Origin of the sequence: Paenibacillus sp. A3M_27_13 (assembly GCF_024213315.1) — a bacterium.
Classification (GTDB): Bacteria; Bacillota; Bacilli; order Paenibacillales; family Paenibacillaceae; genus Paenibacillus; species Paenibacillus polymyxa_B.
The window spans coordinates 115,343-294,699 of record NZ_JANAVE010000006.1 but is presented as its reverse complement, the minus strand read 5'-3'; the positions used below and the strand labels follow the sequence as shown (position 1 = coordinate 294,699).

Annotated in this window: 151 protein-coding genes, 11 pseudogenes and 4 CRISPR repeat arrays (1 of these 166 cut by a window edge); of the genes and pseudogenes, 50 read left to right on the top strand and 112 right to left on the bottom strand. The window is 39.8% G+C overall.

What is annotated here, in order from left to right:
• The 18 genes and pseudogenes from NLX82_RS20480 to NLX82_RS20410 all read left to right on the top strand — a co-directional run.
• A partial coding sequence (locus NLX82_RS20480) for a type I polyketide synthase (RefSeq protein ID WP_254348984.1) occupies nt 1-2,361 on the top strand: 2,361 nt, incomplete at its 5' end.
• A gap of 13 nt (nt 2,362-2,374) precedes the next feature.
• Nucleotides 2,375-2,698: pseudogene (locus tag NLX82_RS27955) on the top strand (acyl carrier protein); the annotation flags it as partial.
• Nucleotides 2,699-2,980: 282 nt separating this feature from the next.
• Nucleotides 2,981-4,795, top strand: a pseudogene (locus NLX82_RS27950) (type I polyketide synthase); the annotation flags it as partial.
• Nucleotides 4,796-5,011: 216 nt separating this feature from the next.
• A complete protein-coding gene (locus tag NLX82_RS27945; protein ID WP_483312065.1) occupies nt 5,012-6,259 on the top strand; it encodes an AfsA-related hotdog domain-containing protein in 1,248 nt (415 codons plus the stop codon).
• Between the two features lie 19 nt (nt 6,260-6,278).
• Nucleotides 6,279-6,959: an HAD family hydrolase gene (locus tag NLX82_RS20470; protein WP_254348982.1), complete on the top strand. Its 681-nt coding sequence runs from the start codon at nt 6,279-6,281 to the stop codon at nt 6,957-6,959.
• 661 nt (nt 6,960-7,620) lie between these two features.
• On the top strand, nt 7,621-8,553 hold the full coding sequence (gene cysK, locus NLX82_RS20465; protein ID WP_254348981.1) for a cysteine synthase A: 933 nt from the start codon (nt 7,621-7,623) through the stop codon (nt 8,551-8,553).
• A 1,054-nt stretch (nt 8,554-9,607) separates the two neighbouring features.
• A complete protein-coding gene (locus NLX82_RS20460) occupies nt 9,608-9,868 on the top strand; it encodes a PqqD family protein (protein WP_302055915.1) in 261 nt (86 codons plus the stop codon).
• A 139-nt stretch (nt 9,869-10,007) separates the two neighbouring features.
• A complete protein-coding gene (locus tag NLX82_RS20455; RefSeq protein WP_254348979.1) occupies nt 10,008-10,919 on the top strand; it encodes a radical SAM protein in 912 nt (303 codons plus the stop codon).
• On the top strand, nt 10,916-12,190 hold the full coding sequence (locus tag NLX82_RS20450) for a B12-binding domain-containing radical SAM protein (RefSeq protein ID WP_254348978.1): 1,275 nt from the start codon (nt 10,916-10,918) through the stop codon (nt 12,188-12,190). The genes NLX82_RS20455 and NLX82_RS20450 overlap by 4 nt, the downstream gene beginning before the upstream one ends.
• A complete protein-coding gene (locus NLX82_RS20445) occupies nt 12,174-13,016 on the top strand; it encodes a Gfo/Idh/MocA family oxidoreductase (RefSeq protein ID WP_254348977.1) in 843 nt (280 codons plus the stop codon). The genes NLX82_RS20450 and NLX82_RS20445 overlap by 17 nt, the downstream gene beginning before the upstream one ends.
• Before the next feature lie 266 nt (nt 13,017-13,282).
• Entirely contained in the window at nt 13,283-14,446 is a 1,164-nt protein-coding gene (locus NLX82_RS20440) for an MFS transporter (RefSeq protein ID WP_254348976.1), read from the top strand.
• A gap of 433 nt (nt 14,447-14,879) precedes the next feature.
• Complete coding sequence (locus NLX82_RS27825) at nt 14,880-15,017, top strand: stalk domain-containing protein (RefSeq protein WP_367995891.1); 138 nt, start codon at nt 14,880-14,882, stop codon at nt 15,015-15,017.
• Nucleotides 15,018-15,826: 809 nt separating this feature from the next.
• Nucleotides 15,827-15,967: a hypothetical protein gene (locus tag NLX82_RS20435; RefSeq protein ID WP_254348975.1), complete on the top strand. Its 141-nt coding sequence runs from the start codon at nt 15,827-15,829 to the stop codon at nt 15,965-15,967.
• Nucleotides 15,968-16,451: 484 nt separating this feature from the next.
• Entirely contained in the window at nt 16,452-17,204 is a 753-nt protein-coding gene (locus NLX82_RS20430) for a GIY-YIG nuclease family protein (protein ID WP_254348974.1), read from the top strand.
• A 178-nt stretch (nt 17,205-17,382) separates the two neighbouring features.
• Nucleotides 17,383-18,057 (top strand): copper amine oxidase N-terminal domain-containing protein, encoded by a 675-nt coding sequence (locus NLX82_RS20425; protein ID WP_254348973.1) that lies wholly within the window; start codon nt 17,383-17,385, stop codon nt 18,055-18,057.
• Between the two features lie 35 nt (nt 18,058-18,092).
• A complete protein-coding gene (locus NLX82_RS20420) occupies nt 18,093-18,293 on the top strand; it encodes a hypothetical protein (protein ID WP_254348972.1) in 201 nt (66 codons plus the stop codon).
• Between the two features lie 216 nt (nt 18,294-18,509).
• Nucleotides 18,510-18,719: pseudogene (locus NLX82_RS20415) on the top strand (transcriptional regulator); the annotation flags it as partial.
• 29 nt (nt 18,720-18,748) lie between these two features.
• Nucleotides 18,749-20,281, top strand: a complete 1,533-nt coding sequence (locus NLX82_RS20410) for a tetratricopeptide repeat protein (RefSeq protein WP_254348971.1) — start codon at nt 18,749-18,751, stop codon at nt 20,279-20,281.
• Nucleotides 20,282-21,230: 949 nt separating this feature from the next.
• On the opposite strand, the gene NLX82_RS20405 is transcribed toward NLX82_RS20410, so the two are convergent.
• Both NLX82_RS20405 and NLX82_RS20400 read right to left on the bottom strand, forming a co-directional pair.
• Nucleotides 21,231-21,584: a hypothetical protein gene (locus tag NLX82_RS20405; RefSeq protein ID WP_254348970.1), complete on the bottom strand. Its 354-nt coding sequence runs from the start codon at nt 21,582-21,584 to the stop codon at nt 21,231-21,233.
• Nucleotides 21,560-21,802: a hypothetical protein gene (locus tag NLX82_RS20400; protein WP_254348969.1), complete on the bottom strand. Its 243-nt coding sequence runs from the start codon at nt 21,800-21,802 to the stop codon at nt 21,560-21,562. Before NLX82_RS20400 ends, NLX82_RS20405 begins: the two co-directional genes overlap by 25 nt.
• A gap of 839 nt (nt 21,803-22,641) precedes the next feature.
• Between NLX82_RS20400 and NLX82_RS20395 the strand changes: the two genes are divergently transcribed.
• The 8 genes from NLX82_RS20395 to NLX82_RS20360 all read left to right on the top strand — a co-directional run bounded on the left by NLX82_RS20395 (nt 22,642) and on the right by NLX82_RS20360 (nt 32,951).
• Entirely contained in the window at nt 22,642-23,730 is a 1,089-nt protein-coding gene (locus tag NLX82_RS20395; RefSeq protein WP_254348968.1) for a Wadjet anti-phage system protein JetD domain-containing protein, read from the top strand.
• Nucleotides 23,720-25,282 carry a hypothetical protein gene (locus NLX82_RS20390; protein WP_254348967.1) on the top strand — a complete coding sequence of 521 codons (1,563 nt, stop codon included), beginning with the start codon at nt 23,720-23,722 and terminating at the stop codon, nt 25,280-25,282. Before NLX82_RS20395 ends, NLX82_RS20390 begins: the two co-directional genes overlap by 11 nt.
• A complete protein-coding gene (locus tag NLX82_RS20385; protein ID WP_254348966.1) occupies nt 25,263-25,973 on the top strand; it encodes a DUF6063 family protein in 711 nt (236 codons plus the stop codon). Before NLX82_RS20390 ends, NLX82_RS20385 begins: the two co-directional genes overlap by 20 nt.
• Before the next feature lie 12 nt (nt 25,974-25,985).
• Nucleotides 25,986-30,347: a coiled-coil domain-containing protein gene (locus NLX82_RS20380; RefSeq protein ID WP_254348965.1), complete on the top strand. Its 4,362-nt coding sequence runs from the start codon at nt 25,986-25,988 to the stop codon at nt 30,345-30,347.
• A 481-nt stretch (nt 30,348-30,828) separates the two neighbouring features.
• Complete coding sequence (locus tag NLX82_RS20375; RefSeq protein WP_254348964.1) at nt 30,829-31,323, top strand: hypothetical protein; 495 nt, start codon at nt 30,829-30,831, stop codon at nt 31,321-31,323.
• Between the two features lie 26 nt (nt 31,324-31,349).
• On the top strand, nt 31,350-31,502 hold the full coding sequence (locus tag NLX82_RS20370; RefSeq protein WP_254348963.1) for a hypothetical protein: 153 nt from the start codon (nt 31,350-31,352) through the stop codon (nt 31,500-31,502).
• A gap of 122 nt (nt 31,503-31,624) precedes the next feature.
• A complete protein-coding gene (locus tag NLX82_RS20365) occupies nt 31,625-32,413 on the top strand; it encodes a hypothetical protein (RefSeq protein ID WP_254348962.1) in 789 nt (262 codons plus the stop codon).
• Between the two features lie 325 nt (nt 32,414-32,738).
• On the top strand, nt 32,739-32,951 hold the full coding sequence (locus tag NLX82_RS20360; RefSeq protein WP_254348961.1) for a hypothetical protein: 213 nt from the start codon (nt 32,739-32,741) through the stop codon (nt 32,949-32,951).
• Between the two features lie 799 nt (nt 32,952-33,750).
• Here NLX82_RS20360 and NLX82_RS20355 read toward each other — a convergent pair.
• Both NLX82_RS20355 and NLX82_RS20350 read right to left on the bottom strand, forming a co-directional pair.
• A complete protein-coding gene (locus NLX82_RS20355) occupies nt 33,751-34,317 on the bottom strand; it encodes a hypothetical protein (protein ID WP_254348960.1) in 567 nt (188 codons plus the stop codon).
• Nucleotides 34,298-34,888, bottom strand: a complete 591-nt coding sequence (locus NLX82_RS20350; protein WP_254348959.1) for a hypothetical protein — start codon at nt 34,886-34,888, stop codon at nt 34,298-34,300. The genes NLX82_RS20355 and NLX82_RS20350 overlap by 20 nt, the downstream gene beginning before the upstream one ends.
• Before the next feature lie 74 nt (nt 34,889-34,962).
• Between NLX82_RS20350 and NLX82_RS20345 the strand changes: the two genes are divergently transcribed.
• Nucleotides 34,963-35,175, top strand: coding sequence for a hypothetical protein (locus NLX82_RS20345; RefSeq protein WP_254348958.1), 213 nt, complete (start codon nt 34,963-34,965; stop codon nt 35,173-35,175).
• 1,059 nt (nt 35,176-36,234) lie between these two features.
• On the opposite strand, the gene NLX82_RS20340 is transcribed toward NLX82_RS20345, so the two are convergent.
• Nucleotides 36,235-37,215, bottom strand: a complete 981-nt coding sequence (locus NLX82_RS20340; RefSeq protein WP_254348957.1) for a patatin-like phospholipase family protein — start codon at nt 37,213-37,215, stop codon at nt 36,235-36,237.
• A gap of 639 nt (nt 37,216-37,854) precedes the next feature.
• Here NLX82_RS20340 and NLX82_RS20335 point away from each other — a divergent pair.
• The 7 genes from NLX82_RS20335 to NLX82_RS20305 all read left to right on the top strand — a co-directional run bounded on the left by NLX82_RS20335 (nt 37,855) and on the right by NLX82_RS20305 (nt 47,379).
• Nucleotides 37,855-40,815: a hypothetical protein gene (locus tag NLX82_RS20335; RefSeq protein ID WP_254348956.1), complete on the top strand. Its 2,961-nt coding sequence runs from the start codon at nt 37,855-37,857 to the stop codon at nt 40,813-40,815.
• Between the two features lie 30 nt (nt 40,816-40,845).
• A complete protein-coding gene (locus tag NLX82_RS20330) occupies nt 40,846-42,294 on the top strand; it encodes a hypothetical protein (RefSeq protein ID WP_123797014.1) in 1,449 nt (482 codons plus the stop codon).
• Nucleotides 42,295-42,315: 21 nt separating this feature from the next.
• Nucleotides 42,316-43,476 carry a S8 family serine peptidase gene (locus tag NLX82_RS20325; RefSeq protein WP_254348955.1) on the top strand — a complete coding sequence of 387 codons (1,161 nt, stop codon included), beginning with the start codon at nt 42,316-42,318 and terminating at the stop codon, nt 43,474-43,476.
• A 16-nt stretch (nt 43,477-43,492) separates the two neighbouring features.
• Nucleotides 43,493-44,101, top strand: a complete 609-nt coding sequence (locus tag NLX82_RS20320) for a S8 family serine peptidase (RefSeq protein ID WP_254348954.1) — start codon at nt 43,493-43,495, stop codon at nt 44,099-44,101.
• A 465-nt stretch (nt 44,102-44,566) separates the two neighbouring features.
• Nucleotides 44,567-45,883, top strand: coding sequence for a gluzincin family metallopeptidase (locus NLX82_RS20315; protein WP_254348953.1), 1,317 nt, complete (start codon nt 44,567-44,569; stop codon nt 45,881-45,883).
• Entirely contained in the window at nt 45,880-46,506 is a 627-nt protein-coding gene (locus NLX82_RS20310) for a histidine phosphatase family protein (RefSeq protein WP_302055908.1), read from the top strand. The genes NLX82_RS20315 and NLX82_RS20310 overlap by 4 nt, the downstream gene beginning before the upstream one ends.
• Before the next feature lie 630 nt (nt 46,507-47,136).
• A complete protein-coding gene (locus NLX82_RS20305) occupies nt 47,137-47,379 on the top strand; it encodes a hypothetical protein (protein ID WP_254348951.1) in 243 nt (80 codons plus the stop codon).
• Between the two features lie 1,125 nt (nt 47,380-48,504).
• Here NLX82_RS20305 and cmr6 read toward each other — a convergent pair.
• The 10 genes from cmr6 to NLX82_RS20255 all read right to left on the bottom strand — a co-directional run bounded on the left by cmr6 (nt 48,505) and on the right by NLX82_RS20255 (nt 60,658).
• Nucleotides 48,505-49,296 (bottom strand): type III-B CRISPR module RAMP protein Cmr6, encoded by a 792-nt coding sequence (cmr6, locus tag NLX82_RS20300; protein WP_254348950.1) that lies wholly within the window; start codon nt 49,294-49,296, stop codon nt 48,505-48,507.
• Nucleotides 49,293-49,679 carry a type III-B CRISPR module-associated protein Cmr5 gene (gene cmr5, locus NLX82_RS20295; RefSeq protein WP_254348949.1) on the bottom strand — a complete coding sequence of 129 codons (387 nt, stop codon included), beginning with the start codon at nt 49,677-49,679 and terminating at the stop codon, nt 49,293-49,295. The genes cmr6 and cmr5 overlap by 4 nt, the downstream gene beginning before the upstream one ends.
• Nucleotides 49,676-50,578 (bottom strand): type III-B CRISPR module RAMP protein Cmr4, encoded by a 903-nt coding sequence (gene cmr4 / locus NLX82_RS20290; RefSeq protein ID WP_254348948.1) that lies wholly within the window; start codon nt 50,576-50,578, stop codon nt 49,676-49,678. The genes cmr5 and cmr4 overlap by 4 nt, the downstream gene beginning before the upstream one ends.
• Before the next feature lie 31 nt (nt 50,579-50,609).
• Nucleotides 50,610-51,872: a type III-B CRISPR module-associated protein Cmr3 gene (gene cmr3, locus NLX82_RS20285; protein ID WP_254348947.1), complete on the bottom strand. Its 1,263-nt coding sequence runs from the start codon at nt 51,870-51,872 to the stop codon at nt 50,610-50,612.
• The gene (gene cas10, locus NLX82_RS20280; RefSeq protein ID WP_254348946.1) at nt 51,841-53,673 is read right to left on the bottom strand and encodes a type III-B CRISPR-associated protein Cas10/Cmr2; all 1,833 of its coding nucleotides are present in this window, start codon (nt 53,671-53,673) and stop codon (nt 51,841-51,843) included. The genes cmr3 and cas10 overlap by 32 nt, the downstream gene beginning before the upstream one ends.
• On the bottom strand, nt 53,643-55,013 hold the full coding sequence (gene cmr1, locus NLX82_RS20275) for a type III-B CRISPR module RAMP protein Cmr1 (protein ID WP_254348945.1): 1,371 nt from the start codon (nt 55,011-55,013) through the stop codon (nt 53,643-53,645). Before cmr1 ends, cas10 begins: the two co-directional genes overlap by 31 nt.
• 27 nt (nt 55,014-55,040) lie before the next feature.
• The gene (locus NLX82_RS20270; RefSeq protein WP_254348944.1) at nt 55,041-56,042 is read right to left on the bottom strand and encodes a DUF6602 domain-containing protein; all 1,002 of its coding nucleotides are present in this window, start codon (nt 56,040-56,042) and stop codon (nt 55,041-55,043) included.
• A gap of 1,584 nt (nt 56,043-57,626) precedes the next feature.
• Nucleotides 57,627-57,968 (bottom strand): helix-turn-helix domain-containing protein, encoded by a 342-nt coding sequence (locus NLX82_RS20265; protein WP_254348943.1) that lies wholly within the window; start codon nt 57,966-57,968, stop codon nt 57,627-57,629.
• A 1,280-nt stretch (nt 57,969-59,248) separates the two neighbouring features.
• The gene (locus NLX82_RS20260; RefSeq protein ID WP_254348942.1) at nt 59,249-59,569 is read right to left on the bottom strand and encodes a nucleoside triphosphate pyrophosphohydrolase; all 321 of its coding nucleotides are present in this window, start codon (nt 59,567-59,569) and stop codon (nt 59,249-59,251) included.
• A 117-nt stretch (nt 59,570-59,686) separates the two neighbouring features.
• Complete coding sequence (locus NLX82_RS20255; protein ID WP_254348941.1) at nt 59,687-60,658, bottom strand: HNH endonuclease; 972 nt, start codon at nt 60,656-60,658, stop codon at nt 59,687-59,689.
• Between the two features lie 1,171 nt (nt 60,659-61,829).
• On the opposite strand from NLX82_RS20255, the gene NLX82_RS20250 reads away from it, so the two are divergent.
• On the top strand, nt 61,830-62,438 hold the full coding sequence (locus NLX82_RS20250) for a hypothetical protein (RefSeq protein ID WP_254348940.1): 609 nt from the start codon (nt 61,830-61,832) through the stop codon (nt 62,436-62,438).
• A 170-nt stretch (nt 62,439-62,608) separates the two neighbouring features.
• Here NLX82_RS20250 and NLX82_RS20245 read toward each other — a convergent pair whose 3' ends face one another.
• The 17 genes from NLX82_RS20245 to NLX82_RS20165 all read right to left on the bottom strand — a co-directional run bounded on the left by NLX82_RS20245 (nt 62,609) and on the right by NLX82_RS20165 (nt 82,848).
• Complete coding sequence (locus NLX82_RS20245; protein WP_254348939.1) at nt 62,609-63,415, bottom strand: hypothetical protein; 807 nt, start codon at nt 63,413-63,415, stop codon at nt 62,609-62,611.
• A 65-nt stretch (nt 63,416-63,480) separates the two neighbouring features.
• The gene (locus NLX82_RS20240; protein WP_254348938.1) at nt 63,481-63,762 is read right to left on the bottom strand and encodes a hypothetical protein; all 282 of its coding nucleotides are present in this window, start codon (nt 63,760-63,762) and stop codon (nt 63,481-63,483) included.
• Nucleotides 63,763-64,157: 395 nt separating this feature from the next.
• Nucleotides 64,158-64,520, bottom strand: a complete 363-nt coding sequence (locus NLX82_RS20235) for a hypothetical protein (protein ID WP_254348937.1) — start codon at nt 64,518-64,520, stop codon at nt 64,158-64,160.
• Nucleotides 64,521-64,644: 124 nt separating this feature from the next.
• Nucleotides 64,645-65,268: a hypothetical protein gene (locus tag NLX82_RS20230; RefSeq protein WP_254348936.1), complete on the bottom strand. Its 624-nt coding sequence runs from the start codon at nt 65,266-65,268 to the stop codon at nt 64,645-64,647.
• Between the two features lie 29 nt (nt 65,269-65,297).
• Nucleotides 65,298-65,708: a PadR family transcriptional regulator gene (locus NLX82_RS20225; protein WP_044788241.1), complete on the bottom strand. Its 411-nt coding sequence runs from the start codon at nt 65,706-65,708 to the stop codon at nt 65,298-65,300.
• Between the two features lie 1,370 nt (nt 65,709-67,078).
• Entirely contained in the window at nt 67,079-67,237 is a 159-nt protein-coding gene (locus tag NLX82_RS20220; protein ID WP_254348935.1) for a hypothetical protein, read from the bottom strand.
• Between the two features lie 125 nt (nt 67,238-67,362).
• Nucleotides 67,363-68,385: a hypothetical protein gene (locus NLX82_RS20215; RefSeq protein WP_254348934.1), complete on the bottom strand. Its 1,023-nt coding sequence runs from the start codon at nt 68,383-68,385 to the stop codon at nt 67,363-67,365.
• A complete protein-coding gene (locus tag NLX82_RS20210; RefSeq protein WP_254348933.1) occupies nt 68,385-70,193 on the bottom strand; it encodes an AAA family ATPase in 1,809 nt (602 codons plus the stop codon). Before NLX82_RS20210 ends, NLX82_RS20215 begins: the two co-directional genes overlap by 1 nt.
• Nucleotides 70,194-71,497: 1,304 nt before the next feature.
• Complete coding sequence (locus tag NLX82_RS20205; protein WP_254348932.1) at nt 71,498-72,892, bottom strand: phage late control D family protein; 1,395 nt, start codon at nt 72,890-72,892, stop codon at nt 71,498-71,500.
• A gap of 21 nt (nt 72,893-72,913) precedes the next feature.
• A complete protein-coding gene (locus NLX82_RS20200; RefSeq protein ID WP_254348931.1) occupies nt 72,914-74,224 on the bottom strand; it encodes a hypothetical protein in 1,311 nt (436 codons plus the stop codon).
• A gap of 19 nt (nt 74,225-74,243) precedes the next feature.
• Complete coding sequence (locus tag NLX82_RS20195; RefSeq protein ID WP_254348930.1) at nt 74,244-75,446, bottom strand: hypothetical protein; 1,203 nt, start codon at nt 75,444-75,446, stop codon at nt 74,244-74,246.
• A gap of 142 nt (nt 75,447-75,588) precedes the next feature.
• On the bottom strand, nt 75,589-76,653 hold the full coding sequence (locus NLX82_RS20190; RefSeq protein ID WP_254348929.1) for a TolB-like translocation protein: 1,065 nt from the start codon (nt 76,651-76,653) through the stop codon (nt 75,589-75,591).
• Between the two features lie 47 nt (nt 76,654-76,700).
• Nucleotides 76,701-79,454 carry an NlpC/P60 family protein gene (locus NLX82_RS20185; RefSeq protein WP_483312062.1) on the bottom strand — a complete coding sequence of 918 codons (2,754 nt, stop codon included), beginning with the start codon at nt 79,452-79,454 and terminating at the stop codon, nt 76,701-76,703.
• Nucleotides 79,455-79,463: 9 nt separating this feature from the next.
• Complete coding sequence (locus NLX82_RS20180; RefSeq protein ID WP_254348928.1) at nt 79,464-79,841, bottom strand: DUF4280 domain-containing protein; 378 nt, start codon at nt 79,839-79,841, stop codon at nt 79,464-79,466.
• 33 nt (nt 79,842-79,874) lie between these two features.
• Nucleotides 79,875-80,405: a hypothetical protein gene (locus tag NLX82_RS20175; protein WP_254348927.1), complete on the bottom strand. Its 531-nt coding sequence runs from the start codon at nt 80,403-80,405 to the stop codon at nt 79,875-79,877.
• Nucleotides 80,406-80,432: 27 nt separating this feature from the next.
• Nucleotides 80,433-81,059: a hypothetical protein gene (locus NLX82_RS20170; protein WP_254348926.1), complete on the bottom strand. Its 627-nt coding sequence runs from the start codon at nt 81,057-81,059 to the stop codon at nt 80,433-80,435.
• Nucleotides 81,060-81,417: 358 nt separating this feature from the next.
• Nucleotides 81,418-82,848 (bottom strand): DUF3854 domain-containing protein, encoded by a 1,431-nt coding sequence (locus NLX82_RS20165; protein WP_254348925.1) that lies wholly within the window; start codon nt 82,846-82,848, stop codon nt 81,418-81,420.
• A 772-nt stretch (nt 82,849-83,620) separates the two neighbouring features.
• Here NLX82_RS20165 and NLX82_RS20160 point away from each other — a divergent pair.
• Together NLX82_RS20160 and NLX82_RS20155 are read left to right on the top strand one after the other, a co-directional pair.
• Nucleotides 83,621-84,112 (top strand): hypothetical protein, encoded by a 492-nt coding sequence (locus tag NLX82_RS20160; RefSeq protein ID WP_254348924.1) that lies wholly within the window; start codon nt 83,621-83,623, stop codon nt 84,110-84,112.
• Between the two features lie 245 nt (nt 84,113-84,357).
• Nucleotides 84,358-84,495: a hypothetical protein gene (locus NLX82_RS20155; RefSeq protein WP_162835298.1), complete on the top strand. Its 138-nt coding sequence runs from the start codon at nt 84,358-84,360 to the stop codon at nt 84,493-84,495.
• Between the two features lie 1,205 nt (nt 84,496-85,700).
• Here NLX82_RS20155 and NLX82_RS20150 read toward each other — a convergent pair.
• Nucleotides 85,701-89,240 (bottom strand): hypothetical protein, encoded by a 3,540-nt coding sequence (locus NLX82_RS20150; RefSeq protein WP_123797549.1) that lies wholly within the window; start codon nt 89,238-89,240, stop codon nt 85,701-85,703.
• A 1,231-nt stretch (nt 89,241-90,471) separates the two neighbouring features.
• A pseudogene (locus NLX82_RS27820) lies at nt 90,472-91,726 on the bottom strand (HipA domain-containing protein).
• Between the two features lie 142 nt (nt 91,727-91,868).
• Between NLX82_RS27820 and NLX82_RS20135 the strand changes: the two are divergent.
• Nucleotides 91,869-92,099 (top strand): hypothetical protein, encoded by a 231-nt coding sequence (locus tag NLX82_RS20135; RefSeq protein ID WP_254348921.1) that lies wholly within the window; start codon nt 91,869-91,871, stop codon nt 92,097-92,099.
• Between the two features lies 1 nt (nt 92,100).
• On the opposite strand, the gene NLX82_RS20130 is transcribed toward NLX82_RS20135, so the two are convergent.
• The 4 genes from NLX82_RS20130 to NLX82_RS20115 form a co-directional block, all read right to left on the bottom strand.
• Nucleotides 92,101-92,982, bottom strand: coding sequence for a copper amine oxidase N-terminal domain-containing protein (locus NLX82_RS20130; protein ID WP_254348920.1), 882 nt, complete (start codon nt 92,980-92,982; stop codon nt 92,101-92,103).
• 185 nt (nt 92,983-93,167) lie between these two features.
• Nucleotides 93,168-94,079: a protein tolB gene (locus NLX82_RS20125; RefSeq protein ID WP_254348919.1), complete on the bottom strand. Its 912-nt coding sequence runs from the start codon at nt 94,077-94,079 to the stop codon at nt 93,168-93,170.
• 542 nt (nt 94,080-94,621) lie between these two features.
• Nucleotides 94,622-95,503, bottom strand: coding sequence for a copper amine oxidase N-terminal domain-containing protein (locus NLX82_RS20120; protein ID WP_254348918.1), 882 nt, complete (start codon nt 95,501-95,503; stop codon nt 94,622-94,624).
• Nucleotides 95,504-95,625: 122 nt separating this feature from the next.
• Nucleotides 95,626-96,516, bottom strand: a complete 891-nt coding sequence (locus tag NLX82_RS20115) for a copper amine oxidase N-terminal domain-containing protein (protein ID WP_254348917.1) — start codon at nt 96,514-96,516, stop codon at nt 95,626-95,628.
• A 573-nt stretch (nt 96,517-97,089) separates the two neighbouring features.
• Between NLX82_RS20115 and NLX82_RS20110 the strand changes: the two genes are divergently transcribed.
• Complete coding sequence (locus NLX82_RS20110) at nt 97,090-97,452, top strand: hypothetical protein (RefSeq protein ID WP_254348916.1); 363 nt, start codon at nt 97,090-97,092, stop codon at nt 97,450-97,452.
• A 108-nt stretch (nt 97,453-97,560) separates the two neighbouring features.
• Here NLX82_RS20110 and NLX82_RS20105 read toward each other — a convergent pair whose 3' ends face one another.
• The 4 genes from NLX82_RS20105 to NLX82_RS20090 form a co-directional block, all read right to left on the bottom strand.
• Nucleotides 97,561-97,821 (bottom strand): hypothetical protein, encoded by a 261-nt coding sequence (locus tag NLX82_RS20105; RefSeq protein ID WP_013370805.1) that lies wholly within the window; start codon nt 97,819-97,821, stop codon nt 97,561-97,563.
• 68 nt (nt 97,822-97,889) lie between these two features.
• Nucleotides 97,890-98,120 carry a hypothetical protein gene (locus NLX82_RS20100; RefSeq protein ID WP_254348915.1) on the bottom strand — a complete coding sequence of 77 codons (231 nt, stop codon included), beginning with the start codon at nt 98,118-98,120 and terminating at the stop codon, nt 97,890-97,892.
• A gap of 212 nt (nt 98,121-98,332) precedes the next feature.
• A complete protein-coding gene (locus tag NLX82_RS20095) occupies nt 98,333-99,148 on the bottom strand; it encodes a tyrosine-type recombinase/integrase (protein ID WP_254348914.1) in 816 nt (271 codons plus the stop codon).
• 738 nt (nt 99,149-99,886) lie between these two features.
• Complete coding sequence (locus NLX82_RS20090) at nt 99,887-100,978, bottom strand: UDP-N-acetylmuramoyl-tripeptide--D-alanyl-D-alanine ligase (RefSeq protein WP_254348913.1); 1,092 nt, start codon at nt 100,976-100,978, stop codon at nt 99,887-99,889.
• Between the two features lie 278 nt (nt 100,979-101,256).
• On the opposite strand from NLX82_RS20090, the gene NLX82_RS20085 reads away from it, so the two are divergent.
• Nucleotides 101,257-101,406: a cell wall hydrolase gene (locus tag NLX82_RS20085; RefSeq protein WP_254348912.1), complete on the top strand. Its 150-nt coding sequence runs from the start codon at nt 101,257-101,259 to the stop codon at nt 101,404-101,406.
• Between the two features lie 39 nt (nt 101,407-101,445).
• Here the strand turns inward: NLX82_RS20085 and NLX82_RS20080 are convergent, their stop codons facing one another.
• Genes NLX82_RS20080 through NLX82_RS20060 form a run of 5 tightly spaced genes read right to left on the bottom strand, consistent with a single transcriptional unit; the run spans nt 101,446 to nt 105,501 of the window.
• Nucleotides 101,446-102,213, bottom strand: coding sequence for a glycosyltransferase family 2 protein (locus NLX82_RS20080; protein WP_254348989.1), 768 nt, complete (start codon nt 102,211-102,213; stop codon nt 101,446-101,448).
• Nucleotides 102,213-102,857, bottom strand: coding sequence for a polysaccharide deacetylase family protein (locus tag NLX82_RS20075; RefSeq protein ID WP_254348911.1), 645 nt, complete (start codon nt 102,855-102,857; stop codon nt 102,213-102,215). The genes NLX82_RS20080 and NLX82_RS20075 overlap by 1 nt, the downstream gene beginning before the upstream one ends.
• 33 nt (nt 102,858-102,890) lie before the next feature.
• Nucleotides 102,891-103,868 (bottom strand): CgeB family protein, encoded by a 978-nt coding sequence (locus tag NLX82_RS20070; RefSeq protein ID WP_254348910.1) that lies wholly within the window; start codon nt 103,866-103,868, stop codon nt 102,891-102,893.
• Nucleotides 103,865-104,524 carry a polysaccharide deacetylase family protein gene (locus tag NLX82_RS20065; RefSeq protein ID WP_254348909.1) on the bottom strand — a complete coding sequence of 220 codons (660 nt, stop codon included), beginning with the start codon at nt 104,522-104,524 and terminating at the stop codon, nt 103,865-103,867. Before NLX82_RS20065 ends, NLX82_RS20070 begins: the two co-directional genes overlap by 4 nt.
• The gene (locus NLX82_RS20060; RefSeq protein ID WP_254348908.1) at nt 104,521-105,501 is read right to left on the bottom strand and encodes a CgeB family protein; all 981 of its coding nucleotides are present in this window, start codon (nt 105,499-105,501) and stop codon (nt 104,521-104,523) included. The genes NLX82_RS20065 and NLX82_RS20060 overlap by 4 nt, the downstream gene beginning before the upstream one ends.
• 85 nt (nt 105,502-105,586) lie before the next feature.
• Here NLX82_RS20060 and NLX82_RS20055 point away from each other — a divergent pair, with 85 nt between their 5' ends.
• Nucleotides 105,587-106,204, top strand: a complete 618-nt coding sequence (locus NLX82_RS20055; protein WP_254348907.1) for a polysaccharide deacetylase family protein — start codon at nt 105,587-105,589, stop codon at nt 106,202-106,204.
• Here the strand turns inward: NLX82_RS20055 and NLX82_RS20050 are convergent.
• The 4 genes and pseudogenes from NLX82_RS20050 to NLX82_RS20035 form a co-directional block, all read right to left on the bottom strand.
• Nucleotides 106,197-107,180: a CgeB family protein gene (locus NLX82_RS20050; protein WP_254348906.1), complete on the bottom strand. Its 984-nt coding sequence runs from the start codon at nt 107,178-107,180 to the stop codon at nt 106,197-106,199. The two genes, NLX82_RS20055 and NLX82_RS20050, sit on opposite strands and share 8 nt — an antisense overlap.
• Before the next feature lie 430 nt (nt 107,181-107,610).
• Nucleotides 107,611-108,567: pseudogene (locus NLX82_RS20045) on the bottom strand (IS30 family transposase).
• 747 nt (nt 108,568-109,314) lie between these two features.
• Nucleotides 109,315-110,688 (bottom strand): hypothetical protein, encoded by a 1,374-nt coding sequence (locus tag NLX82_RS20040; RefSeq protein ID WP_254348905.1) that lies wholly within the window; start codon nt 110,686-110,688, stop codon nt 109,315-109,317.
• A gap of 15 nt (nt 110,689-110,703) precedes the next feature.
• A complete protein-coding gene (locus NLX82_RS20035; RefSeq protein ID WP_254348904.1) occupies nt 110,704-112,014 on the bottom strand; it encodes a hypothetical protein in 1,311 nt (436 codons plus the stop codon).
• A 428-nt stretch (nt 112,015-112,442) separates the two neighbouring features.
• On the opposite strand from NLX82_RS20035, the gene NLX82_RS20030 reads away from it, so the two are divergent.
• Nucleotides 112,443-112,580 carry a hypothetical protein gene (locus tag NLX82_RS20030; RefSeq protein ID WP_254348903.1) on the top strand — a complete coding sequence of 46 codons (138 nt, stop codon included), beginning with the start codon at nt 112,443-112,445 and terminating at the stop codon, nt 112,578-112,580.
• Nucleotides 112,581-112,767: 187 nt separating this feature from the next.
• Here NLX82_RS20030 and NLX82_RS20025 read toward each other — a convergent pair whose 3' ends face one another.
• Nucleotides 112,768-112,932 carry an aspartyl-phosphate phosphatase Spo0E family protein gene (locus NLX82_RS20025; protein ID WP_082825284.1) on the bottom strand — a complete coding sequence of 55 codons (165 nt, stop codon included), beginning with the start codon at nt 112,930-112,932 and terminating at the stop codon, nt 112,768-112,770.
• Nucleotides 112,933-113,156: 224 nt separating this feature from the next.
• Nucleotides 113,157-114,539, bottom strand: a complete 1,383-nt coding sequence (locus NLX82_RS20020; protein ID WP_254348902.1) for a helix-turn-helix domain-containing protein — start codon at nt 114,537-114,539, stop codon at nt 113,157-113,159.
• Nucleotides 114,540-115,146: 607 nt separating this feature from the next.
• Here NLX82_RS20020 and NLX82_RS20015 point away from each other — a divergent pair.
• Both NLX82_RS20015 and NLX82_RS20010 read left to right on the top strand, forming a co-directional pair.
• Nucleotides 115,147-115,590, top strand: coding sequence for an AbrB/MazE/SpoVT family DNA-binding domain-containing protein (locus NLX82_RS20015; protein WP_254348901.1), 444 nt, complete (start codon nt 115,147-115,149; stop codon nt 115,588-115,590).
• A 34-nt stretch (nt 115,591-115,624) separates the two neighbouring features.
• A complete protein-coding gene (locus NLX82_RS20010; protein ID WP_254348900.1) occupies nt 115,625-116,029 on the top strand; it encodes a hypothetical protein in 405 nt (134 codons plus the stop codon).
• 507 nt (nt 116,030-116,536) lie between these two features.
• Here NLX82_RS20010 and NLX82_RS20005 read toward each other — a convergent pair.
• The 12 genes and pseudogenes from NLX82_RS20005 to NLX82_RS19960 form a co-directional block, all read right to left on the bottom strand.
• Complete coding sequence (locus NLX82_RS20005) at nt 116,537-117,436, bottom strand: copper amine oxidase N-terminal domain-containing protein (protein WP_254348988.1); 900 nt, start codon at nt 117,434-117,436, stop codon at nt 116,537-116,539.
• A gap of 719 nt (nt 117,437-118,155) precedes the next feature.
• Nucleotides 118,156-118,449 (bottom strand): hypothetical protein, encoded by a 294-nt coding sequence (locus NLX82_RS20000; protein WP_254348899.1) that lies wholly within the window; start codon nt 118,447-118,449, stop codon nt 118,156-118,158.
• A gap of 160 nt (nt 118,450-118,609) precedes the next feature.
• Nucleotides 118,610-119,248 (bottom strand): hypothetical protein, encoded by a 639-nt coding sequence (locus NLX82_RS19995; protein ID WP_254348898.1) that lies wholly within the window; start codon nt 119,246-119,248, stop codon nt 118,610-118,612.
• 3,021 nt (nt 119,249-122,269) lie between these two features.
• Entirely contained in the window at nt 122,270-122,497 is a 228-nt protein-coding gene (locus NLX82_RS19990; protein ID WP_044787983.1) for a hypothetical protein, read from the bottom strand.
• A 116-nt stretch (nt 122,498-122,613) separates the two neighbouring features.
• The gene (locus NLX82_RS27815; RefSeq protein ID WP_367995893.1) at nt 122,614-122,727 is read right to left on the bottom strand and encodes an IS3 family transposase; all 114 of its coding nucleotides are present in this window, start codon (nt 122,725-122,727) and stop codon (nt 122,614-122,616) included.
• A 9-nt stretch (nt 122,728-122,736) separates the two neighbouring features.
• A complete protein-coding gene (locus tag NLX82_RS19985) occupies nt 122,737-123,501 on the bottom strand; it encodes an IS3 family transposase (protein ID WP_483312064.1) in 765 nt (254 codons plus the stop codon).
• A gap of 76 nt (nt 123,502-123,577) precedes the next feature.
• A complete protein-coding gene (locus NLX82_RS19980) occupies nt 123,578-123,895 on the bottom strand; it encodes a hypothetical protein (RefSeq protein WP_254348897.1) in 318 nt (105 codons plus the stop codon).
• A gap of 186 nt (nt 123,896-124,081) precedes the next feature.
• Nucleotides 124,082-125,491, bottom strand: coding sequence for a transcriptional regulator (locus tag NLX82_RS19975; protein ID WP_254348896.1), 1,410 nt, complete (start codon nt 125,489-125,491; stop codon nt 124,082-124,084).
• A gap of 252 nt (nt 125,492-125,743) precedes the next feature.
• The gene (locus NLX82_RS19970) at nt 125,744-126,244 is read right to left on the bottom strand and encodes a hypothetical protein (RefSeq protein WP_044787986.1); all 501 of its coding nucleotides are present in this window, start codon (nt 126,242-126,244) and stop codon (nt 125,744-125,746) included.
• Between the two features lie 622 nt (nt 126,245-126,866).
• A complete protein-coding gene (locus NLX82_RS19965; RefSeq protein WP_044787987.1) occupies nt 126,867-127,496 on the bottom strand; it encodes a DUF4367 domain-containing protein in 630 nt (209 codons plus the stop codon).
• Between the two features lie 17 nt (nt 127,497-127,513).
• Nucleotides 127,514-127,834 (bottom strand): annotated as a pseudogene (locus NLX82_RS27810) (peptidoglycan-binding domain-containing protein); the annotation flags it as partial.
• A 234-nt stretch (nt 127,835-128,068) separates the two neighbouring features.
• Nucleotides 128,069-128,575: a hypothetical protein gene (locus tag NLX82_RS19960; protein ID WP_044787988.1), complete on the bottom strand. Its 507-nt coding sequence runs from the start codon at nt 128,573-128,575 to the stop codon at nt 128,069-128,071.
• Nucleotides 128,576-128,914: 339 nt separating this feature from the next.
• Between NLX82_RS19960 and NLX82_RS19955 the strand changes: the two genes are divergently transcribed.
• Both NLX82_RS19955 and NLX82_RS19950 read left to right on the top strand, forming a co-directional pair.
• Complete coding sequence (locus NLX82_RS19955) at nt 128,915-129,802, top strand: ubiquitin family protein (RefSeq protein WP_044787989.1); 888 nt, start codon at nt 128,915-128,917, stop codon at nt 129,800-129,802.
• Nucleotides 129,803-130,325: 523 nt separating this feature from the next.
• A CRISPR array of direct repeats spans nt 130,326-130,758; the repeat unit is 32 nt; unit sequence GTCGCACTCCATGTGGGTGCGTGGATTGAAAT.
• Nucleotides 130,759-131,222: 464 nt separating this feature from the next.
• A CRISPR array of direct repeats spans nt 131,223-131,523; the repeat unit is 32 nt; unit sequence GTCGCACTCCATGTGGGTGCGTGGATTGAAAT.
• Nucleotides 131,524-131,741: 218 nt separating this feature from the next.
• Nucleotides 131,742-132,188 (top strand): DMT family transporter, encoded by a 447-nt coding sequence (locus tag NLX82_RS19950; RefSeq protein WP_254348895.1) that lies wholly within the window; start codon nt 131,742-131,744, stop codon nt 132,186-132,188.
• Between the two features lie 402 nt (nt 132,189-132,590).
• On the opposite strand, the gene NLX82_RS19945 is transcribed toward NLX82_RS19950, so the two are convergent.
• The 13 genes and pseudogenes from NLX82_RS19945 to NLX82_RS19900 all read right to left on the bottom strand — a co-directional run bounded on the left by NLX82_RS19945 (nt 132,591) and on the right by NLX82_RS19900 (nt 146,860).
• Nucleotides 132,591-133,412: a DUF2785 domain-containing protein gene (locus NLX82_RS19945; protein ID WP_254348894.1), complete on the bottom strand. Its 822-nt coding sequence runs from the start codon at nt 133,410-133,412 to the stop codon at nt 132,591-132,593.
• A 1,034-nt stretch (nt 133,413-134,446) separates the two neighbouring features.
• Nucleotides 134,447-134,947: a CRISPR direct-repeat array (repeat unit 32 nt; unit sequence GTCGCACTCTATATGAGTGCGTGGATTGAAAT).
• Between the two features lie 955 nt (nt 134,948-135,902).
• The gene (locus NLX82_RS19940) at nt 135,903-136,475 is read right to left on the bottom strand and encodes a hypothetical protein (RefSeq protein WP_254348893.1); all 573 of its coding nucleotides are present in this window, start codon (nt 136,473-136,475) and stop codon (nt 135,903-135,905) included.
• Between the two features lie 323 nt (nt 136,476-136,798).
• The gene (locus NLX82_RS19935) at nt 136,799-137,254 is read right to left on the bottom strand and encodes a hypothetical protein (protein ID WP_254348892.1); all 456 of its coding nucleotides are present in this window, start codon (nt 137,252-137,254) and stop codon (nt 136,799-136,801) included.
• Nucleotides 137,255-137,343: 89 nt separating this feature from the next.
• Nucleotides 137,344-137,484: pseudogene (locus tag NLX82_RS27940) on the bottom strand (LysE family translocator); the annotation flags it as partial.
• A 440-nt stretch (nt 137,485-137,924) separates the two neighbouring features.
• The gene (locus NLX82_RS19930; protein WP_254348891.1) at nt 137,925-138,206 is read right to left on the bottom strand and encodes a hypothetical protein; all 282 of its coding nucleotides are present in this window, start codon (nt 138,204-138,206) and stop codon (nt 137,925-137,927) included.
• 1,664 nt (nt 138,207-139,870) lie between these two features.
• A CRISPR array of direct repeats spans nt 139,871-140,309; the repeat unit is 32 nt; unit sequence GTCGCACTCCATGTGGGTGCGTGGATTGAAAT.
• Between the two features lie 110 nt (nt 140,310-140,419).
• A pseudogene (locus NLX82_RS19925) lies at nt 140,420-140,790 on the bottom strand (EamA family transporter RarD); the annotation flags it as partial.
• Between the two features lie 310 nt (nt 140,791-141,100).
• A complete protein-coding gene (locus tag NLX82_RS27630) occupies nt 141,101-141,229 on the bottom strand; it encodes a hypothetical protein (protein WP_302055906.1) in 129 nt (42 codons plus the stop codon).
• Nucleotides 141,230-141,605: 376 nt separating this feature from the next.
• A complete protein-coding gene (locus tag NLX82_RS27625; protein WP_302055905.1) occupies nt 141,606-141,734 on the bottom strand; it encodes a hypothetical protein in 129 nt (42 codons plus the stop codon).
• Between the two features lie 1,583 nt (nt 141,735-143,317).
• Nucleotides 143,318-143,653 carry a YolD-like family protein gene (locus tag NLX82_RS19920; protein ID WP_254348889.1) on the bottom strand — a complete coding sequence of 112 codons (336 nt, stop codon included), beginning with the start codon at nt 143,651-143,653 and terminating at the stop codon, nt 143,318-143,320.
• Between the two features lie 306 nt (nt 143,654-143,959).
• Nucleotides 143,960-144,067, bottom strand: a complete 108-nt coding sequence (locus tag NLX82_RS19915; RefSeq protein WP_254348986.1) for a putative holin-like toxin — start codon at nt 144,065-144,067, stop codon at nt 143,960-143,962.
• A gap of 110 nt (nt 144,068-144,177) precedes the next feature.
• Nucleotides 144,178-144,567: a hypothetical protein gene (locus NLX82_RS19910; protein ID WP_179085968.1), complete on the bottom strand. Its 390-nt coding sequence runs from the start codon at nt 144,565-144,567 to the stop codon at nt 144,178-144,180.
• A gap of 14 nt (nt 144,568-144,581) precedes the next feature.
• The gene (locus NLX82_RS19905) at nt 144,582-145,724 is read right to left on the bottom strand and encodes a hypothetical protein (RefSeq protein WP_254348888.1); all 1,143 of its coding nucleotides are present in this window, start codon (nt 145,722-145,724) and stop codon (nt 144,582-144,584) included.
• A 368-nt stretch (nt 145,725-146,092) separates the two neighbouring features.
• On the bottom strand, nt 146,093-146,860 hold the full coding sequence (locus tag NLX82_RS19900; RefSeq protein ID WP_254348887.1) for a hypothetical protein: 768 nt from the start codon (nt 146,858-146,860) through the stop codon (nt 146,093-146,095).
• Between the two features lie 79 nt (nt 146,861-146,939).
• On the opposite strand from NLX82_RS19900, the gene NLX82_RS19895 reads away from it, so the two are divergent.
• Nucleotides 146,940-147,290 (top strand): hypothetical protein, encoded by a 351-nt coding sequence (locus NLX82_RS19895; protein WP_254348886.1) that lies wholly within the window; start codon nt 146,940-146,942, stop codon nt 147,288-147,290.
• Between the two features lie 53 nt (nt 147,291-147,343).
• Here NLX82_RS19895 and NLX82_RS19890 read toward each other — a convergent pair whose 3' ends face one another.
• Nucleotides 147,344-147,772, bottom strand: coding sequence for a NucA/NucB deoxyribonuclease domain-containing protein (locus tag NLX82_RS19890; protein ID WP_302055903.1), 429 nt, complete (start codon nt 147,770-147,772; stop codon nt 147,344-147,346).
• A 243-nt stretch (nt 147,773-148,015) separates the two neighbouring features.
• On the opposite strand from NLX82_RS19890, the gene NLX82_RS19885 reads away from it, so the two are divergent.
• The gene (locus NLX82_RS19885; protein WP_254348885.1) at nt 148,016-148,972 is read left to right on the top strand and encodes an SPRY domain-containing protein; all 957 of its coding nucleotides are present in this window, start codon (nt 148,016-148,018) and stop codon (nt 148,970-148,972) included.
• A 25-nt stretch (nt 148,973-148,997) separates the two neighbouring features.
• Here the strand turns inward: NLX82_RS19885 and NLX82_RS19880 are convergent, their stop codons facing one another.
• The 16 genes and pseudogenes from NLX82_RS19880 to NLX82_RS19805 form a co-directional block, all read right to left on the bottom strand.
• On the bottom strand, nt 148,998-149,231 hold the full coding sequence (locus tag NLX82_RS19880; protein WP_254348884.1) for a hypothetical protein: 234 nt from the start codon (nt 149,229-149,231) through the stop codon (nt 148,998-149,000).
• A gap of 186 nt (nt 149,232-149,417) precedes the next feature.
• Nucleotides 149,418-150,585 (bottom strand): annotated as a pseudogene (locus NLX82_RS19875) (hypothetical protein).
• 169 nt (nt 150,586-150,754) lie between these two features.
• Nucleotides 150,755-150,919 (bottom strand): hypothetical protein, encoded by a 165-nt coding sequence (locus NLX82_RS19870; RefSeq protein WP_254348883.1) that lies wholly within the window; start codon nt 150,917-150,919, stop codon nt 150,755-150,757.
• 98 nt (nt 150,920-151,017) lie between these two features.
• Nucleotides 151,018-151,248: a hypothetical protein gene (locus NLX82_RS19865; RefSeq protein ID WP_254348882.1), complete on the bottom strand. Its 231-nt coding sequence runs from the start codon at nt 151,246-151,248 to the stop codon at nt 151,018-151,020.
• Nucleotides 151,232-151,564, bottom strand: a complete 333-nt coding sequence (locus tag NLX82_RS19860) for a DUF2500 domain-containing protein (RefSeq protein WP_254348881.1) — start codon at nt 151,562-151,564, stop codon at nt 151,232-151,234. Before NLX82_RS19860 ends, NLX82_RS19865 begins: the two co-directional genes overlap by 17 nt.
• A 190-nt stretch (nt 151,565-151,754) precedes the next feature.
• Nucleotides 151,755-152,156 carry a hypothetical protein gene (locus NLX82_RS19855; protein ID WP_254348880.1) on the bottom strand — a complete coding sequence of 134 codons (402 nt, stop codon included), beginning with the start codon at nt 152,154-152,156 and terminating at the stop codon, nt 151,755-151,757.
• Nucleotides 152,157-152,299: 143 nt separating this feature from the next.
• Nucleotides 152,300-152,626, bottom strand: a complete 327-nt coding sequence (locus NLX82_RS19850; protein ID WP_254348879.1) for a DUF2500 family protein — start codon at nt 152,624-152,626, stop codon at nt 152,300-152,302.
• 809 nt (nt 152,627-153,435) lie between these two features.
• Nucleotides 153,436-153,747, bottom strand: a pseudogene (locus NLX82_RS19845) (NucA/NucB deoxyribonuclease domain-containing protein); the annotation flags it as partial.
• Nucleotides 153,748-153,979: 232 nt separating this feature from the next.
• Nucleotides 153,980-154,210, bottom strand: a complete 231-nt coding sequence (locus tag NLX82_RS19840) for a hypothetical protein (RefSeq protein WP_254348877.1) — start codon at nt 154,208-154,210, stop codon at nt 153,980-153,982.
• Nucleotides 154,211-154,660: 450 nt separating this feature from the next.
• Nucleotides 154,661-154,930: a hypothetical protein gene (locus NLX82_RS19835; RefSeq protein WP_254348876.1), complete on the bottom strand. Its 270-nt coding sequence runs from the start codon at nt 154,928-154,930 to the stop codon at nt 154,661-154,663.
• 149 nt (nt 154,931-155,079) lie between these two features.
• Nucleotides 155,080-155,415, bottom strand: a complete 336-nt coding sequence (locus NLX82_RS19830) for a hypothetical protein (protein WP_250271261.1) — start codon at nt 155,413-155,415, stop codon at nt 155,080-155,082.
• 1 nt (nt 155,416) lies between these two features.
• Complete coding sequence (locus tag NLX82_RS19825; RefSeq protein ID WP_254348875.1) at nt 155,417-157,306, bottom strand: DEAD/DEAH box helicase; 1,890 nt, start codon at nt 157,304-157,306, stop codon at nt 155,417-155,419.
• 145 nt (nt 157,307-157,451) lie between these two features.
• Complete coding sequence (locus NLX82_RS19820; protein WP_254348874.1) at nt 157,452-157,850, bottom strand: phage holin, LLH family; 399 nt, start codon at nt 157,848-157,850, stop codon at nt 157,452-157,454.
• 148 nt (nt 157,851-157,998) lie between these two features.
• A complete protein-coding gene (locus NLX82_RS19815; protein WP_254348873.1) occupies nt 157,999-158,955 on the bottom strand; it encodes a GH25 family lysozyme in 957 nt (318 codons plus the stop codon).
• Nucleotides 158,933-159,436, bottom strand: a complete 504-nt coding sequence (locus tag NLX82_RS19810) for a phage holin family protein (protein WP_254348872.1) — start codon at nt 159,434-159,436, stop codon at nt 158,933-158,935. Before NLX82_RS19810 ends, NLX82_RS19815 begins: the two co-directional genes overlap by 23 nt.
• On the bottom strand, nt 159,411-159,632 hold the full coding sequence (locus NLX82_RS19805) for a hypothetical protein (RefSeq protein WP_254348871.1): 222 nt from the start codon (nt 159,630-159,632) through the stop codon (nt 159,411-159,413). The genes NLX82_RS19810 and NLX82_RS19805 overlap by 26 nt, the downstream gene beginning before the upstream one ends.
• Before the next feature lie 227 nt (nt 159,633-159,859).
• On the opposite strand from NLX82_RS19805, the gene NLX82_RS19800 reads away from it, so the two are divergent.
• A complete protein-coding gene (locus NLX82_RS19800) occupies nt 159,860-160,465 on the top strand; it encodes a CPBP family intramembrane glutamic endopeptidase (protein WP_254348870.1) in 606 nt (201 codons plus the stop codon).
• A 79-nt stretch (nt 160,466-160,544) separates the two neighbouring features.
• Nucleotides 160,545-160,934 (top strand): hypothetical protein, encoded by a 390-nt coding sequence (locus NLX82_RS19795; RefSeq protein ID WP_254348869.1) that lies wholly within the window; start codon nt 160,545-160,547, stop codon nt 160,932-160,934.
• 657 nt (nt 160,935-161,591) lie between these two features.
• Here the strand turns inward: NLX82_RS19795 and NLX82_RS19790 are convergent.
• The 17 genes and pseudogenes from NLX82_RS19790 to NLX82_RS19715 all read right to left on the bottom strand — a co-directional run.
• Nucleotides 161,592-162,002: a DUF4304 domain-containing protein gene (locus tag NLX82_RS19790; protein ID WP_254348868.1), complete on the bottom strand. Its 411-nt coding sequence runs from the start codon at nt 162,000-162,002 to the stop codon at nt 161,592-161,594.
• Nucleotides 162,003-162,063: 61 nt separating this feature from the next.
• A pseudogene (locus NLX82_RS19785) lies at nt 162,064-162,375 on the bottom strand (DNA modification methylase); the annotation flags it as partial.
• Nucleotides 162,376-162,883: 508 nt separating this feature from the next.
• The gene (locus NLX82_RS19780) at nt 162,884-163,891 is read right to left on the bottom strand and encodes an HNH endonuclease (RefSeq protein WP_254348867.1); all 1,008 of its coding nucleotides are present in this window, start codon (nt 163,889-163,891) and stop codon (nt 162,884-162,886) included.
• 11 nt (nt 163,892-163,902) lie between these two features.
• Nucleotides 163,903-164,232 carry a nucleotide pyrophosphohydrolase gene (locus tag NLX82_RS19775; RefSeq protein ID WP_254348866.1) on the bottom strand — a complete coding sequence of 110 codons (330 nt, stop codon included), beginning with the start codon at nt 164,230-164,232 and terminating at the stop codon, nt 163,903-163,905.
• A 237-nt stretch (nt 164,233-164,469) separates the two neighbouring features.
• Nucleotides 164,470-164,673 carry a hypothetical protein gene (locus tag NLX82_RS19770; protein ID WP_254348865.1) on the bottom strand — a complete coding sequence of 68 codons (204 nt, stop codon included), beginning with the start codon at nt 164,671-164,673 and terminating at the stop codon, nt 164,470-164,472.
• Nucleotides 164,674-165,102: 429 nt separating this feature from the next.
• Nucleotides 165,103-165,534, bottom strand: coding sequence for a hypothetical protein (locus tag NLX82_RS19765; RefSeq protein ID WP_254348864.1), 432 nt, complete (start codon nt 165,532-165,534; stop codon nt 165,103-165,105).
• 107 nt (nt 165,535-165,641) lie between these two features.
• Nucleotides 165,642-166,013 carry a hypothetical protein gene (locus tag NLX82_RS19760; protein WP_254348863.1) on the bottom strand — a complete coding sequence of 124 codons (372 nt, stop codon included), beginning with the start codon at nt 166,011-166,013 and terminating at the stop codon, nt 165,642-165,644.
• A gap of 292 nt (nt 166,014-166,305) precedes the next feature.
• Nucleotides 166,306-166,776, bottom strand: a complete 471-nt coding sequence (locus NLX82_RS19755) for a DEAD/DEAH box helicase (protein WP_254348862.1) — start codon at nt 166,774-166,776, stop codon at nt 166,306-166,308.
• Between the two features lie 86 nt (nt 166,777-166,862).
• Nucleotides 166,863-171,575 carry a fibronectin type III domain-containing protein gene (locus NLX82_RS19750; protein ID WP_254348861.1) on the bottom strand — a complete coding sequence of 1,571 codons (4,713 nt, stop codon included), beginning with the start codon at nt 171,573-171,575 and terminating at the stop codon, nt 166,863-166,865.
• Nucleotides 171,576-171,593: 18 nt separating this feature from the next.
• Nucleotides 171,594-171,950, bottom strand: coding sequence for a hypothetical protein (locus tag NLX82_RS19745; RefSeq protein ID WP_254348860.1), 357 nt, complete (start codon nt 171,948-171,950; stop codon nt 171,594-171,596).
• Between the two features lie 620 nt (nt 171,951-172,570).
• Nucleotides 172,571-172,978, bottom strand: coding sequence for a prepilin peptidase (locus NLX82_RS27800; protein WP_367995892.1), 408 nt, complete (start codon nt 172,976-172,978; stop codon nt 172,571-172,573).
• 19 nt (nt 172,979-172,997) lie between these two features.
• Nucleotides 172,998-175,325 (bottom strand): CARDB domain-containing protein, encoded by a 2,328-nt coding sequence (locus tag NLX82_RS19740; protein WP_254348859.1) that lies wholly within the window; start codon nt 175,323-175,325, stop codon nt 172,998-173,000.
• Between the two features lie 18 nt (nt 175,326-175,343).
• Entirely contained in the window at nt 175,344-176,276 is a 933-nt protein-coding gene (locus NLX82_RS19735; protein ID WP_254348858.1) for a copper amine oxidase N-terminal domain-containing protein, read from the bottom strand.
• A gap of 151 nt (nt 176,277-176,427) precedes the next feature.
• Entirely contained in the window at nt 176,428-177,519 is a 1,092-nt protein-coding gene (locus NLX82_RS19730; RefSeq protein ID WP_254348857.1) for an RNA-guided endonuclease InsQ/TnpB family protein, read from the bottom strand.
• Between the two features lie 475 nt (nt 177,520-177,994).
• On the bottom strand, nt 177,995-178,681 hold the full coding sequence (locus tag NLX82_RS19725; RefSeq protein ID WP_254348856.1) for a CpaB family protein: 687 nt from the start codon (nt 178,679-178,681) through the stop codon (nt 177,995-177,997).
• Between the two features lie 20 nt (nt 178,682-178,701).
• Complete coding sequence (locus tag NLX82_RS19720; RefSeq protein ID WP_254348855.1) at nt 178,702-179,136, bottom strand: hypothetical protein; 435 nt, start codon at nt 179,134-179,136, stop codon at nt 178,702-178,704.
• Nucleotides 179,136-179,357, bottom strand: partial view of a DUF4320 family protein gene (locus NLX82_RS19715; protein ID WP_254348854.1) — the 3' portion only. 213 nt of this gene lie beyond the right edge of the window; the window shows 222 of its 435 coding nt (coding positions 214-435); the start codon falls outside the window, past its right edge — the gene reads right to left on this strand; it ends in the stop codon at nt 179,136-179,138. Before NLX82_RS19715 ends, NLX82_RS19720 begins: the two co-directional genes overlap by 1 nt.

Genomic DNA, 179,357 nt, shown 5'->3' with positions numbered 1-179,357 from the left:
GAGCGAGAGCAGGTGAAACTGGAAGCGATACGCGGACGTTGCGGTCGGAAGGTGAGCAAAGAGGCGTGCTATGCGGCTCTGGAGGAGGTGGGTCTTTGCTACGGAGCGAGCATGCGGTCGGTCGTAGCGGTGTGGACAGGAGTGGACGAAGGGCTGGCGGAGCTGAGGCTGCCGGAGGCGGCGGAAAGTAGCTGGGGGGAGTATGTACTGCATCCGGGACTGCTGGACGGAGCGCTGCAGAGCTGCATGGGATTGGCGCTGGGCGAGGAAGATCAGCGGGTAATGTTGCCCTTTGCGCTGGAGAGCCTGGAGGTGCACGGGGAGCTGAGCAAACGGATGTGGGCGTGGATCCGGCGCCGGAAAGGAGGAGGCGGCACCGGGAAGCTGGACATCGACCTGTGCGAGGAAGGTGGTCGGGTCTGTGTCCGGTTGTCCGGATTGATGGTACGGGCCGTGGAGCGCTTGATCGGAATGGAGACACCCAAAATGCTTCCTGCCTCGGATAAGCTGGGCCTTAGGAAGCGCGAATGCGACGGTGATCCGCTCTTTCCGCAGACGAAAGACGCTGTTCACTCAGTGGGAGCACTTCTGCTGGCGCCCAGTTGGAGTGAATGCCCAGAAGAGCCGGTTGGAGCTGTTCCGCCTTTCATCAAGCATGTGGTACTACTTGGAATGGAGAACGAGGCTATATACGAAGATTTTAAGCAATGCCTAGATACATTGCCATCCACCGAGGTGCTGAATTTGGGCTTCAACCGGGAGCCGAACGGAGCCGATGAATGCTTCAGCGAAGCGGCTACCCAGACATTCCGAAAGCTCCAAAGCATTATTCAAGATAAGCCGTGCGGCAAAGTGCTAATTCAACTAGCGATACCAAATTGCGGAGAACAGCGCCTATTGGCAGGATTAACGGGAATGCTGCAAACAGCCGTTTCGGAAAATCCCCAGCTGGTTGGACAGCTCATCGAAACCGCATCTGACGATAGCGCTGCAGAATTACTCCGCAAATTGCAGGAAAGCGCGACTCGGCCAGATATGAAGCATATCCGTTATGATGCCGATAAATGCCGGATGCTGGAATGGCATATGCTGGTGCAGCGCAGGGAAGAATGTCCTGCGTTGCCCTGCAAAGATAACGGAATCTATTTAATTACAGGCGGCGCGGGCGGCCTCGGGAGGATTATGGTCCACGAAATATCCCGTACCTGGAGGGGGACGACGCTGATCCTTACCGGCCGTTCTGCGATAGCACAGGGGGATCTGGACAAGCTGAGGCTGTCCTTAAATGAGGATACCCGCGTTGAGTATATTTCTATCGATGTAGCCGACCGTGAAGCGACTGCCGCAATGATTCATGATATTCGCATCCGCCACGGCGCTCTTCATGGCATCATTCACAGTGCCGGTATACACCGCGACAATTTCATAATAAAGAAAACGGAAGATGAACTGCATGCTGTGTTGGCATCGAAGGTGCGTGGTCTGGTGAATCTTGATCAGGCAAGTAAAAGTATACCATTGGATTTCGTTCTGCTATTCTCTTCGTTGGCGGGAGCGTTTGGAAATGCCGGTCAAGCCGACTATGCAGCAGCTAATGGGTTCATGGACGCTTATGCAGCCTACAGAAACGAACTGACAACGCTGGGACAACGGCATGGCCGTACCTTGAGCATCAATTGGCCGCTGTGGAGGGACGGCGGTATGCAGGTGGATATGCCTACAGAGCAGCTTATGCTGCAGCGTCTTGGGATGCTGCCGCTAGAGACGGCAACGGGGATGTGGGCTTTGGGGCAATGTTGGGCAGCCGGCCAATCGCAAGCCTTGGTCATGGAGGGGGACATGATCCGGTTGAAGCAACTCTGGGTGGTGTCGCGGCCTCAATTGCTGGATTCGCCGGCATGCGGCGACAGCGCCGGCAAAGGTTTAGATCGTGCGATCCGGGAGGTGCTGGCTGTGTTGCTTGAAACAGCATCGGCGCTGCTTGCGGTTAAGGGTGATTCCATTGATCCCCAGGGTGAATGGAGCGAATACGGATTTGATTACGCGTTGTTTCACCGGTTTGCCGAGCTTCTAAATGAACAATACGGGTTGGATCTCTCGCCAGAAGTATTCTATGAGCATCCTTCGTTGTACAGTCTGACGCTTTACCTGGTAAATGTGAAGCAGCCGGCGGAGGCGGCGTACGAAGAAATGCGCGTTTCTACCGTGAATTTGGATGTGGACAGTGCTGGACATTCCACTGATGTGACAGGACCGGAAAACGATAAGCAGGGCGAAAATGACTACTTGCAGCTTGTTGATCGGATTGTGCAGGGAGAACTGACGGAAGAGCAACTACTCCGGATTTTGGGTGCAAACTGAAAGGAGAGAAGGCATGGAATCTCGTATATACAGCCGCATTAGGGACGGGAGCTTGAGCCGTGAAGAAGCAGCGCAGCAATTGAAGATGATCGGAGAAGCCTATAGTGCCGCAGCAGGCGGAGATAGCCAATTAATTGAAGCTGTGCAACGGCTGCTTTCAATGCTGATTTGCGATTTACTCAAGATCGTAGAGGAGTCGTTTGATGGACAAAACGAACTGAGTGAATATGGCTTTGACTCTGTGAGCTTCACCCTGCTTGCCAATCGTATCAACGATGAGTATGGGTTGCAGTTGAGTCCCACGTTGTTTTTTGAGCAGACGAATCTGGACAGTCTCGTTCAATATCTGGTTCAGGAACATCGGGTGAAGCTTACCGCAAAACATATCACTGGAGCAGGGAACGCAGTTTCACCGGAGAATCCGGCGAAACTGCAAGATAAACCCGAGAAGAACCTGACGGACTGTTCAGTCTCTCTAAAGCCGGGAAGTGCACGCTTTCTGCAGGAAGAGATGCTTGCTGGACAAGCATCTCCTCCTATGTCCAGGGATTCGGCCGCAAAGCGGGCTGGACGGCATGAGACTTCGCCGCAGCTTCGGACGCAGGCTACTGTGCAACAGGAACCGATTGCCATTATCGGAATGAGCGGCAGGTTTCCGATGGCTGATAACCTGGAGCAATTTTGGGATAATCTCGTTTCCGGCAAGGACTGCATATCCGAAATTCCCAAAGACCGTTGGGATTGGCGGGAAATATACGGCGATCCCCTCACGGAGGTCAATAAAACCAACGTGAAATGGGGCGGATTTATCGAGGGTGTGGATGAATTTGATCCCGCATTTTTCGGCATTGTTCCCCATGAAGCGGAACTCATGGACCCTCAGCAACGGCTTTTAATGATGTATGTTTGGAAGGCGCTTGAAGATGCCGGTTATGCTGCGAGTAGTATCGCCGGCACCGATACGGCGATTTTTGTGGGAACAGCGGGCAGCGGATACAGCAATTTGGTCTCCAGAGCAGGCTTACCCATCGAAGGTTATACATTCAGTGGGATCGTGCCGTCAATGGGACCTAACCGGATGAGCTACTTTCTAGACATCCATGGACCGAGCGAGCCCGTGGAAACCGCATGTTCCAGTTCGCTCATTGCCATCCACCGCGCCGTCTGCGCGTTGGAGAACGGCAGTTGCAGCATGGCCATCGTTGGAGGCGTCAATACACTGATTGCTCCCGATGCCCATATCGGCTTTAATAAGGCAGGAATGCTGGCTCAGGACGGGCGCTGCAAAACATTTTCAAGCGCTGCCAACGGTTATGTGCGCGGAGAAGGGATTGGGATGCTGGTGCTCAAGAGGCTGCGAGCCGCCGAACAGGCCGGTGACTCGATCTACGCGGTCATCCGGTCGTCGGCCGAGAATCACGGAGGGCGCGCCAACTCCCTAACGGCACCCAATCCGAATGCGCAAGCCGCGCTGCTGCAGACAGCCTACCGCCGAGCCGGAATTGATCCGCGGACCGTCGGATATATCGAAGCCCATGGCACAGGCACCGAGCTTGGTGATCCCATTGAAATCAACGGGCTGAAGGCGGCGTTTAAAGCGCTTTACGAGGAGACTGGTGATCCGCATATTCGTGAAGCCCATTGCGGCCTGGGTTCGGTGAAATCGAACATCGGCCACCTTGAGCTTGCCGCGGGCATCGCGGGAGTCATCAAGACAGTGCTCCAATTGAAGCATCAAACATTGGTGAAAAGCCTGCATTGCGATCCGGTGAATTCGCACATCCGTCTGGAGAATACCCCGTTTTATATTGTGCGGGAGACCGTCGAATGGAAAGCACCGGAGGATGAGCACGGACACCTGCTTCCACGACGAGCCGGGGTCAGTTCTTTCGGTTTCGGAGGAGCTAACGCCCATGTGGTGATCGAGGAGTACCGTGACGAACGACCTTCAGACACGGAACAACATTTTGCTGCTTGCAATCCCTTGCTGTTTGTATGGTCAGCGAAAACGGAAGACCGGTTATTGGCCATTGTCCAGCAATGGCTTGCCGAAATTCGTGCCCAGCGTTTTGACGAAAGGGAACTGGCAGATATCGCCTACACGCTTCAAACTGGACGCGAGGCGCTGGAAGAACGCTTGGCGTTCACGGCTGGCAGCCTTCAGGAGCTGGAGTTCAAACTGGAAGGGTTCATGCAGGGAAGGACTGATATTTTCCGCGGAAGAGCAAACCGGGGGCACGAGACGGCAACGCTGTTTAAGGATGAAGATATGCGGCAGGTGCTGGAGATTTGGATGGCCAAAGGCAAATACTCGCAGCTGTTAGATCTATGGGTAAAGGGGGTGACATTGGACTGGAGCAGGCTGTATACGGGGGCGCAGCCGCGGCGACGCAGCCTACCGACGTACCCCTTTGCCCCTGAAAGGTACTGGGTGGCGGACCTCTCTGCTCCATTGACAACATTATTGACCAGAATCCGGCCTCAACATTCCATAACAGAGGAAGCGGCCCTGGCTGTGGCAGATAATTCCGATGAAGATGACATCTCGCCACTTATTGCCAATATCGTAGCCGCTGCGACGGGTTATCTTGCCGCAGAGATTTCTTTCGACCGTCCTTTGGCACAGCTTAGCTCGGATTCTATTGTGATAATGAAAATTGTGCGGGCTATCGCGACATCGTTTCATGAATGGAATACGCCGGAAGCAGGGAATGAACTGCTCAAGCTTTTCCTTGAGGAAGAGATAACCGTACGTCGTTTGGCCGGTCATATCTGGAATAAGCGGAGGGTTTCAAGGGCTGCCGCATTGCCGGAATGCTGGGATCAGAAGACTATACAGGCTGTGTATGGTGGGCAGAAGGAGATTGCCCAAAATCTTCTTTGCGACAAGGTCCGCATTACTTCAGATGATCCGTTTACCATGACTGGAACTTTAATTGTCGACGAAACGCATCCTTTCTTTTTTGATCATCCGCTTGATCATATCTCCGGGCTGCAGTTGGCTGAGGCGATGGGACAATTGGCTAAAACCGGGCAACTGCTCAGGTTGGGACTGGACCCGAAAGAACCGGTTTTTGTGTATGAGGCTCAGCTTGCATTTCATGATTATTGCCATAAAGCGAATAAAGCTGTTGTTCATGCGGTCGCTCCGCCGGCCGGCGGAGCTGAAGTGGATCTCGGCTGCTACAAAACAGAAATTATACAGGAGGGACGTCTGGTCGCCAGCGGGACATATAAAATTAAGCATTTGTTGCCGCCTGAGCGAGATGCAGCATCCAGCTGGACACATGACACTTCTCTGTCTTTGCCTGTATCTAAGGAGCTTGTAAATAAACGACTACACATTAATGTAATGATCAGCGGAGCGGAGAGCAGCAAGGATCGCGAAAGTTTAGAGTGCCGATTGTGCATCGATCCTGAAAACCCCTATTTCAGCGATTTTCCGGGAGTCTGGCATGACACAGTCGTATTGCTGGAGGCATGCCGCCAAAGCTTGCGGGTGTTCGGTTATGCCCAGAACGGATCGGACCAGCGTCCGTTAAGCGGACTGCTCCCGGTGTTGAAAACGATGAATATTAAGCTAACGCGGCCTATTCTGCGGACAGCGGAAGTGGTCTTACACAGTGAGCGCCATGAAGCTTTTCAGGTTGGAGACAACCATATGCTGCAGCTCCAAGGGCTGATTATGTCAGACGGTGCCAAAGCCGGAAGCTATGAAATACAATCCCTGTTGCTGGCCGAGGAGTTTCTCGCCGGCTTGCGAGAAGGACAGCTCCGTGAAGCTGCTTCACCGCCAACCAAAAAGAAAAAATCACAGAAGCAGGCTCCCGCCGATGTAAAAGATTTAGAAGCTACAACCGCAGGGCAGCCCCCGGAACAAGAAATACTGCAAAAATAAATGCAAAGGAGACTGAGCTATGAATACAATTCGACTGATTGCATGTGATGTGGATGGCATCCTGCTGACCGACACATTCAGTCCAGTGCTGAAATCCTTGGTAAAGAAGGCGGGAATGCCCTATACCCGCGAAATCGAGAGAAATGTTTTTTCGCGGCAGCGTTCGGAAGCGGTCGCCTACTTGAAACAACTGTTCCGGGTAAGCTCTAGCGAAGCCGACTCGCTCCGGGATTTTTTCGGGGAACGGGATAACTATATGGCAAATCATGATTCGGGACTTATTGACGGTGCCCTTGCGTTTCTGAATCTGCTCTCCACGCAGAATGTAAGGCTAGTTTGTTACGGCGGATTGGCGGAAGAGAAACTCCTGAGCCATTATGAGTATTGCAAGCCTTTTTTTGAAACGTATATATGTACTAACGATTTTCGGCCGGGGATCAAAGAGATTACCCGCGACATTTATGGACTGGAATACCATGAGGTGTTGTTCATCGACGATGTGAACACGGTGGCCGAGGTCGCTAAATCGTTGAATGCGCCCTTCATTGGTGTGCCATCGACCTCTTTTCAGTATGAGGATATGAAGCAGACCGGGGTGAAATACTTGTTGAATTCGCTTAAGGGAATTGACGCAGAGCTGCTGGAGAGAATCGACCTGGAAGCCGCCGAACAAGCCGTCTGGTCGAATCATGCGCAGTAATTCTACGGAAATCGCGGAAAGCAGGTGGCAGCGTGGCGGAAATTTCCAAGCTGGATATGATTTTGATCGATTTTGACGGCACCATATCCCCAAATGCCGTATGCCTCATACTATAGAGCCCCCATGATTTTTATTAACCGATATACTGAACTTCCTATGGAAGAATTATCTGGACTCTTTAAAAAAACGATCTGTTTTCTACGGACTGTTCGATGCACCTCTTATTTTCTTCCGTGGGGCTTTAAAGCCTGTTACAGGACTTTTATCGCAAAGTTATCGCCTTGGAGGAATACGGGGGATGCCGAGCGAAATTGAAAAAAGCTTTTTTCCTTTTTGGACTTCTACGAGCATAAAAGCATGGCTTACCGCATACTCTCCTCCGCACGACGGACGGTTATAAGATTTGCCCTGCTGAACGGAAGGATCGGTCCGTACCATATTTACGACTTGTAGGGAAGCCAAAATCCAGTTCCGTCAAGTGTTTGATGCGTTGATCGATTACACGATTCGGCTAATTAACGTCATTGCTTGATGTCTGACCCGAATTTGCTGTATATCAGATGGAGCCAGAGGGAAAATAAGGTATTGTGGAGAGGGAAATTCTGTGATAGCATCAATATTATAGTAAATAGGTAGGAATTAATAGTTTGGAGGGATTAATTTGGCTAAAATTTATCAGAATCTGACAGATCTCATCGGAAACACCCCTTTACTGGCATTAACGAACTACAGCCAAACCCAAGATATTGAGGCAAATTTGATTGCTAAGCTGGAATATTTTAATCCCGCCGGCAGTGTAAAGGACCGCATCGGTTATGCGATGATCAAAGACGCCGAAGATAGAGGACTAATCAATAAAGGCTCTGTCATTATCGAGCCGACCAGCGGCAATACCGGAATTGGGCTGGCTTTCGCCGCTGCGGCTCTTGGATATAAACTGATCATTACGCTTCCCGAAACATTCAGTATCGAACGCCGTAAGCTTCTGCTTGCGCTTGGTGCCGAATTGGTGTTAACCCCAGGAGCGGAAGGCATGAGAGGCGCGATTAAACGTGCGGAGGAACTGGCTGCCGAGAACCCAAACTCCTTTATTCCGCAGCAATTCAAGAATCCTACCAATCCGGAGATCCACCGTAAAACTACAGCGGAGGAAGTATGGCGTGATACCGACGGCGAAGTGGACATTTTTATTGCAGGCGTCGGCACCGGCGGAACGGTCTCAGGCGTCGGCCAAGTGCTGAAAGAGCGCAAACCTTCGGTCAAGATCATCGCCGTGGAACCGTTCGATTCACCGGTGCTTTCCGGCGGATCGCCTGGATCGCACCATATTCAGGGAATCGGAGCAGGCTTCGTTCCGGATAACTACAACAGTGAATATGTGGATGAAGTGTTCAAAGTCAAGAATGAGGATGCTTTTGCAACAGCACGGCTACTGGCCAGAAGTGAAGGACTGCTTGTCGGTATCTCTTCCGGAGCTGTGGCCTATGCGGCGACGCAAATTGCGAAGCTTCCTGAGAATAAAGGCAAAAACATTGTCGTGCTCTTGGCAGACACAGGTGAACGTTACTTGTCTACTCCGTTGTTTGACTTTTGAAATAAAGAAAGTGCCAAAAAGACACTTATGATTAGATCTGAGCTATGACCTACGAGAAGGACATTTTGAAAAAGAGCCCCTTGTGGGTCATTTGTGTTTTAATCAAGGTATGAGGTGGGCTAAACGAGTTACGGCAACAGATGATGATATTAGAGAAAGAAGAGGACTAGAAGGAACAAAGCAAGGAAACGTGTCGATGAGATGATTCAACTTTTAAGCTTGCGGTAAGATATACTGGAACAATTCGATGATAATTTGTTCAATGCGTTGGTGGAGAAAATTACAATTCTCTCACCAGCGCATTTTGTTTTTGCCTTGAAAAGTGGAATGAGTATACACGAAAACATTTAAGCTTAAATAGTACATAGTAATTAAATTTGTAGACTAAAGAACTCATAGCTAAAACGATAAATGAGCTAACAAAAGCTCTTGATTGCATGACGTGAAGATTCAATCGCGTCCCGTCTTTTACCCCTCCCCATATAGATGGATTGTTTGTAATAGACGATATCCTCGTTTTGGTTGGTTTTAAATTGATTGATTTGAGTGAATAGATTGTTGTCCTCTGATGAACATGAAGCTTGTTGTTCTAAGTCATAAAATCGTTGGCGTAACACTTCTTGAAACCAATCTGGCCAATTTGTGACATAGCATATTTCCCTTTCGTGATTTGAGTGTGTGTATGTGTAGTCCCTTCAAAAAATGATAGATATAAATATTTTCCATATTTATTTAGAATAATATAAATGCACACAGAGAATCTAAAAAGCACGAATAATTCTTTTGTAATGGAAGTTATTTGAATTAAAACATTTTCACATTGTATAATCTTATCTTTGAACATAGCCAACTTGTATTGTCTGTACAAATTGAAACAACTATCAATAAAAAATGTTCGGAAATGTGAGTAAAATCATATATTGGATTTGATTGTAAATGTTATTTTGTTTATGGATACATATTCTATTGATAGAAGGTGATTTATATTATTCAAGAAAAAGTAATATTTAGTTGTAATAGGTCATTAATTGGTAGAGTTATTGACAATACTTTTATGGTTTTTGACACAAATAGCGGAAGTACTTTTGAAATGGATATGGTCGCCTACGATATTTATTCATTTTTTAAGGATAAGCCTCAATCTATCGAAGAACTCTATACTTTTTTATTACAAGAATATGCAGTTACAAAGGATGAAATTACTGAAGATGTAGAGATATTACTTAACAGGTTTCTTGAGGCGAAAATATTAGAAGTTTGCAAAGGAGGTGATAAACATGAAAGTATGGAGCAAACCAACTGTCAAAGAGCGTAATTATATGTTACATTGCTAAGCGAACAAGTGGGTTTAAAGGGATTTCCTTTGAACCCACTTGTTTTATGAAATTATAAGATCAAGATCATACTAACAGTCTTTATAAATGTCTTAAGAAAGAAGGTGCATTAAATTGATATTGTCTGCACATATTGGTTTGAGTTTTGACTGCAATTTGAAATGCAAGCATTGTTTTGTTAATAAAGAAGAAGATAATGCCACTAATATAAAAAAATTGAAAGATTTTATTCCTGAGTTGGTCGAAGAGGGGCTTTTTTATTTATATTACACTTACGGGGAACCATTATTGTGTCCAGATTTTTTTGAATTCGTAAAATATATAAAAAAATTTCCGATTTATCAAATTTTAATGAGTAATGGTACATTAATTGATAAAGAAATGGCAATTAAAATCGATCAATCCTCTATAAAGAAATGCATGATTAGTGTTGATAGTATTAGCCCTGAGAAACATGATGAAAATAGAGGGGAAAAAGGAGCATGGGAAAAAGCAATAAATGGAATAAGAAATATGAGGAGATTTGCACCAAGTGTAAATGTTGGAATTGCTACTACGGTAACTAAGGAGAATGAAAATGAACTTAAAGAACTTCTTGATCTAGCAATAAAAGAGAATGTTTCTGATATTAGCTTTTTAGCGGAAAGGAAAGGAGAAAAAATACTTCATCACAGCCTTGACTCCCATTATTCTGAAATATATAGAAATTTTGTTATGTTTAATGATGTTCAAAATATTAATCTTTTCTTTCATGATTTGAGTTTATTGAAAGTAACAAGACAGTTATTCCAAGAAAAAAAAATATCAGAAAAAAATTATGAAAAGTTTACACATATGAATAGATGCCAATGCAATACTAATATCAGTATTTCACCAAAAGGTGATGTATATGTTTGCAACTTTATGAATGGAAATTTATTGGGGAACATTCATAAAGATAGTACAGCTTTTATTTTATCAAAACATAAGAAATGTAAAAATACTTGCAAAGTTTCAAATTTACCAATCAAAAAGAAGGAGGTATATTCATGAAAAAAGTAGATGTGCTTTTTATTCACCCACGAAACTGCTACAATAACTATCTTATGTTACCATCTCTAGAGTTGTGTATGATGAGTAGTATACTCAACGAACGAGGTTTTTCTAATTATTTAATAGACTGCATGATTAATAACATAGACTCGATTCAATTATATAATCATATCAAAGAGTTTAGTCCTAAAATTATCTGCATTGAAGGCACAGCGATTAATCACATTGAAGCAATTAAAGCAGCACAACTAGCTAAAAAAGAGTTCCCTAAAAGTATAGTTTGCATTAGAGGTGAAGTAGCTTCATTTATTCCTGAAAAAATACTTAATAAACATTCATGTATTGATATAGTTTTAAGAATGGAAAATGACTTTACATTGGTACATCTTTTGACTTATCTAAATAATGAAAATGAAATTGATTCTATACCTAATATTTCCTATAGATTTGATGAAAATGTTGTCAATAATCCTCTTGTAACTGAAGTTTCAGATTTAAATATACTACCCACTCATAACAGAGAGCTGTACGACTTAAAGAAATACTATAATAGAGATTCTGAAACAATAGTTCGGTCATCAAGGGGGTGCCCAAGTAACTGTGCTTTTTGTGTTCGAACTAAATTATCTAAATTCCGTCTGTTTAATATTGATCGTTTCTGTGATGAAATAGAGTTTTTACTCAAAAAAGGATTCAAAAGTTTTTTCTTTTCAGACGATACATTTGCTTTTTCACAAAGACGAATAGATGATTTTCTTGATGAAGTCAAAAAAAGAAAACTAGATATTCGATTCACATCAAATTTAAGGATAAGAGATATTTCCGAAAGTAGGATACTTTCTTTAAAGGAAGCAGGGGCCTATAGAGTTTTTGTAGGAATTGAAACCATAAATAGCTCATCTTCTGAAAAAATTAAAAAAAACTTATCACGTGAGTTTATAGAAGAAAAGATAGCAATTCTAAAGAAACATAAACTAGAGTATCATGCTTCTTTTATTCTTGGCAGTCCTGGGGACACAGAAGAGGATCTTATAGAAACGATAAAATTTGTTAAAAAAATTCAGCCGACATTAGTAACTTTTAATCAATTAAGATTATTTCCTGGTACACCCATATATGAAGATCCAGAAAAATATGAAATAATTTACGAGGATAAAGATTGGTTTGAAAATGAAGAATGGATTAGTAGACCACTTATAGGGACAAAACAAATTCCTCCTTCTAAGATGGATTATTGGTCCAGAAGAATGTTATATGAATTTATTAATTGATAGTCACTTTAAAATTGCTGTTTTTGGAACTGGTATAAGCGCTGAACGATTTCTTAGTTCCTTTTTATTTTTAAATGCAGAAATTACTCTTGTGACTAGGCAAATCAACGAAAAAAGTAAAAGTCTTGCTTGTAAATATAATGTTAATTTATTATTGGATAGCCAAGTAGAGTTGATTTCCAATTATGATATTTTAATTTTTTCTCTTCCCATTGAACCTAAATTAAATCTCATCAATAGTATATTAGAAAAATCATTTAGTAGTAAGTATTTTGTCATAGAAAAGCCGTTCACTAATAATTACAATGAGGCGGTTAAGCTACATAATCTATTAATTAGTAGAGGAATAAATTATGTAGTTCCATACACAAGGATCTTTGATCCGCAATATGCTAAATTTATGGACTTGTCATTATCAAATTATATTCAAATAGAATGGTATAATCTCGTGAATATTAGTATATTTGATGGATTGCCACATATTTTAAATTATATTTTAAACCTTACACAAAAGAAAATCTACCTGAGTGACTGTTTTTATAATCATGGGAAATTAGAATCTTTTATATTGAAAGGACTTAGTATAACTATAGAGGTGAAAATTCAAGAAACATTAATTGAAAATAATGATGGGCTTTTAAGTGAGAATAAATGGATAGAATTAAATGGAGTGATTCTTCCTTTTCCTAATTTTATTCAAGCGAATATATGTATGTTACAGTATTTATTGCAATGCCATGACAATATAGAGGTGCATCATAAAAATAATCTTGAGACAGTACTACTTACAGAGAAAATAAGTAATTACAAATTAAACATAAAATAAAATAATATTTTGACATTTATTTTCCTAATGATTGCTTTTTTCTCAAGCGGCTCTACTTATTGTAATCCAATAACAAGGTGCTTTGCTGTCACCGTTTAGGGTTCTACTTCTCTTTATTAAGCAAAGTAGCAAAGGGCTTTCAAGATACTTACTTTGGCTCAGAAAAGTTCTCTCGTTAAGACGATAAATTATACGTAAAACGATTACTTTAAAGGTATACTCTGATTTCATAAAAGAATATTATTTTTTTGAAAGAGGCCAAAGTAATGAAAAAAATTACAATTGAGAAGCAGATTATCTTTTCGGAAGTGTTAACTTCACAAAACTTAATTCTCTCTATTCGAACTGCTTATATGCTTTCGTTTTTGATTACCGTACAAGAATTATCTTTATTGAAGACTATTTTTTCTTTTTCGATATTTTTACTTGAGATACCTACAGGACTTTTAGCTGATCGTTTTGGAAATAGAAGAAGCTCAATTGTTGGAATAGCATTTTTCTCTATTCACGCTTTATTTTATGTTCTATTTCCTGATTTTACAGGATTAATTCTTACTAACATATTTTTGGCAGTATCAGCAGCATGTTTATCTGGTTCTAAAAATAGTTATTATAAGGCGCTATGTGAAAAGTATGATTTAAAAATTGAGGATTTGAAAAAAAAAATACAGTTTTCACAAAATTTTTTCAATGTTATTTTTACTTTAGTAAGCGGACTTTTGTTTGCGTTAAATCCTTCAATAAATTTTTATGTTACTTTTGCTTTTGGAGCTATAGCTACAGTCCTTTTTATTGGTTTACCAAAGATTGATTGTAATAACAATGTTGATAGAATGAGTCTTGTACTAAAAAATACAATTTCAATTATTTTTACGAGTAGAATTCGCTTAACAGAGTTGCTATTTTTCAGTGTAGGATCTTCATTTTTGATTTTCAATTTTGAATATTATCAATTCTTCTTCCAAGAGTATAAGGTGCCAGTGGAATTGTACGGAATGGTATATGCTTTTTTTCCTCTTTTATCAAATATCGGTGTCTATGTTTATAAGTTTAAAAAATTGGATTATTTACCTATATTTATTTTACCTTTTTCATTATTATTTATGATTTTTAATCACCCAACGATATTCTTTATATCTATAATATTCCAACAAATTATTTTTTCCTATATCTTATTCAGATTTGAAATATTCATCATTGAATCCGCAAATAATTTAGACTATATGAGCACATATCAATCGTCAATGAGTTTTATTCAAAATATTATAAAATGTAGTTTGTTTTTAATACTAAGTTTTTTGTTGAATTATATATCATTAAATTATATATATGTTATTTTATCTATTATTACATTATTCATATCACTTTCTTGTTATTTACTTTTGAAGAAAGAAAGAATACTAGTAGAACAAGTGAATATTGGAAAGTGACTATTACAAGTTAAGGTTGGTCTTGAATTCTAGTTAATATTACAAACGGGCTAATCTTCCATTATACTAAACGAAGAGATCGACCATCACGATCTGATTGATATAGGACTGATGTGGGACTCGTTGACTCGAGGCGGCGACTGCAACGTGTGGGGTATGGCATGACCGGAATTTGGTCGTTCTTGAAGTAGGATTCGATTTGTGAACTGGCTTTAATGGGCAGGAAGTATGGGTTATCCACGTTCGATCAATGAATGATACACGTTCCACAAGGCCCGCCTTCAGGCTAGCAAGATTGTGAAAGGGCTGAGCTTTATGTGCTGTATAATATCTTTTGTATATAATTGGATGTGAGATGCGTGTAAAGGAGCTATCACTGGAACGATTGGTCTAACTAAAGATAAATATAAGGTAACTTTAAGCTGGCAGTAAAATGATATTCTATAATGGTAAGTCTTATACGTTTAGTGCAGCTCCAAAAGTTATTAACGGAATTACATACATTCCAGTGCAATCCATTAAAGGTTTGAGTGCAACAATGAAATCGGATTCGAGCAAAAGTACATTTTGATTTTGTGACATCAAAGTATTAGTAAGAACATATGAATTGGTTTTGGAATTGTTATTTAATTTAAGAACTAGGGCGTGTCTTCAAACTTAAGCAAGCTACACTACAATGGATGCCAAGGTTAAAAACGCCTTGAACGTACACGCTAATTTATCATAGCGAGTCGCCAGACGACGGTGGTTTTTTACTTTATTAAAGAAACATTCTACTAAGTGACGTTCTTTGTAGATGTCCGATCATATTTCGGGGGCACTTGGCGGTTTTTCTTACCTGGAATCACGGGGATGGCCCGCTGTTCTTCCATAAAAAGCCCGGATTGCATTCGTATCTTAATGGTTTTAACCAATATATTCCTACTTAAACACTTTGAAGACACGCTCTAGTAATACATAGATTATCATTATGCTAAATAAATTTTCGAGATATACATGGTATATTTGTTAGCCTTATCGACTATATTTTATATTGAATCGTCCGGTATAAAACTGTTTAACAAATAGGTCGCCTGACTCAAGGTGACCTATTTGTGTATTTCCAAGTTCAAAAATCCATTATAGTTTGATCCATTAAAGTATATTTGTCTAAAGTTTTACTATGCTGTTATGCTCTATATTAGCTCGTACAGTCTAGTCATTGGCTCTGTTCTAGGGGAGGTATTATTTTATATAGCAATTCAGCATACCAGCCGTGATATAGTGTAGTTATTCAACCGATAAGGGAGATTAAATTATGGCAGCAGACATAATTCCGTTCCCGCTTGGGGGGGAGAAAAGCCCCAAAATAATGATCCCATTGTAGAAGCAATTGTTTCTATGGAAAAAGGGCTTGGTGTTACCATCTTAGACTATTTGGGCTTTACTGGAGATCCGGATGAAACACAAAGAATTGTACAACGGAATATGAATCGTGAAACGTTGGTGATTCGTACCAAACTTATTTATCTGGACGAATAGTAACTATCTATGTCTCTGCTAAACTACGAAAGTCATGTTCAACAGAATTTTGTGGGAAAAAGGGAATTGATGAGGACTCGTTGAAGCTACTCCGCGTAGTTGGACAATCTTCTAGCAGAGAATAGAGTTAAAAAGCACAAATAAGGCCGTCAGGCGTTCCCCGCAGCCCACTTTCTATTGGATTAGGTTGTACTTCTCGTTACCAACTTAAGTGACACGCTATCTTATATGTATGACGGTGAGTGCTATAACTGCGCTCTACAGCAACTCAATGTCCTCATGATGTTGTGTAATTGTGTGGCCCTTTCCCGGGTGGCTATTAGCAGTATAATCAATCATTACAATTACTATACGCCAATAAGAGTTTTACATATAAGTATAAAACATCTTAGAGTTACACAAGTGTAAAGAGGTAATTAAAACTTGAAAAGGGTAACTCTAAAAAAGTAGCCCGGTAGCACTAAATTACTTAGGAGGTAGCCCAATGGATAGTTGCGAGTCTAGTTCAGAATATAGTTATGCGGAGTATGATACAGAGTATAAGTCACTTCAAAAATATCATTCCGAAAATCCTTTTGTCCGTAATCTAATTACAGAACGCTTATACGAATTGCGAATATTGCTCAAACAGCATATAACAAGGGAAAAACAGGATTATACTGTATATGCATTGAAACTAGAACATGATTGTTTTTATGTTGGAACCTCCACCCAAATAGATAAGAGGATTAAAAATCACTGGAAAGGGAAGGGGGCTGTTTGGACTCAACTTCATCGTCCGAAGGAGTTAGTTCGTAAGCTGCCTCTCGGAGTTTGTGATTTCCCAACGGCCGAGCATGCGGAAAATTTGATGACCATAGAATTTATGCGCCTTTATGGATGGAATCGAGTTCGTGGCGGTTTTTTTTGTCAAACTGATGAAAATAGCACTTTACACGCCCTTCAGGCACACGTTGAGCGGTTTAATATTGATTTTTTACCTTCAATTAAGCAGCAGCTACCGGTGTCCAAAAAAACGAAATGGCGCCAAGTTAATGTTGAGTGCTCCATTGCTTCATATTGTGGAAATGTACTGGGTCGAATGACGTTGGAACAAATACAATCAGTTACAGTAAATGAGTTGTATACTGATTGGCTACAGCGATTGGAGAGACGGTATGGCCAACAGTACGTTAATTATGATGATGCTTGTCAGAAGTTCGAGACTCTCTTACAAAAACGTTTGAAAAATAAATGATTCTTCTTAACGTTTATTCCCTATATTCGGGATGAAAAGGGCATCCCTTGATTGACTACATGGAAAATACGATTTACTTAGTAGTTTTCCATCTTCAATACATCCATTTTAATGAGCCATTCTTCTAGGTCGTAGAGAGATTTGTTTTTGAAACTTCTTATGTAGAGGTATCGAATTGATGAAAAAGAGCTTATTTGTATGTAGCTTATTATTAAGCTTGGCAATGCTAACCGCAACGGGTGCAATGGCAGCTTCAAGTCAGGAAGAACTTTCTTTAAATATTAATGGTAGCGTGGCCAATGGGCAGAATCCCATTGTCATAGACAATGTAACATTAGTTCCAATACGAACAGTTTCACTTATTCCAAATCTAAAAGTGGACTGGGACAACAAAACCAAGACGGTTACAGTAACCGATTCAGATACGAAAAATAAACTGAAACTAACTGTGGGTAGTAATAGTGCGTATGTCAACGATAAGAAGGTTTCTGTCGGGATAAATCCTACTGTTAAAGAAGGTGCTGTATATGTACCTTTTCGTTTTATAGGGAAAGCATTAAATGCAAAAGTACTGTGGAATCCTGATACCAAAACAGTTGTTATTTATAAGCCTAGTCAAACTCTACTCCAACGCTTTGCCAGCAATAAACTAGAAGAATCCAGAAACGCATCTATCCAATTACCAAGGATTTCTCTACATGAGGAACTCGCCAGCACTGAAGAAGGAGGGGATGGAGGAACTTATTACTCCCCCAACAAACAGAGCAACAACTTTATTTATGCCTATAGAGGAATAGCACAATATGCTGTGGTTATAGATGGGGCTGTTGGGTTAAATGGGAAGGCCAAATAAGCACGAGTAAACCCAACAAGAGTGTGATTCCAAATGTGCTCCAAGTAAATAATAAGGAATGGGGAGATCGACCAATCTTCACAGGAAAAATAGATTTCTTTAAGGACTTGTGGAAAACAGAGCAAGTTAAATTTGGAACATTCGATGAAAATGGCAAAATCATCTATGAAGGCAAAAAAGCTCTTCCTAATGAAGGGAAAGACATTATTGCAACAATACCTGCGGAACAGCAATAATAATGAATTGATTTGGACAGAATTGTCCGACTCTGTTAGTTACAAATAAACATCCCGCTGCATAATACAAGCAGGGTGTTTTCGCGTTTACAGAAAGACCCTTATAAAAAACTTTCACGTAGATGCGCAAAAAGATATTGACAATCACTGATCATTGAACAAAAATGGTAAATGATTGTAGAATATTGGTATTTTTATGTGGAGGGTGGGTTTGATATGAAACATACACCTACAATTTGAGCAGAATTAAATAGATATCTAAAACAAGGGAGTGAACCAACACAATTTGTGCAGATCAAGAATGAATATGGGAATAGTAATGCTGTTGTGATAGGAAATAAGAATATGTCTGTTAACCAGTTTGACCTAATAACTGAGGCTATGGGTTTACCGGAGACCTACTTTTACGACTTTTTTAATGTAAATAACCCAACCATGATTAGTGAGGGAATGTAATGAATGAGGATCATAATAAACTAATTGAACAACAAGGTATTGGCATCATTACATGGAAATCTGCAGCTTATGGATTTCTGATGCGGAACATACAGCACCATGATAAAGGGGTCGATGCTGACCTAGAACTAACAAAATCAATTGGAAACTTTCCACCAGTTATTTCTATTCAGATTAAAGCGCGAACGAGATTTTACATAAACAAAAATAAGCAATTATGTATAACGGTAACTCAACAGAACCTGGATTATTGGAAAAGTTATGGTCGCCCAGTAATACTAATGGTTGTATGTATTACTTCAGATGGCGAACCCAGCATTTGCTGGAAAAGAGTGGATAACGAGACTGATACAACAATAAAAGTGGACACTCTTAATCTATTTTCAGAGGACTCCCTCAAAGAATTTACTAGAATTATTGAGATGTATTACGTTAACTTTTCATTGGCTATAAAAGTAAATACTGTTAGTAATGTATTGAGTGATGTTCATTCTACAATTGGTTCGATTCTAAATAATATTGAGAACGAATTAATTGAAGCTGAGAATCTTATTGAAGAGCACAAATATAATCAAGCAAAACTCGTTTATCGCCGAATTGCACCAGTATGTAAGAGTTCTTGTTTAGTTTGGTATAACTATGGTTTACTTTCTATTAATGATGAAACAATCCTCGAAATTATCCAACATATGTTGGATAATTTCCCTAAACGTTTCGAGACTTATGATCTTTTAGGTAATTACTTTGAGGCACGTGAAGATTTTAACCAAGCAAAAGAAATGTACGAAAAGGCATTGCAGATACATCCGTATTCTGCCGCTGTATTTAATAGCCTCGGGCTTATGTATTATCATCAGGGGCACTACGACGATGCAATAGATAAGTTCGTTGAAGCAATTGATAATGATGATGATAGTCAATCGGAAAATTATTTCTTTAATATCGCATTATGTCTAGCAGCAAAAAAGGAATATGAAATGGCCATAATTTGCTATGACATTTGTATTGAAATGAACCCTTATTTCTATGACGCATACAACAATAAAGGTTTATTACTTAAGGATTGTTGGCACATTTGGGAAGCACTTAAATGCTTTGATAAAGCAATTAAACTCAACCCCAATCATCCATACGCATTATTTAACTCGGCTTATTTGTTAAAAGACTTGGGATACAACGAAAGAGCAATACAACGATTTCATCAGATTTTAGAGTTTAATCCGGATTTTACTCACGCCTTTTATAATATTGCATTAATTTATTGTCGAACAAATAATTTTAATGAAGCAGCATTTTATTTTTGCAAAGCAATCTCATTCCTAGACTCGTTGAAAAGTTTAGAGGGGTTAATAGCATTTAATGATATGGGTTACGAGGTTTTTTATTTTATAATCATAGAAGTAAGTGATACTGATGTAAGAATAATATCCTGTGAGGCAAAGAAACATTTATCATTATTTGAGGGCATCCCTTTATACCGTGATTACATGAGAGATGTTCAACTTAATAAAGTTTATAATCCAATAAATTAATATTAAAACTTTTGAGACATTAATGGTATTAGTGAAAAAGAAACTGCTTCTAATACAAATGTAGACTGCGAAGGAATAGGGGTTCATTTACTCTAAACTATTGTCACTCAAAATAAAAAGTGATCTTTTGAATTTTGTTGATGGTTTAAATAGAAGCCTACTTATTAAACCAATGCATGGTACAAGAAAAGCCTCACTAAGTGCAATTGAAATAGACGAAAAGATTTGAAAGATGATCTCAACATGACGGTTTGCTCAACAATGTATCAGGAGTTCATTGAAGGGACTCGACATTTCCGTGAGCATTGTTTGGAAATGAAATAACAACTGTATTAATAGAAACCGAAGAGGTTGATTGGAGAAGCCTTAGGAATTGTAAATTCAGTATTTATAAATTACCAAATGATATTGAAAATAAAGCATTCAACTTCATACGAAAAATAAACTTAAAAATGGGTGTAGTTGATTTAAAGCAATCTGTTGATGGTGAGTACTTTGGGTTAGAAATAAATCCTTAAGGATGAGAGGTTTTTTGATTTCATTGCTAACTAAACAAAAAACTATCCACGACTGGCCACTCGGTATGAAAAAACAGCGAACATGTTCATGGCTTTTTTGACGCTGCTTTCTATTCGTTTAGTGATCAAACAGGGGTTGTCTTTTGGGCCATGAAATATCCCCTCCGTTCAACAAGATTAAATCCATCTTATCAGATGTCTTTATTTCTCTTGTCCACTAAAAGGGGATAGTACCAGTTTGAAAAGGCTTTTTGATTCCTGTCCTCACAAACTGCAGGGAATCTTGATCAGCTCCAACTACTTAAAAAGACGACTAACTTATATGATACAACAGAAGCCATTGTTGAATTGCAAATAACAGTCATAGGGTTACTAATTGTGATGGAGCTTCTTGAATCAACCGCTTACGTATGCAGGGCATCCAAAGCCAGCTATGTACAACGACCTTGTTCCGCTAATGGAACGCTTGCAACGTTGTACTTGTCCACCATAAGCATCTGAACCATTTCCGTCTGTACGGTGTCATTATCAATAACTTTCTCTACCCATCCGATATGGCAAATACGCGTGTCGTTATGAAAGAATGCATAATCATCTTTCTGCTGCTTTGTTCTGAAAAAAGTTAGCGTGTGATGGGGTATAAGCATATTTACCGCATATATCCAGAGCTCCGGCTTGATTTGCACACCATGCTTGAAACATATCACACCACGGGTTTCCGTCAAGCCCATACCACGCTCCGTATTTTGTCTTGTTTGAATCAGCCGGCGATTCGGTTGTGCCAATTTCTGCAGCTATAACCTCGACGAGTGCCGAGATACTGCATACCGTTATTCATCACCTCCTTGATATTCCTGGGTTTGCTCAGGTTGGTCTTCAGGGTCTTTGCCTCAGATAGTCCATTACTGGTGTCTACCAACAACCCTCGCTCGATAGCGTCCTCATCACTAATTATTTCGTATTCTTGCTTGTTTGTATTTGTTTCGTTTGTGATATCTGTCATTCATTATCCATCCTCACTTTGTCCTATTTCGAATTGCGATCACTATTACCATCACATTAGTGATAATTAAACCCGTCCAATGTTCCAAAAGCAATCTTGACTCACATTTAATGACGTAAATTTGAATCATGGAAAATCAAATAAGGAACGCACAGCAGCTTTTGAGCCTCGGTAAATCAGGTCGGCCAATGTGCCGGCCTTTTTACATGGTCCGCCCAGGCGCCAAGGGTAACGTTAACAGTAGAAATATTAATAGCCTGATCAGAATCCACGCGCGGTTCAATTCCGTATTGAATTCCTTCTACCTATTAATTCCAATCACTTTATTGTCGATATATACAGAATAAGGGGAAATTATTAATAGCTAGAAGACGGAGAAGAAAACAGAAAATCTCTATTGATGAGGCTATTGCAGGAATTATGCTAATAGCCCCGTTCTTCTTTATGTATTCAGTTACAGAATCAATCGGTGCTTCTGTTTTGCATCTTTTTTGGCAGTAGCAATAGTCATAGCATTTATTATCTATCGTCAAATGGTTGCTGCAACAAGGCTGCGTAACTCTGGGATTGCTATTTTTCTAAAGTTAGTCCGATTCAATCCTTATCGCAGTTCAGGATTACTGACTAATCTGATTCCTAGATTAATGAATAAAATTGTTATATCACGGTCGTTCCTAGAAACCAGATGAACATCGCGGAGATAATCGACATTTGACTATTTACCACGATAAGCGTTTTGGTATGGTTTTGCCATGAAGGGAGAAATATTGTATCTACTGCATTGTTAATGATTTTGAAACAAACAGAAGTACCTTGATTTCCATGAAGGAGAATCGCGATTGAAAAAGACTATAATAACATTCATTCGTAATTTAAAAGGAAAGCGCTTTGCTACTTATGATTTAGAGAAATATGTGTATCGATATCTCAAACAGGAATACCATGAACAAGGTGGTTACGACCGATTTCATGCCATCATGGAAGAGCTTGTATCCGAGAATAAAATTCAGCCAGTTATCGCTCGTAAAACAAACGGATTATTTCGCCCACTCTACAACTACTACCAGGTACGAGTAGAAGAAGCAACAGTGGATCCACAATTAGAACGTCGTCTTCTAACAAGCTTTCATCCCAAATTGACGATGACATTCTACTTAAAAGCGCCTGATCAATTTCAAGAGGACATGTTTTATTTGGAAGCGATTAATGCGTTTCTGCGAAGTGAAAGTCACAACAACCTCAGCTGCATTGTTTCGGTGAATGAACGGTCCTTTGAGTTGTTTGGTGATGAGAAATGGATGACAAGTAAAGCCGGGAGCGTATTGCTTAATCGCATCAAAATTGACTTGGACGTTTTCAACTGTTATCGGACCCCGGAGCCCTTTTTTTATGTTAAAAAAGAGTCAATGGAAAAGACGGTAGTGAACGCGTTGATTTTGGAGAACAAGGATACGTTCCATACACTTCGGTTGTTATTTAAAAATGGTATGAACTGTTGGTACGGTACTACATTCGATATGCTCATTTATGGCGAAGGCAAAAAGATAATAAGCAGCATCGAATTCATGGATGATATTGAGGAATGTCGAGACAAGACTATCCATGCTTATTATTTTGGTGATATTGACCCTGAAGGCATTTCTATCTTCTCCAGCCTACACAAAGTGGCCACAGTTGATATCTCGCCCTTTATTCCATTTTATGAGTCGTTAATAGCTAAATACCAAAATCGGAGCAAGCCGAAGCGTTCTAAGAAGCAAGAAAACGCCAAAGCCAATAATGAAGCATTTTTTAGTTTCATCGATAATGAAATGTGCTTAGAAATAAAAGGAATCGTTGATAGCGGCTGTTATCTGCCTCAAGAGGGATTAAACCGAAGTGATTTTTTGCGTCTGCATGGCGAGGAAGGGGAGTACCATGAATCTTGAACGCATATTGCAAGGCTTTGATGAACGGATGCGAAATATCGCCGTTTTTTCGTCCATCATCAACTTGCAAGGGAAAACGCGATACAGCGAATACCCGAACGAATCTGCTGGACTTGCGACGCTGCTATTCATACTCGATAACATGCTCTCCAACACACCAACAACGACCGAAAGTCTAACCATGTTTCTGCAAACCTTACTTTCGGAGCGATGTGATATTCACTTAAGCATTGAACAAGCAAGTGAGTACCGACTTGTCCTCGTGCGTGAGTTTTTGCGTAATGATGGAGCACCCCACAAGTTCTCTTACTATAGTTTTGAAGCGAAATCGGACGAGGTATATGCGTTTCACCTGATTGAATATGACAATCTGAGTATATCTGAACTGAAAGAAGATCGAAGCAACATCAAGCTAACAGACAAGGGACTTGAATTTCTGTTTAAGACGAAAGAAATGTACAACGAGCTGCAAATCTCCATCACACAACTTTACTTTAAACAACAGATGTTGAAAGGGCTTTTTAATGAAGCATTAAAGGCAGCTATCGATATGATTGGTCTCATTCAAAGTGAAAAGTCAAAGATGCGCTCTTTACGCTCGGATATTATGCGGGATGCGCTAGGTGTTTCGAAGCGGCAAGAGCTAGAACAACGCTTAAGCAGCGCACATGACAAGATGGAGCGCGAACGCGAAATGTTCCGTAGTTTAAAAGGGCTGGTAGATGAGAAGCTAACCAGTTACTACAACGGTGAACTGACTGAGAAAGAAGAAAAGGGACTCGATTTGATACATGAGATTCATCGCAAAATCCAAGATGCGATGTCCATTCACGAGTCGCTTTTTGAAGAGAAACAAAGGCTTCAGTACGCCATGACGAATGCACTTGAATCACTCATCTTACATGCGTTCTCTGTAAAGCTTAATTTCGAGCGAGAGGTCCTGCAAGAAGTGGTTCGAACCGGTTCGAACTTGGATGCGCTCAAACAAATCATTAACCCCCTTATGCCGCTTCGGATTCCATCCTATTTTAATCCTGCGGTCATTTTCTCCGAACAAAAACGGCAGGTGCGTAAACAGGAAAGGGAGATTGAAGTGCCAGTCGTGGATGAAGATTTGATTTTGCAGATTGAAATGGAAGAGAAAGAAAAAGAACGCTTACGTCTGGAACGAATTAGTCGCTACTTACGTATCGTACTTCTTCCGCTTCTGGAAAATGACAAAATTCATATTTCAACGGTTCTAGACAATTTAAAGGAAGAGAATGAGAAGTTCTATCAAGAGATAACAAACCAAGCACACTTTTGCTCGTTCCTTGTTGATCTTCACCAAAGTGATTACAACAAATTCGATAGAATCAAACAGGAGATCCAGGTGCATTTACCGACATTATCACGATGTTTGGCGCAACTGGTTGACGAATATCCAGATCTTCAACCACTCGGTCATTTTTCTTTTCGTCCGACCGACAATATAATTACATTCGATAATGGCTTCAAATTATCCGACTTCGTAGTAGAGCGGGGGGACCTATATGCTATATCAAAAAAGTGAGGTAGAAGATGCATTTAGCTTGTTTCTTCAACTAGTGAATGCCGGTAAGATTGATAAAAAAGACGTGGAATCTATTAAACTTTACCGCAATGATAACGTACAGCGGCTCCTGAGCGAAGTGTTTGAGCCGAAGGCCAATGTGAAAATATTTGAGTCCGAGAACAATATCTTTCTCGTTCCTCAACTGGATAACCATCTCCTAAGCTATTCCAATGCGGAACTGAAGAAACGACTCGGACTTGATTCGAACGAGCAAATCTACTTGTTCTACTTCTGTATCATTGTCCTCTTGTCGCAGTTCTTTAACAGTGAGGACCACACGCTTGCAGCAAATCAGTTTGTTCGAGTCGAAACCATCCAGAATATTATGAAAAAGCACATCTCCGAATTCCAGTCTTATTCCGAAATGCAGCTTGAAAATCAAACCATAAGGACTATGCTTGATATTACTGGCATTATTAACGCCTGGGGAGCATTGCCGGAATACAACGAAAAAGCCAAGAACATTCGCAATACCAAGAAGAATCAAATTGGGTTTATTCTGCACTGTTTGAAGTTTTTACAAGACGAAGACTTAATTATACTTCGAGAAGATAGTGAAGTTAGCATTACTGATAAAATGAACTTGCTTATTATCCGGTATTACTATCACACACAGCGTAAAGATCAACTGCTAACGCTATTCAAATAAGGGGGAACAAAAGTGCCTGTATTAAACGATGTTCGTATGGTAGGCATTCATTTAGACGAAGGTAAAAAAATTATCCCAGACACCCTTTGGCAAATGCATGGTCTTAATGTGTTGCAACTACTCGAAAACGGAGGAGGGAAAACAAGTTTGATACAGCTTATAACCCAAACTGTTCTGCCTAACTCTTCGATTGCCGGTCGTCAGCTTAAAAAAACGCTTGCGAAACAGACATATGGACATATCGCAACGGAATGGTATGTAGAAGGCGACAATCCTTTCTACGTATGTACAGGCTTTTCGTTTATGAACGCAGAAAAGGACGAAGATGACCTGAAGTACTTCAATTACATTTACAAATATAACGACAATAGCGGACTTACAATTCGTTCGCTGCCACTACAAACAAACCAATCCGTGACAAAATACAATGAACTTCGCTCCTTCCTGCGCAAAGTCGAGCATCCTATAGTGACGATTTACGATACGCAAACGGAATACAAACGCGCCCTACGTAACTTTCATATAATCGAAGAAGAGTGGCAGGCCATTCGGAAAATTAACGGAGATGAATCCGGTGTATCCGATTATTTTGCAAAAGCAAAGAAGACAGAAGACTTAGTCACACAAGTACTTATTCCGACAGTTGAAAGCATTATTTTCCGAGATGAAGCGGCGAAGAAACAAATTCATTCAGCGTACAGTACGTACAAAGATAACTTACTGAAAATCCCGGAAACCAGGCAAGATATCTCCGATTTTGAAGTTATCACCTCTCATGCGGAAACTGTCATTAAAGCGGTTGAGGCTGCAAAAGAGAAACAAGAAGAACTTGAAATGGCTACGACTGCCATGATGCGCTCGTATGTGAGTTTTAAAGAGAAGAAAGAGTTTTTAGACACCAATATCGCTTCGCTTCTGACACAGGAAGAATTAATGAAACAACAGATTTTGGAGCTCGAATGGAAGAAGGAGAGTCATCCAATCCATTTCGAATTCTTAGAAATCAACAAGTTGAATGAGGAAATCGTTAAAATCAAAGATGATATTAGTACGATTGAGAGTCAAATTGAGATTGAGCGTCAAAAGAAGTCTGAACTTGAGGCACTACAAACCTATGAAGCATATTTGGATAATAAGTCAAAGTGGACCAAGTTATCTAAAGATATCGAACTCATGGGGGCGAGTCATCCCGAGTTACAAAAGCAGATAGAGCATTATTTCAAAGCAACCGAACTGTCCTGGAATAGCCTGGTTTCGCAAGAATTTGAAAAGGTAAACGAAGCCTCCAATGCTCTTGTAGAAGTTAAACGCGAAATCGATAAGTTAAAGATAGACAAAAAAGAAAACGAGCAAACGAAAACAACATTGGAACGTAAACATTCAGAGCTGGGAGCTTATATTAGCCGCTATCACTCAGAAAAAGAACGGTTAGGAGCGTTGTACGGTGAGGCGGCAGTTTTCACACCTGATAATACGAAAGCAAGCGTAGAGGCTAGTATTGACGCGTTAAAAAAGCAAATCGAGGATAATGACACGCAAATCAAGACTTGCGATAATACCCTTACCGATATTAGCACAAAAGAAATTTCGACTAGCGTTGCATTTGCAAACATCGAGCATATGATTACGACCCAAATGCAGTTAATTGCAACCTATGAAGAGGAAAAAGAAAAACTCAATCAACTATATCTTCAGTCCGGTGTTATGACATTCGACTTGTTTGGCGATCAAGAGGAACATGTACTTGGATTGAGTGTTGAAATTGGACAACTGGAAAAAGAAAAGGAAAAGCTAGCTCTTGAGATGGCAGAATTGAAAGGTCAAGTTGATCTTCTTGATAAACACGACTTCTACGTTCCACACGAGGCCATGATTGATTTGAAAGTGCAGTTAAAGCGCGATGGTGCACCGGTGTCACTCGGGAGTGAGTGGTTATCCGAACAAAACATGAGCGAAGAGGAAAAACAGGCATATTTGGATAACTTCCCTTTACTACCTTTTTCGTTTGTTGTGGATGAGGGATTAATGCCGACTATTACTCGCTCCTTAGAACGGAGAGCCGGAAAGAAGTACGAAATTCCGTTCCTGTTCCAAATAAAGCAATCGCTGATTCCAGGTGAATTATACGGCACTTCAATGGCGGTGCTTAAAGATGGATTTTATACATTTCAAAACTTAGATGTCAAGCTTTTCTCTTCTCGGGCCGAACTTGAGACTATAAAAAAGTCAACCAAACAGCAGCTAGAAAACATCAACTCACGTTACCGAACAACGAAGGATAACGAGTCACACAGACGAGAAGTATTGCGTTCCGCAAAAGAGTTTTATGCGCAATATGACGTTTACTCAGAGAGCAAGATGAACGAGGAACTCAATAGGCATAACGGTATTTTGAGCGAAATGGGTAATGAACTCAAAGAGTTGAAAAAGCAAGCAGAAGATACAACAGCACAAATTATAACGTACGAAGATGATATCAAAGATTGTCAGAAGGAAATCGAGCCCTTGGCCAAACAGCAAGATGCGTTGGAGCAATTTATACGTGAGTTCTCCGACCTGAAATTTGTAGCGAACGACCACCACACGATTGGACAGCAAATTGCAGAGCAAGATGAGATTCTGCGGAAGATGGAGTCTGATCAAGAACGATTAAATGAACAAGCCACTCAACGAGATAGGGCACACCAGGAACGGTTAAGAGAAAAGAGTGCGCTTGAACGAATGGGAAAAGAACTCGGTTTACAGCGCCTTCGTACCGAAAACATTGATGTTTCGACTATGGAGACCTTTTTATCATCTAAATCAAATTGGCTCTCTGTACGGGATGAACTCGAAAATAAAAACAAAAGTTTAAACGAATCGATTTTGCTTCGTAATAACTACAAAGAGCGTATGGACGAAGCATCAAGCTTCATTGAAAAGAAATCGGTATCACTTTCATGGTGTGAAGTAAATCAACGCTCCGTACAAGACGACGAGATCTCCTTGGTGGAACAAAAAATTGCAAAGTTTGAAGATACACAAAGTAATAAACAAATATCCCTAGATGACTTGAAATCGAAGAAGACTTGGCGTGAAGGTGTAATGGAAGGAAAGACGAGTGCAATTGCTGAGAAGTATAAAAAACCACCGTTTGTATTTGGTCAGCAGCATGAGTTTGAATTGGAAGGCTACGCATTTGAACATCAAACCGCGCTTGCTGAACTGAAACAAACGCAAGAAGATATGAAAACAAAGAGAGAACAATCGTCAGATATCACGAAGGCCTCTGACCATTTTGAAGGTTCGGATGATTTTAGTTCGGAAGCAGCAAGTAGCTATTCGCCGATGACTCCGGAAGAATGGGACGGAATTGAGAAAGCGTACGATTGGGCTAAGTCGAAATTGACCGCCTTCCGGAAAGTAAAAAAAGCTCACGAAGAAGAGAAGGTTAAAACAACAGAAACCTATAACGCTTATAAGGCCATCCTCTTAAGTACGAATAATGCAAAGGTCAAACAGTTTGAAAAAGAATTGGGTCAGTCTTTGGTGGAAACGGGAAGACTCTTTGACTTTGAGTACGTTCTATCCTGTTTTGTTCAAGTATTTAATGCACTTGGGCAAATGAAGCATAATCTGGCTTTGAACCTGGCTGAACTTGAATCGGATTTGCAGGAATTGGTCGAGCAATCCTACCAGCGCGGCAATACGCTTTATGAAAGCATATGCGAAATTCCAAAACATTCCAAAGTTGAGTTGTTCAACAGAACGATTCAGATGGTGGATATGACTTGGAATCGCAATGATGAGGTCTCGGCTCGGGCCTCGTTGAAACTCTACATCAACAATCTTTTAAAAATGATTCAATTGTATAAACGAGAAGGCAAAACAGACGAAGCCATTGACCAGTATATGTTATCTCAATTGACGTCGATTCAGCTTCTAAACCAGATTGCACCTATTGCAAACTGCATTGTAACTATTGTAAAACCACGTAAAAAGACGATGTTGCAACAAGAAGTGACCTATCACCGATGGGAAGAGGCAGCGAGTTGGTCCGGAGGAGAAGGTTACACTTCCTACATGGTCATGTTTATGATTTTGATTACGCATATCCGCAAAAAAATGCACTCCAAAGAAACCATGTGGAAAACCATCATTGCCGATAATCCTTTTGGTAAAGCATCTTCAGAGCATGTGGTTCGACCAATCATCGAACTTGCGCAGAAGAATAAAATTCAATTAATTTGTTTGACTGCTATTCGGGATGAAGAAATCCGGACACACTTTGATGTAGTTATTAGCAATCGATATTACCAAGTTGGCGGTAGAGAAGTGCTTCAAACCAATCCAGAAAAAATGAATATCGGTCACTTGTCTTACGCAACGAAATAGACCAAGCAAAGCTCTTCTTATACAACAAGTAGGGCTTGATCGGTTATACATTCGGATATAAGGTAGTATCATGTCACGGGATAAGAACATTGTTCCATTACCGATTAAATACGGCATACTTTTGGACATGATCTGGTTGTGGCCGGAAACGATTTACAAAAGGTAGCCATGTTGATGGGCCACTTCAAAGAAGATGGCACACCCAATATTGCTATAACGATGATTTACACCACGCCTGGCGTTGAGGATCTGGAGGCTGCCGTGGAGTCGATCAGCTGGACTTGAATTAAAATGATTAATGGAGGGATCTAGAATAGAATTTAATTGTGCAAACGATCCCACCTTACGGTAGTTTAAATGAACGGAGGTTTTTCTCATGCCTAATTGCGATTGGGGTCGTCCTTGTGATTGTTCTGATTGTCGGGAGCTTATTGATACGCATGTTTGTCCGAGTTGTGGATTTTCGAATCGAGTCAGCGTTATGAGGTCTTCTCGTTGGGTTGATGATTTGAAGCATGGCGGTGGTTATTACGAGTTTGATGCTCCTACTGCGCCGATACGAGACCTGAGTTGCTATGACTGTGGTCATTGTATGGAGGCGGTCGGATATTATACGTCCGTAGATGAAGCTGGCTGCCAGCGTGAGAAAGAACGCGTAGAACTGATTCGGGCCGGGAAGATCTGTGCGAGCTGCAGCAAGGTCGAGGGGCTTGATTGGGGACTATCCAGTCGTTTAAAGCTCCAAGAGTATGGAGACCGGCTGCTGTGCGAAGAGTGTCTCGTAGACGCTGCGAAGCAGGACAAGCCGGATCCATCGGACAAGGACAACAAATACGAATTTAATCGGACTCAGCTTGAATGGTCGTTAGTGCGTGTCCGGATTCCTTGTACGATATGTGGAAAAGGTCATTTGGTTGCTGTCAGTGAACGATACTGGCGAACGCTCTGCAAGAAGTGTTATTCGCGTCGAAAGTAATTTTATAAACTCCTGGTGTTGAGAACTTGGAAGCGGCCGTGGAGTCGATCATCCGGTCGAGTAAAAATTTATTTGAGGGGATGTACATACGATTGAATACGAAAAAAGCCGCTGCACTGCTTCTGGCCAAGCAGGTAGATAAGGAATTTTCCAAATATTCTCGAATTTTGGAGAAATGAAGATTTCCTGAGTGAGGTCAACATGGTAACAAGCAGTCAGTCTAGGCGCTATATGAGACGGCACCTACAATGAGAAATTACTTTATTATAAATCATCATTTCATTAGGAATGGAGTCTTCTTATGAAGCTAAATGTAATGTGTTTAAACTGCAAAATACAAGGTGAAATAAATGAGTCATTGTATGATTTAACAGATTCCCTATCCTATGAGTTTACTTGTAACCGTGGACATAAAAATGTTTTTTTACTTGACAGTCATAAGTTTGAGCTTTTATTTCAAATGGGATTGTACGCTTATAGTGATGGATATTTTAGAGAGGCTGTTACGAATTTTGCGGCAGCAATAGAGCGATTTCATGAATTTTGTATTGCAGTCCTATCTTGGGAACACGGAAACGAAAAGAAAGTTTTTAATCAAAACTCTGAAATTCAGTATAGTCAAATAAATGATGAATTTAATAAGGAGTACAAAGATGCTTGGAAGGAATTATCTAGGCAATCAGAGCGGCAATTAGGAGCATATATTATGTTGTACTTGGTTACATTTAAGTGCAAACCCCATTTAATTCCTAGTAATTGGGTTGAATTTCGTAATGGAATTGTTCACAAAGGTGCTTTTCCAACTGCTAATAAAACGAGCGAGTATGCAGAAGTAACTTTTAATTATATAAAAGACAAACTTTTGCAACTTAAAACTGCTTTCCCGGAATCAACAGAGAAGGTGTATTCAAAAGCGATCCAGGATTATAAAGACCAACAACTTGATAGTTACAATGGATCAAATTTGATAACTTATAAGCCTTATACTGCCTTACGTGTAGGTGATAAAATAGAAGCTTTGACTAATTTAGATTTTGAGGAGGCTAAAAAGCAAGCCCATGCTCTTTCTTTGTCAAAGATGTATATTTGAAAAAGATTCGGCTTGAGTACTTAATGGCAGTGTGAAGTTGTTTCCGTATGCTGAAAAATCAATCCACTAACGACCCATATTAGGAAGAAGAAAGAAACTTTCTACTAAGTGTGATCAACGAAACTTCAGGTACAGTTAACTCTTTGGATGCAGTAATTTTCAACTAACAAAACTGTCACCATGGGGAAGAAGCACCAGAAGAGCGGGATCGTGTCGAGCTCAGCGGAGATGATCCCGAAAGTAAAGTTTGTGAAGGAGCTGTAGGTATGGCTGTAATGAGAGAATGTGAAGTGAAAAAAATGATTCGTGAGGACAATTTAAAGAGATGGCACAAGAAGGCACACCAGGAGAAATAGCACGTATTGAATGGTATCAGAAAGAAGATTTCAAGAAAGGGCGTATGTCTAAGAAAGAAGAGGTGAGATATTTAATAAGACGTGGCTATGAAGATGCTACTTTGGATAGATACTTGGCAAGTGATGAGGAAATTGAAAAAGCGATACAAGCAGCTTTGGTTGGATTAAGATCTTTACTTTAGTCATGCACCGGCTTCATGGTTGTCAATTGTCGTCATCGTATCCTTCTTGGATTGCTTAGCATTAACAAGAATCAATCATATAGAGGAGTTTCCTAGTGTTGAACAAAAAAGATTGCACCTGGTTTTCGTAAACAGTTGATATCCGCTACACGGACCAGAAGCTATGGCGAAGCGGGCAATTGAGATTGGTGGGATAAAATGATTAAGAGATTCAAATTCTTCTTCAAACTATATCAAGGGCGTTCACTTGAAACTGTCTGCTGCAGTTTTATATTTAGTATTTTCGTTGGACTAGTCAAGCTTCCTTTACATTTGCTGATGTTATATCTACATCTAGGTTGAGTAATTTATACTACTTGTAATAACAATTTTATTTTGAAAGTTGTGACAACAAGTTTATCCTTTTCAAGGAGAATGACAACAAGTTTATACCTTTCAAGAAGGATGATCCAGAGATATGGAGTTCAAAAATATTATTATGCTTGTTCCATCAAAAGTTATATAAGAAAAAGGTAAACTTGTTGTCATTATCTCTAATTCGGCAAACTTTTGTCAATAAAGGGGTAAACTTGTTGTCACTGGACATGTGTTTATTGAACCGCGGTACTACATTTTTTTCTCACACTATTACACAAAAGCCGTGTTTTGTACATATGTATATATTGAAGAAAGAGCCTCCTATTTTGTCAAAGGACAGAAACATTGTTCCTTAAAAGACAAGAACATTGTTCCATTGTCTCTCTCGTTTATTCTTCAACAAAGAGCCGCTAACCCATACCATATGATTATGGATTAGCGGCTAAAAATTCAATCTCTTTACAAATGCATCAACTGTTTTTTGAAGTATTTTGTTTTCATCAGTTTGATTCCTCAAGAGCATCATTGCAACAGCTTGAGGCGTATAAGACGTCATTTCTTGCACGTTGAGTCGATTGTTTTTATTTTGATATGGGCAATCGTAATTAATAACTTCCGATAACTTTTCATTCTTTAAATGATAATACTTAATGCAACGTGAGGACTCTTTCACATCAAAATCGTATTTAAAAGCTACTTTCGGAAATGATCGCTCCCTCATTTTAACAATTTCATTCCAAGATGGTACGCTGATTTCCTGACTTCTCTTCCCTGCTATCTCTAACCAGGCTATGAAGAAGTTTCGACTAAATTGAGTGACCAGTTTTTCAAGAATCCAGAAATGACTCCTCTCGTCAATACTATAGTGCGTTCGCATTTGAGAAATTACTATCTTCTCAGAAAAGTGCTCCAAAAGGTCTTCAACTATTAAAGAAGCTGCATTGTAATCAAAGGTTTTTAACGTGTTAAAACCAAAAAATGCTCTTTTTTCAGAAGAGATTTTCTCCAAAAAACATAAGCATATGCATACGGGCAAATTGCAGGAAAATCGGACATATCATCCGTTTTTTTAGTTCAATTAATTGAGAAATGCACTGCTGATGATCCTGAAGGAAATCCTTAAGTAAATATTCTTCAACTTGTTGAAATCCATTTGTACAAATTTCTAGTCTTTTTTTCTGAAAACGGTTGGAGTAATAGTTATTTTTAGAGATGTTTTCTAATGAATCGTTCTTAATTTTCTCAGGCTCGACAGTAATTAACAAATTTAGATCACAATGTTGCTCGTGAACGATCCATTTTGATTGCATGTTTTCTTGATTCATGTTCGATTTAACCCAACGCAAAACAGTTTGATTTAATTGATCTGGTCCCTTCCATTTGTCCCAATCGGATACACTAAAAATAGCAAGACTGTGCCCGCACTTACAACGAAAAGCATATCCTAGCCGTTTGTTAGACAACAAAAAAGGTATGGGTTCTTGGCAGGCTGAACATATATTGTTTAGTTTAAGATCATGAAATGCACATTCATTTAAGAGCTTGAACTGGTGTAACCAAGAATGAAATCCCCCCTCCATACAACTTGAACACCAATGCAAATCTCTATGGAACCCATGACTCACAAGAACTATAAAACTCAATTAGCGAAGCGGTGTCCATCGCAATAAAGGAACGTTCGGATATTGCCGGCAGGCTTGAACTGGAAGCCGACGCCTTAGAGAACATGACCACCCGTAATGAAGTCACCTCCGAGATGCCTGTTATGATCCGAAAACTGTGGCGAAACGGGGGAACGCTGCGCGTCCGCTTCCTGGACGGAGAGCCTGCGATTCAGGCCAAGGTCGTCCGTTGGGCCAAGGAATGATGGGAAAAGTATGTGAATATCACCTTTGATTTAGGCAATCACCGGAAGGGGGAGATCCGGATTACCTTTCGCGACAAGGGATCAGCTATTCGGCCGTCGGGACGGATGTGCTGCTGCTCAATGTGGGGGCAACCATGAATTTCGGCTGGTTTGACCAGAATACCCCGGAATCTGAGTTCGAAAGAACCGCCATGCATGAATTCGGCCATGGCCTGGGATGTATTCATGAGCACCAGAGTCCATCGCCCGGTATCTGTTGGAATCAACAAGCCGTTCTGGACTATTTCAAGAGAAGGGGTTGGGACGAGGCGACAACAAGACACAATGTATTGGATAAAGAAAGCCCCTTGAATATAAACTTCACCGCATTTGAGCGCAATTCAATCATGCTGTATCCTTTCCCGGGTGAATTGACCTGCGACGGAAGAGGTATGCCGTTTAACCAACCCTGTCGAAGACAGATAAAAACTTCATGCGTCAAATGTATCAGCGCGTTGCCACTCCCGCACGGGAGCCGGTCATGAGCTGATAATTCGCCCTTGGAGCAGTAAATCAGATGTACCTGTTCTGAAGACTACGGCATTACAGAGAAACCCCCATCAATAAGCTGGTTAATCCGTTTGAATTTCATTGACAAAAATACTAACCCCAAGACCCCTTATCTTGTTCTAAAGGGCCTTGGGGTTATTGTGTTAAGCTATCCGCGCAATGATTGCCGGTGCCGACGTCGTCGTTACAACGCTCGATCTGTCGGATACGGTTAGAGACTCCATTGTCGATCACATAACTCCCTTGTTTTTGACACCCAAGCGCCCTCTTCTTCCGTATGATTGTCTCCCTTTCGAAGGGGAACTTTGAAAATTTGTATTCCATTTTTCATTAAGGCTTAGGGATCCGATCGCAGTAATATTATCGTGGCTTTTTGACATGAGAAAAAATGCTCCTTTCAGGTTTGGAATGCTATTGGTAATCCATACAAGTTATTATTAGAAAATATCTAGAATAAAGCTTCAAGGTCACCTGTCAGTATTATCAGATATCTCGCCTTCAAGTTCTTAGTCAGTGGTAAATCCCGGGTTCCTCCTGCTGTTCATTAAAATATGGCTGAATCGGTTTGGCTGCATGATTTTCTCTGAACTTATGCTTGTACGCTTCAAAATCCCAAGTCTCCAGAAATTTCTCTGCTGCAGCATGGCCCGATGAAAGTAAGCTATGCTTATCCTCCTCTGTCAAATCGAACTTCGTCGTCGTTACTTTTCCGGTGGGAATAAAGACGGTTCGTTCTTCCGCATGCTCATCCACATGTCTTTGATCGTGAGCCTGCAGCATAGTTTTGAACATTCCTTTGAGTAAAGAAACCGGGCCGTTGATATCCACGGATTGGGCATACGTACGCTTTTCTGATAGCCGGAAGCCAATGGTTGGCCACCGTGGAATTCCATCCACATCAAATAGCCAGATTGGATAATTACTGAGCATTCCTCCGTCCAGCATGTAATACGGTTTCTTCTGCAATGGTGTATGCCATATATAAGGCTTAAAAAAGAAAGGCAGTGTTGTGCTCATCCGTACAGCCGCAGCAATTGGAAATTCAGATACCTTCAGCCCATAATGAGGCAAATCATTAGGGAAAACTACGATCTTTCCATTGCTTATGTTCGAGGCGATAATCGAGAGCTTTCCCTCAGGAAGATCTCCAAACGTTACAATGTTCTTTCGCTTCAGCCAATCCGTCATCACTTGCTCTAAGATGTGGTTGCTGTAAATGCCAGAGTTCAACATTAAAGGAAGAGCTTTATTTAAAAAAGGTAGGCTGTTCATTCCTGTCCGCCCGAGCAGCTTCATATAGTCTAGCGAGCTCATCAGCTTCCTAATTTCAGCACTGTTGTAACCGCAGGCCAATAAAGTTGCAACAATCGCTCCAGCGGATGTCCCCGCAAGTTTTTTCCAGGTATATCCTTTGGCCTCCATCACCTCAATAGCTCCGACAAAAGCAATTCCCTTGACGCCCCCACCTTCAAAGACTGCATCTGCCTCCACTTGCTCATCCTCCTATTACAAATAAAATATCTATTTGTAATTATGTGTTTTGCACACTGAATTATACACTTTAAGGAATTGTTGTTTTCTTCACAGTGAAGGCTGGTGAAATATGGATTCACAAGATTAGGCTAAATGTGCTGGCAGAGGGCCAGGATCTAGGATCAAACTATACTACATGTTCTCAATTGAACAAGATTTCGAAAGAGTGGAGTTTGATACTACCATCGTGAGAGTTCATCATTTGTATGAACCTCTAGCTTTTGAAATTGAATTAAATTCTGTTCAGTGTGTTCGTGAAGATCTCTGGTGACACGTTGCTGATCTCTTGAATGCCGGTCCAGTCCACACTTGAACGAGCTCTGTACTCCTCAGGTTATTTCTTAATACAACCACTTCCGCATGACTGTCATCTCTCCGTAAATTTTCTTTATAGTCGGTTGCCCATTTTTTATTTAAAGCCCCAGTACCAATCGTGGCTATATTAGCATGTCCTTTACACTGTCTATTCCTCCCTTTGCATTTGTCTAACTAATAATTTTCCCCATAATCTTCTAAACAATTCATATTCGGGAGGTGGCATAAATTAATCCAATTGTGGAACTATACCATTCGAATTGAGTTAAGGAGATGATTATAGTGCCTGAAATGACCCGAAATGAACCCGGTTTTCAAGATACTCCTATCATTTTTATTAATGAGGAAGATAATGATTTCCCAACAAGTTCTACACTACCTGAACTAGTAAACAGGTTTCTAAGCAGTGTCAATTTACCTGTCCCAGCCGTTGAATCTATTCCTGAAATTGATGTACAAAATATTCGTCTTCTAGGATCGCAAAACCAAACATTCGATGAACATTCTGATCTCCAAGTATCGGCAGAATCGCTTTCTGTTTTGACCTTGGGGAGTCAGGATCACGATATTGCGCTGAATCTTTCCTTAAATACAATGACTTCTTCCGATACCATGAACAAAATATGGGAAGGTTTTCTTGAAGGCAACATTCATTTTGGTACAGCACATCTGGAGATAAAGTATGATCTGGCCAACTCTAAACGATTAATGGGCAAATGGGCAGAGAAGCAAGGGGAACAATTAACTTTTCAGAATATTTCGGAAGCCCTCGGTATAGCACACAGCATTCCTGTTGAAGCAATGGGATTAGACCTGCGTTTCAGCTCTGTGGCATTTGAACTGCAATTGGATCAAGGTCATTTTTTATTATCTGCTCGCTCGGATACTTTAGGCGACGCTTTTTTTGCAGCCTCAAATGCGGAGGGTACTTGGAACTTTGTGTTTGGCATCCTGATCCCTCACGGTAAATTGAGTAACGAGCTTACCATGTTGACCGGAAACTTTCTTTCTGAGATTGGAATCGGCGAAGCCTGCTGTATCTACTCGACTTTGGAAGAGGATATTTTCAAGATTCCTGAACTGCCTGATTTACCGAATGATACCAAACCGTCTTTCGGGTTTCTAGAATCAGCGACTATGAAAATTGACCGCGGAATTGTCTTTTGTGCGGATCTGTTGGTGTCCCAGACAAATAATCCATTGCTTAAGATTATTCATTCTATAACGGGAAAAGATCGTCTGCTTCTTCAGACTCCACTTACCCCCCCCTTAACCGGACAGCGTGTTACAGCCCGCTTTCTTGAGCCCATTACAATTAAGGCTGGTGATGCCTCCATTGTTTTGAAACAACCTGAGATTTTAATGAATCTAAGTCCCATGCAAGTCCAGCTGAAAGGTTTAATAGATGTGCCGCTTGGTGCTGAGTCATTGTCATGTACAGCTACAATGGAAATTGGAGAAACCCATGCACAGTGTTCCGTAACTGTAAACAATGTAGACGAAAACGGACAACTGCAATCTCTTCCTTCCCCTCTTGGCTTATCCGGAATTCAGCTGGATGAGGTTGGAGTCAACATGGGTTGGACGTTTACGCCTCCCTCACTTTTGCTTGGTCTCGATGGAACCTTTCATGTCCAAGATCAGCCTCCAGGTATCAATCAGTTTGGAATAACTGTTGCTTTTCAAGGATCCCTGCCAACCCCCAAGCTTTTTTATGGATATTTGGAGCAGCTGGATCCGGAAATTTTCTATAAAGCGGTGACAGGAAAACAACTTAATGGCCCTGATTTTCTGAATAAGCTCGCGGCTAAACAGGTTTTTATGTACTGGTCAGACATTACCAAAGAGTTACCGGACGGTGCTCTTATTAATAAAGGAGCCGGATTTAACGGATTTATCGATTTATTCGGGTTCAAAACTTATGCTTCCTTTATGCTTTCCAGCGGAGGAATTCAAGGAAGTGCCCAGGCAGCCCCTTATCGTTTGGGGAACCTGCTAACTATAGGTGGTAATGGTGAAGGCATACGCCTGAAAGAGTATTTAGTAGACGGTGAATGGATTACCCTCAAAAAGGAACCGACCGAACAATATGAATCCCGATTAATTACGTATATTCCCCCCGGTGGTGCTGTGCTTCAATTTAGTACGGTGACCTCCCCTTATTTATATGCCAGTGCGCAGATTTCTTTTTTTCATTTGCTGGATCAGGAAATCGAGATTGAAATCAGTGATCAAGGCTTCCGTTTTGAATTGGAAAGTGATATTGGCGGATTGATAAATACCAAATGGAGTTGCCAGCTTAAGGATCAGGCTTTCAGTGCAGCAGCTAAGTTTAAGCTTGATTTAGATATTAAGGTCGGTCCAATACAAATTCAAGGAATCGATATGGGTAGTTTCGGATTGGATATTGAGTTTAATGCGAGTGCTAAAATCAGCGGCAGTCCCACGGAATGGACACTTAGCTTAGAAGGAGATTTCATGTTTGAAGGATCAAAAATCTCCATACCCAGCTTTTCGTTAAGAGCGGATCCCAGGGTGCTCGCCGATTTACCCGGCTATATAGCTGACAAGATAGCAGAGGCATCACAAAACTTGTTCTCGTTTCCCTCTGCCAATGAAGTGCTTGAAAAAGCTAAGGAAGCCGTACAACAAGCCATTAATAAGGCTGGCGAGAACGCTCAGGTTCTTATGGATAAGGCATCTGCCGAGGCTAACAAGATTGTGAAAGATGCGGCACAGTTAGGCCATGCCATCGGTGTGGAAAGCGTCGTAGCGAAAGCAGAGGAACTCCGTCAAGAAGCCGATCAAATTATTGCACATGGCGTTGAAGAGGTTAATAATATTGCCCAAGATGCCGTGAATAAAGCAGCAGAACTCACAAACCAAATTGAAGCCTTTCCGGGAAAAGCCGTAGAGGAAATTGAGAAATTAGCCCAGAATGCGCAAGAAGAAGCGGATAGATTAATTCGCGAAGGAGAAGAACTAGCGCAACACGCAGCAGAGCAGGCGAACCAACTTTTGGCCGGTGCTAATGCAGAGTTTAACCGGCTTAAAGACGAGGTCGTGAAAAAGGTCGATGAGATCTTAAATGATGCCAAGGATTATGCGCATCAACTGGAAAAGAAGGCTGATGAGGTATGGGAAGATATAAAGGATTGGGCTGATAAAACAGTGGAGAAAATTGAAAAATTCAGTCCGGGAAATGAAGTTAAGAAAGTATTTAAACGAAAATTATCTTTGTAAATCAATATTTTATGAACCAGGAGGGACTTCATGGTTACACTAGATAACCTGTCTTCAGCAGCTGTTCTAAACAGGGTAAGTACAGAAGCGGTACGTCTAATTAAAGAGGCAGCAGAAAAATCAGAGACATTGGTTAAGGGGGCTGAAGAAAGCTCCAAAGCGGCCATTTTAGAGGCCAAAAAACAGGCAACCAAATTATTAAACAGGAGTCTTGACGTTGTATTTCTGGCTGATAACAGCGGGATCCGGATTTGTGATGAAATGGGAAAGGAGCTTAATCATTTTAATACCCCTACTCCTGCTTATGCCATGACGGTAGACCCGATGAACAATAAGCTGTATTTTATCATCGAGACAACTTCGCAGCCCGTTATGAACGGAAGAACACCTTCCAATAAACTGGTTGAAGTTACACTTATTGTGACTTCATTGCAAGGGACCAATACTGAGGAAATAAAAAAAATGCAATACAGCGTACCAATTGATGTAATGATCACTGGGGCATTGGACATCGATCCGTTAGAAGGAAAAATCATCTGGATTTCACCTACCGGAAGCATCCAATTAATGAATACCCAAGGAAATGAACTGCAAGAACTTGCAAGAGCGAAATTCAATCCTTTAACCGAGGCTGTTCACGCAACCCTCTCCAGTACAGGGGACTTGTTTTGGACCGCTTTGGAAAAAGAAACATCCTCCGAAGAAATTTATGGGATCTGGAAATTGGAAAAAGGCAGCACAGATATCAAGAAGTTAATTAGCTATTCCTTTCCCCTGGCTGCGGCAGATAACATTATCTCATCGAAAGTACAAATTGACTTAGCTGCCGGAAAATTATATTGGAATAGTTATAAAAAAATTGAATCCATTAATCTTGATGGAACCGGTCACCAGGTGGTTTATGAAACCTTGTCTACGATAACCGGCTTGGAATTGGACTCCCATTTGAAGCGGTTATATTGGATTGAACAAAATCATCTTCTATTCAGGTCTACTTTGGACGGGGAAAATATCGAACAGGCTATTTCATTTGAAGAAAGTGATTTCGCTGTAAAAAGCATATACATCCGTACCAAGGCTGATGAGGCGGCCGGGATTCTTCAAGCAGCCCAGCTTAAACGCCAAATAGCTTCCCAAAAGGTAGCCGCCGATATTTCTAACGCCACCAAAGAGGCATATGCATACTTATTGCCTGCCCAAGAAGCCTTTCAAGCAGCAGAGACCGCTTATAAAGAGCAGATTACTCCGGCTTTAAAAGAAGCTGACGAAAAAATAAGTAAGGCTAAAACCCAGTATTCGGTTAAAAAAGATCAAGCAGATGCCACATTGGCCAATGCTGCAAACGAAAAAAATACAATTTTAAATCAAGCCAATGAAAATTATAACACTGAAGTGAAAAAGGCGAAAACAGCAGCGCATGACATAGTGCAGAAAGCTCAGGAAAAGTTAGATGATGCCAATGCCCACAAAAACCATTAACAATGAGGGGACTGAAATAAAGTGAGTGAGAGAAATTGTTTATCCCATTTAGATCCGCGTCTGCAAAAATCAATTGCCCGTTCACAAGCATCACCCGGGACCGAAAATTTTGAAACAGCGGAAGTGACTGAGAAACGGATCTCTGTGATAGCAAAGGTTAAAGATGTTCAAACGTTTCTGGATCTTCCTGGAGTATTTGATGGGAAGAGAGTAACAGCTGCCCCGGATAAAAAAGGGGACATCGTTACGGCAAAGGTAGCCGTCTCAGCGTTAGAGCAAATTCAACAATCACCTGTAATCGTCACAATGAGCGGCGCACAACCGCTTAAATTAATGTTACATGATACTCTCCGGGAAATTGCTATTCCTCCCCTCCATTCACCAGAATTTAACGGAGGAAATGGAGTTATTATTGGTATTATTGATCACGGATGTGATTTTGTTCATTCCAACTTCAGGAATAGTGATGGTACGACAAGATTGCTGTCACTGATGATTCAAAAAATAAACATTAATGATGGACAAACAGAAGAAGTGATATATACAACCGAACAGATTAATGCCGCCCTTCAGAACCCTGATCCCTATCGGGCACTTGGTTATGATCCGGGGTATGGTTCGCATGGTACACATGTTATGGATATTGCTGCGGGAAATGGACTTGCTGAAATGAGCCCGGGTGTTGCGCCAAAAGCGGATCTCATATTTGTAGAGCCTGATTACCGGGATATCAAAAATGGAGAGCTGGGTTATTTAGGGGATTCTTTTAACCTTTTGAATGCTGTGAACTATATTTTTGATAAAGCAGGACATTCATCGTGTGTAATAAATATAAGCCTTGGGACAAATGGCGGTCCTCATGACGGTACCTCCTTATTCGAACAAGGGATTGACGGACTTTTAATGGAGAAGCCCAATCGCGCAGTGGTTTTAGCGGCGGGTAATGCTTTTGACGATAATGTTCATGCGTCCGGTACTGTTAAAGAAGGAAGTTTTACAGACCTGCAATGGGTAATCCTCGAGGGGGATACAACCGCTAATGAACTGGAGCTTTGGTATTCTGGAAAAGAAGAGTTTCGCGTTGAATTGTTGAATGGAGATAACCTAAGCCTCTTTAATATAGGCTTAGGAGAAAAAGCGGATATCCCGGGTTTCTTTGCACACCCATATCAAGGGAAGTAATGGTGACCATCAGGCCATGATTTTTGGTGCACCAAGTTCATTTGGAAATTGGATCGTACGAATTCATGGATTGAAAGCAGCGGACGGAAACTTTCATGCATGGATTGAACGGGATGATAATAATAGAGCCAAACAGCAGTTGTTTAATCAATCCCATTTCCAATCCTCTGTTGATAATTCGTATACTTTAAATTCCATTTGCTGCGGGAAAAAAAGTATTGCTGTAGGATCTTACAGCGCCAAAGTCGATTCGCTTGCTATATCTTACTTCTCAGCAGCAGGTCCAACCCGTGATGGCCGTCACAAGCCCGAAATTAGTGCACCTGGTCACTCTGTCGCTGCTGCCCGTTCCCGTGTGGAAGCCGAAGCTAAGGTTTCTTCAGGTACAATTATGGCAGCACCAGTGATTACTGGAGTTATTGCCTTAATGTTTGCTGAAGCAGCTAAGAGTGGACTTAAGCTTTCGATTGATGAAATTAGAAAGCTGTTGTTCAGTACCATAAGAACAAATCCTCCTAGTTCTCCAGGATGGGATATACAATATGGTAATGGAAGAGTGGATGCAATAGCGGCTATAAAAGCCGTTAAAGCATTGAAAATAAATGAGCCCGTCCCTATTCAGTAATAATTCGTCGCACTGTATATTGGAATCTTTCGGACGTTTTTAACGAGTTCCTTTCCGGCGACTTCAATAACTATTGTAAAGAAATCCTCCAATTTACCGTCACATAGTGGATGACCCCCAAGCACTTGCCGAGAACTTCATCAGTTGATTCGAACAATCTTTTTTTAAAGACTATAACGATGGTTCTTATATCCGGAAAGTTGGTTGGGCTCCCTCCTATATTGGTAAAGATTCAGAAGATAATATCCCTTGGCGAAACAGCCAAACCTATGATTATTGTTCTATGCCACGAAGTAAAGTTGTAGTGAACTAGTCTATAAGTAGCAATTCAGTGTAAATTCTTTTTATGGAATGAAATAAAACAAATGGATATAATGGTATATTTAGGGTTTCATAAAACTTGTGCTTAGTGACTAATAATATTTTTGTTTGAATAATTCCAGTTATAAAAAAGGAGAAATTAAATTGTCACAATCATTAGATGAACAAGCGAGGGAAACTGGTACAAGATTTTTGGTTTATCCGCAAAATAAGCGGTTAAAGGGCTTTGAGCACGCAGAGGTGGTGTACATTAATATACCTCTCGGTTCTATACAAGCAGGGCCCGAAGATGAAAGAATGTATGTAGTTGATGCGAAGGACAAAAGGCATTATCAATTTGAAGGGGAAGGCCCTCCGTACTCTGGTCTTCGTTTTCCACCTGTCCAGCCCAATCGCGAGGGGCATTTTGACCATATTCAGCCTAATACCCGTGAGTATTCGTCAACAGTTATGTATGCTACTGTTAGGCGCGTTCTAGATATTTGGGAAGATTATTTTGAACAGCCGATTCAGTGGTTTTTCCACAGGAGTTTTAATAAATTAGAGCTTATTCCTCTCGTGGAATGGGATAATGCACAATCAGGTTATGGATTCCTTGAATTTGGATATGGACGAAACCTAGATGGCAGCATCGACCATAGTAATCCGTACTGTGAAAACTTTGATGTTCTTGCACATGAAATAGGTCATACAATTAAATATTCAATCATTGGATGGCCAGAGAACCAGGATACAGAAGAATACCATGGGCACCATGAGGCGTTTGGAGATCTGGTGGCTATTGTCTCCGTTCTACATTTTGATTCTGTAATTAACCACGTTCTCCACAATACAAAAGGAAACCTCTTTTCTATTAATGAGTTATCGCGTATGGGTGAATTAAGTGATTCACGCCAAATACGTCTAGCTTTCAATGACATGAAAATGTCTGATGTGAAGCCGGTATTCGACGAAACACTTGGAAAATGGGTAAAAAAGCCTCATAATTTGTCCCAACCATTTACAGGCGGAGCTTTTGACGTATTAGTGGAAGTATTCCAGCAAAATCTAATTGAAAGAAACCTGATCACTCCAGAGTTAGGTCATCAGGCCTACCATGCGTTACCCAATGATGTAGAAAGCATACAGGCAATGTTTACGAGGTCTTATCAAGGAAACGAAGATCATTTTAAAGCGGCCCTGCTTGATGCACGAGATTATTTTGGCCGATTGATGGCAAGAGCGTGGACAAAGACATTGCCTAATGACTTGCATTATTGGAAAGTCATGAACGATATGATTAACGCAGATAAAGAGCTAAGCAACGGGAAATATGAATCGATAATCCGCAGCTGCTTTGATTGGAGAGAGATTATTGCCAATGAAACTGACCGTCCACTTCTCAAAACACATATTGTAGATGAATTAGCCATTCCATCAGTTAATAATGCTCAAGGCGTCCTGACTGGACATATACAATGAGCACGATATATTTAATTCGGCATGGGCAAAGTGAAGCGAACCATAGAGGAGTTATGGAATCTAGATTAGATTCTCCATTAGACGCGTTGGGTAAAAGACAAACTGCCTTAATTGCAGAACGTTTAAGGGGTGTCAACTTGCAATGCATCTATACAAGTCCAAGCTTAAGAGCAACGATGACTGCAGACATGATCAGGGGGCAGAGGGGAACAGCTTTAGTACATGATGAATCCCTATATGAGATGGATATTGGTCTTTGGGATGGCCTAACTCCTCTGCAGGCGGAACAATCAAATCCAGCTTTGTTTAAGCAGTTCCGTCAACACCCCGAATCATTCAGACCTGAGGAAGGAGAGAGCTTCTTTGATGTTCAGAACCGGGCGATTAGATTATTATCACGTATCCTCACTGACCGCACCACGGAATCAATTTTGATCGTCTCCCACAGTGTAGTCTTGAAATTGATGATGTGTCATTTTAAAGAAGAAACTATACGGAATGTATGGGATGCTCCTCAGGCACAGAATGCTAGCTTAAGCTTAGTTCATGTCCATAATCAAAATGAATATTTCGTTGAGCTTGAAGCGGATGTCAGTCACTTGAAACAAATGACAATGATATAAGAGTATTAGGTGAAATGTGTTGCCCCGCCGTTTATAGTAACGGCGGGTATTATTGGTGTATTCAGCCAGTTAAGTACTAAAAGCGTCTGAACAATAATCGCCTGCTATACGGGTTGTATGATAGTGTTATAACGTGTAGCCAGTATAAGGTAGTGTTTGAGTTTGTTAAATAATAAGGGAGCATCATGTTACGTTATCGAATTTAGACTGCTGCGGATACTTTTATATAATTCTACAGGCCGGCGTAGAATACCAGCTATAAAGGAGCTGGAGATAAAGACAGGGAGACACGTAGAAGGACATTTTATCGAGAGTTGAATGATATCATTAAATAAACATGATAGAAGCCTCTTTTATTGTATCTTCCAAGTCTCTTTAGAATACAATCTCCATGAAACTTTCCTTCGATAAAAATACCGCCTTTCCAGCGGATTTCTTCACGGTCACTAGATCTTTACGTCGTGTCTCAAATGTGTGTTGGGAGCCTTCTATCTCATAGAGAAGTGAAGCAAGTTTCTTTGCTTCGAAGGTAAAGGGAGATTTTTACGTGAAAAACGGATAAAAAGGAGAAAATTCAAAAATGAATGATAGCTTTTCAAATAACAACTCGTTAGTGTTGGAACTAGTGCAGTGGCACCTCTTTGGGCCGGATTACTTGCAAACATAAACCAGAAGTTAGGCCACTCAGTAGGTTTTATTAATCCTAAATTATACACCCTATCTGCTCAAGATAATATATTCCATGACATTACGACTGGAAACAACGATACCATTGGTGAAAACGGACCCTATAAGGCACAACCAGGATGGGATGCTTGTACAGGTCTTGGCAGTCCAGATGGAACTGCAATAATGAATAAATTAAGTGAATAGTCAGATATCCAAAATAAAATGACTATCAAATTGATACACTTTGATAGTCATTTTTTTACAGTTATTATTTTTGACAGAAAACTGATACTTGATAAAATACTAAAATACAAACAGTTATATTTTTGAAGTCTTCAATAACTTCAGTCAATGTTTGTTTTCCAATATAAACTTTTCCTCCGGTTGGTTTGTACAGAATTAATAGAATATTTATAAATGTCGTCTTACTACTTCCTTTTCACCAACTAAGACGACTTTTCTCACCCCTACTTATTTTTATATTAATGTTTTTTAAAGTATTGTTTCTACTATTGGGATATTTGAAATCGACTTTTATATTCTATTATTAACACACCTTTATTTTTTTGCTGATTACTGGGATCTCCTTTAATATTCAAAAATTCAATGATATTCAAGCTACTTGTAATGAAATAATTAACATACTGTCTACCGAGTTATAACAGTATTTTTCATAAGTACTGTAAACAGCCCCCTGTAGATCTCACAAAAGGTGATTCTCGGGGGAAAATGCGATGTAGAGGTATGTTTTGTTACTATAGGGGGACTGCGTATTTCACTCCACATACATATGGAATACGACATATGTCGGTAAAGGATATGACAAACCAGCAGATATTTCAATCCACGCACTCACATGAAGTGCGACGATTGGGCTGACGGTGATGTTATCGTTAAGGTCTACGTATTTCAATCCACGCACTCACATGAAGTGCGACAATTTACTTTTATTAAGAATGGAGAATGTAAAATATTTCAATCCACGCACTCACATGAAGTGCGACTGGTTAAATCTGCCGTTTTAGGTAGTGTAAAAGTATTTCAATCCACGCACTCACATGAAGTGCGACAATACAGCTCCTGCCGACATCGCAAACCCCATAAATTTCAATCCACGCACTCACATGAAGTGCGACAGCGAAAATGCAGTAATTCATATTGTAATGATATCAATTCTATACATTATCGCAAAAAACGATGCCAAGGAGGCTTGAATCAAACATTGACTTTTACTGAAGGCAACTGATTTAATTACTTTTCGACAAATTTCGAGGTGCGAAGGACCCGGGGTTTTTATGTGAGCTTCACATTCGCACCTTCACGATTCTGTCATTCAATCTCTAAGAGTCTTCCATATCCTGCGTTGGTCTTCCCGCCAATACCTTCTTCTCTTAGCGCTCCGAGCAGGATTGTTTTTGCCAAACTTAGCCACTTCATAGCTAATTCCTGCTCTCCCTCACAGGTTAATATAATTTCAAAGTGAGCCGACGCTGAAAGAAATGGAATAGGGACGGGAGAATCATCATCACGTGGAGCCTTGTACTCAATATCATTACGATAAGGCTCTACAATAATGCCGTTATAATCCTGATGATGCGCTGTAAGCACATCCTGTTTGAGCGCTTTGCAAACTGTTGCTGGAGTAGGAAGAGCATCGTGAAACTGAATAAATCCAGCAGATGTTTGTGAGCCAAATAAAATGTTGTAATCGCTTCCTGTACGTTTCAATGCTGGTTGCTTGTCACCCAGTTGTCGATGTGCATAATGCGAAGCAACACCCTTCAAGGCTGTTCCTGGTAGGTAAGGCACACCATAAATACGATGTAGCGCAAGACTAGTCTCAAGCACGGAATTTCCTCCGTGCCCAATAACGAGTGGTGTTTGTGATCTAACCTGGATATGCAATGGTGTAGTTGCTCCATAGCTCTCCTTCTTGTAATATCGGTCATAGTAATGCTTATACCAGCTTTTTTTTGCCGTTGTCCAGTCAGCTTCATAAGCCTTGATCAGTTTCTGGTAGAAAACTTGCTTGCCGTCCCCTCTACTAACCACTTGTTCTAAGCACATATCTTTATCCTGCAAACCTGTATTACTCTTGGTGATAGCCAGATGGGCGTTCATAAGATGCCCTCCTGTTCCGGCGCATCCGTTCCTTGTTCGATCTTCAGAATGGCTTCCGCATACCGCTTAAACCAGACGGAGGCACTCAGTACCCGTCTCGACAAATGAAGATAGTCTGCGTTTTCTTTTCTGAGTTCGTCATTCCATGATCTATCGAGGCCAAGCGCATTCCACATATGCTGCAAATATAAAGCATGTGGACTTTCTACGCTCTTGGACTTCGCCTGAAAGAAGGTAACGGCCAGACGTAAACCGTTGGTCAGAACGAGCGAAGGAAAACGGTGACAGAGCTGTCCATATTGCTGGGCAACGACGGAGTCCGCATCCAGTGACTTTATTCCTTCGAATGCGGCCTGCGCATACTCATGCTGGGATGATTTCATTGATCTCCGCCTCCCGAGAGGCGGCAGCGCACGCGCCCTTTGCCGACACTTGCATTGCCTCCAAGTTGTAAGAATATTTCTTTTTTCATATGTTGAAGACTGGAAATCCGTTTAGAGATATCTGACGATCCATCTACCCGATCACACCAGATCATCCCGTAAAAGATGGCTTCAGTAGGTACATATTCCTCATACCATAGCGCACCCGCTTGCGTAGTTTTCGTATCTTCCTGTATTCGAATGCGTGGAGTAATCTCACAACACATCGTCGTAAAGTATCTGAATGTGTCGTCCGATACTAATACAAGGCGCTCCATGAATATCTCCTTTGAATAAGGTTCATTTTCATCGAACAACATATTCGCCAGCCAACTTGCCCAGGTGGTAAAGCCGTACGATATTTCCGCCTTACCATAGAACTCGTCCAGGAAAACTTGCTGTTGACTCTCCACTACAGAATCAGTAGTTATCCAAGCAGTCTCACCATTTTTCGCATCTTGCTCAAATTGATCTAAATCTGGAATTTCTAAAGACATCCCCATCGCTGCTGCATCTCGTACTAGGCGTTTCAGTACCATAGGGGAAGTAACATAAGCGAAGGTTCCATATCGGCTGGCTACCGGAAAAGCAAGAATCCGTCCATCGGAAATAACAAGTGCTCCAGCTTCGGCCCCATTGTGATCTGATTTACCGAATGCTTGCTTGTACCAAGCGCTTTCTCCCTCTTGAACTCGATAGTAGTCTCTCTTTCCCCCTTTCATGCTACTTCCAGGAATCATAGGCCATTCAGTCACCTTCTCGCGCATAATAGGCAGATCAATTGCCCCGAGTCCTTCTCCCGAACCGATATGTAGTGGAGACAAACAGTGTATCCAGTACCACTGGCTTACATTTTCCATTTCCCTTGCTCCTTTATAGTAGGTTTATTTATTATTTGTTCATTTGGGGTGTGTTTGTAATATTCCATTTCCCCCATAAAGCCAGTCCATATCCGTCTTCTTTGTCAAAAGCCTCTTTGCGGCGATTCGTATCCGACACAGATTGTAACCACATTTCCTTCGCCAAATCAGCCGCATCCCCTTTGGTAACTTCAAAGAAATATACGCTTCCTGCTGGAACCATGCGCCGAACCGCCTTCTCGTTGGACAAACCATCCTTCGAGTAACTCCATCCCGATACAGGCTGCCACCGTGGCACACAAGCCCAGCGCAATTGAAGCTCTACTCCACACTTCCATGGATTTTTAGTTTGGAGATTTTCGTCCAGCCAGCCTGGCAACCAACCTTTTCGGAAATAAGCAGGAGTCGCTAATACCATACGAATATATGACGCTCCCTGCATACTATCTTGAATGGCTACGGGACAAGTCCATGACAAGTCATCTTCCACCTCACTGAAGTGAGCCAGTCTGCGCTTGCCCCCCATGGGATGCATCTCTGATATTTTGCCTGTACAGCCGGATGTATGCTCTCCAAAATCAATCTCAGCTTCCACAGTGAACTCTGGTGGAAAAACCAGTGATTCTGTTGAAAATAATTGCTGTTCCTTGGCGGTATACGTCTTGGGGTCGATTGCAGTATGTGTGCGTTCTTCACGAATAAATGCGGGTAGAAAAGGCGTTGTTTTACAAGCTGCATGCAACGGATTATTTTTCTGATCCAGACGCCATTGATTTAGAAGCTTGGACCATGTTTCTTCTGGCACGGTGCCTGCCAGCCAATGCACCATCCGCTCCTTTGAGATGTATGCGGGTGCTTCCTTCATCCCTTTGTGTGTTCCTGCTCCAAGTGGCGGCCAGAGTACATCTGCCAGACGTCCTTCCTGACCTACACCAAAAAATCCCTGTCTGCCATGTTGAGCCCCTGTCAAGTTAACAGGTCGAATGAATCGGATACTTGCTTCCCCATGTTCTTCATACATTTCAGCGTCCTGGGGCATGGCAAAATACAAGCTTTCTCGGTATTTATATATCGGACCTCGAACATTTAATTTAGAAAAATGGTTAAGGCTGAGGGATGACTTTCCTTCCTGTGCTTGTTCCCTTTTAGCCAGCATCGTGCGGATTGTACCCGCAAGCATACTTGGCGTGACATCACTTAAGGTGTGGGCCCGGATTCCCGGCGTAGCGCTGAACGGTCTTCCGTCCCGTACCATAATAGGATCAAGAGGTTTTACTTGCAGTCGTTTCTTCATAAGTCGTTCCCACCTTTTCCAGATGAATCGTCAAAATGAGTTGCTCTGCCAATATCCGCAATCGTTCTAATGGCTCTGTTTCGGTATCATATAGTTCCTTCAACTTAGGAACCCACTGTTTTTTAAATGTCGCCTTGTCTATGCTTTCCGGCTTCTTCTTGAACGCCAGACGCTCAATCTCCATCCAGAGTAATTCTGCCAGCAATTTCGGATCACTAAGCCACGCTGAGCCTGTAGCCATTTCCTTGTAACTTTGGTATGTTCTACGGAGTTCATAGGCAAATTGGGCAGAAAAAAACTCTTTATACTCGTGTAACACTTTCATTTGCTCCACTGGATTATCTTTGAACGGCAGTGCTACTTTCATCAGATCGCCTCCACCCCGTTTGTGGAAGTGAACCTCCAATGCATTACGTGTTTTTTTGGCCTGCCGTTCTGCTTCATGTGCCATTCTACGTACTTCTTCAAGGGGTTCCAGCATATGAGTGATTACAATCCCCACAGAAAGAGTCGGGGCAGAAATAACAGACCCCAATATTTCAATAAAAGACTCACGCAACTCATTGGCTGCGTTCAAACATGTATGTACTGGCAAATAAGCCATAACATCATCTCCGCCACCATAAACGAGTTGTCCCTGATGATTTTTCATAATTTTTGCTGCTTGCAGAGCAAATCTGGAGAGCGCTTGAGAAAAATGTATATGGCTCTGTTCATCCTTAATGTTGCGAAGATGTTCCCCCATGCGATCACCGTCAGCGATTAGAAAAGCATAATAAGGAGTTGGACGGACAAAATTAAATTGATGATCCCTTGATTTCTTCTCCAACTGTACATACATCCGTTCCAACTCGTTCGCTATAGAATCTTTGAGGTTCTCTTGATGTTCCTTGGGAACCATAACGCATTCTTCAAGATAATCCCCGATTCGACGTTCATAAAAAAGACGCGCGTCATAGGAATTGGAATCTAGCTTGTTTATTGTCTTTAAATTCTCTTTTCCCAACAATTCATTCACGGTATGCAAATAATCGTTCACTGCCGAACCTATGAAAGTCACATCACGAATTTGGTCTTGGAAAGGCAGAAAGGCTGTCTCGCAAACCGAAAGAAACCGCTCTTGGTCAGGGTGAAGTATTAAAGACAAACGTTTAATGACGGAGATGGCGTCTAAGGTCTCATATTCTTTAATTCCCAACCGTAAAAGCCGCCCAATGTTCCTATTGTGGTTGATCCACACTGATTCACGACCGCCGTCCAGAGAAGATTTTTTCTCACCGTACATCGCGCCTGGGTCATTCTGCTTAAAATCCCTTAGCGTCTTACGGGCAGCTAATAATTGTTCCGTTTTGCTTAATGCCTCATCGTAATGTAGTCCTTGCATCGCTGTCCAAGCCGCTTGAAACTCAAGTAAATCGCTGACTTGACGATCCCACGTGCGTATATTAATAATTCGCCCAATTTTCTCCTCAGCAGCTCTGGCATACTCCTTCCACTTACCTTGGATAGCTCTTCTGACTTGCCAAGCAATCTTGCTCGGCTGATCTGTATTCATTATCCCAAGAATCTTGTTTGGTGCACTTATCTTCTCTACTTGTTCGGAGTTTGTGTCTATCACCATCACAGGAAAAACCAATCGGCCACCCAGTTCCTGAAATTTCTGAGCTCCCGCTATGCTTAATTCAGAGAGCAAATATGAGCCAAACCATAAATCTCGCGTTCTACGTGCCTGGGCGATAAATTCTTGCACGGGTCCGAGGGAAAACATCATCAGTATCTCTTCAGATTTGTGCTCTCGCAAAATTTTCCGACCTCCTTACTGTTTAAAAAAGCCTCAACAGCAGACGTATAGACTTTTTTATTATCTTGCATAGGGTTATTATCATATGAAACGTCAGGATAGATTTCTTTTGTTCCAAGTTGCTTTACGATCCTATCGTTTTGCTTTAACTCGGCCCCTTCCAAACGGGGTTGATTTAGGATAGCTATTATTCCAAGCGATTTATGAGGAGTACAGGACAATGGCTTTAAAATCACCGGAGAAGCAAGGCGATCCTTGCCTTTGGGAGCAAGTTGTGTTTTGTAGGGTTCCTTTTCCCAACGTTTTCTTTTGCGGAGCTCTTCATAAGATAGCTCTCTATCCTCATCCATTTGTTGCTTAAACTCAAAAATAATCGGTAAACCAAGTTGTGCTTTTGGAAAAGAAATTAGCTTATCAGGTTTATTGGTGGGATATTTCTTGTTATGTTTGGGATGTGCCATACCTGTAATCGTTCGAATGGAATCTGCTTCTGGCCAGTGGCTTCTCCCAGGTCTGGGTTTACCTTTTTCTTGGTTTGCACGTCTACGAAATAAGCGATAAGCTTCTATTGCCTCATGCCAAGCATCTTTTATTTCCTCTATACGGGAACGAGTTTTAATCTGATTGCTAAGCGTCGGCCAATCACGACTTTGATCCGCCTGTAATAGTTTTAATTCGTATTTTTCTATGTGTTTATCAAACCATGACAAAAAGTGTTCAGGGGTACAGTTATCTATACTAGGAGAAATCCCATCACAATATAAACTCCCACACCCTCTACGTGTTCTTGCCCCCACTCCGCCGAAGTTAATCCAGGCCCATAGTGCAGGCTCTATCTCTTTGCGTTCTATTTCTTCAAGATCCATAGATTTTGTTATATCATCGAATGGTTGCTTATAGATGATATGAAGCTTGAATGTGTGCCCTATAGTGTGCTCCACAGAGCTCTTTTTAGCAGCGTCTACCTCTTTACCTGCTGAATATAACGCATATTTTGGAAAGTTAGTTTTACTTATAGACTTAGTGGATGTTGGCTCAATCCAGATCTTTATGCAACTGGGTCTGCTTGTGTCTCCAAAAATCTCTGCTTCTCGTTTGCGTAGTTCATATACATTTTCATAAGCTGCACCACGCGTTGCCCGCCACCAGAAACGCAACTGCCCTCGCACCGTGCTTGTACGAACCAATTGTTCTGTATCGATCTGCCCTGCCAGATAACCTCCTCCAAATATAGGAGTCACAACGGTTATAGCGTAAACCTTTTGCAGATTAGGATTTTTAGCGATCCTCTTTTCCAGATCGGTGACATTTGTTACGGGGCTTCCCAGGTTTCTTCCCATGCTAGTCTCCTTTCTTGATCTATTTATTTAATTGGCATCCTCTTCAATACTGTCGTCCCCGATTGCTGTAAGCCCTCTAAAAGCTTTGGCATAAGCGAAATGAGGAAACAACATAGGGTTATTCAGCAGCATGAGCAACTGGTTAAGCTGGAAGTTTAAGGTCAACAGAGGATTGCCTGGTATTTTCAAATCACTCAGCGTATTTTCAAGTGACATAGCGTCTTCTGAAAATTTCAGTTCACTATATTGCCCGCTATCCACTTGGTGTTTAAACTCTTGCTTATCTGTATCTTTCCAGTTTGAAGGGATCACGTTCATATTACCGAGATTTTGTACCCCTTGATTCAATTGATCCCCCCACCAGCCGAGCTTTTCCTTCTCGTGTTCGACCAGTAAATCAAATTCTCTGACTATTCCTTTACTACCTGGCTCAACTCTTTTTAGCAGAATAAAATCGAACGCCCCTTTTAGCTTCTCTGCAACTTGATGTACGGATGTCTGTTGTTGTCTCTGAAAATTGCTTGCAAGAATAAAAATAGGTCGAGTACGTTGCTGAGTTTTATTTGTGATCCCAGTTACATACCCCTGCACCATTCGCGCAATGCCTGTCGTTCGTGGGTGTAAGTTTTTAATGCTTTCTGCCCATTCTATGATCTTTTCATATTCCCAATTTGAACTTTTACATTCAATAGCTACCACTACGGCTTCGATTGGAATGAACTTGAGAGTATTATATTGGAAGACGTATGGTGTATACTGCTCATCGTAGACAGCAATATCCACTTCCCTAGATCTGTTATTGTTCGAGTCAATGATAATGACCCCCTGCGCCAATGAGTATTTGAGAGGGATAATACTTCGAAAAAACTTGACCCACATCTCCTCGCGATAGTTCCCACTAATTGTTCCATGCTCAGAAGCAATATCGATCTCTTCTACCATCATCTGATTCAGGTAACGGTAATTCTGATGAATACGTTCAAATACATTTTCAACCTTACTATCTTTGATGGCTTTAATTTCTCCCATGTTCTCAGGCCCTTTCTATCAATCTTATATCTGTACTACTTCTTCTTAATTAGCCCTAAAATAATCCAACTCATGTTATGGAATAGGAAAAAAGAACCTGATTAACATAGGCATTAAGGATCATGTTAATTATAATTATGATTGTATGTATTTTACAAGGATAAATTTTCTTAATAATGTTTTATAGACTTTAATTAAATATTATATTCCAATTAAGTGAAAAATTATATTTATAATCGTACTGAATACCAAGCTATAACGGTATTTTTCATAAGTCCTGTTATAAAAACAGCCCCCTGTAGATCTCACAAAAAGAGATTATCAGGGGGCGAATGCGACATAGAGGATGTTTTGGTAGCTATGAAGAGACTGCGTATTTTACTCCACGCACTCACATGGAGTGCGACTTGGTAATCTTCTTAAAGCTAATGCTAACCCTGCATTTCAATCCACGCACCCATATTGAGTGCGACGCCGAAAATTACGCTACAATGTCGGAAACAGCCAAATTTCAATCCACGCACTCATATGGAGTGCGACTTAAGATCAGGCTGCTTACAAGTAATCAATACAGTATTTCAATCCACGTACTCATATAAAGTGCGACTATTCGAAGCCGACTTGAGCTGATACCTATGGAATTTCAATCCACGCACTCACCATGGAGTGCGACCCTGATGCCAAGCCGTACATCGAGAGCAGTCGTATTTCAATCTACACACTCACATGGAGTGCGACGCCAAGAAGTATCACGAGAAATAATTGTTGATAAATTTCAATCCACGCACTCACATGGAGTGCGACACAACAATACCAAGCACAACTAGGTATCTTGGATATTTCAATCCACGCACTCACATGGAGTGCGACGAGATTCTTAGACAGTTCGCTGAGTTTAATCGTGATATTTCAATCCACGCACTCACATGGAGTGCGACTGCGAAAATGGAGTAATTCATACTCTGATGATATCAATTTTACACATTATCACAGAAAACGATGCCAAAAGTGCTTGGATCAACCATTGACTTTCCCTGAAGGTAATTGATTCAAATGATTTTCGACAAATTCCGAGGTGCGAAGGGCCCGGGGTTTTTCATGTGAGCTTCACATTCGCACCTTCACGATTCTATCGTTCAGCCCCTAAGAACCTTCCATATCCTGCGTTGGTCTTCCCGTCAATACCTTTCCCTCTTAGCGCTCCGAGCAGGATTATTTTTGCTAAACTTATCCACTTCATAGCTAATCCTGATGATGCGCTGTAAGTACATCCTGTTTGAGCGCCTTGCAAAGCGTTGCTGGAGTGGGAAGAGCATATCGTGAAACAGAATAAATCCAGCACATGTTTGTGAGACAAATAAGATGTTGTAGTCGCTTCCTGTGCGCTTCAAGGCTGTTCCTGGTAAGTAGGCTACACCATAGATGCGATGTAGACTAAGGACTAGTCTCAAGCACGGAATTCCCTCCGTGCCTGCCCAGTAACGAACATATTCGTAGAGGATAGCCTGATAGCTCAAGTATCTATTTAAGCATATAAGCCGCAAAGCCGGAATCACAATTGCATTAGTCTTATGATTTTCTCCCTCAATTCAACTGATCATCCAGAATAGCATCAATGACTTTTAATATCTTCTTTTGCTCATTTTCATTTCTACTACGTAGCCTGTTCACAATTTCTGTGAGTGTTGACTCACTCTTCTCTCTGTTCATAGGCTGAATATAACTAAAAAACTCCACCATAGACAGGTTAAGGGCATTTGTGATTTTATCCAGCACCACGATGGAACAAACTTTTTCAGAACGCTCCAACTTACCAATATAAGTTTCGTGGACATCAGCCTTACTTGCAAGTTCCTCTTGGCTCAATCCACGTAGTTTTCGGAAGTGTCGAATTCCTTCCCCCACCATTTTCATTAAATCAGTCACAGCCATCACCCTATGCAAACCATAGACTAGCCATATAATTACTCCAAGATACTATAGGGTTTATTTTTGTGAAATATATCCTATAGGATTTTATTTTGATATAATAAGGATGCCCTTTTTTTACAAAAGTAAACCCACAGGCTATGATAAAAGCCCACTTAGTGCTTACGTACAAAATTAACTTTAAGAATAAAACGAAACATCTATCAACATGTAAGTGATTGCAAATAGAAAGGAATGAGCCCCATTAAAGTACTATGCATATTCCCAGACAACTCAACTACGGATATTTACGTATCCGAAATTGGAGAATTTCTTCGTCTTACCAAATTGGTGAACGGAATAACAATGAAAGGAAGTAATTATATGGTAGCCCGTACAGAACTAATTGTGGAAAACGAAACTTTCTATATTTCAGTGCTATTGAAACACAGGCATATTCAATAAAATGCTGTAATAACTTTTGATAAGGCTGACTGAACTGTGACTTATAGAAGGACTCTTTGAGAGTACGACCTATGTAGATCAAAGGAAGAGATAAAGTAATTCGAAACGCGTGTATTTCAGAGGAAATATTACCAGTTGGAGGAAAATCATAACTTACAAAAGGTGATAGATCGATGTTTTCTCTCCGTTTTCTTTTTATTCCTAAACGTAAGATAATTTTCATTTGGGTCTAATCTGTAGCTAAGTCTTAAAACTTGATGTTCAATGAACATTCCTGGTCTTGTAGATGTTTTATACTTATGACTCACCTTTATTTGAACTCTTGAGCTTGCTAATAAAAATTTTCGGCAGATATTGAAAGAGAACTCAACACATATGGAGAACTGACTTTATCCAACGGTGAAATCTCGTCTAACATATCCAATCGCATCGAGTATGGTCATTAATATTGATTGATCCCATTGTTAAACTGAACGGTCTATATTCGTACAAAAAGGGAAGGATACTTCCTTTTGATCAGAGCATTATCCATATCCAAATTATCGTCGCACCACACAATCAAATTCATTGATCGTTTTACATTCCTTAGTCAAAATGCAGTAATAATTTTGAATTTCTTTGCCTTCATCATTTTTATTCTTCTTATAAATCATGCAAAATCAACTCGTGTTTCTCTAAAATCTAAATAAGTAGTATCTCAATATGCCGAATTCTCCTGTTAGCTCAGTAGATTCTCTGTGAGAGCAAAAACTATGGACTTGTCTTTTTCAAGAGAAGCTTCGTCAAGTCTAGAATTATTGTCGGGTAAGGAGTTTCAAAAACTCCTTACCCTTTTACTCTTCACCACTAATTAAAAATAGTTTTTCTTTGAAACCCCCACGCTTTTCTTTTTTTGCAATACGTAGGGACTCAAAATCACCGATTCGACATCCCTTACTCTCAACGAGAGCATAAATAACTTCAACCATATCAGCTAATTCAAGAAGTTGATCTTCCTCACTTGCTACATCAAATTCCCTCAACTCTTCGTGTAGCTTCTGATGTAGCATTTTTATATAATCCTCTTGATCTAATGTTCTAATTTCATACTTTTTCCCGCATTCCTCCATAATTTCAGGGATTCTATCACGAACAAGTTTATTATAGAACTTCAAAGTATCCCTCCTATTTAATAAGCCGAAAAAACAACCCATCAATTTTGTAATAGCCATTAACTTTTCACGCAAATTAGAAACTCAAATCTTTGGGGGATTTCCAGAAAAAAGTGTAAACTACCCTTGACATGATATCCAAAATTTCCGTACTAGTTTATGCTCTATAGCCATTTCAAGTTCGAAAATATGTTTATCGCGTTTCTCCGCTTCCTTTAATTTTCTAAGCATGGTTTGATTTCTCTCTTCTAGTCGTTGTATCATCTCTTCGCTCGGAATCAGGTTGGACTTACTACTATTGCATGACTGATGAGCAAATACTAAGTTCCACAAATCATCTGAGTACAGGTATGACCAAGGGATTACGTGATCTATGGCAGGTGTTTCGTTTTCAATTTTTTCACCGCATAAAAAGCAATGTTGACTTGGATTTTCCACCCTAAGGTACGTGGAGAATTTGCCCAGTGGTTTCCGCCTTACTTCTCTTTCGTCAATAATTCGGACTTTTTTAGAAAGGCGAGGTGAGTGATTAAAATTCTCCAACATCTGAGTCCAGCGGTAATTGATTGCGTCAAAAACAATCAAACTATATTTTTTTAGCTGAGCGAGACAATCTGAATGTATGTATATAGAATTAGCCTTTTGAACGTAGTTGTAAATTCCTTCTACTTCTTTCCCGTTGATACGTAGAAAACGAAAACTAACGTCTTGCTTCAGTGCTTTTACAGTGTCTCTCACTGCCTTCTGATAGGCGTTCGAACAAATCGTTTCTACATTAGCCGCGTACCACTTAATCGGCCTTTTAGATCCAGTATTAGACTGATATATCGCAATCAGGTCTTTCACTATAGAGACAATTACAGGTGGTTTCACAGGGTTACTACTTTGCTGTAGGTCAAAAAAAATAGTCTGCTCCCAATAGTATCGAATTACCTTGCGAGCTATGGATTCCATAGTGATTTCAACACAACTATTTTTCGTATATTCACCTTCACAGGCTATTTCAGTTATCGCTCGTGCCCAGCTCATCTTATAGGTATTATCAAAGGAACAATTACGAATGATGTAGAGCCATTTGTCTATTAAAATCAATATTAAACACCTCCTCAAATTAGCATAGAAAATTATCTTTGAATTAGCAATTTAAAAACTTTTCAATTGTTGTTGCGTTGAAGCCATTATACTACGTCTCCAAATGTATGCACACGTATACGCTAAATATAGTCTCACTGATTAATGGTAGGGCACAAGGGAAATAGCGTTGAGTAATTAACTGCTCAGGCGTTACTCTAATCGTTGTCATAATATACCTCTAGGTTTGAGTTTGTTATGACATAATAACACTATTCAAAATTGTGGAAAATAATCTTAATTCCTAATTGTTATATGAAGGACTAACCTTTCACCTATGTTTAAAGGCCTTATAGTTGTAACGAAACATATCCTGCACTCAGGAATAAGTATCAGGGGTTTCTTGTAGTTTCTAAGCTTCCTACTGCTGTTATGCTGCCTTGATTCCATTCCTCGTATTATCCTCGGGTTTCTTTTTTGTCTTCCTAAAGCATCCGAGGCGCCCGGATAAGTACATCACGAATTTCAAAGAACGGAGATCCTAAGCTGTGTATAAGGACGGTCCTATCATAGTAAATAATTACTACACTCTGGCCTGTGTGGTCTTCACTATCATCGGCACCCAAAGGAACATTTGTTCTTATTGTATGCGAAAAAACATCATTTGCACAATAAAAAAGCTATACCAGCAATATGATTGCCAGTAGAGTTGTCTGGATGGAGATGGTGGGCTCCAATCAAACACTCAAGTAGAGTACGACTTGTGATTGAATGAGGGATTTCCCGCGTTTCCTTTCGTGCGCTGTCGCGTCAATCCACGTACTCATGTAGAGTGCGACAGCTGGTGTGATATGTTGATGTATTCAGTCTGACTTGTCTTTCAATTATGACAAATTGATAAGACGACATCTAGCAAAACAAACTCAAGTAATTTCATGAGGTTAAATAATAAATTGACTTTCAACAAAAAACAATGTACTCTGCTTAATACATTCCATGATTTGGATGAGTTATTAATTGGAGGGATTAATGATAATCAACAAGCTAAAATAATTGGTCACTTACTGATTAGGTTTTAAAAAGGATTTAGTTCCAGATTGATTTGCCAATTAGAAATACTATGGAAGATATCGAAAGCTTTAAATGATTAATCCAAGGACAATAAAATACAACAAATGAAAGGTTTGGAGAAATGAGTAAGAAATTTAAACAAAAAGGTAAGGTTAAATGGAAACCTAAAGCCCCACCTGCGCCGAACGCTGCAACAGTAACTACATATAAGTGGTTTCAATTTGGAATGAAAATATACAAACCACTAGATGCATTCGGCAGGATGATTTTTCTTCCTCAAATTAGATTTGGTATTGTCTCAGTTCTATTAATAGATCATATCATAATATATTTGGCGAGCCACGGAGTTTTACTTTTAGCTCCACTAGCTAATGAAATCAAGCCAATATTCTATTTTATAAAAACTTTCCCTTATGATCTTATATTCCATGTGATCCTATGGTTTGGATATTTTAATGATGTAGTGACTAATGAAGAAAGATTAAATAATGCTGGAAAAGTCTCCAAAGGCGAACAAAAAAAGTTGTTTTATATTGGTATGTTTAAGGCGTCGTTGCTTTTAGCCTTTGCCTTTAATTTTCAGAATATTATTAGATACGAAATACTTTTCTTTAGTGTAATGAATTTTATTATGACATTCACAGCCTTTAAAGCTATAGAAAAAATGACTAAAAAACATGGTAATTTTGATTTTAATAAACTTATGGACGATCATTTGAAATCGGAATAGCAAAAAAATAACTTCATTGATAAGAGCCAACATCTTTTAATAAGGATATGGGCTCTTTATTCATTCCCTTTTACATCTCATCCCCAACTGTAAGCCACTTAGATTATAAATCCGAACTCCATAGAAAATAATACGCTTTTCAAAGACACGATAATAACTAAGAGGCATTTCTAAAATCTAATCCCTACATTTATTTTAAAGTTCCTTATTAGACTATCGGGCACCATTATTGTTAACGCATCCCACAATTCATTCCCAGATTTTTCATAATCTTTAAAGTCTAAAGGCATCTTAGATTCGTATTCCCTAAGAATATCTATCATTCTTATACACATATCATTATATCCCTTGTCTATCTCAGGTATAGAAGGGAATTCTTTATTTCTGATGCTATGTACAATAATTGCAGTGCAAATATCATAAAAATGCTCGTATCGCTTTGTATTATTATATTTGCTAGTTTGTAGAAAACCTTCATCAAACCATACTTGTTTTATTGCTTTTTGCAAAATGGTCTCTTCAGAACCAATTTTAATCTGAATAAATCTAGTATCCGCAGCTTTATATGCGCTAAATTCATCTATCAGCTGCATTGCAAAATAGGCCAGCGAGTACATATTATCCTCTAACCTTTTTCGTGTATCTTGTGTTAAATCAGCCTTATTCTTGGCATGTGTTAGCTCATGAACAATTGTATTTTTTACTGTTGCCCATTCACCTTCAGAAAGCTCATTCCTTTCTCTACATCCTCTTGCTCCTATTTGGACATAACATATATTATCCTCAAACTTTGCAATTCCTTCGTTAATGGGAAGTTCGTCATTAAGTTGTACGCTTACAAATTCCCCCAAGGAATACTCAATTTTGATACGATCTACAAATAGCATTATATCCTGGAAAAGCTCATTTTTTTCATGTCCAATTTCTATTTTCTTTGTTTTTTTAAGTAGAAGAAAAAATAAATCTTTTAGAATCATATTTTGTGATCTTCCCCTCTAATTTTTATCATTAGATCCCCAGCATCTCCAAAATAAGCAGTCCTCTACATGCGGACACCTCTTCTGCCCAGCAAGTTTTTGAACTCTTCATTTACTTTTTTGACGTGATTGTCACAACCAGCCTGACCCATTTCCTTAATATATACGGCCCGTATCTTTTTCATCTCCCGATCAATCAAGCGCTCCGATCCAGGTGGGGGTGGAACAATCATTACGCCGCCAAGCGTATGTCTTACTCTTCGAACATTAAGTGCAACACGTGAAGCATGAAACCGCTGCTGTTTTGGAGCACGACTTTTGAAAGCTCTTTTCAGTTGTCTTCCCATAAAATCATCCCCTTGATTTACGGTTCGTAGAATACAATCATCACACGATTGCTTTAACCGTTCAACTTATCCTGCCTTAATCATTTTCTTCTGCATCTATTTGCCAGTGGGATTCAATTACAGTATCTCGATCGTTTAGAAAGAATGACAGGCTATATCGGGTAAGGGGTGTGCTTTCTTTTGCATAAGAAAATCCCTCGATCTACAGTGTTAAATTCATTGTAACATGAACTTTTTTTTCACTGTCTATCACAAGGGAATAGTTCCAAACTACAGATAGTTAATCTGCAACTAAGGCACTTATTGATTTCATACTAAGCTGCTCTATATAGATCAACTCATATTTCCTACGTTTGGAGATTGCATCTACTGGGCTATCTAGTAAGCTAACTACCCTAATTTCTTATTTCTTTAATCAGCTCATAACAAATATAAGGAAATGAGAATATACCAATGAAGAATGAGATTGGTATCTTTATTGCAACTTTTAGTAAGAAAAAGAACAAATCTATAACCGAACCGCCTCTCATTGCAACGGCGATTCTCCATTCTAAACTCTTTTCTCTATAAAACCATTTGTATAAAAATCTATTAATAAGATGGTATCCGCTGGGAATCGATCCTAGCATATAAGCAGCGAAAATAAATTTAAATTTAAGCCCCATAAGAAAAAATGACAAAAAAAATAAAAACAAAGATAATAATATAGGTTTAACTATATATCTCCCATATGCTTCGGGACCAAAAAGTCGATACATAAATTCTCCTTTCATTACTGAATATATGATGCGATATTTCTCTGGTGTAAACTATGACTTTAATTACTCTTCTTACGCCTATAAGTTTATTTAGGATCTCATATAAAATACTTTAAGCTAAAGCCTAGTTAATCGACGAATTATCGATATAACCCTGCAAAATCTCCGGAGGTAATTTCTTTTTAAAGTGACCTGGTATATGTTCAAAACAATACGCCAACTTACTAAGATTAAAACCAGGTATCGCCTTAAGCAGAGCCACTTCATTCGGTCCCAGTTGCTTGCTACAAATAGCACAGACTTTATTTACAACGGCCTTACTTTGTGTTGGTACTCCCTCTGCCGGTGGAACATTGTCGTCTTTTAGATGGGCAAGAGCTGGATTCTCTCCCCATTTTCGGTGTGGAGCCAGATCGGCCCAACCCATTTGCCAAGAATCCAACGCATTAACGAATGCCTGGTTAATAACCTGATCTGTTATAGTTGGTATTTTGCTACTGTCTGTCAGTGTATCTACACCATATCCATCACGAAAGTAGTCTGCAATATAGATCCGGACAATAGCTTTGATGTACCCAGCCCCAGGGTTGATCTCTAGCTCACGAAGCTCGTAAGACCATTCACTGCCGGTGGCCATTTCAAGTCGGTCCGTATAAACTTGGTTCGGAATATAGTGACGATTTTGGTTCACCACTGTTCCAGATGGAAAGCGTTTCTTAAGCGAAGCAATAACCTTAGCGTAGTCCAAGAATATAACCTTCCTTCATCGAGATATCATCAATTCAAAGGAATGTGTCCAAACCTATCTATGTAATGCTTGAAATTGGTATAGGTATTGATGGCCAAGTCAACTTGATCTGGCAACTCCTTTAGCAGCTGCTTAAAATAATCATGACCTCGGGGTGTGATGGAATAGTATCGGTTGTACCGGTTATCTCCATCCCAGGCCCGGGTTACATGACCTTCTTCAGCTAACTTTTTCAGGCGAGCTGACAGATAACCATTATTGACGCCAACGTTTGTAGGAGACTGCTTCCCTAAAGCAACAATGATTTGCTGCTCCAATTCACTCCCATACAAACGTCCTCGTTGAAGCTCTGACAGCACGAAAAAATCAATGACTTGCTGAACCCTGACGATGTTATGTAACGAGATCTGCTTAGATAAGGGGTATTCATTTCTTGGCATATAAATCTCCTTCCATAATTACGGCTTATTATGGTCCATGAAAACAAAAAACAGTGGACCGCAAGAATCCGATTCTTCTAACTCAGTACTAACGTCACTTTTATACCTACATTATATCATATTATACATGACAACAATATACTTGTTAGCAGGTTTGTTAATAACGAAACCCCCACTTTTTCTATTTTCTTGTTCCCTTTTTCCATAGCATGCACCCACGTATCTTGACTCCTACCTTAGTTGCAGAACTTCAAATCTTCTACTATATGCGTACTTATTTTTTGCTGTATCCGTACCCAGTCGAAGCCAGCAAATCTACAACTAAATTCGGATCAAGTTGCAGATATGGGTTTGGGGGCGCGGGGGACAGGAAACCCGGTATAAAAAGGTCTCAGTACTAACATTAAGTAAGTGACTTGTATTGTGTAAACTAACATGAATGCATGAATTTTGTGCTGTTGAAGCTAGGTACGTATCCAAGTGTAGACTACGTATCCCCTATCTAAATTCACCTATCGATCTATCGAAAAATGAACACATATACAATGACAGAAGAAGGGTTTATCGAACTGAGCGCCGAACGTGGCTACGTTGGATGAAGGATAATCATGCTAACAAGTATATTGTTGTCATGGTTGTTTCAAAAGAGTGCCCCTATACTCTTCTAAAAAAGATCACAGCCCGCCAAGGTGAGATTTATCGTTCATCATCATTATACAATTAATTAATTAGTTAATGAACAAAAACTTTTTATCGTCTTCCCACATGTCTTCGAAAACGTTCGCCATGGTCTCATCAGATATCACTACAAGGACCTTATCACTTCTTACTGCTGAAGCAGAATAACCGGTGCATTTAGTCTTCTGGTCCGCATTCGTTACTTTCAGGTGCATATAACCTGAATGATGATTTATTTTGATGGGGTATGCCCACATTTTTAAACTTTTCGAGCGCAGCCTTCTGACCTTTTCCCTCTGACTGATCTTCATCCGTAATAATGAGAACAGTCACTCCTCTCGCTTTTGCATCTAGGCTAGATCGAACAATGCTTTTTTTTGTGATCTAAAAATAGCAGCATTCAACGTTTTCCCGTGCATTTTGTATCATCTGATTAAGCAGTATTTATAGATGCTGATTCTTAGTTTCCATTGGTATAAACAAGTCATCGCAACTAATGGTTTTAAAATTTAATAAATTCATAATTCAAAGGGGCAGGATTTTTCCTGCCCCTTCCTTACTTTTTTCAATTTTCCTTAACCAATATGATACGAATCCTTGAATAAATTACACAAACTGAGTTCCTGATTGAAACATGGTTCGATGGCTCTTTATTGGTGTGGATTTAGTTCACTAAAATTCATCAGATAAACTCAACACTCTTTCAATACATCGCACTTCACTTCCACCACGAGAACGATTCCAGTTGGTATAAATGTATATGCGAAATTAGCACCAGCTACATCAACAGGTTTACAAGAGTTCCAATCATCAATTTTTTCATCATTATCATCTGTGATTTCAAATATCACGAGCCCCTCCAACTGTGTATTCACAAAATAAAGAAGCTTTAGGAGGAATTCTACCTTTCCCTTACTTCTTATTTTACTCAATAAAGCAATTAGATATTAAAGTTAGCTTTAAAATTTTGATCCGTTTAATATTTAGCTAATGTCTTCAGTTCCATTAATATATCCTGCGTGAATTTCGACAGAACTCGATCACTCGACTCTAATTCAGAACCAGGAAATGTTCCAAGTACTAATCTTGCCACCTCTGATTCATTCTGAAACAAATCAGGAAATGAAACAAGCAAATTCTTTATCTGATCATCATTATAAATTTTTGACTTAATTAATAAGTCCGAAGCATAATCCTTGTGAGCATTGTAAAGCTCAACTAATTTGAATGTCTTACAATTATTATCTATTTTCATCCAAATCGGATCTTCCTTATCAATTATAGGGTTGTCCTTAAACCCTATTGAAAACCCTTTTACATTCCCTTCAAAGATACCTACATAGTCAATATCAATTCCCTCATCAAATTTAATAGTAAATGTTCTGTATTGCTCAAATCCATCCTCGTACGGATGAAGATGCGTATCTAAAGTAAAGGCCTTTGTTCCTTTTAGGTTAGCATTACAGACATAACAAGAGGGAATTAAATTAAAGAACGAAACGGCCAAATAAGGATATGTAGCCTTGTCAAAAAAATGATCCAATTGTGGGCGTGTTCTTCCATCACTCGATTGATAAGTTGTAGTGAATTGGCGATTACAATACGGACATACTGCCACCTTTAATCTTTCAGTTAGAGTGTATGCTCCCCATTTTGAAATATCATATTGTTTGATAAAGTTATCATAGTTAAACACATGCTTTAATGCATTTTTAAATTGGCAATCTTTTATTTTTTGATTCATTTGAATATTATACAAATGCTCTTTAGGAAAGTTTTTGCTTATATATTTGATGGTTTCAGCTAGTTGTGAAGGACGACCTGAAATTATTTCTCTACTCTTTAAGTATAGGTATTTTAACAAATCCTTTTGTGTTTTATTCCAATGGTCTCCTTCCATGTAGTTTTCAAGAATATCTTTATAACCTTCTTTAACAAAAAAGTCATCATGTAGAGAACTAGCCCACTCTTCTAATTGAGGATTCCTTATTCTTATCATTATTGCTTTCCTCTTAGCTCGTTTATTTGTGCTTCCAACCAAGCCATTCGTTCCTCAAGAGACATTCCGTTTATAATAAGTTTTTCTTGTAGTAACTGGGTCAATTTATTTCTTATCAAGGGTTCTCCAATGATTGAGATTAATGCTTCAATTTCATTTCGCCGACGAATAATTTCCGATGCATTTTTATTGACTAATATATCAATTACTTGATTAATCTTATCTTTAGCGAACTTCCCCATCAAACCTTCTTGCATGAAAAATGAATGCGACAAAAGCGTGTTTATATTGGCAGCAAAAGTCTGGTGTTGATCTTCTAACTCACTTAAACTAATACTTCGATCATCTGCTTTTTTTAAGAAGATCACATTTGTTTTAGGTAAGTCTGATGCTATAAATGGCGAATTCGAAGTCATTATAATTTGGATATTTTTATTTCTATAAAAGCTCGGTACAAACTCTACCAAATAACTAATCAACTGTTTTTGCCATTGGGGGTGAAAATAAATTTCCCCCTCATCAATAAATAATATTACATTATTATTTCTTTTTGAGTTGATAAAATCTCTAGTGCTGTACAATCTCGAGAATAAACTTAGTAAAGCTAACTCACCAGAACTGAGGCTTCTCCATTTAAATTTTAGATAATGGTCAGACCTGATCGACTCATAGTAAGAACTAAGTATATCAGACAACAATTCACTTTCTAATGGGAGTTCAAAACTGCTATCAGTATCGTTAAACACGGTATTACGAACACCCAATTCTACAGTACACTCTATCAAACGAATATTACCTTGCAAAACTCTCAAAAATGAACTGTTCTGCTGAACATTCAATTTTAAACTGTTTTCGAGTGTTTTGAGTGATTCTATCACATTTACAACATCACCCTTGATAGGTATAGGGATATCTTTTACAGCCTCCTCAAGTATAGGTAAATGGTTCAAAGCATTGGGTTGATAAAAGCTATTCTCGACTAATAGGTGTTCCAGAATGCGTACTGTAAATGCTCTTTTGAAATCTCTTATAGGAGATAGTAATTCAATTAGCTTGTTAATGAATTTAATAAACCGATTTTCATTCGGAGTTCTCCTTATAGGATAGTAGTCCTCTAAAGAAAAGACTACCGTCAATTTTTCAGGTAATTTGAATTGAATTACATCCCTAGAAACGTCACGCTGGTTTTTAATAAAGCGTATTTGTTGCTCAGTCTCGAAAAAATGATAGTCCTCTATACTAGGCTCACGGTCTTGCTCGTTTTCAAAGCAATTTTCCAAAATTTTATTCGTAGATACATTTATTGTTTCGTATGAATTCGGCATAACTTTTGAATCAAAGATATTCGAAAAATATACTTTCGGAATAATGGGGATTTTATTTCTTAATCTTAAACTATTAACTTCAATATTTACATGTTTAGGAAATTCAACTTTAGGATCGTTTTCAAGTGAGTGATAAATTTGAAGAGATACCGTCTTATTTTTTTTCATAGTATAAAAAACCATAATATATCGTGAATTTAACATACTAGAATCTGATTTATTATCCAGAAGTAACATTAAATATTCAATTAAACTAGACTTCCCAGTACCATTTTCACCAATAATAGCTGTGATATTATTGATGTTTGAATTCATTTTATCCCCCACCCGAGACGCATAGAAAAAATCATTGATATAGAATGGAGAATTTTTAATAACTAGCTTGCCAGATTCATAATCCATACGATACGGACCACCGAAGTTAAATTCTTCTGAGAGGAATATGTTATTATAATTTTCAGTCCATAAATATAAAAGTTGCACTAAATTACTTCCTTTCGGCTTTTATTGAAGACATAAAAATATCAACAATGAATAAGTACTACCTTTATTTTATCGGTTTCTTCTAAGATACAGATAACATCTGCGGCTTTACCTGAGTCATCGTCATCAAAAACAATTTCATAGCCTTTGTTTAGAAACTCTTGAATCACTCTATATTGAATAAAGTTCTGTTGACCCTGTTATTATACCGATAATGACGACAGGAACGTAGAGCACCTTGGCCGGAGCACTCTCACCCGGCGTGAGTAGCGGACCTGCGGTGCCTAGTGGCTCTAATGCGGAAGTGCTTGCCTCTTTAGAGCCAGCTTTCCTGCTCTGCCAGAGCTCTCTTGCTCTCCAATCTGAAAGCCATACTCCTTGCTACAGATACCCAGGTTGTTTTTAATCAGCCTTTAGGGTTTCAACCAGCTTATGAAAAAAGGGTGCTCCTGGATTGCTCCAGAAACACCCTTCTTCCTTATACAGCAACTAGCTTCCAGGACGGGCTACTGTATACAAATAGTTTAGCATCCCATTTCATGGTTACTACCTCCTGAATTAAATCATGTGACGTATCTCCACTCCGTTTAGAATATAAATGCTGCTCAATCCAGCGAATGACATCTTCCGGAACAACAGACTTGTCTCCAAACTTCTCATAAGAGATTCGATCAAAAAAAGCAATCGTATTTTGGTCGCAATGTCTTCAATAAAGTTTTCAACGCCTGATAGTGCTTATGATGTAATAATGGCCGTGATCAGTAGACATTGGAATAAACACTTGCTTTATCCGATGAAATCTAAGGGTTGCAATCGAAAAGACTTTGCAGTGACCACCTCAAAAAGCCTAAATGGTGGCGTTTTCTCAAACTGAACCTAGCCATTTCCCTTGGTTTCATCTTTTCTATAGCATAACAAAATGTTCACCAGTAAAAATCCCACCTTCTCAAGAAATTAAAGTGTGGCGATTTTTATATCTTTCCATTGGGTTTATTCGCCGTGGCAGACAGTCTTATGCTTCAAGCATTAAACGAGAATAATTTCATAACCCTCAAGATTGCCTGATTCAATATAATATAACCACTGTAAAATCCCCAACCTCCGCAAATAAAGAAAGTCACATTACTTTGACTTTTCTTATTTTAACTACTAATCGCTTATTTTCGATAGGCTAGCAACATGAATGAAGGGGTACTCACCTTTGCTTATCTTCCGCTTCCATTCCTGAATCATGTCCTGCTTACTCTGAGGCTGTTCATTAACCCTAGCTCCTGTCGTCACCTTTCCCATACGGTTTAACTCCTTTATTGCATATTTACCTTGGCCCCTCTTATTTTGAGGTTACCGTCCATTTCTAGCATACTTGTCTTACATTTTAGCCCGATTGCATCCTTAGCAGTAATCTGCACGGTTTTACCTGCATTCAGCATTAAATTCCCATCTGCCTTTACACGGATATCCTTTTTGCTTCGCAACTCAATTCCATGGTCGTCCAGCAGTCGAATTACCACTTCATCGTCGTTCCCTGTGATTAAAATTTCATTTTTCTCAAAAATAATAGCTTTACGGTACTTGGTCATGAATATCTTCGTTGACGGGTCGCTAATGAAGTCACCACCTTTGGATCTCTTCCGGATCGAATGAGTTACAATAGCGTCTTTTTCCTTCTTGGTCGGGAAGTATATGTCTACAAAATCAAAAAGCTCCGGCATACAGTACCATCCTGTGTTCCCTTCCGATGTATAAAATGTAGCATGTGGAAAAGAACAGGTTTCCTTCACATTCGGTTTGACCTTGTCCATTTCATAAAAAAACACTTTCACATGATCTTCTTCAATTCCAATCACCTTCGACTTCAATGACATGCCACAAATCTTCTCGTTTAGGATCAATTCCTGCTTCATTCCATCAGATGTAGTTAGCACATATTCATGCCACAAAGCACTATGTCGTATAAATGCAACAGACTGCAAGACGTGTAAAACTTCCCCTTTAAACTTAATTTCATCCCCAATATTTAGTAGGATATCTTTTGCCCCCGTCGTTTGCACTTTGTAATACAAAAGATTGTCGTCTTTGCTTGCCCCTGGCTTCGTTTTTCGAGTCATCGAATAGTTATACTGCTTTAATTCGTCTTTGCTCGTAGCATCAGGCAATCCAAAATAAAACTGGGGCTTTTCTCCAACTGGGTCAGGTATAAGCCCCCAACCGAACCGGGAAGCTATCCGTTTCAAAAACGACCAGTCCGTTTCATCAAATTGCATCGTAAACTCCTGTAAAAGCTGATCTTTTAAGCGACTTGTACAATTGGCTTTAGGATAGGATTTGAGTACATGATCAAGCAATGCCTGTACCTTCATTTTTACATTTTGAAAAGATTGTCTATGTAGTGCTTCGTCCAGTTGGCTTGTATAGGATGTAGCTTCAGCAACCAAGTGTGCTACATTGGACACCAACTTGATTCTGAGTTGCGTGACTAATCCTCTGAACAATACAATCTGTTTCTGATCATCATTCAGGTAAGAAACCACTAATTTAGTTCCTACTTCCATATGATCCGTATACTCTTCCATTTGAGTACCAGTTAACACGCCTGTCAAAAAGACTTTTACATGCTCATTCATTTTCTGCACAACTTTAACTTTCGTGTTTTTAAGAGATAAAACCGTTCCGTTATACTTTATGATTGGATATCCCATGCTTCTACTCCTTTTTGTCAGTTAGTTTATGTTTATCCGTTGTTTGCTTACGTATTGGATGACATCTTTAATGGTTTCATTATGTCCTTTATCGTTGATGTCCTGATCCAGTGCAGGGAGTGTAGTAAAGGTTTTGTTTTTCTTCTGAAAATATATGCCTGCTATAGGAAATGGAACTTCCCCCTGGGGACCGGCCCCTGTAATGTATTCTCCAATGACCATAATATCGGAGTATCCATCGTGATTCACATCTTTGAAAGAAATAGCCTTTACTACCTCCAACATGCCGTTGTTATTTCCACTAAATTCAGGGAAAGTATATAAAATATTATCTTCATTATCTAATAGAAAAAAACTCGCCTGACTTAACCCGTTGGCTCCCCTTGTAGCGGATACAAACTTTACTTCTCCCCACCCATTCAGGCTGGTATTAAAAGATTGGCCTTTGTCAATGGCATATTGATTGTAGTCTATTTTTTGCTGTACTTTCCCATCAACATTAGATGATTTCATATCTTCGTATATTTCAACTCCTTTTTCAGAAAATTGAATAATTACACTGGCATCATTATCACTTGTAATCAAAAATCCATTCGTATTCTCTAAAATCTCTATATTCATTTCCATATGCGGTTGGTTTTCTACAGTTAGTGTATTATCTTCAATACTCAGGTCCCAAAAATCAGTAGATCTGATTGTATTAGTCAAACGTTGTTTCTTCTCAGTCCATTTCTGATTATCTAATTCCCATGTTGAAATAGATACGGGCCTAGGAGAATATAAAGAAAGGTAGCCTCCCAATAAAAGCTCTATCTTATCTCTATAAGTACAAATCACAAAATCTGTAACCTTCTCTGAATCTTCACTCAAAACTAATTGGGCACGTACATACCCCTCATCATTCCACCACTGAATAATTGTAAATTTATTTTCCAACGTACCCTTTAGATCAAGAGGCGCCTGAAAATTAACAACTCTGATACTATACTTGTTGTCTTCAAGTACTACTGCCTTAGTCGACGAATCAACCGCTTCATCAAATATGTTACTAAGTTCAGCATCCTTTATTTTTATACTGTCCTGTGTGTTCATTAAAGCAACTAACCCCGCTGTAAACTGATCCAGATTACTTTGTCTTATATCACCCTTTAAATCTTCATTTTTACTGTTACTTAGTTTATTTTTTAATTTTCCTAACTCATGCTGAAAAGAACCGTTTGAGATCAAGTCGTAATTACGAGACGAATCTATATCAGATTTTGCTTGGAAGTTAGCACATCCATCTAGTGTAATACACAACAGTGCAATTAGTAATAAATGTAAGAATCTCATTCGATTCATATCTCCATTTTCACTTAAAATATTTATTTGTCAGATCGAAGTCACGTTGAAGATTATAGGATTTTCCATGCACAGTTCCGATACCATTAACAATAGTGAATTTTCTTGATTTCACATCATCCTTATTTTTCTCGCTCGATTTATCAACTGCTCCTTGGGCTATAAGTTTTAAAGCTTCTTGCTCGCTAAGGTTTCCACTTTTTATCTTCTGATTAATCGATTTAGTCCTCGATGATGTACATGCCCAATTTTGTACGGCTATATCAAAGGCAAGAGCCAGTCCTCTTTCTGTTTTAAGATTGAAAGTACTCGCTAAAGAGTAAGCTTGTTTGATATACTTATCCATTGCTTTATTCTGTATTTCTTGAAACTCTTTTGTATTACACATAGCAATCAGTTGCTCTTTCCAAACTTTCTTTATCTTATTATGATTATCATTTATAGACCTCGCCCAATTCATTTGATCTTGTTTAGAACCTTGTAAAGCTTTTGCTAATGAGGTGTAGTTCTGACCAAATATCTCTTTTGCCTGGTTATTATATTTATTCACAAACGATATTAACATGGGTTGTAGAGTACCTTGCCCTATATTCCACTGTAAAATCCCTAAAGAAAGGCCTTGATCGTCAGAATTACCAGCTATATTGGCATAGCCACTTCCTTCAAAAGAAGCAGTAATTTTTATAGCTTTTTTTATAGCATCATCTCTCTGAAGTACCGGAGATTTATCGGAATTATTCTTCTCTTTATTACTAGGTTCATTTCTCTTTTCAGAATTATCTTCCACAATAGACTTTTGTTCACTATCATTTCTACTAGCCACTGCTTGACCACGAAGGGCTTTCCCTCTTTCTTCTGCTGCATTCATTTTCTTTATATCCCCATTCATACGTCCTTCCATCCAGCAAACTGTTTCCTTTTGCATCTGTTCTTGCTCCGCCTTAGGCATCTTCTCCATTTCACGTAATTTACTCCGGAGACCCTCTGCAAGCTTTTGCGCTGTACGCATGCCAACCTCATCGCCATTCGCCTTGGCTATATACCAGTCTTCCTTATACTTACGCATCCATGGCTCAGACCAGGAGGGATAATTCAACTTTTGTTTCTTTTGCTCTGCCGCCAAATCAAAAGCCTGCGCTTTTCTGTGCGCATTGGCTGTTGTCAAAGCTTTTAACATTGGTGTTGCACCAAACGTTGGCTCTTTCCATTTCATATACCTTCTCCTTTTCAGAAATTGCTAGAAAAACCGAACCTCCGACATTCAGATATCATGATATTTCGTTCCACGTTATACTTCCTCAATCACTTTTATGAACAATTTTATTTATATTTTATTGCTTAAGATATTTAGTGTCCTATAATTTAACTTTATCACTACTAAATTTCATATAATTCGTAGTTGTATGAAGCCATTGGATCGGAACCGTTAAACTACCCTGTTTTTTAAAAATAGAAGTCACATCCTTTTTCCTCCCATTGCTTATATGAACAATATACACTTCTGGAGAGTCATAATTTTCCCGTAACAATTCCTTATGATCAGCAGAAAATATGAAAGGATCTTCACTTTTGGTAACCCACAGGTTTTTATGGTTCCTCACATTATACGAATACACATCGTTAATATATGTCCCATCTCTTCTAGGGATGGTGTACATTAATTCATCCTTACGATCCCACTGTAAAAGAGAAGCTTGAGAGCCAGTAAGAATGCGTTGTATTCCGCCAACCTTGGAAAGATCCAGCAAAACTAATCCCTTTTTCCCCTCTTCCTCAAAACAAAACTGGCTGCCATCCGGAGAAAACATTCCGTCATTAATGTACTTTGTACTGACTTTATTTGTTCCCCAATTGATTTTCGTCGTTTGTTTGCTGGTGGCATTATACAAAAATACTTTTCCACCCAGGGTATATACATACTTCCTTAAATCAGGAGAAACGGCAGGATAATAAGTGTTTGCAGGCATTTGAAATTCAAACTCTTTTTGCTCCGCTTGCAGTTCATAAATCTCTACCTTAAATTTCCCCACTTGATCCAAGGTAGAGAAGTCTCTTATTATCGCCATACGCCTACCATCACTTGTCATTTTTCTAACTGTAACATGGGAACCCCTATTTTTAATTTTTTCTTCTTTGGTTTGCATCGCGTCTACCAAATCTTCAATTCGTATATAACTTCCCCCTGTAGGATCATCCAGATTGGTTAAAAACTGTGCCGGGTCTTCTACACCCTCTTCACCGTTTAAAAGCCAATTTTCCGCTTTTACACTTTTTTTCACAACATTTTGTTCTGTCGTTATATCCTGGCTAGATACAGTTATCGGATGCTGCGAAGACGCTAACATATACACCTTGTTGGTGTTAAATGTGAATATAAACAACATTAATACAAAAATCGGTATCATTTTTATAAATCTCATTTTTCACACACCATTCGTCGCTATATCCTTAAATCTTAAAATCTTTATTAATCCTGAATAATTCTCCTAACTGAGATTACAAAGGAATACATCGGTTTATGGTTCATCCAATTTGAAGATAGTTTATTAATCCTTACATTGTGCCTTTTATCTTCTATATGCGCATCCGCAGGATGGGGATTACTTCCTGACTCATGAATTACTTGACCATTACCAATATACATTCCAACATGTACTGGCTGTAAATCGGGGGAATCCTCCTTTGCTGTCCAGTTGTATAAAATTAAGTCTCCCATTTTAAGCTGACTAAGATCACCGCCAGCTCTTAAGCTCTTATGAGAAATTCTTTTCCCACTCTTTATTTGCGCTCTCGTATTCCCTCCTATATGTTCATTCAACACCGTTAAGTAGACAGATGAAGTGAAATCTGAACAATCCATATATTTGGGTGGATCGTTCACGTCAAGTATCATCGTATTAATTATGGTATTTATACAATAAGGAATCCGCCCTTCAAATTTTTTAGCAAATTCCACAATCGCCTTCCTTTTCTCATCAGCAGAACTGTTTGATGGGGTTGGCTTCGGCTGTTCTTTCACTGGTATTTTAGGCTCTGACGTCTCCTTTGGTTTTGAAACAGTCTTAGTTGACGTAGCATCAGATACAGCTGGGGTCGAAGGTTTCTTGTATACCTTCGGCCATGGTAAAATTCCATTTGCCACCTGATATAAATATACTTCCAAAACATCACGGCTGTAGCCTTTATTAGAAATTCCATATTTCTTAGCAAAATCGCTCAACGCTGCATTTAAAGCAGAATCCCAATCTCCTTGATTTGAGAGCTTATATGGAAAACTATCCGGATATTTACGAGCGAGTTTGTTCAGATTTTCACGAGCTTGAAGATTACCTACACCATACTTGCTCCGCAGCTCGGCTGCTTCCTTGGCAATAGCCTGTTTATCCGCCACCGCCAACTTATGAGCCACATCAGAATATTGGCCGGACAGTTCCTCCAACCGATTTGCATCCAGATAGGAAATCGTTGTGCTTGCGCGTATTAACTCGTTGATCTGCACGTTATCCCTCAATTTATTCGCTAAATTGTGGATTTTATTTTGTCTGGCTTTATCCCCTGCCGCATGGGCATCCCACCATTGTGCTGTGTATTCGTGCATCTGGGCTCTGGCCCAAGCTGGCATAGCATCAATTTCAGCTACTTGCTGACGAATCTGTTTTGCTTTGGCTGCTGCCTCATTACCCTTCTTCTTATCTCCCGCAGCCAAGTCTTTGTAATACTGTGACTTGTACTTGAGAAGCAAGTCCTGAACCCATTGTGGATATCCTTTGCCTTTCAGCTCTTGTTTCAGAGAGTTATAGGCCTTAATTTCTGCATCTGGCACCTGATCGGACAACACCTTGGACGCTTTAAGATGAAATGCTCCATCTGTTCTCATATAACTGGTTTTACAGGAGAGATCCAACTCATGTGTAGCCGTGATTTGGACCTTTTTCCCATGCAGCACCAAATCTTCTTTTGCCTCAAAGGTCATATCATAATGGCTGTATACATGGATACCCGTTGCCGGATTCAAACGGATCATGATTTTCTCTGTCTGGGTAGAAAGAGCTGTTTCTTTATCATCGAATCTGGCGATCTTACCGTTTTTGGTGTGAAACAGCTTGCGCTCGGGCTTGTGGATCTCGTTACTTTTATGATTCTTTTGTCGCAGAGACTGGATAACGTAAGCTTCCTTTTCCTGCCTAGATGGAAAGTACAACTGCACAATGTCCCCTAGTTCTGGCATACAGTGCCATCCAATACCCTCAGCTGTGTACATGGTTGGATAAGCGAACCAGCAGCTATCTTCCTTCATAGGCTGAAGATCCATCGCCAATTGCAGTCTGACCATTTCATTCGCCCGATCAATCACTTTTCCATGTATAGAAAGGCCCATGAAATGATCGTTATAAACAACATCTCTCATCAATCCACCTTCAACAACGAGTTTATAAGTATATTTCAACAAGCCTTGCTTCATTTGAGCTGTTACCTGATCGATAGCCCAATGCTTATGCTGGAAAATAACTACATCACCTACACTAAAGCGTTTTGTGTCCTCTATTTCAACATATGTATACTTTGTTCCCTTTTTTGTCCTCTGGATCGAATAATTGATACTCCCGAGTTCTCCCATTACCTGATCCTTTGAAGTTCCCAACCAGAATCGCGGAGCTTCTGACGTTACCTCGGCGATTAATCCCGTTTGGAGACGAGATGCCATTCGACGCAAGAACGCCCAATCACTCTCCTCATATTGTACTGTAAATTCCCCCAGGGCTTGATCGGCATCCACCAAATCAATAAAATCTCCGGGGGGATAAGAGTCAATTATGTCACGGAAAAGCTTATAAAAAGTTATATTGAGCTTTTGAAAAGAACGGTTTATTATTTGCTTGTCTAGGAGATAAGTATAGGATAACGCTTGAATATTCATGGAATAGATACCGTTTCGAAAATACACTTGCAAATGGGTCACTATCCCTTTGAATAAGCAGGCTAAAACTTGATCCCCATCACTCTCATATACCTCAATAGGATCATCCCCATACTCAAGCCCGTTATATGCATCCTGGTCCTCATCGGGTATGATTGCCGTTAAACTGATCTTTCCGTGATCATTCACTTTTTGTTCCATCCTAAAATCCAACAGTTTGACAATATTATAGGGAGCCTTCACTCTAATATTTCCAAAGGTTAGCACCGTTCCTGCCAGCAGTCCCATCTTCGCTTCCTCCATTCAAAAATACTATTCCTGTCCGTCCGTGGTAAAAGAAATGTTTCCACACCACATACACATGTTCGTAGAGCAGCTCATAAGAGCCTGAGCTTGTCCTACATGTACGTTACTTTTTCCATTCATCCATGGCATGGAAATGGAAGGACGGCAAGGCTGTGGGATCAAATCACCGTCATTCCCTTTGTTAGCTGAAACTACTTGCGGATTGGACAAGCTACTACACAAACCAAAGGAAGGAATATTCGTATGTGGCTGAAAATCCAATATATTTCCTTGTGCTTTATGGTTGATTTGAATGTTACGATCTGCTGCGGCTCTAAATACTCCAGATTGGCTTCCGTAACTACAATGAACAACGGCACCGTCTACGATGTAACGATCACTCATATAATGAACATCTCCTTATGTTGTATCTTGCTGCTATTTTGCATATGCGTAAGAGGCTTGGGTATCAATCTTGTATAATCGGATGCCCGTCAAATTAAATTTCAAAATGCTTTCAGCCACATCCAAATCAACGATGACTTCATGCCTAAGGGAACTTTGTAATTTACATATTTTACGTGTACCAATCTTTTGCTCATCCAATACCATCCTTTTCAAAGTTCCATCTTTGTTCCACTCACTGCTGGTAGACAAGCAATCCACTTCATCAGCTATTAAAACCCAGTATAATTTCTGACACATTGCCTGGGGGTTGGCTAGAACGGCTGGCTTCCATACCAGATCCGCCTGATATTTTTCACATATTTGCTTAAATTTATCGGATGCCATGTAATGTGGATCGTCAAGCCAATCCAAATAATATGATTGTTCAACGTAAAATTGAAGCGCAGCACCTTCATCTTTTTTGGCAGCTGTAATTTGATTTACTAACTCCCTTCGAGTAATATTCAACGGATATGCATAATTAACAATACGCTCATCTTGAGCAATCCTATAATATTCCATAATTCATCCCCTTCGATCCAAACAGCTTTAACAAATATCAATGAGCTCCTCAGTTTGTGTAATACGACTTGTCTGACCTTGGAATAAAAGTCTGCTGAGCCCCTTGTACTCACCTACTCTGATCTCCAAATCATCCTCCCGATCCAGCGCCAAAAATTCCGGTAATTCTGTGGCTCGCTGAATTGCATAGGCTGCCAATCGGATGATGAAGTCATGAAACAAGTCAACGGTATAAAGAAGAGATTGTTCAATATCCGGCGAGATAATGACATTCATATAGCGCTTGCGTTGTTGTTCCAGCATGATTCCCAGTTGGCCCCAATACGCAAATGCCCAACTTGCGTCATAAATATCCTGACAAGTCCGCTGGTCAAAAAACCAGTCCGTATCAAAGGCTTCAATCACATATTCATAACGCTGTTCTATCAAATATGTACGTCTCATGGAATAGACAATATATCCGATTTTCCCCTTTTCCCCTCTCTCCTGCATTGCTTTAGCGCTTAGACATATGCGTCGAAATGAGTCGATAAATAACACTGATAATTCATTAACCTGATCGTTGAACAATTCTTCCAACTTACCTATGTATTCTTTGATCAGGACTTCTATATAGGTGCTCCGAAAATGTTCCAGTGCTTCTGTTCTATTCATAAAATCCCCCTTTTTTCCTAGTATATAATAATTACTAATTACTTCAATGATAGAATGAGCCTATTTTTCATGTTTCTTTCATTCATATTCATGAAATTTTCATATCTTATTTGAGCCCACTTTAAACCTAAAGAAACTTCTAAAAACATCACCATTTATTATTTATTACCGTATAAAATAGTAAAACCTTGATTCATCAATGTTTCTGACAAATCAAGGGCCTCATTCTGTCTCAAAAATGTATTGCAAAAAATCTCATTTATTAATTTCATTTGTCTCAACTATTAATAACTACAGAAATGCCCGATAGTCACTCTATAATGCAAACTTCATAACTATAATGTAACTGAATAGAACATTAGCCGACCAGTGTAGTCACTTGGGGAACGTACAGTCGGCTCACGAGATCGTCTATTCCTTTAGCTAAAGAGATATCCCACATCGCCAAACTGATTTTCATGTCTGTATGATTGGCAAAAAACTCCACACAGTTGCCCAATGCCAGTTCAACAGCTGGTGTTATTGTTACATCCGCATCTGCTGCTATCACAAGGTGCTTACAACCAATGGCTTTTAATGGTTCAAGGGCAACCGAAAAGGAGTTCAGTCCTGGGATTCCGATAAAGGGTTTGTACAAAGCATCTGATGCGATATCTGCTTTTAATCCTCCTTCAGTTAACCAAACCTCAGAGCAGTCTAGTAACTTATCCGGTGTATTTTCGTAATCCCAGTTCCCCATTAAGTCACTAGGTATTGCAAAGTGATACGGAATGGGAGAGCCGACACTTGATCCATTTAGCTTATTACTGCTACTCCACCAATAGTATTTCTGACCTTGTACTAGCTCAGCTGAACAGAGGAATTCACCTCTCGCATCCTTGCTGGACCTGATATCCTTTTCAATTAGTCCGCCTTCCATACGTCTTCCAGCTATAACAAGTTCACAAATAGCTTTGCATAACCCATTCTCCTTCTCGACTTCCCTTAAAACTCTACCTTTTATATTTCCTTTTAAGCGAAGCTCCAAGGAAGGCTGATCTACTCGAATTTGAAACCCTGTGATCTCGTTATAAATAGACCGATAGGGTATCAATGTTCCAGAATGCCCAGCCATTGTCCAATAAGGACCATACGTACCTTCCTTTACGTAAAACCCTGGTACTCCTAAAAGATCCTCTGGAGAACTTAGCCGATCAGAGACTCGTTTGGTTATCTTGTGACGGTCCTGACTCGGAAGACTGCGGTATTCTCTTGTGTGAATCTGTTCTTTCGTCATATTACGTTTAAGTAATGCGCTTAGGTGAAAATCAGATAGGTTTGATTCCTCTAAGAATGTACGATAAACGCCATCCAAGTAATCATTTGCCTTCTTCTCAACATCGTGATTTTCCTCTATCTCGAGAGGTGTAGTTGGCGATTCTTGCTCATTTAATTGGTGAATGTATTGACGTCCAATTTGCGAATCAAAATAATGTTCTGATTGTACGCGCATACAATGAACGACCGTTTGATCTTTGTTAATACGGCACCAACCTTTATGCCCACAGATAGGACAAATGGATACAATCTCATACCATCCCTCATCTTTTGTTCGGCGCAATTTCATTGGAACCATCCTCTCTTTTTTAAAATTTCTCTTCATACGAAAAAACCTTGTCTCAAAAACTACATAAAATAAAAAAAGGACACCCTCTTCAAAATCGAAGAATGTGTCCTTTATAAAGAGTAGCGACAAAAAAACACGCTCAAATAAAGCATGTACTTGGGTACCCTCATGTTTGTTAGCCAATTAAGGCATTTCTTATCTTCGCTGCATCCATGAGCAGCAAAGAAAATTACTAGCTAATTAATTAATTAGATTATATACTATAACTAAACATACGTAAATAAAAAAGAGAGACATGATATAAATATCATGTCTCTCTTACGTGCATTCTATTAAATTACATTGAATATATCATAGTTTAGTAAGAACATCGATCTTTTGTTTTCGACGACTCTCCCTAATTTTTCAATCCTGGGATTCCGATCAAGGGTTTATACAAAGCATCTGATGCTATATTACTCCAGATACACCCTTGCTAAAAATGATCTTTCCCATGATGAATTACCTTCTTTTGTGAAGTATGTTTATTTTATAAAATTTTCACACCGATACTGTATAAAAGTTGTAAATACAATGAGGGGAGAAAACAAATGCTGAAGAAGCTACAGAACCCCATTTTTCTTATTTGTCTAATATTTTTATTTTTCTTAACTTGGCGTATTATATTCATCTACCCCATTTTATTTATGATTGTTTGATGGGTTCCTGCGTCATCCGTTTGATTGGTCGAAAACTGTACGAAAAATATCAAGATACTTATCGGACTAGTGTTATAACTGATACGATTGTAGAATTGATTATGGTTATGATCTCATTAGGAATTATCCTATTTCTATTTATGTCACAGGAAACATGGTTGCATAAGTTGTTTTTTTATTCTTGTGGGTGAATCAACCTTTCTCATTTACAGCGGCGTAACATTTAAAGAGATCTTACAAAAAAATAAGGTGGATTGATGAAGTATCGAACTATTAATATTGCTGTTGCTATTATTTTCGTACTAGCATGGGGCATTTATGGCACCTATTATTTTGTGAATTTAAATACCTCTATTCAAAAAGCTGTGTTGGATCAGGTCAATTTGGATAATGTCTATCTTCAGATTATAAGAACGCACACTAAAATTACTAATGAACCAGTCGATTATAACGTGCATGTGATGGAAAAGAGTGGAGTTAAAACAATATTGGATCAATTATCTGGCATTGAGCTTAAAAAAACAAACGGAATGAATAACGGGGATAAAGTTCCTTTTTACTATACTGTTATCATCCGCCCGAAAAGCAATCAGGATTCAACATCGAAGTATGAAATTACATTTAAGAATAATAAGTTAGTATCTATCTTTGATCAGGAAAAAAATTATAGGCAGGAATATATGATAACAAACGAATTCGACTACCATTCGTTCAAAAATTCAATCGATAAACTTTTCCAGAAGGAGTAGTTAGTTTGTAATGAAAAAAGGTCGGTTGTCAAACTCAACCGACCTTTTTCTCAGTTATTTAGGAATCATTCTTAGAAAACTCCCCATCCATTTCCAGAGTGTGCTTTTTGCACAACGCCATTACCCGAAATAAAACGAAGAAAGAATACCTCGCTTATGCGAGCTTTTTGATTCAAATCATCCTCCCCATGCCGCTCGTACATTCACGGTGAATTGAAGTTTGATTTGAGGAAGCTCTTGCTGAAATGGAAGAAAGGCTAGGTGTTTCTGTTTCTGACTATTTAGGCTTTTCGGGAAACCCTGAAGAGACAAAAAAAATAGTAGAACGAAACATGAACCGTGAGACTTTTAAAATCCTCACTGAACTTAGCTATAACCGTTAAATTTTACGTACTCATAGCCACAACCTTTCGGGTTGTGGCTTATTTTATTGTTAGCAGTTGAAGTATCTATACGAGTGGATTTAAGCGCGAGGATGTCTATGTTCCCACCTTGAAAGAATCTGATATATCGCCCCCTCCACCTTTTTTCTCCAAGGAAGACAAACTTGTTACTTTATTTGATAGTGATAATCGTAATATGCCTGGTAAATTCTATCCTGGCTGTCCCTATTACATCAGCAGCTAAATCTGTGTCCTACGAGAATATGAAACGGTCCTTTGTACCTTTGGATAAAGCAAGGCATCCATTTTTAGATCATGATTCATACATAGCGCCCTTCAGACTATGCCTTTAAGCAGGCACTGAACGGGTAAATGCCTGTCGGCAGAGTTATGTATATCGGACTTTGGTTTGCCCATCAAAAAAAGGAGCTGCCTAGCAGCTCTCCATAAATAGCGTAGGATTTTATGGGATGAAAAGAGGTAATCCCAGTACCCTTTTTCAGAAAACATGATACAATAGTAATATGAATTAGAAGTCCAGGGTAAAATAAAAGTAGCTGCAATGTTGGTCGCATTGCAGCTATAACAAAGGCCGGTGGGCAACCACGGCGTTATTTTCGCAAACGAAAAATCACCGGATTGTATAGGCGCTCACCTACTCCCGGTGGTTTTTCTTGTCTTGCGCTTGTTTCCAGGTGTTAAGCAAAGTATTCAGGCCAGTTGTTATACCGACCAACTTTAGCAACACATCTAGAAGTTTCAAACACAAATCAAGGAGTGACACAGCATCACCCCCTTTCGGGTTAGCTACGCCGTGTCCCCACCGGTATCTCTGTCCTCTCTATTATACCATTTTTTACAATTTCACTGATACTTTGTTTGCAAAGTTCTTTGTCATTCGGCAATGTTGTAACTCACTTTTTAATTGTAGAATATGCTTGTTCAGATTAGATTCCATAAATATTCAGTATTTTAATTTGATCTAGTTCTATATCATAACCATTCACAAAGGTTAGTACTTCTGATACCCTAGTCCAAGAACCATGAGTTTTTTCCCCTGTCGCTCATTATCAAGGCAACCCAAAAAAGACCATCTACAGAATGATTAAACGTTTCAATCGTATTAGAAGGGAAAGAAATTGAACAATGATGCTAAAAAGCGCTATTGCTAAGAACATAGCTGTCAATGCTTACAGCCATAGATGTTAATCATCAATAATGTCAATACTATGCTCCTTAATGATACGGTTAGCTTCTATGTCATATGTTTCCGATAATTTTCTAAGAGTAATTGCAAAGCGATGGTAGCCTGCGTTTTCAATATCTTCAGCTTGTTTTCTGTATTGCTCAGCTAATTCTAGTTCAGGTTTAGCAGTTGAATCGACCCAATGTGCTCCGCGGGAATTATATATTCCTGTGCTAAACCCACTTCTCATATCTTCTGCTTCTCTTGAATTTAATTCTTGAGCAACAAAGTGATTAATCCATAGTCCATCTGGATCCGCAGGAGTATAAATAAGAACCTCCCCTATTTTAGCCAGTGCAACCTCCAGATGCCCTGATTCTGAACAAATTTCTTTAACACTTTGAAGCCAAGTTACAAAAGATAAACCATCAAACATCGCGTCTTCTTGTGCACCTGGAACCCTGGTCCAATTACGTAGCAAGTGCCATGCATTATCAGCAAGTGCTTTTGTTTGTTCATTTAATTCAGTTATTTCGTCACTCTTTTTAGATCGATAAACTAACCTAATCATTTCACAGAAAAACTCTGGATCACTAGAAAGGGCATTTTCAAGTATCTTTGGCTTTCCCCTATTATTACGATATAAAAGTCTCAAATAGGCCCATTCCACATTAATTAGATCTTTTTCTGAAGTTTCAGTAGAATTTTGAAGTAATTTAATTAATTCAATAATATGATGCGTATTCAATAAATGAGATGGTTCAGATGAAGAGAGTGCCATTGTTAGTGCTTTTATACATTGAGTAGGACTCAAATCCATTTTCAAATAGCGCATTGTATTCATGCAATCTATGGCAGCAAAGGGACGACCGTATACCAACAATTTATCAATGGCTATTTCTACATCTTCATTTGCTTGAAATGGATTGAAATTTACTTTTTGCCAATAATCGCTTTCATAACTTTTCAACCATTTAGTTGCACGATCCCATGTCTCTTTGGTAAAAGGTAGAAATGTAAGTAAGCAACTAACCTGATGAGTACTCCAGCTTGTCTTATCTAATGAATCTACCCATGACCAATCATTAATATACCGACGTCTCCAAATATATCCACTGATAAAGTTTGTATATTTGTTATTAGTAGAATCTAAAAATCGGGGTAATAGGGTTAGATCAATTTCTTTATCTGCAATACTTCCTAAGGAATTTCCAACTGTCATGGATGACTCTACTTCTTCAACAAATTTGATGACCTCATTTAGACCACCTGAGTTCAAGATTTCTTTTACTGCCTCTTGACGTCGTTTATCGAGCTTTATACTTTGTTCTTCCCAATTATCTTTTTCTTCATAAAGTTCAAAGTCATTTTCCATGAAGAGATGTTTATAAAGCATAGAAGGATGAGAGGGAGTTAACTTTTCGGTAATAGCTTCAATACGTAAAAGCGAATCATCTTTCAATGCCCATCCTGCGTCAGAAAAGTAACGATGCTTTTTCGCAAATTTAAAAAGCTTTTCCCAAAGTGGATATTTCTCTCCTTCCGAAAGTGCTAAGATGTTTTCAGAAGATAAAAGTAAAAGTAGATTGTCAAATGCAGTTTTGGGAAGATCATTTAAATGCTCAATAAGTAAGCCTAGCTTAGAAATATCCTTTTCTGCCATGGCAACAAGCATTTCACCATAAAATGATACCTGTTCCCAATACTCTTCCTGAGAGACTCCTTTTTCCCAATCTTCCGGGATAGTGTTTCTCCATACAGGCCTATAGGCTCCGGTTGATAATTGATGCTGATTAGGCAGTAGGTCAATTAGAAGATTCCAAGTAATTTCCGGCCATTCTCTATAAAGGGTTTGTACAGCAACTTTACGTTTCTCTATTGGTGCGAGAGTTTGCGGGAGCCATGGCAACAGGATGGTCGCTAGCGAGTTGGCTGGACGGTTTGCCCAATTGCCACCTGGATCATGGCTAGCTAGTTCTCCAAGAACAACACAGACTCGAACTAAATACTGTTCATCCCAAGCAATACCTTCCAATGCCCATAGCAAGCCGGTCAAATAGTTGCTCCCGGCAATTCCTTGACCTTCCTGTGCAAAAAGTTCATCAAACGGACAAGGGGAAGTGACCATTGCATTTTCAACTGCGTTCAAGAATTCATCTGGAGCAGCTTCAGCCAAAGTTGGAAGCAAATCATTGAGACTGCCCCATAATTTCCAGCCTGCATTCTCAAATATCTCACGAATAGCCAGAATAACAGTATTTTCAGCTTTATGAGATGAACAATTCGTTAAAGCCCCTCCTCTGTTACCCAAGAGTGCCAGACTATCTGCCAGCCCTTTTCTTAATACGGCAGAATAGGTACTTACTTTTCCATATATACTGGCTGCAAAACGATTTTCAGGAGCAAGTTCAAAAGCTGGAGCAATTTCTATCAATATTGAAACAGCAACATTCTTGAATGCATCCAAATCTCGATCTAAGATACGAGAACCCAACATATCCCAAAAGAATACACGATTATTGATCTTCCAAACTCCATTCTGGAGCAACAGTGGGCCGTCATTTGACTGGAGCATTTCTCTAGCCTGTGATATCCAAACAGCATATTCCTTCTTGACCATCGAAGTAACGATCTCTACATCTGATTCATTGTTGTCATTCCAAGCACCAATCAAATTAACTAGAGCAATAGTGCTTGCATTTTTGTCGTGCCTCCAATCTACTTTCGATTGTTCTGGTTGAGTTATCAACTCTGTTGGAATATATGTAACATTGGGCTGTTTGAAGATATCTTTCAGATCATCAGGCAGTTTTGCCAATGTGATTGTCCCCGCATCCTTATTCCAAGTGTGCACAATATCTACAACGCGAGACCAAATCATCTGAGGATTTTGTCGATTGTACTGTGAAATATGGGAATGTAGTAAAGCCAAGATAACCCCTTCCTCTTCTCCAAGGTCATAGCCCACTAAATAAAAATGATTTAAGAAAGAATAAAGTTCCTCTTCAATTACTTCTTTACCATTATTCGCCATCTTTAAATGGTATCTAATTACATTTAACTTCTCTTCACTTTTAGAAGGGCTAAAATTTGCTCGCGTCACTTGTCTCTTAAATTCTTCAACATCTTTTGTGTGTCTCGCCTGATTTAGTAGCCACTGTACATTATAAAAATCTGTTGCGCTTAGTGGACCAGTAATTAGAGCGATAATATCTTTTCCTCTATTAAAAACTTCAGAATTATTAAAATCGCTCCATGCTGCTCTAATGACTTCCGAGAACATCTTATCCCCTTGAGTGATGCTGATCCTATGTTTGATTTGGCCTAGTAATTTTCGTTTTTTCTTAGAAACTGGCTCTTCTATTAATACGATCAAATCATCAGTATTATATCCGTCAACTTTTCCTTGCAGTTTTATTTCAGTAATGGGCCAAGGAGATAAACAAGGGGCAACTCCCCCAGTGAGCATTAAAATGACGAAAGAAGCTTGAATATGAGCCTCAAAATGTACGCCCCCACCTCCCATAGAAAACGGATTACTGAGTTGCTTATCTTTCATATTAATCTGTCCTCGCAAAATATTTTAGTTATATAGCTATCAATAAACTGTTGGTATTATATATCAAAACACTTTTCAACAAAGTCTATCTTTCACGTTTTATATTCAATATTTTCCACAAACCCCCTTCTATCTGTTATTTCAAAATTAGCCAACAGAAGTACTTTAGTGATTTAGATATTAAGAATTTTTATATTCATCCGAAGAGCGAATCCGTGCGACGAATCAAGTATTTAATAATCTATACTGAATCAAAGACTCACAAGCCACCATAACCCAGTTGCCTGAGCAAAACTACTTTAAATTTCTACTGAAAAGAAAGCAATAATCATATTACAACTAATATTGGGACACATGCCCGCTTCTGAAAATAGTCCCCGAAAGGAGCCTGGCATGAGCCGCATCCAGCCCTTGCCCCATCTGTACACATCTACTATTGGAGATATCACACACAGCGGGAGACTCCTGGCAACAATACCTGCACTTTGCTGCATCCATATATAAATACTCGTTTGACAACAGTCTGCTCATTTACGCCCAGCGTCCAGATGCAACCATGTTGGCTCCACTCTCGTTCTGGAAATAGATAGGCCGTTATGTGAGAAACGGAAAAAAGAGCATTGCAGTCTGTGATTTCCAGCAAAGCAGTCTAACACTGAGCCATTTGTTCGACGTTACCCAAACGACAGGTAACCCCCTTCTCTCTGGAGTCCGAAACAACTTGATTCTGACGAACTGGCTGGGTGACTGACCTCCTACGATACCCTCAACCTTGCTGAAGCGATCTCCCAGATCGTGTATGACACGGTTCATTCATCCTGGAGTGAATGGTTGAAAGACATTGAACATGATATTCATGATCATTTAGCCTTCCCATACTTGGACTTGAACAACACATGAGTGATTTAATAGAAGACAGTGTTCGCTATCTTATCCATCGCAGCTGTCAGTTACCCGAACCGAATCATACCGACTTCTCGACAATCACTCATTTCGATATTTTGCCACGTGCTGCACGCTTGGGCTATCAGGTGGTTCGTCTGGTGCAGATGAGGAAACTCGTAAATACAAAAAAACGCGCTCGTAATTCGAAAGCATTTGGCAAGTGAAGGAATTGATCTTGTTTTACTACCGCTAGCGATAATAGCGACTTGCACCACAACAAAACGTCTCTACGATTTCTATCTTCGCGGAGACGTTATAGTTAATACTGAACAATAAACCGTGTACCTTATCTTTCCCACTCATCTTCTTCCAGCAAACCACTGTACGCCATGTTCTCCTTCACATCGGTGCTGTGATCGTCCACCCACACCTGCGGCTCACGGTTATAAATGATATCTTGCAAACGTTCAATGCGCCCACGTAGAGCCTGACAAATCACATGACAACGGGCCTCGTCTACAAAGAGTGAACCATGGAAAATATTCCGCACCTCATCTTCAATTCCGTCTAGTAGAGATAGGTCTAGCCAATCGAAGGAAGTCACCAACTTGATTTGCTCGTTATGATCCGGCTTGAATGGTTTGCAAGTCAGCTTGCCGTCTGTGCGAATCAGACCAAGCGGCTTGGAAAACCAGAGTGACGAGCCGCTATCGTAAATCGGCGCTGGCCCAATCCACTCCAAGGTCTCTGCATTGCGAATCACACCAAAATTATTCTGATGCCGATCTTCATTTGCAATCAGATAATCTACAACCATCATCCGGTCAAGCCCCTCGATAATGCCGGGAACGCCCAGCGCTTCACAGCAGTTCACGTAATGCTGATACACGGTTACATGATTGGGCTTTTGACTAGTGTGCATCACATACCAACCTGTAATGAGTTCTGTCTGTGGATTAATGAAATTTCCACACACGCTATAGGGGTAATCCTCTTGCTCCATCAACGTGTAAAGAACATGGGGAATCCCCAAACGCTCCATGATCTTGCTGGCAATGACTTCATTGTACGGCTCTTGCTGAGTTGCGCCGCTTCCACCTTTCACCAGACAACGCTTTCCATCTATAATTGCCTTTCTTTTTCAACCAGCCATCGGAGGTGTTGTCCGGCGACATCAGACTCATCGCATTAGATGAACCTTGCCCAAACAATACATTTCCCACATCCTCCGAAAAGGGATTGTCAAAAAAATTGATGGCGCTCCATTCCAAATGTGATTCAGACGGTCGAATCCAGTATTGATCGGACAAACTGAGTCCGTAGCTTTTATCCAACAGTTTTTGTGTTGCAGACAAGTTCAATTCAAGTAGTGCTTCTTTAATCCCGTCGCGGCTAGCTGGAATCGCTCGTCCCCTCCACCATTCATTGAGTGCCGCGCGGTCTATTTTCCCCTTGTTAACAGGTATCCCCTCTGGCACATGTTGTGTCGCATAGACTTGTCCAATCGCTGAAATGGAGACTGTCGCTTCATCCAGCTCAATCTCAGCCACGGGTTCATTTTTGTGCATGAGTGTGTAGGATTTACTCCAGGATTCAGCCAATATCGTTTCCTCCATTTCTTGATTCTCTTATTTTCATATTTCTATTATTTCTATAAATTCTATTATATCAACTCTGCAGAGATTTCGTCATGCACGCTTTTGAATTTTTTTCCATTCCCTTCTGAAAGGAGACCTCATTTACATGAATCAAGAACAGCAGACCTTACATATCCCCATGGGCGCCAAGCCAGAAGCGGAATGGTTTCCGGGTTTTGGCAAACATCAATTATGGCAAATCACCATCGGTTCCATGCTTGCGATTGCTCTCGCCTTACTGATCTGGATATTTAAAAGTAATGTTCCCTTTGCTGTCGTCACCTTTTTAAGTGGAGTAGCAGCATCCGTCCTTGATTATTATAATACTGTTGAATAATCTATTTCATTTGATCTTTCCTTACTTCTCCGGAAATAGGTACAATAATAGCTGATAATCCCGTACTATCTTTAGGTAAAGCTTGCGTTACTGGCTTCCCACCCCCAACCTTACCATATGTGACGCTATGATCCACACGTTCTTGTAAAAAATAATATTGTGTTTTGTCTTCCGATGGACGCTTTCCTTTTTCTTTCATTTTCTTCCTCGAATCTTCTTCTACACCTTCCCAAACTAGATGTTTAACATCATCCTTAATTTCATAGTAAGTGAGTAAGTTGCCTACAACAGAGTAGTACCTTAAAGCCTCCCCTTCAGGGAAAATATACTGATAATAAACACCCTCCTCGGTATTATGAAGCGTATTTTCATCCTTAGAAGGAAGATTTACAGCAATTTTACGTGCCGCCACCAAATCCGTACCTTGATATAGCTTCTTATATGTTTCTACTTGATCAGCACTCCGGATAATGACAGTATTTTTGTCCGCTATCCACTCCACCTCTGCATTAAAGGCTTCGCTGATGAAGCGCAAAGGCACAACAACGCGATTCTCATTCAATTGAGCAGGCACATCCAAAGTAAGCGTTTTTTCTCCATCAGAAGCTTCTTTTTGACCGATCGTAAGTACGAGTTTTTCTTTCACCCCAGGAGCATTAACAGTCACCGTCTTCTGGCTAGCATTCCAGACTAAATTGAGCTTAAGCGGCTTCAACGAAGCCAAAGAAACCATAGTTCTTCCTGCGACGGAAACAGATGGAGCATCTGAATTAACGACCTCGCTATTGATCACCAATTGAATCGACGGTGCAGCAGAAAGCGGAATAGCAAATGTTAAGAGCATAACTAAACTAAGCATAGAAGTAAAAAAGATTCTCTTCATACCTTAACCAACCTCCAAAAATTTGTAATAATTACACCCACTAAAAAAATTCAAAGAAAAGTTCATTAAAGTATAATGTTTTTTGGTGAAAGCAATCAAAGCTGGCGGCTCTGGTAGTAACAAATAAGTGAAAGCTAAGATTCTTATACTTTATTCCAAACTAACCCACATCTATTTGATGTGGGCTAGTTTTCATAAGATTCACTTTTAAAATTCGGTGTTAATTGAGCCAGCTTCTGCTCATCGTTCTTAGATAAAGACCCCTTCTTTAAAATGGATTTTTTTGATTCTGAGTAAGTATAGAGTATTGCTTGTGGAGAATCGTCACCTTTACTCACAAAGTCAAAGCTTTTCCCCTCTTTATGCCAAACTATAGAGGAGATCAGTGTAAAATCCTTATCAGACACATGCGTATAGCTCTTATGCTCTACATCGTATACTCCGATATAACTTGAACCCAGGTTACCAATACCAAACGCAATCTTTTTTCCATCTGGTGACCAGTTATATGCATCAATCTTTTCACTTCCCGCTCCATTACTATTCATATCAAACATGTTTACAATAGTTTCAGTCCCATCAGATAAATTAATTAGAACAAGTCTTTTCCCCTCATGATCGCTTACATGAAGAGCTATCTGGTTGCTTTTGGATAAGGAAAGTGAATTAACTCTCAAAGGTCGTGGGTTGAGCTTGACAAGTTGCTCTCCGCGTTTACTTTTTATTTTCATCGAATCCACAACTTCATTGGCTTCGGCGGCTTCTTCCCCCTTAGCCTTAGTTAATTTTGCGGTAAAAGTAACATCTTTATTTTTCCATACAATCTGTTTTCCAGAAACTACAACCTTAGATTTATCTTGATTATTATAATACTGTGAATAATCTACAGAATTCATCTTTTTGTCATTTGCTTTAGATGTTTCTATAGTTGCTTTTCCTTCAACTTCTTTCACACCTTCCTTTGTGTTGTTGACCTCAATATTATTCACTTTGTTCTGAGGTCGTTGTTGATTTGAATTTGAACTTGCCTTATCACTGCACCCTGAAATCGCTAACGCCACTATCGCACCTACGGTCATAATCTGCACGAATTTCATAATTTCCTCCTTAATATATAGTGTTCCGTTATTCCTATATTCTCTTGTATATGTAATCATATAAAGGTAAACACTAATAATCGAACACATAATCTAGTAATCTGCTTTAAAATCAGTCACCTCTTTCCTTTCTGTCTAAATAGAATTGTAATGGACCCATTTATATATTTTACCATATATAATCTTTTTTATGTAATTAGTATACATAATATTGCATGTTCGAAAGCAACTAAAGAAAGCATTCTGGTGTTTGTTTTCCCTATTTTCAAGGCTTTTCGCCCGTGGGTTGCATTAGGTGAGCATCAGGAACGTAGAGCGCCTTGAGCGAGCGTTTCCCCCGAAGTAAGCGCTCTAGGGCGAAGCGATCCAGCGCATTCTATCAGGTCTTGGATGGCGTGCTCTGCCGCCTTAGAGCTGGTTAAGTGTAAGACCGTTTTCTATGTTATGATCTGAAGCATTTCAGTCTAATGCGGAGGTTCAAAAACTATATACGAAAGAAGACGCCCCTTGTTCAATGGGGCGCCCAAAATAAAGTGAATAATCTATTTCATTTGATCTTTCCTTACTTCGCCGGGAATAGGTACAATAATATCCGCTAATACCGTTTGACCTTCAGGTAAAGCTTGCGTTACCGACTTCCCGGCCCCTACCTTGCCATATGTTACTTTACTATCCACACGGTCTTGTAAAAAATAATATTGTGTTTTGTCTTCCGGTGGTCGTTTCCCTTTTTCTTTCGTATACTTCCCTGAATCTTCTTCTACACCTTCCCATACTAGATGTTTAACATCATCCTTAATTTCATAATAAGTGAGTAAGTTGCCTACAACAGAGTAATACCTTAAAGCCTCCCCTTCAGGGAAAATATACTGATAATAAACACCCTCCTCGGTATTATGAAGCGTATTTTCATCCTTAGAAGGAAGATTTACAGCGATTTTACGTGCCGCCACTAAATCCGCACCTTGATACAACTTCTTGTATTTTTTTACTTGGTCAGCACTCCGAATAATGACTGTATTTTTGTCCGCTTTCCATTCTACCTGTGCTTTAAAGGCTTCGCTGATGAAGCGCAATGGCACAACTATGCGATTCTTGTTCAATTGGGCAGGCACATCTAAAGCAAGTGTTTTTTCTCCATAAGAAGCTTCTTTTTTGCCGATAGTAAGCACAAGCTTTTCTTTCGCCCCAGGAGCATTGACAGTCACCGTCTTCTTGTCCGCATTCCAGACCAGATTAAGCTTTAGCGGCTTCAATGAAGCCAAAGAAACCATAGTTCTCCCTGCGACAGAGACGGGTGGAGCATCTGAATGTACGACCTCGCTATTGATCACCAATTGAATCGACGGTGCAGCAAAAAGCGGGACAGCAAATGTTAAGAGCATGCTTAAAGTAAGCATAGATGAAAGAAAGATTTTTTTCATACTAATTAACCTCCAATCATTTGAAATTCACTAAAAAACCATTGATTCTTATACTTTGAATCCAAAGGCAAAATAAAGAACGTCCCTTGCTAATGACGTCCAAATAGACTGATTTAGTGTAGCTATTGTTTTCTTTTCTCATTAGGAATAGGTTGGACAATATCTGTATAGGATTGAGATTTTACAGTGAAATCTTTCTGTTGACCTTTTTCATCTTTATATACAGTTTTGATATTTCCATTCTCATCTTTAAACATCATGATATCAGTTATCCATCCGACGTAATTATAACTTGGTCTTTGACCAGCACTGGATACAATATCATCCATACCATTCCCTGATGTAAATTGCCAAACTGCCTTAGCTACTCCATCTTTAATTTCCACTATCATATTACCAACATTGTTATAATACATGTATCTGGATGAATCCCCTCTCGGGAAGACGTAAGTATAGTCTTTATTAGCCCCCGGTTTTTCTAAGGAAGAAAGCGATTTAAAGGAGAATTGAATCGGCAACGATATAGCAGCCTGACGGGCTGCTTGTAAATCTTCTGCCTGCAAGCTCTCTTGGTCTACCTTATAATTACCATCTTGAATAAATAAAATAGACCGAGCTTTCTCATAGTTTGCCTTGTAACCAAAGTTCTCCGACACAAAACGAATAGGTACCAATATCCTTCCCTGGGACACTTGGACAGGGACATCAACCTGGACTGCTTTGTTATTTTTAAATGCTTGTTTTTTGTTAGCCATTAGCTTAATTTGATCTGTGCCTTTTGTAATGACTGCAGATTGACTTTTACTATCCCATTGATAGGTCACCCCAAGAGAAGCAAGCGTACGTATAGGAACCAAAACACGTCCGCCCTCAATGATAGGCGAAACATCAGTTGCTATAAACTTTCCATTCACATTCACCGCGTTAACGGATATAGGATTGGCAGCATCAGCAATCGCCCAGGATTGAAACATAAGTACGAAGAAAACCACAAACACAATAACCTTTTTCAAGATAAATTACCTCCTTTTTCAATAAGTACTCTTACATAAGACGTATGAAATAATTCGAAAGTTTCTATTCTATCTACAAAATTCATATGTTCTGAGATGATGAGCTAAATGGAGTGTCCATGAAGTTTTTTGCCCTCCCTGGTCCCCCATTCAAGGCTCTTCGCTCCGTGAACAGGGTAAAACAACAAACATGAACGTAGAGCGCGTTGGCCGGGGCGCTTTTGTTACCAGCGCGTGTAGCGGACCAGCGATACGTACTGGCTCCTAGGCGGATACCCTTACCGTCTTAGTGCCAATAAAATGAGTCAGCTTCCCGCTATTGCCTTGGATCACCCTCTTGCTTATCGATCGGTTAGCCTGCTTGCTAAAGATACCCCGGCTGGTTTTAACCAGCCTTTAGGGTTTTAACCAGCCTTTAGGGTTTCAACCGGCTCATAAAAAAAGGCTCCTGGATTGATCCAGAAACACCCTTTTATCGTGACAAATTACCTTCTTTTGCGAATTATGTTTATTTTATGAAATCTACAAACAGATAATGTATAATAATTGTAAATGGAGTGAAAGGAGAGAACTATGCTGGCGAAGCTGAAGAATCCCATTTTTCTTATTTTGATGATTTTCTTGGCTACCTTCACGGTGCGAATTGTATATAATAATCCGCCCGACTATATTTATGATTGGTTGATGGGTGCATACGCCGTTCGTTTGATTGGTCGAACGATGTACGAAAAGTACCAGAATAGTCATAGGACCAGTATTATAGCCGACACGATTGTAGAACTGATTATGCTTATGATCTCACTCGGAATTATCATATTTTTATTTATGTCACAAGAAACATGGTGGCATAAGTCGCTTTTTCTAATAGCAGAATCCTATTTCCTCATTTATAGCGGTTATACTTTTAAAGAGATCATACAAAAAGGGCGGAATTAATCCGCTCCTAAGCTATAAAGGCCGAAGTCATATCCAACAGATCCATTTATTAAACCATAATAAAAAATGCTCCTGGAGAAATTCTGATTGTCCAAGAGCACCTACTAACTAATCTTCTACCCATAATGCTATATAAATAAATATGACGTAAGCTAAAACAAAGAATATAATCACGCCAAGAGGGATAATCCAAGTAAGATGAGTCTTAAATGGTCTTATTATCTTCTGGCTAGTCGGAAGGAATCTATATTCCAATTTTTCTAACACCTTTTCTGCTTCTTCCTCATCTCTAACTAAAAGTTCACTCCATAATTGCTCATAACGTTCTCGAATTTCTTCTTTTTTAGAACTATCCTCTAGAAAAGCCATATAGCTACCTCCATAAAAAACAAAGTAGCAAGAAGACCTGAAGAACAAAAGTACAGATCTCCTTGCATTTAGACGCTCTTCTTGGCTTTTTTAAATAGTAAAGGAGACAAAATAAGCAAAATCCCTAACAATAAAAAAATGGACCCATATAAGTATAGATAAAAATCTTGGGCAGGGATTAACATACCCATCTTGTAAATTGCTTCTCCACGTCCACGAGTCGTAAGAATATCAACTGCCTGCTCGGTTACAACTAGACCTGCAATTAACATAACAAAAAATACTATTGCTTTTTTCAAATTTCACTCACCTCCCTTTACAAAATAGTATAGATGTAAAAGCTAGTAAAAAAAAGAAAAAAACAGGGCTCAGTAAAAAGGAACCTGTTCTTAAATTCACCTTTTAACAATTCGCTTTCGTAATAATTCTTGTATGGCTAACTTCTATGTCCAACTGATCGACTCCACCGCCAACGTTAGATCCTCAATACCAGGGGTCGTGTAAATCATAGTCATCTGGATATTAGGTGTCCCATTAACATAGCTACTTGCTGCAAATCATTACCGGCACTTATTAAATCATGCCCAAACGTATGTCTTAGCGTATGACAAGTGAGATGTTCAATCCGCGTTCGATTCCGATAATTCTCGACCAAATGTTGTACCCCGCGAACGGACAATTTCTTCGATCGCTGAGAAACAAAGATATATGGACTCTCATCTTCTCTCTCTTCAAAATAACTTTGAAGTGCAGAACGAACCTCTCTATTAAGCGGAACCACGCGATCTTTATCCCCCTTCCCCCGAATATACACGCTGCCGACGCGAGCACTCATCGTAATATCGGGTTTGAGAAGTTCACACAGCTCATGAACTCGGAGACCTGCACGAAGCATAAGCATCATAGTCGCATAATCCCTCTTATTATTCTGACCCCTGACTTCCCGAAGAAGCGCATTTTGTTCAATACCAGTGAACCATTTAGGCGTGCGTCTCGCTGACGGTGGTTTTTTAATTGGACTTACTGGATTGTCTGGAATCATGCCGTGTTCATAAAAAAAACGGAAGATCTTATTTAAGTGTACAAAGGTAAGCTGCATCGTACTTGGTTTCGCGGGCTGCCCTTTCCTTCCTCCAGAAAGAATCATATACCGTTTATAATCTGAAATATCTTTTTGGGTTGCTTCATCTGCATCCTTTAAATCTGGGTCCGATTCCTTCATCCACTTCTCAAACTTGTTCCAGGTCGATATATAATTTGAAATGGTTCGTATAGATACTCCTGACTGGCGTATCTGTTTTTCAAACAAACCGAACATCGTAGACATTTTTGTAACTCCTTCATTTCGTCACTATAGAAGATGTCGAGTAACAATTTCACATAACCAAGTGCTTGACTACAGTAAAAGAACCTTGATATCTAAATCAAAGTACTCTAAACAAGTGAGTAACACATAACGTTAAAAATTTTTTTACATATTATAAACGGCAATTTATCTGATACTGAGTTCACAGCCTTTTTATATCATGAGATTTTCATTCAAGATCCCATGCTGGATAAGACTCAACATTGTCGGCTTCTCATCAATTAGACCGAAATCTTTTCTGAGATACTATATTCCATAGATATTAAAGCATGCTGGGCATATGGATATCACTCGTGCAAAATCGTTAAATCAATAAATGAAGTGGTTTTTTTGTTGTATACCGTAAGAACTTTTAATTTCTTCCTAAATCTAAAGGAACGCTCAGGCAGCGGTGATTCTCTGTAATCACACTCTTTACCCGCTGCAGTCACGGAGTAAGATTGGAGATTTTATTCAAGAGTGGAGTAATGTAATATATGCAAAGAAATTCCACAGTTCTTAAGCAAATTTTCCATTTAATATAAATAAATTTCCTTTTAATGCAAATTTTTGTTTTTGGGGAGCCTGCTCATTCCCAAATCTCACATATGTTCCCCGATTAACGTTCTTTATTAAAACAAAAAACCCAATGATGGTTTTTTACCCTTTCTTCCTTTTTGGGTCTATTCACTTCCGGACTACGTTAACAATTATCCTCAATTACGCCTTGCGAAGCATCCATTCAACAACATGCATCAATTTAACCTTATTTCCATTTGTTGAACCCTTTACCAAAAAAACAGTCCCCGGCCGAAGGTGTTTGGAAAGCTGTCCTTTTAAAGCAGGAATGCATGTGAAATGCTTAATCTTTTTATACGGTAAGCCCGATTTCATCGCCCCGACTCCTAAATATCTGGAATTCAGCCCATACGTGTAAAGCCGGTATAGCCCTTTCTTCCCAAGTTTGCTGCCTTGTGCAAGATGAATGGATTTGGCATATTTCCCAAGGTCCTTAATATCGCCCAATACGGCTATTTTTCGCCGGTTTCCTGATCCAACGTGCTCCAAAACGCTTACAGCAGGATCCAATTCAGGTTTGGTATTAAAACTGTCGTCAATAATGACAATTCGGTTCTTGGTCTTCCTAATTGACAAGCGAGCGTAAGGCCTCTCCATCCGTTTCAAACCTGTTCTGATTTGGGAAACACTACATCCCAGATAATGCGATACAGCTATTGCGAAGAGTGCATTATAAACGTTGCATTCCCCATAGCAGGGAATAAAAAACACCCTCGTTTTTCTTTTAAGCCTGACTCTGAATTTCGCGCCGTTACCTGTATAGGTTACCTTCTCGGCACGATAATCCGCCGGACCGTGTATTCCTATAGTAAGTACCTTCCCCTTAAAAGCTTTGACATGCAGTAATCTGGAGTTCTTATCATCCCGACTTATAAATAAGACACCAGAAGGATCCATTCCGCGAATGAGTTCAGATTTGGCTGCTGCTATTCCCCGAAGGCCGTCCTTGAAGTGTCCGATATGAGCTTTGCCTACATTAGTAATGATACCTAACCAGGGCTTAATCAGTCGGCAATGACTCTGAATATCTCCCTTCTTCTTCATACCGTATTCCAGCACGACTGCCTGATCTGCTACTCTGATTTGCTTCTTGTACTGGGAGGTGAACCAGGTGTCGTTGCCGTTTTCGAACGATTTAAAGGTCCTAAACCGCTGTCCCAGAATCGAAGCAAGCATCTCTTTTGTGGTCGTTTTCCCTGCACTGCCTGTAATGGCGATGACGGGTTTACCCATTGTTTTCCCTCCTTAAAGGCCTTTAATAGGGTATTACAAACAAGTTAACACTATATCGATGCATTTAATTAATAGAAACATTGATACTAGTATTCCATTTATTGTTTTTAAAAGGAGGTACATGAATGAACGGGAGCGCTTATCACTATTAGGAGATCGGAGAAAGTCTTTGACAGCGCTATCCTGACCTTTCAGCATGATTTCAATGTCCACTTGTCCGACAAACTCAGCCGTAGAGCAATTGCACGATTGAAGCAGTTGACGAGGGGAATGTACCCTTGAATCAGCTTGCTAGAGTGATCTACAGCAAAGCTATAGGAGCTGTCGTGCTGAATCGTCTCGCATCTTCAGATTTTCCAGATACGCTGGTGAGTGTTTACCAAGCCTCTCGCTTTTGCTGTGATCGGCAACGGATGCTTTTTGGCTGAAAACCCAATTACCTCGCTTACAAGGCCGCCCGAGACGCTCTAAAGGGGGAGGATCGGACGGCACGTATTTGCATAGTCCTTGAATACGGCATAACGTCTGTAATCCGAGCCGCAAAGCTTGATCTTCCTGCTTTGAGATTTTAATCTTTGGTCACTAATCTTCCAAGTATGATTGTTCTTCTCAGCACGTCGCTGAATGACATAGTGATAACAGTCCGCTGAATAAATTCGAAAACCTTTCATGTGACAGCGTTTCAAAAATCCTACGGTTTCCCCCAGGGAAACGGGATGGAAGCGAACCTTATTGAATATCCTCTTGCGGCATAAGAGCGTTGCACCCGAAATCTGCTCCACTTGACGCATTTGCTCCTTCGGATAACGAAGAAAAAGCTCAGAATCAGCTTCCAAATAGACGAGACAGGCCCTTTTTCCCACGATATCGGCTTTGGATTTGGCTAACGCGTCCATCATCGTATTTAAATAATACGGCGAATAATAGTCATCATCGTCAAACCGTGATATATATTTATAACGGGCTTTGCGAATCGCATCGTTTAAACAAGAGCCCAGCGCTTTCTTCGCAGGCCTTTGATAAATTGAGATATCATGGCGTGATTTGCATATATTTTGGTATTTCGCTAAGTTCATCGAGTCGTTATTTAAAATAACAATCAGTTCTTTGGATTTATATTTCTGACGATCATAGTTAGCCAGCAGCCGTTTGAAGTAGTTAGGCCGATTCGTGCAGGTAATCACCGATACTGAGTCTGATTCATAACCAGTATTGAATTTCCCCTTCATCTTCATCACAAACTGCCTCCTACTGCTTGAGCCTGCCGCTGCATCCGCATCAATTCCGATACCGTGACAAAATGGAAACCTTTCTTTCGTAGTTTCTTTAAAATTACCGGCAGTGCAGTTAAGCTTTGATACCAAGGGTCGCAAGCATGTAGCAGCAGAATTGAACCGCCACGCGCGTGGGGTACAACCCTTTTCACAATCTTATAGATGTCGGTCAATTTCCAATCCAAAGAGTCCACATCCCAGTGTACTATCAACTGGTCCAAAGTACGAAGCTTGCGGACTACGCGTGGGTTCATATCCCCACCTGGAGGGCGAAACAGCCTCGTCCTTACACCTGTCTCCTTAAAAATAGCTTTGCCTGCCTTCTTGACCTCATGCTCAATCCAAGCATTATTTTGACGTCTGTAATCTTGATGCCTGTAGCCATGAGAGCCAATCTCGAAGCCTTTCTCCCGAATTTTCCTAGCAACTTGTGGATGCATTTCAGTCCAAATGCCTGTAAGGAAAAAGGTCGCTTTATGGATGCCGTGTTCCTGCAGTAGAGATAGCATACGCAGAGGAACCCTGCGTCCGTTAGCGACATCGAATGTTAAAGCAACAACTTTCTTTTTCGTATCTACACGATATAGAACAGGCCATGAGTCCATTTGGGGAAGGTTCCTCCTTACCGGGTTCAGTCTTTAAATAATCTTATACTTTTGCAGGCACCGAATCATATACCGGGCACGACGGGTATAGCTATGCTTCCTGACCGCAAGCTTACCTTGTTTTTGGATCCTTTCGCGCTCTTCGGGGTGTCTAAGATAGTAGTCAACCAGCTTTCGGGTCTGCTCCCCCGAGCTAGAAACAACAAGATCCCTGCCTGGTTTAAATAATCTGCGTATTTCAGGAGTATCGCTCGTAATCAAAAAACCTCCTGATCCAAGAATTTCATAGGTTCTTTGGGTTACCTGGGTAAGCTGATTCTGAGGACCGATAACAATCTTGGCTGAGTTATATACTTTATGAGCATCGGGATAAGGCAAATAACCGTGTATCCATTTGCTTGGAATACGGATTCCAAGAATAGGCTTCATCATTTCCCACTGCTTCCCCCAGAAATCCACCCTTTTACCGTCTTGGATTAATGGGCGAATGAGGTTTCTGATCGATTTAATACGAAAATGTTTGGGATATATCTTCAAGATCCGTGAATATCCATTAGCCACTATAGCAATATCACGTTTCAAGCTCTTAACAGCCTTACCTTCTTTGTGGACCTTTGGATGGTATCCAAAATCCATATGAGCTGCCCGGATCCCCATTTTCTTATAATTACTGACCATGGAATGGCAGATGGTAAATATGAAATCAGGCTTGACTGTACGCACATAAGGAAGGGAAAAAGATTCATGGTGAGTAGGATCTTCTGTGGCCCAGTACACATGCGGAATGTTCGTAGAGGCCACGTATTTTCGCACCCAATTTTGCTTATACGCAGCATGTTCAGGAGTCCATCCCATACTGATAACTAGATCCGGCTTAAACGTTTTGAGTAGCCAGGGCAGCTTACTCTTCGTCAGGGCACCAGATATTTTAACTGTATGCCCAAGAGCCCGGAATCCGTTCGGGAGCCCGTGAATCCACATCGGGTGGTTCTCCAGAAATAAAACTTTCATTTTTGACCCTCCGCGAATTGATAATTGTAGGATTGGAGCGACAGCACTCCGAACCGAAATCCTTGCGCTCTAAGGCCCTTGATAATAACAGGCAAGGCAGCCGTACTGTTGTCTGCAAAATCGTGAAACAATATGATGCACCTGGACTTCCCCCGGCTTTCGTTAAGTACATTAGCTGAAATTTGGCTAGGAGACAGCCGGGGAAGACGGGAATCCAGCGAATCAATCGTCCAGTCGCAATATCGATATTTTCTGGATCTCAACTCGGCTTTGATAGACCGTATAACCTTTGCGGGAATCAGGCGAGTGTTGGAGCCTCCAGGAAATCGAAATAAACGGGGTCTGAACCCAACCGACCTAATAAGCAACTGCTCCAAACGATCAAAATCTTGAAGGAAGCCTTCTTTATTGGAATAAATCTTAGCGTAATCATGAGAAAAGGTATGATTACCCAGTACATGACCCTGCCTGATGATTTTTCGATACATGCTCAATCCGTAAGGAGTTTCTTTTCCCAATACAAAAAAGGTTCCTTTAATCCTATAACGTCTCAGTATCCTCAAAATCTGATTCGTATTTTTTGAGGGACCGTCATCGAAAGTAAGATAAGCTAATTTCTTTCGCCAACTCCATTCCTCCCGTCGATCTAGGTTCACTTTAAAAGTCCCTTCTTTCGTAAGACGGATAACATAAATTTTGCACGCTCCGTGTAGTTTTGTTTAGCAATTGCTCTCCTTCCGCTCCTCCGAATTTGCTCTCTCTCCTTCTCATGCTTTAAATAGTAACGAACTTTCTCAAGAGTCTGCGCCGGACTGGAACTGACAACTACATCCCTTCCTGGCTTTAATAAAGCTCGGACCGCAGGGGTATCGGATGTCAAAAAGAAACCTTCGGATCCCAAAGTTTCAAACGTTCTTTGCGTCAACATATCCGTGTAATTTTGCAGGCCAAGTACGATTTTCGCGGAACTAAATACTTGATTGGCTTTTTTGTACGAGATATATCCCTTCATTGAACCTTTGGGAATAGATCGGCCCAGAAAAGGCTTCATCCGAGACCAGTTCCGTCCGTAAAAGTCAATTCGGTATCCGTGTTTCAGTAGGGGGCGAACCAGAATGCGAAGCGATTGGCGGCGGTACAGTTTTGGATATTTGCGGAGCACATCCGGATAAGCGTTCGCGACCACCGCAATGTCAGTTCGATATTTGGGTTTGATTTTGGCTCGGAAATGAACCTTTGGATGAAAAGCATAATCCAGATAGTCGGCCGAATACCCCAATTTCCTGAATCTTTTTGCCGTTTTCTCTGAGATTGTAAAGGTATGATCGGGTTTCATCCACCTGAGAAGAGGAAGCGTAAAGACATTCGTGAAGTTGGGGTCCTCGGTCGACCAGTAAACGAGTGGAATTTGATGTTGGGTAGCTGTTGTCCTTACCATTCGTTGTTTAGCTTTGGTATGATCGGGTCCCCATCCCACCGAAACAAGTAAATCTGGTTTGAAGGAGGTCAGCAACCTGATTAGCCTTCCTTGCTCTACAGGGCCTGATGCTTTTACCTGATGCCCCAAATCCCGTAATCCGTCTGGCAATCCATACGACCATAACTTTCCTCGTTCCAGAAACAATATTTTCACGCCATCACCATCCTGTATATGACACCTACATAACCAAATTTTAGGGATCAACATATATATAGTAAAAAGGAGGAGTAAGGTAAATATGTCCTACGAAGCAGTTTACAGCGTAAAAACGCGCAAAAGGTGCATTGCTTTAACATTTGATGTCGGCTGGGGTAACAAAGTTCTAACACCTGTACTGGATACGTTGTCCGCCCATCGAGTGAATAAAGCCACCTTTTTCCTGTCCAGTACCTGGGTTATGCAGCGTCCGAAACTAGCTCAAAAAGTGAAAGCAAGCGGCTATGAAATTGGGTCTCACGGCCATCTACACGAAAATTACACGGAACACAACAACGCATGGATTAAGCGAGAAGTGAAGAAGGCAGAAAAGATTATTCACCAAGTAACAGACGTAAAATGTCGTCTCATCCGGACTCCTAACGGAGATATGGACCAACGTGTCATCCGACTGCTTGGTAAGTTGGGCTACCACACCATTCATTGGAAAGTGGATTCGATGGATTGGACGAATCCTGGGATCAGAAACATTGTTCGGAGATCCAGTACAAACGTCAAATCTGGAGACATTCTGTTGTTTCACGCCAGCGATTCTGCTCGACAAACCGCCAAAGCTTTGCCCAGCATACTCCGTAGGCTGAAAAAACAAGGTTTTCAGTTTGTGACCGTTTCAGAACTGCTCTCCATGCGGATTAAATAATGCCTTGATTCTTCAAAGTTTTAATCACATAGGCCGCCCGTTTTTGATACGTATGTCTGGTAGCCGCCTTAACGGCGTTTGCACGAATTTTTTCCCTTAGCTTAGGGTTCTTAGAGTATTTATGGATCAGCTTTTTTGTGTCCTTTGCCGAAGATGATACTAGCAGATCCAGTCCCGGCCTGAACCATTTGCGCACCTCAGGGGTATCATTAGTAATCAACAGTCCACCGGAAGCCAAAATTTCATAGGTTCTTTGAGTAAGTCGGTCTTCCGCATTTTGCGGACCAATAACAAAGTTTACCGAATTGTAGACCTTAATAGCCTCCTTGTAAGGTAAGTAGCCATGAATAGATGATTTTGGAACTTTCGCGTCAAATATTTTTTTCATATTTCCCCAATGTCGTCCATAGAAGTCTACCTTCACCCCTTCTTTTAAAAGAGGGTTAACCAGCCTTCTTAATGATTTGAATCGGTAATGTCCAGGCTTCTGAACGTATAATTGCGGATACGCATTGGCGACCAACGCAGCCTCCCCTTTATATTTCTTGACGCTCTCCATTCTGCGGTGAGTTACGGGATCACTTCCGAAATCTAAATGAGCTACATGGAGCGATTTTTTTCGGAATTTTTGGACTGTTGGCCTATGAATTGTAAACACGTAGTCAGGCTTTGTTCTGCGAATAAGTGGTAGAGAGAAATTCTCGGTATAACCGGGGTCTTCGGTTGACCAATAAACAAATGGAGCACCTGACATTCTGACCAGTTTGGCAATAAGACGTTGTTTGCTCGGAGTGCTGTTCGCCGGTGTCCACCCCATGGCCATAATAAGCGTCGGTTTGAACTCCTTTAACAGTTGCCCCGCCTTCTTGCTCGGTTGGCATGTTTTGACTTTGTGTCCTAACTTCTCGAATCCTTTTGGTAATCCGTAAATCCACATTGGGTGGGTTTCGAGAAACAATATCCGATAAACAGTCATATCGCACTCCTTTAAATGCTTTCATACTACAGATGCCTCATTATATTCACTAACAGCCCGGGGGAAATAGGCGGCAACCTATTCCGCCAAAATATCCTATAAATGGTCAATCTTTAAAAAATGTTAAGGAATTTTCTCAAGTTAGACTCGTGAAACATCTCCTTGTATTTCACTGTTTTAGCTTAAACGTGAACAAAAAGCCGGAATCCATATCGATAGATCCCGGCTTTTCTTTAGAGTTTAGTTTCGTCTTTGAGATGACTCCTCATTCTGAACGACGATCGTACCTCTCATTGATATAGAGTCGCGGCTTGGTATAATATCTAGAGCCATAATCAGTGCCGTCGTCGGTTTCGCAATAAAAGTGATAGCCACTACTGTGGTTATGACGTTTAACTTAAGCTTTCGCTTTTTTTGACTTGACGGATTGTCAAGCTAAGTGCGACAGCTCCTCTGAAAAGGATTCGTGAGCGGTTCTCCAACCCAAGCATTTTCGTGGTCTATGGTTGATCAAGCGCAGAGCAGTCTCCAAGGCTTCATCCGTGATTTGTGCAAAATCTGTCCCCTTGGGAAAAAACTCTCGCAAGAGGCCATTGGCATTCTCATTCGAGCCGCGTTGCCAGGAAGAATACGGATCTGCGAAATATACCTGTAGGCCATGAGCTTCTTCCAAGCTGGCGTAACAGGCGAATTCCTTGCCACGATCTGCAGTAGCGGTTTGAAATGCACCATCAGGGTACTGCGAGGCTGCTACACCAAAAGCAATTTCCATGGACAAAGCTGTACGGTCAGGCATGGGAACGGCGGTGTACAGTCGGGTCTTGCGTTCGATGAATGTAGCTACGCAGCCCTTGCTTTTCCCACGGCCCGAGACGACCGTATCGAGTTCCCAATGACCGAAGGTTTTCCGGGAATGAACCTCTTTCGGACGCTGAGAGATGGTCTTACCCACAGCGAACTTGCCGCGTGTCTCTACAGGCTTCTGCCGTTTACCTTTGTGACGTAGGACGGCAAGCACTCCTTTCACCAAACGGCCTGTATATAGTCAGCGATAGATGGTTTTAAAGCAGACCACAGGGTGTCCCTCTTGACGGAGTCGTTCTACGATCTGCTCGGGAGACCACGTGGCATGAAGCTTTTCTTCAATAAGGACCGACTGCTGTGGTGTCCATTTTCCGGCTGGGACGGAGGACTTACGTCGCTGGACATAGCTCTCCTGAGATCGCTCGGCACAATAGGGCTTCTGCGTTTCGTTTCGACGGAGTTCTCGGCAAATGGTGGCATGATGCCTGCCCAATTCACTGGCAATGGCTCGAGCACTTTTCCCCTGCTGGTGGAGGATTTCTAGCTTGCTGCGCTCGATTATGCTAAGATGTGTGTAGCTCATGGTGGATTCTCCTTGTGTGAATGTGGTGTAGGAACCTTCATTCTACACGAATCCGGCCATGGGCCATTTTTTATTTATTTCCAGTAGGTGTCGCACTGCATATTACAATCCGTCACTTCAAAACGCCCCTGCCCTTCGACTTCTCTGACCCTTCGGTAAACATGTCGATCTGACGCATAGCCTCAGTTGCGATTATAATACCTTCCATTCTTGGCATACCCGAAGAAAACGATCATAAAATTCTTTTCGGGTCTGCCAAACGTGACGCCATCCGTACGTGCCATTTCTATACCTTCCACTTGCCGCTGCCGGCTCTTCTTTCGCTCTTGCTCAGCAACGTCTACGAGGAGCTTAAAAATTGATCCTCCATCACCTTCCCGAAATCACCCATTGTTTTGAACTTCTAACTATCGAATAAAGTTTAATTATCCAAGCAAAACAATTTCCACGCCAATTTCGCTTGTAGTGTGTTTTTCCATTCCCGAATTATTCCACCATAATCCCGACCAAGCCTTTCAAGCGCATCTACATAAACCAGGTCGCCCTCACGGACCATCAACCGAGGTAGTGAGGGCGGGCAAAGTCCTTAACTTTTCTTATCAATAAAAATAAAACGATCCTCTATTAATCAATTTGGAAAGGTACTAAGGCAAATTTTTATGTCTAACCGTCAATCACTTATATGAATCCTCACTGTTTCTAATAACCAGACACAGATGAAGCCAATTCTCACACCCGATTTTAAAACTATTTAATTAATTGGAAAAGAGATTGGGGCAAATTTGTAACACGACATAAGAAGTGGAGAATTGTCTGAGCCCCCATTATCACATCATCGTAGTTGTTGAATAAACTTCTCAGCTCTTTTTCATCTATTATTTTCCCTTGCAAGTCGTACTCCATCAACACAAAATCAAAAAATCGGAGTACATCATAGTAACCAAGAGGATTATTGGTGATACGTAATAGCAAATCATAAAAAGATTCAAAATAACCTGGAGGTGTCAAATTAAAATTAGGAAACTTGTCTGGTAGAATTAAATCAGGATACTGTCCCTTTACAAAGGAGTACGCCACTCTCACAGCAGTATCAAAGACTTCACTTCTTCGCTTATTAGACATATCGCTTGAAGTAAGGCCAGCGTGAATAGTATCTCTTTTTTCAGTGTCATGAAAATAATAAATTTCTCTTGCTATGTCAAATACAGCAAGCGTAAACAAACTTACAAGCTCAAATACAGCCCACTTAACAGTTGCTTTTTCTTCTTCTCCAAGGGCTAGTTCACACAAAAGAGACAAATCTCGCAACGCAGTTATGGACTTTTTGACCTTTGAATAGTTATCGTTAACCCAGTAATCCGAAGAAATAAACTTCGCTATCTTCCTGTTTGCTTCTTCCTGAGGGGCTTTAATTTGTGTTAACTTGTTTATTTTATTAAACTGAGTTTTAGGATTCCAAGAACCTCTCCAATCCTTATCTTTAATTCCAAATTGATTTTCTAACTTCGAAATCAAGGATAAATCCAAAATCTGAATATCCGATTTTCGTGCAAATTCTTTTACTGCAGTCCTTACCCGTGGAGCCACAAATATCACATTACTAATTTCAGCTTCAGTAAGAATACCTTTAATCCACGACAATCTTTTATGAACCTCCACTTTCCCCGACTTACAATCAGCCCATAAAGTTTTTCGTGTGAAATCTTTATGCACGTAAGTCCCATAAACGTCCAAGTCCGTAATTACGTCAGATTCATTATCGTACGCAGTTCTTAACTCGACGCCCACCCTGGGGAAGTAACCCATAAAAAATGCAAGTCTTTTTATTCTGTATTCAAGTTGATACCCTGCATTAACTTCTATCGTCTTAGGTTTTTCTGCAGTTTCAGTAGAGACACTTTTCCGATTTCCCGATTTTAAATTGATAGAATTTGAGTTGCTTTTTCTTTTTGCTTTAGTGGAAGATTTTTGGGTTCTCTTATACATATCGTCCATTTTCTTCCCCGGTATCTCTTCCTGTTTCTTTTTTACTTCTTCTACCTTGTCCTCGTTTTGAGATAATTGAGGTTGAGCTATGTCATCTTTTTCTCTTTTTGTTTCAACTTTTTTATTATCTCCCATTAGCTCACATCCCTTCTATAGCAACTCATTACGCAACACTCTCAATGAATAATCTTCAAGCTCTTTGGAAGATTCAGTGGATTGAGCCATGTGCATTCTAAGCTCTTCCGGCGAGAAACTCACATTAACGTCTGTTATTGAACTGAAATCTGTCACTTCTGGCTGATCACCAATAATAAAATTAGCATCAGTAATAATTTTCAGAGCTGCTTCCGCAACATCTTTTCTAAGCAGTTTCAAACATGGCCCAGTTCTTGGACCATAATACCCTGGTTTTGTTCGGGTTACAACTGTCACTATACCTTTCTTCTCAAGCATAGCGTAATCAGTCAAGTTCGCAGTATGAGGGCCGATTTCACCATAACTAATTAAATTGCTCAGGAAGGCCTCTGGGCTTTGGATACGAGAAAACATAGTGTAGTGCTCGCCAAATCTGATGGAGGCGAGTAAAAGCTTAACATCATCAAGAATGTCGTCGGAGTACATTTCCTGCTGAAGCAAGTCAGCACTGAACCCAAAATCTTTTGAAATACCGCGGTTAGAAACAATCTGTACAGGGTTAATCATACCAACTTTTTTAGCAATGGTTAAAATTTCTTGTCCCTGTTGAGATAGTTGCTCTAAAGGGACCCCTTGCGCTCCCTGAATAATACTAATAATATCTTTCAGGCTTTCTCTTTGCCCATTCTCAAGTTTAGCAACTGTCAAAGCAATCTTCTCATGATTCTTGCCCCAAACATATTCGTTGCTAATGATTGGTTCTTCGTAAGAAGCTTTATTAAGCGTTTGAATTAATCTGAAGTTATTTTGTAGAAGTAGCGACCTGTTTAACTCTTCCTCATAATAACCTTTTAAACTAAGAGTTTGCAGAAGCTGACTTTTAAGATGAGGAATCCTTCTTGTTTCGTCCATAGTATCTATAACAATACGTTCCACATCAGAAGGATTTGTATGCTCAAATATACTCCCTGCTATCTCCAAAACATCGGAGGATTCAAACATATATTCTTCTACTCTTAGCAAGTCACCAGTAGTATTGTACCTTACCTTAACTTTTCCGTCAGAAGCTTGGTCAAGTAAAGGAAGAATGATTTTATTTAATTCAAAGCTATTTTGGACGCCTACACTAAAAGCCATTTCCTCAAGCTTTCGTTTATTATCAATATTTCCGTTACCTCTGATGGCCCCTAAAAAACGTCCGACTTTTCCAGCTAGACTTAAATTCCCTAGATGCCCTAAACCTGTAGTATCACTTTTGAGTTCTTTTAAATGCTTTTGAGCGGCAATAGACCAATATCCTGCTTTTTTCTTAGAGTAATTATCCATAGTTTATCCCTTCGCACTAAATTGGTTAACTTAATATATTATAGAGTAGACAGGATAAATTTGTAAATCGATAGTCCTAAGTATTTTATATAAATTAAATATTGTAGATAAACATATACGAAAATACAGATGAATTCCTACCTTGATACGTCATGACTACGATGTTATGAAAGAAGCAGGTGCTGATAATATACCCTTTCAGAAGGAATATATAATTAAGGGAGATATGGCACTAACCACCATCGACCACTGATTTGAGGCTAAGGCTGACGCAGTCTCAGACACTAAACCACGGTTTTTAAGGTCGATTACTAGACTGAAGTGATACCTCCCCTATTATGTAGGTAGGGGGTTAAATTCAAAAAACAACTTCTGATAACATGTAGAGATGGGGTCGGTCCCGCTCCTGCAGATGCAGGAGCTGTTTTTTGTTTGAACCAAACATTCAGTTGGCTGCGTCTCTGATTATGAACAGCGCCGGGAAAATCCAGCAATCTTTTGGATTCTCCCAGCCAGAGGACAGCTCGACACGATCACCTCCTTCATGGAGAAACTTGAGAACGTAGAAACTTGTTATATATGCAGCTTTTATTTTTTATCTTCCTTATATACATTTTATGACATGAGAAAATGTATATAAATATCGCCTAAGGCATTTTATAGAATAATTATGATCGTTATGTGGGATGTGTAATAGTTCTGCATAAAAATGATGTAAGGATGTGATTTCTGACTGAAGATAACTATGTTTATTTATTTCTGATACATGCGATTGTGCTGATTAATTAGTTCGTCCAAAATCACAGACTGCTCAAGTACGTAAGCATGACCCAAACCATACTGTTCGTATAGGTCATGCAACCGTTCCCGTGCACTTTCCATCTGTTGATTTAGCGTTACGGTTTCATCTGCTTTCATGCCTTCAACCTCCTAATGTATCTCATTTTAGGAGGCAATGAACAAATACATCATGATCATTTTTTCGTCGAAAAGCTACAACATATAACAAAAAATGACCAGCATGAAAGCTGGTCATGAGGTATTTATTGAATGGCTAGTATCACATTCCACCAATGTGTTCTTGTGGTGTTAACATGCCCGAAGCCGGATTCTGAGCTAATACTACGAATACTAGTATGCAGCTAACTGTTACTAAGATTAAAGCCATCTTTTCTGTCATTTCTTTCCCATAAGTCATTCCGGGCAAGTATTTCAGGAGTTGCATACATTTTGTAACGTTCAAACAAGCTAACACAATTAGCAATAAGTAGTCCATGATTAATTGTAACAGCTTTTTCAAAAGCGATTATTAAACATTTGAAACCATACGGATACCTACATTTATTCAAGCTATACTTAGCCACTTTGTACCAAAAACGGACATACTGCTGTGGTAAAAATTGTTTGGTATACATATCCATAGAGGATACTTCCTGATACGCTGCAATTTGGGGTTCAAAGCGCTGAAGGATATGATCAACATTTACATTATATTGGTTGGCTGCTTCAATAATGTTAAGAAGTTCGGCGAAAATTTCTTTTTCACCAGCTATGTATTCCACGTAATCCGGCAATACGCTAACATCTCCAGACATAAGCCTATTAACATAGAAATTGATTTTTGCCCATTGTTGATATTGCTGCTTCCAATAAAGTGAATCAGGGTCATTCTCCTTTACCCAACTTAGATCAGCATAACGATGAATATGTTCTAATGCCTGCTTATGTTCTCCCCTTGCGTCACAAGCATTAGCACACAGCAACTCAGAATAAGCTATGTAGGTAAAAAGAGGTTTACTTGGAGTGTTTTTCGGCTCTCTTTCTTTCCCTTTAGAGTTATGAGCTAAATCATATTGAATCTGTGCTAATCGGCCCATTTGATATGAAAATTCAGTAACCTTGTCCCACAAGCTCAATGCTCTGTACACGTTGGCTAAGTCTTTCAAAGCATCCAGTTGTTCAAATTCATCCAGACGATCAACAAAAGGTTCAAACTTAGCCGCCGTTTGAAGATTTTGAGCCTGATCTTTCCCTATCCGGATACTAAACAGTCGATACTGGCAAACTGCCAATCGCTCTGAATGCTGCTTTTTTTCACTTTCAGCCACATTTTCATAAAGGAGAGCAGCCGGGTCCTGATAAGCCTTTTGGAAAAGCTCCTCAGCCAGTTCAAACAGTAATGAGATGTAGATAGGAGTATCTAGCAATATACTCACTACCCTTTGTATGCAATCTAGACGACCAAGCTCTGCACAACGAAATAAAAACGGGCTTATTTTTCGCCAATTCAGGGGTGATTCTATGATGCATTCTTCAACGTAACGTTCATAAAAATAGTCTGGTGGTAATCCCATCCCGGCAGTAATACGGTCCAATTGATTAACGGATATAGAACGATTGCCTGTGACAATACCGCTCACTGTACCTACATTCAAATCAGTCATATGACCAAACTCAGTCATCGTTATGCCTTGATGTTTTAGATATCTATCAATCTCTGTGCGTATCATAGGTGTGATTTCCATAGATAAACCACCCTTTCAATATGAACTTTAGACTGTGCAAATTTAAATAAAAAGGAGAATTGGAAAAATATCTATATAATGAAATGTTTGTATGTTTTTCATGATACCATCTTTTGAAACAACAATAAATACTTATATTAGGAGAACATTGGATGATGTACGCAAAAATGACAAAGAATTTAGAAAACCTGGTAGACTCGTAATTCCCAAAGAGGTATTCATTACAAGTGACATGTATTCGAATGACTCAGTAGGAATTTTTGTAGATGAAGAAACGAGTACAATTCCCCTAAAAAAGTGCATTGCAAATCATGTAAATCTTGTCAATCGACCGAAGAGTTAACGGCTCTCTTGTTTGTAAAAGTTGTGCCTGCATGCTCAAGATTTCTTCTACAAAAAAACAGTTTTTACAACTAAAAAAGATTATGGCCCAACTGCTCTTAGATTTACATGAAAAGTACCCGACTGCTACACAAAAGGAAATGCTGATATGTTGGGTATATCAAAGTCCCGTGTAAGCCAGTTCATACAAAATATTTAGCCAACAAAAGAAAGATTATTATATTTAAATTGGTTTCAATGAATTTAGTTTGGAGGAGGATATCAATTGAAGAATACAGGTATGACACGTCCCTTAGACACGTTAGGTCGGATTGTTATTCCCATAGAAATCCGGAACACAACGGGGATTGAGATTGGCGATCCTTTAGAATTTTATATGGACGATGAAAAAGGTATTTTGGGCATAGGGAAGTATAACGGGGTTTCCTGTAAATTGTGCAATTCGGCTCAAGATTTAAGCTATTTCAAAAGCTCTCTTTTGTGTAGGCAATGTATACTAGACATGAAAGGGAACATAGGTGTTACTCTCATTCCCATCCCTACTGTTAAGAAGAAACCTAAAGAATCTAGAGTCCATCGGCCTACGTTACAATTGCTTAAAAATCTGCGTCAGCTCATGCGTGAGCATCCAGAAGCCAAGCAAAGCGAATATGCCAAGTGGCTTGGCGTATCACAGGGCCGAATATCTCAGCTTAAAAAATTATTGTAATTGTCGTCGAGTTTGGGAAGGGAGGTGTGTGCATGTGAACAAGCGACTAAGCACAGTTGTTGTTGTCTTAGGTCTAACGATTCTTATCGGAGGAGTTATAACCGTTATTCAAAGCCAAACTTTCGCTAATAAGATTAAAACTGAGGTTAAGGTAACCGGCGATTCTAAAACCAGTGCCACCAAAACTGAGACTAAAGTAACCGATGATTCTAACTGGCTCTCACCAGAGAGAAAGAAAGAACTAACTCATCTAGCTGAATCTAAACAACCCCATGTCCTGTTAACTGAGCATGGAGATTTTTATCCCGTTAAGGTTCCAAACAAGTATCAAAGCGATCAGGTTGCAAATTTGGATAATAAGGGGGAAGAAATAACTCCTAAAACAAAACAGGTCATTTTAAGAAATTTCACCTACGAAAAAAAAGAAGAAAAGAAATAAATTTTTGGGGACGCTCATTATATGGGCGTTCTTTTTTAGTAGGAGTAGTACAGCATACCTGTTCTTGTCTTTGCGTGATTGTTTTCATGCCTGAACCAAAGTCTTCAGACCAGTGCAATACTGACCACCTTTAGCACAGCATCAAGAGTCTTCACATAAGATCAAGAGACGCGGCAGCACCCCCTTTCGGGTAGCTTCGCCGTGTCATTCCCCACCGGTTATCTTGTCCTATTAATTGTAGCATAAACGAAATACTCGGAAATAGAATAGAAACAACAGAAGCGCCCCGAATTCGGAATGCTTCTGCTGTATTTCCAAAGCCAGGAATCCCTCCGACGTAGCTTACTAAAGAAAATGTTTGGCTTGTGGTATCGCTTTGCAGCATTTGCCCTATGGATCAGTACACGCTCAACTGTCTCCCTGTCAGGACCTCCAGGTTTACTAAATGCATCTGCATAATCACACGCAAGCATTTTGCTCAATTAGACAATGGGGTAAGAAATTTAATTATTTCTTTTCCTCTTGCACATTAACAATTAAGTCTGCAAGCTGTTTAGCATCCTGTACTTTATGGGATACAACCACATTCCCCTTTGTGTCTATAATCCCATATTCACCGACCATCCCAACTGATCCAGAGTTATCATTAAAGAAAACAAGTCGTTTAGTTACTGCTGGTTGTTCACCCCATATACTTTCTATGTTTCCCCCCAAGTATTTAGACAAAGAACTGTGTGTTCCATCCAGCTTAGAAAAAGTCTTTTTTCCCTCCCAAGACAAGCTCATATAACCATTTTTCAACTCGTAATAATAAATACTGTCACTCCAAATAAAATACATCTTGGAAAAATCATTCTCTGGAAAAATAAAGCTGAAACTTTCTCCTTCAGGTCGATCCTTGGATACATAGAACTGAACTCTTTGCAGTCCAATAACTCCCAATCTAGCTTTTGTCAAATCACCACTTTGTATCAACTTTTGTGCATTTTGATCAGGGTTTATAATAGCAATTCCATTGTTCTTGGAGTCCCAATCTACAATAGCATTAAAATTCTCGCTAATAAATCTCAAAGGAACATAAGTCGTGCCGTCTTTCATAACTGGAGGAGTGCTAAGGCTTATTTTTTTATGGTTCTTGAGGGCAACGTTATTACCAACAGTTAGCTGTAGACTATCGCCATCATGAATCACAGTTATTGTCTTACTTTTACTGTTCCAACCAACTTTGTAGCCTCCTAAGGACTCTATAACGCGTACAGGTATGAAACTAGTATCATTTAAAACCATGGGACTTTTCATATCAGTAAGGAGATTTTCATTTACGTTTAATTGAAGGGGCTTCGCCTTTGCACTAGCCATACTTCCTGAAAATATAAGGAGAACAAAAACACTAAAAAAGAGCGTCATTTTCTTCAATATAATTCATCCTTTTCCGTTTTTTCATTAACATCAGGGTGATCCTTTACACATATCATCCTTTTTATTTTACTTATCTCTCAAGCTGACACTAAACCTCGCACGGGACATACGTAACCACCTTTCTCCCTGAGTACACCTTCCTTGAAAACTTCTGAACGCCACACAAATACACTCTCCAAGCTCACTCCATCCACAAGATACGTATGCTCTTTTTAGAGTATCAATTTGAAGGAGAAATATACTTATTCAAACTCATCAAATAAAGCCTTATGCAAAGTAGAATAACAATTGCTTGCCTGTGAATGATCTGGATTAATGATATAAGCAAACCAATAAAAAAATCGTTAAATTAACTATACAAAAGGTGCTTTTTTTGACTCCCGCCTTTTTAAACAATGTGCCATAACTGAAAATTAACAGAAAAGCACTCATAGAGACAAATAACAGCGTTATGATTAAAATTATTGCATAGAGGTTTTCTTCCCCAATAAGATCAGGAGCCGAATATTTGCCCATAAAAAATCCAATATAATAAGTGCAAGTAGATACCATCATAATTTGATAAGGTAGCAATAATGCCAATATAAAATGAATAAGAAAACTGAGATATAGATATATTTTGTTCATTTATTTCCTTTCCGGTTACGGTTCAGTTATTAGCCTCTTGTATTCCGTTTATTGAGTATACTTCACCCTTAATGCTCTGCTTAAGTGAAGTATGGAAAATGATCACACATAAAATGAGTTAACGTATCCTTCAAATTCCTATGCTGTTTCATATATTTGAACAAGATATCCAAGGTAAGTACGGTTTTAGAGTCTTCGATACTAATAGTCCAGGACGATGTCTCCTCAGGATGATAACTAAATTCCCTAACAATGCCGTATGCTACACCTAGCTTGTCAATCCTCTTATGTAAAATCTGATGGATCTCATCAGTCACTTGATCGATATTAATACCACTCTGTCCCTGATCCTTCTCCTCATGCCAGCCTCCCATTGGATAATAACCTCCTCATATACATGTGATTAAGCTGTGGATTATAACAAGCATCTTGTTTAACTATGCTGCTTGTTAATTTGATAAAAAGAGTATTGTAGCGCCTGCTCAACAAGCGTGTTATTCAACTATCGTGTCCCGTTGCTCAAATATATCTTGCTTAGAAAGACTCGATTCCCCATTCTTTATATAAAGTGTTAAGTTCATGCGATGTTTTTGTAACAAAATTCTTAACCATATTTTCTTTTAAATAAATTGGTTTTATCAGGGGTTCATTGTCCTTATTACGTAGCCATTGTAGCTTTATATCTCGGTATTGGTTTACTTCAATTTGAGTTAACAATGGTTCGATACTATAGGCATTTCCGACATAGAGCTTGTTGAGAACATCTTCTGCCCATTCTTCTCTCTTGACTAAATTAAATTCTACCTGATTTGACTCCATATTATAGACTTTCCTTATTTCATCTTTTTCTCCTTTGTACTCACGTTCAAAATTCGAATAGATTGTTTCCGTCCATCTTATGTCCGCATAGATATGGGCAAAATACCCTAGTATGTACTCTGTCCAGTTCATATCAACATTAAGATTTAAATAATATTGGCATCTTTCCTTAAGTATTTCTCTACTAGGAAATCTATCTTCGCAAACAAAATGTGTAATACCCTTTTCGCTTCTTGTCACATCTCCCCTTACATGGACAGCATCTGGAGCAATACTCCCAATTAAGAAACTAGAAGATGGAGTTCGCGAGCAAAGTTCTAAAGCTATCGCAAAATGGACCATCGGATAAGGCATTCTTGATAACCTCCTTAGTTAAGAAAATCATTCGATGTAGCTTTACACCAGCATACTATAACATATTGAAACTAACCCGCCCATTGGCGTATGAACAACCTCAATGGCCGACAAATGGCTAAATGTTGTCGGGTATCACCAGCATAATTATTCAAAATGAACTGACCTTACTCCTTTATCGGGTTACAGACATCCTGCCATCCTGCAAAATGACATTAACGTACCAGTTCATGATGCGGCTTGCCTTCTTTAATTCTGGCCTACAGCTTTTCGTTATTACGAGGCTAGGAGTGTATACTAGGCCAAGCTACTCCCTCCGACCTTGTCTACATAGACGTTTCTTGAAATCACGTTGTAGCCCCAAAAAAATTATATTGCGTTACGTAGAGAGACGATATCTTAATGCTAGAATGCATTAGAAAATATCGCCCCCCTCCTTGTATCTATTAATTAATATGTCCCATTCTCACCATTAAACATCACGACCTTCGCTTGCTTCACTTAGGATAACCTATAATAGGATACCAACTTATTACTGGATTTTATAGACTTATACTTATCATGCATTAAATCTTATTGTCCCTTCTGCATCCCCTCGGTTAGCTGGTGTGTTCTTGATTATAGATTAGCTGCTATACCTGGTGCGAATGCCAAGCTCACATGATTTCCCCGAGTTATTCGCACCTCAGAGTTTGTCGAAATCGCATTGAATGTGAACAACACCTGAACTTTAATCAGTGATTTTAGTATAATCTAGTTACCATCTATACTGTTGTACGCTACAATAGAGATAAAGGCTCTTAGATACGTAGTTTTTTGCTGTCGCACTCTATATGAGTGCGTGGATTGAAATCTCCCACTGGATAATGGTTTCATTGACCAGCGTTGTCGCACTCTATATGAGTGCGTGGATTGAAATCTCATGGCATCACTGGCGGCATAGTCATAATCAGTCGCACTCTATATGAGTGCGTGGATTGAAGTAATAAGCTCGTCCCTCTATTGAAGCTTCCATTCCCGGTCGCACTCTATATGATGCGTGGACCATGATGGAGCAGCCGTCACCTGGTCGTACGATTGGAGAGCGCCGCTTTATCCGAAATAAAAGATCCGATAAGTGGAGGAACGGATATTTTATGCGATTTGGAGGGTGGGCGACGGTTTAGTACACTTCCGTATGGGATGAGCTGATCTTGTAGCAAAAAGATGATTTTCACTTCCATGGATGCCATAAAAACCTGCCGTTAGATAATATGAATGTTTTATTATGGTGCGAATGTGAAGCTCACATAAAAACCCCGGGTCCTTCGCACCTCGAAATTTGTCGAAAAACAACTGAATCAGTTACCTTCAGTAAAAATCAAGGGGTGATCCAGACCTTTTTGGCATCAGTTTTTGCGACAATGTAAGAAATTGATATCATTAGGGTATGAATTACAATATTTTCGCTGTCGCACTCCATGTGGGTGCGTGGATTGAAATAACAAGCTTCCGGATATTAAAAGCAAAATCGCGTGTCGCACTCCATGTGGGTGCGTGGATTGAAATAACTGTTTCAATAGGCTTATAGCCATCTTCGACGTACAGTCGCACTCCATGTGGGTGCGTGGATTGAAATTTACCATCACAAGTGTCAAGCATAGGACTTACTCCGGTCGCACTCCATGTGGGTGCGTGGATTGAAATACGCCTTCAGGCAGCTCTTCCTCGGGCTTCAGCTCCGTCGCGATCTATATGAGTGCGTGGGCTCGTCCCTCTTTTGAAGCTTCCATTCCCGGCCACCCTCTATATGAATGCGTGGACCATGATGGAGCAGCCGTCACCTGGTCGTACGATTGGAGACCGCCGCTTTATCCGAAATAAAGAGGTCCGATAAGTGGAGGAACGGATATTTTATACGATTTGGAAGGTGGCGACGGTTTAGTACACTTCCGTGTGGGTGAGCTGATCTTGTAGCAAAAAAATGATTTTTACTTCCATGGATGCCATAAACACCCGCCGTTTAATGTGAATGTTCTATTATGGTGCGAATGTGAAGCTCACATAAAAACCCCGGGTCCTTCGCACCTCGAAATTTGTCGAAAAGCAACTGAATCAGTTACCTTCAGTAAAAATCAAGGGTTGATCCAAGCTTTTTTGGCATCAGTTTTTGCGATAATGTGAGGAATTGATATCATTAGGGTATGAATTACTGTTTTTTTCGCTGTCGCACTCCACGTGAGTGCGTGGATTGAAATCAAGAAAACATCTCATGGGGTGTACAGGCGGCCAGTCGCACTCCACGTGAGTGCGTGGATTGAAATCTCACTATACCTTGACCAAGGAGTAGGAGTAACAGTCGCATTCCACGTGAGTGCGTGGATTGAAATTTGGGTAGCTATTAGAGTTGCTAAACAGATGGCTTCAGTTGCATTCCCTCTGTTTAACTATGCTACTGGTTAGCTTAATGACGCATCATTAGTCTAATACTTTATTGTCTTATAACAGCAACAACATTAAGTACCAATAAGCAGCCCCTTGCGGCAATCAGAAGGGGTTCATACCATAAGGAACCCACAACTCTCTTTTTTACTCAAACGAACAGAGAGTAACGTTACCAATGCACAGAAAAGCCTAATGGACCACTAGAAGCGACTTCTAGTGGTCCATTAGGCTTTTGTTCTCATACCCACTCAAATCTGCATATTCAGCTATGTACTCTCTAGCCTGATCAAAAGAATCTTGCTTCAGAAATCGAATTGTATCGTCGAAAAACCATATCCCCATGAATCACTAAATACGGATTAGGGGTCCCTATGGCATAAATCACTTGCTGCTTGGAAGGCCTATCGTAAAGGGGGCTGCAGTTTCTAATCGTGAACCCATATATACATTTAAATTATCGCTGATGTTTGGCCAACTTTTAACCTCTTCACTACTTGAATTAAGCTGTATGATCGAATAATCGTATTTCCGATGACTGGCTGCTTAAACTTGAAAGGTGTTTTGATCCCTGTCTCACAAATGCGGGTCAGTCCCCCCTTACCCAGCAGAGTCTTTTACATCTACTCTAAATTCAAACTGGTTCCGTATGTAATAAGCTCCGGCAATCTTGACCGAATCAGGCGAGAACTTTTCTATAGTGCCACCATAGTCTACAACCGACACCATATCCTCACTCAACGACTGAACAACGTACACTCTTGCTTGCCTTAATGCAGCTGCAAATAGTTCTATATCAGACTTTAACACTTTATATGTATGATTCATGCGATCACCTCGATAATTCTTTCGCTGAACGGTGTAATAATTCCTTTAATAAAAAAGTCCCCGCCGACCAATTATGAATTGACCCCAAAAAGTTAGACACAGACAGACTTAGGCTGCTACAGAGGACTGAATGCGTATTCTACCGGCGTCAGTCCTCTGAGCTTTTGTTTGGTTCTTCGATAGTTGTAGTAGTGAATATATTGATGTAGTTCTTGAATGAAATGTTCAATGGATTCAAATTATTGAATATACAGAAGTTCCGTCTTTAAGATTCCAAAGAAATTCTCTACCACGGAGTTATCCAGGCAGTTCCCTCGGCGTGACATACTTTGTGTGACTCCTCTCCCAGAGAGCATATACTGGTAGCGCTTTTGTTGATATCGCCACCCTTGATCAGAGTGCAGAATGAGATTGTGTTGCTCTGGTAACTTCCCTAAGACCTTTTCGAGCATCTCTGTGACCATAGAGAGAGTCGATCTTCTAAATATGGTATAGCAGATGATTTCACGGGTATATAGATCCATAATTGGAAACAGATATATCTTTTGTCCAAACAAGTGGAATTCCGTCACATCAGTAACCCATTTCTCATTAGGCACCATCGCATTAAAATCTCTCTTCAAGACATTTGGAGCTATTTTTCCTTCGGCTCCTTTGTATGAACAGTTTTTCTTCCTACGAACCATACAATGAAGCCCTAACTCCTTCATTAAGCGCTGAACTGTCTTATGATTGATTGGAGTGGTTTTGTAAATCTCCCTGGTCATGGTTCGGTATCCTGCTCGACACTTTAATTCATCATTAAATACACGCTGCATTTCTGTTTTCACATCGGCGTACTTATCAGGCTTGTTCCACTTTTTCACGTGATAATAGTAAGTGCTTCGAGGAATGCCTGCAATCTTGACAAGCTCTTTGACGTTAAATTCATGCCTTAGCTCGTAAATCACAAGAGCTTTGTCGTCGTTTATAATGAGTTTTTTTCCTGAACTAAGGCATTCAATTTTTTTAAGTACGTTACCTCCATACGAAGGCGTTGGTTTTCCTTAATCAGCTCGTCTATAACACTTTCATTTGCCTTCAGTTCTTTCTGTGGCTCTTTACTAGCTGTACGTCCTCGTCGCTCCATATAGAGTCCTTCAGGGCCTTCATTTCGATAAATGCGCTCCCAATTCCGAATGGATCTATTTGCATATCTTCTAATATGTACTGCTTTTGTTCTCCATTAAAAGTCCTGTGTGTTCCCTTATTGATCAATCCCGCAGCTCCATGCTTGGAGTATGCAGCTACCCATTCATTAACCGTACATGGTTCATTCGCTGCTTCGTTCTCGGACAGCCCTCCCTTAAGTACATCTATAGCAACTTTTATTCGTATTTCTTCGCTGTATTTGACCATAAAGTAAAATCCGCACCCTTTCTTCTTAGAGGATTATATCATGTGTCTAAGGTTTGGGGTGCGGTTCAATTAAGGTTAGCGGGGATTTGCTTTACTTACGTTTAAGCACCGCCAACTTGGTCAAACAATTGTACCATTTGGCTATGGTTATTCGACTGAACAGGTATAGTACCAATAAACAAAAAGCTAGCTGCGATGATTAGCAGTACCATTTTCTTTAACATTATCTAACCACACCTTTTCAATAAATTTTGAGAATTTTTCCATTGTTTCAGGAGCCGCATGAGTACGGAAATGCTCAAACAGCCCTATACAGTTTATATAATAACTCTCATTATTTAGTGTATGATAACTTACCATTGAATACATCAAGTATTTGAAGCCATCGTCGTATGTACCTCGATGTAAATGATAATACGCTAATTCATAACTCAAACGTGCATACTGTTCTGGTATAACTTGTTTCGTATACATATCAGATGACGACTGCTGCACAAAAGAATCAATAATCATTTCAAACCGTTTAAGTATATCATTCACGTCTAACTGGTGCCGATTAGCAGCAAGTATTAAGTTCAACAGTTTAGTAACCATTTCATTATCGACTTTTGAGGCAGCAATGTATTCTACATAATCCGGAAGTACACTTATCTCCCCAGACAGGAGTGTATTAACATAAATATTGCATTCTGCCCAGTTTTGGAACGAGCCAATCCAGTGTTGGGTGGCCTCGTCCGTCTCTTTGACCCAATCTAAATCAGCGTAGGCATATGTATATTGTAGAGCTTGTTGATAATCGCTTTTGGCTTCACAGACACTTGCACACAACAGATCAGCATAGGAAATATATACAAACAACGGGCGACTTAGCTTATTGACAGACTCATCCCGCTCTCGACTCCGTTGTTCATGTTTCATTGAATATTGGATTTCTGCCTTGGCTCTCATTTTCCTCGCCATTTCGTCAACCTTGTCCCATTTACGCAAAGACCTGTATACATTAGCCAAATCCTTCAACGCATCAAGCTGGTCACTTTCATCCAGCCGTTCGACAAAAGCTTCAAACACCGCTGCCGCTCTAATGTTACGACTTTGATCGTCTCTAATTTGAATCTTGAATATGCGATATTGACAGATGGCCAGGCGTTCAGAGTGTTGATATTTCTCCGCTTCAGCTACTCCCTCATAGAGTATCAATGCCGCTTCTAGTCGTCCCTGCGCCAACAATTTTTCTGCAATTTCAAATAGTTTGGGCGAATACAGTAGATTATCCATGATAGCTCCCACCACTCGACGGATTGCATCCAACTTGTCCAACTCCGCACAGCGAAACAAAAACGGCTCGATTCGCCTCATATTGGGAGGATGATCGATGATGTAGTTTTCTATAAACAGATCGTAAAACTCCCCTTCTGGTAAACCCATAGCCTCAGTGATTAGGTCAAGCTGGTTAACAGACATTGACTTATTCCCTGTCACTATAGCACTTACTATTCCCCTATTCATGCCTGCAAGTTGTCCAAATTGCGCTATGCTTAAACCCTCTTGTTGTATGTATCTGTCTAATTCTGCTCGAATCGTAGGTGTATGCTTCATGTCATATCCACCCCTCGCATAGAAATTCCAGTATTTTATAATCATTTACTATTTTTGTCCAGTAATTAACAGTTGTCAATATCTTTTTTGCGAATCATGCGGAAAAGCCACGTTTGTCATAAGGCCACCTCTATAAACAAAAAAACACCCCAGCGGCACAAAGCCAGCAGGGTGTTATCGATCATTTGGATTACAATCACCACCCCCAACAAAAAAGCGAGCCTCATTGGCTCGCTTTCCCAGCAATTATATTTAAAAATTCGTATTAGTACTAGTCCGAACTCCGAGCTTTCCAGACATGGAACCAGAACCACTACTTAAACTAACATAAAATTTCCCTGCGGACCATGCCTTGCTTGAATTTAATATTTCATCGAATGTTTTACCAGGTTTTACTGTTCCACTGTACTTTTCCGCACCAGATACACTTCCCTGATTCACAGTAAAAGTTATAGTAGTGTCTCCTGTGTTTCTCAAGTACATTCTTACATATCCATATCCTGGTTTAATGTCAAAATCAGCAGAATCATTAAATCCAGCTACTGGACGATCGACAATTTGTCCATCAGTAGCTTGTGGAGTAATGACATGGTCACCAGTAGGTGTTTTACCAGCATCTTGATTCACCGCAGACGATGTTGCAGAATCCGTTACAGTAACTTCTGAGTCTGCAAAAATCGCACTGGGTACAGCAATAGCTCCCCCAATTAGACCTAGTGCCAAGGCTGGTGCAATAAAATGTTTTTTCTTCACAGATTATTCCTCCTATATTTGTATATTAAACTACCTCCTCATACTACTAAAAGATTCCATGTTTTTTATTTTCATTACAAAATAATCATATTATTGTTTAATAAATCCATATTTATCAATCAACTAGCAAGATTATTATGTGTTTTTACAGCTCATCCTTTTGAAGCTTTATATCCAACTCAATCAGACGATCTAAGTCCTGTACCGTCTGCATTTTTATATTTCCAGCCTGCAGGTCTTTGACCCACTGAGCTATACCAGCCTTAACAATCTTCCGGTACTGCGCCTTGGATTCGAGGATTCCCTCGACGATCTCTATCTCACGTTGTAGTAGTGCATTTTGTTATTCGTTGTCTGTTCCCGTTGTCGTATCCCTCGGCTTTCCTAATGACTTCCCAGCACACATAATAAAATGAAGCGCCAAGCGTAGTGTGAAATTCTGGATTCGGATTGTTGCATATTAAACACTGTCCTTTACAGGACTCTTTATTTTTCCTGTCTCCACAGCATGAAACAAGGACGATCCCTCCTTAACTGATAATGATAGGCTGCGAGGATGACTTGTAAGATGTAACAAAAAAACACAAGCAATATGCCTGTGCTTTTTTCGTAGCTTATCTTGTTACTCTTGAATTTTTTTTGTAATTTCCATCAATTCGTCAAGATTTCCGTTAGAAGCAGAAACGGTATAGAAGTGATCTTTCGTAATCAAATGAACAACTTTTCTAGCTTGTCCGTCAACATAAATAGCAGTATGGTCGTTGATTTTAGTCGACTCGACCTTTTCTTCTTTATACGATTCTTTCAAACTATCAATAGTAGCCTGTTCGCCCATTTGGGATTCGGTTTGAATGACCATAATTTCAGTACCATCAGTTCCACGATATGACTGTCTAATGACCAGTCCATTATCGCCTTTTAAAGCTGTTGTGTTTAATGGTTTCAAACTGTGTTTGTCAGCCGCTGCCGTTTTAAGCGAGGTTCCCTGCGCTAGATTAGGAATATGGATGTCTTCTTCTGGTACATCAGATATGTTTATAAGACCCTCGATATCACCAGAGCTTTCAACCACTGTCTCTGCTGGTGTTTCAGTTGGCGCTTGTGCTGATGAAGTATCAATTGCTTCTGCTTTCTTCTCCACAGGAATCTGTGTTGGTGTTTCTGATTCAGCAGCATAAGAATTATATACAAATGCACCGCTACCTATTACGAGTGCGCCACCTAAAGCCATAGCAACTAATTGTTTTTTCAATTTAAACCCCTCCTAAATTAATATACTCTACCTGAAGTAACAGTTCTATTGTTACTCTTGTACATAACGCTATATCTTAAGTCTGAACTTCCACTATAAAACACCCAATAAGTCGAACTATCAGGGGTAGATAAGAAGAAAGATTTGCCTGGTACTTCAACAGTGACATTATAATTCATTCTGCTCCAAGTTCCCGAGCCAGCTACTCCATCTGCTGTTAGTCCTTTATCCCTTTGAAAAGATTCGAGTCCTGATTTCACACCGCTACCAAGACTTCCATCAATTGTTCCTACGCTGCCCTGATGTCCATACGCCCATAAATTTGCTTGCAGTGCTCTAACGTATCCCCCGCTGTCACCTTGTCGTAGAGTAAGAAACCACTAAATCACTGGCGGCACTTGCTATACTTGCAAGTCCGAGACTACCTACTAACCAACTATCATCTGCAGGTGTCATTCTACATTGTAGCGACTCTTTCCCGCCACCACATTCAAAACTGTAGAAGACACTCAAAAAAGGCCGACACGATGGCCGACCTCCTTACTGCATCTAAATAACAATAGCGTGATTAATTACAGTTCTCCTCGTGAACTGCCTATACGGACGAAAAGATCGCCCTTCATGTATGCTTTACCCGAGGTAAGAGCTACATAATACTTATTAGCACCAGGCCAAGCGTTTGAACTAATTTCACTATAAGTGCGACCAGGTTCTACAGTTCCAGACATCATTTGTTTACCTGTTTCTGCGCCTTTGTTTACCGAAAAATTAATTGGCTGCTTACCGTCATTACGTATCCATACTTTAACATAGCCATAACCTGCGGGTATATCGAAATTTTCTGTAAGTTCTGTGTTGCGGAGAGTTCTATTAACCACCGATTTAGTGGCATAAGGACTAATAACTCGATCTCTCGCTTTTGGTGTATTCACATCGGCCGATGTGTTTGCAGCTTGAACTACTGGCGCTGGGTCCACAGTAGCTGAATTTATACTATTGATAACTGAAGAAGTACAACCAGTTAACGATAATACAGCAGCTAAAGGCAAGACAGCGAAGAAAGGAGTCATTCTACCCATATTACAAACCTACTTTTTTCAATTTCAAAAATTATTTCATATAATACTATTATAAGGTTCATTTTGTAATTTTCCAAGAAGGATTGGCAATCCCCTTAGCTTAGATCCTCTTCTAGATGCCGTGGCCTCTCACTGAAAGGTTTCCCCTCTAGAATAGCACATGCAGAATTGAACCTCGCAAGGGTTCTGACCAAGCTATTCATGTTTCCGCTGGTTAACTGATTCCTTGCGGCCTGCATGTGTCATAAAGCGCCGGAATAATCCGGGGAGTGACTCTGGATATTGCTAAACTAAGTTACAAAGTCTATTAACCAATAATTTTAAAGGAAGTTGAATGTAATGAAACATAAAAAGTTGCTGATCGTTGGGGCTGCACTGAGCATTTTTAGTGGGGCTTTTTATATAAATTCCCTTTCTGCCGAGATTCCTACTGAGCTCATCCAAACCAAGCTTTCTCAGCAAGGAGTATCCATTTCAAGCATTAGTGCTCAACAGGAGGACTTAAAAGTGGAAACGAAATCAGTTTCTAATTCTGGGAAAGCTACAATTGATGACATTAAAGCGATTCGCGCGGTTCGAAATGAAGTACGGAGTGGAATCAACGGAATCAATGAAATCAAAAATATTGATTTAGCTATTAAAGGTGCAAATGGAAAAACGATTTATGATGCTGTTTCTAATGATGTTACTCATATCCCAGACTTTTCGAAAAAAATCCAAGGTTCCCTGGAGTCGGTAAAGGTCCTGGAAGCTGTATATGGAGAACTTCAAGGAAACGGTATGGATGTAAAATCGGTAGATATTACAAATAGCGTTATTGGTGGAAAGCTGACAAAGATTGTGGTTGCAGCGGATATCTCCGAGATCAATAGCCTGGTTCCTAAAATTGAACAATGGATAAGGGCGTTAAATGACGCTAAAGACAGCAGTGGTATTTCTCAATACGATCTGACTATCAATGGTAAAGATAATGAAGTATTATTCTATTTGACAGCAGATTTAGTGTATCGTGATTTTTATTGGTGGCAATCAGATGCTTTAGGCGGTGAAACTTGGACGAACTCGGGACCTGAAAGTGAGAAGTCTGCTAACAGTAAAGACAAAGTAAAGGCAACACTTCAAAAAGGAATTACTGCTGAACCATCCAGAGTAGATAATAACGGTTTGGAAGAGCCCCAAAAAAGAGATAAAGATCATACAGTATCTCGAAAAGGTGTTCCTCATTAAAACGGGGAACGCTTTCTGACTAAAATAATTCATAACATACTGTTGTGCGCTACAATGTAGATTAGAAGACCTTTGGATACGTTGTTTTTTCTGTCGCACTCTATGTAAGTACGTGGATTAAAATATTTGCTGTCATCAGGCTGTCGCCCTTTTTTTGTTTTGTCGCAGTATGAGCACATGGATTGACGCACAGCTCACTGAGAGGAACACGGGAAATTCTTGAAGACGGAACTGTATCCGTCCTGGTTTTATTGTCCCATTCCATTTTTAGATTCGGCATCTGTACGTGTAGAAGCTAATATCACACTGTTTTAGGATCTTGTAAAATTAATAGATATTTCTGGTGCGAATGTGAAGCTCACACAAAAACCCCGGGTCCTTCGCACCTCGAAATGTATCGAAAAGCAACTAAATTAGTTACCCTCAGTTAAAGTCAATGGTTGATCCAAGCCTTTTTGGCATCAGTTTTTGCGCTAATGTAAGGAAATGATATCATTAGGGTATGAATTACTGCATTTTCGCTGTCGCACTCCATGTGAGTGCGTGGATTGAAATCCTTGGGTAGCCTGCGTAAATGTAGAGTTCTCTATGTCGCACTCCATGTGGGTGCGTGGATTGAAATATTTAAATATCCTCCTTGTACGATATCGTGATACTGTCGCACTCCATGTGGGTGCGTGGATTGAAATTACTATGTTGCTGATTGATTATCTTCTTTTGAAAGTCGCACTCCATGTGGGTGCGTGGATTGAAATAAACACCCCTGGATAGTAAATAATCAAAGTTATTTTGGGTCGCACTCCATGTGAGTGCGTGGATTGAAATCTTTACTTGCGACAATGCTTCCGTTGCTACTTCCGGTCGCACTCCATGTGGGTGCGTGGATTGAAATGCTCTTTATGACATTGACGAGCAAAGATCCGAGTCGTACTCCATGTGGGTGCGTGGATTGAAATCACACCATTGATATTAAGAAAAATGTATGTACACAGTCGCACTCTATATGAGTGTGTGGACCATGATGGAGTAGCCGTCACCTGGTCGCGATTGGAGAGTGCCACTTTATCCGAAATAAAAAGGTCCGATAAGTGGAGGAACGGATATTTTATGCGATTTGGAGGGTGGGCGACGGTTTAGTACACTTCCGTGTGGGATGAGCTGATCTTGTAGCAAAAAGATGATTTTTACTTCCATGGATGCCATAAAAACCTGCCGTTAGATAATATGAATGTTTTATTATGGTGCGAATGTGAAGCTCACATAAAAACCTCGGGTCCTTCGCACCTCGAAATGTGTCGAAAATCAACTCAATCAGTTACTTTCAGTAAAAGTCAATGGTTGACCCAAGCCTTTTTAGTATCAGTTTTTGCGATAATGTGAGGAATTGATATCATTTGTGTATGAGTTACTGAATTTTCGCTGTCGCACTCCATGTGGGTGCGTGGATTGAAATTTTTTCGTAGAGGTTGTAGGAGATATATCTCCTACGTCGCACTCCATGTGGGTGCGTGGATTGAAATTTCTTATGATGGTGGTCATGTATTTGAAGTAGGTGAGTCGCACTCCATGTGGGTGCGTGGATTGAAATGATATCCTCTGCTTGGGTAATCCAGTCTTATCAGCGTCGCACTCCATGTGGGTGCGTGGATTGAAATTGTCTCTACCTTATGTGTCTGCATTGACGATCTCGTCGCACTCCATGTGGGTGCGTGGATTGAAATAATCCTAGCTAATAAATGTCGCAATAGCCGCATTAGAGGTAGCTACTGCTGCAAAGTAGGCCAGTCCCATTTTCATTATTCTACTTACCTCACTTAAAACGAGAAAAATGCCAGCACGTTATGAAATTGTATCCGTGATGCTCGTGATCATTGGAATCTTTATTACGGCGACTCATGGCAATATCTCCTCTCTGCACGTTTCAGGAGAATCCTTGTTTTTGGCGATATTATCTGCTTTATGTTTTTCTGTTTATAGCATTCAATCACAACCGTTAATGGAAAAATTAGACACCCTACTCCTTACAGCATGGGGGATGCTTCTAGGCGGAGGGCTTTTATGCATTGTCTTTAAACCCTGGGAATTGAAGCGCACAATTAGTCTTAACGCATATGTTGCTCTGGGTGTCGTTATTTTATTTGGTACAATTCTGGCCTATATCTTATTTTTGGAGGGAATCAAGCGAATTGGTGCTACGAAAGGAAGTCTTTTAGCTTCGATTGAACCAGTAGTAGCCACGGTACTATCTGTTGTATGGTTGAACGATAAGTTTCAAATGATTGATTTATTGGGCTTTGCTCTGATTCTCTCAACAGTCTTTGTCATATCCAGGGTTGCAAAGCGTGAACCAGAAGTGCCGACGGATCAACTAAAGAAGGATACTTAGAGAAAATAGTCAGGGAGCCACTTTGACCCTCTGATATTTCCCTTGACCAAGTAGGAGCTTGCTTCCAAAAATGTCTTTCTCCTTGCGGTATAGTTCACTGCTCATGATCTTAAACTATTCTGCCTGCTAGCTTAATGTAAAACGGAGCAGCTGCTGACAGCAAACTGCTCCGTTTAAATTTAAAATAATGCGTCCCAATCGTCTAATAATTGCCGCATATAAAAAATGAGTTCTTCGATGACAGAATAACTTTACGTCTTGAACAATGGAGATTTATCTGAACCACCAATCAAATCAACTGTGAACAATATGGAGATGAAGTGTCCTCTGTGGGCTATTGTTTTTACTGCACTTGACGTGAGACGAACAAGTGAGAGGGCGTTCCCCTCACTTTATTCTTAACTAGGAATAGTATACTTGTTCTACTTTATATAATGTATGCTCGATAGTTGGACAAAGTTCGGCATCTACTTTGTGAAATTTAACTCGAAAGTATAAACTTTTCAAGAAGTTCTTTATATTATTTTTTTGCTTAAAGGCATGAAGGAATTCTGGATTTTTCTCCACGTCACCAAAACTTTGGATCCATTTCTCCACATAGGTCTGACTAAGTATTTTTCTATTTAAAACACTAATTACGGATTTCACCATTCTTTCATCTTCCCCATCGGAGTAAACTCGATCTGTAACGGTCATCTTTTCATAAACTAAATCGAGGATGGTTAAAAGGTCTTTTTTGTCCAGTTCGGAACATTGGGCCAAATCGTCCAAAGCATCTGCTGCATGAGCTATGGCATGAGCCCATCCTTTTTCTTCATCATACCCACGGTAATCTCGCTCCTTATGTATATTATAAAATACTTTCTCTTTGATCTGATGAATATGCTCTCTTGAGAGAAACGGTAATTCCCTATGCCTCATAAGGAGAAGTGGTATAACTAGCATAGAGAATGATCTAGTGAAGACAGAGTCTGTATTTATTTCACCAAGCCTGAAAAGCAAATGGTTTTTATCCAAAACAACGGGTAGGAGTTGTTCCAGTTCGTTTGCAGTTAGAGCATTACCAGGAATCCAATTGGATAAGGTTGTATAAATTAGTTCATCACGTAATTGGGCATCTAAAGAACCGATGTTATTCATCATCCCTTGTATCAATTGGGATGTATCAGAAGGAGCTTGGTAGTCATTTGCTTTTATCAATATCAACTTTTCTTTTAGATTCATTTTACACACTCCTACTATATTGCTATTAATTCTTATTCATCTCTATTTTAGTAACAATCCAAGCTAGTTCATGTATTAACTGAACATCATACTTTGAGCACCTTTGTAATAGTAAGGAAATAACGAGCCTCCGGGCGATTTCACACTACACACTATGAATTCCACCTTAAAATCACCAGCTAATCGGATCGATTTCATAAATCGAAAGCCTGGAGATGACTATCAGGGGACGAAGATTTTTAGTCACTGTAATAAAGGATTTGCCGCTCTAATAGCGAGAAATAAGTAGTTCCTGCCCTTAATAATTTTTCACTCACTCTTTTCTCTTAATTTAATTACTTGAATAAATACATTCTCCACATATATACCTTTCCCCTTTTGCATGTTGAACTATCCTGCCTGTTAGCTTAATGAGCTAAAGTAACTTATTTAAATGTATATCTAATCGGTAATCGGTACAAGTTCTTATCCTTCGCTCGAGACAAAAACTTGTACCGATTTCAATGAGCCGTGTTCTTGTACCTCGACAACTTGACTTTGATCGGAACAAATTCTGCCTCTTGAATAGGGTGCGTTTGACTGTGTAAGAAGAACTTATCCTTTGGGTAGACCCGTCTCACCGTAAATAGTCACTGTATAAGCGCCTGAACGAACAAGTGGCATACTATGATTAAAACATCAAGTCGTTCGCTTGCTTCACTTAGGGTAACCTATCAACAGGATACCAACTTTTTGGCGTTGGATGGATAACTGGATTTTTAGACTTATACTTATCATGCATTAATCTTATTGACCCTTCTGCATCCATTCGGTTAGCTGTTTTTTTCTTGATTATAGATTAGCAGCTATACCTGGTGCGAATGCCAAGCTCACATGATTTCCCCGAGTTATTCGCACCTCAGAATTTGTCGAAATCGCATTGAATGTGAACAAGACCTGAACTTTAATCAGTGATTTTAGTATAATCTAGTTACCATACTTACTGTTGTACGCTACAATAGAGATAAAGGCTCTTGGATACGTAGTTTTTTGCTGTCGCACTCTATATGAGTGCGTGGATTGAAATCTAACAGTGCTCAAAATTTCGTCCGTATTTTTACGGTCGCACTCTATATGAGTGCGTGGATTGAAATGCTTCGCTCCGGTTCCGCACCGTTCACCTCACCTTGTCGCACTCTATATGAGTGCGTGGATTGAAATTGTTTGTTCCGGTGTGGCTTGCCCTTTGAACGAAGTCGCACTCTATATGAGTGCGTGGATTGAAATGACTATGCGTTGCTCTGTGGCTTTGGCTTGGTCGTCGCACTCTATATGAGTGCGTGGATTGAAATCATTTAGCTATTACTTCATCCCTGGTCATGGTTGCGTCGCACTCTATATGAGTGCGTGGATTGAAATTTTAGCCAGCGCCCGAATCTTTGGCAAGCTAGGAGACGTGTCGCATTCTATATGAGTGTGTGGATTGAAATATTGAGAACAAACAAGTCTCTTCATTGCGGCTGCGTCGCACTCTATATGAGGGCGTAGATTGAAATACAAAGCAGGCCGTCAAGCATCATGTCTGCAATAGTCGCACTCCATGTGAGTGCGTGGACCATGATGGAGCAACCGTCACCTGGTCGTACGATTGGAGAGCGCCGCTTTATCCAAAATAAAGAGGTCCGATAAGTGGAGGAACGGATATTTTATGCGATTTGGAGAGTGGACGACGGTTTAGTACACTTCCGTGTGGGATGAGCTGATCTTGTAGCAAAAAGGTGATTTTTACTTCCATGGATGCCATAAACACCCGCCGTTAGATATGTGAATGTTCTATTATGGTGCGAATGTGAAGCTCACATAAAAACCCCGGGTCTTTCGCACCTCGAAATTTGTCGAAAAGCAACTGATCAGTTACCCTCAGTTAAAGTCAATGGTTGATCTAAGCCTTTTTGGCATCAGTTTTTGCGATAATGTGAGGAATTGATATCATTAGGGTATGAATTACCACATTTTCGCTGTCGTCGCACTCCACGTGAGTGCGTGGATTGAAATATGACCCAGAAGGAAAACAATTTCCTGCTTTATCTATTAAGTTCTGTATTTTTCTACGCAAAAAAACCTGTCATTTCGACAGGTTGAATAATCATCAAATGTGCAGCGCCAAAAATATGGAGCGCCTCATTTCTGTTAAAGAAGTCCAGGAGGATGTCCTGCCGGCTCCAACCTATTCTGGGCGGTTGTTCCCTGAGAGGTCACTGCACAATTATATATACGCCTATTAAGGGCTAATTCCTTCTAATACGGTACCAGTTACCACAAATACTTTATAGAAGCCTTTCTAAGCTCCACATTAGACTTAGAGGTTAACTGGTACTACGGTATTTTAGCATGTTGCTCAAAAGTGGTAAAAGCCTATTTATTGAACTAGCGTTCCTCGTTAGCGCAGCAATATTTTCAATTCGTGTTATGAAATCTCTTCGCAACAATGGTGCTATAGTATCCCTTAAATTATTTAAATGTATTTTTGATCGGAGGACTGTCACTGTAGTTTATTATTTTAATCCCAAAGTTTGTTTGTAATTGTTCGGCAGAGAGTGGTGTAGCATCAGTAACGATCACGTTTGGGCGTTCACTATAAGTTTCGATATATTCTATTTGTGGTTTTTCAGATACCGAGCCGTCTGGATCACCCATAAAATATGTTGCAGATCCGTAATTGTAATATATCTCAATTTCCGAATCAATCCTATCGGGTTTGATGATTGAACGTATATTAATATCACTCAATATAGTGATCCTACGCGTTCCACTTTTTAAATGTTCATTCCACCGTCTAATCTTACCGAATCCCCCTGCGTCCGTAGAAATGTTAGAAAAATCGCAAACAACGGTATCACTTACGTCATATTTTTTTCCGTTCATTTCATATTTTAATTCAAACGGAAATTCACCGTGTTTTATGGTTGGTGGTAAAGGATCAAGAATGTTTCCTGCCCAAATTATTAACCCTATGATGAGCAACGGTGGCAGTACAAAGATGCCGGCGATTTTGGCTATCAAACGATTTGCAGATTTTTGCATATATTCTCTGTCTCCTAGAGTAATTCAAATTAATATCATACACTTTTGTATTTTTATTAAATTTTTCCAAGCACGTACAGTATCGATAATACTCATTACCTAAATTAGACACTCAAATTGAACTATTCTGCCCGTTAGCTTAATGAGCTAAAGTAACTTATTTAAATGTATATCTAATCGGTAATCGGTACAAGTTCTTGTCCTTCGCTCGGGACAAAAACTTGTACCGATAAAATAAAAAAGCCGCTAAAATAGCGACATTCAATGGGACATGTTCTTGTACCTCGACAACTCGACTTTTGGTAGGAACAAATTCTGCCTCATCAATATGGTGCTTTTGACTGTGTAAGAAGAACTTGTCCTTTTGGTAGACCTGTCCCACCGTAAATAGTCACTGTATAAGCGCCTGAAGGAACAAGTGGCATATTATCATTATTTACAAGTTCTACTGTTGCCTCTGCTGCAACGCTTGCATTAAAAATAACCGTATTCTTGCTGTTGTGCTGTACTTCGACCCTAAAAGAGTGTGCTCCAGTATTTTTTGCATTAAGTTTAATATGTGGATATCCAACTATCACAGAATAATCTTTTTCAGGGTCCACTTTATCACCCGCTAAATCCCAAGTTAGTGTATCTTCGAGTGCATCAGGACTGCTTTCGAAGATTCCATATTCTTCTTTGGATTTTAAATCAACATTATTTTTCAAGGAACTTGAAACGCCAATAATAAGTAAAATAGATGCAGTGGGAGCAATAATCTTCATAACTTTGTTTTTCATTTATGTAACCTTCCTCTCAATGAACAGATTTCAACTAGCGTTCTACGTTAGCTTAGCGAACTACATATAAGAATGTGTGTTATTCATGTTTAATAAGGAGCCTTTATACGAAGTAACTTTAATCCTAATCCGATAAAGATTACGCTGGTAATTTTATTTAAACAAAAGCCAACTCTTTAGTTTGTTTTAATTTTTCTTATAACGTATGATGAAAAATATGCAATAAACAAGTACTATAACAAACCGCTATGAGCAAAATACCCTAGTATGTACTCTGTCCAGTTAGTATCAACATTGTAGTTTAAATAATATTGGCATCTTTCCTTAAGTTTCTCACTACTAGGAAATCTATCTTCACAAACAAAATGTGTAATACCCTTTTCGCTTTTTGTCACATTCCCCCTTACATAGACAGCATCTGGAGCAATACTCCCAATTAAGAAACTAAGAAGATGGAGTACGTGAGCAAAGTTCTAAAGCTGTCGCTAAATGGACCATCGGATAAGGCATTCTTGATAAGCTCCTTAGTTAAGAAAATCATTCGATGAGCTGTACACCTGCATACTATAACATATTGAAACTAACCCGCCTATTAGCTGAATAGACTGCCGAATCATGCCGGAAGTCTTATAAATTATTTGAACTATCGTCTCCCATTAAATCAATAAATTTATGCGTAATATCCACCCTTAGAAGGGTATTCGTTATGTTCAAGAAAGTGCTTATATATTTTTCCAAATACTCTGTTGGCCATAGCTTGAGATTGGCTGATATTCTTTAGTCTAACTACTTCACTGATGGGTGCTTCCATCGATATTTCCCCACCTATCAACTTAGGTAGATCAATCTCAAAAATTCCATCTAAATCACTCAAGCAATTTCCAAATCTATACTCAGCAACGGTTCCTCTTATTTTAACTAACTCGTAGTTTAAACAAATAGCCATTCTCATACCCTCACCTTAAAATAATATAGTCACAAAAACAAAAGTTTCCCATTAGCATACGAACAACCTCAATAGCCGACAAATGGCCAAATGTTGTCCGGTATCCGCCAGCATGATCTATTCTGACCTTACTCCTTTTTCGGATTACAGGCATCCTTCCATCCGGAAAAATGACATTAGCGTACCGGTTCATGATGCGGCTTACCTTCTTCAATTCTGGTCCACAGCTTTTCGTAATTACGAGGTTAGGACTAGGCCAGGCTATTCCCCCCGGACTAGTCTACTTAGATGCTTTTTGAAATCATTGCAATAGTTTTAACCCTTATTTTATATTGTAGCTCCAAAAAAATAAAAATATTATATTGCGTTACGTAGAGAGGCGATATCCTAATACTGCTTGTATCTATTAAAAAATATATCCCATTCTAACCATTAAACGTTAAGATGTTCGCTTGCTTCACTTAGGTTAACCTATCAATAGGATACTAACTTTTTTGCGTTGGATGGATAACTGGATATTATAGACTTATACTTATCATGCATTAAATCTTATTGCCCCTTCTGCATCCACTCGGTTAGCTATTTTTTTCTTGATTATAGCAGCTATACCTGGTGCGAATGCCAAGCTCACATGATTTCCCCGAGTTATTCGCACCTCAGATTTTGTCAAAATCGCATTGAATGTGAACAAAACTGAACTTTAATCAGTGATTTTAGTATAATCTAGTTACCATATTTACTGTTGTACTCTACAATAGAGATTAGAAGGCTCTTGGATACGTAGTTTTTTGTTGTCGCACTCTATTCGAGTGCGTGGATTGAAATCATGTAAGAAAAGACAATGAGCATGGACCATATCGCAAGTCGCACTCCATGTGAGTGCGTGGATTAAAATTGACCGTTGAATGTGCCTGACGCGAACCGTTTGGTCGCACTCCATGTGAGTGCGTGGATTGAAATTCTGCCATATATGCTTGGATAAGGACCGCATTAGTCGCACTCCATGCGGGTGCGTGGATTGAAATAATGCAGCTCTCAGTAGAGCTGTGCCTTTTCTCCGCTCGTCGCACTCTATATGAGTGCTTGCTCAGTTCTTTAATTATGAGTGGTCGCCCCACGTGAGTCCGTGGATTAAAACGTTGTTATCCGCTTAATTTTTATGCGATTTTTTACGTCGCACTCCATGTGGGGGCGTGGATTGAAGTAATAAGCTCGTCCCTCTTTTGAAGCTTCCATTCCCGGTCGCACTCTATATGAATGCGTGGACAATGATGGAGCAGCCGTCACCTGGTCGCACGATTGGAGCGCCGTTTTATCCGAAATAAAGAGGTCCGATAAGTGGAGGAACGGATATTTTATGTGATATGGAGGATGGGCGACGGTTTAGTACACTTCCGTGTGGGATGAGCTGATCTTATAGCAAAAAGATGATTTTTACTTCCATGGATGCCATAAACACCCGCTGTTAGATAATGTGAATGTTCTATTATGGTGCGAATGTGAAGCTCACATAAAAAACCCGGGTCCTTCGCACCTCGGAATTTGTCGAAAAGCAACTGAATCAGTTACCTTCAGTAAAAATCAAGGGGTGATCCAGGCCTTTTTGGCATCAGTTTTTGCGACAATGTGAGAAATTGATATCATTAGGGTATGAATTACTACATTTTCGCTGTCGCACTCCATGTGGGTGCGTGGATTGAAATTCCACTAATTCAGTCATTGCATTATATGCGTTTAAGTCGCACTCCATGTGGGTGCGTGGATTGAAATACTATAGAAAGACTCTGCTCAATAATGTCGTAGTCAAAAGTCGCACTCCATGTGGGTGCGTGGATTGAAATCGCCAATCATACACACGCTGGCTAAACTCTTCGATAGTCGCACTCCATGTGGGTGCGTGGATTGAAATCCTTAGAAATAACAGAGAGAAAGCGACGCATTCGGTCGCACTCCATGTGGGTGCGTGGATTGAAATTTGCCGACTTCGAATTTCATAGTAGTTAGTTCCCCGTCGCACTCCATGTGGGTGCGTGGATTGAAATCAATTGCGAGGGCCAAAACACTAGCAGAAGAGAATGTCGCACTCCCTGTGAGTGCGTGGATTGAAATGCTTGTTTAGGCTGGGTTTACGTGGGCCGTATTTCGTCGCACTCTACATGAGTGGTGGATTTTGAAATCTGTGTATTGCAATCCAGTCTAACCGGAAACGTAGCCGCACTCTATGTGGAACGTGGATTGAAATTGCTGTAGAGAGAAGTAAACACCCAACTGGCTGGCAATGAGCGCGAGGCCGATTCCTTAAACACGAATACGCTCTCAGAAACAACATGATCGTCGGCCCAATGTACTGTACGAATCCGGGCCTGGACAACGAGATCCGGGTGGCTACCCGGGCAAAAAAGAGCAGCGCCAGCGACGTTACCACGGTGCCAAAATAGATCCTGGGCAGGATTACAGCCGTTTCCGACAGCAAGCCTACAGAATCGTCTTGTCCGATCTTCTTCTTTGCGAGGCCGTACAAACCAAACGACACGGCCAGCGAGATTGCGACCCACGGGAACCGCCCGTAGTCGATGGCGATGATAATTACAAAAGTCAAAGTAGAAAGTGGAAATTCACGTTTAATAGAACCAATAAAATTAAGTACGTGGTCGCTGTGCCGAATTCAACTCAATATTTGGATCGCTACACTTTGTCCCCAGGAAAAAGTTTTGGGACGTAATAAAAAGTGCTTACATAAATAAGCAGACATTTCATCCTCATGAATTTGTACTATAATGGATATAAATAAAAGTAGCCGCGATGTTAGCGCATCACAGCTACCGACAAAGGCCGGTGGGCAACCACGACGAGAATTTCATACGGATACGAAAAACCACTGGATAGCTAGGTTCCCAAACCTATTCCCGATGGTTTTTCTTGTCTCGCCCTTGCTTGTAGACGTTGACTAACGTAATTAGGCCAGTTGTAATACCGACCAGCTTCAGTACAACATCCAAAAGCTTCAAACACAATCCAAGAGACGACACGGCAGCACCCCCTCTCGGGTTGCTTAGCCCGTGTCATTCCTCGCCCACCTTACAGCGATTGCGTGACGATGGCGATGATAATTACAAAGTCAAAGTAGAAAATGGAAATTCACGTTTGATAGAACAATAAAATTAAGTACGTGGGCGCCGTGCCGAATTCAACACTTTGTTTCCAGGAAAAAGTTTTGGGAAGAATAAAAAAACGTCTGACATAAATAAGCAAACATTTCATACTCATGAATTTGTGGTATAATGGATATAAATAAAAGTAGCCGCGATGTTAGCGCATCACGGCTACCCGACAAAGGCCGGTGGGCAACCACGGCGAGAATTTCATACGGATACGAAAAACCACCGGATAGCTAGGCTCCCAAACCTATTCCCGGTGGTTTTTCTTGTCTTGCCCTTGCTTATAGACGTTGACTAACGTAATTAGGCCAGTCATAATACCGACCAACTTCAGTACAATATCCAAAAGCTTCAGACACAATTCAAGATACGACACGGCAGCACCCCCTTTCGGGTAGCTTCGCCGTGTCTTTCCCCACCGGTTACCTTGTCCTATTAATTATAGCATAAACGCGACACTCGGAAATAGAATAGAAACAGCAGAAGCGCCTCGAATTTGGTTCGCTCTGCTGTTTTTCAAGATTCAGGAGTCCCTCTGACGCAGCTTACTAAAGAAAATGTTTATCTTGTGGTATCGCCCGCCTTGCAGCGTCTGCGTGATGGATTGGTACACGCTAAATTGTACAAAACGTGAAGTTTAATCAGAGAATTTAGTATAATCTAGTTACCATACTTACTTCTGTGCGCTACAATAGTGATTAGAAGATCTTTGGATACGTTGTTTTTTGCTGTCACACTCTATGTGAGGGCGTGGATTAAAATAATTGCTGTCATCAGGCTGTCGCTCCTTTTTTTATTTTGTCGCAGTATGAGCACATGGATTGACGCATAGCTCACTGAGAGGAGCACGGGTAATTCTTGGAGACGGAACTGCAAACGTCTTGGTTTTATTGTCCCATTTCATTTTTAGATTCGGCATCTGTACGTGTAGAAGCTAATATCACACTGTTTTAGGATCTTGCAAAACTAATAGATATTTCTGGTGCGAATGTGAAGCGCACATAAAAACCCTGGGTCTTTCGCACCTCGAAATTTGTCGAAAAGGAACCAAATTAGTTGCCCTCAGTTAAAGTCAATGGTTGATCCAAGCCTTTTTGGCATCAGTTTTTGCGATAATGTGAGGAATTGATATCATTAGGGTATGAATTACTGCATTTTCGCTGTCGCACTCCATGTGAGTGCGTGGATTGAAATTTATGTCCCGGTCAATACCGATGAAGGCCATAAAAGTCGCACTCCATGTGAGTGCGTGGATTGAAATTTTTTATACGGCGCAACATGATTTGATTATTAAGTCGCACTCCATGTGAGTGCGTGGATTGAAATGTCAATAACCCGAGCCATCAGGATCGGGCGGTGGGTCGCACTCCATGTGAGTGCGTAGATTGAAGTAATAAGCTCGTCCCTCTTTTGAAGATTCCATTCCTGGTCGTACGATTGGAGAGCGCCGCTTTATCCGAAATAAAAAGGTCCGATAAGTGGAGGAATGGATATTTTATGCGATTTGGAGGGTGGCGACGGTTTAGTACACTTTCGTATGGGATGAGCTGATCTTGTAGCAAAAAGGTAAGTTTTACTTCCAGGGATGCCATAAAAACCTGCCGTTAGATAATGTGAATGTTTTATTATGGTGCGAATGTGAAGCTCCCATAAAAACCCTGGGTCCTTCGCACCTCCAAATTTGTCGAAAAGCAACTGAATCAGTACCTTCAGTAAAAATCAAGGGTTAATCCAGGCCTTTTTGGCATCAGTTTTTGTGACAATGTAAGAAATTGATATCATTGGGGTATGAATTACTACATTTTCGCTGTCGCATTCCATGTGAGTGCGTGGATTGAAATCTCATACGCCAGTCGTGCCCGTTTGGTGTGTGCGGGGGTCGCACTCCAAGTGAGTGCGTGGATTGAAATAATTAATCTACCTTAATTATATAGGGGCGCATGACGTAAGCAAGAGATTTTAAAAATTTGTCGATATAATATCCTCCAGCTTAATCCAACTAAAATCATCCTCACCCCGAAACAGTTTTACTTCGCGTCTGGCGGTGTTAATTGACGTAACTACACCAGTCATAACCGTGTCGTCAAACGGGCTAAATACGGTCACGCTGATAGGCTGGCGCGAGTTGTAGGACTCTATTAGCGCCTGCTCAATTAACTGTACCTCTTGGTCATCCAACTCCGGTTTCCCACGGCGCTGGCGATCCTGCATGAGCTTTAAATAAGCCTCTTTATGTTCTGGTATGATAATGCGGCTGCTTTCCCACAAGCCATTACCTTCTAATTTTTTAGACATTTATGTAGCCTCCTGATGTGTTATGTAGAAATTATATCCCGAACATATGTTCCTTACAAGAAATTATTATTGGCAGCAAGACAAAAAAATAAACCTCGGAATACTCCGAGGCTTGGTAATTTTAGATAACATTTGACTATAGTCAAAAAAGGCAACCCCATTGCCTGAATAAAATGGATATGCTAACATAAGAATAGAAAAAGGGATCGGCCACAACCGATCCCGACTGCACGACTAACCGCTATAAGAGCGGTCGGCTGTAGTTTGGGTCAGTGAAATAGACCGTTTACCTTTGCAGAGGGCGGTCTATTTCTTTTGGTTCAATGCAATAACAATTGTAACGATTAATCCGATTAGCGCTACTAATAGCGTACCGAACATCATCATTAATGTCAGAGCATCCTTAACCTCCACAGGCATCACCTCCCTTCCGGGAGATTAGCCGACCGCCTTATATAGCCGTTTTGTCGCACAATCCAGATTATACCACAAAAAAGCTCTAGGTAGGTCTGGAGACTTTACTTTTATTTTTCCATTAATTCATTGAATATTTCTCTATCTTCGGAAGTAAAGTCGGAAATCCGTTTCTTTTGCTCGTATGTGTTGGTACTTGAATCCAATTTGATGAAGCCATTTTCCCCAACCACATATACGATATTTTTTTTTATCTTATATGACACAATATTATCAACAGCTTTTTCCGTTGGAGCAGCAAGATGATTATAAAGTATTAAACAGTTGTCCCGCCCCCCTCTCAAAATTTGAAAAGTCCCGTCACCAAAATATTCTACGGTATCTTTGCCATCTGGGTATTTATAGTTCGTATTATCCGCAAAATTTACTAGAAAAATTATAGTAGTAGTTATAACTAGTAGAGAGACCAAGATCAAAATAAAGATATATCTAAACTTCATCTGCAATTCACACCTCACTTCCAGGCTTTTCTTGTATCAGTTACTGTTACATAAGACGTATACTCATTGAGTGTTCCCCATGATTCCATTATATTTGTTAGATTGGCCGCAGCCCAACCGAGTTTGTTGTTCCCAGTAAACATTCGTTTAAAATTAAACTCGAAATTATATTTATCATAATATATTGTAGTAATTTTCCATTGCCCGTCAACGTAATCCCCATTTATTTCATAATACATGTTGTGAAAAGCATTATATAAATCTCTATCACTTTCTAATTGCGCAGATCCATTATAAGAAAAACTTTTAACTTTTTTACCATTAGCTTTTTTGACGTCATCATTAACTATTGCGATGTGATCTTTAGATTTTTTAACTTGCTGCGCCTCATATGACCACTCGTTAAAGTGTAAATTTCCTGGTTTGTAGTCAAGTGAATGTTTAAGTAAATTGGCTGTGATGTCCCCGTACTTCTTTCGAGCTATAGGAACAGCTACTAATGCAAATGCTTTACGATCAGGATAATGTATTACAGTGTCTGTCGAATCTTTTACCTTCTCTACGCCTCGTACCCAAGTCTTTTCTAGTTCTACCATAGGATTTTCAAACGGAAAAGTAATATTTCCTGCATACACTAACATATTCTTACTATATGCACCTTCCAGTACTTTTTGCGAGACATCAGACTGATCCTTTTCTCTTGTTTCCTTAGGTTCTACCTGAGGACTGTATTGAATTTTTCCCAATTGATCTTCTTTTTGTTTTAAAACAAGTTCAAACTCAAGGATCTCTTTGCTGGTATCAATCTGTTCTTGATACTTATCTACATAAGCGTGTGTAAACGTAATATCTCGGATTGTGTTTTCATTTCTAACGATTTGGATATTACATTTGCGATAGTAATCCTCAGTATCAGGTTCATATTCTGTGTTTGCCCATGTATACAGCATGTTGGAATTATCCGCATTGTCTACAACTGAAGGAAGCGAATGAAGCGGAATTTTGCTTCGAATATGTAGCGAATGATTCAAGTTTGGAGACTTAGCTGAAAGCTTTATGGAACTATTATTCTTATAAGTAAAGCCAATGATTTCACCTTTTACAAACTCGATTGGTTCACCACCGGATTTGCGTTCTATTTTCAATGAAATGCTCATTGAAATAATCTCCTCTGTTAATTTAATCTAGTTTTGTAGGAAATATTTGTGAAAAAATAATTTCCAAATATTAATATATACGAAAAATATTAAATAGTAAACATATTTTCAACATGGTAAAGGACGACAATAGAGTTTCGTAACCTCGGCAAATTATATGAAGAAGCTAAAACGAAATATATGCTAGCTAACACAGACCTATTAGAAACATAAAAGCTCTGCCGACCAATTAAGGTTAGCAGAGCTTTTTACTAATGATGATATTGGAAAGGAAGCTTCAGCATTTAAGACACGCTAAATCCCCTTAAAATTCCCCCCTAATATAAAATCTAACCCATAAAGAATCAAGTTTATATTAGGTAGCTTTATTATTCATAAGTATTAATAAGTACTAGTTTAGAGCTATTTCCGTGAACTACTATCTCAGCTTCAGTTATTACCCCTATCATTGATTTGAAAAGCCCTTTCTGCCCTAATGCAACTGGGTTCCAACCATATTTTAAAGTGTGATCAAAACTACCAGGACCAGCGCCTAAAGCAAAACCTTGCGATTGAGAATCTGTAGGGCCATTTCTCATCATACCATTTTGTCCAAGTCTAAATTTTTTTGCAGTTATTGAAACTGGAGTGGTATAGTCATTTATTCTCCAGCCTCCATTTGCGCTTACTAGACTACCATAAAAAACACCATTTTCATCAGTAGACTTTGCCATATAAAAAGTCGAATAAGTAGTTACTGAAACACTGTCATCTGATTTTGATTCAGATCTTGAACTATCATACACTGCAGCGGCAGAAATAGCGTAGATATTCATCTCATTACTTTCATTTACATTGGAAATCCTTAACGATTGGTTAACTTCTCTACCTACCAGCTTAGCTGTTCTGTATGTTTTGACATCAAACTCTTTCCCATCAATATTGTAAGTAGACTCTGTTACAGCACTTCCAATATCCAAGTCGCTGATTCCTTTTTTAGCACGATCAATGACTTCTTCTACATTTAAAGCTTTGTCCACCTGGTATGTAGCTTTTCCCTCAAGGTCGACTACGTTAGAACTTGAGTCTGCGAAAGCAAAAGTTGGCGCTAGTAAAAGAGCTCCTACAACTGACAAAATAATTAATTTTTTCTTCATTAATTTTCCTCCTTTTGTATGTTATGATACTATTATTAAGCAATTGCATAAATAAAACAACCCTTTTGGAGGAAAAATAATGAAAAAATTATTATTATTTGTATGGTTTATAGGATTTATGTTATTTTTGAAATTAATAAATGTGTTTGATGAATATTTCCAAAATCAAATGTCAATTACTTTCAAATATCAACCTTATTTAACTTATGAGTGGATTTTATACGTATTACTAGGGATATACTTTTCGTTAATTTTTACTGGAAGTTTGAAATTTGTATTCAAAAAAAATGTTTTTATTTTTGCCTTCATCCCCGCTCTTTTAGTCATAATTTATTATTTAGCAGGAAATTATCTATCTTCAAATCTTAACTTAATATTTATGTTGTCTGGCTCCTTATTATCGTACAGCTTGTTAGGAGAAAAAAAATAACTTTCAGAAAAAGGACTCATACCAGTTTAAGAAGCTGGAATGAGTCCTTTTCTTTATTTCACTATAAATCTTACCTTGGTTCCATCAGCATACTTATCTAGCTGGTGACTTACCCATGATCCTGCTCCCCGGTTATCGCTAGGGGTTATGTATCTGATATCAGCGCCTGCGCCACCTTCAGCACACATTGCCATTGGCCATTCATCGCGGTCATATCCTTTTTTAGTCGGAACACCTTTTAGAGACTCTTTCCTGTTTTCCTCAGCTCCATCCCTATCAATTGTACATACCGCTGAATGTCCAACTGCTATAGCATCTTTGATATGTGCTCCGGTTTCAGGGTAACGTGAACTTGGGAACTCCAACGTATACCCAGATGCTGCTTGCTGACTCATTGCTGTCGGTTCAGCATAGACACCTTGTACGGAAAAAATAGTGGCTAGTAAAAATACGATTAATCCTCTTACAAATCCTTTTATCATACGACACCTCCATAGTATTTAAATCTTCTCAATACTATATTGGGAGACATGTCGAAGTATCACGTAAATTGTCGTGAAATAAAATAAGGTGTACCAGATATACAACAGTAGATCCTTGTTGCTTTCTAAAAATTTAAATACATTATTAAACTTATATTTGAATATATAGACATTAATGTTTAGACATTCCTATAATTGAGTTTTATAATTCAGTTTGTTTTTACATAATTTTAGGAGGAAGTCATGAATAATAAAATGTTCAAAAAGTTTGGGAGTATCTTGTTAGCATTATTTATTGGAGTTTCCGTGTTATCATTATTTCCTACAGTTACAAAAGCAGAAACTGCCAATGTGACCTGGTCAGATGGGTCTCTAACAAAAACAATTCCTCAATGGAATCAAACCGATATTGCTAATGTAGGAAAGAGCTCAGGGAAATGGTATTGGGAAGTAACTCTTGATAAAGGAATTGGGAATATAGGAATCGCTAGTTCAGACAAGAAAAAACAAATCAGTTACGAGAGTAACACTGGACGGAATTATGGTCCCACAAGCCCTTCCTTTGGTACCGGTCAATACGATTATGGGAAAGTTTTCAAGGCAAATGATGTTATATCGGTTGCTTTAGATTTAGAGAATAATACAATAACCTTTTACAACAACGGAATATCACAGGGTGTTTCAAAGTATACCCCTTCTTTAGTCGGTACTCCTATACATCCATTGATAAGAAATGGTCTATTAGACGGCCCTACTATATTTACGGCTAATTTCGGGGCTAGTGATTTTAAATATCCAGTACCTGAAGGATTTTTGCCTTACCAAGAATCAGGCGCATCAACACCCAATCCAACTCCAGATCCTAATCCCGTGCCTGTAGATCCGACGCCAAATCCAGACCCAACACCAGACCCTGATCCGTCCAAACCTACTGAGCCAACCGAACCAGCACAACCAACTGGCGATCGTGCTATTCTGACTGTAACAATGGATAATGGATTCGATAAAGAATTCGATCTAAGTAAAAAAGAACTCAGCGCATTCATCGCCTGGTATGACGCTAAAGATGCCGGAAGAGGTCCTTCATTCTTTTCCATTGATAAGCACAATAACAACAAAGGTCCATTCAGCAACCGCAAAGACTACGTAATCTTCAACAAAATTCTTACGTTTGAAGTAAGTGAGTATTCAACTAAATAATAAACAACAAAGGACTCCGTATTGGTTACATACCAGCGGAGTTCTTCTTTACATCTACTCTAAATTCAAACTGATTCCGTATGTAATACGCTCCGGCAATCTTAACCGAATCAGGCGAAAACTTTTCTATAGTTCCGCCATAGTCTACAACCGACACCATATCCTCTCCCAACGACTGAACAACGTACACTCTTGTTTGGTTTAATGCAGCTGCAAATAATTCTATTTCTGACTTTAACACTTTATATGTATGGTTCATGCTGATCACCTCAGGATAGTTATTCGGTGAATTGTGTGATAATTCCTGTAACGAAGAAAACTCTGCCGACCATAAGGTTAGCAGAGCTTTTTTGTTATCTAAGCTTAGGAACCTCCAACGGTAGCATTAAGCTGAATAGGGTGCTGGTCATAAGCATGATTAGGCCCACTCACAATAAATAAAAAACTAGCTGCGACGATCAGAAGAACCATTTTTCTCAACATTGTTTAACCACACCTTTTCAATAAGATTTAAAAACTCTTCTTTGAACTCAGGAACTGCATGTGTTCTAAACTTCACGAATAGCCCCATGCAGTTTATAAAATAAGTTTCGTTATTTATTATATGTGACTTTACCATTGCATACATCAAATGTTTAAAGCCATCACCGTATGATCCTCTATATAAATAATAATAAGCTAACTCGTATCCAAATCGTGCATATTGTTCTGGTATAACTTGACTAGTATACATATCGGATGATGGCTGCACCTTCTGAGTAAACGAATTAATTATAGTTTCAAAACGTCTAAGTATATCGTCTATATCTAGTTGATACTGGTTAGCTGCAAGCAGTAAGTTCAATATCTTAGTTACCATTTCTTTATCTACTTTTGATTGGGCAATGTATTCAACATAATCTGGAAGCACACTTGTATCACCGGACAAAAGTTTATAAATGTAACTATTACATTGCGCCCAATCCCTATAAAGATTTAGCCAATATAAAGTATCTTCGTCTGTCTCCAATACCCAATCTAAATCAGTGTAGGCATATGTATATTCTAGAGCTTGTTGATAATCGCCTTGGGCTTCGCAGACACTTGCACATAGTAAATCGGCATATGTGATGTACACAAACAAGGGACGACTTAACTTCTTAGCAGGTTCGTCACACTGTCGTTTCTTCTGTTGATGTTTAATTGCATATTGGATTTCCGCTTTTTCTCTCATTTTTCTTGCCATTTCATCGACCTTGTTCCACTTACACAATGAACGATACAAATTCGCTAAGTCCTTCAATGCGTCAAGTTGGTCTATTTCATTCAATCGCTCAACAAACCAACTTGCCCAATTCCGCACAGCGAAACAAAAACGGCTCGATTCGCCTCATATTCGGGGGATGGTCGATGATAAAGTTTTCTATAAACAGATCATAAAAGTGACCTTCTGGTAAGCCCATAGCCTCAGTAATTAGATCAAGTTGGTTAATAGACATAGACTTATTCCCTGACACAATGGCGCTTACCGCTCCCCTATTCATACCTGCTATATGTCCAAACTCCGTCATGCTCAAACCTTCTTGTTGTAGGTATCTGTCTAATTCTGCTCGAATCGTAGGTGTATGCTTCATGCCATGCCCACCTCTCGCATAAAAATTCCATATTTTTTAAAAGATACTTCATTTTTCACTAGAATTAACCATCTGTCAATATGTTATGCAACTAATGTCAAAATCATATTTTAAGCATAATAAAAACAAAAAACATTCTCCCTTCACCGCAAAGGTTAGTGGAGAGTGGTTAATCACTATTTTTTTCTTCATTCTCGTTATTCTTATTCTTTTTCTCAGCAATAAGTAAACCTAGCAGTATATATCCTCGGTACACTAATCCAATTAAAAGAACTCCACCAGCAATAGAAAGGAGTATAACTAAAATATTAAGTATAAATAAAAATAGCTCCAAAAAGACACCTCCAAAGTAAATTAGCCTTACTTATCCTATAGTAATTGTCATGTCGAAGTATCGCATAGATTGTCACAAAACAAAAAAAGACTCGCTAGTTACCCAGCGGAGTCCTTTTTCACATCTACTCTAAATTCAAACTGCTTACGGAAGAAATAAGATCCGTTAATTTTGATCGACTCCGGTGTGAATTTCTCGACCGGTCCGCCGTAGTCCACGATATCTATCAAATCCTCATCCAACGACTGAACAACGTACACTCTTGCTTGACTTAATGCAGCTGCAAATAGTTCTATATCCGACTTTAACACTTTATATGTGTGGTTCATTCTGATCACTTCGCTTTAAGATACGTTCTGCCTGTACCCAGTCTCCCTGCTTTGTAACCTTGACCTCATCGCCAACAACAAATAGACCATACTTTTTTTCAGGTACACTTACTTCTTCACGTTCGAGGTCTTCAAATTCACAAGTCAGATAATAAAACTTTAAAGAGCTCCCTTCGCTCCATTGTACCCGCTTATCAACCACTGTTGCATTTCTTACTATTATTGGCTGTTTAGCATTTTTCTCATCGTTTCGCATTAACGCAATAAATCCCCATACTATTAATCCAATAACAATTAATAAAACAATCCACCCCATAATTGTCCCTCCATAAGAAATTCCAAATAAATTTCTTTATACTAAGTACATTATTTTAAGTGTTGCTCCTTTCCCTTTAGGCGGAGCATTTAATATCTCATCATTTGGCTTTTTTAAGCTATACATAGCATCACAATAGGAAGGCATATATGGTTATTCTATAGAATAAATTTCGCTCCCTCTAGATTTTTTAAAGTTTATCAATAAACTCTTGGGCTAAACGCTTTGAAGTAAATCTAGGACAGCCTACCATATTTATCATTAGCCCTAATACTCCAGATATGATTGCAATTACAACAGAAGCACCTAAATTCTCAAATAAATAGTCACCTATCATCCAGCCCGCTATGCCACAAGCTAGACCAAATACAACAGTCATAATTAGACATGTTACAGGAACAAAAAGAAGAAGTAGGCACACGATAAAAACCCAAGCACCAACCCACCATTCTCCCTCTGGCCACCAAGTTCTATCAGCCCATATACCAGTAACTACACACAGAAACAAAATTTCAGCTAGAACAAACCCCTCTGCAAAACCAGCAGTTTTGTAATCTCTAATACCCTCCGCTACTTCTCTTCTAATACTCAATACAATCACCCTTACGTATGTTAATATTATACATACAATATTGCTTTCACACACTTGAAAACACCCTACCAGCTTAGCCAATAGGGTGCCACGGCGCTTCAAAATGTGTTGTTATCAGTACGCAAGTAGAACCTCAATGCTTATTAATTGCCAACAACTCTCTCGACCTTTGAAAATGTACCTTGCTGAAGTACAATAACTCTATCTCCAACAATAGTTACTCCGTATTCAGATTCAGGTGCTTCAAATTCTCCCCTTTCTCCATCTTCAAATTCACAGGTAAAATAGTAGTATCTAATCGAACTGTCTTCCTTTTGGTACATTCGCTTATCAAGTACCTTAGCCACACGGGTCACAATAGGCTTCTTTTTGTTGTCCATGTCTTCCCATGTTTGCATTATAATCGGTATTATACAAAAAACAGAAAAAGCACCAATAACAAAAATCCACAAAATAGCTTGTTCTCCCATATATAAACACTTCCTCCTAACATACTCAAAATCCAAATGTTATATTATTCCTTTACGCTATTACAGTTTATAAGTTTCATATTTAAATCCCTGTATGGTTTATAAAATTATACACTGCATTATTAATATAATATCGGAAATTGAGCTGTTTAATTTGATATCTTTTCAACGGGAAACAGAAAAATACCCCACCAGCGTATGCCAGCAGGGTATCACCGATGCTTTCTGATTGCACAACGGTGCTTCCGTATGTGTTGTTATCAGTATAATTGGTTTGGGTGATTCTGTAAATACTATATATAGATTATGCTGATCCCCTTAATTAGCTATTCGGTGTTTGACTTGATAATTCCTTAAACAAAAAGAACTCTAACGACCTATTAAGGCCAGTAGGGTTCTTTTCGCAACTATCTAATCGATTAGATAATTATATTTGTTTATAAGGTGCCATGATCAGCCCCCATTTAGGGAGCCGACCAAAACACCCCTAAAAGTCTAATCGCGTATCTTTAATATCTTTTGACTAATTTCGATAACACAGCTTCTTATATTTTTTGTACCCATTCATTATTTTCACTTTAACTCTTCATTAAAAAATAGAACAGAAGACTATTACCCAGAAATCCCACCAACGTTATCAATAATACTCCGCTAATTAGTAAGACAAACAGTCTATAGAAATATTTATTCATTTCCAGTCTCCTTTATCGCAATATTGCATGCTTTTAGGAGCTTTTATATTTTGGCCGGACATCATTACAATGATAAGTCCATTTATAAAATTTGTCAAAAGACATTGGAAGAAAATTTTATTTAATAATAAACTCTACTTTCGTTCCATCTATATACTCTTCTAGCTTATGGCCTACCCATGAACCTGCCCCACGATTATCCTTTGGACTTATGTACTTAATGTCTGCACCCTCTCCACCTTCCGTGCACATCGCCATAGGCCACTCGTCGCGATCCTTGCCCTTCTTGGTGGGTACACCTTTCAATGACAACTCACGGTTATGGTCTGCACCCTCACGGTCTATGGTGCATACTGGTGACTTACCGGCTGCTATAGCCTCTTTAATATACTGAGCTGTCTCCGGGTACTTTGCGGACGGAAATTCCAGCTGCAATGTCGCGCCTGTTGTAACTGTATGTGACTGTATTTGCTTGGAAGCCGTAGGAGCATTGTGACCTTGTGGAACTGGCATTCCATTGTAGATAACTAATCCCATGGTAACTGCTAATATTGCGCTTACTATTAGTCCTTTGATGCTCTTCAAATTTCATCCCCCTAAACATAAAAATAATACCCCACATATTAGTTAGTAGGGTATTAAAGCTACATCTTCAAAATTTTTAACGATGTGTTTTGGTACCGTACTTCCCAGTTATCGGGTTTCGATTGCCCTTTGTGCTCCAGTTATTACTGAAACTATGATCTCGATCTGAGCGGTAATGTGGAGCAACATGAGTACCGTTCTTCTTAGTATAGCCATGTACATATGTACGAGCAGAAGCAGCGCTGATAAATCCAAAACACATGACCACAGCCAATGCAGTTACCGTTAGTTTTTTCAAGAGTTTCATTCTATCACCTCTCCCATTTTCAATACAAAAGCATTACTTTAGACCTAATCATTATATATATGTTGGGGGATTTTGTAAATAAAAAAACACCCAATATCCGTAAATAAAGGGTGTTTTTTCTGAAACTCATTTCATTATATTTGTATATTAGCCGTGTTCCCTTCAGGGAGCAAGGGATACACGACTAGTACTCTTCTTATTTATTTTTATTATCCCAAGCATTTGAATCTCATCAAAAGTAAAAGGCTAAAAATGGGTTACGCTAATATTAAAAAGCCTTTTCAATCAATAAAGCCAAAACAAGTGCAATATATGTCATTCTAACCATCTTATAAATGAATTGCTCTGTAAGTTTCATAATAAGACCTCCTTAATTAAGAGAGATCCTAGTCGTATCATTATCATACCATACACCCTAGAAATAAAGACAACCAATCAAGAAGATTCACTTCAAATTATTATGTAATATCGAATTTCAAGCGTTGCTCCTTTCCCTTTAGGCGGAGTATTTAATATCTCATCATTTGGCTTTTTTAAGCTATACATAGCATCACAACAGGAAGGCATAGCATGTTTTCCATCTTTCCCAGGATATCCACCTAATTCTCTATGGATCTCTCCAGAGTTAATGTCTATATATTTCGCTCCGTTACTGCGAGCTACATCAATTTGATGTTGTATTTCCTTCTTAAAATCATCTTTTGAAGGCAAAACGTTCACTATAATCCCCCTATATAAAAAATCACCCCACTCGCATACTCGGTGGGGTGTCACTGTGCTTTTGGACTGCTTAATAATGTGCTTCCGTACGCACTTAGGTATACACACAATATTCGCAGACACTCGGAATAGCATGATCAAAACAGCTTTTATGCAGCTAGTAATTTAAGTGTCTTCTCAAGTTCATGAGATCTGCCTAACTTAGTTAGAATTTCTGCGATAGTTACGAGTCGATCGTAAAGGATTATTGATTCTCCATTCTCGATCATCTCAATTTTCTGAATATAATTTTTCTTGTTGAAGTAATAATTAGTTACTATCCTTTTCCCTTCATCCATGAATACCACTTCTGCACACATGCCGTCTAAATAAGCATTGAAGTTTATGCTTAAATAATCTGGGTCAGCAAGATTGTGAAGTAAATCGTTAGGCCATATAGTATTCTTGAACATTGCATCATGTAAATCCAATATAAGATCGGACATTTTACTCATCCCTTTCTAAAGCAGATTTTATCATTTCGTAAAGGTGGTTTACAAGGTCTTCTAAAAACGTTTCTGCTTTATAAAAATCGCTCAAAACCCAAATGTCTCTTTCGCCAAATTCTTGTTTTAACTTAGTATTGAGATAAAGAGTAACAATTCCTGCATTATCTAGGGCTTCATTGTTTTTTATAAATGAGAATTTTGCCGGAATTGCCTTAGCGAATTCTCGTCCTAATTTATTCACATTAAAATCCGTAATCAGTTGTGCAGGTAAATCTTCATGAATCTTGGTGTTGAATTTCTGTCTAACTAACATTCTAAATTTCTTGGGCGATTTTAGAAGCGGGCTCTCTGCTTTTGGCTTTTCTTGGGATACAATGAAATTCCTTAAATCCTCCTCACTACTTTCCGGCATAATTGCCTTAAATGATTTTATTTTTTCTGCTATTTCAAGTTCATATTTCTTATTTTCTTCAATTAATTCCGTAGTAATATAGTAATCTGCTTCTACTTCAAGTAATCCATCAACTTCAACAGAAGCAATATTTTTATCGTACTCTTTGTTTGCAAGTTTCTTATTCAAGTCCCTCTCTGCTTTTTCTTGCTTAATAACTTCTTCAATCACCTGGCTTATTTTAAGTTCTTTTTGATACTCCAACCATAATGGCTCCAAACCAAGATCTCTGTGTGCAATAACTACACCGATATTATCACCAGGTTTACTAACTTCTTCTGCTTCAATATATCTCAAAATACGACCAATGAATTGAGAATAAGGAGCCAATGACTTAAAAGGCCTAAAGATAGCAGCAACGGATAAATATTTATGATCATATCCTTCACCTAACATCGCTACATGAATAATCGCATCATATCTATTATTTTCGATGTCCGTAAATATTTTTTCTCTAGTTTTTTTATCCAGATCACTATGAATAACAACGGCCCTCAAACCTTTTGAATCATACATCTCTTGTAACTTCTCTGCATGCTTGATACTACATGCAACTCCAATAATTTTATGCGGAATAGATGATCCGATCTTTTTCTGATTTAATGCTATAATACTTTGATCAATTATCTGCCAATTACACTCCTCAGAAAGGGCGACACTTCTCGCAATGAACTGTTCATCCTTCAAACCACGCTGTCTTAGTTCTTCAACAGAATATTTCTCACTTTCATCATCATCAATTGTTAAGTATAATTTGTCAGGAATTAGTCTAAAGTTTTCAAGAGATTTAACGATTTTTTTCTGCATCGCTCTTCCTAATCTATATTCAATTACTACTTTTCCTTCAATAGGCTTTCTATCTGTTCTGAAAGGTGTCCCAGTAAGTTTAACAACTTTTGCATTTTTGAAATAATTTAAAGCATTCTGCCATGTTTCTGCTGGTGAATGATGAGCTTCGTCTATAATAATCATATCAAAAAAATCAGAACTTACTTTCGTAAGTAACGAATTCCTGAAACGAGCACTTAGTTTATGAATATTAAGAATAATAACGTTGCTATTTTCAAGTTCTTCTTGGTTAATATCATTGTCAAACTCGTTAACTACGGGCAAATCCGTAAAAGTATTAAATACCTTTCGTTTAAGCCAAAAATTATCTGGCTCTGATGGATCTAAAGATTCAACGACATGATCTTTTATCACTAGTTGAGGCGTGATAACAAGTACTCTACCTTTCGAAATACCAAAAGGTACTAATCCCATAACACCTGTTTTCCCTGCCCCTGTTGGCAAAATGGCTACAGCATCTCTAGTAGAGTGGTCTTCATTAAAATGTTTAAAAATGTCAATATAAGCCAGAATTTGAGGTTCTCTTAATTCTTCATTATCTACTATATTCGGTTTAGAATTAATAAAATAATTCAAATCAACTGACATTTTAAATCCCCCTAATTACCCTTAATTTTCCTCATCCTTTCTTGTTTTTCGACATATGGTTCTAAATACCTCTATTTTTATGATAATAAAGTCCTGATTATAAATTTCCTACCAGCACAAACCGGTAGGAAATTACTTCTTCCGTTTATTCTACTGCTACTCCCGTTACATTCGCCTGTGGTGCTGGAGCAGTATCTTGATGAGTTTCAGGTACCGTGCTTTCCGTCGCATCTGGTCCTGTAGCCTGTGTGAGTATCGCCGTTACCTTAGCAGCCAAAGAAGATAAAGCGTCCTTAACCGCGGCCTGTGCTGCATCCTCGTTTGGCTCTGCTTCAGTAGCCAGCATTGTCTTTGTCTTGGCTTTGTATTCAAGGTATGCCTTCTCAATTGCAGACCTTAACTCTACTTGAGATACTACGATACCTTGACTGGAAAGAGTAAGTGAAGCATACTGCAAAGCCTCCTGAAGTTTGCGTTCTCCCCCAGCTTCTTTAAATGCTGTTTGAGCAAGAGCAAAGCCCTCTCCAGCAATTTTATGAATCACTTCACGTTGCGCTGCAGTTGTACGCGCTTCTAACCACACGTTAACCGTTTGTTCAGACCTCCTAAAACAAACGCTGTAAGCACACCCGCAGCGGCTATGGCGATGGTATTTACGTAAGGTTGTACAGTTTCGATAACTGCTTGCATGATTATTTTTCCCCTTTCGTTTTCAACGATGCGATTTTATTTTTTGAATCCCAAGACACTACCGCCCCATAAGCATCAGCAATTGGTCTGAGCTGCACATACACTGTACCCGCTACAAGTTGGACAGTTTGCAGCTTGGACCCATTTAAATAGGCTTCCTTGCTGGTATTGTCCCAACGATAAGACAAGCTCAAGGCATTTGCTAATGACCGCAGCGGCACATAAGTTCTGGACCCATACAGAAGTGCTTTCCCCGCTTTTTTGCCATTGACGCGAAACATGCCGGATGTAACAGATTCTGTCTCTTGTGCAGGGACGACAGTCCCGAATCGCTTACGCAACTGGTCCGCCGATCCATCAAATACGTTCAGGTCCGCGTTCCCTTTTATCCCGGCTACCTTGCCGCTATCGCTATATTGCCAAATATCCCAACGTTTCCACGTCACTGTGTCGCTCGGGACGCGGGTATCACTGTATCTGGCTATCCATAGTGGGTAACCGCCCAATGAGGCGTTAAAATTGGCGGCAAAGGCATTACCTGTATAGATAATGGGCTTGCGTCCTGTAAGTCGCTCCAGCTCGAGCAAGAAGGCCAAAGCTACAGCGCTAATAAGCGTTTTGGACAGGTTTCCGGGATTATTTTCATAATCCATTACAGGCGGTAAGTCTAGCGTTTTCCCACCACCTACCTGTTCCAATACTTCGGCAAAGTGCCGCGCTTCTGCTTTGGCTGCCTCAACGCTGATTGCGTCTACAAAGTGGTATGCTCCCAACAATACCCCGGCTGCTCTGGCTCCTTTTGCATTCGTGGTGAATGTAGGATCAACGTAATGCTGCCCCTGGCTGGCCTTGATGAAGGCAAATGAAACACCATCCGCCTTAACCGCCTTCCAATCAATCTTTCCTTGATAACGGGATACGTTAATCCCTTGAGCATTACGGCTGTTTCGTTGTTGCATCCTCTTTCTCTCCTTCCTGATTTCCACTTTTACTTTTCAGAACCTCGACAGCCTGCCGAATGATCGACGGAACTGGCGCGCCAAGCCTACCGCCGTTTTCGACTATCGACAGCAATTCATTTGCCATATAAAAATAGGCGACCGCATCCCTAAATAGGTGCGAATCGCCTAAGACACCATCAATTAGATGGGATACTGCTACCATTGCAAAAATAAATACCTTTCGAGCGATACCGATAAGACCAATCTTGCTTTTTAAGCCGGGTCCGGTTCCCTTCTTACCTTCTGCACCAGCGGCAAATAATCCGGTCGCATAATCAATAATGACCAGAGCAAGCAACACCCCCAATACTCCCGACCACCCACCATAGAAATATGTCACAGCGCTGCTTCCTAAAGCAGTACTGAACTTAAAAACCTCCCACTTATCCACCTTGCTTCCCCCGTCTCTCCGTTCAGGAAACTTTTCCTGAGCTATCATCGTCTACTATCTGTTCCTTTTCTTCTTGAGCCTGAATCTCTGCTAATGCATTTCCTACCGCTATATCCAAACCTATAAGTATTTCTTTCCGGCGTGCTGGCTGCGAAGCAATTACTGCAGAAATAACCTCAGTCAAATCCTCAACAGGCCTGGTTAGATCCAGTTGTATGTCCAATGTGGATTTTATCTTTGCCACGGGTTTCGTCACCTCCTCAAGACGCAAATAAGCCCCTGAGTTATCAGAGGCTTTCATACTTATATCTTAAATTGGTACTGCTGCTATAACGCTGCGGATTTTAAAGAGAAACATTGTTCTATTTATCTCCAAATAAACGCCAATCCATCACTACATATATTAGAGTTACAGAACAATTTATGGTAATATTAAACTATCAGCTGAAATTTATTAAAGGAAACAACAAAATGACTAAAAGTAAACTTATTCTCTTTATATTGTTTTTTTACATAGGCTGGACAATTAAGGAACTAACATTCCATCCAAAAATATCTGATTTGAATCTTTATTTGATATCATTCTTAATAAAACTGATTTTTTGGATCGGGCTGGTAGTCATTTATTTCGTATATATCGATCGAGTAAGGTTGCAACAAATCATTGACTACATAAAATTAAAACAAGATATTATCAAGGGAGTATTTACTGGTGGAATTATTGGATTATTATTGGTAGTAATCGAGGTTACTATCTTTAATGGTTTTAGATTTGACATAGGAATCAGATGGATCATTACACCATTAGCGGCATTTTCTGAAGAAGTGGTGTTCCGAGGATTCATTATGAATAAACTAAGAGACCATCGGGTAAAAGGAAATAACTTTATACAAGCCATACTTTTTATGGGGGTACACTTTCCAATAGGTATTATTTCAGGATATTCACTTCTTAACTATGTGACCATATTTCTCGTAGGATACATTCTTGGATTTATATATAAAAAGACTTCTTCGATATGGGCTCCAACGATTGCACATAGTGTCTACAATATTCTTATTTATTTAAGGCAGTGAATTTACCTATTCCTTTTAAGGTGGCAATCATTATTGCACTATCGGAGAATGAGAACTCAATTGAAAAGGGGGGATAAGAATGTGGAGAGATGCCCAACATGCTTGGAACCCAAACCAAAAGGAAATTAGAATATGGGCATACAGCGATATGAAAATACCGGACCAGGATTGGGAACTAGCTGTGAATAGCTTTGAAAACATACCCATGATATGCAACTTTGTCGATGACGAAAAATGCAAACACATTCCTTTTTTTCTAAGTAGTCTTTATGTTTTCACTGGTGATGTTGTTGAATCTGGAGAAGAGGAAGGTATAAAAGAATTATCCGTACTATTAGAAAAGGTGAGCACCTTCGCTAAGACTGAGGAGCTTAATGTCTGGATTGAACGCTCAAAACACCTTATACAACATCCAAGGGATTATAATTATGATTATTGGGGCTTGGGATCTAAGTATGTGTATAAATAAGAGTAAAGACCTCTCCAGTAACGAGAGGTCTTTCTATATATCTCTGTTGTATTTTATTTAATACCTTGGTAATACTGATTTTATTTCAATGCCGCTATAGCTTTATTTATTTCTTCTAGTTCAGTCTTCAATCCTCTTCATCTTTGTTGTGAAGGGATTATTTCGTAAGTTGCAGTATCATTCTTATCTGAGTAATCCCTCATTCAATACTACTTCCCTGGCACAAGTGCCACGAACCATGATCATTTTCCGCTGGATCGTGTCTAGTTTATTTAATGACCGTCCATGCTGATATCCCGTCGTAGGTAACAGTGTATTAAGCATGGCCTTAAGTTCTTCCAGCACTTGTTGTCCACTCTTACCTACGTTTCCGTTTGAATTCTTTGCACTAAACGTTAAATCGGTATCTCCCATACGTAAGTATGTGTATAGAGCATAGGATACGTCTGGACGAATAGATATAAGGAGCTCAAGTAATTCCTCTGCCGTATAGCTCTGTGACTTGATAAGGTCAATATTATGAGCCTGCTAATGCTTTTTAGGCAGCCAATTAAATATTTTCAATAGATTGGAATTCTCTTGGAACTGTATACCTATCTGGACTCCGTTCTCTCGCCATGTTACACAATCACCAAGAGGCGGTCTCATTAAATCATTTCATTTTGTAAAAGGAGCTGTCTTCTCCCAGTATCGATCAGCTTCTGAAAAGTGATTTATAACATCACTTGCTACCCTAACGTAGATATTGTCACCAGGCCTAGAATCGTCATAACGGAACCAATTGCCATTGTTAAGTCTCATACGATTATCAGGATGTAAATCATGTGCCGTAACTTTGTTAGGTGGTTTCTTCTCCCCCCAAGAACATGTGAATCCCTCTGAAGAGCAAACCGCGATCTCAATAACGAATCCACCGCCATACTTATCAAATTGGAATGTTAAAAGTTCAATCTTTTCTTTATCAATTTTCCGGAAGTGTGGAAAAGATCCTTTGAATCCTTTATGTCTAAGAACAGGTATCACTATTTCCTTTAAAGAACTGATCATAGTATCTCTTTCGATTGACATACCAGACCTCTATTCGTTAGTGTTAAGCCAATTATAAACTATTGGCCAAACTTTCAAAGAATCATTTTAATACATAGGTATCAACACACCATAGCAACATTGAATTAATTCCTGTAGCCTCCTGATACCGCATCTTAATTACATAACAAAAGATCGGGCCGAGCTCCAATGTTCGGCATGTCCGATCCATCTGCTCACAAGTCATAAGCGTAAAGTCGCTGCCGCCAAAGAAATAGACAACCACATTCCCTTTACCTGTTATTGGAATAGCCAGGTAAAGGGGCGTCTGAGTGGGATGAACATACTTGTTTGTTCCATCCCCCCGTGAAACTTCCCATAGCGTCTCAGGCAGCGATCCCTCAACGGAAAAACCACCTGAAGATCAACACGAGGGTTGTATGCTGCTGTGTTGATTTGCTCTATCGGTAATACTCTGATTTCCACTTGTGAATGCTCCTCTCTGAATATTTTTTTAATGCTCCACAACCAACTGCCACGCCGTTCCGATTCTTAGTGTGTAGAGAATAAAAGGGGGATGAGTAACAATGTTCACAAGTATTATGATTTTTGCTTTACTTCAAGTTCTGCTGTCTAAAACTATACCGGCAATCTGTACAGTTCTAGTTGCTTGGTTAGCAATTAAAAAAGAACTGGTTAAAGCTAAAAACTCATAAAAAACAAAGAGGACAGACCATGACGGTTTGCCCTATATATGTGTTAAATTATTTCCAAGTCTGAGTGAGATTCATAAATATTCGCGAGCCTGTCAGACGACACCTTTAACCTAGTTGGACTCAGTTTTGACAATAAGACACTCCCAAGGGCAGGCTCTAAATGTTTATCATATAAGAACAAAAGAAAAAGCACCCGAAGGGCGCTGTTTAATTAATCGCATAGAATCCATATAGATCTTGTAACGAGATATCAATTTCTACATTATTTCGTAACAGATCATTTCTTTTATTATAAAGTATTTGAAGCAATTCTTTTTTCTCATTTTTTCGTGCAAGATGAATCTTTCTATGACACAGTGGGCATAGTGCCACGACGTTGCTCTCTGTATCAATTGATGTTGTAAATTCATTCTGAAATTTCATAGGTATTAGATGGTGTGCCTCAACGTAGAACTCTTTGCTAGCATCAGAAACAAACGTAATATGTGACTGGTCAATTTCACATTTAAAATTAGCTTTTTTTAATGCAATCTTTGATATTTTTGCACTTCGTGGCCAAGCTTCCATGCCATTTATTTTTTTAGGGTTCTTCCTCCGTTGCTTTATTTCTGGAGAATCGATAGGTATTTTACTAAAATCAGATTCTAATGAGGTTTGAAAATTATTCTCTTCGAGATCATCCTCAGAAAGTATAAATTTATTACTCAAATCATCAACTAGTTCATCAAGGACTGTATAGCGCCTCATCCTGATACCAAGTTTTTCTTTATCAATATTGCTGAATCCTTGCGGTGTAAAATTAATTTTATAACCGAAATAAGCAGAGAACACTTCTTTAGGGATACTTACCTCTTGTAAATCTTTTAAAAAGTATATATACTCCCACGTTCTTCTCTTTGTATCTTCCCCCCATACATGCTTTGCAACTTCCCTATTATGTGTTTTGCACAAAACTTTTGCGTAGTATGTAAACCCCTCTTTGGTATAAACCAACATACCGTCATTCGACTTAAGCCTACTCCACCTTTTAATATTTTGGTCTCCGGGAACAGCCCCCCACATGTGAACGTACTCATTAAGACCATAAGTAGTTAATGTCGACTGAACTTCAGGTTCCAATTTATCGAACAAATCTGCAATTCGATAAGGCACCGCTACTGTTTCATCGTAGTGTTTACGTGCATTTTTGTCACAAGCCGTGAAGTAATAAAGCATTAAACTTCCCCCTATAAATCAGTGTATTTCTTATTTAATCCATATGATTTCTCTATAGGGTACTTATCGGCATTCTTTTGAATTTTGTTTCGAATTGTAGAATCAACATCAATGTTCAAATCATGACACAGCATTAAAGAGTAAATGATCACATCAGCAATTTCATCTTTCATTTTTTCATAATTCTCTTCCACGGCTGCCTCGCTACTCTTCCACTGGAATAACTCCAGAAGTTCACTCGCTTCAAGATTTAACGATATAGCCAGATCCTTAGGATTATGAAATTGTTTCCAATTCCTATCTTCTCTAAACGCAATAATTTTCTCAATTAGTTCTTCCAATACTCTCACCTCAATACATTATTTCGACAAAAGGTGACTTTTTCCTTTTATTAATAATAAAGATGCATTTATGTTGAGTTGGTTTCCACTATTCGGGTGACAGGCTAACAGTCTGTCAGAGCGTGTGTATGCCCTCTCTGCACTCCTTTTAGCATTCCTGAGTATAGGAAGAGCACTCAAAATGGCTCATGTTTTGTCGTATGAGGGCAAAAGAAAAAGCACCGCAAGGGTGCTAAGTTAATTAAGAAATTGAATACCCCAATAATATAAAATGACCAAAACACCAGCACTCGCTATGATTCCGGCCAATGTTTTTCCCAGTATTTTTTTAATGGAGATACACACTACACCCCATAAAATTATGGCAATGATGAGTATTAACAATTTGTTTCCTCCTACAGCACCCCAGATATCAACATTTGCACCTTCAAAAACATTCAAAAAGATTCCTCCCTAGCTTTTGTCTAATTCCAAAATTCTACATTCAGGAAGGTTTATCCTCTTTAACATATGGACGTGGACGTAAGCAAAACTGCTTTACTCCATCCCATCTCCCCCAAGCACAACCTTTACATTTTTTCGGCTGTTTTGATGGTCCTTTAAACGGGAGCAAAATTCTGCTTCTTCTTCAAGACTAAAATCCTTTCAAAAAGCAATAAATAAGCCACCCAAATGAGTGACTTGTATCTGCCTATGTATTTATAGCACCAAAATAATACAGGCGCTTATTTAAAACCCTAAAAAAAGCCGTCAAGCTAATAGCAGCTTACGTTTTTTTGCTTTATCCTAATCATCGTCTCACTCTGGCATTCTGACCTATAAACCTTCTGCATCTTGATAAGAATACCAGGCTCATTTTCAAGCACTTCATTAAGCATTGTAGCTGATAATAGGATTGATCGCCGGGGAGTATGAATCAACAGTGACGATTTCAAATGTGGCATCCTTATACAATGGTTTCTGAATATTTTGGAGGTCAATAATCTTCAATGCATTTTCTTTCGCTTCCTTTATATCGCGTCCAATTCCGCCCAGGCGAAAATTTGGCAAATAACAAATGACTCCGTCATTCTCTTCACTACTCTCAATTAATGCATCATACTGCTTTCCTGCAATTTCCAATCTTTCGAAATGAGCTTCGTATAAATTAGATTTATCTAAATTCGTAGGTACAAGTTCAAGTGCATTAACCTTAGCATCTTCGATATCGCGTCCCATGGTATACTGCCGGATGGTTGGAATGTAGCAACTGCAGTTCTCTTTATTTTGCTCATACAAAAAAAATAAATTTATCTTTTTCATGGATTTATCCTCCTAATTTTCAGATCATCAAAACAAGGTTATCTTGGATAACCTATAGGAAGAAATGAATCTCTAGACTCATTCCCTCTTAAAGCATCCAAAATCAATTAAACAGCCATATAATACTGTAATTGTTCCACAACATCTTCATAGTGATTGATTGATTTCATTTCCCCCGTAGTACGGTTACATACAAAGAGCGATGTATTTATATCTCCCAGATCTTCTTGTAACGTTTCCAACCAATTTTGTTGGAATTCAATTATAGTTTCCACTGAGTCCAGCGGAAGCAGATGTGTTCCAAAATCATAAACAAACCACGCGAACGTATTGTAATGCTTAATTGAATCAGTATCCCCTTTATAAAAATCAGCACGGAACTTTTCTTTCGTAATCATTCCATCTACGATCTGACTCATTTTTTTGACTAGGTGTTCATAATGATCTTTATTACTCTCTTTCTCTTTAAAAATGCTCATGTATTTCCATCCTTCCAAAACAAATTTTTAGAACCAAGCAATAATAGACAAAAAAGCCATGGGACGCAAAAAACACCCTACTAGGTGTCATGATCCCATGGCTAAATAAGCCTACATATATGTGTTGAACCAAAGAAGTCCAAATCTTATCTTCGTCAATTCTTATCGACAAAGAAAATCAAATGCTAGTTAATAATCTATTTTTACCATACCTTGGGGAAGCAGTCAACCTACATTTCTACTTCTTTCTTTTATACACTCATAAAACCTTCTGTAGTAAGAACTAAAGGTGTTAGATTGACAGCAGACTGGGGGGCATAGTCAGGGCAATAATGACATCCTCCTCGATACAAGTATCGATGTGACTCCCCTCAAGAGCAGCATCTATAGTCTTTGTATGTGGTGTCATTTCACGAGCTTTTGTTTTCATAAGTAGTATATAGCGAAGATTCGCATTCTCCATCCGTAGAATTTCTTGAACACGCGGAAGCTCTATCTTTATAATTTGATTCATTAACGGGATGGTATGCGTACAAATAACTACCTTTTTATTGTTTTGAACGGCCCACTTCGCTGCCGGCAATAAGTATCCTAATGATTTTCCTGTCCCGGTCTCTGCTTCCAGAAGTAAATGAAGTTCCTCTTCCAAACATTGTCCTACTTTTGACGATATCTGTATCTGTGGAGCTCTAGGGGAGTATCCTGGAACAAGCTTTGATAAGTGGCCGCCTTGTTGAAATGCCCTATCAATAACGCTTTGCATAGATCAAACCTCCTTGTTAGTTCTATAGTTTATGTAATGTAAAGGGGAACACTACATTCCCCTTCACAGAAAAAGGCTGCTTGATACTACTTATTTTTTTTAAGCAAATTGTATATGAGCTCAGCTGCTTCGGCTCGGGTAATATCCTGCTTCGGCCGGAAGCTGCCATCCGGATACCCTTGTACAAGGTTGTGCTCTGTTAGGCCTAGAACATCTTCTCTTGCCCACTCAACAATTTTTGAAGAATCAGAATAAACATTAACCTCCTGCGCTGGCGCAGATCTAACTACATTGTTGGTCATTTTCGCTGCCTGTTCACGGTTGATAATCCGATCTGGAGCGAATACGGTCTTACTAAACCCACGAGCTACTTCATCTTTAATAGCGGTCTTAAGCGGGTCAATATACCATGCAGTTTCGTCTATATCCTGAAAGGTCAAATTTACTAGTGGTTGAGATTCCAAATCAAGGGCTCTTACTAACATCGAAGTATACTCAACTCTGGTTACGGGCCGACTTGGTTCAAACGTCTTGTCTGTTGTCCCTTTTACGATCCCCATGTCTGCTAGCTCATTTATCTTATCTCGATTGAACGTACGATCGATGTCGTCAAAATGATTTTTCTTCTTGTTTTCAACAGCAGGTTTCTCTTCAACAGGTTGGATTTCTTCTGGTGTTTTATCTAAGGTAACGGGAGAAACTACATTGCTTTCAATCGTTTCGGGTTTGCTGCTAGTCTTCTCAGTAACCGTTTTGATTTCGGTACGTTTTCCCTGGCTATTTTCTGCCCATAGATTTGCACTATAAGTTCTACCATCCTTCAAATCCGCCCAGGTAAATCCACGGCCTTTACCTCGGTACAATTCCTCATCCTTCTCTCCTGTGAGGACAAAGATATCGTTTTTATGGTCCGATTGCCATTGAATTTCAAATTCATGCCGCGTTGTATCTCTTTTCGTAATAAAGAAGTCCGGAGATGGGAGAGTTTCCTCCACCACTGATGTCTTTGTGGCTTCCCCACTGGTATTCAAAGGAGCTACAGATATTTTGTATACCGTGGAACTATCCATTTTATCCAGGTCATACTCCAAGTTCGTTGTGTTGCCTACAAAAATTTCATCCCTATAGATATTGTAGCTATCTGCACCTGTTGTTTCGGTCCAGCTTGCTTTCATACCGGTATCCGTCACATTCTTAATTAATAAGGTTCCTTCTGCAATCGTGCTTGGCAGCGCACGGTACGTAAATGGTGTTATTTCCCCAATGCCGCTACCGTTAGCAGCCTGTACACCAAATCCATATATCACTCCAGGTTGAATCTCGGAAAGAATGATACTATTCGTATTTGTTTCCTGTTGCTGATCCATATCCCTACGGGTTACTAGATAATGGTTTGCACTTTGGGTTTCATCCCAGCTTAGCTTGATTTGACCATTACCAGTCTCTTTTACTTTTACATTTTGTACTTGTGAAGGGATAGTCAGCATCTTACCTGTTGTTGGAGGACTGAATCCGCCACTATTTCCGCTACTCACTGAAAAATCATAATTTGTCCCACCAGATAATCCAGTAACTTTTAGCTTAGTTTCAGTGCTGTAATAAACTTGGCCATCTATTTTCACCTCGTAAACCGTGGCACCATGTGCTGGCTTCCACATAAGAGTTGCACTATGCTCACCGATATCTGCAACATCAGAAAGCGCTACGGATTCTGGTGCAGTCAAAGCAGTGATAGTATTGTCTTTTCCTACACCACTTCGGTTAAATGCCCGTATTTTGATTTTTACAGGAGTACCAGGCGGCAAACCTTCGAATGTATACTGATTGAAACCACGAGGAAGGCGAATATCTGAATCGTCATTTACATTAAGTAAATAGCCATCCGCCCCATTTACATCATCCCAGCTCACACCAACGGAATAAACATCGCTGCTTACACGGGTCAATGTTGTAACTTGGCCTGGTAATGTAATGATACCTAGTTTTGAGTAATCGCCTGCCCCCGTTTCATTCACAGCTGACACTCCATAGTTATATTCTGTCCCAGGACGAAGGCCGATGTCGCTATACTCGGTGTAGACATCTTGGTATACAGATGCTTGGTCTCGCTCCAACTCGTAATAGGTTGCAGTCGTAACTGTATTCCATTTCAGATCTATCCCATCTTCATAAACAGTAGCTTCTCGGAAACCTCCGGGGGTGTCTGGTAGGCTCAAAAAGGAAACGTGCTTCATTGCCCCTTCTCCGCTCGCATTCACTGCTGAAGCTGAGATATCATACATTCTTCCAGGCTCAAGACCAGTTATCGGATTATAGACGTCCTGAGTTACCGTATCCTTAAATATGATTTGGCCAGTCTCTACGTCAGTTGCAGCAATATTATATTGATCAGCGGAATACACTGGCGTAATGTCAGCAGTGATCCGCGCAGGTGTACGAGAAACGGTATGCAGCTGGATATTCTCCGGGGCATCAGGCAGTGTTAGCACACTAACGCGGTTCGAATAGGCATTGTTCCCCACATGATTAATAGACTGGATCTCATATTCATATGTGTGGCCGCCCTGCAAGCCAGTATCCTGGTACGTATTCGTCGGATGACTGACGTCCCACATCTTTCCTGTTGTTAAATTCCGAACTGTATAGGTGTACCCATCGGTCAAACCAGAAGGTAATGTCCACTCTAAATCGGCCTCGGAATTTTTGACAGATAGCACAGACAATGTCACTGGCTGCGGTTGGTTCTGAATCCGCATCACCTGACTCGTTGTTACAAATGTATTTCCAGCCCGGTCACTTACTTTAGCGTGTACATACCACTCTCCTTCATCCACTATTCTTAAATGCATAATAGAATTATCTGCTGTATCCCAAACTGCAGGAGTATCAGAAGAGTTTGTAACTTTGTATTTCATGGTTGCTGGGTCTACTCCAGCATGTAGATCCTTATAGCTCACTTCTACATTGATAGGAGCATCACCCCAATCCCTTGAATCAGGGGTCATTCCAATGCTCGGTGCTTCCATATCGATATAGGATGTAATGAACACAGGATCAGATCGGTTTCCTGCGGCATCTACGGCTTGTGCCGTAATTTTCGTAATACCAGAATCGTTTATCGTTCCGGCAGAGCCGATTTGGTAACTACCTGAATTGACCTGATATTCATAGTGTATGTCAGAGGTGTCAGTCCCCCCCGAAATTTTGAACTGGATCGGCTTATTCGTATACGTAGTTGGTGCCGTCACTTCGGATACGGTAATCACTGGCACCGTTGGTTTAGTGCGATCAATCGTAACCGTTTTTGTAACGATTGGACTGGAGACATCCAAGTTGTTAATCGTTCTAGCTGCCAGTTCATGAACTCCTTCAGCTGTTAATATAAACGGTCCGGTGTACGTTACCCATGCTGCTATAGGGCTTGTCCGATACTGAGTTAGCTTAACACCATAAACAGGATCAGCCCCCGGTTCTAGTGACACCGTTATGTTGTTAGCAGTTGGCCCTATTTCATTTGGTTTTATTATTGGAGCCGCTGGCCCTTTTTTATCGATCGTTAACTCATTCTTTACTTCCGGGCTAACATTGCCAGCTTGGTCTATAGATCGAGCATATACGGTACTCTTCCCGTCCACTTGAACCGGAAATGAACCATCGTATTCCTTCCAATCCTGACCTATTGCCCCGCTGATCCGATACTGCGTATGAGCCAGTCCAGATAAGTCATCGTTGCCTGGTTGGAGGGTTACAGTATATCCGTTTCCATGAGAACCCGCAGGATTGATCGTCGGTGCTGTAGGAGCTACTTTGTCGATATATACACTAATGGAAGACTCAGCACCTGTTCGACCATCGTTGTCCACTGTCCGGGCTGTCATGGAGGTTATGCCATGATTTTGGATATTGACTGGTCCGGTATAATTGGTCCAATCCTGATTGGTGGCTCCGGCAAGCTTGTATTGTGAACCACGTATACCTCCTCCGGTGTCTGCTCCGTGCTGTACCGTTACAGTAACATCCGTATTGACATACCCAGTACGACTTGCATAGAGAGCGGGTACTCCAGGAGGAGATCGATCTATGCGAGCGAGGGCCGTCACTTCAGAGCTGCGGTTATAGTTATAATCTACGGCTCTGGCATAAATCGTTGTGTTCCCCTCATTCGTGATTGTCAGACTATCACCCGATGTCCAGTCTTGGTTTGTTGCTCCCTCCAACCTGTATTCATATCCACGGAGTAGTTTGTCGTCAGTACTTCCGAAGATATTCACCTGCACATTTCCACGAGTGACTCCGTTTGGTGTCAATTGTATGGTCGGCTTTGTGGGCGGGGTATTATCGGTTGAATACGGGCCCTCGGTGATTTTTAACTGGATATTATAAAATTGAGAAGTCGATTTATTGGATTCAAATTTATAGTATCTTACGTGAGTTACTTCTGGATTTCTTGGATAAATTATAGTCCCGCCACTCGAACTCACTGTATTGGCGTATTTAAATATATTTTCACTTTCCTTATACCAAGTAATCCCATCCTGAGAATAATACTCAGTAATCCAGGTAAAGTCACCCGGTGCAGGTGGTGTATATACGGTAAATTCTCTTACTACATTAAAATCTTTACGATCAAATCCAGGTGCCCCTAAATCGAAGGTATAACTACTACCCACATTAGTCACTTTCCAACTTTGCCCTATATAATATGAAGCTGCTGCTGCCTTCTGTGGGAAAATAGGTACAAATGAGGCTATTAATACTAAGGCTAGCATTACGTTTATCCATTTATATTTGAATCGCAACTCATGCAATCCTCCTTTTTAACTCTTGTAATCCTTAAAAATGTATAGAAGAACTCCAAAAAATCCAGCTACAACACTAATACCTAACCAAAAAAACACTTGCCATTTTATATAGTCTAGGAGATACATTATCATTGAGTTAAAGCTTGTTTTGTCCTCTGTATTCAGAAAGTCCCGAGCTCTATTCCCGGCTTTAAACAACATCACTCCTATGACAATGGGAAATATTCCGATCAGGCCTAGATAAGGTATGGCTAAAGAGATAATGATAAGTAAGGCTAAAATTAGCACTCCGCCTACAATTAACATGAAACCTAAGTATCGGCTCCAAAATGAAAATCGTTCTAACAAGTTTTCACTTGTCTGGTCATCCAATCTTTATCCTCCTTCTCCGTCAAACTAAAGAGCATATTTAACGCTATCTAATTAATTAGTTAGCGATTAAAAAAATTATCGGTATCGATACCGAATAAATGAGTGAGAGCATATCATATTAAATATTTTCCGCGTAACCGTAAGTGTGAACACATTCCTTAAGTTGAAACAGGTCTGAAAAATCGTCGTGATAAGAGTTAAGACACCGTTTTTACCCCACTTTTCTAGCATCGTAAGATCAGATAAATCCCCATTTATTTTGGTCAGACTAATCGTTTCCCCATAGATATTGGCATGTCCAAGGGAAGTGAGTTTATTGATCGCTGCTTTCCGTGACCTCAGCAATGTATTACGATTTGCCCAGTATCCAATTAATATGGATGGTGAGAAATGAAGAAGAGTCCGTTCTTCGTTAATAGAGTACTCATACCAGCGATTTAATCTCTTCGAACTTCTTTTGGAGTTAACAAAATACAGTAAATTGAAGACCGTGACAAATAACACCATTAGAATCACTCGAACGTGGTCTAAAAGGCATAGTAACATGATATATAGTGCGAGATCTAGGAGCTTAAAAAGCACCTTCTGTGGTAAAAACGTTTGATTTCTCCTCCTCTTTTTTATTCAAGAAATATTCGTAGATAAACTATTACTAATTCACCAAAACATAGATAAGGAACGAAGGCAATGGGATTCAGGTTCTTCTTCATAATTCGATAGCATAAGACAAGTAGATTAGAAATGATGAGAACAAAAGTGGTTTCCATAAAACCCACTGTTAACCCCAACCACGCGATAAGCTGAATATCTCCTCCGCCCATTCCACTTTTACTAATTAGGGAAAGGACCCATAAAAAAACACCTATCGTTAATGCTGAAATAATATAGGAACTTATTGGACTTGGGGAATATACCAACCTCAATGCAATACTACCTAGTACAGAACAAATTACCCAAGATAGCGGAACTGTTCGGGTTCTTACATCCTGAATGCTAAAGATATAAAGAATACATACTGTGTAGGCCATTTGAATATATGGCCACATTTTAGCTCCTAGACCTTACATTTTGCGTATCATCATACATACCACCGAAAATTCTTATCTTGTTGGTAGTACATGCAATAAGTTTGCCTTTTGAACCTTCAGCCGTGACATAGACCTTAACGGTAACGTCACCATCCGACCAGTCCTTGTCCGTATAAACTTTACGTTCCATAACTTTAGTGCCATCTAAAAAGGTGCCTTCTATTTTGGGAAGCTCCCAAACGGCCGTTCCGGTGTTTCCACCACTTGTTCGTTCTAGCCTTATGGTTTTGATGTAATTGCCGCTACGATCATAGAACTTGGCAATAGCTTCACCTGGAGTAGGTCCAATATAGGTACCACCAATTGGGCGCGCAGTTTCGTTGAATCCTCTTGGTACTTTGGTTTCCCAATCTGTTGAATAATTCGTCGTGACCTTTAGCTCATAGCCATACCCTGCCCTAGTTACCTCGTTTGCTTTTAGCCCATTTTTCTTGGCATACGGAATAATGGCCCAGCTACCACGACTTTCCCGGTCACTTTCTTTTGGATGCAGCGGATCGGTTTCAATACCTTGTTTTGTATTGACTTGTGTACTTACGTTCAGATGCTCCGAGTAATTTACCCATGCTGTTGTCCAAAGAGGCCTGTTTACCTCAGCAATTTCATAGATATAACGGTACGGTATTGTCCATGAAGTTTTGGCAGTTGATTGATTGCTGGATGAATTACAATCAGAAGATGATCCTGAGTTGTTTGCAATAACCGTACACCCGGTACTTGCGATATTATTACCTGGATTTACGTCCGGTACCTCATTTACAGGATCTACTTGAACAGTTATGTTGTGCAGTCCAACTTCTCGCCCGGTCCAATTCACGGGTCCAACCGAAATTGGTTTATTTGCCGGCATATCCTTACGTACTTCATAAATCGTGTCATCATCAGCAGTAATACGGATCATAACCTGTTTTTGATCTTCTTCACTTACGTTTTTCACCTTCGCAATAATGCTCGCTTGGCTATTTTTTCCGATACGTGAAGGGGTGGCGGTTATAGATTGCGCAACTAGATCAATGGGCACAAGTTTTACCGTAAAATCTGCCTTGATCTCATTATTACGATAAGCTACATCGGGAACTTCTGTAGCTCTTGAAGGATGACTTGGATTGTTCGCAAATGCATCTACCGAAATTTTATATGTTCCGGGGGTTCGCCCAACATATACCTTGCCCAAATAATGACTAAACTCTTGTCCGGTTTTCACGGTTGCCGGGATTCCGCTATTGTACATTTGTTCAAATTTCTGAATTCCGGATTCAGGCCCTTTAACAGTAACTCGCGCAATGTTAGGAATTCCACGGCCATCAATATGATCTCCGGCTTTAAACTCTTCTCCAACATATTTCCACTTCAACCAAAGCTGGTTGCCTTCAGTTAGTGTTAACTTGGTAGGGATGTAATCCATCTCTTGCGGCATTTTGGGAAGATGAACGGATTTGATTGCAGTTCGACCATATCCATCATCTACAACGATATCAATGTCTTCCCCAAGCTGGTGTGCGAGCTCCTGATATTTCATTTTCAAGGTTTTACTTTGAGTAGCAGCTGACGTATGGATCAGCTTTCCTTCATTTAAACTAATAGCGTTTTTGAAATCTGGAAATGCTCCTTTTTTTGTAGCTACAATCCGTACATCACGCTCTGATACTCCATAGGTTTTCATTTCGACATTCAAAGAACCAGCTGCGGCCGTCGCTTTTAGCTCAGGCCACTTGGTTACTTCGTAGATCGCTTGCCGGTTGGTTTCACTTACCTTCTCGGTTGATTTAAATCGAATCCCCATCCGCTGTACTATTCCAGAAGTGCGGAGATATTCTTTCCGCAAAACTTTATAGTAAAACTCATTACCATCAACAAAGACAGGATCATCAGATGATTTTGTGAAAGTATCTCTGTAATACTTTTTCTGCTTGGTACTGATTGATTGGGAACTGATAATTTTATCAAAAAGATCCCCTAAAGCTGGTTGACTTTTATACACCAACCCAAATCCATTTTCTTTATCGAAATTCGGATCTTCTGCTTTCCTCTTTACATTAAAAACATCATAGTTATTAATCTTGGTCGATTTCCCGCCGTCGAATTTAAAAATACCTGTCCATTTAACTAACTCCCAAGGCCTGACTACTCTCTTGTTAAGTGCTGGTATATACCCATTTAAATCAGAACCTTGATTTCCGTACTCCCAACCTGTATATTTTTTCATCATTGCTTCTTCATCTGCCGCTGAAGCTATTCCTGCCCCAAGCAAAATGAATACAAAAACAAAAGCGAGAAATCCTTTCATTAACAATTCAACTCCAGCCTATAATGATTGCGCCATTTTAACTACTTCTGATAGCGTACCCACTGTACTAACTGATTTTTGGTTCCTTACAAAGTCATGTGCTACGATTACGTCATTTTTAAGATTTTTGTATTGACCTTTGAGAGAGTCTTCATTCTTATCTAAAAGCAGAGTATAGCTCTCAATGTAATCCTCTTTACCATAAATTCTTGCAAAATTGATACTACCTTTACCTTCAGGGTAAGTGTATTGTTTACCAGCCTTGAGATTTACCAACCCATTTTGAATACTAAGAAATTGAGCTTCAGACCCAGCCGGTACAGTGAATGTCACTTTTCCATTGGAGTATTTGATGTTATTTTTGAACAAATCCTGTCCCAAATCGGATTTCTTAGTGTCCCATTCGAAAGGCTTATTTCCAGTAGTAGTAGTTGGCTGTTCTACTGTTTTCTCATCAGGCTTTTCCTCTGGATTTTCTTCTGGTTTTACTTCAGGATCTTTTGGATCTACAGGAGTAGTAACCGCACCAGCCGTTGTAATTGTTACCAGGTATTTTTTGCTGTTCCAATCTACCTGTGCTCCAAGTGCTTCAGATACAAAACGCAGTGGTACATAAACACGTCCTTTTTGTAGGCGCGCCGGCACATCCAAGAAAATGCGTTTATCTCCGCTAGTAACAATCGAAGTATTGACCTTCATGCTGATATTTTTAGCACTTTGCTTGATCAAAACCGTGCGATTTTTGTAATCTACTTTGGCGCCCAGTGCTTCAGAAACAAATCTTACTGGGATCAGTACACGACTTTCCTCCAATAGCGGTTTTCCATCAGGAAAATTCACCTTTTTAGCATCAACAGTCACGGTAACTTCTTTACTTGCAGCAGAAGCTACTTGGCCCAGACTAGAAACAATCAAAATCATTGCGATTAACAACATGATATTTTTCTTCATTTTAGATTACTCCTTTTCTTTTCGTGGAATGTCACTTTCCTATTGGAGGTGACGACTCCCCCGTGTCTAAAGACAGGGGCTTCTCAGTTCATTGAACTTCGTAACCTTAGTTCTCCCTGATGGCTCCGTCCGAGCCTAATGCATTTGAGGGTTACGATGCTTCCCATTCTTCCAATGCTCGCTGCAAAATATTGCGAGCAGCGTTCACATCGCGATCCTCTACGTAACCACAGGAACAGCGATGAACACGAACCGATAGCGTTTTTTTCACAAACTCACCGCAATTAGAGCACATCTGGGACGTGTTTCGTGGATCAACTCGAACAACGACCCGACCAGCACTCTCAGCCTTGTACAGGGTGTATTGAACAAGCTGGTTCCATCCAGCATCCGCAATGCTTTTAGCAAGGTGATGATTCTTGAGCATCCCTTGCACGTTGAGGTTCTCGAAAGCGATAAGCCCGTATCGGTTCACCAGTTGCCTAGATACTTTGTGAGCATGGTTCTTTCGACCATTCGCAACCTTTTCATGGAGTTTGGCAAGTATTCGTATCGACTTCTTTCTTCGATTCGACCCACGCTGTTTGCGGGATACGCAGCGCTGCAACTGCTTCAGCTTTCGTTCTTTATAACGCAACCTTTTTGGGGCTTCAAACGTTTCTCCTGCTGAGGTGATGGCTAAATGTTTCAAGCCGAGGTCAATGCCCACTTGATCGGTTGAGGCAGGAAGGGTCTCCCCATTGACCACGCAGGAGAAACAAGCGTAATATTTTCCGTTCTTCGCCGTAATGGTGCACGTTTTGACCTTTCCCTGCGGTAGCCGATGCAGTTTTATTTTGACATCCCCAATTTTGGACAGCCGTAATTTGTTTCCATTGATGGTATGTCCACCTTGTGGGTAGGTAAAAGAATCGTAGCGTTGCTCGGGTTTGAACCTTGGGAATCCAGGGGCCTCTCCACTTTTCACACGGCGAAAAAAGGCTTGAAACGCCTTGTCCAACCTCTTAGCTACATCTTGTAGAACCTGAGAATACACCTGTTTTAAAGCTGGTACGTACTGTTTTCGTTCATTGAATGTACTCGCTTGGTCATAATAGTTTAAGCTCTTACCTTCCGCTTTATAGGCAATGACTCGCTCCGCAAGAAGGCGGTTGTACAGCAAGCGACACCGTTCGAGCGTAAAGTGAATGGCCACCTTTTGCTGTTTTGTTGGATAGAGCCGATATTTGAACGCAATAAGCAATTCCCTTCACCTACCTTTCATTTTGGGTTTCAAACTACTGCTTTACCGCTTTCCAACGACACATACATTTCCAAATGTCACAACGAAGAATAAATTGGTCTCTAGTAAGGGCAACAGAAGTCTCCTTACCGGGATTAGATTTACAGTGAAGTAAGTAAGAACTACCAACTGAAGAAACTTCTTGGTCAAAACTAGAAACAAGCAAATAATTGCGAAAAACTTTTGTATTACTTTAACTTTACGATATTTTGGAAGATATCGCTCGAAAAATGAAGCAACAAATTTTGACTTAAGAGAACCTCCTTCCATGCTAACTAATTAATTAGTTAGTTAGCACTTCTTAAGACACACTTTACAACAAAAAAAAGGGGGTGTCTAATTTTTAAACATATTTTGGAAAATAGATCATCGTGACGATCATACTGGCAGCTGGGGAAACTCATCACCTGCCAGTATGATCGTAGGCGATGACTTTCTACTTCGTTTTCACCCCTGCAGGACCCAGATAGATTTTCCCGTCCTCTTGGTACTGCACCAATTTCTTATAGACACTAATAGTTGGGGCATTAACAATAACCAAAGAAGTTAAAGAGCTTCGTCCATCTTGGCCAGGTTCAGTTCCTTCTGAATTTTCTCTTCCAACTACAACTAATCCGGCCAAATCAGGATCATCGTCTGGTCCAATCACGCGACCAGATCCGCCATCAGCCTTGATGTAAGCAACCGCATCAACGATAACTCCCGGTTTTATAAAACTACCAGTAGCTTGTGATTGATCAACTTTTATCCCTACAAAGTGATTTGGCTTTTTAAGATCCAAGGTTTCTCCAAACGTTGACTTGGCACTTGTTGTAATACCAGACTTAGATATGGGTTGATCCTTATAAAATCCAATGGCTGAAGTATAATAATTTTTCCCTTCAACATCATCCATATTTCGCACCGGATCACTTGGAAGCTCGCTTTTTACAACATCACGATATTTAAGCATGCCTTTCAGGTTCTGGTTAGGACCAATATTCTCTGTAACCACAACAACCTTTTCAGTCTCGGTGCTACTATTCACCATGTTTACAGCTATGAGCACTATAACACCGGATATAATCAGAGCTGAAAGAAATATACCTATTCTTCGTATTTTAGGGTTCCACAATTTGTTCACAACTTAATTCCCCTCTTTTGCTATTTATATTCCGCGTAATAAGGTGTCTGCTTCACGATTTCAATAGGGTAGTCTGTAAGTCCGATAATTCGACCCGATACCATTGCAATTTTCGCTCGATATATTGCAATTACACGGGGAGCACCATCACTTCTATACTGTAATCTCACTTCTAAATGGCCGTCTTTGAATACACGGTTACTTAAATTCGAATCTAGCTTCATATTAGAAATAAGAAACCTGCGTGCATTACTTTCTAACTGATCCGGTTTCAACAGAGTTTTTCCCATTACATATGAGCTTTCGTCTGTTGAAGCGATGATACCAGAAATGATGGACTTCCCTAAGCTACGTTTAGCAATTTCTGCCCCCGCATATGCTGTACCAATATCCAAGGAAACAAACAAAGAAAACATTAAAAAATAAACTAAAAAAATCATTTTAACAGGGCTCATTAAGGAGTTCCCCCTGGCCGAAAATAGGTTGCAACTTTCCCGTCCGCATCTGCAGGAATTGGAAAGGTTATCTCTCCAATCCCCATTGGCTTGAGGGATTTCATGGTATACGTGATGGATGCATTTAGCTCAACGTGTCCATCTCTCTGTACCAATTTAGGAGTCCCGGTAATTGTAATTTTGGTAACATCAAGCCCCTGTGCCCTGCAAAGATCGTAAAA

What these genes read in the sequence shown, in the direction of transcription:
- NLX82_RS20440 (WP_254348976.1), top strand. Translation starts at nt 13,283, where the DNA reads ATGAAAAAAATTACAATTGAGAAGCAGATTATCTTTTCGGAAGTGTTA.
- NLX82_RS19940 (WP_254348893.1), bottom strand. Translation starts at nt 136,475, where the DNA reads ATGCAAAAATCTGCAAATCGTTTGATAGCCAAAATCGCCGGCATCTTT.
- NLX82_RS19720 (WP_254348855.1), bottom strand. Translation starts at nt 179,136, where the DNA reads ATGAGCCCTGTTAAAATGATTTTTTTAGTTTATTTTTTAATGTTTTCT.
- NLX82_RS19760 (WP_254348863.1), bottom strand. Translation starts at nt 166,013, where the DNA reads ATGAGCATTTTTAAAGAGAAAGAGAGTAATAAAGATCATTATGAACAC.
- NLX82_RS19900 (WP_254348887.1), bottom strand. Translation starts at nt 146,860, where the DNA reads ATGAAGAAAAAATTAATTATTTTGTCAGTTGTAGGAGCTCTTTTACTA.
- NLX82_RS20000 (WP_254348899.1), bottom strand. Translation starts at nt 118,449, where the DNA reads ATGGGAGGCTGGCATGAGGAGAAGGATCAGGGACAGAGTGGTATTAAT.
- NLX82_RS20330 (WP_123797014.1), top strand. Translation starts at nt 40,846, where the DNA reads ATGGTTACACTAGATAACCTGTCTTCAGCAGCTGTTCTAAACAGGGTA.
- NLX82_RS20040 (WP_254348905.1), bottom strand. Translation starts at nt 110,688, where the DNA reads ATGGGAGATAATAAAAAAGTTGAAACAAAAAGAGAAAAAGATGACATA.
- NLX82_RS20270 (WP_254348944.1), bottom strand. Translation starts at nt 56,042, where the DNA reads ATGGGAGAAATTAAAGCCATCAAAGATAGTAAGGTTGAAAATGTATTT.
- NLX82_RS19980 (WP_254348897.1), bottom strand. Translation starts at nt 123,895, where the DNA reads ATGGTCAAATACAGCGAAGAAATACGAATAAAAGTTGCTATAGATGTA.
- NLX82_RS20235 (WP_254348937.1), bottom strand. Translation starts at nt 64,520, where the DNA reads ATGTATCGACTTTTTGGTCCCGAAGCATATGGGAGATATATAGTTAAA.
- NLX82_RS19935 (WP_254348892.1), bottom strand. Translation starts at nt 137,254, where the DNA reads ATGAAAAACAAAGTTATGAAGATTATTGCTCCCACTGCATCTATTTTA.
- NLX82_RS20080 (WP_254348989.1), bottom strand. Translation starts at nt 102,213, where the DNA reads ATGAAGATGAAGGGGAAATTCAATACTGGTTATGAATCAGACTCAGTA.
- NLX82_RS19865 (WP_254348882.1), bottom strand. Translation starts at nt 151,248, where the DNA reads ATGAACCACACATATAAAGTGTTAAAGTCGGATATAGAACTATTTGCA.
- NLX82_RS20070 (WP_254348910.1), bottom strand. Translation starts at nt 103,868, where the DNA reads ATGAAAGTTTTATTTCTGGAGAACCACCCGATGTGGATTCACGGGCTC.
- NLX82_RS20320 (WP_254348954.1), top strand. Translation starts at nt 43,493, where the DNA reads ATGATTTTTGGTGCACCAAGTTCATTTGGAAATTGGATCGTACGAATT.
- NLX82_RS19905 (WP_254348888.1), bottom strand. Translation starts at nt 145,724, where the DNA reads ATGAGCATTTCATTGAAAATAGAACGCAAATCCGGTGGTGAACCAATC.
- NLX82_RS20190 (WP_254348929.1), bottom strand. Translation starts at nt 76,653, where the DNA reads ATGAGATTTATAAAAATGATACCGATTTTTGTATTAATGTTGTTTATA.
- cmr5 (WP_254348949.1), bottom strand. Translation starts at nt 49,679, where the DNA reads ATGAAATCATCCCAGCATGAGTATGCGCAGGCCGCATTCGAAGGAATA.
- NLX82_RS19960 (WP_044787988.1), bottom strand. Translation starts at nt 128,575, where the DNA reads ATGGGTAGAATGACTCCTTTCTTCGCTGTCTTGCCTTTAGCTGCTGTA.
- cmr1 (WP_254348945.1), bottom strand. Translation starts at nt 55,013, where the DNA reads ATGGGAAGAAACCTGGGAAGCCCCGTAACAAATGTCACCGATCTGGAA.
- NLX82_RS20035 (WP_254348904.1), bottom strand. Translation starts at nt 112,014, where the DNA reads ATGGATAATTACTCTAAGAAAAAAGCAGGATATTGGTCTATTGCCGCT.
- NLX82_RS19755 (WP_254348862.1), bottom strand. Translation starts at nt 166,776, where the DNA reads ATGCAAAGCGTTATTGATAGGGCATTTCAACAAGGCGGCCACTTATCA.
- NLX82_RS19955 (WP_044787989.1), top strand. Translation starts at nt 128,915, where the DNA reads ATGAAACATAAAAAGTTGCTGATCGTTGGGGCTGCACTGAGCATTTTT.
- NLX82_RS20350 (WP_254348959.1), bottom strand. Translation starts at nt 34,888, where the DNA reads ATGGAGGGGGGATTTCATTCTTGGTTACACCAGTTCAAGCTCTTAAAT.
- NLX82_RS20435 (WP_254348975.1), top strand. Translation starts at nt 15,827, where the DNA reads ATGGAAAAAGGGCTTGGTGTTACCATCTTAGACTATTTGGGCTTTACT.
- NLX82_RS19920 (WP_254348889.1), bottom strand. Translation starts at nt 143,653, where the DNA reads ATGTCTAAAAAATTAGAAGGTAATGGCTTGTGGGAAAGCAGCCGCATT.
- NLX82_RS19815 (WP_254348873.1), bottom strand. Translation starts at nt 158,955, where the DNA reads ATGCAACAACGAAACAGCCGTAATGCTCAAGGGATTAACGTATCCCGT.
- NLX82_RS20200 (WP_254348931.1), bottom strand. Translation starts at nt 74,224, where the DNA reads ATGAGATTCTTACATTTATTACTAATTGCACTGTTGTGTATTACACTA.
- NLX82_RS20250 (WP_254348940.1), top strand. Translation starts at nt 61,830, where the DNA reads ATGAGTAAGAAATTTAAACAAAAAGGTAAGGTTAAATGGAAACCTAAA.
- NLX82_RS19840 (WP_254348877.1), bottom strand. Translation starts at nt 154,210, where the DNA reads ATGAAACTCTTGAAAAAACTAACGGTAACTGCATTGGCTGTGGTCATG.
- NLX82_RS20425 (WP_254348973.1), top strand. Translation starts at nt 17,383, where the DNA reads ATGAAAAAGAGCTTATTTGTATGTAGCTTATTATTAAGCTTGGCAATG.
- NLX82_RS19975 (WP_254348896.1), bottom strand. Translation starts at nt 125,491, where the DNA reads ATGAAGCATACACCTACGATTCGAGCAGAATTAGACAGATACATACAA.
- NLX82_RS20105 (WP_013370805.1), bottom strand. Translation starts at nt 97,821, where the DNA reads ATGGCTTTTCTAGAGGATAGTTCTAAAAAAGAAGAAATTCGAGAACGT.
- NLX82_RS20025 (WP_082825284.1), bottom strand. Translation starts at nt 112,932, where the DNA reads ATGAAAGCAGATGAAACCGTAACGCTAAATCAACAGATGGAAAGTGCA.
- NLX82_RS20450 (WP_254348978.1), top strand. Translation starts at nt 10,916, where the DNA reads ATGAAAAAAGTAGATGTGCTTTTTATTCACCCACGAAACTGCTACAAT.
- NLX82_RS19830 (WP_250271261.1), bottom strand. Translation starts at nt 155,415, where the DNA reads ATGTCCGATCTTATATTGGATTTACATGATGCAATGTTCAAGAATACT.
- NLX82_RS20430 (WP_254348974.1), top strand. Translation starts at nt 16,452, where the DNA reads ATGGATAGTTGCGAGTCTAGTTCAGAATATAGTTATGCGGAGTATGAT.
- NLX82_RS19790 (WP_254348868.1), bottom strand. Translation starts at nt 162,002, where the DNA reads ATGTCAATCGAAAGAGATACTATGATCAGTTCTTTAAAGGAAATAGTG.
- NLX82_RS20410 (WP_254348971.1), top strand. Translation starts at nt 18,749, where the DNA reads ATGAATGAGGATCATAATAAACTAATTGAACAACAAGGTATTGGCATC.
- NLX82_RS20050 (WP_254348906.1), bottom strand. Translation starts at nt 107,180, where the DNA reads ATGACTGTTTATCGGATATTGTTTCTCGAAACCCACCCAATGTGGATT.
- NLX82_RS19995 (WP_254348898.1), bottom strand. Translation starts at nt 119,248, where the DNA reads ATGCCTTATCCGATGGTCCATTTTGCGATAGCTTTAGAACTTTGCTCG.
- NLX82_RS20310 (WP_302055908.1), top strand. Translation starts at nt 45,880, where the DNA reads ATGAGCACGATATATTTAATTCGGCATGGGCAAAGTGAAGCGAACCAT.
- NLX82_RS20095 (WP_254348914.1), bottom strand. Translation starts at nt 99,148, where the DNA reads ATGTCTACGATGTTCGGTTTGTTTGAAAAACAGATACGCCAGTCAGGA.
- NLX82_RS19880 (WP_254348884.1), bottom strand. Translation starts at nt 149,231, where the DNA reads ATGAACCATACATATAAAGTGTTAAAGTCAGAAATAGAATTATTTGCA.
- NLX82_RS19735 (WP_254348858.1), bottom strand. Translation starts at nt 176,276, where the DNA reads ATGAAGAAAAATATCATGTTGTTAATCGCAATGATTTTGATTGTTTCT.
- NLX82_RS19885 (WP_254348885.1), top strand. Translation starts at nt 148,016, where the DNA reads ATGAATAATAAAATGTTCAAAAAGTTTGGGAGTATCTTGTTAGCATTA.
- NLX82_RS19825 (WP_254348875.1), bottom strand. Translation starts at nt 157,306, where the DNA reads ATGTCAGTTGATTTGAATTATTTTATTAATTCTAAACCGAATATAGTA.
- NLX82_RS20360 (WP_254348961.1), top strand. Translation starts at nt 32,739, where the DNA reads ATGGCACAAGAAGGCACACCAGGAGAAATAGCACGTATTGAATGGTAT.
- NLX82_RS20005 (WP_254348988.1), bottom strand. Translation starts at nt 117,436, where the DNA reads ATGACGCTCTTTTTTAGTGTTTTTGTTCTCCTTATATTTTCAGGAAGT.
- NLX82_RS20205 (WP_254348932.1), bottom strand. Translation starts at nt 72,892, where the DNA reads ATGGGATATCCAATCATAAAGTATAACGGAACGGTTTTATCTCTTAAA.
- NLX82_RS27945 (WP_483312065.1), top strand. Translation starts at nt 5,012, where the DNA reads ATGAAAATTGTGCGGGCTATCGCGACATCGTTTCATGAATGGAATACG.
- NLX82_RS19780 (WP_254348867.1), bottom strand. Translation starts at nt 163,891, where the DNA reads ATGCTTTATTACTTCACGGCTTGTGACAAAAATGCACGTAAACACTAC.
- NLX82_RS20125 (WP_254348919.1), bottom strand. Translation starts at nt 94,079, where the DNA reads ATGAAATTCGTGCAGATTATGACCGTAGGTGCGATAGTGGCGTTAGCG.
- NLX82_RS19910 (WP_179085968.1), bottom strand. Translation starts at nt 144,567, where the DNA reads ATGAAGTTTAGATATATCTTTATTTTGATCTTGGTCTCTCTACTAGTT.
- NLX82_RS20185 (WP_483312062.1), bottom strand. Translation starts at nt 79,454, where the DNA reads ATGGAGGAAGCGAAGATGGGACTGCTGGCAGGAACGGTGCTAACCTTT.
- NLX82_RS19860 (WP_254348881.1), bottom strand. Translation starts at nt 151,564, where the DNA reads ATGGGGTGGATTGTTTTATTAATTGTTATTGGATTAATAGTATGGGGA.
- NLX82_RS19890 (WP_302055903.1), bottom strand. Translation starts at nt 147,772, where the DNA reads ATGATAAAAGGATTTGTAAGAGGATTAATCGTATTTTTACTAGCCACT.
- NLX82_RS19800 (WP_254348870.1), top strand. Translation starts at nt 159,860, where the DNA reads ATGACTAAAAGTAAACTTATTCTCTTTATATTGTTTTTTTACATAGGC.
- NLX82_RS19850 (WP_254348879.1), bottom strand. Translation starts at nt 152,626, where the DNA reads ATGGGAGAACAAGCTATTTTGTGGATTTTTGTTATTGGTGCTTTTTCT.
- NLX82_RS20215 (WP_254348934.1), bottom strand. Translation starts at nt 68,385, where the DNA reads ATGATAAGAATAAGGAATCCTCAATTAGAAGAGTGGGCTAGTTCTCTA.
- NLX82_RS20365 (WP_254348962.1), top strand. Translation starts at nt 31,625, where the DNA reads ATGAAGCTAAATGTAATGTGTTTAAACTGCAAAATACAAGGTGAAATA.
- NLX82_RS27825 (WP_367995891.1), top strand. Translation starts at nt 14,880, where the DNA reads ATGATATTCTATAATGGTAAGTCTTATACGTTTAGTGCAGCTCCAAAA.
- NLX82_RS20120 (WP_254348918.1), bottom strand. Translation starts at nt 95,503, where the DNA reads ATGAAAAAAATCTTTCTTTCATCTATGCTTACTTTAAGCATGCTCTTA.
- NLX82_RS20195 (WP_254348930.1), bottom strand. Translation starts at nt 75,446, where the DNA reads ATGAAATGGAAAGAGCCAACGTTTGGTGCAACACCAATGTTAAAAGCT.
- NLX82_RS20160 (WP_254348924.1), top strand. Translation starts at nt 83,621, where the DNA reads ATGAAGTATCGAACTATTAATATTGCTGTTGCTATTATTTTCGTACTA.
- NLX82_RS19740 (WP_254348859.1), bottom strand. Translation starts at nt 175,325, where the DNA reads ATGAAAGGATTTCTCGCTTTTGTTTTTGTATTCATTTTGCTTGGGGCA.
- NLX82_RS19810 (WP_254348872.1), bottom strand. Translation starts at nt 159,436, where the DNA reads ATGATAGCTCAGGAAAAGTTTCCTGAACGGAGAGACGGGGGAAGCAAG.
- NLX82_RS20470 (WP_254348982.1), top strand. Translation starts at nt 6,279, where the DNA reads ATGAATACAATTCGACTGATTGCATGTGATGTGGATGGCATCCTGCTG.
- NLX82_RS20375 (WP_254348964.1), top strand. Translation starts at nt 30,829, where the DNA reads ATGAGGTCTTCTCGTTGGGTTGATGATTTGAAGCATGGCGGTGGTTAT.
- NLX82_RS20130 (WP_254348920.1), bottom strand. Translation starts at nt 92,982, where the DNA reads ATGAAGAGAATCTTTTTTACTTCTATGCTTAGTTTAGTTATGCTCTTA.
- NLX82_RS20075 (WP_254348911.1), bottom strand. Translation starts at nt 102,857, where the DNA reads ATGGACTCATGGCCTGTTCTATATCGTGTAGATACGAAAAAGAAAGTT.
- NLX82_RS27800 (WP_367995892.1), bottom strand. Translation starts at nt 172,978, where the DNA reads ATGGCCTACACAGTATGTATTCTTTATATCTTTAGCATTCAGGATGTA.
- NLX82_RS20460 (WP_302055915.1), top strand. Translation starts at nt 9,608, where the DNA reads ATGGTTTTTGACACAAATAGCGGAAGTACTTTTGAAATGGATATGGTC.
- NLX82_RS20090 (WP_254348913.1), bottom strand. Translation starts at nt 100,978, where the DNA reads ATGGGTAAACCCGTCATCGCCATTACAGGCAGTGCAGGGAAAACGACC.
- NLX82_RS20155 (WP_162835298.1), top strand. Translation starts at nt 84,358, where the DNA reads ATGGAAGAAAGGCTAGGTGTTTCTGTTTCTGACTATTTAGGCTTTTCG.
- NLX82_RS20055 (WP_254348907.1), top strand. Translation starts at nt 105,587, where the DNA reads ATGTCCTACGAAGCAGTTTACAGCGTAAAAACGCGCAAAAGGTGCATT.
- NLX82_RS20135 (WP_254348921.1), top strand. Translation starts at nt 91,869, where the DNA reads ATGAATCAAGAACAGCAGACCTTACATATCCCCATGGGCGCCAAGCCA.
- NLX82_RS20390 (WP_254348967.1), top strand. Translation starts at nt 23,720, where the DNA reads ATGAATCTTGAACGCATATTGCAAGGCTTTGATGAACGGATGCGAAAT.
- cmr3 (WP_254348947.1), bottom strand. Translation starts at nt 51,872, where the DNA reads ATGAAGAAACGACTGCAAGTAAAACCTCTTGATCCTATTATGGTACGG.
- NLX82_RS19795 (WP_254348869.1), top strand. Translation starts at nt 160,545, where the DNA reads ATGTGGAGAGATGCCCAACATGCTTGGAACCCAAACCAAAAGGAAATT.
- NLX82_RS19765 (WP_254348864.1), bottom strand. Translation starts at nt 165,534, where the DNA reads ATGAAAAAGATAAATTTATTTTTTTTGTATGAGCAAAATAAAGAGAAC.
- NLX82_RS20110 (WP_254348916.1), top strand. Translation starts at nt 97,090, where the DNA reads ATGCTGGCGAAGCTGAAGAATCCCATTTTTCTTATTTTGATGATTTTC.
- NLX82_RS20245 (WP_254348939.1), bottom strand. Translation starts at nt 63,415, where the DNA reads ATGATTCTAAAAGATTTATTTTTTCTTCTACTTAAAAAAACAAAGAAA.
- NLX82_RS20225 (WP_044788241.1), bottom strand. Translation starts at nt 65,708, where the DNA reads ATGCCAAGAAATGAATACCCCTTATCTAAGCAGATCTCGTTACATAAC.
- NLX82_RS20400 (WP_254348969.1), bottom strand. Translation starts at nt 21,802, where the DNA reads ATGACAGATATCACAAACGAAACAAATACAAACAAGCAAGAATACGAA.
- NLX82_RS20180 (WP_254348928.1), bottom strand. Translation starts at nt 79,841, where the DNA reads ATGAGTGATCGTTACATCGTAGACGGTGCCGTTGTTCATTGTAGTTAC.
- NLX82_RS20240 (WP_254348938.1), bottom strand. Translation starts at nt 63,762, where the DNA reads ATGGGAAGACAACTGAAAAGAGCTTTCAAAAGTCGTGCTCCAAAACAG.
- NLX82_RS19990 (WP_044787983.1), bottom strand. Translation starts at nt 122,497, where the DNA reads ATGAATCATACATATAAAGTGTTAAAGTCTGATATAGAACTATTTGCA.
- NLX82_RS20175 (WP_254348927.1), bottom strand. Translation starts at nt 80,405, where the DNA reads ATGGAATATTATAGGATTGCTCAAGATGAGCGTATTGTTAATTATGCA.
- NLX82_RS20170 (WP_254348926.1), bottom strand. Translation starts at nt 81,059, where the DNA reads ATGAATAGAACAGAAGCACTGGAACATTTTCGGAGCACCTATATAGAA.
- cmr6 (WP_254348950.1), bottom strand. Translation starts at nt 49,296, where the DNA reads ATGAACGCCCATCTGGCTATCACCAAGAGTAATACAGGTTTGCAGGAT.
- NLX82_RS19930 (WP_254348891.1), bottom strand. Translation starts at nt 138,206, where the DNA reads ATGAGAATGGCTATTTGTTTAAACTACGAGTTAGTTAAAATAAGAGGA.
- cmr4 (WP_254348948.1), bottom strand. Translation starts at nt 50,578, where the DNA reads ATGGAAAATGTAAGCCAGTGGTACTGGATACACTGTTTGTCTCCACTA.
- NLX82_RS20020 (WP_254348902.1), bottom strand. Translation starts at nt 114,539, where the DNA reads ATGGAAATCACACCTATGATACGCACAGAGATTGATAGATATCTAAAA.
- NLX82_RS19895 (WP_254348886.1), top strand. Translation starts at nt 146,940, where the DNA reads ATGAAAAAATTATTATTATTTGTATGGTTTATAGGATTTATGTTATTT.
- NLX82_RS20150 (WP_123797549.1), bottom strand. Translation starts at nt 89,240, where the DNA reads ATGAAAGATAAGCAACTCAGTAATCCGTTTTCTATGGGAGGTGGGGGC.
- NLX82_RS19945 (WP_254348894.1), bottom strand. Translation starts at nt 133,412, where the DNA reads ATGAATCTAAAAGAAAAGTTGATATTGATAAAAGCAAATGACTACCAA.
- NLX82_RS20445 (WP_254348977.1), top strand. Translation starts at nt 12,174, where the DNA reads ATGAATTTATTAATTGATAGTCACTTTAAAATTGCTGTTTTTGGAACT.
- NLX82_RS20385 (WP_254348966.1), top strand. Translation starts at nt 25,263, where the DNA reads ATGCTATATCAAAAAAGTGAGGTAGAAGATGCATTTAGCTTGTTTCTT.